At 33.0% G+C, this 230,686-nt stretch carries 200 protein-coding genes and 1 pseudogene (1 of these 201 cut by a window edge); 89 read left to right on the forward strand and 112 right to left on the reverse strand.

The window, feature by feature from the left end; translation table 11 throughout:
- Positions 1-66: the 3' end of an IMP dehydrogenase gene (guaB, locus tag JI750_RS08395; RefSeq protein WP_202000249.1), read on the forward strand. Its footprint begins 1,407 nt before the window's first position; 66 of the gene's 1,473 nt are visible here — the last part of the coding sequence; its start codon lies off the left edge, out of view; its stop codon occupies positions 64-66.
- A gap of 56 nt (positions 67-122) precedes the next feature.
- Here the strand turns inward: guaB and JI750_RS08400 are convergent, their stop codons facing one another.
- The 18 genes from JI750_RS08400 to JI750_RS08485 all read right to left on the reverse strand — a co-directional run bounded on the left by JI750_RS08400 (position 123) and on the right by JI750_RS08485 (position 19,548).
- Complete coding sequence (locus JI750_RS08400; RefSeq protein ID WP_202000251.1) at positions 123-959, reverse strand: hypothetical protein; 837 nt, start codon at positions 957-959, stop codon at positions 123-125.
- Between the two features lie 54 nt (positions 960-1,013).
- Complete coding sequence (locus tag JI750_RS08405) at positions 1,014-1,328, reverse strand: DNA-directed RNA polymerase subunit alpha C-terminal domain-containing protein (protein ID WP_202000253.1); 315 nt, start codon at positions 1,326-1,328, stop codon at positions 1,014-1,016.
- Positions 1,329-1,353: 25 nt separating this feature from the next.
- The gene (locus JI750_RS08410; protein ID WP_202000256.1) at positions 1,354-2,496 is read right to left on the reverse strand and encodes an FAD-dependent oxidoreductase; all 1,143 of its coding nucleotides are present in this window, start codon (positions 2,494-2,496) and stop codon (positions 1,354-1,356) included.
- Between the two features lie 55 nt (positions 2,497-2,551).
- The gene (locus JI750_RS08415) at positions 2,552-3,142 is read right to left on the reverse strand and encodes a TetR/AcrR family transcriptional regulator (protein WP_202000259.1); all 591 of its coding nucleotides are present in this window, start codon (positions 3,140-3,142) and stop codon (positions 2,552-2,554) included.
- A gap of 314 nt (positions 3,143-3,456) precedes the next feature.
- Positions 3,457-4,341 (reverse strand): L,D-transpeptidase, encoded by an 885-nt coding sequence (locus JI750_RS08420; protein ID WP_202000262.1) that lies wholly within the window; start codon positions 4,339-4,341, stop codon positions 3,457-3,459.
- A 152-nt stretch (positions 4,342-4,493) separates the two neighbouring features.
- Positions 4,494-5,318, reverse strand: a complete 825-nt coding sequence (locus JI750_RS08425) for a DUF4261 domain-containing protein (RefSeq protein WP_202000266.1) — start codon at positions 5,316-5,318, stop codon at positions 4,494-4,496.
- A gap of 20 nt (positions 5,319-5,338) precedes the next feature.
- Complete coding sequence (locus JI750_RS08430; RefSeq protein WP_202000269.1) at positions 5,339-6,832, reverse strand: S41 family peptidase; 1,494 nt, start codon at positions 6,830-6,832, stop codon at positions 5,339-5,341.
- A gap of 38 nt (positions 6,833-6,870) precedes the next feature.
- Positions 6,871-7,455: an NUDIX domain-containing protein gene (locus JI750_RS08435; RefSeq protein ID WP_202000272.1), complete on the reverse strand. Its 585-nt coding sequence runs from the start codon at positions 7,453-7,455 to the stop codon at positions 6,871-6,873.
- A gap of 55 nt (positions 7,456-7,510) precedes the next feature.
- Positions 7,511-8,782: an adenylosuccinate synthase gene (locus tag JI750_RS08440; RefSeq protein WP_202000275.1), complete on the reverse strand. Its 1,272-nt coding sequence runs from the start codon at positions 8,780-8,782 to the stop codon at positions 7,511-7,513.
- Between the two features lie 97 nt (positions 8,783-8,879).
- The gene (locus JI750_RS08445) at positions 8,880-9,344 is read right to left on the reverse strand and encodes a Fur family transcriptional regulator (RefSeq protein ID WP_008462215.1); all 465 of its coding nucleotides are present in this window, start codon (positions 9,342-9,344) and stop codon (positions 8,880-8,882) included.
- 88 nt (positions 9,345-9,432) lie between these two features.
- A complete protein-coding gene (locus JI750_RS08450) occupies positions 9,433-11,655 on the reverse strand; it encodes a RelA/SpoT family protein (protein WP_202000278.1) in 2,223 nt (740 codons plus the stop codon).
- A gap of 235 nt (positions 11,656-11,890) precedes the next feature.
- Entirely contained in the window at positions 11,891-12,679 is a 789-nt protein-coding gene (locus JI750_RS08455; protein WP_202000283.1) for a TrmH family RNA methyltransferase, read from the reverse strand.
- A gap of 142 nt (positions 12,680-12,821) precedes the next feature.
- Entirely contained in the window at positions 12,822-13,907 is a 1,086-nt protein-coding gene (locus JI750_RS08460; RefSeq protein WP_202000286.1) for an alkaline phosphatase family protein, read from the reverse strand.
- Between the two features lie 117 nt (positions 13,908-14,024).
- Positions 14,025-15,356 carry a DUF58 domain-containing protein gene (locus JI750_RS08465; protein WP_202000288.1) on the reverse strand — a complete coding sequence of 444 codons (1,332 nt, stop codon included), beginning with the start codon at positions 15,354-15,356 and terminating at the stop codon, positions 14,025-14,027.
- 177 nt (positions 15,357-15,533) lie between these two features.
- Complete coding sequence (locus JI750_RS08470) at positions 15,534-16,547, reverse strand: AAA family ATPase (RefSeq protein WP_202000291.1); 1,014 nt, start codon at positions 16,545-16,547, stop codon at positions 15,534-15,536.
- Between the two features lie 39 nt (positions 16,548-16,586).
- Positions 16,587-17,789 (reverse strand): DUF4350 family protein, encoded by a 1,203-nt coding sequence (locus tag JI750_RS08475; RefSeq protein WP_202000294.1) that lies wholly within the window; start codon positions 17,787-17,789, stop codon positions 16,587-16,589.
- Positions 17,782-18,558: a DUF4129 domain-containing protein gene (locus tag JI750_RS08480; protein WP_202000296.1), complete on the reverse strand. Its 777-nt coding sequence runs from the start codon at positions 18,556-18,558 to the stop codon at positions 17,782-17,784. The genes JI750_RS08475 and JI750_RS08480 overlap by 8 nt, the downstream gene beginning before the upstream one ends.
- Before the next feature lie 9 nt (positions 18,559-18,567).
- On the reverse strand, positions 18,568-19,548 hold the full coding sequence (locus JI750_RS08485; protein ID WP_202000298.1) for a stage II sporulation protein M: 981 nt from the start codon (positions 19,546-19,548) through the stop codon (positions 18,568-18,570).
- 20 nt (positions 19,549-19,568) lie between these two features.
- On the opposite strand from JI750_RS08485, the gene JI750_RS08490 reads away from it, so the two are divergent.
- The 7 genes from JI750_RS08490 (at position 19,569) to JI750_RS08520 (ending at position 26,231) form a co-directional block, all read left to right on the forward strand.
- Positions 19,569-20,312 carry an RDD family protein gene (locus tag JI750_RS08490; RefSeq protein ID WP_202000301.1) on the forward strand — a complete coding sequence of 248 codons (744 nt, stop codon included), beginning with the start codon at positions 19,569-19,571 and terminating at the stop codon, positions 20,310-20,312.
- Positions 20,313-20,420: 108 nt separating this feature from the next.
- Positions 20,421-21,275, forward strand: coding sequence for a hypothetical protein (locus tag JI750_RS08495; RefSeq protein ID WP_202000304.1), 855 nt, complete (start codon positions 20,421-20,423; stop codon positions 21,273-21,275).
- A gap of 85 nt (positions 21,276-21,360) precedes the next feature.
- Positions 21,361-21,963 (forward strand): trimeric intracellular cation channel family protein, encoded by a 603-nt coding sequence (locus tag JI750_RS08500; protein ID WP_202000307.1) that lies wholly within the window; start codon positions 21,361-21,363, stop codon positions 21,961-21,963.
- A gap of 2 nt (positions 21,964-21,965) precedes the next feature.
- The gene (locus JI750_RS08505) at positions 21,966-22,910 is read left to right on the forward strand and encodes a GNAT family N-acetyltransferase (protein WP_202000311.1); all 945 of its coding nucleotides are present in this window, start codon (positions 21,966-21,968) and stop codon (positions 22,908-22,910) included.
- Complete coding sequence (locus JI750_RS08510; RefSeq protein WP_202000313.1) at positions 22,907-24,007, forward strand: DegT/DnrJ/EryC1/StrS family aminotransferase; 1,101 nt, start codon at positions 22,907-22,909, stop codon at positions 24,005-24,007. Before JI750_RS08505 ends, JI750_RS08510 begins: the two co-directional genes overlap by 4 nt.
- Positions 24,007-25,500 (forward strand): oligosaccharide flippase family protein, encoded by a 1,494-nt coding sequence (locus JI750_RS08515; RefSeq protein WP_202000315.1) that lies wholly within the window; start codon positions 24,007-24,009, stop codon positions 25,498-25,500. The genes JI750_RS08510 and JI750_RS08515 overlap by 1 nt, the downstream gene beginning before the upstream one ends.
- Positions 25,497-26,231, forward strand: coding sequence for an acyltransferase (locus JI750_RS08520; protein ID WP_202000317.1), 735 nt, complete (start codon positions 25,497-25,499; stop codon positions 26,229-26,231). Before JI750_RS08515 ends, JI750_RS08520 begins: the two co-directional genes overlap by 4 nt.
- Before the next feature lie 4 nt (positions 26,232-26,235).
- Here the strand turns inward: JI750_RS08520 and JI750_RS22240 are convergent, their stop codons facing one another.
- Positions 26,236-27,372: a glycosyltransferase gene (locus JI750_RS22240; RefSeq protein WP_202000319.1), complete on the reverse strand. Its 1,137-nt coding sequence runs from the start codon at positions 27,370-27,372 to the stop codon at positions 26,236-26,238.
- Between the two features lie 44 nt (positions 27,373-27,416).
- On the opposite strand from JI750_RS22240, the gene JI750_RS08530 reads away from it, so the two are divergent.
- The gene (locus JI750_RS08530; protein WP_202000321.1) at positions 27,417-28,499 is read left to right on the forward strand and encodes a glycosyltransferase; all 1,083 of its coding nucleotides are present in this window, start codon (positions 27,417-27,419) and stop codon (positions 28,497-28,499) included.
- Positions 28,472-28,906: a sugar 3,4-ketoisomerase gene (locus JI750_RS08535; protein ID WP_202000323.1), complete on the forward strand. Its 435-nt coding sequence runs from the start codon at positions 28,472-28,474 to the stop codon at positions 28,904-28,906. Before JI750_RS08530 ends, JI750_RS08535 begins: the two co-directional genes overlap by 28 nt.
- Here JI750_RS08535 and JI750_RS08540 read toward each other — a convergent pair.
- Genes JI750_RS08540 through JI750_RS08550 form a run of 3 tightly spaced genes read right to left on the reverse strand, consistent with a single transcriptional unit; the run spans position 28,889 to position 31,380 of the window.
- Positions 28,889-29,815, reverse strand: coding sequence for a glycosyltransferase family 2 protein (locus JI750_RS08540; RefSeq protein ID WP_202000326.1), 927 nt, complete (start codon positions 29,813-29,815; stop codon positions 28,889-28,891). The two genes, JI750_RS08535 and JI750_RS08540, sit on opposite strands and share 18 nt — an antisense overlap.
- Positions 29,816-30,697 carry a glycosyltransferase family 2 protein gene (locus tag JI750_RS08545; protein ID WP_202000329.1) on the reverse strand — a complete coding sequence of 294 codons (882 nt, stop codon included), beginning with the start codon at positions 30,695-30,697 and terminating at the stop codon, positions 29,816-29,818.
- Positions 30,697-31,380, reverse strand: coding sequence for a cell division ATP-binding protein FtsE (locus tag JI750_RS08550; RefSeq protein WP_202000336.1), 684 nt, complete (start codon positions 31,378-31,380; stop codon positions 30,697-30,699). Before JI750_RS08550 ends, JI750_RS08545 begins: the two co-directional genes overlap by 1 nt.
- Positions 31,381-31,703: 323 nt before the next feature.
- Here JI750_RS08550 and JI750_RS08555 point away from each other — a divergent pair, with 323 nt between their 5' ends.
- The 12 genes from JI750_RS08555 to JI750_RS08610 all read left to right on the forward strand — a co-directional run bounded on the left by JI750_RS08555 (position 31,704) and on the right by JI750_RS08610 (position 51,561).
- Positions 31,704-34,718 (forward strand): tetratricopeptide repeat protein, encoded by a 3,015-nt coding sequence (locus JI750_RS08555; protein WP_202000339.1) that lies wholly within the window; start codon positions 31,704-31,706, stop codon positions 34,716-34,718.
- Positions 34,719-34,803: 85 nt separating this feature from the next.
- Positions 34,804-35,667 carry a PhzF family phenazine biosynthesis protein gene (locus JI750_RS08560; RefSeq protein ID WP_202000342.1) on the forward strand — a complete coding sequence of 288 codons (864 nt, stop codon included), beginning with the start codon at positions 34,804-34,806 and terminating at the stop codon, positions 35,665-35,667.
- Positions 35,668-35,807: 140 nt separating this feature from the next.
- Entirely contained in the window at positions 35,808-37,559 is a 1,752-nt protein-coding gene (locus JI750_RS08565; protein ID WP_202000344.1) for a TonB-dependent receptor, read from the forward strand.
- Between the two features lie 132 nt (positions 37,560-37,691).
- Positions 37,692-38,222 (forward strand): GNAT family N-acetyltransferase, encoded by a 531-nt coding sequence (locus JI750_RS08570; protein WP_202000347.1) that lies wholly within the window; start codon positions 37,692-37,694, stop codon positions 38,220-38,222.
- 61 nt (positions 38,223-38,283) lie between these two features.
- Positions 38,284-38,733: a hypothetical protein gene (locus JI750_RS08575; RefSeq protein WP_202000350.1), complete on the forward strand. Its 450-nt coding sequence runs from the start codon at positions 38,284-38,286 to the stop codon at positions 38,731-38,733.
- 20 nt (positions 38,734-38,753) lie between these two features.
- Positions 38,754-40,313 (forward strand): hypothetical protein, encoded by a 1,560-nt coding sequence (locus tag JI750_RS08580; RefSeq protein WP_202000352.1) that lies wholly within the window; start codon positions 38,754-38,756, stop codon positions 40,311-40,313.
- Positions 40,314-40,700: 387 nt separating this feature from the next.
- Positions 40,701-42,374 (forward strand): asparagine synthase B, encoded by a 1,674-nt coding sequence (gene asnB / locus JI750_RS08585; RefSeq protein WP_202000353.1) that lies wholly within the window; start codon positions 40,701-40,703, stop codon positions 42,372-42,374.
- 309 nt (positions 42,375-42,683) lie between these two features.
- Positions 42,684-44,300 (forward strand): asparagine synthase B, encoded by a 1,617-nt coding sequence (asnB, locus tag JI750_RS08590; RefSeq protein ID WP_202000354.1) that lies wholly within the window; start codon positions 42,684-42,686, stop codon positions 44,298-44,300.
- Positions 44,301-44,662: 362 nt separating this feature from the next.
- On the forward strand, positions 44,663-46,603 hold the full coding sequence (gene gyrB, locus JI750_RS08595) for a DNA topoisomerase (ATP-hydrolyzing) subunit B (RefSeq protein ID WP_202000355.1): 1,941 nt from the start codon (positions 44,663-44,665) through the stop codon (positions 46,601-46,603).
- A gap of 110 nt (positions 46,604-46,713) precedes the next feature.
- The gene (gene mdh, locus JI750_RS08600) at positions 46,714-47,649 is read left to right on the forward strand and encodes a malate dehydrogenase (protein WP_202000356.1); all 936 of its coding nucleotides are present in this window, start codon (positions 46,714-46,716) and stop codon (positions 47,647-47,649) included.
- A gap of 225 nt (positions 47,650-47,874) precedes the next feature.
- Positions 47,875-50,865, forward strand: a complete 2,991-nt coding sequence (secDF, locus tag JI750_RS08605; RefSeq protein WP_202000358.1) for a protein translocase subunit SecDF — start codon at positions 47,875-47,877, stop codon at positions 50,863-50,865.
- An 84-nt stretch (positions 50,866-50,949) separates the two neighbouring features.
- Positions 50,950-51,561, forward strand: coding sequence for an acyloxyacyl hydrolase (locus JI750_RS08610; RefSeq protein WP_202000359.1), 612 nt, complete (start codon positions 50,950-50,952; stop codon positions 51,559-51,561).
- 58 nt (positions 51,562-51,619) lie between these two features.
- On the opposite strand, the gene lgt is transcribed toward JI750_RS08610, so the two are convergent.
- The 6 genes from lgt to JI750_RS08640 all read right to left on the reverse strand — a co-directional run bounded on the left by lgt (position 51,620) and on the right by JI750_RS08640 (position 63,407).
- On the reverse strand, positions 51,620-52,552 hold the full coding sequence (gene lgt, locus JI750_RS08615) for a prolipoprotein diacylglyceryl transferase (protein ID WP_202000361.1): 933 nt from the start codon (positions 52,550-52,552) through the stop codon (positions 51,620-51,622).
- 63 nt (positions 52,553-52,615) lie between these two features.
- Entirely contained in the window at positions 52,616-52,864 is a 249-nt protein-coding gene (gene yidD, locus JI750_RS08620; protein ID WP_202000364.1) for a membrane protein insertion efficiency factor YidD, read from the reverse strand.
- A 102-nt stretch (positions 52,865-52,966) separates the two neighbouring features.
- Positions 52,967-54,448 carry a cysteine--tRNA ligase gene (gene cysS, locus JI750_RS08625; protein WP_202000367.1) on the reverse strand — a complete coding sequence of 494 codons (1,482 nt, stop codon included), beginning with the start codon at positions 54,446-54,448 and terminating at the stop codon, positions 52,967-52,969.
- Between the two features lie 71 nt (positions 54,449-54,519).
- Entirely contained in the window at positions 54,520-55,191 is a 672-nt protein-coding gene (gene folE / locus JI750_RS08630) for a GTP cyclohydrolase I FolE (RefSeq protein WP_111377955.1), read from the reverse strand.
- 221 nt (positions 55,192-55,412) lie between these two features.
- Positions 55,413-61,943 (reverse strand): T9SS type A sorting domain-containing protein, encoded by a 6,531-nt coding sequence (locus JI750_RS22185; protein ID WP_202000370.1) that lies wholly within the window; start codon positions 61,941-61,943, stop codon positions 55,413-55,415.
- A gap of 267 nt (positions 61,944-62,210) precedes the next feature.
- Entirely contained in the window at positions 62,211-63,407 is a 1,197-nt protein-coding gene (locus JI750_RS08640) for a pyridoxal phosphate-dependent aminotransferase (RefSeq protein WP_202000373.1), read from the reverse strand.
- Between the two features lie 123 nt (positions 63,408-63,530).
- Between JI750_RS08640 and JI750_RS08645 the strand changes: the two genes are divergently transcribed.
- From JI750_RS08645 to JI750_RS08665, 5 genes are all read left to right on the forward strand, one after another.
- Complete coding sequence (locus JI750_RS08645; protein WP_202000376.1) at positions 63,531-64,856, forward strand: PDZ domain-containing protein; 1,326 nt, start codon at positions 63,531-63,533, stop codon at positions 64,854-64,856.
- Between the two features lie 148 nt (positions 64,857-65,004).
- Positions 65,005-67,638 (forward strand): T9SS type B sorting domain-containing protein, encoded by a 2,634-nt coding sequence (locus tag JI750_RS08650; RefSeq protein WP_202000379.1) that lies wholly within the window; start codon positions 65,005-65,007, stop codon positions 67,636-67,638.
- Positions 67,639-67,668: 30 nt separating this feature from the next.
- Positions 67,669-68,595, forward strand: a complete 927-nt coding sequence (locus tag JI750_RS08655) for a PorP/SprF family type IX secretion system membrane protein (protein ID WP_202000382.1) — start codon at positions 67,669-67,671, stop codon at positions 68,593-68,595.
- A 10-nt stretch (positions 68,596-68,605) separates the two neighbouring features.
- Positions 68,606-70,735 carry an OmpA family protein gene (locus JI750_RS08660; RefSeq protein ID WP_202000385.1) on the forward strand — a complete coding sequence of 710 codons (2,130 nt, stop codon included), beginning with the start codon at positions 68,606-68,608 and terminating at the stop codon, positions 70,733-70,735.
- Between the two features lie 66 nt (positions 70,736-70,801).
- On the forward strand, positions 70,802-71,287 hold the full coding sequence (locus JI750_RS08665; protein ID WP_202000388.1) for a hypothetical protein: 486 nt from the start codon (positions 70,802-70,804) through the stop codon (positions 71,285-71,287).
- A gap of 97 nt (positions 71,288-71,384) precedes the next feature.
- Here JI750_RS08665 and JI750_RS08670 read toward each other — a convergent pair whose 3' ends face one another.
- Positions 71,385-71,765: a DUF1573 domain-containing protein gene (locus JI750_RS08670; RefSeq protein ID WP_202000391.1), complete on the reverse strand. Its 381-nt coding sequence runs from the start codon at positions 71,763-71,765 to the stop codon at positions 71,385-71,387.
- Between the two features lie 288 nt (positions 71,766-72,053).
- Between JI750_RS08670 and JI750_RS08675 the strand changes: the two genes are divergently transcribed.
- Positions 72,054-74,687 carry a valine--tRNA ligase gene (locus JI750_RS08675; protein ID WP_202000400.1) on the forward strand — a complete coding sequence of 878 codons (2,634 nt, stop codon included), beginning with the start codon at positions 72,054-72,056 and terminating at the stop codon, positions 74,685-74,687.
- A gap of 57 nt (positions 74,688-74,744) precedes the next feature.
- Here the strand turns inward: JI750_RS08675 and JI750_RS08680 are convergent, their stop codons facing one another.
- From JI750_RS08680 to JI750_RS08705, 6 genes are all read right to left on the reverse strand, one after another.
- Complete coding sequence (locus tag JI750_RS08680; protein ID WP_202000402.1) at positions 74,745-75,368, reverse strand: GyrI-like domain-containing protein; 624 nt, start codon at positions 75,366-75,368, stop codon at positions 74,745-74,747.
- A gap of 86 nt (positions 75,369-75,454) precedes the next feature.
- A complete protein-coding gene (locus JI750_RS08685) occupies positions 75,455-76,081 on the reverse strand; it encodes a putative polyvalent protein kinase domain-containing protein (RefSeq protein WP_202000403.1) in 627 nt (208 codons plus the stop codon).
- Between the two features lie 146 nt (positions 76,082-76,227).
- Entirely contained in the window at positions 76,228-78,528 is a 2,301-nt protein-coding gene (locus tag JI750_RS08690; protein ID WP_202000405.1) for a TonB-dependent siderophore receptor, read from the reverse strand.
- Positions 78,529-78,763: 235 nt separating this feature from the next.
- Positions 78,764-79,489: a DUF4198 domain-containing protein gene (locus JI750_RS08695; protein ID WP_202000407.1), complete on the reverse strand. Its 726-nt coding sequence runs from the start codon at positions 79,487-79,489 to the stop codon at positions 78,764-78,766.
- A 145-nt stretch (positions 79,490-79,634) separates the two neighbouring features.
- Positions 79,635-82,061 (reverse strand): TonB-dependent receptor, encoded by a 2,427-nt coding sequence (locus JI750_RS08700; RefSeq protein ID WP_202000409.1) that lies wholly within the window; start codon positions 82,059-82,061, stop codon positions 79,635-79,637.
- Between the two features lie 180 nt (positions 82,062-82,241).
- A complete protein-coding gene (locus tag JI750_RS08705; protein WP_202000411.1) occupies positions 82,242-84,560 on the reverse strand; it encodes a TonB-dependent receptor in 2,319 nt (772 codons plus the stop codon).
- A 216-nt stretch (positions 84,561-84,776) separates the two neighbouring features.
- On the opposite strand from JI750_RS08705, the gene JI750_RS08710 reads away from it, so the two are divergent.
- Positions 84,777-85,937, forward strand: coding sequence for an MFS transporter (locus tag JI750_RS08710; RefSeq protein ID WP_202000413.1), 1,161 nt, complete (start codon positions 84,777-84,779; stop codon positions 85,935-85,937).
- Positions 85,938-86,024: 87 nt separating this feature from the next.
- Here JI750_RS08710 and JI750_RS08715 read toward each other — a convergent pair whose 3' ends face one another.
- The 7 genes from JI750_RS08715 to JI750_RS08745 form a co-directional block, all read right to left on the reverse strand.
- On the reverse strand, positions 86,025-86,393 hold the full coding sequence (locus tag JI750_RS08715) for a hypothetical protein (RefSeq protein ID WP_202000416.1): 369 nt from the start codon (positions 86,391-86,393) through the stop codon (positions 86,025-86,027).
- Positions 86,359-86,715 carry a DUF3592 domain-containing protein gene (locus tag JI750_RS08720; RefSeq protein ID WP_202000418.1) on the reverse strand — a complete coding sequence of 119 codons (357 nt, stop codon included), beginning with the start codon at positions 86,713-86,715 and terminating at the stop codon, positions 86,359-86,361. The genes JI750_RS08715 and JI750_RS08720 overlap by 35 nt, the downstream gene beginning before the upstream one ends.
- A gap of 10 nt (positions 86,716-86,725) precedes the next feature.
- Positions 86,726-87,202 carry a DUF6265 family protein gene (locus JI750_RS08725; protein WP_202000421.1) on the reverse strand — a complete coding sequence of 159 codons (477 nt, stop codon included), beginning with the start codon at positions 87,200-87,202 and terminating at the stop codon, positions 86,726-86,728.
- A gap of 238 nt (positions 87,203-87,440) precedes the next feature.
- Positions 87,441-89,750 (reverse strand): type IA DNA topoisomerase, encoded by a 2,310-nt coding sequence (locus JI750_RS08730; protein ID WP_202000424.1) that lies wholly within the window; start codon positions 89,748-89,750, stop codon positions 87,441-87,443.
- Positions 89,751-89,858: 108 nt separating this feature from the next.
- Positions 89,859-90,353: a hypothetical protein gene (locus JI750_RS08735; protein ID WP_202000427.1), complete on the reverse strand. Its 495-nt coding sequence runs from the start codon at positions 90,351-90,353 to the stop codon at positions 89,859-89,861.
- Between the two features lie 10 nt (positions 90,354-90,363).
- Entirely contained in the window at positions 90,364-90,777 is a 414-nt protein-coding gene (locus JI750_RS08740; protein WP_202000430.1) for a lysozyme inhibitor LprI family protein, read from the reverse strand.
- A 5-nt stretch (positions 90,778-90,782) separates the two neighbouring features.
- Positions 90,783-91,208, reverse strand: coding sequence for a copper resistance protein NlpE N-terminal domain-containing protein (locus JI750_RS08745; protein WP_202000433.1), 426 nt, complete (start codon positions 91,206-91,208; stop codon positions 90,783-90,785).
- 417 nt (positions 91,209-91,625) lie between these two features.
- Here JI750_RS08745 and JI750_RS08750 point away from each other — a divergent pair, with 417 nt between their 5' ends.
- From JI750_RS08750 to JI750_RS08760, 3 genes are all read left to right on the forward strand, one after another.
- Positions 91,626-91,997 (forward strand): GreA/GreB family elongation factor, encoded by a 372-nt coding sequence (locus JI750_RS08750; RefSeq protein WP_111377976.1) that lies wholly within the window; start codon positions 91,626-91,628, stop codon positions 91,995-91,997.
- A 185-nt stretch (positions 91,998-92,182) separates the two neighbouring features.
- A complete protein-coding gene (locus tag JI750_RS08755) occupies positions 92,183-93,169 on the forward strand; it encodes a hypothetical protein (RefSeq protein WP_202000436.1) in 987 nt (328 codons plus the stop codon).
- Between the two features lie 107 nt (positions 93,170-93,276).
- Entirely contained in the window at positions 93,277-94,068 is a 792-nt protein-coding gene (locus JI750_RS08760) for a DUF5995 family protein (RefSeq protein ID WP_202000439.1), read from the forward strand.
- Positions 94,069-94,083: 15 nt separating this feature from the next.
- Here JI750_RS08760 and JI750_RS08765 read toward each other — a convergent pair whose 3' ends face one another.
- The 7 genes from JI750_RS08765 to JI750_RS08795 all read right to left on the reverse strand — a co-directional run bounded on the left by JI750_RS08765 (position 94,084) and on the right by JI750_RS08795 (position 97,889).
- Positions 94,084-94,356, reverse strand: coding sequence for a hypothetical protein (locus JI750_RS08765; protein ID WP_202000442.1), 273 nt, complete (start codon positions 94,354-94,356; stop codon positions 94,084-94,086).
- Between the two features lie 21 nt (positions 94,357-94,377).
- Positions 94,378-94,617: a hypothetical protein gene (locus tag JI750_RS08770; RefSeq protein ID WP_202000445.1), complete on the reverse strand. Its 240-nt coding sequence runs from the start codon at positions 94,615-94,617 to the stop codon at positions 94,378-94,380.
- A 14-nt stretch (positions 94,618-94,631) separates the two neighbouring features.
- A complete protein-coding gene (locus JI750_RS08775) occupies positions 94,632-95,126 on the reverse strand; it encodes an SRPBCC family protein (protein ID WP_202000447.1) in 495 nt (164 codons plus the stop codon).
- A 34-nt stretch (positions 95,127-95,160) separates the two neighbouring features.
- On the reverse strand, positions 95,161-95,976 hold the full coding sequence (locus tag JI750_RS08780; RefSeq protein WP_202000449.1) for a DoxX family membrane protein: 816 nt from the start codon (positions 95,974-95,976) through the stop codon (positions 95,161-95,163).
- 126 nt (positions 95,977-96,102) lie between these two features.
- Positions 96,103-96,693: a hypothetical protein gene (locus JI750_RS08785; protein WP_202000451.1), complete on the reverse strand. Its 591-nt coding sequence runs from the start codon at positions 96,691-96,693 to the stop codon at positions 96,103-96,105.
- Between the two features lie 82 nt (positions 96,694-96,775).
- A complete protein-coding gene (locus JI750_RS08790) occupies positions 96,776-97,642 on the reverse strand; it encodes a hypothetical protein (RefSeq protein ID WP_202000453.1) in 867 nt (288 codons plus the stop codon).
- Between the two features lie 10 nt (positions 97,643-97,652).
- Positions 97,653-97,889, reverse strand: coding sequence for a helix-turn-helix domain-containing protein (locus tag JI750_RS08795; RefSeq protein WP_202000456.1), 237 nt, complete (start codon positions 97,887-97,889; stop codon positions 97,653-97,655).
- Between the two features lie 106 nt (positions 97,890-97,995).
- Between JI750_RS08795 and JI750_RS08800 the strand changes: the two genes are divergently transcribed.
- Positions 97,996-98,331, forward strand: coding sequence for a hypothetical protein (locus JI750_RS08800; RefSeq protein ID WP_202000461.1), 336 nt, complete (start codon positions 97,996-97,998; stop codon positions 98,329-98,331).
- A gap of 315 nt (positions 98,332-98,646) precedes the next feature.
- Here the strand turns inward: JI750_RS08800 and JI750_RS08805 are convergent, their stop codons facing one another.
- The 6 genes from JI750_RS08805 to JI750_RS08830 form a co-directional block, all read right to left on the reverse strand.
- Entirely contained in the window at positions 98,647-99,045 is a 399-nt protein-coding gene (locus JI750_RS08805) for a hypothetical protein (protein ID WP_202000463.1), read from the reverse strand.
- A gap of 255 nt (positions 99,046-99,300) precedes the next feature.
- Complete coding sequence (locus JI750_RS08810) at positions 99,301-100,089, reverse strand: hypothetical protein (RefSeq protein WP_202000466.1); 789 nt, start codon at positions 100,087-100,089, stop codon at positions 99,301-99,303.
- A gap of 17 nt (positions 100,090-100,106) precedes the next feature.
- Positions 100,107-100,505 (reverse strand): hypothetical protein, encoded by a 399-nt coding sequence (locus JI750_RS08815; RefSeq protein WP_202000470.1) that lies wholly within the window; start codon positions 100,503-100,505, stop codon positions 100,107-100,109.
- Between the two features lie 480 nt (positions 100,506-100,985).
- Complete coding sequence (locus JI750_RS08820) at positions 100,986-101,342, reverse strand: hypothetical protein (protein ID WP_202000473.1); 357 nt, start codon at positions 101,340-101,342, stop codon at positions 100,986-100,988.
- Between the two features lie 7 nt (positions 101,343-101,349).
- A complete protein-coding gene (locus tag JI750_RS08825; RefSeq protein WP_202000475.1) occupies positions 101,350-102,648 on the reverse strand; it encodes a hypothetical protein in 1,299 nt (432 codons plus the stop codon).
- Between the two features lie 479 nt (positions 102,649-103,127).
- Entirely contained in the window at positions 103,128-104,195 is a 1,068-nt protein-coding gene (locus JI750_RS08830) for a hypothetical protein (protein WP_202000478.1), read from the reverse strand.
- An 865-nt stretch (positions 104,196-105,060) separates the two neighbouring features.
- Here JI750_RS08830 and prfA point away from each other — a divergent pair.
- Complete coding sequence (prfA, locus tag JI750_RS08835) at positions 105,061-106,137, forward strand: peptide chain release factor 1 (protein WP_111365195.1); 1,077 nt, start codon at positions 105,061-105,063, stop codon at positions 106,135-106,137.
- Positions 106,138-106,613: 476 nt separating this feature from the next.
- Here prfA and JI750_RS08840 read toward each other — a convergent pair whose 3' ends face one another.
- The 11 genes from JI750_RS08840 to JI750_RS08890 all read right to left on the reverse strand — a co-directional run bounded on the left by JI750_RS08840 (position 106,614) and on the right by JI750_RS08890 (position 113,138).
- Positions 106,614-106,991, reverse strand: coding sequence for a hypothetical protein (locus JI750_RS08840; protein ID WP_202000481.1), 378 nt, complete (start codon positions 106,989-106,991; stop codon positions 106,614-106,616).
- A 28-nt stretch (positions 106,992-107,019) separates the two neighbouring features.
- The gene (locus tag JI750_RS08845; protein ID WP_202000483.1) at positions 107,020-107,379 is read right to left on the reverse strand and encodes a hypothetical protein; all 360 of its coding nucleotides are present in this window, start codon (positions 107,377-107,379) and stop codon (positions 107,020-107,022) included.
- Between the two features lie 47 nt (positions 107,380-107,426).
- Positions 107,427-107,711 carry a YtxH domain-containing protein gene (locus JI750_RS08850; protein WP_198856936.1) on the reverse strand — a complete coding sequence of 95 codons (285 nt, stop codon included), beginning with the start codon at positions 107,709-107,711 and terminating at the stop codon, positions 107,427-107,429.
- 58 nt (positions 107,712-107,769) lie between these two features.
- Positions 107,770-107,922, reverse strand: a complete 153-nt coding sequence (locus tag JI750_RS08855; RefSeq protein ID WP_111365189.1) for a lmo0937 family membrane protein — start codon at positions 107,920-107,922, stop codon at positions 107,770-107,772.
- A 35-nt stretch (positions 107,923-107,957) separates the two neighbouring features.
- Positions 107,958-108,605 carry a porin family protein gene (locus JI750_RS08860; protein ID WP_202000487.1) on the reverse strand — a complete coding sequence of 216 codons (648 nt, stop codon included), beginning with the start codon at positions 108,603-108,605 and terminating at the stop codon, positions 107,958-107,960.
- Between the two features lie 36 nt (positions 108,606-108,641).
- Positions 108,642-109,211, reverse strand: coding sequence for a DUF4142 domain-containing protein (locus tag JI750_RS08865; protein ID WP_202000490.1), 570 nt, complete (start codon positions 109,209-109,211; stop codon positions 108,642-108,644).
- A 134-nt stretch (positions 109,212-109,345) separates the two neighbouring features.
- Positions 109,346-111,133: a CHASE3 domain-containing protein gene (locus tag JI750_RS08870; protein ID WP_202000492.1), complete on the reverse strand. Its 1,788-nt coding sequence runs from the start codon at positions 111,131-111,133 to the stop codon at positions 109,346-109,348.
- A gap of 13 nt (positions 111,134-111,146) precedes the next feature.
- Complete coding sequence (locus JI750_RS08875; RefSeq protein ID WP_111375939.1) at positions 111,147-111,596, reverse strand: response regulator; 450 nt, start codon at positions 111,594-111,596, stop codon at positions 111,147-111,149.
- Between the two features lie 21 nt (positions 111,597-111,617).
- Positions 111,618-112,169, reverse strand: coding sequence for a helix-turn-helix domain-containing protein (locus tag JI750_RS08880; RefSeq protein WP_177210350.1), 552 nt, complete (start codon positions 112,167-112,169; stop codon positions 111,618-111,620).
- 157 nt (positions 112,170-112,326) lie between these two features.
- On the reverse strand, positions 112,327-112,512 hold the full coding sequence (locus JI750_RS08885) for a CsbD family protein (protein ID WP_111365179.1): 186 nt from the start codon (positions 112,510-112,512) through the stop codon (positions 112,327-112,329).
- Between the two features lie 152 nt (positions 112,513-112,664).
- Positions 112,665-113,138: a Dps family protein gene (locus JI750_RS08890; RefSeq protein WP_202000494.1), complete on the reverse strand. Its 474-nt coding sequence runs from the start codon at positions 113,136-113,138 to the stop codon at positions 112,665-112,667.
- 285 nt (positions 113,139-113,423) lie between these two features.
- Here JI750_RS08890 and pyrF point away from each other — a divergent pair, with 285 nt between their 5' ends.
- The 3 genes from pyrF (at position 113,424) to JI750_RS08905 (ending at position 117,346) form a co-directional block, all read left to right on the forward strand.
- Positions 113,424-114,245, forward strand: a complete 822-nt coding sequence (gene pyrF, locus JI750_RS08895; protein ID WP_202000496.1) for an orotidine-5'-phosphate decarboxylase — start codon at positions 113,424-113,426, stop codon at positions 114,243-114,245.
- Between the two features lie 106 nt (positions 114,246-114,351).
- Positions 114,352-115,152 carry an ABC transporter substrate-binding protein gene (locus tag JI750_RS08900; protein ID WP_202000498.1) on the forward strand — a complete coding sequence of 267 codons (801 nt, stop codon included), beginning with the start codon at positions 114,352-114,354 and terminating at the stop codon, positions 115,150-115,152.
- Between the two features lie 700 nt (positions 115,153-115,852).
- On the forward strand, positions 115,853-117,346 hold the full coding sequence (locus JI750_RS08905; protein ID WP_202000500.1) for a catalase: 1,494 nt from the start codon (positions 115,853-115,855) through the stop codon (positions 117,344-117,346).
- 181 nt (positions 117,347-117,527) lie between these two features.
- On the opposite strand, the gene purU is transcribed toward JI750_RS08905, so the two are convergent.
- From purU to JI750_RS08940, 7 genes are all read right to left on the reverse strand, one after another.
- Complete coding sequence (purU, locus tag JI750_RS08910) at positions 117,528-118,382, reverse strand: formyltetrahydrofolate deformylase (RefSeq protein ID WP_202000502.1); 855 nt, start codon at positions 118,380-118,382, stop codon at positions 117,528-117,530.
- A gap of 105 nt (positions 118,383-118,487) precedes the next feature.
- On the reverse strand, positions 118,488-119,207 hold the full coding sequence (locus JI750_RS08915) for a DUF4197 domain-containing protein (protein WP_202000504.1): 720 nt from the start codon (positions 119,205-119,207) through the stop codon (positions 118,488-118,490).
- A 134-nt stretch (positions 119,208-119,341) separates the two neighbouring features.
- Complete coding sequence (locus JI750_RS08920; RefSeq protein ID WP_202000507.1) at positions 119,342-119,905, reverse strand: hypothetical protein; 564 nt, start codon at positions 119,903-119,905, stop codon at positions 119,342-119,344.
- 28 nt (positions 119,906-119,933) lie between these two features.
- Positions 119,934-120,356 (reverse strand): cytochrome c oxidase assembly factor Coa1 family protein, encoded by a 423-nt coding sequence (locus JI750_RS08925; protein WP_202000511.1) that lies wholly within the window; start codon positions 120,354-120,356, stop codon positions 119,934-119,936.
- A 136-nt stretch (positions 120,357-120,492) separates the two neighbouring features.
- The gene (locus JI750_RS08930) at positions 120,493-121,362 is read right to left on the reverse strand and encodes a hypothetical protein (protein WP_202000514.1); all 870 of its coding nucleotides are present in this window, start codon (positions 121,360-121,362) and stop codon (positions 120,493-120,495) included.
- A 146-nt stretch (positions 121,363-121,508) separates the two neighbouring features.
- On the reverse strand, positions 121,509-121,862 hold the full coding sequence (locus JI750_RS08935) for a hypothetical protein (protein ID WP_202000517.1): 354 nt from the start codon (positions 121,860-121,862) through the stop codon (positions 121,509-121,511).
- A 199-nt stretch (positions 121,863-122,061) separates the two neighbouring features.
- Positions 122,062-123,636, reverse strand: a complete 1,575-nt coding sequence (locus JI750_RS08940) for a L,D-transpeptidase family protein (protein WP_202000520.1) — start codon at positions 123,634-123,636, stop codon at positions 122,062-122,064.
- A 291-nt stretch (positions 123,637-123,927) separates the two neighbouring features.
- Here JI750_RS08940 and JI750_RS08945 point away from each other — a divergent pair, with 291 nt between their 5' ends.
- The 4 genes from JI750_RS08945 (at position 123,928) to JI750_RS08960 (ending at position 128,935) form a co-directional block, all read left to right on the forward strand.
- Positions 123,928-127,368 (forward strand): methylmalonyl-CoA mutase family protein, encoded by a 3,441-nt coding sequence (locus JI750_RS08945; protein ID WP_202000523.1) that lies wholly within the window; start codon positions 123,928-123,930, stop codon positions 127,366-127,368.
- A 166-nt stretch (positions 127,369-127,534) separates the two neighbouring features.
- A complete protein-coding gene (locus JI750_RS08950) occupies positions 127,535-128,215 on the forward strand; it encodes a hypothetical protein (RefSeq protein ID WP_202000526.1) in 681 nt (226 codons plus the stop codon).
- A 27-nt stretch (positions 128,216-128,242) separates the two neighbouring features.
- Complete coding sequence (locus JI750_RS08955; RefSeq protein ID WP_202000529.1) at positions 128,243-128,785, forward strand: hypothetical protein; 543 nt, start codon at positions 128,243-128,245, stop codon at positions 128,783-128,785.
- Between the two features lie 3 nt (positions 128,786-128,788).
- Positions 128,789-128,935, forward strand: a complete 147-nt coding sequence (locus tag JI750_RS08960) for a hypothetical protein (RefSeq protein ID WP_202000532.1) — start codon at positions 128,789-128,791, stop codon at positions 128,933-128,935.
- A gap of 247 nt (positions 128,936-129,182) precedes the next feature.
- On the opposite strand, the gene JI750_RS08965 is transcribed toward JI750_RS08960, so the two are convergent.
- The gene (locus JI750_RS08965) at positions 129,183-129,497 is read right to left on the reverse strand and encodes a hypothetical protein (protein ID WP_202000534.1); all 315 of its coding nucleotides are present in this window, start codon (positions 129,495-129,497) and stop codon (positions 129,183-129,185) included.
- Positions 129,498-129,688: 191 nt separating this feature from the next.
- Here JI750_RS08965 and JI750_RS08970 point away from each other — a divergent pair, with 191 nt between their 5' ends.
- From JI750_RS08970 to JI750_RS08980, 3 genes are all read left to right on the forward strand, one after another.
- Positions 129,689-130,111: a helix-turn-helix domain-containing protein gene (locus JI750_RS08970; protein WP_202000536.1), complete on the forward strand. Its 423-nt coding sequence runs from the start codon at positions 129,689-129,691 to the stop codon at positions 130,109-130,111.
- 152 nt (positions 130,112-130,263) lie between these two features.
- Positions 130,264-131,736 carry a DUF262 domain-containing protein gene (locus JI750_RS08975; protein WP_202000538.1) on the forward strand — a complete coding sequence of 491 codons (1,473 nt, stop codon included), beginning with the start codon at positions 130,264-130,266 and terminating at the stop codon, positions 131,734-131,736.
- Positions 131,723-133,654: a DUF262 domain-containing protein gene (locus tag JI750_RS08980; protein WP_202000540.1), complete on the forward strand. Its 1,932-nt coding sequence runs from the start codon at positions 131,723-131,725 to the stop codon at positions 133,652-133,654. Before JI750_RS08975 ends, JI750_RS08980 begins: the two co-directional genes overlap by 14 nt.
- Positions 133,655-133,710: 56 nt before the next feature.
- Here JI750_RS08980 and JI750_RS08985 read toward each other — a convergent pair whose 3' ends face one another.
- A complete protein-coding gene (locus JI750_RS08985) occupies positions 133,711-134,097 on the reverse strand; it encodes a flagellar motor protein MotB (protein ID WP_202000542.1) in 387 nt (128 codons plus the stop codon).
- A 314-nt stretch (positions 134,098-134,411) separates the two neighbouring features.
- Here JI750_RS08985 and JI750_RS08990 point away from each other — a divergent pair, with 314 nt between their 5' ends.
- Entirely contained in the window at positions 134,412-134,861 is a 450-nt protein-coding gene (locus tag JI750_RS08990) for a hypothetical protein (RefSeq protein WP_202000544.1), read from the forward strand.
- A gap of 58 nt (positions 134,862-134,919) precedes the next feature.
- On the opposite strand, the gene JI750_RS08995 is transcribed toward JI750_RS08990, so the two are convergent.
- From JI750_RS08995 to JI750_RS09010, 4 genes are all read right to left on the reverse strand, one after another.
- Positions 134,920-135,306 carry a T9SS type A sorting domain-containing protein gene (locus JI750_RS08995; protein ID WP_111375919.1) on the reverse strand — a complete coding sequence of 129 codons (387 nt, stop codon included), beginning with the start codon at positions 135,304-135,306 and terminating at the stop codon, positions 134,920-134,922.
- A gap of 365 nt (positions 135,307-135,671) precedes the next feature.
- The gene (locus JI750_RS09000; protein WP_111422214.1) at positions 135,672-136,073 is read right to left on the reverse strand and encodes a T9SS type A sorting domain-containing protein; all 402 of its coding nucleotides are present in this window, start codon (positions 136,071-136,073) and stop codon (positions 135,672-135,674) included.
- 482 nt (positions 136,074-136,555) lie between these two features.
- Positions 136,556-136,960: a T9SS type A sorting domain-containing protein gene (locus JI750_RS09005; protein ID WP_202000546.1), complete on the reverse strand. Its 405-nt coding sequence runs from the start codon at positions 136,958-136,960 to the stop codon at positions 136,556-136,558.
- A gap of 617 nt (positions 136,961-137,577) precedes the next feature.
- Positions 137,578-137,940: a T9SS type A sorting domain-containing protein gene (locus JI750_RS09010; protein ID WP_202000549.1), complete on the reverse strand. Its 363-nt coding sequence runs from the start codon at positions 137,938-137,940 to the stop codon at positions 137,578-137,580.
- Positions 137,941-138,390: 450 nt separating this feature from the next.
- Here JI750_RS09010 and JI750_RS09015 point away from each other — a divergent pair, with 450 nt between their 5' ends.
- From JI750_RS09015 to JI750_RS09025, 3 genes are all read left to right on the forward strand, one after another.
- On the forward strand, positions 138,391-139,263 hold the full coding sequence (locus tag JI750_RS09015; protein ID WP_202000552.1) for an AraC family transcriptional regulator: 873 nt from the start codon (positions 138,391-138,393) through the stop codon (positions 139,261-139,263).
- 162 nt (positions 139,264-139,425) lie between these two features.
- Positions 139,426-140,295 carry an alpha/beta hydrolase gene (locus JI750_RS09020; RefSeq protein WP_202000554.1) on the forward strand — a complete coding sequence of 290 codons (870 nt, stop codon included), beginning with the start codon at positions 139,426-139,428 and terminating at the stop codon, positions 140,293-140,295.
- A gap of 89 nt (positions 140,296-140,384) precedes the next feature.
- Positions 140,385-140,912: a hypothetical protein gene (locus JI750_RS09025; RefSeq protein WP_202000556.1), complete on the forward strand. Its 528-nt coding sequence runs from the start codon at positions 140,385-140,387 to the stop codon at positions 140,910-140,912.
- A 65-nt stretch (positions 140,913-140,977) separates the two neighbouring features.
- On the opposite strand, the gene JI750_RS09030 is transcribed toward JI750_RS09025, so the two are convergent.
- From JI750_RS09030 to JI750_RS09040, 3 genes are all read right to left on the reverse strand, one after another.
- Positions 140,978-142,789 carry a T9SS type A sorting domain-containing protein gene (locus tag JI750_RS09030; RefSeq protein WP_202000557.1) on the reverse strand — a complete coding sequence of 604 codons (1,812 nt, stop codon included), beginning with the start codon at positions 142,787-142,789 and terminating at the stop codon, positions 140,978-140,980.
- 162 nt (positions 142,790-142,951) lie between these two features.
- Entirely contained in the window at positions 142,952-143,923 is a 972-nt protein-coding gene (locus JI750_RS09035; RefSeq protein WP_202000559.1) for a TerC family protein, read from the reverse strand.
- Between the two features lie 233 nt (positions 143,924-144,156).
- Positions 144,157-145,173 carry a glutamine synthetase beta-grasp domain-containing protein gene (locus JI750_RS09040; protein WP_111424307.1) on the reverse strand — a complete coding sequence of 339 codons (1,017 nt, stop codon included), beginning with the start codon at positions 145,171-145,173 and terminating at the stop codon, positions 144,157-144,159.
- 429 nt (positions 145,174-145,602) lie between these two features.
- On the opposite strand from JI750_RS09040, the gene JI750_RS09045 reads away from it, so the two are divergent.
- The 9 genes from JI750_RS09045 (at position 145,603) to JI750_RS09085 (ending at position 155,456) form a co-directional block, all read left to right on the forward strand.
- Positions 145,603-147,792, forward strand: a complete 2,190-nt coding sequence (locus JI750_RS09045; protein ID WP_202000561.1) for a glutamine synthetase III family protein — start codon at positions 145,603-145,605, stop codon at positions 147,790-147,792.
- 405 nt (positions 147,793-148,197) lie between these two features.
- Positions 148,198-148,815: a hypothetical protein gene (locus JI750_RS09050; RefSeq protein WP_202000563.1), complete on the forward strand. Its 618-nt coding sequence runs from the start codon at positions 148,198-148,200 to the stop codon at positions 148,813-148,815.
- 62 nt (positions 148,816-148,877) lie between these two features.
- Positions 148,878-149,366 carry a hypothetical protein gene (locus JI750_RS09055; protein ID WP_202000565.1) on the forward strand — a complete coding sequence of 163 codons (489 nt, stop codon included), beginning with the start codon at positions 148,878-148,880 and terminating at the stop codon, positions 149,364-149,366.
- A gap of 4 nt (positions 149,367-149,370) precedes the next feature.
- The gene (locus tag JI750_RS22010; protein ID WP_236673003.1) at positions 149,371-150,108 is read left to right on the forward strand and encodes a CsgE family curli-type amyloid fiber assembly protein; all 738 of its coding nucleotides are present in this window, start codon (positions 149,371-149,373) and stop codon (positions 150,106-150,108) included.
- Between the two features lie 72 nt (positions 150,109-150,180).
- Positions 150,181-150,654, forward strand: coding sequence for a curli assembly protein CsgF (locus JI750_RS09065; protein WP_202000568.1), 474 nt, complete (start codon positions 150,181-150,183; stop codon positions 150,652-150,654).
- A gap of 54 nt (positions 150,655-150,708) precedes the next feature.
- Entirely contained in the window at positions 150,709-152,082 is a 1,374-nt protein-coding gene (locus JI750_RS09070) for a CsgG/HfaB family protein (protein ID WP_202000571.1), read from the forward strand.
- Between the two features lie 87 nt (positions 152,083-152,169).
- A complete protein-coding gene (locus JI750_RS09075; protein ID WP_236673005.1) occupies positions 152,170-153,648 on the forward strand; it encodes a carboxypeptidase regulatory-like domain-containing protein in 1,479 nt (492 codons plus the stop codon).
- A 154-nt stretch (positions 153,649-153,802) separates the two neighbouring features.
- The gene (locus JI750_RS09080) at positions 153,803-154,981 is read left to right on the forward strand and encodes an AIR synthase related protein (RefSeq protein WP_202000574.1); all 1,179 of its coding nucleotides are present in this window, start codon (positions 153,803-153,805) and stop codon (positions 154,979-154,981) included.
- Positions 154,982-155,099: 118 nt separating this feature from the next.
- Entirely contained in the window at positions 155,100-155,456 is a 357-nt protein-coding gene (locus JI750_RS09085) for a hypothetical protein (protein WP_202000576.1), read from the forward strand.
- Positions 155,457-155,537: 81 nt separating this feature from the next.
- Here the strand turns inward: JI750_RS09085 and JI750_RS09090 are convergent, their stop codons facing one another.
- Positions 155,538-156,161, reverse strand: coding sequence for a M949_RS01915 family surface polysaccharide biosynthesis protein (locus JI750_RS09090; protein WP_202000579.1), 624 nt, complete (start codon positions 156,159-156,161; stop codon positions 155,538-155,540).
- Between the two features lie 137 nt (positions 156,162-156,298).
- Here JI750_RS09090 and JI750_RS09095 point away from each other — a divergent pair, with 137 nt between their 5' ends.
- Together JI750_RS09095 and JI750_RS09100 are read left to right on the forward strand one after the other, a co-directional pair.
- Positions 156,299-158,623 carry a GH92 family glycosyl hydrolase gene (locus tag JI750_RS09095; protein WP_202000582.1) on the forward strand — a complete coding sequence of 775 codons (2,325 nt, stop codon included), beginning with the start codon at positions 156,299-156,301 and terminating at the stop codon, positions 158,621-158,623.
- Positions 158,624-158,800: 177 nt separating this feature from the next.
- Complete coding sequence (locus JI750_RS09100; protein ID WP_202000585.1) at positions 158,801-159,244, forward strand: hypothetical protein; 444 nt, start codon at positions 158,801-158,803, stop codon at positions 159,242-159,244.
- A gap of 155 nt (positions 159,245-159,399) precedes the next feature.
- Here the strand turns inward: JI750_RS09100 and JI750_RS09105 are convergent, their stop codons facing one another.
- The 15 genes from JI750_RS09105 to JI750_RS09175 form a co-directional block, all read right to left on the reverse strand.
- Positions 159,400-161,253 (reverse strand): M61 family metallopeptidase, encoded by a 1,854-nt coding sequence (locus JI750_RS09105; protein ID WP_202000588.1) that lies wholly within the window; start codon positions 161,251-161,253, stop codon positions 159,400-159,402.
- A gap of 111 nt (positions 161,254-161,364) precedes the next feature.
- Positions 161,365-161,643, reverse strand: a complete 279-nt coding sequence (locus JI750_RS09110; RefSeq protein ID WP_008462445.1) for a DUF2805 domain-containing protein — start codon at positions 161,641-161,643, stop codon at positions 161,365-161,367.
- 121 nt (positions 161,644-161,764) lie between these two features.
- On the reverse strand, positions 161,765-162,592 hold the full coding sequence (locus tag JI750_RS09115) for a sterol desaturase family protein (RefSeq protein ID WP_202000591.1): 828 nt from the start codon (positions 162,590-162,592) through the stop codon (positions 161,765-161,767).
- A 113-nt stretch (positions 162,593-162,705) separates the two neighbouring features.
- Complete coding sequence (locus tag JI750_RS09120; protein WP_111286841.1) at positions 162,706-162,945, reverse strand: GlsB/YeaQ/YmgE family stress response membrane protein; 240 nt, start codon at positions 162,943-162,945, stop codon at positions 162,706-162,708.
- Positions 162,946-162,987: 42 nt separating this feature from the next.
- Entirely contained in the window at positions 162,988-163,695 is a 708-nt protein-coding gene (gene aqpZ / locus JI750_RS09125) for an aquaporin Z (protein WP_202000594.1), read from the reverse strand.
- Between the two features lie 26 nt (positions 163,696-163,721).
- Positions 163,722-164,078 (reverse strand): DoxX family protein, encoded by a 357-nt coding sequence (locus JI750_RS09130; protein ID WP_202000596.1) that lies wholly within the window; start codon positions 164,076-164,078, stop codon positions 163,722-163,724.
- Between the two features lie 87 nt (positions 164,079-164,165).
- A complete protein-coding gene (locus tag JI750_RS09135; protein WP_202000598.1) occupies positions 164,166-165,068 on the reverse strand; it encodes an EamA family transporter in 903 nt (300 codons plus the stop codon).
- Positions 165,069-165,290: 222 nt separating this feature from the next.
- Complete coding sequence (locus JI750_RS09140) at positions 165,291-166,412, reverse strand: peptidylprolyl isomerase (protein WP_202000600.1); 1,122 nt, start codon at positions 166,410-166,412, stop codon at positions 165,291-165,293.
- A 29-nt stretch (positions 166,413-166,441) separates the two neighbouring features.
- Positions 166,442-167,518, reverse strand: coding sequence for a peptidylprolyl isomerase (locus JI750_RS09145; RefSeq protein ID WP_202000602.1), 1,077 nt, complete (start codon positions 167,516-167,518; stop codon positions 166,442-166,444).
- A gap of 15 nt (positions 167,519-167,533) precedes the next feature.
- Complete coding sequence (gene gldI / locus JI750_RS09150; RefSeq protein ID WP_202000604.1) at positions 167,534-168,187, reverse strand: gliding motility-associated peptidyl-prolyl isomerase GldI; 654 nt, start codon at positions 168,185-168,187, stop codon at positions 167,534-167,536.
- Positions 168,188-168,196: 9 nt separating this feature from the next.
- Positions 168,197-169,201, reverse strand: coding sequence for a DHH family phosphoesterase (locus tag JI750_RS09155; protein ID WP_202000606.1), 1,005 nt, complete (start codon positions 169,199-169,201; stop codon positions 168,197-168,199).
- 143 nt (positions 169,202-169,344) lie between these two features.
- Positions 169,345-170,601 carry a voltage-gated chloride channel family protein gene (locus JI750_RS09160; RefSeq protein ID WP_202000609.1) on the reverse strand — a complete coding sequence of 419 codons (1,257 nt, stop codon included), beginning with the start codon at positions 170,599-170,601 and terminating at the stop codon, positions 169,345-169,347.
- Between the two features lie 148 nt (positions 170,602-170,749).
- Positions 170,750-171,130 carry a RidA family protein gene (locus tag JI750_RS09165; RefSeq protein WP_202000611.1) on the reverse strand — a complete coding sequence of 127 codons (381 nt, stop codon included), beginning with the start codon at positions 171,128-171,130 and terminating at the stop codon, positions 170,750-170,752.
- Positions 171,131-171,274: 144 nt separating this feature from the next.
- On the reverse strand, positions 171,275-171,580 hold the full coding sequence (locus JI750_RS09170; RefSeq protein ID WP_202000613.1) for a chaperone modulator CbpM: 306 nt from the start codon (positions 171,578-171,580) through the stop codon (positions 171,275-171,277).
- On the reverse strand, positions 171,577-172,506 hold the full coding sequence (locus JI750_RS09175) for a DnaJ C-terminal domain-containing protein (RefSeq protein ID WP_202000616.1): 930 nt from the start codon (positions 172,504-172,506) through the stop codon (positions 171,577-171,579). The genes JI750_RS09170 and JI750_RS09175 overlap by 4 nt, the downstream gene beginning before the upstream one ends.
- Positions 172,507-172,800: 294 nt before the next feature.
- On the opposite strand from JI750_RS09175, the gene JI750_RS09180 reads away from it, so the two are divergent.
- Positions 172,801-173,514 (forward strand): hypothetical protein, encoded by a 714-nt coding sequence (locus tag JI750_RS09180; protein WP_202000618.1) that lies wholly within the window; start codon positions 172,801-172,803, stop codon positions 173,512-173,514.
- Positions 173,515-173,654: 140 nt separating this feature from the next.
- On the opposite strand, the gene JI750_RS09185 is transcribed toward JI750_RS09180, so the two are convergent.
- Positions 173,655-174,182 carry a hypothetical protein gene (locus JI750_RS09185; protein ID WP_202000620.1) on the reverse strand — a complete coding sequence of 176 codons (528 nt, stop codon included), beginning with the start codon at positions 174,180-174,182 and terminating at the stop codon, positions 173,655-173,657.
- Positions 174,183-174,401: 219 nt separating this feature from the next.
- Between JI750_RS09185 and guaA the strand changes: the two genes are divergently transcribed.
- The 4 genes from guaA to JI750_RS09205 all read left to right on the forward strand — a co-directional run bounded on the left by guaA (position 174,402) and on the right by JI750_RS09205 (position 180,479).
- Positions 174,402-175,931: a glutamine-hydrolyzing GMP synthase gene (guaA, locus tag JI750_RS09190; RefSeq protein WP_202000622.1), complete on the forward strand. Its 1,530-nt coding sequence runs from the start codon at positions 174,402-174,404 to the stop codon at positions 175,929-175,931.
- Between the two features lie 63 nt (positions 175,932-175,994).
- Positions 175,995-177,908 (forward strand): LysM peptidoglycan-binding domain-containing protein, encoded by a 1,914-nt coding sequence (locus JI750_RS09195; RefSeq protein WP_202000625.1) that lies wholly within the window; start codon positions 175,995-175,997, stop codon positions 177,906-177,908.
- Between the two features lie 94 nt (positions 177,909-178,002).
- Positions 178,003-180,078 (forward strand): LysM peptidoglycan-binding domain-containing protein, encoded by a 2,076-nt coding sequence (locus tag JI750_RS09200; protein ID WP_202000627.1) that lies wholly within the window; start codon positions 178,003-178,005, stop codon positions 180,076-180,078.
- The gene (locus tag JI750_RS09205; protein ID WP_111378679.1) at positions 180,078-180,479 is read left to right on the forward strand and encodes an OsmC family protein; all 402 of its coding nucleotides are present in this window, start codon (positions 180,078-180,080) and stop codon (positions 180,477-180,479) included. Before JI750_RS09200 ends, JI750_RS09205 begins: the two co-directional genes overlap by 1 nt.
- Positions 180,480-180,609: 130 nt before the next feature.
- On the opposite strand, the gene JI750_RS09210 is transcribed toward JI750_RS09205, so the two are convergent.
- The 8 genes from JI750_RS09210 to JI750_RS09245 all read right to left on the reverse strand — a co-directional run bounded on the left by JI750_RS09210 (position 180,610) and on the right by JI750_RS09245 (position 197,835).
- On the reverse strand, positions 180,610-181,989 hold the full coding sequence (locus JI750_RS09210; protein ID WP_202000629.1) for a Gfo/Idh/MocA family protein: 1,380 nt from the start codon (positions 181,987-181,989) through the stop codon (positions 180,610-180,612).
- Positions 181,990-182,088: 99 nt separating this feature from the next.
- Entirely contained in the window at positions 182,089-184,272 is a 2,184-nt protein-coding gene (locus JI750_RS09215; protein ID WP_202000631.1) for a M1 family metallopeptidase, read from the reverse strand.
- Positions 184,273-184,294: 22 nt separating this feature from the next.
- Entirely contained in the window at positions 184,295-187,390 is a 3,096-nt protein-coding gene (locus JI750_RS09220) for a DUF5107 domain-containing protein (protein WP_202000633.1), read from the reverse strand.
- 239 nt (positions 187,391-187,629) lie between these two features.
- Positions 187,630-190,632 (reverse strand): glycoside hydrolase domain-containing protein, encoded by a 3,003-nt coding sequence (locus tag JI750_RS09225; RefSeq protein ID WP_236673006.1) that lies wholly within the window; start codon positions 190,630-190,632, stop codon positions 187,630-187,632.
- A gap of 37 nt (positions 190,633-190,669) precedes the next feature.
- Positions 190,670-191,671 (reverse strand): c-type cytochrome, encoded by a 1,002-nt coding sequence (locus tag JI750_RS09230; protein WP_202000635.1) that lies wholly within the window; start codon positions 191,669-191,671, stop codon positions 190,670-190,672.
- 13 nt (positions 191,672-191,684) lie between these two features.
- Positions 191,685-193,091 (reverse strand): aryl-sulfate sulfotransferase, encoded by a 1,407-nt coding sequence (locus JI750_RS09235; protein WP_202000637.1) that lies wholly within the window; start codon positions 193,089-193,091, stop codon positions 191,685-191,687.
- 97 nt (positions 193,092-193,188) lie between these two features.
- Complete coding sequence (locus JI750_RS09240) at positions 193,189-194,700, reverse strand: RagB/SusD family nutrient uptake outer membrane protein (protein WP_202000640.1); 1,512 nt, start codon at positions 194,698-194,700, stop codon at positions 193,189-193,191.
- 36 nt (positions 194,701-194,736) lie between these two features.
- Positions 194,737-197,835 (reverse strand): SusC/RagA family TonB-linked outer membrane protein, encoded by a 3,099-nt coding sequence (locus tag JI750_RS09245; RefSeq protein ID WP_202000643.1) that lies wholly within the window; start codon positions 197,833-197,835, stop codon positions 194,737-194,739.
- 679 nt (positions 197,836-198,514) lie between these two features.
- Here JI750_RS09245 and JI750_RS09250 point away from each other — a divergent pair.
- Complete coding sequence (locus tag JI750_RS09250) at positions 198,515-199,153, forward strand: sugar-binding protein (RefSeq protein WP_202000645.1); 639 nt, start codon at positions 198,515-198,517, stop codon at positions 199,151-199,153.
- Positions 199,154-199,240: 87 nt separating this feature from the next.
- Here JI750_RS09250 and JI750_RS09255 read toward each other — a convergent pair whose 3' ends face one another.
- On the reverse strand, positions 199,241-200,281 hold the full coding sequence (locus JI750_RS09255) for a LacI family DNA-binding transcriptional regulator (RefSeq protein WP_202000646.1): 1,041 nt from the start codon (positions 200,279-200,281) through the stop codon (positions 199,241-199,243).
- Positions 200,282-200,513: 232 nt separating this feature from the next.
- Between JI750_RS09255 and JI750_RS22190 the strand changes: the two genes are divergently transcribed.
- The 17 genes and pseudogenes from JI750_RS22190 (at position 200,514) to JI750_RS09335 (ending at position 219,696) form a co-directional block, all read left to right on the forward strand.
- Positions 200,514-201,605 (forward strand): mevalonate kinase family protein, encoded by a 1,092-nt coding sequence (locus JI750_RS22190; RefSeq protein WP_202000648.1) that lies wholly within the window; start codon positions 200,514-200,516, stop codon positions 201,603-201,605.
- 5 nt (positions 201,606-201,610) lie between these two features.
- Positions 201,611-202,492: a sugar phosphate nucleotidyltransferase gene (locus JI750_RS09265; protein WP_202000650.1), complete on the forward strand. Its 882-nt coding sequence runs from the start codon at positions 201,611-201,613 to the stop codon at positions 202,490-202,492.
- Positions 202,493-202,657: 165 nt separating this feature from the next.
- Positions 202,658-204,037 (forward strand): sugar MFS transporter, encoded by a 1,380-nt coding sequence (locus tag JI750_RS09270; RefSeq protein ID WP_202000652.1) that lies wholly within the window; start codon positions 202,658-202,660, stop codon positions 204,035-204,037.
- Positions 204,038-204,061: 24 nt separating this feature from the next.
- Positions 204,062-205,990 carry a glucosamine-6-phosphate deaminase gene (gene nagB / locus JI750_RS09275; protein WP_202000653.1) on the forward strand — a complete coding sequence of 643 codons (1,929 nt, stop codon included), beginning with the start codon at positions 204,062-204,064 and terminating at the stop codon, positions 205,988-205,990.
- Positions 205,991-206,282: 292 nt separating this feature from the next.
- Entirely contained in the window at positions 206,283-206,516 is a 234-nt protein-coding gene (locus JI750_RS09280) for a DUF3820 family protein (protein ID WP_202000657.1), read from the forward strand.
- 156 nt (positions 206,517-206,672) lie between these two features.
- Positions 206,673-207,506: a DUF6625 family protein gene (locus JI750_RS09285; protein ID WP_202000659.1), complete on the forward strand. Its 834-nt coding sequence runs from the start codon at positions 206,673-206,675 to the stop codon at positions 207,504-207,506.
- A 51-nt stretch (positions 207,507-207,557) separates the two neighbouring features.
- Positions 207,558-208,955 carry a hypothetical protein gene (locus JI750_RS09290; protein WP_202000661.1) on the forward strand — a complete coding sequence of 466 codons (1,398 nt, stop codon included), beginning with the start codon at positions 207,558-207,560 and terminating at the stop codon, positions 208,953-208,955.
- 3 nt (positions 208,956-208,958) lie between these two features.
- Complete coding sequence (locus JI750_RS09295; protein WP_202000663.1) at positions 208,959-209,753, forward strand: hypothetical protein; 795 nt, start codon at positions 208,959-208,961, stop codon at positions 209,751-209,753.
- Positions 209,754-209,889: 136 nt separating this feature from the next.
- A complete protein-coding gene (locus JI750_RS09300) occupies positions 209,890-210,132 on the forward strand; it encodes a putative signal transducing protein (RefSeq protein WP_202000665.1) in 243 nt (80 codons plus the stop codon).
- Positions 210,133-210,239: 107 nt separating this feature from the next.
- Positions 210,240-210,824, forward strand: a complete 585-nt coding sequence (locus JI750_RS09305) for a hypothetical protein (protein ID WP_202000667.1) — start codon at positions 210,240-210,242, stop codon at positions 210,822-210,824.
- A gap of 33 nt (positions 210,825-210,857) precedes the next feature.
- Positions 210,858-210,917: pseudogene (locus JI750_RS22100) on the forward strand (hypothetical protein); the annotation flags it as partial.
- 19 nt (positions 210,918-210,936) lie between these two features.
- Positions 210,937-213,045 carry a peptidase domain-containing ABC transporter gene (locus JI750_RS22105; protein ID WP_202000669.1) on the forward strand — a complete coding sequence of 703 codons (2,109 nt, stop codon included), beginning with the start codon at positions 210,937-210,939 and terminating at the stop codon, positions 213,043-213,045.
- Complete coding sequence (locus tag JI750_RS09315) at positions 213,038-214,363, forward strand: beta-barrel domain-containing protein (protein WP_202000672.1); 1,326 nt, start codon at positions 213,038-213,040, stop codon at positions 214,361-214,363. The genes JI750_RS22105 and JI750_RS09315 overlap by 8 nt, the downstream gene beginning before the upstream one ends.
- Positions 214,364-214,621: 258 nt before the next feature.
- Complete coding sequence (gene pyrG, locus JI750_RS09320; RefSeq protein ID WP_202000674.1) at positions 214,622-216,235, forward strand: CTP synthase; 1,614 nt, start codon at positions 214,622-214,624, stop codon at positions 216,233-216,235.
- A gap of 80 nt (positions 216,236-216,315) precedes the next feature.
- Positions 216,316-218,232, forward strand: coding sequence for a membrane protein insertase YidC (gene yidC / locus JI750_RS09325; protein WP_202000675.1), 1,917 nt, complete (start codon positions 216,316-216,318; stop codon positions 218,230-218,232).
- Positions 218,233-218,325: 93 nt separating this feature from the next.
- Positions 218,326-219,051, forward strand: a complete 726-nt coding sequence (locus JI750_RS09330) for a toxin-antitoxin system YwqK family antitoxin (RefSeq protein ID WP_202000677.1) — start codon at positions 218,326-218,328, stop codon at positions 219,049-219,051.
- Between the two features lie 87 nt (positions 219,052-219,138).
- Positions 219,139-219,696 (forward strand): DUF4956 domain-containing protein, encoded by a 558-nt coding sequence (locus JI750_RS09335; RefSeq protein WP_202000679.1) that lies wholly within the window; start codon positions 219,139-219,141, stop codon positions 219,694-219,696.
- Here JI750_RS09335 and JI750_RS09340 read toward each other — a convergent pair.
- Positions 219,693-221,570, reverse strand: a complete 1,878-nt coding sequence (locus tag JI750_RS09340) for a PEP/pyruvate-binding domain-containing protein (RefSeq protein ID WP_202000681.1) — start codon at positions 221,568-221,570, stop codon at positions 219,693-219,695. The two genes, JI750_RS09335 and JI750_RS09340, sit on opposite strands and share 4 nt — an antisense overlap.
- A 345-nt stretch (positions 221,571-221,915) precedes the next feature.
- On the opposite strand from JI750_RS09340, the gene mnmA reads away from it, so the two are divergent.
- The 5 genes from mnmA to JI750_RS09365 are packed head-to-tail and all read left to right on the forward strand — an operon-like array spanning position 221,916 to position 227,297.
- Positions 221,916-223,103: a tRNA 2-thiouridine(34) synthase MnmA gene (gene mnmA / locus JI750_RS09345; protein ID WP_202000683.1), complete on the forward strand. Its 1,188-nt coding sequence runs from the start codon at positions 221,916-221,918 to the stop codon at positions 223,101-223,103.
- Positions 223,104-223,147: 44 nt separating this feature from the next.
- On the forward strand, positions 223,148-224,755 hold the full coding sequence (locus tag JI750_RS09350) for a S8 family serine peptidase (RefSeq protein ID WP_202000686.1): 1,608 nt from the start codon (positions 223,148-223,150) through the stop codon (positions 224,753-224,755).
- A 5-nt stretch (positions 224,756-224,760) separates the two neighbouring features.
- On the forward strand, positions 224,761-225,705 hold the full coding sequence (locus JI750_RS09355; RefSeq protein WP_202000699.1) for an NAD(P)H-dependent flavin oxidoreductase: 945 nt from the start codon (positions 224,761-224,763) through the stop codon (positions 225,703-225,705).
- Positions 225,706-225,725: 20 nt separating this feature from the next.
- Complete coding sequence (locus JI750_RS09360) at positions 225,726-226,136, forward strand: hypothetical protein (RefSeq protein WP_202000702.1); 411 nt, start codon at positions 225,726-225,728, stop codon at positions 226,134-226,136.
- Positions 226,137-226,187: 51 nt separating this feature from the next.
- Complete coding sequence (locus tag JI750_RS09365; RefSeq protein WP_202000705.1) at positions 226,188-227,297, forward strand: TlpA disulfide reductase family protein; 1,110 nt, start codon at positions 226,188-226,190, stop codon at positions 227,295-227,297.
- Positions 227,298-227,378: 81 nt separating this feature from the next.
- Here the strand turns inward: JI750_RS09365 and JI750_RS09370 are convergent, their stop codons facing one another.
- Positions 227,379-227,816, reverse strand: a complete 438-nt coding sequence (locus JI750_RS09370; protein ID WP_202000708.1) for a DUF4268 domain-containing protein — start codon at positions 227,814-227,816, stop codon at positions 227,379-227,381.
- A gap of 91 nt (positions 227,817-227,907) precedes the next feature.
- On the opposite strand from JI750_RS09370, the gene JI750_RS09375 reads away from it, so the two are divergent.
- Positions 227,908-228,552, forward strand: a complete 645-nt coding sequence (locus JI750_RS09375; protein ID WP_202000710.1) for an NUDIX hydrolase — start codon at positions 227,908-227,910, stop codon at positions 228,550-228,552.
- A gap of 132 nt (positions 228,553-228,684) precedes the next feature.
- Positions 228,685-229,515: a lysophospholipid acyltransferase family protein gene (locus tag JI750_RS09380; protein WP_202000712.1), complete on the forward strand. Its 831-nt coding sequence runs from the start codon at positions 228,685-228,687 to the stop codon at positions 229,513-229,515.
- A gap of 2 nt (positions 229,516-229,517) precedes the next feature.
- Here the strand turns inward: JI750_RS09380 and JI750_RS09385 are convergent, their stop codons facing one another.
- Together JI750_RS09385 and JI750_RS09390 are read right to left on the reverse strand one after the other, a co-directional pair.
- Positions 229,518-230,150, reverse strand: a complete 633-nt coding sequence (locus JI750_RS09385) for a DUF8845 family protein (protein ID WP_202000715.1) — start codon at positions 230,148-230,150, stop codon at positions 229,518-229,520.
- Between the two features lie 8 nt (positions 230,151-230,158).
- Positions 230,159-230,653: an RNA polymerase sigma factor gene (locus JI750_RS09390; RefSeq protein WP_202000717.1), complete on the reverse strand. Its 495-nt coding sequence runs from the start codon at positions 230,651-230,653 to the stop codon at positions 230,159-230,161.
- Between the last annotated feature and the right edge of the window lie 33 nt (positions 230,654-230,686).

Genomic DNA, 230,686 nt, shown 5'->3' on the forward strand with positions numbered 1-230,686 from the left:
GGAATTACTGAAAGCCACCCGCATAACGTAACAATTACAAAAGAAGCTCCGAATTATTCTAGATAATTTTTAGATTTCTAAATAAAAACAAAAGGCGTAAGAAATAATTCTTATGCCTTTTTTCATTTGATTTTGCTGATTCTAGCAGTTTGTTTAATGCTTGTTGCCGAGTTTAATTTGATATTAAATTCATCTTGTTTTAAGTCAAACATGAGTTTCATATCAACGACGTTTTCACTCGCAAAATAATTAGGAATGTCATAAGTCATTTTCCCTGTTCCAGTTCCCGATACAATGATATTGTTAAGGTTTTCAGATGAGATATTTGCGGTATAAACTTGGTTAATATCAAAATATGCATTTTTGTCAACAATGCTGATTAGTTTGTAGATCGTTGTGATCGACATATCAATATTTAGTGCTCCAATTGGAATGGTAAGTGGACTTTCTTGAGAAAATGCTTCGCCAATTTTTATTTTCTTTTCAGGCAATGCAAGTTGCGAAAAAGAGTTTTTAACGATTTCAAAAATCATGTTTTTAGATGCTTCATCAAGACCTTTTGCAACAATAGAGTCCATTTTTGGCAATGAAGATGTTGATCCTTTTCCGTAGATTAAGGTACCATTCGGAATAATTGTATTTCCTTTATTGTCTAGAGATTTTAGATACTCAATTATAACAGGGAAATTTCCTTCGGCATTGGTTTTTCCTGTTTTAAAAACGGATTCTATATCAACAGTCGAATTGGTTATCGTTGGATTTTTAACGCCAGAAGATTTTAGCGTATTCAGAAATTCTTCAGATCCTTCATAAGTAAGTTCGTATGAAGCCGAATTTGCCATTGTTTGATTGTAAATCGTTTGAGGGGAGAATCGTATTTTAAAATCTAAAGTTGGATTTGATTGACCGTAGTTTAAAAAGGTAACTAAAGCAAAGAGAAATAAAAATAGTTTTTTCATAAGTAGTTTAAAGAGCTTTTTTCTGCTCAAGAAAACGAAAGTAAGAAATAAAAACTACTTTATTCTGTTATAATTGTTTTCTTTAAAAGTAAGATTATTCTTTTTTAATTCTTCAAGAAGTTTGGGCAGACTGCTTGGACCAATTCCGTGCAACGATAAGATTTCTTCTTTTGTATATCGAGATAAATCTTCTGCAGTTTTTATGTTCTTGCTTTCTAAAGCTCTTCGTGCTGGAGCAGATAAAACAGCTAAAAGTCCAGAATCTGGTTTTCGTTCCGCTTCGCAAATGGGGCAAGTAGGGCAATCACTGGTTTTGAAATAGTGATGTCCTTTTTTGCAAGTTTTCTTATTTTTAGAAATATCGGTCATAACTATAAAGCTATGAAATTTATTCTTATTCGTAACGGCTGTTTAAAATGTCTTCCGCAACAATATCAGAATGCAGTAAATCTTCCATTTTTTTGGTCATACGCTGTGCTTCTAAAGCGTAACCAAACATTTTTTTCTCATAATCAGCGATTGCTTCATCAATGGTTTCGAATTTTCCGTTGGTTAAATTTTGGGTTAAATGAAAAGCATCAAACAATCCCATATTTACACCTTCGCCAGCAAATGGAGGCATTAAATGTGCTGCGTCGCCAACAAGCGTAATGTTTGAATGTTCTTTCCAAGACTCTTCTAATGAAAATAATCTTAAAGGTAAACCAGAAAATTCAGTCGAAGCAGCAAAGAACTTTTTGTAATCATCGCCCCAGTTTTTAAAAGTTTCATTTAAAAACGTAATCACAGCTTTATCGTCTTCAAAATTGATTCCATGGTTTGAAATCCAATCTTTATCAGCTTTAAAAGAAACGCCAAAATGTACTGAACCATCGCTCATGGTATGAGTATAAAACATTTTGTGTTCACCCATTGCCATTACATTTCCGTTTCCGAATTTTGGTTTAAATTCAGGATAATCTTGATCTGGGTTTACAATTTCGCCTTGAATAATATAAGTTCCCGAAAGTTGAGGTTCTTGATCACTTACAAATTTTCTAGCATTAGATCTTCCTCCATTTGCAACAATTACGAAATCGGCAGTTACGGTTGTTCCATTTTTAAATTCCAAAATATATTGGTTTTCATGTTTTTCGAGATTAATTAACTGACTATCCCAAACAACTGTATTCTCTTTAATATTATCCAGCATAATTTTTCTAAGATCATTTCTGTCAATTTCTGGACGCGAAAAAGCATTGGTTTGATCCGGCATTTCATCAGAAGTTATATTTCCATCCATGTCAGCCATTTTCTCGCCAGTTGGTCTCGCATATTTGTAGAATTCATCCATTAAGCCCGCTTTTTGAATTGCAAACTGACCAGAATCTGAATGAATATCAAGCGTTCCACCGGAAGTTCTAGCTTGTGAATTTATATCTCTTTCGTAAACTGTAACATTGGCACCGTTTATTTGTAAAATCCTAGCCGTAGTTAGCCCAACTGGACCGCCGCCAATAATGGCAATTTTTTTATTTTCTATAATTGAAGTTTTCATTGTGTTTTGATATTATCTAAAATTGATTTTTGCAATTGTTGTTGTAATTGAAAAATTATGGTGTTAGCGCTTTTAAAACCAGATTAAAAGCTTCATTTATAATCTCCTCATTAAGAACAAAAGATTTTCCAGACATTGATTTTCCGTCTCTATGAAATTCTAAAAGAGAGTAAAGGGAACCATAAGCAATGCTCCAAAAGACTTCATAAGGAACAGAAATAAGTTCTTTTCTTTCAATTGCCGAAAGCATAAATTCAGTCATCATTTGCTTATATTTCCCTGTGACTTCTTGTATGATTGCATCGCCATGAGTGGAATGTCTTAAAAGTTCAAAACAAGTAGTCTGTAATGCGAAATTTTGAGTGAAATAAATACGATTTTCCCATTGGTTTCTTAATCCGTCTCTGAAAGACATGTCTGTAGAGAAACCATCAAACATCTTTTCAAAGAAATTTTGGCCAATTTCGATTCCAATTTTACGAATCAAATCTTCCTTGTCCGAATAATAGATGTAGAGAGTTGCTACAGATATTCCACATTCCTTTGCCAAACGATTCATTCCGAAGCCTTCTACGCCTTGCGCAACAATCATTTCTATTGCTTTTTTCTTTACAATTTCTTCTTTATTAATATCTCTGGTTCTCATAATTCTAATTAATTACGGTACAAAGATATGAAAATAATAAATGAACGATCGCTTATTTATGTTTGTTTTTAGATTCTAAGATGCTAAGGTTCTGAGATTCTGAGTTTTTTAGGTTCAAAGAGGCAAAGGCTCAAAGGCTCAAAGGCTCAAAGGTTCAAAGATTTGAAAATGAATTGCCACCAGCTAAAGCTGGTGGTTTGTAAAAATTAAGGCTCAGGACTTTAGCAGAAAACTATGTTTCTATGTGTTTAAACCAAAAAAAGCTGAAACAATCGAAATCATTTCAGCTTTATATATATACTAAGAATATATTTTTATAAAGTGTTTTTTGGTTCAGCTTCTCTAAGGTTTTGGTTCTCTAAAATTTCTTTTAAGAACGGATTAACCTGCGTTTCAATTTCAGATTCTGAAATATTTAAAGCTTTTGGATCTGATGCGAGTTGCAACCACGGTTTTGTTCCGTCGAAATTATAACTTCCAAAAACAATTACTGGAGTTCCTTTTACTTTTACATTTTCTTTGTCTTTTAGAATCCATTCATCAGCAAATGTATAAAGGTATTTGGCATCTTTTTCTAATAAACGTAAGCAAGAATGAGAAGCTGGATAACCAGGCAATTCATATTGGTGAAAACCAACTCCTAATTTATTTTCAATATTAAAATTCCATTTCAATTCCCACTCATCATTAAAAGTGCTGGTTGTTTTTTCAGCTTTCCAATTCGTGAAAAATAATCCCGTTGGTGTAGGATCTTTTTTTCTTCCCATATTAGTTGGTCCTGTACGAACCAATTCACCATTTTCGTATGCTGCGAAAGTCTGTGTTGGATAAGAAAACAAGATAATTTTTGAAACTTCCTGTAAAGCTGCAACATGAATTGGAAACGGAAGATAATAAACCAGATCTCCACTAAAATCAGCAGGAATTACAACCGAATCCAGTTTTTTTAAATTGGCTTTATCGGTTCTGTTTATCGCATAAATAATATTCATTTTCGTGCTGTCAGATTCATTAGCTTTCAGCCATTCTTTTGTTTTTTGAAACTGATAAGAAACTTCCGATTCTGGTTCTTTGTATTCAACTACTTTTTTAGCGGTTTTATTTTCAGTTATTTCAATAGTATCTGTTTTTTTACAGGAAACCATTAAAATCAATATCAATATAAGTAGGGCGTTGGCGGTATAATATAACTTTTTCATAGGTTGTATTTTTATGAATATAAAGTTATGATTATGATAGCTGAAAAGGGTTACATAATTTTTGGAATTGGTTTCGGGATTTTCATTTTAAATTGATGAAAGAAAAGAACTCGTGTAAAATAAAATTGTCTATGATTATGGAATTGAAAAGACTATACTTCTAATCTTAAAGTTTGCCCTTCGACAAAAAATCCTTTCGAAGCTGTAATTTTTATTTTCTGGTCTTCCGTATATCCTAAAGTTTCTCCGTTTCGTAATGTAACATCGCTATTAATAACGTATGAAATAATGCTGGTAAAGAAATTAAAGAGTTCTGGCAGATCCAAAGGAGATTGTAAGATTTCCATTTCTTGTTTTCCAAATTCAGGTAATCCATAAGTATACATATAATTTCCTTGCTCAGACGTTTTGATGCCAATGTAAATCCACACTTGAACAGGAGATTTTCCTTGCTGTAAATCAGGAATGTTTTCTAAATATTGATCTCTAGGAATTAATAGGGTTTGTTTTGCTTGATGAACGCCTATTGAATTTGAAGTAGAAAGGACCGAACATAATAATTTGCTTAAAAGGGTATATCGTTCTACTTGGCTTCCCTGTGAGGACATGACAGAAACGATTGCATGCCCAGTGTAGTTTTTTAAATCTTCTCCTGCAGTATGCCAATTGTAGGCATATTGAATACTTGTTGAAAGCTCTTCGCCAGGAATTTGTGCGGGCACATAAGCTATAGCTACTAATTCATTCTCTAATTTAAAAATAGCCGAATTATCATTTCCTGAAAAATTGACAATAGATAATCCCCAGAAATTTTTCAGGTTTTCAATTACACGATCTATACTGTAACTTTCGTTGTTATTAAACAACGGCATCGCAAGTAATGCACCTTTTTCGTCTTTTTGAGGAGTTTCGTCTTTCTGAAGAGTTTCGTTTTTCTGTGTAGTTTCTTTTTTCTTGAATAGGTCAAATAATCCCATGATTTAGCTTTTAGGTTAAGTTATTTATGTTCGATTTGTTTCAAAGTATACTCCAATTGTGTATCTCTATTTTTCATGAAATCTTCAAAAGTCTGTAAAATTTCATGATCTGGAATTATTCCTCTTCCAAAAATTTGATTTGTTTTTTTAGGAACATCTTGTTCTAGATTTACAATAGAAAACTGTGTTTTGATTTTTGTATTTGGTAATTCATATTCAATAGGGGTATGGCCATTATGTTCGTAATAACCGCCCATGGTTTCTTCGCCAATTACAATTGCATTTGTATTTCCTGCAACAAGCGAAGCAAAAAGCGATCCAGCGGAAGCAATTCTCGGACTAATAAGCATATAGATTTGCCCTTTAAAACGGTTTTGATCAGGTTGTAGTAATGGATTGAATTTTTCGTCTTGAAAATATTTTCCGTTTTCGAATTTCGGAAATTCTTCTTTTAATTCATCTTCAAAATCCTTGCGTTCTTCTCGCTGTTTTTTGATGTTCGTTTCTTCGTAAACAAAATAATTTGGGAAAGGTATTTTTTGAAAATTTACATAAGCTGAAGCATTTTCGCGATAGGCCTTTTGTGTCAAATAAGAAAAAGTAACAATATCATTCGGATCGGTGCCACCGCCATTGTTTCTAACATCAACAATTAAGTTCTGAATTTCGGAATGTTTAGAAAGATATTGAAAACAGCTGTCTAAATATTTTTTATAGGCGATATGCTGTTTGTCTTTTGCATTTCGGCCAATTACAAAAGTATGAACAGAAAGAAGGACTGTATTTTTAGAAATTATTTTAAAAGAATATTTGTTTTTTGCACGATTGTATTGCAGACTGTCAATTGGCAAAGAAAATCGGTTTTTAAAGTTTTCTTTTCGAATTTCATTCGAAACAGGAGAAATAGTTTTCGTTAGTTTTTGCGTTTGATTTGGAAGTGAATATTCGACTAAAAAGCTTTTTTGAGAACCATATTCCATTTGGAAATATTTGGCGAAAGAGCTTCCAATTCCAATCGATTTTCCTGTAATGTTGTAACCGTCTGTTGTGTAATACTTAAAGAGAGATGAAAGAATTTTGCTGGTCTCAATGCCATTAATGCTATAAATTTGAGAACCCAGCGGAATTTCTGGATTTTCAAAATTAAGAAGTAACCGATTTTGGATTAGTTTTACGGGATACGGAAAGAAAACATTTCCTGATGAATATGTTTTTTCAAAATCATCAGGAAGTGTAGTGTCATTGTGAAGACTTCCTTCAAAATCGGTAATATGCAGTATTATTTTATAGAAATCGATAAGTTCTTTTGGCTCTTTGATTTGCGAAAAAGCCCAAGAATAAATACTGTCAATCTGCTGTTTTGTTCTGTATTTATAAAGTCCAGAATTCGTTTTTTCTCTTATTTCCTTAAACAAGGTTAAATCTTGTTTGAGTTTTTCAGCTGGCCATTTTTTGTTTTGTGAGATAACAAATAATGGCAAAAGGAAAATAAAGACTATTTTAAATTTGAGCATTTTGGACTGTTTGGTTAATCTAAAATACTCAAAAAAAATTAAATCAATCCTTTTATTTTAGCGTGTTGCAATAACATAATCGTTTTAGCATCTGAAATTTCTCCAGATTCGATCATAGCGTAAGCTTCATCAAAAGTAAATTCTAGAACCTCTATGTTTTCCTGTTCAGCATCCAGTCCGCCGCCTTCGCTTACTTTCATGTTTTCGTTGTATTCCCCCACAAAAAGGTATAGAATTTCGGTTACAGAACCTGGGGACATATACGTTTCGATAACTTTTTGAACTTTACTTAAACGATAGCCAGTTTCTTCTTCTGTTTCGCGAATAATAGCTTGTTCTGCATTGTCTTTATCCAAAAGTCCAGCGCAAACTTCAATCATCATTCCAGTTTTATTTCCGTTAAGATAAGTTGGCAGACGAAATTGTCTCGTTAGAATAACTGTTTTTTTAGCGGTATTGTATAGCAATATTCCTGCACCATTTCCGCGGTCGTAAACTTCGCGAATATGCGATTCTATTTTTTCGTTTTCTTTTGTATAGTTAAAAGTAACTTTGTTTAAGATATACCAATTGTCTGATAATAACTTGGTTTCTGTAATCTCAATTTCAGGATTTTTTCTCATGTCAGTAGTAAATAGTCAAAAAAAAACGCTCTGAAAATCAGAGCGTTTAAATGCATTATTTTGTTATTGTTTGTTTTCTATCTGGTCCAACCGATACAATTTTGATTGGTACTTCGATTTCTTTTTCAATAAACTCAATATATTCTTTTAGCTCAATTGGCAATTGATCGTAAGTTGTCAATCCAGTTAAATCTTGCTTCCATCCTTTGAACTCTTTGTAAACAGGGGTAACATTTTCTGGCTCAATGTTGTAAGGGAAGTGAGAAATGTTTTGTCCTTTGTAGTTGTACTCTGTACAAACTTTTAAAGTTTCAAAACCAGAAAGTACATCACCTTTCATCATCATTAACTGAGTAACTCCGTTAACTTGAACTGCATATTTTAAAGCAACAAGATCTAACCATCCGCAACGTCTTTGTCTTCCTGTTACAGAACCAAATTCGTTACCCACTTTTGCCATTGTAGCACCAACTTCGTCAAAAAGTTCAGTTGGGAAAGGTCCGCTACCTACACGTGTAACATAAGCTTTGAAAATTCCGTACACTTCTTTGATTTTGTTAGGAGCAATTCCTAAACCTGTACAAGCTCCAGCAGCAGTAGTGTTTGATGAAGTTACGAAAGGATAAGTTCCGAAATCAACATCTAATAAAGATCCTTGAGCACCTTCGCAAAGAATAGATTTGCCTGCTTTTTGAGCTTGGTGCATATATTCTTCACTGTCAATAAAATCTAATTTTTTCAAATCTTCGATAGCTTCGAAGAATTCTTTTTCAAGTTCAGCTAAGTTGTATTGGATATTAACATCGTAGAAAGCAATCATAGCTTCGTGTTTGTCTGCCAAAGCTCTGTAACGCTCTTTAAAATCTTCTAATTCGATGTCACCAACACGTAAACCATTTCTACCTGTTTTGTCCATATAAGTTGGTCCAATTCCTTTAAGAGTAGAACCAATTTTAGCTTTACCTTTAGAAGCTTCAGAAGCTGCGTCTAATAAACGGTGCGTTGGTAAAATTAAATGCGCTTTTCTAGAAATGATTAATTTGCTTTTGATATCAAGGTTGAATTTCTCCAAACCTTCAATTTCTTTTTGAAAAACTACAGGATCAATTACAACACCATTTCCGATAACATTTACTGAGTTTTTATGAAAAATTCCAGAAGGGATTGTTCTAAGTACGTGTTTAATTCCGTCAAATTCTAAAGTATGTCCTGCATTTGGTCCTCCTTGAAAACGTGCAATAATATCATAATTTGAGGTAAGTACGTCTACAATTTTTCCTTTACCTTCATCTCCCCATTGTAATCCTAGTAATAAATCTACGGTCATTCTGTTTTAATTTGCGTTGGGACAATCTAAGCTGTCCTACTGATTATGTAGTTAATTTTCTTTTTTTTTATTTTTTTGAAAAGTCTGATTTTACAGACTATGAATTTGAATTCTGCTTTTTGTTTCCGTAGAAATAAAGCGAATGATTTGTGATTTCAATATCAAAAATTTCTTCGATCGTTTTTTTGATGGTCTGAATTCTTGGATCACAAAATTCAATTACCTCACCCGAATCAGTCATAATGATGTGATCATGCTGTTTATCAAAATATGATTTTTCGTAGTAAGCCTGATTTTGTCCAAATTGATGTTTTCTAACCAAAGCGCAGTCTAACAATAACTCGATCGTGTTGTATAAAGTAGCTCTACTCACACGATAGTTCTTGTTTTTCATTTTGATGTATAGATTTTCTATATCAAAATGCTCCTCGCTATCGTAAATTTCCTGAAGTATAGCATAACGCTCAGGAGTTTTGCGATGCCCTTTTTGTTCAAGATATAGTGTAAAAACATTTTTTACAATTTCTTGATTCTTAGTGTTGTCAGTTGAAATAAGTGTCATATCCGGCAAAGATAATTTTTTATTTTTAATGAATAAAAGTTTCGGGTTTAAAGTTTCGTTACAAAATTCTTATAGTTTCCCTAAAAAGTTAGGTTCTGTACTCTCTCGTAACCTTATCGACCCCATCAATTTTCTTAATGGCGCTAATCATTTTTTTCAAAATCGTATTGTTTTTAACAATTACAGCAACTTGTCCGTGGAAAATTCCAGCATCGGTACTCAGCGAAATACTTTGAATATTTACGCTCATATTGTTTGAAATTACTTTTGTCAATTGGTTGGTAAGTCCTAAAACGTCCATTCCTGTAATATTGATAATGGCTTTAAATTCTTCTTGAGAAGAATCAATCCATTTGGCACTCATGATTCTGTAAGCATAATTAGACTGCATTCCGATTGCATTCGGACAATCTTTTTTATGTACTTTTATCCCTTCATTAATCGTAACGAAACCAAAAACATCGTCACCAGGAATTGGGTTGCAGCATTGTGAAAGTTTATAATCTAACTTGTCATGCTCGGTTCCAAAAACCAGCATGTCGTAATTACTGCTAATGACTGGTTTGTGAATGTCTTCATCTGCAGTGTCTTTTGTTCGCTTAATTTTATTTTTGAAGAAATTGATAAACGAATTGCTTTTCTGCGCAGCATAATCTTTTAACTGCTGATTCTCAATCGCGCCAATTCCAACTCTATAAAATAAATCTAAACTTGTTTTTAATTTGAAGAAATTAACTAACTCATTTGTTACTTGTTCGTTGAACGTAACTTTTAAATGTTTTAATTTTCTAACAAGTAATTCTTTTCCTTCTTCTGCAATTTTTTTGGTGTTCTCATTAAGAACGTTTTTAATTTTATTTTTTGCTCTCGAAGTCGTTACGTAGTCCAGCCAGTTTACCGTTGGTTTTTGGTTTGGAGAAGTTATAACTTCAACCTGATCACCACTTTTTAATTCATGATTTAAAGGGACTAATCTTCCATTTACACGAGTTCCGCGGGTTTTGATTCCGATTTCTGAGTGAATGCTAAAAGCAAAATCCAAAGAAGTGGCGCCTTTTGGCAACGATTTGATTTCTCCTTTTGGCGTAAAGACAAAGATTTCTTTAGAATATAAATTCATTTTAAAATCTTCAACAAAATCTACCGCGTTGGTTTCTGGATTTTCTAAGGCTTCGCGAAGAAGGTTTAGCCAAGTATCCAAGCCACTTTCTTCTGTAGCGCCGTTGTTTTTGTATTTATAATGTGCTGCGTAACCTTTTTCGGCGATTTCGTCCATACGTTCGCTTCGAACCTGTACTTCAACCCAGCGCCCTTTTGGTCCCATTACTGTAATGTGAAGCGCTTCGTAACCAGTTGATTTTGGTGATGAAATCCAATCACGAAGACGACTTGGGCTAGGTCTGTAATGATCTGTTACGATTGAATATATTTTCCAAGCAATAAATTTTTCTTCGTGCGGATCTGCTTTATAGACAATCCTAAGAGCGAACTTGTCATAAACTTCATCAAAAGTTACGTTTTGAGCACGCATTTTTCTACGAATAGAATAAATTGATTTTGGACGTCCTTTGATAATGTAATCTACACCTTCATTGTCTAAAGATTTTTTCAGAACGTCCGATATATCTTTGATGTATGCATCTTGCTCTTCTTTCGTTTCACGGATTTTACTTACAATGTCATCATAAACAGCAGGTTCAGTATATTTTAAACCTAAATCCTCAAGTTTAGTTTTGATATTGTAAAGTCCCAAACGGTGGGCAAGGGGAGCATAAATGTATAAAGTTTCAGATGCGATTTTGGTCTGTTTGTATTCCGCCATCGAGTCCATAGTTTGCATGTTGTGAAGGCGATCGGCTAATTTTATCAGAATTACACGAACATCATCATTCAATGTAAGAATCATTTTTCTGAAATTCTCAGCCTGCATTGAAGCATTCAAATCTTTTTGAACCAAAGATATTTTGGTAAGTCCTTCAACTAGCTGAGCCACTTTGGGGTTAAACAAACGCTCAATATCTTCAACCGTCATTGGAGTATCTTCGACAACATCGTGCATTAAAGCCGCAGCGATAGAAGTCGCGCCCAGACCAATTTCTGAGGCAACAATTTTTGCAACTGCAATAGGATGAAAGATATAAGCTTCGCCAGATTTACGTCTCTGATCTTTGTGAGCATCAACGGCAACATCAAAAGCTTTTCTAATTAATTTCTTGTCAGTAGGGCTTAAAGTTTGGTAACTTATTCGAAGTAATTCCTTGTATTCCTGCGCAATAGCTTTGTTTTCTTTTTCTATATCTATTTCTGTCATAACGGCATAGTTCAAGTACTAAAAATAAGAATTAGTTTGAACATACGCAAGGCTATATGATTGTAGATTTTAGATATTAGATTTTAGATTTTTGCACACTAGAAATAAGACTTCAACTTCGCTCAGCCTGACATTGAAGTAGTTGTTTTTTTAATTAAAAATTAAAGATTAAAAATTAAAAATTAAAACTTGAAGACTTTTAATTTAAACCTCAGAACCTCAGAACCTTTTTTAATCAGAACCCTCTTTGTCTTTTCGCTTCAAAAATTAAAATGGCAGCAGCAACAGAAACATTCATGCTGTCGATTTCTCCTTGCATTGGAATAATGATATTCTGCGTTGCTTCATCACGCCATTGCTGGGTTAAACCCGTTGCTTCTGTGCCTACAACCAAAGCGGTTGGAGTACTGAAATTTTGCGTATGATATGAAGTTGAATTTTGTAAAGTAGCACTGTAGAAATTGATCTTTTTTTCTTTCAAAAAAGCAATAATTTCTTCCGATTTTCCAGTTGCAATTTGGTTGGTAAAAAGGCATCCAACACTCGAACGCACAATATTCGGGTTGTACAAATCGCTTTTTGGATTGGCAATTAAAACAGCATCTAAATTGGCTGCATCGGCTGTACGTAAAACAGCACCGATATTACCTGGTTTTTCTAAAGATTCGACAACTAAAATTAATGGATTATCAGATAATTTTAAATCAGATAATTTTAAAGATTTCGTTTTAGCAACAGCTAGAATTCCTTCTGTAGTATCGCGATACGCTAGCTTTTGATAAACTTCTTTTTTGATTTCGATAATCTGAAACGGATTCTGAATCAGTTTATTGATTTCTGATTCTGAAACTAATTCTGGTAAAAATAAAACAGTTTCGATTTCGTAACCGCCTTTTATAGCCAATGAAATTTCTCTTTGTCCTTCAATCAAAAATGTTCCAGTTTGTTTTCTAGCTTTGGCTTTTTCTTGAAGTAAAACCAAAGATTTTATATACGGATTTTGAACTGAAGTAATTTGTTTCATTTTTTGATATGCTGAGTTTCTAAGGCGCTAAGGTACTGAGAATTTTTTTAAAGATGCAAAGTGACAGAGCGACAAAGGTTTTATAGCCACGAATTCACGAATTCTATTTTTTAATAATTCGTGAATTCGTGGCTATAAAAAACTATTTCTCGAAAACTTCTTTAATCTCTGTTTCAACAGGATGATCCGTTTTGAAATTATATCCCATAATTTTTGCTAAAGTTTGAGCAAACTGTTTTTGATATAATTGTGAGTTTGTTTTGATTTCGCCTTTTGGAGCAATTTCAGGTCCAATTGTGGCGAACCAAATTTCTGAAGCGCCTGGAACATCAGAACCGTGATCGGTCCATTGTGCTTTTACTTTGTCACCGCGTCCGTGATCGACTGTTATGAAAAGAGTTGTTTTGTTTTTGTATTGCGGATCATTTTGAACAAAATTCCAAATTTCCTGAATCCATTTATCGACTTGATTGGCTGCGTCCAAGTACGAACGATATTGTGCGTGATGTGCCCATTCATCGGTTTCACCGTATGCAATATAAAGTACTTTTGGTTTTTTAGTTTTCAATTCATCTAAAGCTTGATAATGCGTAAAGACATCTAGGCATTCATCCATGTGAAATGGTTTATATGAATTGTCACGCATTTCATTTAATAAATGCTGAGCTGCTGTGGGTTTGTTTCCGCCCACTTTATCAAATGCAGAAATTACAGGAAAACCGCTTCTTTCTTCATTTAAGATTCTGTCAAAAGCATCCCATGCACCAAATGCCGCAACTTTTCCTTTTAGTTTAGTCTGCTGATTAAAAAACTCCAGAACATTCACATTAGGATTGGCTTTATAGCTGTTTGAATTGACTTTTAAATCTACATTTCCAGTCATAATTTCGCTATAACCAGGATAACTAAACCAATACGGATTGGCAACATCGACATTGTTTCCTAAATCTCGATTTCCGTAAATTTGGCCTTTTGTAGCAATTTCCGACCAGAAAAAAGGCATGAGCTTTTTACGTGCTTCTTTGATATCAGAATCACTATATTTTTTATAAATATAAGCACTGTCTCCTTGATTGAATTTTTTATCATTGGCAATCGCAGGATCAATGCCTTTAAAAACTTCCTGCCACCTAAAACCATCTGTAGTAATGATAATGATATTTTCTGTTTTTTGGGCTCGAGATTGAATGCTTAGTAAAAGGAACAGAACTAGGATTGCTTTTTTCATTTTCTATCTGTTTTATGTTGTTATATTCAGATTATTTTCTTTCAAAACTAATTTAATAAAAGAGATAATAGTAAAGCCCATCTTTAAAATAACCATAAGTTAACAGATTAAAGACGTCTATAAAATCCCTCTAGACTTAATCTCCAAATATTTATTGATAGCATCTAAAGTCAGGTTTTCAGGCTGCGTGAGAACCGAATGGATTCCGTATTTCTTCAATTCGTTTACAATTAATCGTTTTTCGAACATGAATTTTTCGGCAATTACTTTGTCGTAAACTTCTTGAATTGTGGTTGTTTTTTTATTGATGATGGAATTCAATTCTGTGTTTTGAAAGAAAACCACAACCAATAAATGGCTTTTGGCAATTCCTTTTAAATATGGCAATTGACGATTTAAACCATCCATTGTTTCAAAATTGGTATATAGAATGATCAAACTTCTCTGATTGATATTTTTTTTAATGTCAACATACAATCGGCTGTAATCACTTTCGAAGAAATCTGTTTTTACGTTGTATAACGTTTCAAGGATTTTCTGCATCTGCGAACCTCTTCTTTCGGCAAAAACTCGATTTTCTACTTTTTTAGAAAAAGAAAAAAGACCTGCCTTGTCTTGTTTTTTCAAAATGACATTCGATAGAACCAAGGAAGAATTAATGGCGTAATCCAATAAACTTAATCCGTCAAAAGGCATTTGCATGACGCGACCTTTATCGATTGCCATATAAACCGATTGCGATTTTTCGTCCTGAAACTGATTCACCATCAACGAGTTTCTTTTTGCAGTTGCTTTCCAGTTTAGCGTTCTTAAATCGTCGCCTTGAACATATTCTTTAATCTGCTCAAACTCCATTGTGTGGCCAATTCGGCGTATTTTTTTGATTCCGTATTGAAATAAATTGTTTGAAAAAGCAATCAGATCGTATTTTCTTAATTGAATGTAAGAAGGATAGGTCGGAACCATTTGATTATTATCAAAAGAAAATCTTCTAGAAATAAGTCTTAAAGGCGAAGAAACGTAAATATTTAAAGAACCGAAATGGTATTCTCCACGTTCTGTTGGACGAAGATCGTAACCAATTTCTTTTTGCGTGGCCGCTTTTATTGTTTTTTTTATTTTGAAGTCGCGAATCTGAAATTGAAACGGAATTTCATCAATAATCTTAGCCGAAATAGGAAAAGTATAATGATTTTTAAGATTAATTTTAATTGGATTTAAATCTCCGTTTGATAATTTTTCAGGCGTAATTCTTTCTGCTTCAAGTCCTGTTCTGGATAGATATAAAAGTAAAATGTCAAGTCCTAAAAAAGTAACCAAACCTAAAACCAATAACCAAACCGCATTATACATATTCGGAAAAATAAAGGCACAGATAAACAATCCTATAATGCCTATTAGCACATAGAAAAAGAAATTGTTCAGATATAAACTTTTTATGAATTTCATTTTTTTGTTTCAAGTTTCAAGTTTCAGGTTTCAGGTTTCAAGTTTTGTCTCTGTTTGTCAGGCTGAGCGAAGTCGAAGCCCTTTATACGATTATATTTCGCTCGGGAAACAAGTGTTGTTTGCAAGTTTTTCAGTTTCAGAATAACTGTAAACTAAGACTGCGACTGAAAACTTAAATTATCTCGGAATTTCTACTGTTTCAATAATCTGTTTAATGATTTCAGAGCTTGTAATTCCTTCCATTTCACGTTCTGGCGCAACAATTACACGGTGCTGTAAAACTGGAATTGCCGCTTCTTTAATATCCTCAGGCGTAACGAAATCGCGTCCGCGTATTGCAGCAAAACCTTTTGAGGCGTTCAAAATAGCGATCGAAGCACGAGGCGATGCTCCTAAATATAAAAAGGCATTTTCGCGTGTATTTACTACAATTCGGGCAATGTATTCAAGTAAATTTTGTTCTACTCTAATTTGTTTTACCAAAGCTTGATATCCTTTGATTTCTTCAGCAGAAAGAATCGTTTTGATGGCATCTAGTTTTCCGTGATCTTGTAAAGAATGTTCCCTTTGTATAATTAAAATTTCCTCGTTCAGTTTTGGATAATCAATCGTAATTTTAAAAAGAAAACGGTCCAATTGCGCTTCAGGCAAACGATAAGTTCCTTCCTGCTCTATGGGGTTCTGAGTTGCAATAACCAAAAATGGAGCTTCTAATTGATAAGCAGAACCGTCAATAGTAATCTGGCGTTCTTCCATTACTTCAAAAAGAGCAGCTTGTGTTTTTGCTGGAGCACGGTTGATTTCATCAATTAAAATCAAATTAGAAAAAATTGGCCCTTTTTTAAACTCAAATTCTGAATTTTTCAGATTGAAAATAGAAGTTCCTAAAATATCAGAAGGCATTAAATCGGGAGTAAACTGAATTCTGCTGAAACCGATATTTAAAGTTTTAGCCAATAATTTAGCCGTGATTGTTTTGGCAACTCCGGGAACACCTTCTAAAAGTACGTGACCATTTGATAAAATAGCAACCAAAAGCTGATCTACCATTTTGTGCTGTCCCACAATTACGGTTTCAATCTCTTTTTTGATTGTGTTTACGTGATCTAAAAGTGGTCCTAAATTGATTCTCGTTTCAAAATTCACATTTTCATTTGTGATTTCGTTTGATGTTGTATTGATATCGTCCATAATTTGGTCTATTTTTCTTTTTAAATTTCGTTTAGAATTTTAATGTAAAATCTTTTCTATTGCTGTGTTTATTCTTAGAAGATCTTCTTCTAGACTTCCGTGATAACTATCTCGGTGCTCATTAATTAATTGAACCACATCGCGAATATCTTTTTCGTCTTTTCCTGTTTTATAATGCAATTTGGTTATAAAATCGTCATCGAGTTTCGTTGTATCAAGCAAATAATCGGTTCTTATTCTTTCTAAAAAGTAAATGATTTTTTTATCGATAATATTTGTATGATCCCCTTCCTGATAATATAAATTTCCGACAGTTTTGGTAAAATCAACCGTTAGATTCTGCAACGGTTTTATGATTGGTACAATACGTTGTTTTCGTTTTGCATTGAAAATCATAAAAATCAGAATTCCAAGTAAGCCTAAATACCAAGCCGATTTTAAAGCAGGCTGACTCCAGATATATCGCATTGGAGAGCTTGAAATTCGTTTATCGTTAAAAGTTTTATTATACCAAAAAACATTTCCTTTCGGGATATAAGAAAGTACATTTTCGGTATATTGATAATAATCTTTTTTCAGCAGATTGTAATTGGTAAAAGCAACTGGCTGCGTGTGCAAATAGAGATAGCCATTTTTATAAGGAACTTCGATAAAGTTTACTTGTCTTTTGTTTTTACTGCTAATTTGGTACCCTAAAACTTTTGTATTTAAAGTGTCTATTTTAGAAAAATAATCACTCAAACCAGTATTTAAAGTATATTTTTTTGTGCTTGCTTTTTTGTTTGCCATCCAAACCGAAATGCTGTCATTGGGCATAAAATCGGTTTTTAGCTCAATTTTTAAAGAATCTAATAGCACTTTGGGAAATACTTTCATACTTAGAAAAGCATTGTTTCCGTGAGAAACAAAATATAGAATTTCCTTCATAGATTGATCATCAATATTATCAACCTCAGAAATATTCATAAAAGTGCCTTTAATTTTATAAGTTTCTACATTTTCTCTAGCATCATATTGAGAATCTAAATATTCGTATGGAGTTTGTGTCGAAATTCTCTCTACTTTTTGTTTAAAAAGAACATCGGCTTCCTGATCAAAAACGTATAATCCGAATGGAATTTTATCTTCAACAGAATAGGTTGGAGTCCAATCAATAGGTTTTGGTTGCCCTTTGTCTACAAGTAATGTTATTCCGAAAATTAAAACCAGAATAGCAATGTATATTTTAATTTTATTATCCATTACCAAAGGTTTTTAATGCTTTCTTAAATCTATTTTCAGTCTTTCTAAAAGTTATATCGTCAATTTCAAATTCGCCGTACCAAATATAATTGTATAAATAAGAAAGATAGGTAAACTCTTCTTTATGAGCAGGATTATGCAGTTCGTATAAATAATCGGAATTGGTTTTTTCGATATCCCATTCAATATAGTGGTTCTGAGCCATTACTTTTAAAAGCCATAAATAATAATATCGTACTGCAATTCTTTTTTCGCCAGCTTCTACACTTTCCTTAATAAGTTTTTCAAAATCTAAAAGATGAATGTTTTTTTCGGCATCAGAATAAAACAAAGCTCTTTTGTCGGCATTCTTTCCAAAAATCCATCTTCCTTCTCGTTTGATTAATGTCTTTACGATAAAATAAATCAAGATAATAACTACTAGAATGGCAATTATTCTAAATAAAATTGCAACAAAATCCAGAGATGATTTTACACTGCTGAAATTAAATAAATTAAAAATTTGTCTAGCAAGCCAATGCTTAAAGTGGTCCCACCAGTTTTTTTCGGGAGTTTTGTATTCGTAAATAAATTCTTTATCGGTATATTTTTTCTTGAAATCTTTTTCAAAATGTCTGGTTTCTACAGTTCCAGAATCTACTTGAATGTCTTTTTCGGTATATTTAATTGCAGTAATTTTTGGAGGATCTTCAGTAATGGGAATAGAATCCTGAGCCTGAGAAATACCGCAGCACAAAAGAAAAGATAAAATAAAAAATAATCTTGTCATTACTTGGTCTTAAAGTTTTTCGACGGTTAAAGATTGAAATTTTTTCTGTACAATAAAAGGGTATATCAAGTAATAAAACGAAATTATTGCAAGCGTAAATAAGATAATAAAACTGCTTAGCCAATTGGGCATATCGATAGAATATCTGGTGATAAAACCTTCTAAAAACCCTGCGCTTATAGTGAAAGGAAAAGTACTTAAGAATATTTTGAAGCTGTTTTTAAAACCAATTTTAAAAGAATTTAATCTTGAGAAAGTTTTAGGAAATAGGATAGAAGCTCCTAAAATAAATCCTGCTGTAGTTTCGATTACAATGGCGAAAATCTCCATCGAGCCATGAATCCAAATTCCCCTCACACTTTTCCAGAAAACACCTTGTTCGTAGAAAAAATATTGAAAAGAACCCAGCATGATGCAGTTTTGAAGAAAAATATTAAAAGTTCCGATTCCAACAAAAAGGCCATAAAAATAGCATTTGGCACCTACAAACAGGTTGTTTACAGTAATGCCGATAAAACTTCCCCAATTACTGCCAGAATCATACACGGCCATCGGATTGCCTTTTTTGATGTTTTCTAAAGTCATATTGACATATTCGTCGCCTAAAATAAGACGCACGAAATCGCGATCATAACGAGCAGAAAGAACACCAATTGAAACGGTGACAAAAAACAAAGCAAAAGCATACACCAAATACCTTCTGTATTCGTAAACCAGTAATGGAACTTCAATTTTAAAGAAATCGACAACCCGATTTTGATCGGTTCGTTTGGTTTTGTAAATTTTTTGATAAATCTGAGAGGCGAGATGATTGAGATACACAACCGTTTTACTTTTAGGATAATACGTTTGAGCGTACGACAAATCATTCATCATTTGAATGTACAAATTAGCTAATTCATCAGGATTTTTTTTAGCTTTACCAAAAATTGCCAGCTCAAACTCGAGCCATTTTTCTCTGTTTTGTTTTATAAAGGCGATTTCTCTCATTGTAGGCTAAAATATGAAATATGTCAGAATTATCTATTAATACGACACAAAATGTCAAAATAAATTTTATTGCCGCTTCTGTTGGCGAAAGGCTAGGTGCTTTTTTTATTGATTTGTTTATCATAATCTGTTATATAACAGCGCTTTCTATAGTACTTTTTGACTGGTTGCAGCTTGATAGATTGATGGTTAATTTGGATGGCTGGTCGCGCGGTGCGATTTTCTTAATGCTTTATTCGCCTGTGATAGTTTATTCGCTGGTTTTAGAAAGTGTTTTTGAAGGTCAGTCGCTTGGCAAAAAATTATTGAAAATTAAAGTGGTGAAAATTGATGGCTATCAGGCAGGTTTTGGAGATTACTTAATCAGATGGTTTTTTAGGGTAATTGATTTTTTTACTTTTTTCGGACTTCCAGGACTTATTACTGTTATTACAAGTCAGAAATCACAACGATTAGGCGATATGGCGGCAGGAACAGCGGTTATTACGTTAAAGAATAAAATTAATATTAGCCACACCATTTTAGAAGAAATTGGGGAGGCTTATGTACCAACATATCCTTTGGTAATTAAGCTCTCAGATAATGATATGCGCATTATTAAAGAAACCTACCAAAAAGCGGTAGCCAAAAATGATCACGAGATTATTTACAAATTAGTGGCAAAAATTGAAAGCGTAACGGGTATTAAAAATCAATCTGGAAACAATATCGATTTTATTCGAGTAATTTTAAAAGATTATAATTTTTACACTCAAAACATGTGATTTTTTCTCTTTGAAGAATTATTGATTTTTTTGATTTTTGCTGATAATTTTTTAAGATTTATTCGTAAATTTATATGTACATAATTAATTCATAAAATTTCCAATCCAATGAAAATTACTAAGCCATTTTTATTCTTGTTAGTATTATTGTCTGCTTGTGTTAGTTTTGCCCAAAGCGGAAAAAAATTAGATAAAATTATAAAAAGAGATTATCAGATTATTGAATGTACGGTTTTAAAAATGTCTGATAAAACAGTAGAATATTCTCTTCCAGGAGAAACTGTTCAGATTTCGCTAGACGTTTCTCAGATTGCCAAGATTGATTTTGCAAGCGGAAGATCTCAAACTTTTGATGTTTCTTCAAATGCAAACAGCACTACTCAAAGTACACCATCCCAAAACATAGTAAGTGCAGATAAACAGCACAATACAATTGCGGTATTGCCAGTTCCGTATGTAAATGCAGATAATCAGGAAAGTTCTGAGGATATGGCAAAATTTGCTCAAAACGATTTATACAACAAATTATTAGATAAATCTTCGAATATTTTTCCATTGACAGTTCAAGATTTGAGAACAACAAACAGTTTATTGCATAAAGCAGGAATTGACCATAATAATATCGACGAAACTCCAATAGAAGATCTTGAAAAAATATTAGGAGTTGATAATATTGTTGCTGCAAAAGTTTCCTATACCATTGGAACAGGAACTACAGCTACCACTTATAACAGCGGAAATGCAAAAGTGAGCAACAATAACAAAAAAGTAACAACAAACGATATATCGACTACAACAGCAAACAACCAAACATATTACTACTATACGGTCTATTTTGATATGTATAGAAATACAGATAAAATTTACTCGCAAACCCGTAAACCCTTGCTAGCTGTAAAAGACGGATGGATGGATTCTGTTTCTTATTTGTTAAAGAGAAGTCCGATTTACGTGAAAAAATAAGGAATGCTTTATGAGTAAGAGTTGTTAAGATTATTCGTAACAAGTTTGTAACTTTGTCCCTTTGCATCTTTGTAACTCAAAAAAAATGTTTCACCTACTTGATATTATTGGGACAATGGCGTTTGCTATGTCTGGCGCCTTAACAGCAATGCACAAAAAACTAGATCCGTTTGGGGTTTTTATCATTGCATTTGTAACTGCGGTTGGAGGCGGAACGCTTCGTGATGTCCTAATCGGGAGAACTCCTGTTGGCTGGATGCGCGACATGCAATATGTATATGTAATTATTTTAGGATTTTTTCTAGCAATCCTTTTTAGAAAAAGCTTCGATAAACTTCGAACCTCATTGTTTCTTTTTGATACAATTGGGCTCGGAGTTTTTACTTTAATAGGGCTTGAAAGAGGTATTTTAACAGGGCTTCACCCAGCAATTTGCATTGCACTAGGAACAATGACCGCTTGCTTTGGAGGTGTAATTCGTGATATTTTGTGCAACGAAATTCCAAACGTTTTTAGAGAAGAAATTTATGCAACCATCTGTATTTTTGGCGGAATCGTTTTTTTTGGATTACGAAAACTCAATTTAAACGACGATATTTTATATTTAGTTACTTCTCTTGTTATTATTGTAATTCGATTAATGGCAGTTAAATATAAATGGCATTTAAAAGCGTTTGACCATAAGTAGATATGAAGTATATTGTTAGAAAATACACTCAAGAAGATTATTTACTCTGGAACGATTTTGTCGCTCAAGCCAAGAATGCTACTTTTTTGTTTCATCGCGATTTTATGGAATATCATAAAGATCGTTTTGAAGATTTTTCGCTTTTAGTTTTCGAAGATGAAAAACTGCGAGCTGTTCTTCCTGCCAATAAAAAAGGAAATTCGATCTATTCTCATCAAGGTTTAACTTATGGTGGATTAGTATTTTTGTCAAAATTGAAGGCAGAAAAAGCAGAATCAATTTTAGATCAAATTTTACTTTTTTTTAAAGAAAACAATTTTGAAGCTTTTTATTATAAGCCAATTCCAGATTTTTATTTTTCGGAAGGAAACGCAGCAATGGATTTTTTCTTAATGAAAAGAGGAGCAGTTTTAGAACGAAAAGAAATGAATCTGGCGGTTAATCTGATGGTCCCTTTGAAGATTTCTAAAAGTAAAATGAAACACTTCAGACGAATCGAAAATCTTGATTTGGATATTTTTGAAGAAGAAAATTTTGATCCTTTTTGGGAAAAAATTCTAGAACTAAGATTAGCAGAAAAATTTAGCACAAAGCCAGTGCATTCTAAAGAAGAAATGGCACTTTTGAAATCTAAATTTCCACAAAATATTAGACAATATTCTGCTTACCGAAATGATGAAATTATTGCAGGAATAACCATTTTTGAGACTAAAAACGTTATAAAATCGCAATATGGAGCAACTTCAAAAATAGGAGAGGAATATAGGGCACTAGATTTTTTATTCATTAATCTAATTCATAAATACAAAAGAAAAGGAAAGCATTTTTTCGACATGGGAATTGTGGATTCTGATTCAGAAGATTATAATTTAGGGCTTTTGAATCAAAAAGAAGAATTAGGCTGTACAGTTTACAATCAGGATTTTTATAAAATAGAAATAAAGTGATACCATTTTTAGACCTAAAAAAAATAAACGAACCGTATGAAGCCGCTCTTCAGGAAAAACTGAAAACTGTTTTAAATAATGGCTGGTATATTTTAGGAAAAGAAGTGGAAACATTCGAAAAGTCCTTTGCAGAATATTGCGATTTCAAATATTGTATCGGTGTAGGAAATGGATTTGACGCTTTGGTTCTTATTTTTAAAGGTTATATCGAACTCGGAAAACTCAAAAAAGGCGATGAGGTTATCGTTCCCGCTAATACTTATATTGCCAGTATTCTGGCTATATTGCAAGCCGATTTAGTTCCAGTTTTAATTGAACCGAAATTAGAAACCTACAATATAAATCCAGATTTAATTCAGGAGAAAATCACTTCAAAAACAAAAGCCATTTTAGCAGTTCACTTATACGGACAGTTAGCTGAAATGCAAAAAATAAATGAGATTGCAGAAAAACATGATTTGATTGTCGTAGAAGATGCAGCACAATCTCACGGCATAGAGAAAAATCTAAAATCTAAAATCTGTAATCTAAAATCTGCAATCGCTTACAGCTTCTACCCAGGAAAAAATCTAGGTTGCTTAGGAGACGGCGGAGCAATTACAACAAATGACGAAGCATTAGCAAAAGTTCTTTTTTCGCTTCGCAATTATGGTTCAGAGAAAAAATATCACAATGAATTTGTTGGGGTAAATTCAAGATTAGACGAACTTCAGGCGGGTTTTTTAAATTTAAAATTACCAAATTTAGATTCAGATAACGAGAAAAGACGAGCTATTGCAAAACGATATTTATCAGAAATTAAAAATGATAAAATAATACTTCCGTTTTGGGATTTTTCAAAGAATCATGTTTTTCATTTGTTTGTCATTCGAACAGAAAACAGAGCACATTTACAAGAATATTTAGCTCAAAAGAATATTCAAACCGTAATACATTATCCAATTCCGCCACATCAGCAAAAGGCTTTTTCACAATGGAATAATTTGTCGTTTCCGATAACTGAAAAGATTCATAAAGAAGTTTTAAGCTTGCCGATAAGTCCTGTTCTTACAGAATCTGAAGTGGATTATATTATTGAAATTATTAATAAATTTTAATGTCTGATAATAAAGCTTCATATCAGCAAATTTTGAAAGCGACTTCTATTTTTGGAAGTGTGCAGTTCCTGACCATTTTATTTTCAGTTATCAGAACTAAAATAATTGCAGTATTTATAGGGCCTGCAGGAATGGGAATTATAGCTTTATTAAATTCGACTTTAAATTTAATAGGCGGTGTGACTGGGCTAGGAATTGAAACGAGTGCCATAAAGAGCATTTCTGAAAATTATAAAGAAGATGATGGTAAATCGGTCTCTAAAATTGTAGAAATAGTAAAAAGGATAATGCTCTTTACCGGTATTTTAGGAGCTTTTTTGACTATTGTTTTTTCAAAATATATAAGCATTTTAAGTTTTGGAAATGATAGCCAAATGTATTCTCTTATTTTTTTGTCTGTAACCTTAATTTTTAAGCAATTGACATCTAGTCAGATGGTTGTTTTGCAGGGGTTAAGAAAACTAAAGTTACTGGCAAAAGCTAACTTGTACGGAAACCTTTTTGGATTGCTATTTTCTATTCCGATTTATTATTTTCTTGGAATTGACGCCATTGTACCTACCATTATTTTAAGTTCTTTCGCGGCGTTTGTTTTTGCTTTTTATTATGCATCAAAAGTTCAATTACAAAAAGAAAGTATTCATAAAAGTCAGCTTTTAAGTGAAGGAAAAAGCATTATTCAACTTGGAATAATGTTAACTATAAGTTCATTATTGACTTTGTTGTCTGCTTATCTTACACAGATTTATATAAGTAATGTAAGCAGTACAGAACAAGTAGGATTATATAGTGCAGGTTTTACTTTGCTAAATTCTTATGTAGGGACAATATTTACGGTTATGAGCACGGATTATTATCCTAGATTAGCAGCAATAAATAGCGATAATACTAAAGTTAGAACTGCTGTTTTACAGCAATCTTATATTTCAATATTAATAATTACACCAATTATCGTTTTATTCCTAACTTTCGTTCCTTTTATAGTAAAAGTGCTTTATAGTTCTAAATTTCTAGTAATAATTTCTATGGTTTGTTTTGGAATTATTGGAATGCTTTTTAGAGCAGTTTCATTCTCTATGGGGTATATTTTAATTGCTAAGGGAGATTCTGGACTGTTTACGAAAACAGCAATCGGATTTAATACTTTATCGCTTATGCTGAATGTAGCAGGATATTATTTTTATGGTTTAGAAGGACTAGGAATCAGTTTTTTAGTTTATTCTATATTCCATTTTTTTGCATTGAAAGTGATTACAAAAAAAAACTATAATTTTTATTTTGATAAAAAAATCAGCATGACTTTTTTTACCTGTTTTTTATTATGCATTACCAGCTTTTTTGTGAGATATATTGAATTGACAATCTTGAGATCTCTATTGATGGCAATACTTTGTATAATTACGATTGCTTATTTTTTATATGAAATCAACAGAGAAATCAATTTGAAGGAAACTCTAAATGCAGTTTTCAGAAATAATAAAAAGGAATTATGAGAGCAAGATTGAGACTTCTGTATATTCAATTAAAATTTTATTATTCAGTAAACTGGATCAAAACCTTATATTTTAATTTTAAAAAGTTTCCGTTTAATATAGCCAAAAAACTTCCAGTTTTCTTTTATGGAAGCGTTAAGTTTACTTCTTTATCTGGCGAAGTTTTAATTAATGGACCCGTTCGCAGGGCAATGATTGGTTTTGGACAGCCTTATGAAATGAATACAATTCATAAAGGAATTGCAGAAATTAATTTATCAGGTAAACTTACATTCAATGGGCACGTACAATTTGGAAAGGACTATTTTATCTATATAAAAGAAAGCGGATTTTGTGAATTTGGACACATGGCTTCAATTGCATCTAACGGAAAACTGATTTGTGCCGAAAAAATAAGTCTTGGAAATTATGCTAGATTAGGTTCTGAGTGCCAGTTGATAGATACAAATTTTCACAAGATGATCAATAGTGAAAATGGTGAAATCTACAAAATGACTGTACCTATACAAGTCGGAAATTACAACTTTATCAGTAATAGAGTTTCGATTATGAAAGGTACAATAACTCCAGATTATTGCACAATTGCTTCAAATAGTTTATGCACTAAAGATTATTCTTCTTTGGGAGAAAATATCCTAATTGGAGGGATTCCTGCAAAGTTGCTCAAAAATAATATTTCTAGAGATTGGAAAGGCGAATTAGACGATTTAGATAGATGGTTAATAGTTTAGAATATTAGTTGGCTGTCCACAATTCTTTATACTTTTCTGCTATTTTTACAAAGTGATGTTCTTTTTCAATAAAAGCCCTAGCTCTTTTTCCTATTGCAATAATTTCATCTGGATTTTCAATTAAAAAAGACAATTCATTTACCAAATAATCAACGTTTGGAATAGCGTTTATACAAACTTTTTCAGAAAGATTGTAATGCGAAATAAACTCGGTTTCTGCGCCTGTAAAAACAACTTTTCCTTTTGCCATAGCTTCCAATGCATTATAACCTTGATCGTAAGCATAAATTTGATCTAATAAAATATGAGAATGGTTATACAGATTTATGTATTCGGAATAAGGAACACTTCTAACAGTGACTATTTCTACTTCTTCAGCATATTTTTGTTGAATAATTTCTAAAGCTTTTTCAAAATAATCATTTCCTTTTTTTAGGTAATTATCATTATTAATTCCATGAAAAATAATGACTTTATCATTAATATTCAGCGATTCAAATTGTAATTTGTCAATATTTATTGGATTAGGAATTAATCCTAAATATTTGCTGTTTCCTTGTAATGGAAGATGATAATCAAAATCGGAAGCAATTATTCCGTGGCTGTTTTTATAAATAAACTGATGAAGTTTGAAAAACGCTTTTTTTCGAAATTTCAAAACATTTCCAAAAGACTTTTTATCGATTTTATGATTCAGATATAATGGGACTACAGATTTAAAATTGGGATTTTCGAAGCAATATTTCACATTCAAATAATCGTAGCCACAGCTCAATAGATAGAGCTTTTTATTGTTTTTTAAAAGATGTGAAATAATCTTTTTTTCAAAGTAAGGTTGGCATTCAAAACTGTTTTCGTTGATTAACTGTACAAAATCAAAACCAGAACATTCCTTTTTGAATTTTAAAAATTGGCAATAGGTTAAAAACGAACTTATATCAAAGCCAGATAGTTTATAAAGAGCAACTTTAGCTTTTTTCAACAATCCCGAGTCCCATTTTTTTTGGATGACAAAATCGACAGGAAAATTTTTAAAGCCGTCTTTTCGACCGACAATAAAAACTTCATGTCCTAGAGCCTGTAATCCATCTTTTAAAGAATTGTGCAAATGGCTGTATTCGCCTACCAATAATACTTTCATTAATGTGTATATTTGGCAAATATATTTACTTTTTTGGTTAAAACATGAGTAAAAAGAAAGTTGCTATTGTTTCGCATTCATTAGGAGAAGGAGGAGCAGAACGTTTTGCAGGTTTGCTGACTTTTATGTTAGAAGATTCTGGTTTTGAGGTTCACTCCATTATTGTCAATGATTGTGTAGATTATTCGTATACAGGAACTTTATTCAATTTAGAAAAAGAAAATTCGGGCTCGTTTTCTTTTTTTAAAAAACTAAAAAAAGGAAAATCATTACGAAATTATCTGATTCAGAATAATATTGAAATTGTTATAGACGGACGATCGCGAAACGTTTTGTTACGCGAGTTAATTACTAAATTTATTTATCGTGATTTTAGAATTTTCTACATCGTTCACAGCTATAATCTTCAGATTTATTTTCCATCTTCAAAGTTTTGGTCGAGAATACTTTATAAGAATGCAGAAGCCTTAATCTGCGTTTCAAAAGCGATTGAAGAAAAAGTCAAATCTTTATTTGAATTAAACAATACAACAACAATTTGCAATCCTTTTTTTATTGCGGAAGAAGAACTGAAAAAGGAAATTTTAGAGACCAAAAAAGTAATTTTGTTTTTTGGAAGATTTGAAGAAAAAGTGAAAAATTTTGCATTGATGCTAGAGGCTTTTTCGCAATCTAAAATATTTGAAAAAGGATATTATTTGCATTTAATGGGGGCAGGAAATGATTTGGATTTTATTCAGCAGAAAATTAAAGAGTTGAATTTGATTGATTTTGTTGAAATTTTTCCTTTCATGCAAAATCCTTTTGATAAGGTTCAAGAAGCAAAATTTACAGTTTTGACTAGTAATTTTGAAGGTTTTCCGTTGTCTGTTGTAGAATCTTTAGCTTTGGGAACACCTGTAATTGCTGTTGATTGCAATTCTGGACCGAGAGAAATTATTCAAAATGGATTTAATGGTTTATTAGTAGAAAATCATAATCCAAAAGCTTTTGCCGAAGCGATGAATAAATTTGCTGATGATAGCGAATTATATAATTTTTGTAAAAAGAATGCGGCTGAAAGTGTAAAACATTTGTCTTTAAAAAATATTGCAGAACAATGGAAGAATCTTCTAAATCATCAATAATGACGAATATTTCAGATATTCAACTCATTGAAATTCCTAAAATTCAGGATCGTAGAGGAAATCTTTCGGTTGTAGAAGGAGATACAATTCCGTTTGTTTCAAAAAGAGTGTATTATTTGTATGACGTGCCGAGCGGAAGCAAAAGGGGCGGGCATGCACATATCGAACAGCAAGAGTTTTTAATTGCTCTAAGTGGCAGTTTTGATGTGGTTTTGAAGGACGGAAAAGACATTAGAACAATTACACTAAATAAACCCAATGTAGGTTTGCTTATTGTTTCGGGAATTTGGCGTGAGCTTAAAAATTTTTCTTCAGGAAGCGTTTGTTTGGTTTTGTCTTCTGGCGAATTTAGTGAAGAAGACTATATTCGAGAATATAAAAAATTCCGATTATTTAAAGACAGATGAGCCTATTCCTAAATTTGCTAAAAAGGTTTTAAAAGAGATTAAAAAACGCAAAGCGAATGAAGGAAAAAGCAACAAAGTTTTTTTCTTCCAACCAATTTTATTTAAATCAATAGGAGAGTAATATTTATTAAAATGAGCTGTTTCTCCAGCTAATTTACTTTTAATGGCAAGCGAAAACCGATTTAAATCTAAAAAGTATTTTAAGTCTGAGTTTGTTTTTTCGGACTCTTCAAATTTCGAAAAATCCATTTTATTTCCCATTTCACTTTTTTTCGAAAGGCTTTTGGGATCGTAAACATAGCGGGCTAATATTTTCCAAGAAAAAACAACGGGATAAACAAGTCCGATTCGAATCCATAAATCAGTATCTTCTCCGCTTTTAATTTTGGTGTCGAAGTTTCCGATTTCTTCGAAAATAGATTTATGAAAAACAGCGCAAGAAGTGCACAAAACTGTTTCTTTTATGCTGGCTTTAAAGTAATTTACAATTTCAAATTCTTCATTTGTTTTAGATATTGAATACTGCGCTGGAATTGTTTTTTTAGAAGTATCAAATTCAACAGCAGCAGAAAATACTTTTTGATCTGGAAGTTTTGAAATATTGGCAAACATAGTTTCCAAAAATGTTGGATACCAATAATCATCTGCATCAAGAAAAGTAATGAAATCGGAATTTGCTTTTTCGATTCCGTAATTTCTAGTTGCGGAAACACCTTCATTTTTTTTACTAAAATAATAGATTCTAGAATCTTTAAATTGAAGTAATTTTTCTTCGCTTTTATCCGTTGATCCGTCATTTACAACAATAATTTCGAAGTTCTGAAAAGTTTGATTCAAAATACTTTGAATCGTATTTTCGATGAAGTTTTCTTTATTGTAAAGCGGAATTATGATTGAAAAAAAAGCCATTTATTTTGTTTTAAGAAAACAGTAATAACCTAATTTGTAAATGTCAAACAGAAAAAGTGAAGGTTTGTTTGAAAACAAATTTCGCTCAATTTTTTGTTCCGATTTTTTAAAAACAAAATTAAAAATAGAAATTAGTTTCATTTTTTTTAAGAAGTCAAAAGAACCAATGATTTTACTTTCGTTTTTCGATATTTTATTCAAATAATCTAAAAGAACTAGATTTTCTAATGCAGTTTTTGTTTTGTTTAGAAATAAAGAGGAAGATTCTAAATTTAAATGAAAAACAGAGTTTTCAATATGTTTAATCTCAATTTGATTGGATTTTAAAACGGCAAAAAAAAGGAGATCTTCATAACCATATTTTGTTAGATTTTCATCAAAAGGAAAACGGTAAAGAATTTCTTTCTTTATCAATAAATTAGAAACCAATGCGGTATTTGATGGATTTCTATTTCTTTCTGATAAACTTAAAGCTTCTCTTTTTTTTCCATAAGTCCAGCGCAAAACTTGTTCTTTTGGAGGCCTTTTATTTTCATACAAAAGTCCGCCAAAAACAACTTTTTTTTCTATTTCTGAAATATAATTTGAAATAAAATTATGGTGAACAGGAATAGTATCGGCATCCAAAAAAAGCAAATTTTCATAAACCGCTTTTTGAGCCAATAGATTTCGGATCGCACTTCGTCCGATGTTTTTTTCTAAAATAGAATAAGAGGTATTTTCGAACTGATTAATTCTTTCGTTTTCAATTGCAAACTCTTGTGAGGCATCGTCTAAAAAAAGGATTTCAAAAATAATTCCACAAGAATTGCATTGTTTTACGAGTTCGCTTGCAAGCGGTAAAACATTGTAATTATAAACCGGAATTAAAATGGAAAGCATTACACGCTTCTTTGCACTACTTCGAAGATTCTTTCATCTTCACATTTTAATGTTTTAGATGGGAATTTCATTAATAAAGCATAATCGTGAGTTGCCATGATAACGGTTTTACCAGCAGCGTTGATTGCTTTTAGCACTTCTAATACTTCAGAACTCGTTTGCGGATCAAGGTTTCCTGTTGGTTCGTCGGCTAAAATAAATTCTGGATCGTTAAGCAAAGCTCTTGCAATTGCAACACGTTGCTGTTCTCCTCCAGAAAGTTGATGAGGCATTTTGTTCATAAAATCTTTCATGCCTACTTTATCCAAAACTTCATCGATTTTGTGTTGCATGGCTTCTTTTTCAACCCATCCTGTAGCTCTTAAAACAAAAAGCATATTATCTTTAATAGAACGATCTGGAAGCAGTTTGAAATCTTGGAATACAATTCCGATTTTACGTCTCAAGTATGGAATATCTTTTTCTTTTAAAGTAGCCAAATCAAATTCAACAATATGTCCTTCACCTTCAATTAGCGGTAAATCAGCATATAAAGTTTTTAAAAAACTACTTTTTCCAGAACCAGTTTTCCCGATAATGTAGATAAACTCACCATGGTTAACATCCAAATTAATGTGAGATATAATTTTTCTTCCTTCTTGATATATAGTGACTTCTTTAAGAGATAGTACGGTTTGTGACATAATAAAATTGGTTTGAATGGTAAAAGTAATAAGATAACGCTTGTATTCAAAATAAATTTGACTGATTTCTGAATAAAATTGCTAAAAAAGGCAAGAAGTAAAATAACCATATAAGCAATGTAAGAGCGTTTTAGTGTCGCATATGTAAAGGTTCTTGCTAAATGGCTTAAATTTATTTGTTTTAGAAAGTTTGAGAACCAATAATTTGAACTTTCGGAAAGCGTAAAACAGCATCAGTTTGATAATTTGTTCATAATAAAACCTCAAAACGTTTCGTTATAACCCTTATAAAATGATACATTTGAATACTAAATATTATTAAAATGCGTAAACTTTCCAGGTTCTTTTTATTCCAGATTTTCCTTGCTTCGACTATAGCTTCGGCACAAAAATCGGCTATTTATACCTACGAATTAAAGGATTTTGACAAAGCACTGGCTTTATATAACGACAAACAATATGCGTCGGCCCAATTGATTTTCGAAAAAGTTAAATACAATGCAACAAACGAAGAAGTTCAATCAGATTGTGCTTTTTATATTGCTAATTGTGCGATAAGAACCAACAAAGCAAATGCTGATGCTTTGGTAGAAAATTTTGTTAACGACTATCCAACAAGTACTAAACAAAATCAGGCTTATATTGAAGCAGCACAGTTTTTTTTCGAACAAGGAAATTATCCAAAAGCTTTACAGTGGTTTGACAAGGTTGATGAAAGTTACATGAGCAAAGCTGAGTCCGATAAGTTTAACTTCATGAAAGGATATAGCTATTTTAATGCTAAAAAGAAAAAAGAAGCCACCAATTATTTTAATAAAGTTGTCAATTCTAAAGAGTATGGTTCTCAAGCCAAATATTACTTAGGTTTTATGGCTTATGAGGGCGACGATTACAAAGAAGCTACAAAATATTTTGATGAGGTTTCTGGCGAAGAAAAATACAAAGAAAAGCTATCGTATTATCAGGCCGATATGAATTTCAAATTAGGAAGTTTCCAAAAAGCGATTGATTTAGGATTGGTAGCCATGAATAAATCTAACGATATTGAAAAATCGGAACTGAATAAAATTATCGGAGAAAGTTATTTCAACTTAAAGCAATACGGAAAAGCAATTCCGTATTTGGAGCAATATGCTGGTAAAAAAGGGAAATGGAACAACACCGACTTTTATCAGTTAGGTTACGCATATTATGAGCAGAAAGAGTATGAAAAAGCGATTTCTCAATTCAATAAAATTATTGAAGGAAAGGATTTCGTTGCGCAGAATGCTTATTACCATTTAGGTTTAAGTTATTTAAATACAGGTAAAAAGCAAGAAGCTTTAAATGCTTTCAAGAATGCTTCTGAAATGGATTTCAACGCACAGATTCAGGAAGATGCTGCTTTAAATTACGCGAAACTAAGTTATGATATCGGAAATGCGTATCAGGCTGTTCCTGGCATTTTATTAGATTTTCTTAAAAAATATCCAAACAATTCAAGCCGTGCCGAAGTAGAAAAACTTTTAGTCGATTCTTATATTTCTTCTAAAAATTACAAAGAGGCTTTAGTTTTATTAGAAAAAAATAGATCTGCAGAAAACAAAGCAGCATACCAAAAAGTGCTTTTTTACCGCGGATTAGAATTGTACAACGAAAATAATTACCAAGAAGCGGGTAAAATGTTCAAAAATGCTATTAGCGAACAAAAAACGCCTGAGTTTACAGCGCGCGCCACTTTCTGGAAAGCAGAAACAGAATATCTAAACGATGATATGCAAAATGCTTTACTAACTTATAAGCAATTTGCTGGAATGGCAGCAGCTAAGTCTACAGACGAATATAAAAACATCAATTACAATATTGGTTACACGTATTTTAAATTGAAAGAATACGATCAGGCGGCAAACTCTTTTCAGGCTCAGATTGATAATTCACCTTCAGACAAAGTTCGTTTAAACGATTCTTATTTGCGTTTAGGAGACTGTCGTTTTGTGACTTCAAAATATAGTGCTGCTAACGAGGCATACGCAAAAGCAATTGCCGCAAAAGGCGTAGACGCAGATTATGCGCAATTTCAAAAAGCACTTTCTTACGGATTCATGTCAAATAATGCGAAGAAAGTTGATGAATTGAATAACTTCCTTCAGATGTACAAAAAATCGTCTTACAGAGATGATGCTTTGTTTGAATTAGGAAATACTTACGTTGCAGAAAAGAAAAATGATCAAGCCTTAAAAACGTATGATCAATTGATTTCAGAATTCCAGAACGGATCTTTTACTTCAAAAGCAATCTTAAAACAAGGTTTGATTTATTACAATTCAGATCGCGACCAACAAGCTTTAACGAAATTCAAGAAAGTTGCTGCAGAATTCCCGAAAACTCCAGAGGCTTTAGAAGCAGTTGCAACCGCAAGATTAATTTATGTAGATTCTGGAAAAGTTGATGAATATGCGACTTGGGTTCGTACTTTAGATTTTGTTGAAGTTTCAGATGCTGAATTAGACAATGATACTTACGATGCTGCCTTTAAACAATACAGCCAAAACAACAGCAAAGCTGCGATTACAGGTTTTGGTGGTTATGTGAGTAAATTCCCAGCTGGATTACACGCTTTAGAGGCTAATTTCTATCTGGCACAACTTTACTATGCTGAAGGTTCTGAAACAAAATCGACATCAAATTATCAATATGTGATTGATCAGCCTAGAAATGAATTTACAGAACAAGCTTTAAACAGATTAGCTCAAATATATCTGAAAGCAAAAGATTGTGATAAAGCAATTCCTGTTTTAAAACGTTTAGAAAACGAAGCAGATTATCCGCAGAACAAAACTTTCGCGCAAGCAAACCTAATGAAATGTTATTATGACAAAAAAGATTATGACAATTCGGTTACTGCTGCTGAAAAAGTTTTAGAAAATGCAAAATCTGATGCTGGAGTAAAAGCCGACGCTCAAATTATTGTAGCAAGAGCGGCAATTCAAACAGGAAATGAAGATAAAGCGAAAACAGCTTATGCTAAATTATTGACAAGCTCAAAAGGAGAATTGGCTGCAGAAGCTTTGTATTACGATGCGTACTTTAAAACAAAAGAAAGCAAATATGATGCTTCGAATACTGCGGTTCAGAAATTAGCAAAAAGCTATTCTGCTTATAAATATTATGGAGCAAAAGGTTTGGTGTTGATGGCGAAAAATTTCTACGGATTAAAAGACAGCTATCAGGCGACATATATTTTAGATAACGTAATTAACAATTTTACAGATTATCCAGATGTTGTTGAAGAAGCGAAAAAAGAATTAAGCGCTATTAAATCTGAAGAATCAAAAACAAATTCGTCGATTAATAGATAGAAAAATAGAAGAAAGAGCCAAGAAGCAAGATTGAAAAGTCTTTTATCTTTCATCTTGGTTCTTTTCTCTAAAAAAAAAGAAAGAAATGAGTTTACCTTTTTACATAGTTGATGTTTTTGCTGATAAGAAATATGCCGGAAATCAGCTGGCGGTTTTTATGGATGCAGAAAATCTAAGTACAGCACAAATGCAGCAAATTGCACGCGAAATTAATTTTGCGGAAAGCACATTTGTAACTAAACTGGATAAAGAAAATAATAAAGCAGAGATCAGAATTTTTACACCTGCTCACGAAATGCAGTTTGCAGGTCATCCGATTATTGGAACTTCTTGGGTTCTCATGAATAAAGTATTTGATAATTCGCCTGACGAAATAAAACTAGAAGTCCCAATTGGACCAATTGCAATCAATAAAACGGAAGAACTGATTTGGTTAAAAGCAGCACAGCCGAAGTTTTGGGATGTTTTTGCAAAAGAAGATTTTCCCTCTTTTAGTAACTTGACAATTGATGATTTTGATAATCAATATTTGATACAAGAAGTGACTACGGGAAGTGCATTTGTAATTGTTCCGCTAAACAGCAAAAGAGCTTTAGAGAATTTGGTTTTAGATAAAGATAAAACCGATAAATGGTTGAAACAGCATTGTAAAACAGATCATAGAGGACTGTATTTTTATAGTTTTGAAGATTCGAAGTTGGCAAGCAGAATGTTATGTGTAGAAAATAATCAATTGGTAGAAGACGCTGCAACGGGAAGCGCAAGTACTTGTCTACAGGCATATCTTTTAAAATACCATAAACCTGAACTAGAATTGACTAATTACCAAGGAGATTATATTGGACGACCTTCTGAAATCTACTTTAACGGAAAACTAAACGGAGATCTGTTTGATATTAGAATAGGTGGAAAAGCTCAGTTTGTGGCTAAAGGAGAGTGGGAAGCTTAAGCAAGAATTTTAGAAAAAAGAAAATAGAACAAAGATTTTAGAATATAGAAAGAGAACAAAGAGTTTTTAGCATAAGAATTAAGAAATAGTATAAGTCTATTTTCTATACTCTTATCTCTATACTCTTAAAATAAAGAAATATGAAATTAAACTGCCGACATAAAATCATCGTTTTGTTAGTGTTATTTGCTGCTCAGTTTTCGATTGCTCAGAAGAAAAATGAAAGTATTGGGACAGAAACAGTAAACGTAGTAAAACCGTATTCGCCGACTATTTCTGATGCTTTTAAAGTAAAAGAAACGCCTTCGCTTGACGATAGCGGTAATCAGCCGAAAGAAGTAATTAAATACAGTATTTTGTCTGTTCCTGTGGCTTCGACTTTTACTCCTTCTAAAGGAAAAGCCGAAGGTGTTGAGAAAGCCAAAAAAGAAAGATTGTTTAATAATTATGCTACAATAGGGCTTGGAAATTATAGCACTTTAAACGGTGAATTATTCGTAAACCAGGATTTAGGAAATAATGATTATGTAGCTGGAATGTTTCGCCATCACTCTTCTCAAGGGGGAATTAAAGATGTTGAATTGAATGATGAATTTTATGATACATCAATTAATGTGGGTTACGGTCAAAATAATAGAGATAATACTTGGGGAGTCGATTTAGGATATCAAAATCAGATTTACAATTGGTATGGACTTCCGTCAGATTTTGGTTCTACCATTCCAGATCAGCGTTATGATTTGGTAAACAGTATTAATCCGGATCACTCTTATAATACTATTTGGGTTGGCGGAAATGCAGAATTTAATGAAAGCATTTTCAGTAAACTTTCGGCAAAATTCACCCATTTTTCAGACAGTTATTCTTCATCAGAAAATAGATTTTTTGTAAAGCCGACTTTTACAGTTGATGTGATGGATCAGGCAATTAAAACCAATGTTATTGTAGATCATGTAAGCGGTTCTTTTAAAAACAATTATTTCCAAGATAATACAGAGGCATTGAAATACAGTTTTACAAATGTTGGAATCGAACCAAGTTTTGTAATCAATGAAAATGAATGGACATTAGAATTGGGAGCAGGAATTTATTATAGTGCAGATTCTAAAAACAGCGGCAATAAATTTTATTTCTACCCAAAAGTGAATGCTTCGTATAAATTGGTTGGCGATTTGATGATTTTTTATACTGGGGTAAATGGAGGTTTAAATCAGAATTCTTATGCTGATTTTGTGACCGAAAATCCGTTTTTGTCTCCAACTTTAAACATGCGTCCATCAAGTACACAATACAATGTTTTTGCAGGTTTGAAAGGAAAATTGGCTAATAATGTAAACTATAATTTAACGGCTTCTTATTTAAATGAAAAAGACAAAGCTTTGTTTAAAGCAAATGATTATACAGAAGTAATTACAAATGAAGATTATGCTTTCGGAAACTCATTTGGAGTAGTTTATGAAGACATTAGAACGTTCCGTTTTTACGGAGAATTAAAAGCAGATTTCTCTCAAAATGTATCTTTCGGAATCAACGGAACTTTTAATAGTTATAATACTGACAACGTAGTTGAAGCATGGAATTTGCCAACAATGAAATTAAGTTCGACTTTAGACGTTAATATTACTAAGCAGTGGTATGCAGGATTGAATGTGTTTTATGTTGGAGAAAGAAAAGATATGCAGACCAATACTTCTTTAGGAATTGATGCTACACCAATTACCTTAAAAAGTTATTTTGATGCCAATGCGCATGTTGGGTACAAATTCAACGAAAGATTAACGTTTTTCTTGAAATTGAATAATATCGGAAATCAAGCTTACGAAAAATGGTTGAATTATCCTGTACAAGGATTCCAAGTTTTGGGAGGCGCAAATTATAAGTTTGATTTTTAAGAGATCTTTGCCATAAAGATACTTAGGCACAAAAACATTTAAAATGAATGTGCCTTTTTTTTTCAGCCATGAGCTCATGAATTTTTTGGAGTAGATTCGTGAATTCGTGGCTGTTTTTTTTAATTTTATAAAATGGAAATTATATTACGTCAAGAAAATAAAAATGATTTTAAAAGTGTTTTTCATTTGATAGAAAAAGCTTTTGAAAAAGAAGAGCATTCCGATCACAAAGAACAATTTTTGGTAGAAAGACTGAGAAATTCTGTAGCCTTTATTCCAGAATTGTCTATTGTTGCAGAAATTGATAATGAAATTGTCGGGCATATTTTATTTACTAAACTGAAAATTAAAAATGATTTAAATTCTTTTGAATCTCTGGCACTTGCTCCAGTTTCGGTTTTGCCTGATTTTCAAGGAAAAGGAATTGGTTCTAAGCTTATTTTACATGGACATGAAATTGCTAAAGGTTTAGGATACAAATCGGTTATTTTATTAGGTCATCAAGATTATTACCCGAGGTTTGGATATGAACTTTGCGAAAAATACAATATCAAAATGCCTTTTGATGTTCCAGCTGAAAACTGTATGGTTATTGCATTAACAGAAGACTGTTTAAAAGATGTAAATGGAGAAGTAGTTTATCCAAAAGCTTTTTTCGAATAAAAATTTAGATAAAGAAAAAACCTTTGCATCTTTGTTCCTTAAAACCTCAGTACCTAAAAAAATGACTTTTAAAGAAAAAATATATTCCCACTACACTCAAATGGTTCAAGACAGAATAGATGTTTTTAAAGACATGATTTCAGGCTTGACCGAAGATTCTAAAAATGACGCTAAAGGTTCTGCAGGCGATAAACATGAAACGGCTTTGTCGATGATGCATATTGAGCAAGAAAAACTCACCAATAAATTAAAGGAAGCACTAGAGCAAAAAGCAATTTTAGATAAAATAGATCCGCTTAAAACAACAGAAAATATTGTTTTAGGAAGTTTAGTAAAAGCAAACGGAATCTATTTATATGTGAGCGTTGCACTTCCCAAAATAACAATTGACGGAATCAATGTCATTGCACTTTCTCCGCAATCTCCTTTAGGAAATCATTTAATGGGAAGTAAAGTTGGATTTCAATTTGAAATAAATAAGACGCATTATACTATTGAGAGCATTGAATAATTAATTTTAAAGATAAAGTTATGAGAAAGATTTTAGCTTTTATGATTTTGATTAGCATGAATTTGAATGCTCAAAGTACTGAATTTAAGATTTATGATAATGGGCTGATTTATTCTGAAAGCTCAGTCTCTAAACTAAAACACATTGTTGATTCGTTAAATTTAAAATTTAAAGTTTGCGAGTTTAATAAAACTTTCAGGTCTTACGGACAAGCGAAGGCAAACTTTGTCGAAGTTCAAAAAGCGGATGTTATAGAGGCTAAGAAAGATTTAGAAAAAGGTATTTCATATTCAGATTTTAAAGCCAAATATGATAAAGCTCTCTTCGACGAAAATCTTATCATTTTAAAATCCAATCAGACTAATTATAAAAATGAGGAGCAAGTTGAATTTTCAAGCTTGCCTTTGGGAGAAAAAGATGAACAGAATATCACCAGAAATAAAAAAGAGATAGATTCTTATAATAATAATTTCAGAGAAAAATGGGTTTTTGAGTATCAAGAAAAAAAATCTTATTCAAAAGAGTCATTAAAAGCCTTTTATTTTATTGATGAATTTAAAACAAAACCGCTTTCTGAAAAATATGCCCGATTAATTCAATATTCAGATTGTCTGGTAGATACTACAGCTCAAGTTTTTTATGATAATGCAAAAGACTCGGGGGTGAGATATGGAGATAGCACACCTAGTAAAGCAGTAAATTTTGAAAGCTATGTTGAGAAAGTCTTGAAAAGACCGAGTTTTAGCTATGAGAAATTATCTATTCTTTATAGCAATGGACTTGATGGGAAATCAAAAGAAAAGACTAAAGAACAGCTGGCTCAGAAAGAGATTGTTAAAAAAGAATACGACGAGTTTAATGCGAAAATGAAAAAATGGCAAGCTGAAAGACTTACTAGAATAGATTCTTTAAGAACTAAGGATAAAAATTTTGATGTAATGCTTCGCGAAGCATTGGTAGAAGCTAAAATGACAAAAGTATCTGATGATACGTTTGAAGAATATGTTGAGCGTTATATAGGTAAGGAAGATGTATTAGAACTAAAACGAAATAGACGTGTTATTGGCGGATGCAGTATGGATAATAGTCCAAGAGTTCATGCACAGAATATTGCTGTACTTTCTGCTGAAACTATAAAATGGGAAATTTTTCTGAGATCCCATCTTAACATTATGAATGATCGTTTTGATAGGGTAAGTGATGGAAGTTATGCTCAAGGAGAGAGGCAGACTTATATAAAAGAGATCGAAGTATTGGACATCAATGTTCTGGATTTAATTTTAGGAATATCACTTCGAGTAGATAATCCTTCTAAAAATCATTATTATTCAAGCATCAACAGGGTTGGGCGTGCGCTTTCTGAAAGCTCGAATCCAGAATTGATTGAAACAAGTCTTCTGAATATGATAAAAGATAGCGATCTAGATGATTACAATAGAGTTTTAATGTATTACCTATTTGATAATTATAATTATAACCTGAAAGATGACAATCTGAAAAAGAAGAATGAATCTAAGTTGCAGGTTGCGGTTGCGAGCATGCCGGATTATATTTCGTCACGAATTATTCTTAAGAATTAATTCCTATTTGAGTTATTATATTTTTAAACAAATTAAATCCTTATCAACTTTTCGAATTTGATAAGGATTTTTTTACAGTATTAATTTTAAGGTAATTGTAGGGCTACTTTTTATTTTCTCTTTATGAATTCTTTATTTGGACTGGAATAACTAAAAATTTAATTCGAAAAGTTGGTTTTAAGTTTAAAATTGAAAGCAGTTTTATGTTCGAAATTAAAAAATTAAAGTTTGAGCCTTTTTTTAATGCTGAAATTTTACATTTTATATGTAAAAAATAATTTATAGTTTTAAATTGTAATTAAAATAGGTAATTATGTTTTTCAATTGTAACTAATACTCCATCTTTGCCCTATCAAATTAAAATTTAAAAAATAAAAATATAAAATTATGTGTGGAATTGTATGTGCCTTTGATCTTAAACAAAAAGCCGAAGCGTTAAGACCTCAAGTATTAGAAATGTCTAAAATCATTCGTCACCGTGGACCAGACTGGAGCGGAATTTTTAGTAATGATAAAGCGATTCTTTCTCACGAGCGTTTGGCAATTGTAGATCCAGCGTCAGGAAAACAACCTTTATTTACTGAAGATAAAAAATTGGTTTTAGCTGCAAATGGTGAAATTTACAACCACAGAGATTTGCGTAAACAATTTGCTGGAAAATACAACTTTCAGACTGAAAGTGACTGTGAAGTTATTTTAGCGCTTTATAAAGAAAAAGGAGTAAACTTTGTTGATGAATTAAACGGAATCTTCGGTTTTGCAATCTACGATGTTGATAAAGATGAGTATTTTGTAGCTCGTGACCACATGGGAATTATTCCATTATATATTGGTTGGGATCAGCACGGAACTTTCTATGTAGCTTCTGAATTAAAAGCTTTGGAAGGTTACTGTACAAAAATCGAATTATTCCCTCCAGGACATTATTTATCAAGCAAAGACGGTGAATTTGTACAATGGTACAAAAGAGACTGGACAGAATATGATGCAGTAAAAGACAACGAAACTAGCATTCCAGAAATCAGAAAAGCATTGGAAGCAGCAGTTCACAGACAATTAATGAGTGACGTTCCTTACGGAGTTTTACTTTCTGGAGGTTTAGATTCTTCTATTACTTCAGCTGTGGCTAAAAAATTCGCTCAAAAAAGAATTGAGTCAGATGATACAACAGATGCTTGGTATCCGCAATTACACTCTTTCTCAGTTGGATTAGAAGGTTCACCAGATTTAGCAGCTGCAAGAAAAGTAGCAGATCATATTGGAACTATTCACCACGAAATCAAATTTACTATCCAAGAAGGATTAGATGCTGTTCGTGATGTAATTTACAACTTAGAAACGTATGATGTAACTACAGTTAGAGCTTCAACTCCAATGTGGTTGATGGCGAGAGTAATCAAATCTATGGGAATCAAAATGGTTCTTTCGGGAGAAGGAGCAGATGAGTTGTTTGGAGGATATTTATACTTCCACAAAGCGCCAAACGCTAAAGAATTCCACGAAGAAAACGTTCGTAAATTAGGAAAACTTCATATGTACGACTGTCTACGTGCAAACAAAAGTTTAGCGGCTTGGGGAATCGAAGGTCGTGTGCCATTCTTAGATAAAGAATTTATGGATGTTGCAATGCGTATCAACCCGCAAGATAAAATGATCAACAAAGAACACCCGATGGAAAAATGGGTAGTTCGTAAAGCTTTTGAAGATATGCTTCCAGAAAGTGTTGCTTGGAGACAAAAAGAGCAATTTTCTGATGGAGTGGGATACAGTTGGATTGACACTTTAAAAGAAGTGGTAGCTAGAGAAGTTTCAGATGAGCAATTGGCAAACGCTAGATTTAAATTTCCATTGCAAACGCCAACGTCAAAAGAAGAGTATTACTATCGTTCGATTTTTACAGAGCATTTCCCAAGTGATGCTGCAGCATTATGCGTTCCTCAGGAAGCAAGTGTGGCTTGTAGTACAAAAATTGCTTTGGAATGGGATGAAGCTTTCAAAAACTTAAACGATCCATCAGGAAGAGCGGTAGCAAATGTTCATGATGACGCTTATGTAAAATAATTAAGAGTTTAATTTTTAGAATTAGTATATATATTGCCGAAAGACGTTCTTTTATGAGAGCGTCTTTCTTGTCTAAAAAAGTTTCTGTATTTCAATATGTTAAAATAAAAAGTTTTGGTAATCGATTGAAATTTATTTTGTGTTTGACTTTCATTGAAATAAAAGTTAAACATGAAATTTTAAGATGCAAAATGTAGGAAAGCAGAAAATAATATTTAGTTTTGCTTTTAAGCGGAAATTTTAATGATTTTTTAATGTACAGCTTGCTTAGGCTTGGTACATCAGAATAAAAATAAAAAATAGAATAGTATGTCTGGATTGTTAGCCGTTATTGGTAAAGGAAAAGACCCCAAGCTTGTAAAAGAACTTTCTGAGAGAATGTTACATCGCGGACCTGATGAAAGCGATATTCATATTATGGAAAATGGCAGTATACTTTGTCATGAAAGCCTGTCGATTATTGATCTTAATTCGGGGAAACAGCCAATTCAAGGAACAGGTAAAGCTTGGATGGTGCATGATGGGGAAATTTATAATTATCAAGAACTTAAAGATACAGTTTTAAAGAATCATAATTTTAGAACCGAATCAGATTCAGAAGTAATTGTACATCTGTATGAAGAATTCGGATATGATTTTTGTAATAAATTGGATGGAGATTTTGCTTTTGTGGTTATTGATGGAGATAAATATATTGCAGGCCGTGATCCAATTGGAGTAAAACCTTTATATTATGGTTTAGATGAAAGAGGACGAATTTATTTTTCGTCAGAAATGAAATCTATTGCAGATCAGTGCAAGTCGTTTTCTACTTTTCCTCCAGGACATTATTATACCGCAAAAACAGGTTTTGTAAAATACTATCGTCCAGAATACGAAGACCATAAAAATGCAACTCAGCCATTAGATTTAGAATTAATTCGTGAGAGCTTAATTCAGGCAACACGCAAACGTTTATTGGCAGAAGTGCCTTTGGGGGTTGTGTTGTCAGGAGGTTTGGATACTTCATTGATTTCAGCTATCACTTCAAGATTGCTAAAAGAAAAAGGAGAGAAATTGCATTCGTTTTCTATTGGATTGGATGCTGATGCTCCAGATAATGTTGCGGCAAGAAAAGCAGCTGAATTTTTAGGAACAGAACATCACGAAATTCATTTTTCTGTAGAAGAAGGGGTGAAAGTTTTAGAAAAAGTAATTTATCATATCGAAACGTATGATATTATTTCGGTTAGATCTGGTGTTCCAATGTATTTACTTTCTAAATCTATCGCTGATGAAGGGATAAAAGTGATTTTGTCTGGCGAAGGAGCAGATGAGGTTTTTGGTGGACATTTGTATTTTAGAAATGCGCCTTCAGAAGAAGAATTCCAAGATGAAACTATAGAAAGAGTGCAAAAGCTGTTTACGGCCGATTTGCTTCGCGCAGATAAAACGACAATGGCCAATGGTTTAGAAGTACGAATTCCATTTTTGGATACAGAATTTTTGGATGTTGCGATTCGAATTAAAACAGAAGAAAAACAGCCCAAAACTTATGATGGCGTTGAAAAATATATTTTAAGAAAAGCTTTTGATACTCCAGAAGATCCATATTTGCCTTCGGAAGTTTTATGGCGTCAGAAAGAGCAATTTTCGGATGGAGTTGGGTATAATTGGGTTGATGAATTAATTGAATATTGTGCTTCGCAGGTTACAGATGAGCAATTGGCGGGAGCAAGTTCAGAATTTCCATACAACTCGCCAACGACTAAAGAAGCGTACTTGTATAGATCGATTTTCCATAAATTCTATCCACAGGTCAGCGCGGCACAAACTGTTCGTAAATGGATTCCAAAATGGCAAGAAAACCTCGATCCAAGCGGACGAGCAAATGCAGCGCATTTAAATGGTAATTTTGAAAATGTAAAAACGACTGTTATTGCTTAAGGGAGAAATTCCAAAATTTTTGAATTCCAAATTCCAAGTTGGATTCCGTTATAGAAAACCGAAATGCATTAAATGTATTTCGGTTTTTTAATTTTAATATGTTAGGCAAATTTTAAAATTTTGATTAGATATTTCAGATTTGGGATTTGGAGTTTGAGATTTTCAAAATTGGAATTTGGTATTTAAAATTTTGGAATTTTCAAAAAAATTGAATTTAAATTCATTTTTGGACTTATTTTTTGGTTTTTCAGACAATTGTGTTGATAACTTAAGTGCTTTAAGTCGTATTTTACTGGGTATATAGCTCGCGTTTTTATATATTTGCGTGTTAGACATTAATTACATTTTTTAGAATAAATTATATGAGCGAAGAAATCAAGAAGAACAATTATTCAGCAGATAGTATTCAGGCATTAGAAGGGATGGAGCACGTAAGAATGCGTCCGTCGATGTATATTGGTGATGTAGGGGTTCGAGGACTACACCATCTGGTTTACGAGGTTGTTGATAACTCTATTGATGAGGCGATGGGAGGACATTGTGATGCTATTAGTGTCTCAATAAACGAAGATGGTTCGGTTACAGTTGAAGATAACGGTCGTGGTATCCCTGTTGATTTACATAAAAAAGAAGGAGTTTCTGCACTTGAGGTTGTAATGACTAAAATTGGTGCTGGAGGTAAATTCGACAAAGATTCATATAAGGTTTCTGGAGGTTTGCACGGGGTTGGGGTTTCTGTAGTAAACGCCCTTTCTGTTCATATGAAATCTACTGTATTTAGAGAAGGTAAAATCTATGAGCAGGAATACGAAAGAGGTAAATCTTTGTATCCGGTAAAACAAATTGGAGAGACAGATAAAAGAGGAACTCGCCAAACTTTTTTCCCAGATGATACAATCTTTACTCAGACTACTGAGTTTTCATACGATACGCTTTCAGCACGTATGCGTGAGCTTTCTTTCTTAAATAAAGGAATCACAATTACTTTTACAGATAAGAGAGAAGTTGATGAAAAAGGCGAATTCAGAAGTGAAGTATTTCATTCAGATGAAGGTCTTAAAGAATATATTCGTTATTTAGATGGTAACCGTGAGCCAATTGTTTCTCATGTTATCAGTATGGATAATGATAAAGGCGAAATTCCAGTTGAGGTTGCCTTGATTTACAATACAAGTTATACAGAAAATATTTTTTCTTACGTAAATAATATCAATACTCACGAAGGGGGAACGCACTTACAAGGTTTTAGAAGTGGTTTGACAAGAACGCTTAAAAAATACGCGGATGCTTCTGGGTTGTTAGATAAATTAAAATTCGAAATCGCTGGAGATGACTTCCGTGAAGGATTAACAGCAATTATTTCGGTAAAAGTATCTGAGCCTCAATTCGAAGGTCAGACAAAAACTAAACTTGGAAATAGAGAGGTTGTTTCTCCGGTTTCTCAAGCGGTTGGAGAAATGTTGGAAAATTATTTGGAAGAAAATCCAAATGATGCGAAATTAATTATCCAAAAAGTAATCTTAGCAGCGCAAGCACGTCACGCAGCGAAAAAAGCGCGTGAAATGGTACAGCGTAAAACCGTTATGGGCGGTGGCGGATTGCCAGGAAAATTATCAGACTGTTCTGAGCAAGATCCAGCAAGATGTGAGGTTTACCTTGTCGAGGGAGATTCGGCTGGTGGAACAGCAAAACAAGGACGTGATCGTAACTTTCAAGCAATTCTGCCATTACGTGGTAAAATCTTGAACGTTGAAAAAGCGATGCATCATAAAGTATTCGAAAACGAAGAGATTAGAAATATCTTTACAGCTTTAGGAGTTACAGTAGGGACTGCAGAAGATAGTAAAGCATTAAATCTGGAAAAACTAAGATATCATAAGGTAATCATCATGTGTGATGCCGATGTCGACGGTAGCCACATTTCTACCTTAATATTAACGTTCTTCTTCCGTTTCATGAAAGAACTTATCGAAGAAGGCCACGTTTACATTGCAGCGCCACCTTTGTACTTGGTTAAGAAAGGAAACAAAAAAGAATATGCTTGGAATGATGTTCAGCGTGATCAGGCTAACGAAAGAATGGGTGGAAGTGCCAATATCCAACGTTATAAAGGTCTTGGAGAGATGAACGCGGAGCAATTATGGGAAACTACAATGGATCCAGCTTTCAGAACTTTACGTCAGGTAAATATTGATAGTCTTGCAGAAGCAGATCAAGTTTTCTCTATGTTAATGGGTGACGAAGTGCCTCCTCGTAGAGAGTTTATCGAGAAAAATGCAGTTTATGCAAATATTGATGCATAAAATGAAAAATTAATAATTTCAATTCGTTTAATTGTTTAAATTTACTAGACAATTAAACGAATTGTCTTTTTAAAGAATAGACAAAATTAATAACCGATAAAGTAAAAAATATGAAAGTTACCATTGTAGGAGCAGGAAATGTTGGAGCTACATGTGCAGATGTTATTTCTTATAGAGGAATTGCTAGCGAAGTAGTATTGTTGGATATTAAAGAAGGTTTTGCCGAAGGTAAAGCATTGGATATTACACAATGTGCGACAAATACTGGTTTTAATACTAAAGTATCTGGCGTTACCAACGATTATTCTAAAACTGTAGGAAGCGATGTAGTAGTAATTACATCAGGAATTCCGAGAAAACCGGGAATGACGAGAGAAGAATTAATTGGTATCAATGCAGGAATTGTAAAAACAGTTGCTGAGAATGTATTGAAATATTCTCCAAATACAATTATTGTTGTAGTTTCTAATCCGATGGATACTATGACGTATTTAGCTTTAAAGGCTACAGGTCTTCCAAAAAACAGAATTATAGGTATGGGTGGAGCTTTAGATAGTTCTCGTTTTAGAACGTATCTTTCATTGGCTCTGGATAAACCAGCAAATGATATTTCGGCAATGGTAATTGGAGGTCATGGTGACACGACTATGATTCCGTTAACACGTTTGGCATCTTATAACGGGATTCCGGTTTCGCAATTCCTTTCAGAAGAAGTATTGCAAAAAGTTGCGGCAGATACAATGGTAGGAGGAGCGACTCTTACAGGACTTCTAGGAACTTCGGCTTGGTATGCTCCAGGGGCTTCTGTGGCTTATTTGGTAGATAGTATTTTGAATGATCAAAAGAAAATGATTGCATGTTCTGTTTTTGTAGAAGGCGAATATGGACAAAATGATATCTGTATAGGTGTACCGTGTATAATTGGTAAAAACGGAGTAGAAGAAATAGTTGATATTAAGTTAAACGATCAGGAAAAAGCGTTATTTGCTAAAAGTGCAGATGCAGTTCGTAGTATGAATGACGCCCTAAAAGCTATTTTAGTATAATAAAAACCGCAAAAAATAAAAAAAGCTGCACTTTTGCAGCTTTTTTTTTGAGATTAATTAATAAATAAATTGGTTAATATTTTCGTTAATTATATATTTGCTCGGTTTAAAAAAAAATTGGTAATTCGTGATCTCGTTTTTTTGTTTTAAAAAATCATGTCAGGGCTTATTTTATGGGACTTTAAAACAAAATCAAAAATAAAACATAATTAATTTTTAGTAATAATGCAGAATAAAGGACTTATTAAATTTTTCGCAATTCTATTTGCATTGGTAAGTATTTACCAACTATCATTCACTTTTGTGGCAAATGGTGTCAAAAGTGAAGCTAAAGCTTTTGCAGGAGATAATCCTGATAAAGAGCTGAAATATTTAGATTCTATTGGTAAAGAAAAAGTATTAAATCTTGGTTTTACTGATTTCACTTACAACGAAGTGAAAAACAAACAGCTTAATAAAGGTCTTGACTTAGAAGGGGGAATTAACGTAATTCTTCAAATTTCTATTAAAGATGTATTAAAAGGTTTGGCTAATAATTCTAAAAATCCAGTTTTTAATAAATCATTAGCTGATGCATCTGCAAATTTAGAAGGAAACAAAACGTATTTAAATAAGTTTTTTGAAGCTTTTGAAGCAAATTCAAAAGGTTCTGTAAAATTAGCATCTCCAGATATTTTTGCTAACAGAAGCCTTCAAGGAGAAGGTGGAGTAGACTTTCAAATGTCTGACGCGCAAGTTCAAAAAGTTATCAAAAGAAAAGTTGATGAGTCTGTAGAAAGTGCTTTTAAAGTATTAAGAGAGCGTATCGACAAATTTGGTGTTACACAACCAAACATCCAAAAATTAGGAGAAACAGGAAGAATCTTAGTAGAGCTTCCAGGTGCTAAGGATGTTGATAGAATTAAAAAATTATTAGGAGGTAAAGCTCAATTAGAGTTTTGGGAAACTTTCAAAATTGAAGAAATTGGTAATTTCTTAGTATCTGCAAACGAAGCTTTAAAGAAAACAGAAGTTAAAAAGACAGAAACTAAAACTGTTGCTAAAGATTCATTAAATGCATTATTAACAGATGCTAAAGATTCTTCAGATGTTAAAAAAGGAAACAATCCTTTATTTGATAAAATGATCGTTCAGGGTGGTGGACCAGTTTTAGGATACTTTGCTCCTAAAGATACTGCTGCTATCAATGATTATTTCAAAAGACCAGAAATTAGAGTATTATTGGCAGCTGACCAACATTATGCAAAATTTGTATGGAGCAAGCCAACAACTATAAAAGATCCTAAAGCTAAAGACATCAAAAGCGCTGCTGATATTGAAGCTGTTGAATTATATGCTTTGAAAGGAAACAGAGACAATAACCCAGCTATGAGCGGTGGTGTTGTAACTGATGCAAAAGATACTTTTGACCAAATGGGTAAACCAGCTGTTTCTATGCAAATGAACAGCCAAGGTGCTAAAGTTTGGGAAGAATTGACAGGTAGAGCATTCGCTCAAAAAAGCTACATTGCTATTGTATTAGATGATATCGTATATTCTGCTCCAGGTGTAACAAGCGGTCCTATTGCTGGAGGAAGATCTGAGATTACAGGTTCATTTGATGTAGCTGAAACTAAAGATTTAGCTAACGTATTAAATGCAGGTAAATTACCAGCTTCTGCAGATATTATCCAATCAACTGTTGTTGGTCCATCTTTAGGACAAGCAGCTATTGATGCGGGTACAATTTCTTCTGTATTAGGTTTCTTGTTAGTTTGTGTTTGGATGGTATTCTATTACGGTAAAGCTGGTTGGTATGCAAACCTTGCTTTATTATTAAACTTACTATTCTTATTCGGAATTATGGCAAGTTTTGGTTTTGTACTTACATTACCAGGTATTGCAGGTATCGTATTAACATTAGGTACAGCGGTAGATGCGAACATTATTATCTACGAAAGAGCGAAAGAGGAATTGCGTGAAGGAAAATCTCTTTCTGAGGCAGTTCAAGCTTCTTACGGATGGCATGGTGCAATGCGTTCTATTATTGATGCTAACGTTACTCACGTTTTAACTGGAGCTATTTTATTTATTTTCGGAACAGGTCCTATTAAAGGTTTCGCATTAACATTATTAATTGGTATCGTAACTTCATTGTTTACTTCTATCTTTATTGCTAGAATTTTCATTGACAGAAATATTGCAGGAAAAGGAGATTTAACTTTCTCTACAAACATTACTAAAAACTGGTTTACAAACTTCCATTTTGACTTTATCAAGATTAAAAAATTCACTTACATCTTCTCTTCAATTGTAGTTGTAGTAAGCTTAGTTTCTATCTTCTTCGTTAACGGATTAGATGAAGGTGTTGATTTTGTTGGAGGAAGAACTTTCCAAGTTAAATTCGAAAAACCAGTTGATGCAACTGCAGTTTCAGATGAATTATCTGCTGCTTTCGGTACTCCAGTTGAGGCTAAAATTTTAGGTGATGATGATCAATTGAAAATCACAACTAAATATAAAATTAAAGAAGATGGTGTAGCAATTGATGAAGAAGTGAACCAAAAGTTATATGCTTCTTTACAGAAATATTTCCCAAATACAACTTACGATAAATTCATCAACTCATTTGATGGTAAAAAAGTAGGTGTATTACAAGCTTCTAAAGTAGGTGCTTCTATTTCTGAGGATATCAAAACTAACTCTTACTGGGCAGTTCTTGGAGCGATGGCAGTTATTTTCTTATACTTAATGGTATCTTTCCGTAAATGGCAATATTCATTAGGTGCGATTGCAGCTGTTGCTCACGACGTAATCTTCGTATTAGGAGTTTATTCATTATGCTACAAATTCATGCCATTCCACATGGAAATGGATCAGCACTTTATCGCTGCGATCTTAACTGTAATTGGTTACTCTATGAACGATACAGTAATTGTATTTGACAGGGTGAGAGAGTTTATCATCGGAAACCGTAAAGGTAGCTTCGAAGATATCGTAAACGCTTCTATTAATACTACATTATCTAGAACATTGAATACTTCATTAATGATGATCATCGTATTATTAACGATGTTTATCTTCGGTGGAGAATCTATCAGAGGATTTATCTTCGCGATGTTAATTGGTATTATTGTTGGTACTTACTCTTCGTTATTTATCGCTACGCCAGTATTGGTTGACACAATTTCAAGTGACGAGAAACACACAATTGAAGACAAACACAATAAAGCATAATTGTTGTTTTAATTATATAAAAAGATCCAGCGAAAGTTGGATCTTTTTTTTATGCTATATTTAAATGGAATTTTAATACGATTTATGAAAAGAAAATTACTTTTTGGTATACTGCTCCTTTTGGTTTTAAAAATAAGAGGACAGGAACATAATTCGCGTTTTTCTCTAGGTTTTAGTTATGGTTTTGGAAGTGAATTTAATAATAGAAACTATACGTTTACAAACCACTTTTATAAAGTTCAATTATATTATAAGGTAAAAGAAACAAAACGTTTTCAATATCAGATTTTAATTCAACCTGAGATTAATTTCGCTGAGCATCAATTGTTGAATTTCTATTTTGTTAAACCTGAAACACCAAACTATCAGCAAAAAAGAGATGAATATACACAGTTAAAAGATATTCGTGAGTATGTGCTTAATTGTGGATTTTTAGTTCGTAAGCCTGTTGGGAAAGTTTGTTCATTTTATGTTTTAGGAAGTATTGGGCCAATGATTACAGATACAGAAACGGAAAGAATGTCTAAAGGTTTTGCTTTTGCAGATGTTTTAGCACTTGGTTTTACTGCAGGCTATGATAATTTTCGTTTTGATATTCGTCCAAGTGTGCGGCATGTTTCTAATGCTGGCTTAGGAAGCAGTAATGCAGGTTATAATACAAAGAATATCGAATTTGGTATTTTGTATCAGTTGTAAAAAAGAAAATACCCAATACGTTAGATATTGGGCATTTTTTATTTTGATTGAAATAATTTTATGATTCTGCTAAAGGATTTCTTTGAGCTCTTATGATAAAGAAAAGTCCAATAATGATAAATGGTATACTTAACCATTGTCCTGTTGAAAACAAGCCTAATTCACTCTCAAAACCACCTTGACTTTCTTTTACAAATTCTACAACAAAACGAACAACAAATAAAAGCACTAAAAATAACCCGAATAATAGACCAGATTTAAGTCTTGCATTTGTTTTCCAGTATAAAAAGAACAAAATAGCGAATACAAATACATAGCAGAATGCTTCGTACAATTGCGTAGGATGTCTAGAAGGAACTTCTGCTAATAATGTTGCAAATTTTGGATCTGTTGCTATTGCATTATAAGCTTCTTTTGGATCTGCAATTCCTGTTTTTTGTACTGCGTCGGCTTTGCTGAATGTGTCATGAAGAAAACGAATTCCGAAAGCAGAAGAAGTTTCATGACCAATGATTTCAGAATTGAAGAAATTTCCAAGACGAACGAAAATTGCGCCACTTGCAACTGGAATTACAACACGGTCTAAAATCCATAGTAAAGAGCGTTTTAATATTTTTTTACTGTAGTAATACATTGCAACAATAATTGCGATAGCTGCTCCGTGACTTGCTAAACCTTGGAAACCTGTAAATTGAAATTCAGGTTCAAATTTAAATGGAAGGAAAATTTCAAGTAAATGATTTCTAAAATATTCCCAATCGTAAAAGAAGACATGACCTAATCGCGCGCCTATTAAAGTTGCAAGAACTGTCCAAACAAATAAAGAATCCAGTTTTTCAATTGACTCGTTTTCTCTTTCGAAAATCTTTTTCATTAAGAACCATCCTAAACCAAAAGCAATTACAAACATTAAGCTGTAATAGCGAATCATAAAAAATCCTAAGTTGATTCCTTCAGAAGGATTCCAAACTAAATTTAAGGCGTGTGTCATGTATAAATGTTTTTATATGCTGTAAAAATAAATATTTAATGTAAAGTGCCGCTTTCTAAAAGGTTAATGTTTGTGATTGCATTTCTTTTCGGGCACAGGATCGTAACCGCTTCTTCCCCAAGGATGACAACTTAAGATACGTTTAATTCCTAAAAATCCGCCATAAAACAATCCGTGAATTTGCAATGCCTGAATCATGTAAGTAGAACAAGTCGGCTCGAATCTGCAGGCTGCAGGAGTAAACGGAGAAATGGCAGCTTGATAAAAACGGACTAACAATACAAATGGATATATCAGAATTTTTGAAAACATATTTTTTGTATTGGTTAGTTTAGTGTTCAGTGATCAGTTTTTAGTGTTTGGTTAATTCAAAGTTTGAATCTGAACACTAAAAACTGAAAATTGATCACTTTTTTATTGAATGCTAAAAGTAGTTCCTTCTTTTCCGTCTTTAAGCTGAATTCCTAAAGCGATTAATTGATCACGAATTTGGTCAGAAAGTGCAAAGTTTTTATCTGCTCTGGCTTGATTTCTCATTCCGATAAGCATGTTTACTACGCCTTCTAATTTATCGCTATCGCCATCAGCAGCTTTATCGTCATTAAGTCCTAAAACGTCATATACGAAAGCATTTACAGCTGTTTTGAAATCGGCTAAGTCATCAGTAGAAATAGTTTCTTTACCATCTTTTAATAAGTTGATATAACGAACAGCTTCAAACAGTTGCGCAATTAAAATTGGTGTGTTGAAATCATCGTTCATTGCATCGTAGCAAAGCTGTTTCCATGCAGCGAAATCTATAGAGCTAGAATTTCTTGCTGTAATATTTGGCAAAGCATCAAGTGCTTCCATTAATCTTTTGTATCCTTTTTCCGCAGCAACAATAGCATCGTCAGAAAAATCTAAGATACTTCTGTAATGTGCCTGAAGCATGAAAAAACGAGTTACTGAAGCAGAAAATGGTTTGCTTAAAATGTTGTTGTCTCCGCTAAGAATTTCGCCTGGAAGAATATTATTTCCAGTCGATTTTGCCATTTTCTTTCCATTCAGAGTAAGCATGTTAGCATGCATCCAGTAATTTACCGGCGCCTGACCTGTGCAAGCTTCGTTTTGAGCAATTTCGCATTCGTGGTGAGGGAATTTTAAGTCCATTCCACCTCCGTGAATGTCAAAATGATTTCCAAGATATTTGGTACTCATTGCAGTACATTCAAGATGCCATCCAGGGAAACCATCGCTCCAAGGTGAAGGCCATCTCATGATATGTTCTGGCTCAGCTTTTTTCCAAAGCGCAAAATCTTGTGGATTTCTCTTGTCTGATTGCCCGTCAAGATCACGAGTGTTTGCAAGCATATCGTCGATATTTCTACCGCTTAAGATGCCATAATTATTGGTTTCGTTATATTTTACAACATCAAAATATACCGATCCGTTAGCAACATAAGCAATGCCTTTATCAATGATTTTTTTAATAATTTCGATTTGCTCAATAATATGTCCTGTTGCTGTAGGTTCGATGCTTGGAGGCAAAAAGTTGAAAGCTTTTAGAATATTGTGGAAATCTACAGTATAACGCTGTACTACTTCCATTGGTTCCAACTGCTCCAAACGTGCTTTTTTGGCAATTTTATCTTCACCTTCATCCACATCATCTACGATATGTCCAACATCGGTAATATTTCGAACATAACGAACTTTATAATCTAAATGCAGAAAATACCTGAAGATTACGTCAAAAGACATAAAAGTTCTCACGTTTCCTAAGTGAACATTACTATATACGGTAGGTCCACAAACATACATTCCAACGTTTCCTTCATGGATTGGTTTGAAATCTTCTTTTTCGCCCGAAAGCGAATTGTATATTTTTAAAGGCTGACTTGTATATAAAGGCATAGTTTACTTGTTGTAATTTGTTTAACTTTTGATTTAAAAAAACATTAATCTATTAATGATTAACCAAAATATTAAAATTGAGTATCTAATTTGATGTAGTCAAGGAATTCTCTCTTCGTTTGAGCGTCTTTAAATTTTCCTCCGAACTCAGAAGTTACTGTACTGCTTTCGATATCTTTAATTCCGCGTGAGTTTACGCAAAGGTGTTTTGCATCGATAACGCAGGCTACATCTTCTGTTCCTAAAGCTTTTTGAAGTTCTTGAACAATCTGCATAGTTAAACGCTCTTGAACTTGAGGTCTTTTTGCATAATATTCTACGATACGGTTCATTTTTGACAAACCGATAACGCGTCCGCTTGAGATATAAGCAACGTGAGCACGCCCGATAATTGGCAGTAAATGGTGTTCGCAAGTAGAATAAACTGTGATGTTTTTTTCTACAAGCATTTCTCCATATTTGTAATTATTGTCAAAAGTAGAAGCTTTTGGCTGTTTTGCTGGGTTAAGACCACCAAAAATTTCTTTTACAAACATTTTTGCAACTCGGTTTGGAGTTCCTTTAATGCTGTCATCTGTCAAATCCATTCCTAATGTTTGCAGGATGTTTTCAACATCTTTTTTAATTTTTTCTATTTTTTCTTCATCAGTGATGTCAAAAGCATCCGCTCTTAGAGGGTTTTTTGCATTACTGCTGAAATGATTATCTCCTATTTCGTCTAAAAATTCTTCGTTGTTTATCATTAAAAACTACTATTAGTATGTGTATTCCTCATTTAAGGCGGTAAAGATAATTAATAAATAGGAAACATTTTCTATGGTTTTTACTATTTAATTGCTTCTTTTTGGATATAATTAAATTATTTAGCTAAAGTAACTGTCCAAACGTATCTATAAAAAAAGCTCCCAGAATTTTATCTGGGAGCTTTTTTGTTTAAATATTTATCGTATAGTGGTATACTTTCTTATTTTTTAATTAATTTATGAGTACTTACTGTACCCTTGCTATTTAAAATTTTAATAATATAAAATCCAGGATTTAGATTTGAAATATTTACCGTATTAGATTGACTGGTTAATATATTGTTCTGAACTAGTTTACCATCAATTGAATAAATATTCATACTCGAATTTACAGAATCATTATTCTCTAAGCTGATATTGATTTCGCTATAAGCGGGGTTAGGATAAATGATCACATTTTTAGCTTCAGCATTCAATAATTCTTCTGAGATATTTGCTGCTGAACGTTTAGTCATTATGTTGCCTTTTATGTCTGCTTTAGACAAAGGTCCCCAATTGTTTGTTGTAAAAGCTCTTGAAACTAAAGAGTAAGTTCCTGATGAAAGTACGATACCTTCGCTTGCATTGTACTGACGTGCTGATGGTGATACAATACCGTCTTTACCCATAGGGTCTGAACCTTCGATCGTATAATAAACTTGTGTTCCTGCATTAGGATTGTTTATTGTAATATGACCCGCAACAGTTGTATCAAATGGTGCTGCCAATAAAGTATGAACCATATTATATTCTTGCCATTTTTGCAATGAATAAGAAACTCTTTCAGGTACTTGTGCTATTACTCTAGGTGCGTCTATATTTTTCCAGTAATTGTATACTTCTCTGTCAAAAGACATATAAGCAGCATCTAGTTTGTAGACATCGTTTAGTTCGGCCACTGTACTTTTAATCTTAGTCTGTACATTGCTTACAGAAAGCGGAGCTGCAACGGTGCTTTTTGGATCACCAAAAGCAGCCTGCACATAATCTTTTACAAGTGTTTTAAATTCCAGGTTTCCTGTAGTTTGATTTACATTTGACCCCATAAAATTACCGAATAAGCCTCCTGGTCCTAATCTTGAATCATTTAATAGCCATTTTTGTTTGTAATTACCTCCACCGCCGGCAAAACCTATGGCAGGCATTGTAATTGATGAAGTAGGGGCTGTGAATCCTCCAAAAAATGCACCGTCGGTATCGTTAATATTCATTTTTACCTTCATAAAAGTCGGTGCATAGTTGTGTACTATGGCAATTGCTTCGTTTTCGGTATCAGTAAACATAAACATAATCTGGAATTTGATTAAGTCCTCGATATCGACCCAATTTTTAAAACCTTGGAAATCTTTCGCAGCTGCAAGCTTTTTTATGTTTTGCCAAATTGCAGTACTACCATCTCCTTCTTCTATAACTCCTACAGGGAAATTACCATCTTGTAAGTTTATAGTGGTGTAATTATCGGCATCATCTCCAAATACTTCTTCTAAGTTATTAGAGCTAAAATCGTTTCTTACAGTTTTAACTCCTCTGTATTTTCCGTTTACAAAGAAATTGATATAACGGGTGTCCAGAGCATATTTGCCTATTTCTTTGCAAAGGTTCATTGTCATTTTCTCATCAAAACGCAAATAACCGGTATTGTAAACATTATTCTGAGGACCATCTTGGCCTTCTTTCAATGAGATAACTTGTATTTTATTTGTGGTAGGATAAACTTCACCCGGATATACATCAAAGAAAGGATAATTTGCCTTTTTTACCTGAGCATCTTTCCCGAATTTAAATTTAACTCCACCATTAAATTGCGTAAGACTTGCCTGTCCAAATTTCTTTGTAGTAGAATTCGAGAAGAAGTTGGTATGATCGCTATAAATATGTTTATCTAAATACTCAAACGAACCTTGTACCCAAAGAGGACTTAACTCCGCATCTGTCGATATAGAAATAATTGGCAGTTCGGCTATTGCTTTTGAATATTCGTCAGCTGTCAATATATAAGTCTTGTTGTACCATTGCCAATCGTTGCTCGGTAATTCATTCTTGTAATTGTCTTGTAATACATAAGTATGTGATATTGCACCAGAATTACCTGTTGCATCATAAGCATATACTTTAAGCACACATGATTGCTTTATAGCAATAGGAGCGGTGTATTTTGTTCCAACTGTTTTAGAAGGGAATTTTCCATCTAATGTATAATTAACAGTAGTTCCAGCCGGAGCTGTAATTGTTAAATCAAATCCTGTTGGGTAGATACCTCTTTCTTTACTGAATGCCAAAGCTACTTTTTGTTGTCCTGTATTATTAGGTAAATTATAAGTAGGATTGATAAAAGGTGCTAAAGTTGCTGCTGCATCATTGCTTCGTCCGTAACTTGTATTGTATGGCGTTTCGATGTATGTCATTTCATCTAAAGCAGCTGTTTTTTTGCCTGTTACAGTCGATAAATAAACGACACCTCCTGTGTTTTTCAAATCAAAATTAAGGTGGAAATTCCCTTTTTCAGGTTTTTTATCTGCTATTAATACAGCAAATCCTTTAGCGGGAATAAGGATGTTTTTTAATACATTAAGATCCTTTTTGGTGTCTTTATTTGATATAGAAGCATTGCTGTTAATAAAAACTGTTTTGTCGAGATTGTTGTATATTTCTATCCAGTCTTCTTTTTGAGCAACAGAACCTTGTGCAGATATTTCATTAATAACAAGTCCGTTCATTAAAGAAGCATCGGTTACTACATTGTTTAGCGTACTAATTACTGATGCTGCATTTGGTCCTTTTTGATTGTCTTTGTATTTAATTACTAAACGAGGTCTGTACAAATTGCTTGCTTCGTAAGAGCGTACACGTGCAAAGTTAGACGATACGCCTTTTCCTTCGAATAAGAAAGCTAAGCTTTGTCCCGGTTCCCAACCTCTTAGACGGTTTTCGTCTATTAGTTTTTTAATATCTACTGTACGGTTTTGCGCATAATCGTTACGCGTATCTGTATTCCATAATTCACTATTTTGGGAATAAGTACGGCTTGACATATTATTTTTTATTGGTGAATAAGTTTGTGCATCACCTATTTCTGATTTTATAGATACAGTGGTTGCATTACTTGAACCGTAAGCATAAAATTCGATATAAGCTTCTGTTATTTCAGCGTTAATCGGGAAATCTACGGTTTGGAAACGAATTCCGGTTTTATAAGAATCTGGTTGTCCTGCCAATGATAAATAAGCATCACCCAAATACATGTTACCATCCGTATTTTCGCGTCCGTCATCGTATCTGGTAGTTACAATGTTAGTGTAAGTTTGTGTTTCGTTGGAATCTGTTGTTATGCTTGGCCCGGCACCATTATTAGCATATTTTATAACCAGACGTGGTCTGTAAAGTGCAGATGCCTCATATGCATAAGCTCTTGCTCCATCGTTTAATCCTAACCCATTGAATTTGAATGCAATATTTTCACCTGATTTCCATCCGTTTAAACGAATTTCATCAATAATATTTTTCAAGTTAGGAGTTCGGTTTTTTGCAAGATCTTTAGTCCAGGCATCCGTTGCCCAATTTATTTTATTGTTAGTATATTGGCGTAATGTTATGCTTTTAGGGTCATATGTATAAAGTGATTTTTGGTTCACCTCGGCATAAATATCTGCAGTTGTTGCAGGACTTGTAGCGTAAGCATAAAACTCGATGTAAGCATCTTTGATTTCTGAAGTTGCCGGAATTTGAGTATTGCGGAAAATAAATCCGGTGTCACTTCCATCAGTACGTCCGCTCAAAAACATAGCGCCGTCACCCAAAGCCATATTGCCGTTTGTAAATTCTCTTCCATCATCATTTCCGGTAGATATAATAGAGGCTTCAGTTTGTATTTCGTTCGGGTCAACCACTATACTTGGTCCTGCACCGTTTACAATATATTTTACAACCAAACGTGGTCTGTAAAGGTTAGATCCTTCGTATGCATAAGCTCTTGCGCCATCGTTTAAACCTATTCCGTTAAATTTAAGCGCAATATTATCACCCGATTTCCATCCGTTTAAACGAATTTCATCGATAATATTTCTCAAATTCGGAGTTCGGTTTTTTTCAAGGTCTTTAGTCCAGTTTTCGGTTACCCAGTGAATTTTATTAGTAGAGTATTCACGAGCCGTAATACTTTTAGGATTATAAGTATAAGGTAATTTTTGATTTTTCTCAGCGTAAATATCTATAGTTGTAGCAGGACTTGTGGCATAAGCGCTAAATTCAACATAAGCATCTTGGATTTCTGCATTTGCCGGAATTTCGGTATTATGAAAAATAAATCCGGTGTCACTTCCATCAGTACGTCCGCTTAAAAACATAGCACCGTCTCCCGAAGCCATATTACCGTTTGTGTATTCTCTTCCGTCGTCATTTCCGGTATTTATGATAGAAACATTGGTTTGTACTTCGGTTGGATCAACCACTATACTTGGTCCTGCACCGTTAACAACATATTTTACAACCAAACGCGGTCTGTAAACATTAGATGCTTCGTATGCGTAAGCTCTTGCTCCGTCATTTAATCCCAGTCCATTAAATTTGAATGCGATATTGTCTCCCGATTTCCATCCGTTTAAACGAATTTCGTCAATAATATTTCTCAAATTTGGAGTTCGGTTTTTTTCAAGATCTTTAGCCCAGGTTTCTGTTGCCCAATGAACTTTGTTATTCGTGTATTCACGAGCTGTAATGCTTTTAGGATTATAAGTGTAAGGCAATTTTTGATTTTTTTCGGCATATATATTCATCGCTGTCGCAGGACTTGTGGCGTAAGCGAAAAATTCAATATAAGCGTCTTTAATTTCAGCATTTGCAGGAATTTGGGTATTATGAAAAATAAATCCTGTATAACTTCCGTCAGTACGTCCGCTCAAAAACATAGCACCATCACCCAAAGCCATATTACCGTTTGTATATTCTCTACCGTCATCATTTCCGGTGTTGATCAGTGATACAAAAGTTTGTACTTCGTTAGGGTCAACTACTATACTTGGTCCTTCATTATTGTTCACATATTCTATCACTAAACGAGGTCTGTAAAGTGCAGATCCTTCGTATGCGTAAGCTCTTGCTCCATCATTTAAGCCTAACCCATTAAATTTGAATGCGATATTTTCGCCCGATTTCCATCCGTTTAAACGAATTTCGTCGATAATATTTCTCAAATTAGGAGTTCGGTTTTTTTCAAGGTCTTTCGTCCAGGCTTCAGTTGCCCAGTGAATATTGTTATTGGTATATTGTCGGGACGTAATACTTTTAGAATCATTTGTATATGGTTTTTGATTCATCTCGGCATATATATTTACGGATGTAGCAGGGCTTGTGGCGTAAGCATAAAATTCGATATAAGCGTCTTTGATTTGTGCATTTGCCGGAACTTGAATATTACGAAAAATAAAACCGCTGTCGCTTCCATCAGTGCGTCCGCTCAAAAACATAGCACCGTCACCCAAAGCCATATTACCATTGGTATATTCTCTTGCGTCGTCGTTTCCGGTAGATATAACACTTGCCGAAATTCCATTTAATGGAACTTCTTCAATACTAGGTCCGTTTCCTTCGGTTTTATATTTGATAACAAGACGTGGTTTGTATTGATTGCCCATTTCGTTGGTACATGCAGTAGCTCCATTGTTAAGCAAAGTCCCAACAAATTTAAACGCGATTGCTTCACCTGATTTCCAACCCGAAAGACGGGTTGCGTCGATAATGTTTTTAAGATTAGGTGTTGCATATAATTTAGTATTAACCACCCAGGATTCGGTAGGCCAATTGACTCCGTTTGCCGAATAGTTTCTTTTGGTAATATTACTTGCAGTCGTTGTGTATGTAGCAGCATTAGCTAGCTCAGAGTAAATATTAATGCTGCTTGCAGGGCTGGTTCCGTAAGAATAGAATTCTATGTAAGCCTCTGATATTTCTGCTTTTTCCGGTATTTCTACAGCAGGAAATCTTACGGCACTATTGCCTGAATCAGATCTTCCGCCTAAATTAATATAACCATCTGTAAGGTACATTGCTCCGTTGGTATTTTCACGACCATCATCAGTATTAGCCAGAACGGTGGTTGTAAAAGTGCCATAAGCCGATGTAAAAGTTATTTGTAATTTAGGTGCCATAGCTGCGTTTCCGTCATATGACCACATAATAAAGGAACCTTTTTGGTTTCCGGTCAGTTTAAAAGATATACTGGCGTTTCCTACACCAACAGGAAACATAGTCTTTAACAAGTTTGTTACATCTGGAGTTGTGTATTCTTTACTGGCTACGCAAGCAGGAGTATCCCATGTTACAGAATCAGTTGTATATTGGCGTGCCCTTATTGAAGTTGCAGTAGTTATGGCGGTAGAGGCAGGATATGCATCTGAATTGCCTATTTCGCCAAATATCCTAACAGTTGTACCTAATGTACTGGCTGTTCTTCCGTAAAATAGGATATTGGCATTCTTTATGACAGCATCAGCAGGTAAGGAAATTTCCTGAAAACGGATGTATGATTCTGTAGGAGCGGCGGTGGTTCCGCCTTCTAAGTATAAGCCCGTACTGGTGTAGTTTACAGCATTTGATGTTGTAGTGATCGCAACATCATTATAAGTGCTTTTAATAGGAAGTTGTGTTTTTTGCTGCGCGCTTATATAGCTGCAAGTAAGACATATAAAAATAAGAAAAAAGGGTAGTTTTTTTTTCACAATTGTAAATGTATTTATTATAATTCAAGATTAAAAAATCGTGTAAATCTATAAATATGCTTACATGTTGTTCTCCCCAAAAGGGTTTTATTATATCATTTAAAGACTGAAAATGATATTGTTGTACATAGTTAAAATCTAAACCTGCACAAACTTGTATAACGATTGTGAATCAAAATTTGGATAAAAATATCAGCCGGGAAATTGCTTATTACCTTAAGGTAATAAGCAATTTCCCGGCTAAGGAATTGAAAATATATTTTTGGATTATTTCTTATTATATACTAAAAGTGCTTCCTTTAAAATGTTTACGGCTGTAATCAAATCTTTTTTGTTTAGAACATAAGCAATACGAACCTGATTTAATCCCATTCCAGGTGTTGAGTAGAAACCTTTGGCAGGAGCAATCATTACCGTTTCGCCATTTAAATCATAGCTTTCAAGAAGCCACTGTGCAAAATCGTCTGAATCTTCTATAGGAAGTTCGGCAATACAATAAAAAGCGCCTTTTGGTTTTGTTACCACAACGCCTTCAATTTTGTTTAATTCGGCAATTAAGGTATTACGGCGTTCTTTATACTCACCAATAACTTCGTCAAAATAACTTTGTGGAGTGTCTATTGCAGCTTCGCAAGCAATCTGCTCAATAGTTGGTGGACTTAAACGTGCTTGAGCAAACTTCATTACGGTTGCCAAAACATCTTTGTTTTTAGTCACTAAACATCCAATTCTTGCTCCACACATACTGTAACGTTTAGAAACAGAATCGACCATGATTACGTTTTGCTGTACATCTTCTAAATTCATTACAGAAAAATGGACATCATCACCATCATATAAAAACTCTCGATACACTTCATCAGCGATTAAGTATAAATCATGTTTTTTAATTAGGCTGGCAAGCTGTTTAATTTCAGCTTCAGAATATAAATATCCAGTCGGATTTCCAGGGTTGCAAATCAGAATGGCTTTTGTTCTTGGTGTTATTAGTTTTTCAACTTCGTCAATACTTGGCAAAGCAAACCCAGTTTCGATAGTAGAAACTAATGGAACTACAGTTGCACTTGTAGAAGAAGCAAACGCATGATAATTAGCATAAAAAGGTTCTGGGATAATAATTTCATCTCCAGGATCTGTAATTGTGGCCAGTGCAAAAAGTAAGGCTTCAGAACCACCAGTTGTAACAATGATGTCTTCTGTGTTAACGTTTACATTTTGGCGCTGGTAAAAATGAGCTAATTTTTTTCTATAGCTTTCATATCCGGCAGACGGACTGTATTCTATAATACTCAAATCAATATTTTTTACCGCCTCGATGGCCACTTCCGGTGTCTTGATATCCGGTTGACCAATGTTTAAGTGATACACCTTGTGTCCTTTTTTCTTTGCTAAATCAGCAAAAGGAGCCAGCTTGCGTATCGGAGATTCGGGCATGTTTTTTCCCTTGAGTGAAATTGTCGGCATGAGTATAAATTATTGAAGTGCAAATTTGCATATTTTTTTCGTATTTAACGTAAATAATAAGGGTACTTCTAAAAATGTAACAATAATAAATATATTTACTAATTTTATAATAAAATATTGTCAATGAAAAAATATATAGTATTGTTTTTTGGGTTATTCTTACCTTTTTTGCTTTTTGGACAAGGCGATTTTTTATTGGAAAACAATGCAACAAAGGCTACAATCCCTTTCAAACTGATTAATAACCTTATTTTTATTCCTATAAAAGTAAATGGAGTAGAATTAAATTTTCTGTTGGATTCTGGTGTCGAAGAAACGATTCTGTTTAGCATGGATGAAAAGCAGGAAGTTAGTTTTAACAATGTTGTAAAAATCAAACTTCGCGGTTTGGGCAGTGAGGAAGAAATAGAGGGATTGAAATCGACAAAAAATATTCTAGAAACTCATGGTCTGAAATCAAATGACCATATGGTTTTTATTATCCTTGATCAAAGCTTTAATTTGTCTTCTCATATCGGGATTCCAGTTAATGGAATTATCGGCCACAAATTCTTTCGAAATAATCTTGTTGAAGTTAATTATCAGAAAAAAAGATTAATAGTTCATTCTAAAAGTGCCAAGTATCAGGAAAAATTAGATAAGCAATTTAAGGTAGTCCCAATAACTATAGAAAGAGCAAAACCTTATATAATGGCAAAAGCGACAGTTAATGATGAAGAAATTCCGGCAAAGCTTTTAATTGACATTGGTAATAGTGATGCTTTCTGGGTTTTTGAAAATGATAAAATAAAACTCCCAAATAAAAATTTTCCAGATTTTTTAGGTAAAGGATTTAGTGGTGACATTGAAGGGCATCGCGCAAAAATAGATAAATTTTCTATTGATGAATTTGATTTTAGAAAACCAATAGTCTCTTTTCCAGATTCTATTTCGATTCGTAACGTTAAGATGGTTCCAGGACGTATTGGGTCTGTTGGAGGCGAAGTTTTGAAAAGATTTACCCTTGTTTTAGATTATGGAGAAAAAAAACTGTACTTAAAAAAGAACAGTAAATTTGGAGAGCCGTTTACTTATAATAAGAGCGGAATTACGGTTCAGCACAACGGACTTCAGTGGGTACAGGAAACGGTACATTTAGAAACGGTACGAGTTGCTTCTTCAATGGATGAGTTGCAGGAAAAGGATAAAAATGACAATAATTTTAGATATAAATTTGCTCTTAAGCCTGTTTACGAAATAGTGAATGTGCGTAAAAATTCTGCTGCCGAAAAAAGCGGATTGCGTAAAGGAGATATTATTGTTAGTATTAATAGGACCCAACCGTATAAATATAGTCTTCAGCAGATAAATAATCTTTTAAAATCAGAAGATGATGTATGGGTCGATTTAGAAGTCGAACGAAATAGCTTGGTGCTTAAATTTAGATTTAAGTTAGAAGATGAATTATAAAAAAATGAATTATAGCTTGTTTTAGTTTACTGTAAAACTGCATTCTATAATGTTGTATTGCAGGAATGTCTTCTTTTTGTGAAAATAAGTTTACTAAAAATTAGTTTTTTTGTTAAATATTTTCTTATGTTTAGCAAAAATTTAATCTATGGCAAAAAACTACATTAGCTACCACCATTTTGTATTGTTTTTTATTTTTTTTACTCTAATTTCTTCAAATCTTACTGCCCAATGTGCCGGTAATGATAATACAAATGAATTAATTTGTGACGTTTCTAATCCAATCTATCAATCTGTAAATTTATTTTCTTTATTGGGAGGTTCTCCAGTTCCTGGTGGAACATGGACAGGAAGTAATCAGGAAGGTTTAAATGCTTCGATGGGTATATTGAATGCCCAACTTATTCGCGGAGGAGGAACTTACCGTTATACTTACACAGCTCCAGCAATCTCAGGATGTACAGATAACAAGGCTGTAGTTACAATTACGATAGGTGCATATGTAGGAGTAGGATCGGAAGCAACAGTATGCAATAAAGATAGAACTTTTAATCTTTTTACGGCTTTTGATAGTAAAGTAATGGGACCACATGTAAACGGGAGATTTACCACCGATAAAGGAGCACCTGTAGACCCTGTAATAACGATAGATAAGTATGAAACCAAAACGACACTTCACTTTATCTACACTGTGCCTGCAGTGCTTGCATGCTCTCCTGACGAAAAGTCAACTAATGTACAAGTTACTATTTTAATAGCCCCAGAAGCAGGAGATCCAGAAAATTTAGAATTATGCGGTACAACTGATTTGGCAGGATATACCAATTTAGATTTAAATGATCAGCTTGATGATGAGGATCCCGATGGTATTTGGACAGGTATTGGGATAGCTTCTGCAACAGATCACCATATTAATCTCCAAGAATTATTCGATGCGAATGGACCTGGAGAATACACTTATACATATACCGTTTTAGCAGTACCTAATAGTTATATATGTGAGAATGACGAGGCTACGGTGAAAATAACTCTTGAAAAAAGACTTGATTTTACAGGGGCTAAAATAACAGTTAATAAAGATATCTGCGAATCGGAAATTGCGACAGCAACTTATTTAGCAAAAATTACACAAGGACCGGATAATATTCCGAATGGTGAATATGATGTTAATTTTAGTGTGGTTGGACCTGGAGTATCTGGCTCTGAAAATGTAAGAGCAAATTTTGTGAATGGAGTTTTTAATTTTCCAATACGATCTTCTTACTTTAAACAAGTCGGTCAATATACCATAACTATTACAAGGATAGTGTCGACATCGAGTAAAGGAAAATGTGTCAATATTTTTAGTCCTTTTTCAACTATTTTAACGATTTATCCGTTACCACGTTTGACTAATGCTACATTGACTTCTCTACCAATTTGTCAAAATGAGGTTGCGTTGATTCAGCTTACAACACCTCAATTACTTGATGGAACGTACCGCATTTCGTATAACATAAATGGAGAGAATCTTGCTTTGGGAGAAACGGCTGTAATGCAGGCTGTCGGTGGAAAAGCGTCTTTTACAATTCCAGGAAATCTAAATATAAGAAGCGGATTATCAGTAGTTACAATTTATAGCATAACGAATATTACAAATCCTTCGCCTCAATGTGCCAATTCAGCTAATGTGGCAGGGAATTTACATATAAATCCGTTGCCAAATGCTTTAACCTTAACTACAGCAGTTAGCGATTTTTGTTTAAATGCACCAGTTACTGTAGCCGTTTCGGGGTTAGGAAATTTAACCAATGCTAGTATTTCTTATGTGCTTTCCGAAAGTAATACTTCATCCGTGCAAACTATCACAAAAGCAGTTGCTAATGGTAAATTAGATTTTGTTATTCCTGCTGAACTGCTTTTAAATACTGGTTCAACAAAAATTACATTGCTAAATTTAACTAACACTGTTACAAACTGCAATGTAAATTTAATCAATGTAAAAGATGAGTTTGTAATAAATCCTATTCCCCCAGCACCAACTGTTGCAGATCAGCAGTTTTGTAAAGTTGATGAAGCGGTAATTGCTAATTTGGAACCAAAGGGAACTCAATATAAATGGTATAATTCTGCAACCGGAACAACACCACTTGCAGCCGATTATGTTTTAAAAACAGAAGATTATTTCGTTAGAGAAACTTCAGCAGCGGGCTGTAATTCAGAACCAGCTAAAATTTCGGTAATCATATACGATACGCCAGCTCCAGAAATGACAGAAACACCAGATTTTTGCGGATTGGCAAATCCGAAAATAAGTGACCTTTCTAATAAAACAAATGTTTCATCAACGGTTGCCTGGTATGATGCTATAGATGGAAATTTATTGCCTTCAACCACATTATTAGTTCATAATGCGACTTATTATGGATATGATTTAAATGAAGTAACAAGATGTTTGTCTGAAAGTTATAGAGAAGTAAAGGTTTCGCTTCAAGGCTGCGAGGTTGCTCAGTACGAGTTTTTTATTCCAGACGGATTTTCGCCAAACGGAGACGGTGTAAACGATTCGTTTGTGATAAAAGATATTGAATTTTTATATCCAAATTATACTCTTGAAATTTATAATAGGTATGGAAACGGAATGTATAAAGGAGATAATAGTAAACCAGCTTGGGATGGCAAAAATTACGAGAAGAGTGGTATTGCTGGAGGTATTGCGCCCAACGGAGTTTATTTTTATGTGCTGCATTTTAATAAAGACAACAAACCGCCAAAACAAGGCCGTCTTTATTTAAATCGATAAATCTCTTTTACATTTTAATATAATTTTCAAATGAAAAAAATAATACTCCTTATAAATTTCCTTTTCTATTTATCCATTTCTGCCCAGCAAGATCCTGAGTATACACATTATATGTATAATATGAGCGTTGTTAATCCTGCTTATGCGACGGGAGTTCCTGCTATGATGAATTTTGGTGGATTATACAGAACGCAATGGGTTGGAGCTTATGGTGCTCCAAAAACATTTACGTTTTTTGGACATACGGCGATCAATGACAAAATAGAAGCTGGAATCTCTTTTATTTCAGATGATATTGGAGATGGAGCCAAAAAAGAAAATAATGTTTACGCAGATTTTGCCTATGTTTTAAGACTTAAAGGAAAAAATAAATTATCATTGGGTTTAAAAGCAGGTTTTTCATCCATGCAGACCAATTTTAACGGTTTTCGTTTTACCGATCCTCAAACAGATTTGGCTTTTGCAGAAAACATAAATGCAACAAAACCCAATATTGGAGTAGGAGCTTACTATTTTAGGGATAATCTGTATGTTGGACTGTCTGTGCCAAATTTGCTAAAATCAAAATATATTGAAGAAAAATCTGGAATGAATGCCTTTGGTTCTGAAGAAATACATACTTTTTTAACTGCTGGTTATGTTTTTCAGGTTAGCGATAAGGTGAAGTTGAAACCAGCATTTATGTCAAAATTTGTAAAAGGCGCGCCCATAACTTTAGACGTTACCGCTAATGTTTTGTATAATGAAAAATTTGAATTTGGGGCCGCATACAGAATTGACGATTCAGTAAGTGCTTTATTCAATATCAATGTTACGCCGACACTAAGAGTCGGTTATGCTTACGATTATACGCTTACAAACTTCGGCCAGTTTAATTCTGGAACACACGAAATCATGCTCTTGTTTGATCTCGACTTGTTAGGAAAAGGATTCGATAAATCACCAAGATTCTTCTAAGATGAAAAATATGAAAAAATTACTCGTTATTATATTCGTATTTTCAATACAGTTTATAAATGCACAGGATCAGGAATTGATCAGAGCAAAACGTTTTTTTGATAAAACGTATTACAGCGAAGCTATCATTTTGTACCAAAAATTAGCTGACGAAAGACCTTCGCAAGAAGTGATAAAAAATCTAGCTGATTCTTATTTTTATACCAATGATTTAGTCAAAGCACAGCGTTATTATCGTCTGTTGGTTTCAAATTACAGCAATAATTTAGACCGGGAATATTATTTTAGATACGCGCAGACTTTAAAAGCGACAAACAGAGAAGAAGATGCAAATGCCAATTTAAAAGAGTATTATGCAAAATCATCTAATTCTGAAGATCCTGTCAATTTTGAAAAAGAACTTAAAACTTTAGAAAATGTCACTGCGATCGGCAAACGTTTTGAAATTAAAAACCTTCCTATAAATACACCAAATTCTGAATTTGGAGCGGTTAAATACAAAGAAAATCTAGTTTTTGCAGGAGTGAAACTAAAGCCAGGTTTGTTCGATAAAAAGTTTAAATGGGATAATGAAACCTATTTGAATTTGGTTTCAATTCCGTTAAAAAACATCAATTCGGCAGATTCTATTGTTCATTATTTTGCTAAAGAGTTAAAAACCGGAATGCACGAATCGAATGCGATTTTTACAAAAGATGGCAAAACGATGTATTTTACGAGAAACAATTCTAAAAACGGAAAGAAGAAAAAAGACGAGAAGAAAATCTCAAACCTTCAGATTTTTAAAGCAGAATGGGTAGAAGGAAAATGGACAAACGTTACATCGCTTCCATTCAACAGTCCAAATTATTCTGTAGAACATCCAGCTTTGAGTGCCGATGAAAAAATCTTGTATTTTGCTTCGGATATGCCAGGATCTTTAGGCTCGTTTGATATTTATTCTGTAAACATAAACAAAGGTGCATTTGATACGCCAAAGAATTTAGGTTCAGAAATCAATACTGACAAGAGAGAACAGTTTCCTTTTGCTTCTGCAGATAATAAACTTTATTTTTCATCAGACGGACATTTGGGCTATGGATCTTTAGACGTTTTTGTTTCTGAAATTAATGGAAATGACTATTCAAAACCTGTAAATGTCGGACTTCCGTTGAATTCTAATCTAGACGATTTTGCCTTTAATATTGATTCTAATACCAAAGAAGGTTTTTTTGCATCTAATAGAGAAGGAGGGAAGGGAAGCGACGATATTTATCAATTCAAAGAAATAAAAGATTTGATTGTTGAAGATTGCAAGCAATTTATTGCTGGAATCGTTACAGATATAGACACGCAATTGGCTTTAGAAAATGCAACAGTATTATTGCAGGACTCAGAAAATAAGACTTTAAATACCATTACAACTTCGGCTGATGGGAAATTCAGTTTTACGGTTGCGTGTGAGACTTCGTATAGAGTTTCTGCTTCTAAAGAAAATTATACCAATGCTTCTAAAACGCTTATTTTAGACAAAACTAGAGATAAAGTTAATGATGCTTCTTTAGCTTTAAAATCATTGGAAGTCATCAAACAAGAAGAAAAACAGATTGCAGAAAATAAGAGAAAGCAGGAAATTATTATCGAAGAAGAAAACAAGAAAAAAGAAGCTTTGGTTGCACTTGAGTTAAAAGAAAAAGAGAAAAAAGCCAAAGAAGCCGCAATTGTTGCAGCTGAAGTTAAAAAGCAGGAAAAAGTTAAAGAGATTTTAGCGAAAGAAAAAGATGTCGTAAAAGACAAAGACCGCTTGATCATTAAAACAGATCCGATTTACTTTGATTATAATATGTGGTACATTCGAAAAGAATCTAAAGTTGTTCTAGGAAGAGTTGTCGAACTGATGAAGAAATATCCAGATATGAAAATCGAAATAGGATCGCATACCGATTCTAGAGGTAACGATAAATTTAATGAAGATTTATCTCAAAAAAGAGCCAATTCAACGAGAGAATTCATTATTCAATCTGGTATTGGTGCTAATAGAGTTACGGCAAAAGGTTACGGAGAATATGTGCCAATTATAAAATGTAAAACTGATGAATCTTGTTCTGAAGAAGATCACGAATTGAACAGAAGATCTGAATTTGTAATTAAAAATTTATAAAATTATGGTAAGAAGAAAATCTTTTTTCTTTAATTTTATGGTGATATCAACAAAATGAAAAATATTATGAGAAATCTAACCTTATCTTGTTTGCTTTTATCCTTCGTCGGATTACAAAGCTGTAAAAATGAAGAAAAACAAAAAGCTGTTGAAGCTATAAAAGCTGAAGGTGAAACGGTAGTAAGTACTGCATGCTACAAAGCAATTTATGAAAAGGATACAATAGATTTAAAACTGAATACTTTAAAAAACGGAAAATTGTCTGGAGACATGATTATGAGAGTTGCACCTTCAACTGTTAGAACAGGAGAAGTTGCAGGTGAATTTCATGGTGATACGCTGTTTGTAGATTATACTTTTAAAGACAATGTAAACGGAGACAAAACATTCAAAAATCCGATGGCACTTTTAAAACGTAACAACCAGCTTATTTTAGGAAACGGAACTATGCAGACAACAATGGGAGTTACTTATCTAGTAAAAGACAAACCAATTGATTTTGAAAGCGTAAAGTATAAATTTGATAGTGCTGAATGTGCTGAGAAAAAATAAAAGAAGAAAGATTTGAGAAGCAAGATGTTTCTCTGTAAAAATAAAAAGCCGTTTCTAGATTTAGAAACGGCTTTTGTTATTTTGAGATTTTAAATTCTTATTGAACTTCACCCTTAATTTTAAGAGCTACTCTTCCGTCAGGGTAATTTACTGCGTTAGTTTCAACAGTAATTGTTTTACGAATAGGTCCTGCGACCATATTATATTTTACATCGATTTTTCCTTTTTTGCCCGGCAAAATTGCTGCCGCAGGTTTAGTTACAACGATAGAACTTACTGTAGATTCTGCACCAGTAATCAATAAAGGAGCATCTCCGGTGTTTGTAAATTCAAAGGAACGAAGTCCATTGTCACCTTTAGAAATCTTTCCATAATCAATTGTATTGTCTGGGGCTGCAAATTCAATTTTTGGGCCGTTTTGTGCATAACTTACTGCGCTAAACAATAAGACTGCAATAAAAGAGGCTGCATTTTTCATATGAAATCTTTTTTTAATTGTAAGTAAATATACATTCTTTTAATTAACACACAAATTATTATTTCTCTTTTTATAGTCTACTTAATTATTTACTTTTGCTGTCAGTTATAAATACAAAAACTGAACCATTTTTTTGTTTAACTGTTTAATCGTTTATTTGCTTAATCGCTGAGATTGATTTATAAATGATTTTTTTTAACAGAAAACAAGAAAGTGAATCAATTTGAAATTCGATGATCAAAACCGATTAAACGGTTAAACAAATTAACGATTAAACAACCCTAGTAAATGACAATTCCAGCACAATTTGACGCTAAGACGATTGAGAGTAAATGGTATGATTACTGGATGAAAAACAATTATTTTCATTCAGAACCAGATCATAGAACACCGTACACCATTGTAATCCCACCGCCAAACGTCACTGGAGTCCTTCATATGGGACATATGTTGAATAATACGATTCAGGATGTTTTAATTCGTAGAGCACGTCTTAAAGGTTTCAACGCTTGTTGGGTTCCAGGAACGGATCACGCATCGATTGCTACTGAAGCAAAAGTTGTGGCAAAATTAAAAGCAGAAGGAATCAACAAAAATGATTTAACTCGTGAAGAATTCCTAAAACACGCTTGGGAATGGACAGATAAATATGGCGGAACAATCTTGGAACAACTTAAGAAATTAGGTGCTTCTTGCGATTGGGAACGTACCAAATTTACTATGGATCCAGATATGTCTGCTTCTGTAATCAAATCGTTTGTTGATTTATACAACAAAGGATTAATTTACAGAGGATACCGAATGGTAAACTGGGATCCAGAAGCAAAAACTACTCTTTCTGATGAAGAGGTAATTTATGAAGAACAACAAGGGAAATTATTTTTCTTAAAGTATAAAATCGAAGGTTCAGAAGATTTCTTAACCATTGCTACGACACGTCCAGAAACTATTTTTGGAGATACTGCCATCTGTATCAATCCAAACGATGAGCGTTTTACACATTTAAAAGGTAAAAAAGCGATTGTTCCAATTTGCGGAAGAGTAATTCCAATTATCGAAGACGAATATGTTGATGTTGAATTCGGAACAGGATGTTTGAAAGTAACCCCTGCGCACGACATGAACGATAAAACGTTGGGTGAAAAACACAATCTTGAGATCGTTGATATTTTTAATGAAGATGCAACTTTAAACAGCTTCGGATTACACTATCAAGGAAAAGACCGTTTTGTGGTTCGTAAAGAAATTGAAAAAGAACTTCAAGAAATTGGTGCTTTAGCAAAAACAGAAACACACTTGAATAAAGTAGGAACTTCTGAAAGAACAAAAGCGGTAATCGAACCAAGATTATCTGACCAATGGTTCTTGAAAATGGAAGAATTAGTAAAACCTGCAATTAAGTCGGTTTTAGAAACAGGAGATATTAAATTACACCCGAAACGTTTCGAAAACACTTATGCGCATTGGTTAAATAATATTCGCGATTGGAATATTTCTCGTCAATTATGGTGGGGACAACAAATTCCGGCTTATTATTATGGAGACGGAAAAGAAGATTTCGTAGTTGCTGAAAACATTGGAGATGCAGTAAAATTAGCTCAAGAAAAAACTTCTAACAGTTCACTTACAGCATCTGATTTAAAACAAGATGTTGACGCGTTAGATACATGGTTCTCATCTTGGTTATGGCCAATGTCTGTTTTTGGAGGAATTATGGATCCAGAAAGTCCAGATTTTAAATACTACTATCCAACAAACGACTTGGTAACTGGTCCAGATATTTTATTTTTCTGGGTTGCGAGAATGATTATTGCAGGTTATGAATATGCGGGAGAAAAACCATTCACAAATGTATATTTAACAGGTCTAGTTCGTGATAAACAACGTCGTAAAATGTCTAAATCATTAGGGAATTCTCCTGATCCTTTAGACTTGATCGATAAATTTAGTGCAGACGGAGTTCGTGTAGGATTGCTTTTAAGTGCTTCTGCAGGAAACGATATTATGTTTGATGAGGAATTGTGCAGTCAAGGAAAAGCGTTTTCAAACAAAATCTGGAATGCTTTTAAATTGATTAAAGGATGGGAAGTTTCAGAAACTATCGTACAGCCAGAATCATCAAAAGTGGCTATTGAATGGTATGAAGCGAAATTACAGCAGACTTTAGTTGATATTGAAGATAATTTCGAGAAATACAGAATTTCAGATTCTCTTATGGCAATTTACAAATTGGTTTGGGATGATTTCTGCTCTTGGTTCTTAGAAATGATTAAACCTGCATACCAACAGCCAATTGACAGTGTAACTTTCGCGAAAGCGATCGAAATGTTAGAAAACAATTTGAAGTTATTGCATCCGTTTATGCCTTTCTTGACAGAGGAAATTTGGCAATTAATCGCTGAAAGAACTCCTGAAGAAGCTTTAATTGTTTCGACTTGGCCAGAAGTAAAACCGTTTGACGCAAAATTAATTGCTGATTTTGAAAACTCAATTGAAGTAATTTCTGGAATTAGAACCATCAGAAAAGATAAAAATATTCCGTTTAAAGATGCAATTGAATTAAAAGGAATCAACAGCGAAAATGTTTCAACTTACTTTGATTCAATCATCACTAAATTAGGAAATGTTTCGGCTTTTGAATATGTTTCTGAAAAAGTTGATGGCGCATTGTCTTTCCGTGTAAAATCAAATGAATATTTCATTCCGATTACTGGAAACATCGATGTTGAAGCTGAAATTGCAAAACTTACAGAAGAATTAAATTATACAAAAGGGTTCTTAAAATCTGTAGAAGCAAAACTTTCAAACGAGAAGTTCGTAAACGGAGCTCCAGAGAAAGTTCTTAATTTAGAAAAACAAAAACAAGCCGATGCTCTAGCAAAAATTGCTACAATCGAGCAGAGCTTAGCTGGTTTGAAATAAGAAATAAAATTAGTTTATAAAATTAAACCCGACAGATTTAGAAATCTGTCGGGTTTTTTATTTTACAGGCTCTCTAAGTATTGTTTTTAGTTTTTCAGGAGCTGTTTTGCGGAAATCTGAGAGATAAATTTCATGATGAAGTCCATTTTGATGCAGATTGTTTTCGGCACTAAAAGCTTGAATTTTTTTCAGAGTTTGAGGTTCAGTATCAAAAGGGCCAATATGAAGAATTTGAATGACTTTACCTTCTTCCATTTCAAAGAAATCGATTGTTTTGGCCAATGCATTTTGTTTTTTATTGATTGCAATAGCAATGGCCTCTTCGGTTTGTTCTTTCGATACAAAATCAGGCATTCTAATCATGATTTTATAATTCCATTCAGAACGAGGAATTTTCAGCGGAGCTTCATCCATTGAAACTGATGCATATTTTTCATTATCAAAACTCCACAAGGCTTCTAGTTTTGGAACAATAAAATCATTGTCCAATGCTTTATACATAAATTTAATGGCATAAGCAGTGGTGTATAATGCTTGAATTTTTTCTGAAAAATCTTTTCCCGAAGGATCTCCTTGACTTGTAATCGATATATAATTTGCTTTTTCTATATGAACAATTTCGGGAGTAGTTTTGGCATTATAATACGTTTTATCTGTTTTGGTTAAATCTAATTTGCTCATCTTTTTTAGGTTTTATAATGCAAATTAAATAACAGAAAGTGACAATGGTATGTCAGGAGAAATTATGTTTTTACGAAATTAGTTTGTTAATTTTCGTAAAAATTATCTTTAATATAGAAAACGGTGTCTATAAAATGAAGTATGCCATTTTCTGTTAATACATTTTCGTCATGAAGATCTTCAAGAATAATTCCTAATTCAGGATTATAATAATCGTTGTTTTTGGTATTTAGAAAACCGTTTGCAAGCATAAACTTCTTTACAACTTCTAAGTCAGTTGGTTCAGTTGCTTTCACAAAAGGCTGTTCAACAACTGCATATACAATATCTTCGTTTTTAAAGAAGCCTAATAAATTGTATGCTGTATCTGGAAAAAAGAAGTTGTTTAATAATAGATTATTGAAATAATCTATCCAAGAGTTATAATAAATAGAATCATTAAGTTTGATTACATGCTTTCCGTCTTTTAAATAGACTTTTTGTTCGGCTCCTTCAGAAACATAATTATCAAGATTGATATCTAAAATCCAAAGACTATTTAATTCTATAAACTTTTCTAAGGTCTCTTTTTCTTGTTTTTTGAAATGCTTGATTTCTTTAGCCATTGTACTTGAGCTTTGGCTTCTTCTAAGGTAACTGGCTGCTGCTTGGATAATTGTTCCATGCTTAACTTTGCTCTTTCCTGAAATGATAAGTTGTAATTCATGTTTCATATTGTTAAATGCAAAAATAGTGCATTTTATCAAAAAACAAAACAAAAGTAGGTTTTGTATTACTTTTTTTGTTTAAAACAAAAATCCCAAGATTTTCAAATTAAACTGAAAATCTTGGGATAAAATCAAAACTCTAATTCAATATTTTAGAACTTGTATCGCAAGCTTGTCATAACTTGACGAGGAGCGATTGGGTTCACACTGTAGTTCTCATGAACTGTATAATTTAATGTATTTGTAATGTTTGATAATTTGCAAAGAATCGAGAATTTTTTCCAAGTATATCCAACAGATGCATCAACTGTAACATAACCTTCTAACGGAATATCACGATCTCTAATTGTTACCGTGTATGTTTTCGGATTAGTTGAAGGTTTGTTTTCTGTCCAAACATAATCATCATTCCATCCACCTAAACGGTCTCCAACGTAATTTCCGATTGCTCCAAAAGAAACATTTTTAAAGAATCCAGACTGTAAAGTATAGAAGAAACTTAAGTTAGCTGTGTTTAATGGAGTTCTTGCGACACGGTCACCTTCAACAAAACTTCCGTTTAATCCTGAAGTTTTAGTATAACGCATATCATTGTAGCTGTATCCTGCAATAATATTTAAACCATCTACAGGTCTTGCTGTAACATCAACTTCAACACCTTTACTTTTCGTTTCCCCGCTTAACATTTTAATGTTTGCATCAAAATTGTCGCTTCCATCAGCTTTTGTTGGTGCCATCTGTGCCAAATTGCTATTTGTGATTTGGTAAACAGTAACATTTGTACTTAATAAACCTTTAAAGAAATCTGTTTTTGCACCAACTTCATATTGATCAATAATAGAAGCTTCAATAGGCTGTAAATCAACAGTTGTTCCTGTGTTTGGCGTAAAAGAAGTAGAGTAGCTTCCAAATATTGAAACATCTTTTGTTGGCTGATACACTAATCCAGCTTTAGGAGAAAATGCATTATCTAAACGTTTTGGAGTAATGGTTGGAACTGCATCTTGAGGATTTCCAGCGCCAGTTTTAGTTTCTTTGTATGTGCTAACTTCAGCCTCTTGCCAAGACCATCTTATACCTGCCAATACTTTAAATTTATCCGTAATCGAAATGAAATCTTGGAAGTATACACCAAAACGATTTGTGTCTGTTTTTGTGATTTGAGTTGCTCTATCAGTTGTCGGAATATCCATTCTCTGATCTGCAGGGTCAAATGTGAATAAGTTTATAGTATCATAAAGAGTTGGACCATATACCGGTTTGCCGTCTTTCATTCCTGTAATTACATATTTTTCATCAAATGTAAAAGTATAAGCTGTTGCAAATGAGTTTTCCCAATCAACACCAGTATAGATTTGATGTTTTACAGATCCTGTATTGAAAGTTCCTTGTAAACTTAATTGGTCACCAAAAATTTGCTCTAAGTTTTTATTCTTTGTTAAACCTCTATTCCAATCTCCAGGATTTGGGTAAGTGTCTAAGCCTGATAATTGAGCAGTAGAGTAGCTTCCTCTATTAAAATTTTGGAAAGAAGAATTGAAGTTTAATTTCCAGTTTTTGTTGAAATCATGATTTAGCAATACAGAAGCACTAGAAGATTTCGTTGTACCATTTGACCAAAGCGATCCGTAGAAAGCATTACGTGGCAAGTCTAGAATTTCTTTTCCAATAATCCCAGTTCCAAAATCTGGTGTCCAGTCTGCACTTAAATAATCTCCTTGTACTGTAATTTGAGTTTTTGGATTAACAATGAAAAGCAAAGACGGATTAATGTATAAGCGTTCGTTTTTTACAACATCTCTAAAGCTTTCAGAGTTCTCGTAAGAACCGTTAATTCTAAATGCGATTGATTTATTAAGACCTCCATAGAAATCAAATGCTGGTTTGTAATAAGCATAACTTCCAAACTGCATAGAGATTTCTCCTCCGCTTTTAAATTGAGGCGTTTTAGTTACTAAGTTTAGAATTCCACCTGGGGCTACATTTCCAAATAATAAAGCAGCACTACCTTTTAAAAACTCTACCTTATCTAGACCAGAAACATCTGGAATAGAACCTGAATTGTAACGGAATCCGTTTTTAAACATATTATTTGCAGACATGTCGTAACCTCTAGAAAAGAAAGATTCCTGAGCACCACCACGAGCAGAACCAACATAAACACCATTAGCATTTTTAAGAACCTCGCTTAATCTTATAGCTTGTTGTTGCTCTATAATTTCAGAACCAATAACTTGTATACTTTGAGGATTGTCCATTGATTTTAATCCAGAGCGAACTGCTGTTACTGGTTTTGGTTCTTTAGTTTTAGTAACAACTACTTCATTTAAAATTTCACCTTTTTTGTTCTTAACTGTATCGTTAACTGAAGAAGTAGATTCGGTGCTTGAATAGTCTTGCGCATAAGAGGCAAAACTCAATAATCCTAATGCAAATAGTAAATTATATTTCATGGTATTTATTTAGATTCAATAAAAATAGATCGCCGCAAATATACAATGCCAATAATGTGTTAATGAAATTTACAGAGCGTTTTCTTACTTAAACCTTGCTTATTGTTTTCTTAAGATTTGCTTAAGAATTTTCTAATATTATTTTAATTTAGTATAAATAGCAACAAAAAAAACCTTGCCGCTGAGCAAGGTTTTAAAATTGAAATTAAACTCCTAAGAATGAAACTTTCGGATATTATTTTACTGCAATTTGGTATGTAGCCATTTTCCAGATTTCGTCGTATTTTTTTCCGTTATGTTCACCAGATGATTTGTCTGTATGAGCATATTCTACCATATAGTTTCCAGACCAGATTGGTGTAAAAGAGAATTCTCCTTTATCGTTTGTCCATAATTCTTTTTCCCATCCGTTTGGAGCAATTACCTTAATTTTTGTTTCTTTTGCGATAGCACCATCATAAGAAGCTACTCCAGTGATTTTAGTATCTTTTTTTGCAACATCTGCATTTTCTGAGAAGACAGCAATTTTGTTGGTGTTAGATGTAATATTGTTTCCTGCAGTTTTATTTCCAACGACAACATTTGCACTAGAGTTGTAATCTAGTTTCATAGTCCCGTAAACATCTTTTACTGTGTGGTGCATTACGATGGTATAAACTCCCTCTTCATCTGGTGTAAAGAAAGCTTGGTATTTATTGTCTAAAGCTTTAGACGTTAATTTAATTTCTTTTTTTGAAGGAGAAATGACAACCAAAGAGAAATCTTTTAAGTCAGAAAACCATTTGTCAGCTTTTGTAATATCGTTATCAGAGAACTCTCCAAAATAAACAGAAATTTCCTGAGCTTTTCCTTTTGTGCCAGTTGCTTTAGTTTCGATCCAAAGGGCATGGGCAAAAAGCTGAGGTGCAGCAAAAAGCATTAGAAATAAAAAGCTTAGTGTTTTTAAAGTATTTGATTTCATAAGATCAAGTTTAAATTATTAGAATGATATTTTTTACAAATATAAGTCTTATTTAGAATAATTAAAAATAAAAGACATAAAAAAAAAACCTCGAAACCAATTATATTCTCTGGATTTCGAGGCTTTTTTGTGATTTAAATTTTATTTAGAATTTGTAAGCAAAACTTGCTACAACATTTCTAGGTTTTTGCGGATTTACCGTAGACCATCCTCCGTTGAAATAATCTTTATTTGTTATATTATTTACATTTAAGCTTACGCGGAATTTACTTGTATTATAAAAAACCGATCCATTGATTACGGTATATTCAGGAAGAATAAATTTTCCTGTTACCTCGCTGTCAAGAATAGCATTATCGCTAGCATAATTCCCTCCAAAACCAAGACCGAAATTTTCCAACGAGCCTTCATCAAATTTATAAGTTGCCCAAAGATTGATTAAGTTTTTAGGACCAGCCCAAAAAGGTCTTTTGCCTTGATCTAACCAAACATTGTTTTCATCTCCTTTGGTAATTTTGCTGTCATTATAGCTATATCCAGCAATAATGCTTAGACCTTTTAATGGAGATGCATTAAGGTCAAATTCGAAACCCTTGCTTCTTGATTCGCCGCCTTGCGCACTATACATTGGGTTGCTCGTTACTAAATTGGCTACATTTATGTCATAATAACTCATTGTAGCGGTTAATTTATTTGAGAATAAGTCGGCTTTAATTCCAGCTTCTAACTGATTAGCGTGTTCTGGTTCAAAAGTTTGAGATCGGATAAAATCTCCATTAGTATCATAAATAGCAGTTGGAGCAATATTTCTGAATCCGTTCATATAATTGGCAAACACAGATAATTGATCTTTAATAGGCTGATAAACCAATCCAAATTTTGGAGATAATGCGGTTTGATTATAATTATCGTCACTCGTTTTGATATTACCTTCTGTATCAAAATAATCTACTCTTAAACTTGCCATCGCTAAAAACGTTTCAGTAATATTCAATACATCTGAAGCATAAGCACTGTAAGTTGCATCTTTAGAATTATAATTTGGACCTGCTTCTCCGGCCAATAATTGATCGACAGAAGTTTGAGACAGATTGTAAGGATTCTGGTCGTCAAGCTGTCTTACTTCGCCTTGAGCGGTAATATTGTACAATTTTCCATAACCAGAGCCTCCAAAAATCTGATTTCTAGCATAGTAATCTAAACCAACTACTAGACGATTTCTCATGTTTCCGATCTTGAAATCTCCAATAAAATTTTGCTGAATATCTGTAGTTGCAGTTTGCGAATTTTCTTTTGTAATCCAAAAACCAAAATCGCGGTTTCCATCTTCATTATCATAAATATAAGAATAATACCCTTTTGATTTTGAAGAGGTTCTTGAAAGAACCGTTTGTGATGTCCACTGCTCAGAAATCTTATAAGTCATTTGTCCTTGTAAATTGAATCTCGGATTTTTCATCGCAAGATCGTTGCTGTAAAAAGACAAATCGGTATTATAATTTAAATCGGCTAAATCTTTAAATTGTAATGGTGCATCTCTTCCTAAAAACAGCATCGAAGGCGTTGTTTTTTCTTCTGCCATAAATTCGGTATTAATAAGGAAAGATAGTTTGTCGTTTACCTTGTAAGAAAGGGAAGGAGCGACAAAAATAGAAGTGCGGAATCCTGCATCCTGAAAACTGTTTTCAGTCTGATATGCCGCATTAATTCTAAAAAGAACATCATTGTTATCGTCTAACGGAGTATTGAAATCGGCTGTCACTCTGTTTAAACCAAAACTGCCGGCAAGATATGATATTTCGCCTCCAAAACCGTTGTATGGTTTTTTGGTTACGGTATTAATTAATCCGCCATAACTTACCAAACTGCTTCCAAACAAAGTTCCAGAAGGCCCTTTAATGACCTCAATTCTTTCGATATTTGCAGGATCCAATGTTCCGCTGGTTACGCCAGGTAAACCATTTACGATATTAGCCTGAACTTCAAATCCGCGAAGGGAGTAATAAGAACCTCCATCACCGCCGCGCCCTGTAGATTCCCATAATTTTTGAATTCCAGGAACATTTTTCAAAGCGTCTTCATAATTGGTTATGGCCTGTTCTTTCATCAATTCAGATGAAACGATATTGTAAACCTGAGGATTTTCGACATTTTTAAGAGGCATTTTCGAAACATAGGTACTTTGTTTCGGGAAAGCTTTTTTGTTATTGCTAATAATAACTTCTTTCAATTGTTTATTTGAAACAGTCAACTGTAAATTGAGATTTGTTGTTTCATTAGAAGTAACATTTACCTGCTGTTCTAGCGTTTCGTATCCTGTTAATGTAACTTGTAAAGTGTAAGTGCTTGGTTTAACACGATTAAATTCAAAAGTGCCATCTTCGTTGCTGACGGTGCCGTATTTTGAATTTTTTAGGATGATATTAACTCCAACGGCAAGTTCGCCATCTGAAGTTGTTATTAATCCTTTAATTTTCCCTGAGTTTTGCTGTGCAAAAATAGTACAGCTAAAAAATAGCAATAAACAGATTTTCATAAGAAGCTGTTTATTGCTGACATTTGAATAATTCATGGTATTTCTTTTTTTTGGTTTGTTTTTTATTTAGAATAAATTAAAACAGGGCAAAAATATAAATTATAATTTCTTGAACAACGAAAGAGCGAATGTTTTTGTAAACTATAAATGCTTGATTTTTTATTCTTTAAAAGATAAAGCCATTCGTTTTCGAATGGCTTTATCTGGCGTAGAAAATTAAATTCTTATTGTTAAGTTAACTAAGAAGTTTGCAGGAGTTTGAGCCATTCCATAAGAATCCCAATACTTTGTATTTGTCAGGTTGTTAAATTTAACACCAAGTCTCCATACTGGTCTGTCATAAAATACAGTTGCACTATAAATTGAATAAGAAGGAGCATAAAAACTTTCATCTTCAAATTTATACTGTTTGTCTACATAGTTTCCTCCAAAACCAAACCCTAAATTCTTTAGTGTGTTTTGAAATTTATACGAAACCCAAAAATTGACAACATTTTCTGGTGCACCGCTAGCCTTGTTGCCTTCAATGGAAGGATCGGACGATTTAACGATACGATTGTCATTATAAGCATAACCAGCCGTTAGGTTTAAGCCGTTTATTGGATTGGCAATAAATTCAAAATCAATTCCTTTACTTACTTGTTTTCCGTCCTGAATATTATATCCATCAGGATTTGTTCTTGTAGCATTATCAATTGTAATGTTGTAGTAGCTAATTGTTGTACTTAATTTTTTATTGAATGCTTCTACTTTTACACCGCCTTCATATTGATTAGCATAAATTGGCTTTAAAATTAATATTGATCCGTCTGGCTGATTTACAGGTCCAGCATTTTGGAAGCCATTCATGTAATTTCCAAATAAGGAAACTTGTTCTTTAACCAATTCATAAACCAAACCTAATTTTGGAGACAAAGCAGTTTGGTTGTAGCCCTCTGAATCTTCGATTTTTTTCTGAACAAAATTATCCAGACGAAGACTTATCATTGCAGACAAACGATCTGTAAAACTAACTACATCTGATGCATAAACACTGAAAGTCTGTTCATTTGGAACACCAAATTGCATTTCTTTCAATTTTGGATCTACATCGCTTTTTCGAATTGGTTGGAAATCTGTCGTTACATCAATTTCATCTAATACCAGTGTTGTAGCATATTTAAATGTTCCTTTTGTAAATCTGTAATTAATACCTGCTAAGAGTTTATGTTTAATGCTTCCTGTAGAAAATTCGCCATTAATATTTTCTTGAAAATTCGTGAAGTTATTATGAATTGGCCCAAAACGCGATACCATTCTTTGAACTTCTGTTGGCGATTTCCATGAAGTGTAGTATTGATAACTATGATCGACACGTTCGTCTACTAGTGAGAACAATGTTGTAGATTTCCAGTTATCAGAAATTTTATATTCTGCTTGAGCAAATATTTTAGGAGAAGTCGTTTTAGCATCAAGATCATCTGCAAATAAACTCGTTCTGTAATCTACTTTTAGATCTGTTGGGTTGGTAAGTCCTGCTGCATAAGAGCGCCCGTAAGTAGGACGGGTATTATTGGTATTAAAAATCTCTGTGTCTAGACTCAGTGTTAATCTGTCGGTTGCTTTATAAATAATGCTTGGCGCAAATAAGACTGTTTTATTAAAGCCATAATTTAAGAAGCTATTTTCTGTATTTGCCGAAGCGTTCATTCTAAACAAAACCTTTTTGTTCTGAGTCAAAGGCATATTAAAATCTACCGCAACGCGCTGTAGTCCAAAGCTTCCTCCTGTATAAGATATCTCTGTTTTGCTAGTTTCAAAAGGTTTTTTGGTAACCAAATTTACAACCCCTCCAAAAGAAGAAACAGAAGAGCCAAACAAAGTTCCAGAAGGGCCTTTTAGCACCTCGATTCGCTCGGCATTATCAATTGAGATTGAGCTTCGTCCTGAAAGAGTTTCCATACCGTTTCGTGCGTTGACACCGGTACTGAAACCTCTAAAACTAATCTCAAGTCCGCCCGAAGGATATATTTTTGAGATTGCGCCCGTAGCATTTTGAACCGCGCTTCTTATGTCTACCGCAATTTGCTCTTGTAATAGTTCTTTGTGAATAACATTGTAAACCTGAGGATTTTCAAGGTTCTTTAGTGGCATTCTGGCAACATAATCGGTCTTTTTTGATAAATTGCTTTTTTTGCCATTTACAACCACTTCATTCAATTCCTTATTAGAAACCTTTAATTGTAAATTAGTGGTAATAGTTTCATATTCAGTAACAATTATTTCTCTTTCAAGAGTTTCATAGCCCGATAGAGATACCTGTATAATATAGGTGCTGGGTTTTACTCTGTTAAAATCAAAACTGCCATCATCATTAGAAACGGTGCCGTATTTAGTATTTTTAAGAATAATATTTACACCGGCAGCAGCATCGCCGTCTGAGGTAGTAATAGTTCCTTTAATTTTTCCGTGGTTTTGTGCAAAGGCAGATAAAAACGAAAATAAAAAACTGATAGAAAATAGAAAACGCGTAGTTTTCAAACTGAGGTAATTCATTATTATTTTAAATTGGTTTATAATTAATTTTATTTAGAATAAATAAAAACAATGCAAATGTAGAAATTAAAATAACTTTAACAATTTTATTTTTTTATCATTTAGTATTGAAATTGTTAAATGTTGATTTTATAGCAATTAATCAGAATTCTTGTTTAAAGTTGTAGTGTGATAAACTTTAAAAAGGTTTAATTTTGCAGTCTGAAAAATGACTTCATGATTTTACCATTCTTTAAAAAGATTCAAAATACGCCTCGAGGATATCGTATTGCCAATACCGTTTTTTTCTTTCTTTCTGGTTTTGGCTATTCTTCTTGGGTTTCGAGAATCCCACATATACAAGCCCAACTGAAACTCTCTGAAGCCGAATTCGGAGCTGTTTTATTTGCTTTTCCAATCGGTTTAATGTTAACAATGCCTTTTACAGGAAAACTGTTAAATAAATACAGCAGCCGTTATATCATGCTGCTTGGAGCGGTAATGTTTAATGTTGCATTGTCTTTGCCAGGTTTAGCAGCATTTGTTTGGCAGTTGGTCATCATACTTTTATTCTTCGGAGCTTCCCGTAATATTTTCAATTTATCTATAAATGCACAATCTCTTGAAGTGCAGAAACTATATCCAAAATCTATTATTACGCGTTTTCATGCGGTTTGGAGTATTGCCGTTTTCTCGGGTGCGGGATTAGGTTATGTAATGGTGACACAGAAAATTGCACCATCACATCATTTATTGGGAGTGAGTATTTTTATGTTGGCACTGACGGCTTGTTTTTACCCAATGAGTATTCACAACGAACCTGTTCCAGTAAAGAAGAAGTTCTTCTCAATGCCAGAAAAAAATCTGATAAAATTTGCCATGATCTGTTTTGTGTCAATGGCTTGCGAAAATACGATGTATGATTGGAGCGGAATTTATTTCGAAAATATCCTAAAAGCTTCTCCAAAATTAACCAGTGCCGCGTTTGTGTTTTTTGCTTCGGCGGTAACTTTAGGACGCATTTTTGGCGATTATGGCGTAATGAAATTTGGAACTAAAAAAATCCTGCTTTATAGCGGAATCTTAATCACAGCTGGTTTCGGACTTTGCTTTATTTTGCCGTATGCTTATCCTACTATTTTTGGTTACGTTTTAATCGGATTTGGAGTTTCTTGCGTAGTTCCGTTAGTTTTTAGTATTGCCGGAAGATCTTCAAAATTAAGCAGCGGTTCTGCCTTAACTTCAATATCTACAATTGGTTATTTAGGATTTTTATTGGTTCCGCCAATGGTTGGTTTTATCTCTGAATATCTAAGCATGAAATGGGCGTTTCTTATTATGGCGCTTCTAGGTATTCTGATGATTTTTATGGTGAATAAAATCGGGGAGAATGAGTGATTTTTTTAAGTTGCTATCCCGATAGCTATCGGGACTAAGATGCTGAGGTTCTAAGGTTTTTACATTTAGATCTTTTTTCTTTGAAAATTATGGATAAATATATCGCACAATTTCTCGTTTCTCACTATCATAAAAATAACCGTCATTAGAGAATTCATTGACTAAATCAATTTTATAGTTTTCATTAATATGATTAAGGATTTGCAAGAAAGAAATTAAAGTCTTTCTAGTATATCTGCAATTAATGTAAAATAGCTCTTTTTCAACCTGATTTTCTATGCAATAAAACCTAAAATCGAAAGTGGTGTTCATTGATTGTTCTATTCGATTGTATTTAAAAATAAAAGAAGTAATTCCGCTTTGAATTAAATCGATTAAAAAAGCTCGGGTTTCATTGTATTTGCTAAAGCCATTCCATAGTTCACTCCCAATGGTATTTAATTTTATGTCTGACATCAGATGGTTTTTTAGGATTGATGTATAATACTATTTTGCGATTGAAATTATAAGTTGCAAACCTTATCGGAATCTGCCCTTGATAGGTATGTTTTTCATCATTAAAAGTATATTCTATAATTGGCGCATAATACGTTTTGGATACTTCTGGATTGCTTGAGCTTCCCGTAGCATCTCGCCACCTTATCCTTTCTTCAAAGCGAATTATTTTGCTTTCAAGAGGTATAAAGGATTTTGGAATAAACGAATACTTTAAATATAGGATACCATTAACTAAAATAATAAGCCCCAAAAAAGAAAAAACAAGTATAATAAACCACATTTAGAAATAATTATTTTTTAGTCATCACAAACTTCTCAGAACTCGGTTTTCCATTCAAATTCCCAGAAATCTCTGCAGTTAAAGTATTATTTGCCCCTTTTGTATAAGTGATTTTTTGTGGATAATCGTGTTTCGGATTTTCGAAAACCAATTTTTGTTCTGTTTCAGAAGTAGAAGGGAAGAAAACCGGTTTATCGTCGTTTTGCCCTTTTACAGTTGCTTTGTAAGTAAGTGTTTCGCCTAGCTGTGCTAAAACAATAGTTTCAAAATGCAAAGTGTCTTTTCCTTTAATGAAATAAGAAGAAGCGCTGAAAGTACTGTCGTTTAACTTTTGCCAGTTTTCAGATAAAACTCCTTCTGGAGACGTATTTTCCCAGTTTCCGATTAGCCAATCGGCTTTTTTGATTTTGTCTTTTTCTACTGTTTCTTTTTTCTGGCAGGAAACTGCGGCTAATACAAGTGCTAAAAGAGTAATTTTCTGAAGCATATTTTTTTGATATTTTGGTTTGGTAATATGTTACTAAAGTATGAAATTTTTTTTAGCCACGAATTCACGAATTTTTATTTAAATGCAGTAATGATGGTTTGCGATGAATTTTACATATTTAAAATCTGTAATAATCTGCTCAAATCTGAGTGAAATAAATTAAAGCTTTCGTGGAATTCGCGACAAATAAAACATCCAGTATATCAATAAAAATTCGTGAATTCGTGGCTAAAAAAAATCAAACGCTTTCACTCAAAATAGAATAAACCAGTTCCTTAGTTGGTTTTTGGTCTTTTAATTTTGCACGAACTTCTTCAAAAGTGACTTTAAAATCACAGCCCGATTTGTATTCGGCACAGCCATAAGCCGTTTTGCCTTTTAGGATAGTTCCTTTTTTGCATTTCGGACAAGTCAAAGCATCCGAACTTTCTTTTGTTTCGGCTTTTTTATCTGTTTTCTTAGGTTCTAATTTCAGTTTGTAATTTTCCTCAAAACGAATTAAACCCTCAACAGTTCCAGAATCGGTTTTAAAGCCTTTTATATTTACCGTAGAACCTTTTTGAACCAATCTTAAATACTGGCTTTCTGTAATTTTTTTATCATGAAAAACAAAAGGCAGTACAAAATCACAACCCGATTTGTATTCGCTGCATCCAAAAGCCGATTTCCCTTTTAGTATATTTCCTTTTTGACATTTCGGACATTTTTCTGCCGAAATTCCAGAAGCTTTCTTTTTCTCTTTTTCTGCTTTTACGGTTGGTTTCTGGATTGTTGCAGCATGCGAAATATTGGCATGTTTGGTTTCGCTTCGAACTTCATATACCAAAGCTTCCACCATGCGCTTCATGTTTCTGATAAACGCAGCAGCAGTAAAAGTTCCCTTTTCAATATCTTTTAATTGCTTTTCCCAAGTTCCCGTAAGCTCAGCCGATTTCACCAATTCATTCTGAATCGTATCAATCAATTGAATTCCTGTTAAAGTTGGTAGAACCTGTTTTTTATTTCGAACAATGTACTGGCGCTTAAAAAGCGTCTCAATAATATTTGCACGAGTTGATGGACGTCCGATTCCGTTTTCTTTCATTAATTCGCGTAAATCTTCATCGTCAACCTGTTTTCCTGCGGTTTCCATGGCACGCAATAAAGTCGCTTCTGTAAACTGATTGGGTGGTTTAGTTTCTTTTTGAAGAAAAGAAGGTTCATGCGGACCTTTTTCGCCAACAGTAAAACTCGGCAATAAATCGGGTTCTTTTTCTTTTGCATTTGGATCTTCAAAAACAACGCGGAAACCTTTTTTCAAGATTTCTTTTCCCGTCGCTTTAAAAGTCACATCCGCAGCTTTTCCGATTACGGTTGTGTTGGCAACCAAACAATCATCATAAAAAACGGCGATAAAACGTCTCGTAATAATATCGTAGACCTGTTGTTGATTGAACGGCAGATTGTTCTGAACTCCCGTTGGAATAATCGCGTGGTGATCGGTTACTTTTTTGTCGTTGAAAACCTTTGGCGATTTCTTGATTTTTTTCCCTAAAAGAGGCTGAGTTAATTCGACATAATTGGTTAATTTCTGCAGAATTCCAGGCACTTTCGGATAAATATCCCCAGGTAAAAAAGTCGTGTCTACTCTGGGATAGGTAATGACTTTCTGTTCGTATAAAGTCTGTGCAATTTTCAGCGTTTCTTCTGCCGAAAATCCGAATTTCTGATTGCAATATACCTGTAAACCTGTTAAGTCAAAAAGCTTTGGAGCGTATTCGTTTCCATTCTTTTTATCTACAGAAACAATTTCGAAATCACTTTCTTTAACTTTCGCGGCTATAATTTCTCCGTCTTCTTTCTTTAGAAAACGGCCTTCTTCATAACTAAAAAGCGTTTCTCTGTACAAAGTCTGCAATTCCCAATAGGGCTGAGGTTTAAAGTTTTCGATTTCTCTAAAACGATCTACAACCATTGCCAGTGTTGGCGTTTGCACACGGCCGATAGATAAAACCTGTTTGTAGCCCCCATGTTTTACGGTGTACAAACGCGTTGCATTCATTCCTAAAAGCCAATCTCCAATGGCTCTAGAAAATCCGGCGTAGAATAAATTATCATAATTAGAAGAGGGTTTTAGGTTTTCGAACCCTTCTTTAATAGCTTCTGTGGTAAGAGATGAAATCCACAAACGCTGAATTTCGCCTTTGTAATGCGCTTCGTTCATCACCCAGCGTTGAATGAGTTCTCCTTCTTGTCCAGCATCCCCGCAGTTAATGACAACATCTGCTTTTTCGAAAAGGCTTTTAATGATTTTAAACTGTTTCTGGATTCCCGAATTCTGAACGACTTTGGTTTCAAATTTTTCAGGAAGCATTGGCAGATTGTTCAAATCCCAGCTTTTCCAGTGCGGTTTATAATCGTTGGGTTCTTTTAAGGTGCATAAATGCCCAAAAGTGTAGGTGACAGCATAACCATTACCTTCGTAATAGCCATCGTGCTTGGTATTGGCACCTAAAACAGATGCAATTTCACGTGCTACACTTGGTTTCTCAGCAATACAGACCTTCATTTTTTCCTTTTCTTATTGAAAGAGCGAAAATAGGGATTTTATGGGAAAGGGACAAAAGCTCTAAGATTCTAAGTTGTTCTTGTAAAATCGAAAAATGATTTTAGAAGATTATAAATATCCTATAAGTTTTGCAATTGAACAAATTATAAGTGCCAGGCCGACAATAGCAACGAGGTTAAGAAAAAAGGTATAAGTTTTGCCTTTTATAATGAAATTTTCAGGACAATCTGCACTGTAAAGTATTTTTATTTTTTTATTTATATTTTCCTCATACGAACGAAATTTATCTACGTCTGATGAGGAATGAATAAGAGGAATTCCTTTAAAAAACTTTCCGTCAGAAGTTTGAAACTCAATTATGGGAGTTTTATGCCCCTCCTCATCGGAGTCGTAAGCAACGATTCTTCCAAAAATTTCGATTCCTGTTTTGTCAATGTCATTTAAAAAATTAAGAGCTAAGATTGATATTAATAAGAATAAAACACCTAATAGCAATAAAAAATAGAATATTTCATAAAACATCAAAAATGCACTCACGAAAAAGAAAACGGTAGAAAAGATTGGAGTATATTTTTTTAAAACAATTATAAGAGAATGATTCATTTCTATATTTTTAATATTCTAACATTTTGTAATATATCTCCAATTCGACTGCTCTTGCTTTTACAATTTCTTTCTTTTTGTTTTTTGCAACAGGATACCACATGGTTCCTTGCTTTACTTCGTAAAAGTATTTCGAAATAAAGCCATATTCTTTATCTCGATAAACAAGCCATTGCTTTTGAGATTCCTTCAAAGTTTCAAAAGCTTCTTTTGGGAGTTTCGTTTTTAGTAAATTGTAATATTTGTTCAATTCTTTGTCCCAAGATTCACGAGCTTGTATGGTGCAATTGCACATGTCGGCATTAGAAATATTGTCTTTATTAAGACATTTTGATTCTAAAACATCAATTGGATTCTCTTTTTTGGTTTGTGAAAATGTAGCAATTGATAGAAGAAGAAAAATCAAAACTAATATTTTTTTCATTTCATTTATACTTTAAAAATATCAATTCTTCTCATCCATAAGATTTCCGATTCTAAAAATTGAAGCTTGGTCTTCACTATTTTATCGCTTTTATCTCTCGGATTTTTAGTTATAAATCTCGCTGTAGAATGGCTAAAATCTAATGTATATTTTTGGTCTAAATCTGTTTTTTTATCAGAAGAAAAAGAAATCAGATTGTCTTTTTCGCTCCATTTTCCTTTTCCGTATTTATTGCTTTCTTGCGGAGTTCCTCCTTGTATGTTAGAATACGAATGAAACTCAAATGTTCCGTCTTGATTTAAAGTCAGTTTATATTCAATTTTATGATTTTCGGAAGAAAGCGAACGAGTGTAATCGCCAGCAAACTGATTAGACTGTGCAAACAAATTTAATTTTAAAATTAAAAGTAATGTGGTGATTATTAGTTTCATTTATTTTTCGGATAGTTTAAGAGTTTTTTCAAAAATAAATGGTTTAAAATCAAAATCCTTACGTAAAACCATATTGGTAAAGTTATAATTTTTTTATTGTCAGAAATAAGCTTATCTTGCTAAAAATATTACAATTAATACCATAATGGTCACTGCAAATTTTTATTTAGTAAATAGCTGTCTAATGTGCTTAATGTGCACATTGCTGTATTTGCATGACGATACTTTCTTGAAAAGCTCAAAAGAGTTTATTCCTTTTGCCCTGTCACAACTCTAGGCAGGGGATATTTTACCATTTAATTTTTATTATTTAATCTCATTTATTCAGGATATGATATCGTTGAATATGCCGCTTTGCGTGCTATTCACTGTAGAGTTGTGTCATATCTTAGAAAAAATGAAACACACAAGAAAGTCATGTCACAAAATATAATTTTAACCACAGGAACATACGATTTAATTAAAGATCACGTAAGAAGAAAAAAAGTAACTGTTCAGGAAGAAGAACTTTTATTAGGCCAGCTAAAACATGCCACGCAGGTATTGCGTAAAAATCTGCCTGAAGATGTAGTTTCTATAGATCGAAAAGTTACATATAAAGACCACAGTAATAACGAAGAAAAAACAATTCTTCTTGTTGGTCCAGAAAAAGCAAAAGTGAGTAAAAACAAAATTTCGGTTCTTTCAGATGAAGGAATTGCAATGGTAGGCTACAAAGAAGGCGATATTATTGAATGGCCTGCTAAAAAAGGAAATCTAAAATTAGAAATTTTAAAAGTAGAAGAATAGGTACAATCCCGTTTCGTTTTAAGTTTAGTAACAATCCCAAAAGAGTTTTCTTTTGGGATTTTTTTATAAAATTAGTTTTGCCAAAAACAGACTCAAATGTGTTAAATGTTAAATAAATTTTGTAATTATATTTTTATATTTTTGACGGCACAACCACCAATCCCAATTAACAAACTAACCCTTCTATGAACAACTTTATCTCAAAGGCAAATTTGCCTAAAATTTACAATACTACTGCCTTAATAGCATTTATATATGCTGGTTTAATGTTTATTTTTTCTGTTTACAAAGACTTCTTTTATGTCGACCAAACTTGGCTTCATGGTCTTACAGCCAACGGATTTTCTGTTTTCAGCAATTTAATCTGGATGGGTCTTCTTTTTATGCTTAAAGTTTTTTTGAATAAAACACTCCAATATAAAAAGGCAAATTCGTTGATAAATGGTTCTCTAATCTTTTTAGGAATAGGAGTTTATTCTGTAGGGGTAGTTTTCTTTAAGTTGCTAAAAATTTATTTTTCTTCGGACGATCTTAATGCAATGCTTTCTTTTGGAGCAAGTTCTATTTCGAGTGCCATACTGCTAATGTTATCGAGTGTAGTGCTAATCGTAATTGATATTATTTTAGGAAACCGTCTTAGAAAAATTGATATTGTTTTGAAAGATTATTTTAAAATATTAGGTTTTTCCTTTATCGTTTACGGTATAATTTCGGCGCTTATAATGGCAAAAGTCATTAACAGCGATATTGTTGCGTTTTTGCCAAAAATAGTTTTGGTTGCAGTTTTCGGATATATTTTAAAAGAAGTTTCTAAAATGAATCCTGCAGATTTACCTTCTGAGCCTGAACCTAAAATTGCGGTTAATTATTCTCCTGCTAAAACTTTCTCGGAAAATAAAGCTGAAAAAGTAGAGAAAATAAACGTTTCAGATAGAAAGAAAGAAATCGCTGTTCAGGAAACAATTCCAAGTTTTGATATCAACGAACTTGAAAATAAAGAGGAAATACTTTCTTATTTTGAAAATCTCTCAAACGATGAAAAAAATAGACTGGGAGTAGTAGTTGCAAAAAACTATAATCAGGATTTGACGGCCGATCAGACAAAGAATCTTATTTTGCATTATATCGTAGAGAAAAAACTATACGATCATAATCGATTTGCACCGAAATAAGCCGTTTTTCGTTTTGATTTTCAATATAGACAGTTGATAAAATCCGTTCAATGAACGGTTAAAATAACTAAATTCGTTCTTCTCAATTTAATCATAACCAATTATAAATGAGTATGAAACAAGCTGAAACTATAGACGAAGTAATTCTGTTATTGGATCAGATAATAGAAAAGTCAAAAATAGACCAGAGCAATTTAGGTTTGTTTGCTATTCTGTATCGCGAAGTTACGGTAAGAGTAAAAGAAGGCATTCTGTTCGGTTCTTTTCAGAATGGCGAACGAATGGAAAAACTCGATGTTATTTTTGCCAATCGATACTTGAAAGCGTATTATCAATATCAAGCCAAAGAAAAACCGTCTGAATGCTGGGCATTTGCTTTTGAACAAGCCGAAAATTTCTGGCCAATAGTTTTACAGCATTTGCTTCTTGGAATTAACGCACATATTAATCTCGATTTAGGAATTGCTTCGGCAGAAGTCTCTACAGTAGAAGATATCGAGGATTTAAAAGCCGATTTTGATAAGATAAACTTCATTTTGAGCAATCTCGTTGGCGGTGTCGAAAAATGCCTCATCAAAATTTGGCCAACGCTTACGTGGATATTAAAATTTACGGGCAAAGTAGACAACTTCTTTATAGATTTCAGTATGGAAACGGCAAGAAACGGCGCATGGAAATTTGCGAACGAATTTGTAGCTGTTCCAGAAAACGAAAGAGAAGTCTGCACGCAATTAAGAGACAAAAGAATAACCGAAATTGCCCGATTGGTTTCGAATCCGGGATATTTTGTGAGCGCCGTTTTCAAATTCATTCGTTTATTTGAGAGAGGAACTGTTGCTCAAAAAATAATCGATATGCAGATTATGGAAGAGAAAAATATGGAATGCGTTGTGGCGTGATTTTGGAAAAATACATTATTTCATTCCAGTTTCCAGATAATCTTCAAAACCTCCGTTGTATATTTTTTCTACCCATTTTTTAAAATCTGTAGTGTTTTCAATGATATATGTTTTAGCATATTCTTTGCCAAGATTTTCAATGATTTTGATTGTTTCTCCGTTTTTAATTCTTTCGTTTATTCTATGAAGATTATTTGCGCAGAATTTAAAAACCGACAAAGTATCGTATTCGCTAGAATTATTGAGATATAAAATCTCTTCTTCTGTATTGTAAAAATTATATCCCATTTTAAATGAATGGTTTTTGAATTAGGTATTAAAGATAATGAGCAACATTACAAAACCGCCTAAGAAAAGAACTCCAATCATATGATTTCGATTACTGTTATCATCTTTTTTCTGGTTACTTCCGCTTGGTGACCAGAAACTTGAAAATGTTCTGAAATCATTGTCATTGGAAAGAGTCCATAAATTGTAACCAAGAAATCTCGCTGAAGCTCCTAAAAACTCCAGAATAATACGACCCGCTATTATCTGTTCAAGATCCATTTTAAGCGATCTAGTTAATTATTAATCATAGGATTCAGATTCTCATCTTTATTTCTCAAATCCAATCCGCCTTCGTAAACCGATTTTAGATTGGTCAAATAAAAATGCCAACCGTTGGAACAGCCCAGTCTAATATATTGTTTCGAATTATCATCTGTTGGAATGTTATGATGACGAAGTTCTACAATCGTGTAACCATTTGTTTCGCTCAATTTTATATCTACCAGACACGCTCCTTCAAAGGTAAACTGCAATTGGTCTTTTCCGTTGGCAGAAATGATTTTTCCTTTCATAGCATCATCATACAAATACCAAAGCCATTCATAAGTATTTCCTTCCGAAACATTTTGGTCTTTGCCGATTGGTTCTAGATTTGCATCAAAAAAAGATACTTTTTCTAGAAACCATTTTTCCAATTCATTCGCAATTGTCCAAGCGTTGTAAATGTCGCTGAGTTGCGCTTTAACAGCTATTTTTTTGGTGAAAGAAGTCCAGTCGAAGTTTTCCATGGGTTAATTTTTAGTTTAGTTTTTCTAAATTATTTCAGCTTGCTAAAACCTGTTTTTTAGAATCATTTGTTAATGCAATTACCAATGCGATTCCGCAGAAAAGTAAAGCGATAATAGCGCGTACAATTTCATTTCCGCCACCTACAGTTGGGTTTGCAACAGCATCTTGAATATGGAAGAAAAGTACAAAAAGTAAAAGCATTAAAGCCAAAAGAAGCGAAATAGGTTTTATCCAAAGCTTAAAAATAATCGAAATGCCCGAACAAATAAGCGCCACGCCTACAAAATAAGTCCAAAACATAGTTCCTGGCAACCATTTCGGAACCATTGTAGACACAAACTCAGCAAAAAGAAAATGGCTTAAACCAAACAAAAGCATTAAAAACGAATAGAAAATTCGCCCAACAGGGATAAGTTTTTCTAGAAATTTGTCGAATTTACTTTCGCTTTTGTCCGCGCTATAGGAACCTGCCAATACAAACGCTCCGCCGCTATACGTGAGTTCCTCAATAGCATTGATCCAGATTTGTGTAGCGTTGGTTTTATCGGTATTAAAAACAAAAATAAACGGAAGATGAGAAACTATAAAAGCGGTAAGAAAAGCAAAACCCAAATAAAGACACACTTTTTTGGTATCGATAAATTTAATGGTAACGATTCCCGAAATAATAATTCCTGCCAATATTAAAACGATTCCGGTAAGGATAGAAAAAACAGAATATTGATGCGCCCAAGCGGGAAAAGGAGATAAAATTTCAGATCGAAAATCTTTGATAATAAGCTGATGTACTCCCAGAGCAATGATGCCAATACCGTAAAATAAACGGCCGATTTTGATAAGTCCTTTCATTAATAGTGGTTTTAGATAGTAAATTTATTTTTGGTGTTGATCAAATATATAAATTTATTACTAAAATACTGATTTAATGGATGGAAGGTTTGTTTCTGATGAGTTTATCTTTTTTGCTAGCGCGAGCTATTTTTCAGAATCCAATTGCACTTTTAGAAGTTTCAATAGCTTTTCGACTTTAGTTAAATATTTGGTTTCAGCCATCATTGGAATTTTTTTACCATTTACATCATGATAATGATTTAATTCATTAAGGTTTTTAAGTGTTTTAGGGAATGGTTGAATTTGAATTGTTCCAGCTCCAAATATTTCATTTATAGCTTGATCTATTTCAGAATCTATTATGTAGCAAGTTTGAATTAAACCAATAGTTTCAAATATTTCTTTTTGATAAATAGAAGTATCTCTCATCAAGTTGGCTGCTCTGTCAAATTCTTTATTAGATTGATCTAAATCTTTTTCGTCGGAAAGTAAATTAAATTTTGCATAGAAATACTCTGCTGAAAATCGTGTTCCTAAATGGAAAATTATTGATTGAGTCCAAATATATTTGTAAGCGAGCAAACGAGAGTACGCAATTCTTCTATTATCATATTTCTTTTGATTTTTAAAAAGTTTAAAGGAATTGTGATATGAAAGTATACTTCCAATAATGACTGCTAATAATGTAAACAATGAAGTAAATACGGCTTTCAGTATATCAGTGTTAAATTCCATGTTATTTTTTTATTTAGAAAACTATCTTTTTGTGTTGATGTTAACGTTTTGATGTTTTGAGACTTTCACGCTAGCAGGTGGTCTATTTTATTCTTTCAATTTGTTTTTTTGTTAAAAGTGTAGCTTTACTAATTACATTAATATCGACGCCCAGTTCTAAAAGATTATGTGCAATTTGTTTGATAGTTAGCTTATTTGCGGATTGATTATAATAACTTGAACCATATTGAACGAAAATTTGATCAACAGTTATTACCTTTAAATTTGCAATTTCTGCAATTTGTTCAACCGCTTTTATTGTATTTATATCTGATAAATTTTCTAATCCAAATTCATAATCTAAAACTTCTTTAACTCGTTGGTCAGGTTTTATTGTATCAATTCCAAATACCATTCGTAAATGTTGAAAAGTTGCAATTGCAATATTTGGCAGAGAGCCAATAGGATCAGTTTTATAATTAATTAAGTCGGTTTTTGTTCCCCATTCGTTTATTAAAACAAAGTCATCAGTAATTAAAGGATTTTCTTTTTTTAGTTGATCGATGCTTTTTAGAATATTTTTGAGAGTTTTATACTTCTTCTCATCCTTGTGTCCCCAAAAGTTGTAAAAGTCATTTTGAGTTAAATTAGCCATTAGCTCTTTGAGTTGTGTAAAATTCTTTAAATCGGGATAAGATTCTTCAATTCTTTTAATATTTGGTTCCACAACTTTATTATAGTTTCTATTTGCTGAAAGAACAATATCAATTAATCCAATAGCAGGCTTTTCTTTCGATTTAGCCGAAAAGCCAATTGTTGATTTTTGAGACGATTTTATAATTGGAATTGCGCCAAAAGACGAAAATCCATGCCCCGTTTTGGTTAGGTTTTTACTTCCTAATTCGTTTAGTTTTCTTAAAATTTCTTCTTTAGAAATGTAATGTAGAATATGAAAGTCTTTTTTACTCATTTATATTTATCTATAAATCCTTAATCAATTCACTTGGGTGAATTTTTAAAGCTTGTGCAATCTTAAACAAAGTGCTTACTTTCATTTCTTGCGAACCTTTAATATATTTTCTTAAATTTTCTACATCCATTTCAGCATCATGAGCAACTTCTCTTGGTTTCAAATCATTGCTGTTAATCACATCTTTTATCTTATTTCCAAGTTCTTTTACCACTTTTGGAATTTCGCTTTTTCTTTCTCTTTTCATAGAAATGAAATTACAAGTAATAGATTGTTTTGATATGATTGTTGAAAATCGATTGTTTTCAACCGAAATTTTATATATTTGTTTAAAATTGTAAAATAAATCTTATATGAAAATAAAAATGCAAAATGAAGAAAGAGCCGAAGAATTGTTAGAATTAATAAGTAAAGGAAGCTACTTCAGCAAACTAAAACCAGAGCCTAAAGAAATTAACTCGTACACAATACCGCTAAAAGTATCTTCTTATAACGAATTAAATCTAATGGTTTCAGATTTGCTAAAAGCAAGTATTATTTTGCTTAATCCAGATGCAAACGGTTTGTCGAGTTTTACAAAAGACAATAATGTCAATGTTATGACTCTGCTTGAAATTGCCTTGCAGTTATTGCCAGAAGATGAAATGGAGTTGTTGGATGATTTGTGTAGAGTTTCCCTAGAACGCTAGTTTGATTTGTTTTTTGTCATAGAATGCGTAGCGTTTCAGTTGAAGATTTCGTGGAGTGGGGGAATTATCAAAAAAAACCTCGAAAGTACATTCGAGGTTTTGGTTTATGAATAAATATATCCTAACTTTTTTTGATTCTTTTGTAAAAATAAATAACACTTCCAACTATCAAAAGAATAAGTATCGGGTAAAAATAGTTCACAACATAATATGTGTCACCAATATTTAAATTAAAATAGTAATCGGAGAAGTAAAAAAAAACAAAAAGTATTGTGCCAATTGTTAAGAACACTAAAAATTTATTTTTCATTTTTTTTATTCAATTTCAAAACTTGATTTTACTTGAATATAACTCTTCTTGCCATCGTTACTTTTAACTAAAACAATAGTGTAATCTTTGAGGTAATCCCAAAGCTCATAATCCCTTAATTTTATCTTTTTGTTTTCATTATAGAATTTAGACGACCTAATAAATTCTTTAAGATTAATTTCTTTTGATTTAGTATTACAAATATTTATCTTTTGAACTTCAGTAAAGTAAAAGCCACCAATACGGGTACCACTCCCATCTTTTATATGATAATAATTTGGATTCTCAGGATATATGGTAATATAATTACTATCATAAGCAAACAAAAGTGTATCTTTTACTTTTTCCTGAGCTCCTATAAAGCACGGGAATAAAGACAAAATAATAAGTATAGCACTTTTCATATTGTTTATTTTTTATTGCATGGGCTTGTTTTGGAGAATCTCAAGAGCCTTTATATATGCTTTTTTGCATATGGTAATTCATTCCAAGCTTTTACATCGCTATCTCTCTCTCGGTCTCAAGGCTCTCGCTCGTACACTCAATGTTGGAAATCAATAGACCATTGTCTAGAAGATAATTATCGTAAATGAGCTTCTGAATTCAAAATGTACGTTTACGAGCGAGGCATTCGTTGCAGTAAGCATATTGTTAAAATGTTAATCATAAACTGCCTCGCCAACATTTACTTTAATGAGCTCACGTTCATCTGTTTTAACAAAGTAGACAACATAATTGCCAAGGAAATTGACTAAACTGGTTTCATACAATTTTTGCTTTCTATCTTTATTATAAAATCTAGAGGACTCAACAAATTCTTTAAAATTAATTAACTTGTTTATTGCAGAACCTTTTTGTATGTCTTGTTTTTCAAAAAATAGATGTTGTTTGTCATTGCTATCTTTAATTAAATACCATTTGGGGTTAACTTTTGATTGATAGACATATTCATTATCGAGTTTAAAATAAAGCGTATCTTTTATTTTATTTTGAACGACATTCCAATCTTTATCACGTCTTGGATAATAAGAAGTATAGCTTAACTTTCGAGGTCTAATAAATTCATCTCCATTTACAAAAAAAATAGTATATTTATTAGTCAGAGAATCTTGAAGTTTGTTATCATCGACAATCTGGTTATACTTTCCATCAAAATAAAACTTTCTATTTTCAATATATTCTTTAATTGACAGGATTTTTTTAGGTTTTAAATTTTTTATTAAATAACCATCTCCAATAAAGAATATGTTGCCATTAGTTTTCGTGCGCTTCATATATTCATCCGTAGCTTTAATCCACTCAGAATAAGTTTCGTTACCCATATTTGCAGTAATTGTAGGCGAAATAGTGTAATATTTATCTACACTAAAATAAAGCGTATCTTTTTTTTGAGCAAATATTGTACTCACAAAAAAGAAATAGAATAGAGGTAGGGCATATATTTTCACATTAAATACTTTTTAAATTATTCAATTTCAAAACTTGCTTCTACTTGTAAGTAACTTTTTTTACCATCTTCAGTTTTGACTAAAAAAATAACATAATTTTTAAGGTAATCCCAAAGATCATAATCTCTTAATTTTAACCTTCTATTTTCATCATAGAATTTAGACGACCTAATAAATTCTTTAAGACTAATTTCTCTTTTTTTAGTCTCGTAATTCTGTATCTTTTGAACTCCTGTAAAGTAAAAGTCACCGATATTAGCACCACTCCCATCTTTTATGTAAAAATGATTTGGAATTTCTGTATGTGTAATAATATATTGGCTATCATAAGAAAAGAATAGTGTATCTTTTACTTTTTCCTGAGCTCCTACAAAGCACGGAAATAAAGACAAAATAATAAGTATAGCACTTTTCATATCGTTTATTTTTTATTATTAATTATTGCAAGGGCTTGTTTTGGAGAATTTCTCCACTCTACTAGCAAGAGCTTCTATAGATGCTTTTGTTGCATCTGGTAATTCATTCCAAGCTTTTACATCGCTATCCCTCAACCCTCCCCAAGCAAGAGCCTCGTAAAATTCATCATTTGGCGCTTCACCATAATACGCTGTATAAGCGCTAATGTCAGCAGGAAAAAGACCTTCTTTGCCATAATGCTTATAAAAGCTAACCCATTTTCTGAGATTACTCTCGGTAAAATTGTTCTCTTTTGAAACCGAACGAATTGAATAATTGTTTTTAGAACTTCCTGAACACAGCGAAGTTTAAACTCATAATTATACTTTACTTTTCTTTCCATAAAAATGCCCCCAAATAGTGTCTGACTTTTTTGGGGCAGTTCAGAGACATTTTGCGCAGTTTTTTAGTTGGACTCTTAGAAAGTATATTTAGATATTTTACTCGCAAGTAATTTTCCTTACAAGATGGTCAACGGCATAAGATTTTTTTTTGTCTTTTAAATAGACAACGAAGTAATAATTTTTATTTGCATTATCATTTTGTACAATACTATTTAGCTGTTCTCTACTAGTATTTATTGTTAATTTATTACTACTTGAAATAGGATTCGAACTAAAAAAGATTTTTTTATTATTTATCATAAATTTGAAACCTGATACTTCTTGATTGTTAGTGTTTTTTCTATAGACGATTTCATCAGCTTTATTGTCAAATTCAAAAATGATTTTTTTCTGATTTTGTGAGAAAACTTGAAAGCTCACAGTCATTAACATTGTTATCAATATCTTTTTCATATTCTATTTAATTACATTGTGTACTCCCCGTTGAAAGCCAAGAGTTATATGTGCTTGTAATACTTTGTTTTTTTGCTTCTGTTAATGCATTCCAAGATGCAGTGCCTTTTAGGCCTGCCCAAGCAATAGCTTCATACTGAGATTGAGTTAGTCCAGAATCATATCCTTTTAAAAAAGAAATAATCGTATCTATGTAATGAGCTGCCATTTGTTCATGCTGCATTCCATTTACACCATATCGTGTATAATAGTCATAAAGCCCTGGATAATTATGTTGTGTTAACATTTGATTTAATTTAGTAACATCAATTTCCCCATTCACAGAAGACAAACTTAATAGTTTTCTAAACATTTCAGCATGAATCATTTCGTGCATAAACGTTCTTGCTACATCAAGTCCTGGTCTATTCAAATTATTGAGATTAAAAGAAATATCAATAAGATAATTTGAAGGAGGACTTGTTTCTGCATTTACACCATTTGACATAGTACTACTTGCAGATAATTTTAAGTTTGCAACCGAAAAATTACCATCAAAATTACTTAGATATTTTTGAAAAGTTGCTGATCCTCCCAACTTAGCAAATACGGAAGCTAAACAAGGATTATTCGAAAATGATGGATCTGTGATTATTATTATAGTTGTTTCTGATGGATTTGTTGTCCCGGCGCCGCCGCCGCCGCCATATTGAGGATGGGGTTCTCCATCATCAAAACCTCCTCCATCGCAATATAGCAATTTTATAGGAGTAAAACTACCATCTCCATTCCACCATCCTAAAAATGTACAGTCTAAATTTTCTTCACGCCATTTTGCAGTTAATGAAGGCTGAACTTTCTGATCATTCTTAAATTTAAAAGCACTGCTTTTGTTCGTACTTAAATCTTGTATAAATATCTGACCGTTAAAATTATCTTTTACAGAGTAATAACTATAGTTTTTATCTGAGATATTGGCACTCTCACTTTCTGTGAATATTTGAACATAATACATTTTAAAGTTATTAGGCTCATTTTTTATAAACATCAAACGATGATGGTCATTGTATAATGTTCCATTTTCATCTGAAGTGCTTAAATTTTCTTTGAGTGTAAAAGGAACTTCAATTACCTCTCCATCCTTGCCGTTTGATACTATGGCATTTTCCCACTGCAATTTGCTAATATGTTGCAGAATGGAAGTATTATATTCTGATTTGTGATCATTGAACCAGTTTTTTGCTTCTCCAGTTGGTTGAATGTTAAGATTACTGCTGTTATCCTCAGAGGCGCAGTTTGTAATTAAAAGGACGCATACTAGAAGCATACTGCCCTTTATAAGGCTTGTAAATTTTTTCATAATAAATTGGTTAAATAGTTTAATTCTTATAAACATAAACTTTATTTTTAAATATTAAGAAAAAGATTACGATCTTTTTATAAAAATCAGTAAAACATAATCACTTTCTTCATTTTAGAAACAAAAAAAACGCAAAGTCAGAGACATTTGCGTAGCGTTTCAGTTGAAGACCTCGTGGAGCAGGGGTTTATAAGGTTGAGATTTAATTTCTGGGAATAAAAAAAACGCAAAGTCGTAGACATCTGCGTTTTTTTTTCGATTGTACACTTTGCGGAGCAAAGAGGTTATTTTATATTATTTTTGGTTTGTTTTGATTTGTTTTTTAAAAATTTAAATAACAAATATATCGTATACAAGATAAATAAAGTAAATATAATTACAATGACTTGCCAAATACCTACAGATAGGCTAAAATCGTTAAATGTCTTTTCCATAAATTTATAATTTTAATTTCTAATTCCTGATTCAATATGTCCATTCAGATTGTTAACAACAATTTCGTAAGTGACAGTTTGAGAATATACGTCACCTATTTCTCCTATACCAGTTCCATATGTAATTTTACCTATGAGCGTTATATTTGTTTTATTTCCAACAGTAGCTTGGTAGTACGTTGTTTGATGCCAATTGTAACCTAATGTGAGCCCCCAACTATCACTAGTTACCGAATCTATTGAAAAAGGTTTTCCAATATTTTTATTCTGAACTACATTGACCGTAATTCCTGCCCAGGGAAGAAGATAAAAACTCACCTTGGCCAAAACTTGATTTTTTTGCTCCTGTGTTAATTCAAAAAAAGTCATATTAAAAGCTGATGGGTCACTTTCATTAATGGTTTGTAATAATTGCCAATCTGATCCTACAGCGCCACTTCCATCAGCACCACCACCATATCCTCCGCCGCCACTACCATCGCCAGTGCCACCACCGCCACAAGAAATCAAGTACATAACATCGAAACTACCATCATCATATGTTTTAACTAAATAAAGACAAGTTTCATCTTCAAGTTTTATTTTACTATTTATTGAAGATGATATTGTTTTATTTCCGCGAATACTAAAGTAATAAATTTTATTTTGAGAATCTAAAACAGTAATAAATCCTTCAAAATTCGATCTTATTTTATAAAAATTGAAGTTTTTATCATTTGTGGCGAAATCACTTTCGTTAGTTGAAATTACGATATGAGATAATTTATACAGATTGCTTTTATCTGCAACAAAAATCAATCTATTATATGTTTTAAGTGATTTGTCATCATTCTTTACAGCAATTTTGTCATCCAAAATTAAAGGAACTTCAACTACTTTCCCTTTTTCTCCATCCGTAACTATCGCTTGATCCCAATCTATTTTTTTTGTGTATTTGAGAATCGATAGTTCAGGTTTGCTTCGTTCCAACCATTTTTTTGCATTAACAATTGAAGAGTCTTGATTGCTGACATCAGTACTTTCATTTTCACAATTCGTTAGCATCATCGCAATGGTAAAAATAAGAATTACTCTTATCACATTTTTGATTTTTTTTTCTCATCTTTTTGGTTTTTAAATTAATAATTAGCAAAACAGTACCTAGGTTTGTTAGATTTCTGTTAGTTTGTGTTTTTCTAAAGTTTGACGATTTTATATAACTTATTGCATAATTTAATATGCTTTGTTGTCTTTTCATTTTCTTTAGTTAGAAAATCAAAGCTAAAAGATTTGTAAGCTAAGTCTTAACCTATAATCGGTTATCTTTAGTCGAAAATCGAATAAGTAATCAATAAGTTGAATGGAATATTGACTTTCCTTGAAATTGCCTTGCAGTTATTGCCAGAAGATGAAATGGAGTTGTTGGATGATTTGTGTAAATTTCATCTAGAATATTGATCTAAAAAAAACGCAAAGTCAGAGACATTTGCCTAGCGTTTCAGTTGAAGACTTCATGGAGCGGGGAAACAAAAAAAAACGCAAAGTCGGAGACATTTGCGTAGCGTTTCAGTTGAAGACTTCTTGGAGCGATGTGCACTATTGGACGCTTGCGTCAGTGAGCGCACTATATTTCTTCATTAAATTATCAAAGTTTTTCCAAAATTTACGACTTTGCTTTTTAATTGAATCTGTTTGATTTATTTTACTCATTGCAATATTTGCCTTATCGACATAGCTCAAATAATTCCCCTAGCCCTGATAGAAGCGGCATCCTTTTTAGGCAAACGAAAAAGAGTTTATTAAACCGTAAAGTTCCTGCCTAAAAAGATATAGCGGATAGCAGGAAACAGCTCCTAAAAATCATTACAATTCCACTAAATATTCAACTTAAATTCCGTAAAAAATGAACACTAGAATTTTCGATAAAAATTTTGTAATTTTGCCGTCCAATAAAAGGAATTAGAAAATGTTAGATAGACTTCAATATGTAAAGCAGCGTTTCGATGAGATTTCGGATTTGATTATTCAGCCGGATGTTATTTCTGATCAAAAACGTTATAAGCAGCTTAACCAAGAATATAAAGGGATAAAAGCGCTTGTTGAAAAGAGAGAAGAGTACATCATAATTTTAGCAAACATCGACGAAGCAAACGAAATTATTGCTGACGGAAGTGATGCTGAAATGGTAGAAATGGCCAAAATGCAATTGGATGAAGCAAAAGAACGTCTGCCAGAATTGGAGGAGGAAATCAAATTTATGCTTATTCCTAAAGATCCTGAAGATGCGAAAAACGTAATGGTGGAGATCCGCGCCGGAACGGGTGGGGACGAAGCGAGTATTTTTGCTGGTGACTTGTTTAGAATGTACACCAAATATTGCGAATCTATGGGATGGAGATCATCTGTTGTAGATATGAACGAGGGTACTTCTGGAGGTTTCAAAGAGGTTATTTTTGAAGTTACTGGAGAAGATGTATACGGAACTTTGAAGTTTGAAGCGGGTGTTCACCGTGTACAGCGTGTTCCGCAGACAGAAACTCAAGGACGTGTGCATACATCGGCTGCAACGGTTATGGTTTTGCCAGAGGCTGAGGAATTTGATGTTCAGGTAGATATGAACGATGTTCGTGTAGATTTCTTCTGTTCGTCTGGACCTGGAGGACAGTCGGTAAATACTACGAAATCGGCTGTACGTTTAACGCACATTCCAACAGGTTTGGTGGCGCAATGTCAGGATGAGAAATCGCAACACAAGAATAAAGATAAGGCTTTAATGGTATTACGTTCTCGTTTGTACGAAATGGAATTGGCCAAAAAGCAAGAAGAAGATGCTAAAAAACGTAGTTCTCAGGTAAGTTCTGGAGACCGTTCGGCTAAAATCCGTACGTATAACTACGCGCAAGGCCGTGTAACCGATCACCGTATTGGTTTAACGCTTTACGATTTAGGAAACATCATGAACGGTGATATTCAGAAAATCGTTTCTGAGCTTCAGTTGGTTAACAACATGGAGAAATTGAAGGAAGCTTCTGAGGTGTACTAAAGTACACAGGTTCAAAGGGACATAGTTGCAAAGGTTCAGAGGTTTTTTCTCTTTGAACATATTTTTTTGAGTTGCTAAGATTCTAAGTCTTTTCTCTTTGAAGATAAATATATTTAAAGCCGAACTTGTTCGGCTTTTTTTGTGGAAGAAAACGAAGATTGGAAAAAGCTTAGAGCCTTAGAATTTCAGAAGCTTAGGAATTCAAGAAAAACATTGCCAGCGGTTTCAACCGTTGGAACGCAAAGTATATAGGGACAAAATGATAAAGGCTAAAAAAAAAGATTCAGAGACACAAAGCTTTTAAACTTTGCACCTCTGAACCTCTGTAACTTTGTACCTTTTAAAAAAAAAGGCTATACCCCTAAAAATACTCTAGTATATTCTAAACATTTATATAGATTCGAGTAAACGTATACACCATTTTTTATTACTATTTCGCTTAACTTTTCCATAATAATTAAATTAAGTTAGACAAATTACTCTCTAGACGGTTCGTATTGTGATGATTCTTCTTCATCTTGAGAAGATTCATGATGAGGTTTCGAAACCAGATTGGTTACAATAAGCTGAACGATAGAGCCAAGGACTCCTTTGAACATCGAATCGCCTTTTCCGACAATAAATCTTTTGGCCAAATAACCAATTCCGATACTGATTGCCGATTGAGCGATATGGCTTTTAAAACCAACTGTTTCGTTGATTTCTTCAACCGTGTTGCGGATCAGGTTTATCGGCTTTAAATTGTCCTTAATCTCATCGATATGGTCTTTTATTGCGCACCATTCTGCATCTTGGCGAACTTCTAATTCCTCAATTTTTTGATTTAACTGATCAATATTGTAAATGGCTTCCATAGTCTTTTATGTTTATCAATGAATTAAATCAGTTTTTTGTTTCTTTTAGAATACTGGAGATAATCGTATTTCCAATTGGAGTTTTTATCAATTTATGGTGTGATTTTACCACAACAATCACTACAATAAGATAAAATAGTGCCATGATAAAAAAGCCGTAGTAATACTCTCCAAGTTCTTTACCAATCCATAAACTGATCCCGATATTCAGGAACAAAGTAAAAAATGCAACAACAATACCAATCGCTATCTTTGAAGCTAATGATGAAGCACCATCGGCAACAGAACACACTGTTTTTAGTTTTAATAATTCTAAACTTGTTTTAGCATAGTTCTCTGCTTTTTCATAAAGATTTAAATTCTCGTTTGTTGTTGCATTTGGTTCCATGATATAGGGTTTTATGGTTTGAAAATTTCACTAATTAATGTGTGCTATTAATAGTTTGATTTTACTGTTTTCACATCGTCTTTTAGCGTGTTGTAATCTTCTTTAACTTGGTTAAGTTTAGATTTTCCTTCTTCGATAATTTCTTTACCGTTTGAAGTGATTGTGTTTACAATGCCATCAAATTTTGTTTTCAAGTTATCCCCGTAATCTTTCGATTTGTCTTTGATTTTTTTTCTTGTGTTTGACCCTTTGTCTGGTGCAAATAATACACCTATGAATGCTCCCGCCGCTGCGGCTCCTAAAATTCCTAAAATTGTGCTACTAGTTTTCATAATAAATAATTTAATGGATTAATATTTAATAATTTGTTGATTTAATAAATTGTGATTTTTAAACTTCTCGACCTTTAATTAGTCGAAGCAATACGGCAATAATGGCAATTACGAGCAGAATATGGATAATGCTTCCAAAACTGTAAACAAAGAACCCTAAAGCCCAAAGTATTACCAGAATCACTGCGATGGTATATAATAAATTTGACATGGTTTTTTATTTTAGCGGTTAATAATTGTTTTTTCTTAGTTCAACTTATACGACAGGTATAATGTCAAGTTGCTATTTTTAGCGTCTGGTACTGTGTAAGTTGTCCCAGCAATAGTTCTTTCTTTACCAACAGTTGTTAAACCGTAATTGTAACGTAATCCTACACTAATTGGGTTAAAATCTACTCCAATACCTGCAGCAATACCTGCATCAAATCTTGCTAAATCGTCTGCATCAATATCTTCATCAAAATCAAAAGTTCCGTCTCCAGTTACTTTAGAACTTACTAAGTATGATGCGTAACCACCAGCGTGTATATTAAAATTCTTTGTTACGTTTACTCTCACTAATAAAGGAACTTCGATATAGTTTAATTTGAATTTTGTGCTTCCGCTTGCAAAAGCATTGCTATATTCTAATTCTGAACCTTTTGTAGTAAACAAAATCTCTGGCTGGATGGCAACGAAATCTGAGATAGGAAGTGTGGCGTAAACCCCAGCATTAAATCCGTATAAAATATTGTTGTCATCTACATCATCTCCGCTGCCGTATAGGTTAGACATGTTGAATCCTCCTTTTACACCGAATTCGGTAGTTACATTAGTGTCCTGAGCGTGCAGCATTCCGAATGATGCTGTTAAAAAAAGTGTTAAGGCGCATAAAAATTTGGCTTGTAATTTCATAGTAAAAAATTTAGTTAATAGATAGATAATAGGCGTTTATTCATTTTGTTTTTTTATTCTTTCAGTCTCTCGTAAGAGTTTGTATTGTTCTGGCAAAAAGCGGAGAACCAATTCGAGAATTTGTTTGTCATTTGTTTCTCTAGAAATTGTTTCAAGCAACTCAATCTGGTCACAGATCGCTTCTGTCATCGTATCTAAATAGATAGTATTAAAATCGTTATTATTTGCATCAATGAGGTTGTACAGGTCTCTTTTGTGCGTGGCATTTATTTCGGTAATGACAATGAGCTTTGATGTGGCCATTTTGGTTATCGCTTCCAACAATTGACTTTCTTGAACTTCTATTCTTTTGCTTAATTCCTGAACGATTACATCTGAACTTTTTTGTTGTGCAATTTGACTTTTTGAAATAATAGATTTGCTGATATTCGCCGTTGAAATAAAAAAGAAGACTTCTGTTTCTTCTCTGTCATTTTTTGCAAAAGCCTGATTTTTTAAAGTGTTTTCAATCGGATTAATTTTTCGGCATGACGTGATGCATAGTACTAATACGATTAAGCAAAAGACTCTAAAATATGCAGCCTTTAATAGGGGAATTATTTTCATTATTACTTCCTAAAGTATTACATTACAAAGATGCTAACGAATGAAAGATTTTACTTTACAGCATAAAAAAGAAACGTTATATAATTCCCATAGTAGGCTTATATAACGCTTTTTATGTGTTTTTTGAATGAAGTTTAATCGGGTAGAAACACCGTAAATATGGAGCCTTTTCCTAAAGTGCTATCGGCTACAATGTGCCCTTTATGATTCTCTACAATCTTCTTGCAAATGGCTAATCCAATTCCGGTTCCAGGATAATCTGTTTTAGAATGAAGACGCTGAAAAAGTATAAAAATGGTTTCTTTAAATTGAGGGTCAAATCCCATTCCGTTATCTGTAAAAGTGATTTTATGAAATTTCTTTACAGACTGTTCTAAAATTTCTGGATAATCGGCAGAGTTTACTTTTTCGCTAGAAATGGAAATTTCAGGATTTACATCGGGCTGACTGTATTTTAATGAATTTCCAATTAAATTGATAAACAGCTGTTCGATCTGATACGGAATAACAGAAAGCTTCGGAAGTTTTCCAATGCGCTGAATAACGGCTTTCTTTTCTTCGATTACTTCGCCTAATTCAGATTCGGCATTATCCAAAAGCTCATTAAGATTCATTTTAATGAATTCCTTTTTGGTTGTATTGGTTCTTGAAAACAAAAGAAGGTCGTCTATTAAAACTCGCATTCTTTTTGCTGAACTTTCTATTTTAGTAATGTAATTTTTTCCGCTTTCAGACATAACTTCTTTATCTGCGCCAGAAACTCTAGAAATAAAAGTTTGTATTTTTCTAAGCGGTTCTTGCAAATCGTGACTGGCAACATGGTTGAAAGAAGCCAGTTCTTTGTTGCTTTTTTCCAGTTCTTTATTTCGTTCTTGAAGTTCGATATTTAGCAGATGTTCGTCTGTGATGTCAAAATTGATTCCCAACAAAATCTTACTGCCTTGCTGATCTGTTACCAATTTACCTGTTGTTTTAAAATAACGGACTTCAAAATCTGGACGTACAATTTTATAATATACAAACGGAAGATGTTTCTTTTCTAGAATTCCGTCTATAGCTTTGGCGACAGATTCTTTGTCGTCTGGGTGAACATATTTTATAAGTGTCGCTTTATTTGGCGCAAAAGATTTTGGCTCAAGACCTAATAATCGAAATTGGTTGTCTGAAAAATCAATTTTATCAGAATCCAAATCCCATTGCCAAGTGCTGAATTTACCAATATTTTCAGATTCAGAAATTAAACCGCTTGAAATAAGAAGCTTTTTATTGAATACTTTTAGACGTTCAAAATCACGGCTAATTTGACGATACGCCAATAAGATAAAACTCAAAGCTGCCAAGAATAATGAAATCGAAAACAGCGGACTCAAAGAGATCTCAGAATCGTAAATTTTAAGTCTTTTCTTTAAGAAATCCTTCTCGATGTCATTCATTTCGTCCACTTTAAAACGAATATTTTCCATTAAAATACGGCCGCCAAACATATGATTGTCCAGTTTTCTTTTATCGTAGGTTTTTGGATCACTGTATTTTAGGCAGTTTTCAAAAGAAACAAAACGCTGGGTAATGAGTTTGAAAAGTTTTTGGAGATTATCCTGCTGCCTCGGATTATCAGCAGTAAGTTTTTTTAAGGTGATAAATGAAGTATTTACCTTGTCTCGGGAATAAATATACGGAGTTAAAAAACGGGCGTTGCGAGTGATGATATATCCTCGCTGGCCCGTTTCTGCATCTTTAATAGCCGACATTAATCGTTCGAGCTGAATATTGATTTCGTATGTATGCATAACCAGCTTGCTTGATTCATTCAAGTCCTGATTATGTTTGTAAGCAATTGAAGAAAGAAATAACAGAATGAAAACTGCGATTACAAAAATAACTCTCAAAGAGTTTGAAGAATTAAAATTTGGTATCCACTTCATTATCGGTATGCTTTTATTTTAGTCGCAGCAAGAAATTATCACGGTTTAAACCTGAAGTATGATAATGCCAGTTTACAGTCACGACTTCATTAATTATTTTTTTGAGTGTATTGAAATCGCTTGGCTTTTTGATGTAAATATTAGCGCCTTGAATAAAGGTATCTTCGATATCTTCTTCTGATGAAGAAGTAGAATAAATGGCAATAATTATATCTTTTAAATGATCCGTTTTTTTGATTTCAATTAAACATTCTTTACCTGTTTTCTTAGGCATGTTTAAATCTAGAAACAAAATATCTGGAAGTTTATTGTCTGTGTTCATTAAATGATCCATAAGCTGCATACCGTCATGAACAAAACTTACATTAGTTTGTATTTTTATTTCTTCAAAAGCATCCTTAAAGAAAAGACGGTCATCTTCATCGTCATCGGCCAATAAAATGTGTAATGCGTTTTTTTGCATTGTAATGTGGTATTTGGGTTTTTATTTTAAATTTTCTCTTCGTTTCTTAATAATTCTCTGAAAAGCAGACGGAGTAATTCCGGTGGTGTTTTTAAACTGCGTACTCAAATGCGCCACACTCGAGTAGTTGAGTAAAAAAGCAATTTCGGTAAGACTCATTTCGTTGATAATAATCAGCTGTTTTGCTCTTTCAATTTTCTGTAAAATAATAAAGTTTTCTATAGAAGAATACGTTACTTCTGAGAAAACATTAGATAAATATCCGTAACTGTGATTTAGCTTTTCTGCCAAAAATACAGAACTTTTATAATTATTGCTATCATCCATAAATACAAGCTCGATAATCGCATCTTTTATTTTTTGGACTAATACGCTTTTTTGATTTTCAACTACTTCAAAACCGCATGGAGCCAATTTAGTTTTTAAATTGTCTAGCGCTTCGGCATCAAGATTGTCTTCAATCTCAATTTCGCCAAATCCCAGAGTTGTAAAATTTACATTGTTTTGTTCCAGATTTTGTTTTAAATAAAGAGAGCAAATAGTATTAATGTCGAACTTTATAAATAGTTTCATTTTATAGAATTTGGTTAAAGATACTTATTTTTTTTGGTGTTTTAGCTTTTAAATGGTTGAGAATTGCACGAAAATGCGATTTTAAAATAAAATTTTCAAAAAAATACCGTCTAATATTTTTTACTAGACGGTATTTCCCTGATTGAGTTGCAAGGTTTTACAATTCTGACAGGATTTGATGAAATTCCTCTTTTGTTTTTCCCAGTTTCTGCTGAAGTTTTCCGTACATTTCGTCTTCTTTTCCTTCAGCAAACATCAAATCGTCATCTGTTAACTCAGCATATTTTTGCTTTAGTTTTCCTTTCAACTCGTTCCAGTTTCCTTTTATTTCGGTAGTATTCATGATATCTCTTTTAAGTTTTTATTGTATTGTAAAATTGCAAATTTTATATCAGCGTTATGTTACATTTATTTTCTCGAGTGTTGCATAATTTTCATTTTAATAGAGAATGAAAATCAATTCATAACTCGCAATTCATAAGTCATAACACAAGATTATGCTTGATATCTCCTTAATATCCAAGCCATTTTTTCGTGTTCCTGCAACAATCCTGTTACAAAATCGGCAGAACCAGCATCGTTAGTTTCGTTTTCAAAAATCGGAATGTAACTTCTAAATTCTGTTACCAGCTGTTCGTGATTTTCTAAAAGTTCAGATAGCATGTTTTTTTGCGAAGCATATTCTTTTGGAGATTCTTTAAGAGTAGAATTATCTATAAACTCTTTCATTGTTCCAATTGTTTTTTCTCCCAACTGATTAATGCGTTCTGCAACTTCATCAATTTGGGCCTCAAGAATGCGATATTGTTCTTCAAACAATTTGTGCAGTTCCATAAAACTGTTTCCAGAAATGTTCCAATGAAATTTTCTTGTTTTTACATACAAAGTCATTTCGTTTGATAAAATCGTAGCTAGTATAGAAGCGCTCTTTTTTAAGTTTTTTGGTGTAATTCCGATATTTGGGCTCATAATTGTCTTTTTAATGGTTTATTTCAAAATTACTTTTGATTCTAATTTTTCTCTTACACAATTTTTGATAGATGTTATAGAATTCAATGTTAGTGAGATAATTTAGAATATAGTATGATTAATGTCACCTTGAGCGGAGTTGAAGGGCGCACAGAGACTTCGACTTCGCTCAGCCTGACAACACCAACTGACAACCATCAAGAGGCAACCATTAACAATTAACCATCAGCCGTTAACTCATTCACAATTATAATTTGTAATTTTGCCGCACAAGCAAAAAAGAATATGACAACACAACAACTACACGAACAAATTCTTCAAAAAAAATCATTTTTATGCGTTGGTTTAGATCCAGATCTAACTAAAATTCCGCAGCATTTATTAGAAACTGAAGATCCTATTTTTGAATTTAATAAAGCGATTATTGATGCCACTCATGATTTGACTGTTGGATACAAACCAAACACAGCTTTTTTTGAGGCGTACGGAATAAAAGGATGGATGTCTCTGCAAAAAACGATTAATTATATCAACGAAAATTATCCTGATATTTTTACAATTGCAGATGCAAAAAGAGGCGATATTGGAAATACTTCAAGTATGTATGCCAAAGCTTTTTTTGAAGACCTGAATTTTGATAGTGTAACGGTTGCTCCTTATATGGGAAAAGATTCTGTAGAGCCTTTCTTAGCTTTCGAAAACAAACATACAATTATGTTGGCTCTAACTTCAAATGAAGGAGCTTTTGATTTTCAGACTTTAAATACAAATGGAAAGGAATTGTACAAACAAGTTCTAGAAACTTCTAAAACTTGGAAAAACAGCGAAAACTTAATGTACGTTGTTGGTGCAACAAAAGCAGAATATTTTACTGAAATCAGAAAAATTGTTCCAGATAGTTTCTTATTAGTTCCAGGAATTGGCGCTCAAGGCGGAAGCTTATCTGAGGTTTGCAAATACGGAATGAATGATAAAGTGGGGCTTTTGGTAAATTCTGCTAGAGCGATTATTTATGCTTCAAAAGGAACCGATTTCGCTGAAAAGGCTAGAGAAGAGGCATTATCAGTTCAAAAAGAAATGGCAACTATTATTGACCGCAGATTTTAATTAAAAAGAAAAACAGATTTAACCGCAAAGTTCGCAAAGGAAATAATTTTGTGTTCTTAGCGTAAATCTTTGCGAACTTTGCGGTTAAAAAATACAATATAAGTAAATGAAACAATTAATCGACCAGCTTGGCAAAGTTCATACTTTCGAAACAGCTCCAAAACGAATTATTTCGCTTGTTCCTTCACAAACCGAATTGTTGTATGATTTAGGTTTAGAAGAAAAAATTATCGGAATAACGAAGTTTTGTGTTCATCCGTTTCATTTTAAATCCACTAAAAAGACTGTTGGCGGAACGAAGAAAATTCACTTCGAAAAAATAAAGCTTTTAGAACCGGATATTATAATCTGCAACAAAGAAGAAAATACGCTTGAGATTGTAGAACAGTTAAGTGCAATTTGTCCAGTTTGGGTTACCAATATTGTTTCTATCGAGGATAATTTCCAAATGATTTCAGATTTCGGACAATTATTCAATTGCAGAACCGAAGCACAGAAATGGAACGACAAATTGGCTTTCGCTTTAAGCGATTTTAAAAATTATATAAAAGATATAAAGGAAAAGAAAGCGGCTTATTTTATTTGGAAAAATCCATATATGGTGGCTGGAAAAGATACTTATATTAATGAGCTCTTAAAACTCAATCATTTTAAAAATATTTACGAAGATAAAGGACGTTATCCTGAAATCGAATTAAAAAAAATGCGTTTAGAAGGCGATCCTGATCTAGTTTTCCTTTCATCAGAACCGTATCCTTTCAAAGAAGAAGATGCTTTCGAAATCGGAAGGTTTACGCATCACGCCAAAACTATTTTTGTTGACGGCGAAATGTTCTCTTGGCACGGCAGCAGATTGCTAAAGGCATTTTCGTATTTTAAATTACTACACGAAAGACTTAAAAACTAAAATTCCAATAAAAAAATTCCAAATTCCAAATTTCCAGTTTCGTAAAATTGGAATTTGGAATTTTTTTATTGGAATTTAATGCAAAAAATAATGCCGACATCTCGAAGACGCCGGCATTATTTAACTAACCAAAACCAAAATAATAAATAACCAGTTTATTACAGTACAAATATCCGACATATATCAAACTTATGCTGTTAAGGTCTTGTTATTACTTTGTTGGATATAAGTTAATGTTGAAATATTTAAAAAAATCCAATTTTTTTTAATCCCAAATTCCAAATTTCCAGTTTCGTAAAATTGGAATTTGTTTTTTTAACTTGGGTTTTAATCTAAAAGTGAAGTTTTACGAGAATTGGAATTTGGAATTTTTTTATTGGAATTTAAAAAATCCTGTTGGGATTTAATACAAAAAAGAATGCCGGCATCTCGAAGAAGCCGGCATCATTTAACTAACCAAAACCAAAATAATAAATAACCAGTTTATTACATTACAAATGTCCGACATATATCAATTTTATGCTGTTAAGGTTTTGTTATTACTTTGTTGGTCATAAGTTAAGATTTGGAAAATGGCCGTTTTGAGCTTTCTGTAACGTAAAATAATTTTTGATTATTAAAATATAATAACAATCAATTTTAGTTATGAATATGCTAAAGATAAGTTTGTATATTTGATAAAATGTTAAAAATCAGCAAAATGGAATCAAACAAAAAATTAACAACTGCAACCGGAACTCCCGTTCCAGACAATCAAAACATTCAAACAGCTGGCCCTCGCGGACCTGTTTTATTACAAGATTTTTGGTTTTTAGAAAAGATGGCACATTTTGACCGAGAAGTGATTCCGGAAAGAAGAATGCACGCCAAAGGATCTGGAGCCTACGGAACTTTTACTGTTACACACGACATTACCAAATACACAAAAGCAGACATATTTTCTGAAATTGGTAAAAAAACAGAAATGTTTGTTCGTTTTTCGACTGTTGCAGGAGAAAGAGGTGCTGCTGACGCCGAAAGAGACATACGTGGTTTTGCCATGAAATTTTATACAAACGAAGGAAATTGGGACTTGGTAGGAAATAATACTCCAGTTTTCTTTTTCCGTGATCCAATGAAATTTCCTGACTTGAACCACGCTGTAAAACGCGATCCAAAAACCAATTTAAGAAGTGCTGATAATAATTGGGATTTTTGGACTTTATTGCCAGAAGCTCTTCATCAAGTTACAATTGTAATGAGTGATCGAGGAATTCCGAGATCGTATAGAGAAATGCATGGTTTTGGAAGCCACACTTTTAGTTTTATTAATGTTCAAAACGAAAGACATTGGGTAAAATTTCACTTAGTTTCTCAACAAGGAATTGAAAACCTTTCTGATGAAGAAGCGGCTAAATTGGTGGGCGGAGATAGAGAAAGCCATCAAAGAGATTTATTTAATGCAATTGAAGAAGGAAACTTCCCGAAATGGAAAATGTTCGTTCAGATTATGTCAGAAGAGCAGGCGAGAACCTATCGTTTTCATCCATTCGATTTAACGAAAGTTTGGTTAAAAGGAGATTTTCCGCTAATTCCAGTTGGAGAATTCGAATTAAACAAAAACCCAGAAAATTATTTTGCAGAAGTAGAGCAGGCGGCATTTAACCCAGCTCACGTAGTTCCGGGAATTGGTTTTTCTCCGGATAAAATGCTTCAGGGGCGTTTGTTTTCTTATGGAGATGCTCACCGTTACCGATTGGGAGTAAACAATTACCAGATTCCAGTAAATGCTTCTAGATGTCCGTATAATAGTTTCCACAGAGATGGAGCAATGCGTGTAGATGGAAATTATGGGGGAAGAAAGCACTATGAGCCAAACAGTTTTGGCGAATGGCAAGATCAGCCAGAAGTAAAAGAACCGCCATTGGCAATTTACGGCGATGCTTATGCACATAATTTTAGAGAAGACGATTCAGATTATTTCACTCAACCTGGACTTTTGTTCAATTTGCTGACAGAAGAGAAAAAGCAGCTTTTATTTAAAAATACTGCGGGACAAGTAGGAGGAGCGCAGAAATTTATTCAAGTTCGTCATATCAGAAACTGCTACCAAGCCGATCCAGCTTATGGCGCAGGTGTAGCAAACGCGCTAGGAATGACAATGGACGAAGTAAATGCTTTTGATGACCCAAGATTGGCAATTAAAGCGAGATAAGTTTTTTTTAGGTTCAGAGTGGCAAAGGTTCAAAGAGACAAAGGCTTTCTGAACTAGATTTATAAAATTAAACCCGACAGGTTTTTAAAACCTGTCGGGTTTATTATTTTGAGATAATTGCTGTCAAACTGAGCGAAGTCGAAGTTTTTTAGGTAAAGAAAAGCCTCTGTACCTTTGAACCTTAAGAAAAAACCACCGTCTTATTGCTATAAACCATTGTTTTTCTTTCAGCGTGCAGTTTAATTGCCCTTGCTAAAACGATGCGTTCCAAGTCACGGCCTTTCATGATAAAATCTTCTACAGAGTGAATATGAGAAACTCTTGCGATATCTTGCTCGATGATCGGACCTTCGTCTAATTCTTCTGTTACGTAATGGCTAGTAGCTCCGATAATTTTTACACCACGTTTAAAAGCCGAATGATAAGGTTTTGCTCCAGGGAAAGCAGGTAAAAACGAATGGTGAATATTGATGATTTTATTTTCGTATAACGAAATTAATTTTGGAGTGACAATCTGCATGTAGCGCGCCAAAACAATAAAATTGATCTGGTATCTTTTCAAAAGCTCAATTTGTCTTGCTTCGCCTTCTTCTTTGTTGTCTTTTGTAAAAGGAACATAGTGAAACGGAATATCAAAACGTTCCGCAATCGAGCGCAAATCATTATGATTGCTTATAATCATCGGGATTTCAACACCTAATTCATCTGCACTATAACGCCCTAAAATATCAAATAAACAGTGATCATATTTAGAAACAAACAAAGCCATTCTAGGTTTTTGCTCCTGATTGTACAAATCCCAAGACATATTGAAGTCGGCAGCAATTGTTTTGCTGAACTCTTCTTTTATGTTTTCAATATTACTGCCCTGATTGGTAAATTCACATTCTAAACGCATAAAAAATACATTCTGCTCCACATCAACATGCTGGTCGATGTACGTAATGTTTCCTTCTACCTTAGCAATAAAAGTAGTCACTGCAGCTATAATTCCCTTTTGATCTTTACAGTGAATGAGTATGGTAATTTTTTGCATTTCGGTCTTTTGGTTTTTGGTTAGTTGCAAAGTTACAAAGGTTCAAAGTTGCAAAGGCAGCTTTGTCCCTTTGTAACTCTGTCTCTTTGAACCTTACAAGAAAAACTATTTTCCATCCTGCATTGCAAACACCTTTTGCAATAAAGGCGTTGTTCTTGCAGAGATATTGTTTCTGATATCTTTTTCTTCAACAGCAATCATTTTAAAAACACCAGACAAAGCTTGATTTGTTGTATAATCAGTCAAATCTGGATTTACTTTTTTTACTAATGGAATAGTGTTGTATTTTGTTATAATCTTTGTCCAAACAGCATCTGCGCCCACTTTTTCGAAAGAACTTTTAATTACTGGGTTAAATTTGGCGTATAAAGAAGTTGTCGTGCTGCCTTGCAAATAATTTGTTGCAGCATTGTCACTTCCTAAAAGAATATTTTTTGCATCTGTAAAAGTCATGTTTTTTACTGCTGTAACAAAAATCGGAGTTGCTTCTTTTACGGCATCTTCTGCAGCGCGGTTCAGCATTTTGATTCCTTCATCTGCAAGAGAGCTTAAACCTACTTTACGAAGAGTTGCATCTACTTTTTGCAATTCTTCTGGCATTAAAATTTTTACAGCTTCATTTTTATAAAAACCATCTACAGCGGTTAATTTACTCACTTGTTGTGTAATTCCTTTATTTAAAGCTTCTTTTAATCCAGAAGCAATGTCAACAGTTCCTGTAGTTGGAATCTGAGATGCGATTTGAGGCAATTGATTTAAAGTCTGTTGTACCTGTGCGCAAGAAGTAAGCGAAAATGTAACGGCTAATAGTAAAATCTTTTTCATTATGGGGTTTTATTTAAGTTTCAAAAATACTACTTATTCAAAAACAACGCCACAATTTTATTTTAAGCAAACTAACATTTTGTTGTAAACTTAACATATAAGAACTTAGAGTCTCATTTTTTTAGCTCCTCAATTTATGGCCAAGCCATTCGAATATTATCCTGCCAATAGGTTTTACTCGAAATATAAACAGGTTTTAATAATATTATAGGTTTATTATGAGCATCAAAATATTGAACGCGAATGATTTTTTCTTTAGCATCATCTTTCATATCAATGTTACCTTCGGCATTATCAATCAATTTCTTTTTTTGGAGATATAAAGAAGGTTTTTCAATAATATATTCTGTAACAGCTTCTCCATTTAGTTTTAAGTTGCATCCAATTAAATTTCCGTTGCTGTCAAGTGATTCAATTCTTTTTAAATAATTTTTTTCGTAATAATATATTTCAAAAGCAATCCTACAAGATCCTAGTTGAAGTTTATTATTTTGCAATCTAAAACGCAGTATCTGGTTTTTAGCATTTGTAAATTCAATAGAGCCATTTCCCTGTGCATTAATATCATTTCGTAATATTTTTGCAGGTTTTGAGAACTGTTTAATTTGATTGGCGTAAACTTGATATTTTTCGGCAGATTGTGAAAAAGATGAGAGGCACAGGAAAAGCCCTGTGAATAGACTAAAAAAAGATTTCATTTTATGATTTTGGTTTGATTAATAGATTTTATTTCTGCAATAAATCTATTTTCTCATTTGTATTTTCAATATAAACAGACATTTCAGAGTATTTCCATGTTCCTCTTTTTTCGCCCACAACAAACAAAGTTCCTTTGCCTTTAGGACCTTTTAGCGGCACTTGTACATCGCAAGCTCGTACGTTATTGTGCGAAGTAACAACTCCAGAAACCATTCCGTCTGTTTCGACAGGAGAACCGAGTTTTTCCACTACGAGTTTATTATTCTCTACAGCTAACATAGATTCTTTATAGGCTTCAGAATCTTTAAGAACCGAAGTTACTTCATAGAAAATTCCGCCAATAAATAAAGCCGCTAATATGATAAGAGTTAGGCATCCGCTGGGAATAAGCCATTTCCAGTTTCGGTTAAGCCAGCTTTTTTGTTGTATTAACTCGTTTGAATCTTCCATAGATTGTTTTTTAGGTTAAAAAGATAAAGCTAAAATAAGAAATAAATTTTGTTGATTTTCAGTGTTTTATATTAAATAAAAAATCACCTTATAAAATTCAATAAGGTGATTTTTTAGTTTTGAAATTATTTGAGTTTTATCGATTACTAAAAGCAATTTCTTCTAGTGCTACGGGATCACTTATTGCTTTTGAAACCTCTTGTTTTCTCATATTGTCATTGTCACCAGTTCCTGTACTTAAAATTAACTTTTTAGGAATAATTGGTTTTTCTTCAAAGATTGTATTGTATAATAAAACAGCCTGAAGAAATCCGCCATCATTTAAAAAATGAGGCGTATTTTGACCATAGCAAAGGTGGTCTGTACTGTTTTTTAGATAGTTGTAGCCATTTTTACCTCTATAAGCATCTTTAACAGCATCACCAATTTTCAATATCCCTGCGTTTTTTATAAAAGCAGTTGCTAAAATTGTATTTTTACGTAATTCTTTATAATAATTAGTATAGTCTGAATCTGTATAAGGCAATGGAGTCATGTTTTGGTACACATAAATTGCAACATCAGGACTATTTTTATGTATTTTTTCTGCAATTAGTTTTAGGTTTGATCTATATTTTTCAAGATTGGTTAATGCAATTTGAGGAGATTCCTGAAGGATTACAAAATCATAATAATTTCCATCTTTGTCTATAGTAGAAAAATTCTGATTGGCCTCTGTTTTATTTGTATAATAAACTTTATCAAGTGGAACTCCCATTGTTATTAGCTGCTGTACATTTACATTCTTATTATTTGCATTGCACAATTCCTGAAATAATGTGGGAGCGCTAACAAAATATTCGGTTTGATTATTTCCTATAAATAGTACGCGTGGTGGCCCTATTGCATTTGGAGCTTGCGGTTTGCTAATACCGTCGGAAGTTATGGAGTTTTCTGATGTGAAATTTTTACATGAAATAATGAGACATGAAACAATAATACCAAGAACTAAAATGTATTTTTTCATTGTTGATTTTCTATTAAAAAAAAGATTTGCAAATCTCTCTTTAACGCATAATCACATCAGCCTTAATAAGACTTAAAAATGTCAATTTAGGACAAAAAAAATCACCTTATAAAGTATAAGATGATTTTTAGGAAAAGATTTTGAAACTATATCAAATATGATAGTTTTAATTGTGGCGTATAAACAGGCATATTGTTGTCTAAATCTTTTAATATAGTATCAGTGTAATCTTTTCCGCCTTTCATTAGATAAAATAACGATTTGGCAATATAAATTGGGGCAAAAGGGAAAATATGACAGCTTAGCGATAAATTTAGAAAAAAGTGTTTTAAGGCATATTTGAATGTGCCTTCATTTGGGCGTATAAAATAAATATTTGGTTCCTTAATCCTTTTTACCATTTCAGAAATAATGAAAGGAAACATTATAAATTTCCCTCCTTGTTGAATTAAAACGTTTATTTCAAACATTGTAAGACCTTCTATATTATTTGTTTTCATAATAGTTTAGTTTTAAACATTTATAAAAAAATGGGGCTTAATTCTACTGCAAAATAAAGGCGAATTTCAAATTGTAATTACCTTTAAAAGCTTAAAAAATAGCATTTTAAGGTATTTTTGTTATTGGTGATAAAAATAATAAAGAGAGGATTTATCAAACCAAATTTGATAAATCCTCTCTTAGAATTATTAGCGTAAATTATTGATTTACAATTACAGCGTCGGGAAGCGTTTCTCCATTTGGATTGGCGTCTTTTTCGTAAACATCTTGAAAGAATCCAATTTCGCCTTTGTCATTTACCAATGAAGTAAAATAAGTAATGAAAATTGGCACTTTTTTAGACAGCTTAAAACTATTTTCTACTTTACCCGCCATAGCTTTGTCGATTTTTGCCTGAGTCCATTCTGGATAATCTTTCAGCATGGCTACGGCTAGTTCTTTAGCCATTTTCACGTTAATGCATCCGTGGCTAAAAGTTCTTTTTTCAAAATCGAATAAAGTTTTAGATGGGGTATCGTGCATGTAAATATCATCAGAATTCGGAAACATGAATTTTACTAATCCTAAAGAATTATCTGGTCCTGGTTTTTGTCTTACTTGTCCGTTAACCATCTCCATATTTTTTTCTGCAAGATAATTTGGGTCTGCAGCAATTTTAGATCTTAATTCATTTTGTACAATACTTTGCGGTACTGTCCAATACGGACTAAAAACGATTCGGTCAATTTCGCCATTAAAAATGGTGGTTTTAGTTAAAGGCGCTCCAACGAATACAGGCGAAGTCAATTGAACTTTTCCGTTTTTTACATAAATCAATTCATAAGAAGGTACATTTACCAATACATACTCGTCGCTAGCAGCAATTAAAGCCGAAATTTCACGGCATCTTTCCATGTTAAGTTTTAAAGTAGCAACTTTATCTTCAAGCGGAATATTCATTTCGTTAATGTGTTCTTCAGCCAAAATATAATTAGGTTTAAATCCGTTGCGGACTTTATATTTCATTACAGCATCCATCAATTCACGATCATAAACATTGCTTTTAGAATCGCTTTTTAAATCTCCTAATAAATATAAACGAGTTCTAACTTGTGCAATAGTGCTTGAAACTGCATCTGGACGTAAATCTTTATATGGAAATTCTTCTGGAACAATAGGTTTGTATTTGCTTGACTTTTCTAATCTTTTGTATTTTTTCAGAACATCTTGCAATTTGTAATATTGATCGTATTCTACTTTTGCATTTGCATCAACTGTAGCGGTTTCTTCTATAGTACTATAGTTTAAGAAATCTTTCAGCATAGCATCATAAGCTAGTTTTTTCTTATCAGCATTACTTTTTTTAGTGTACAATACATACAATGAACTTAAAAGCATATCTGCATCAGTTTGAGAAAGAATACTTTTGTCTGATGAAGAACTAAATAATTGGTCAATTTCTTTTTGGTAAGGAATGACCAAATCATTTGTTTTTTTTGCTTTTTCATACAAAACAGATCCAAATTCGCTGATTTCGTCCTCGTCAAACCAAATAGTTCCAAGAGTTCTGTTTTTGTACAACGACATGACATCTGATTTGTATTTTTTCAAGTCTGAATATCTTTTAAAGAAGTCGTTCGAAATTTCGTTTACATCATTTTGATTGTTGTAAACGGTTAAATGATTTGAAGCTTTTGTATTCTTATATGTAAAATTACTTTTTTCAATTTTGTTAAAAGAAAATACAAAAAAACTCAAACCTAAAATTACGGTGAATGAATAAAATGTTCTCATTTTTTTAATTTTTACGTTATTACTTTTCTACGTAAGTTTTTAGTAAAAATTTGGGGCTTTTCTACAATGCTAAATTACTATTGGAGTAGTCAAAACATGTTTCCTGATTTTATTTAAATGTTGCGAAATTGCCATGTCTTTAAGTTTTCTTTAACTATATCAATTAGTTACGTAATTTGTTACCCTATAAGGTCACGAAATCGATTTATTTTTGTTAACATAAAGCTATTGTCTTAATCAAATATTAAAATATTTTGTACATTGGTCGCTTAAAATTATCATATTCATAAAATGGAACAACAAATACCATATATTCCTAAAAATAAAGTAAGAATTGTTACTGCAGCTTCGCTTTTTGACGGACATGATGCAGCCATAAATATTATGCGACGCATTATCCAGTCTACGGGTGTTGAGGTAATACATTTGGGTCACGACAGAAGTGTTGAAGAAGTGGTAAATACCGCGATTCAAGAAGATGCCAATGCAATTGCCATGACTTCTTATCAAGGTGGGCACAACGAATACTTTAAATATATGTATGATTTGCTTCGCGAAAAAGGAGCAGGTCACATTAAAATCTTCGGAGGTGGAGGTGGTGTAATTCTTCCAAGTGAAATTTCAGAATTGCATGAATATGGTATTACAAGAATTTATTCTCCAGATGATGGACGTTCTCTTGGTTTGCAAGGAATGATTAACGATTTGGTACAGCGTGCTGATTTTCCTATTGGAGATAAATTAAATGGAGAAATCGATCATATCGAAAATAAAGTGCCAACTGCAATTGCACGTTTAATTTCGGCTGCAGAAAACTTCCATGAAATTGCAAAACCAGTTTTTGATAAAATTCACGAAAGCAATGCCACTTCTAAAATTCCAGTTTTAGGAATTACAGGAACGGGTGGAGCAGGAAAATCTTCTTTAGTAGATGAATTAGTTCGTCGCTTTTTGATTGATTTCCCAGAAAAAACTATCGGATTAATTTCTGTCGATCCTTCAAAGAGAAAAACAGGAGGAGCACTTTTAGGAGACAGAATCCGTATGAATGCTATTAATAACCCTCGTGTATATATGCGTTCGCTGGCAACACGTCAGTCGAATTTGGCTTTATCTAAATATGTGGCCGAAGCTATTCAGGTTTTAAAAGCAGCAAAATACGATTTGATTATTTTAGAAACTTCAGGAATTGGTCAGTCTGATACCGAAATTATGGATCATTCTGATGTATCCTTATATGTAATGACACCTGAGTTTGGAGCGGCAACACAATTGGAAAAAATCGACATGCTTGATTTTGCCGATTTAGTAGCTTTAAATAAATTTGATAAACGTGGAGCATTGGATGCTTTACGCGATGTTAAAAAACAATATCAAAGAAACCATAATCTTTGGGAGAAAAGCCCAGACGAAATGCCCGTTTTCGGAACGATTGCTTCGCAGTTTAACGATCCTGGAATGAACACGCTTTACAAAGCGATTATGGATAAAGTGGTTGAAAAAACGGCTTCAGATTTGAAATCGACTTTTACAATTACTAAAGAAATGAGCGAGAAAATCTTCGTGATTCCGCCACACAGAACACGTTATTTATCTGAAATTGCAGAGAATAATAGAAGTTATGATGAAACTGCACTTTCACAGCAAAAAGTAGCGCAGAAATTATACGGAATTTTCAAAACCATTGAATCAGTTTCTGGGAAAGTGCCACAAATCAATAAAGCGGGAATTGATGATTCGACTGTTTTACCAAGCGGCATTCAAGAGCACGACGAAAACAGAATCTTTTTAAATCTTTTACTGAATCAATTCGATAAAGTAAAAATGGATTTAGATCCGTACAATTGGGAAATTATCTTGAATTGGGATGAAAAAGTAGCGAAATATAAAAATCCAGTTTACTCCTTTAAAGTTCGCGATAAAGAAATCAAGATTGCCACGCACTCTGAAAGTTTATCGCATTTGCAGATTCCGAAAATTGCTTTGCCTAAATATGAAGGTTGGGGTGATATTCTGCGTTGGAATTTACAAGAAAACGTTCCTGGAGAATTTCCTTTTGCTTCGGGATTATATCCGTTTAAACGTGAAGGCGAAGATCCGTCAAGAATGTTTGCCGGCGAGGGCGGACCAGAAAGAACCAACAAACGTTTTCATTATGTAAGTTCGGGAATGCCTGCAAAACGTCTTTCAACAGCTTTCGACAGCGTTACTTTATATGGAAATGATCCAGATTTGCGTCCAGATATTTATGGAAAAATTGGAAATGCGGGGGTTTCAATCTGCTGTTTAGATGACGCTAAAAAACTATATTCAGGTTTTGATTTAGTTCATGCTTTGACTTCGGTAAGTATGACGATTAATGGACCTGCGCCAATGTTGTTAGGTTTCTTTATGAATGCGGCAATTGATCAGCAATGTGAGATTTACATCAAAGCAAATGATTTAGAAAAAGAAGTTGAAGCAAAAATCAATAAATTATACAAAGAAAAAGGAATCGAAAGACCAAGATACCAAGGTGATTTGCCAGACGGAAACAACGGTTTAGGATTAATGCTTTTAGGCGTTACCGGAGATGAAGTTTTACCTTTAGAAGTGTATAATGAAATAAAAGTCAAAACATTATCACAAGTTCGTGGAACGGTTCAAGCCGATATTTTAAAAGAAGATCAGGCGCAAAATACTTGTATTTTCTCAACCGAATTTGCTTTGCGTTTAATGGGCGACGTTCAGGAATATTTTATTACTAAAAACGTTCGTAATTTCTATTCGGTTTCGATTTCAGGATATCATATTGCAGAGGCAGGAGCAAACCCAATTACGCAATTGGCATTTACGCTTTCAAATGGTTTTACTTACGTGGAGTATTATTTGAGCCGCGGAATGAACATCAACGATTTTGGTCCGAATTTATCATTCTTCTTCTCAAATGGAGTAGATCCAGAATATTCTGTAATTGGTCGTGTGGCACGTAAAATTTGGGCAAAAGCCATGAAAAACAAATACGGAGCCAACGAAAGAGCGCAAATGCTGAAATATCATATTCAGACTTCAGGACGTTCATTGCACGCACAGGAAATTGATTTTAATGATATTAGAACAACTTTACAGGCTTTATATGCCATTTATGATAACTGTAATTCATTGCATACCAACGCTTACGATGAAGCGATTACAACACCAACAGAAGAATCTGTACGTCGTGCAATGGCGATTCAGCTGATTATTAATAAAGAATTAGGTCTAGCGAAAAACGAAAACCCAATTCAAGGTTCGTTCATCATCGAAGAATTAACCGATTTAGTGGAAGCTGCGGTTCTTCAAGAATTCGACAGAATTACGGAAAGAGGAGGAGTTCTAGGCGCAATGGAAACGATGTACCAAAGATCTAAAATTCAGGAAGAAAGTTTGTATTACGAAACCTTAAAACACAACGGCGATTTCCCAATTGTAGGCGTAAATACTTTCCTGAGTTCAAAAGGTTCGCCAACGGTAATTCCGGCAGAAGTTATTCGTGCTACTGAAGAAGAAAAGCTATACCAGATTACGATGCTGGATAACCTGCACAATTTCCACAAAGCAAAAGTAAACGAACATTTAAATACGTTACAGCAAGCCGCTATTAAAAACGAAAATTTATTCGATCATTTAATGGAAGCTACAAAGGTTTGTTCTTTAGGGCAGATTACTTCGGCGTTGTTTGAAGTGGGTGGGCAGTATAGAAGGAATATGTAGAATTTAAAAAATTCTAGTGAACTGAAAAAGCATTTGATTATTAATCAAATGCTTTTTTTTTTTTGATAATTATTAGAACTTTATCGAGTATTTGAACCTTATATCGACTAATTTTTTTGATAATAAATATAAGTCTTAACTTGTTAATTATTAAAGTGTTTGTTATATGGAAAAGATTACAGTAAATAAATTAATTGACTTCAGAAGAAAATCTGATAAAACAAGATTAACTTTTATAAATAATATTAATAAAGCAGAAATTGCTACTCCTGAAGATGGCGGAGGAGGTGATTATTGGGTAAGTTGTGTTAGTGCAATAAATCGTATTTTTAAAACGGATGATACTGGATTTATTGAAGAAAAAATAAATTACTTATATAACAAAATCAATGAAACGGAAGATTTAAAAACTAAAAATAGGTTTCAAAAAAATATTGATATTTTGCATGTATTTGAAGATTTTGATTATAAACATTTAAAACCAACTGACGAATTGAATTTTCTCAAAAATTCTAATTCTAAATCCTTGATTACAATTAATGGGGTTTCGATTGAATTAAAACCAACTCATATATTTACATACAATAATTTGGATTTTAAGGAAATTGGGGCTGTATGGTTTATTGTAAAAAAAGATGGCTTTAAACATGGAGAATTAGGAATGTTCTGCGATATTATGTATAGATATTTAAGTGCAACATATTCTAACAAATTTAAGGTTAATCCTGAAAATTGTATTGCAGTGGATTTATTTAATGGATACGATGTTAACTACTCTCAAATTATTAAAAATGAGATTCCACATTTGCTTGATAATACAATTGATGATCTTAAAAAGTTACTTTAATATTGAAGCTTAATCTGATTTTAATTTATGGAAGAAAATATTGTTGAAGAAGTTGATCAAGGATGGATTGATTATAGAAATTCTGTCATTGATAATAAAAGCAAAAGCCAAGATGATTTTGAAAAATATATAAACTTAATAGCTTCAGGAGGAATTGTTCTTTCACTAACTTTCTTAGAAAAAATTGTTTCATTGGAAAAGGCAGTATGCAAGTCACTGATTGTAATAGGGATGTATTTGATGGTTTTTACTTTACTTTCTAATTTATATTCTCATTATAAATCAATATTAGATTCTGATGCAACAATAAGGGATATTGACAAAAAGAAGTTTAAGAAGATCTTTAAGAAAATTGAAAAAAGAAATAGAGTGATTAATGTTTTAAATAAAATTTCTATATGGGCATTAATACTTGGTATTTTTTCATTAGTGACATTTGTAACAATTAATATATATCATATGAGCGATAAGCAAAAAACAACTCCACCGCCAAAACCAGCTACAGAAGAAAAAGGAAGAACGATTACTCCACCAGCTTTTAAGCCTTCAAATACGCTACCTAAAAAATAAGTTATGAGTAAAAAAATAAACAAATCTCTAAATGATTCATTAAAATCTATTACAAAAATAAATATAGGTGATAAAATTACAGCTGGTAGAACCATTCAAACACCTTCAAGTACATTAAAACCTGTAATAAAGCCAAAAGAGAAAAAATAAGTTCAATTCGCTAGTGTGAGCACAATTATTTTGAACACAAAGTTTATCCTCTCCAGTTTGTCATTTCGACCGAAGGGAGAAATCTTCGCAAGAAACTCTACAAAGATTGGGAATAATCTGTGCGGAGCTACTTGCGAAGATTTCTCCCTTCGGTCGAAATGACAAGATTGGGTAAAACTTTGCGACTTAGCACCTTTGCGAGATTTTTTAGCATTAGAACTTTTGTCTTTGCATCTCAAAATAGAAATCATTCAACAGCCTCCCCAACAAACCCCAAAAACTCCATTTCATCCATAGGAAACAAATTCAGAATCGTTTCCAAAATCAATGAAACATTAATAGTTGCACTTTTATCTTTTTTAGAAAAGTTATGCATGTCATTATCAAGCGCCAGAATACATAATTTAAGCAAATCGGTGATGAGACAGCCAAGTTCTAAATAATTGACCACTTTAAATTGTGCGGTATACGAATTGGCTTCATTGGTTGGTTTTAGCGTTGTAAAATACTGAGCAGTTAATTTTTGAAGTTTTTGCAGTTTTTCTGTTTGGTTCGTTTCCATAAGGCGTATATTTTTAAATGATTTACAATTTGATTTTTATAAATTTTATATAAGAAAAATTGTACTTTTGTTTGATTTGGCGAAGGAAGAAATAGATTGTATTTTACCAAACCGATTTTGCGGGTATCGTACTGTACTAAATTAGTTTGTTACTCGTGGAAGTTTTCACACTTAATTATTATCTTTGAATTATGAGCACACTAACAAAACCAAATCATATAGGGCGAAAAATAAGCCGTATTCGTGAACTTCGTGATATGAAACAGGAAGCTTTGGCGCAGGCTTTGGGAATAAGTCAGCAAACAATTTCGGCTATTGAAAATAGTGAAACTATTGAAGAAGATAGACTTTCTGAAATAGCAAAAGCACTTGGTGTAACAGTTGATGCAATTAAAAGTTTTTCAGAAGAAGGTATGATTAATTATTTTAATACTTTTAATGAAACTGTTTCAAATAGTAGTTTTGGAAATGGAGCGTGTAATAATGAATGTACTTTCAATCCATTAGATAAATTAATGGAAACGGTAGAAGAAAATAAAAAGCTTTACGAGCGTTTGCTTCAGTCGGAAAAAGATAAAATTGAGTATTTAGAAAAATTGCTAAATCAGAAATAAGATCTCTTAGTTGTAGAAAACAGAAGCCTTTCAGAAATGAAAGGCTTCTTTATTAGTTTTTATTCTAGAAATAAGGAAAACCGTAAATGACTTGGTGAATTATTTTATTATTTTGACTTCGAAATCTTCCATAATAAAAATTTGATAAATTAATGGCTTTGTTAAAGTTAGAAAACGATAAAAAGAATGCAATTGTAGATAAAAATTCTTTAGAAGTAATTAGCTGTAGTCTAGAAGATTTATTTCTTAGCAACGAGAAAGCTATATTAGATTCGGGAATTTTTGGACAAATAACGATACCGGAATATCAGCGACCTTATGTTTGGCAAGAAAAACAAATTGATCGGTTATTGAATGATATTATTGAGCATCAGGAAATTGATATAGAAAAACCTATGTATTATCTCGGAAGCATGATTATTCATAAAGACGGAGATAAGTTAAATATTATAGATGGACAACAAAGGCTAACTACTATGTTACTTTTTAATTCTTTTTATGATAACCCAATCGATTCAAAAATTAGTTATGAATCACCGCTAAGCGTAGAAAATATTAAAAAAAATCATAGTTACTTAAAAAAACTACGTGATGAAGATTCGGATTTTTTTACTGCTTTCATAACAAACAAACCCGATTTCACTACTATAAATGTCACATTAGTTATAACAAATTCTGAAGATCTGGCTTACACTTTTTTTGAAACCCAAAATACGGGAGGTGTTCGTTTAAGTGGTGTAGATATTATTAAATCTCATCATTTACGAGCTATAAGACCTAAAAAAAAGATCGCTGAACAGGCAACGAAATGGGAATCTTTTTCGAGCTATAAAATTAAACGCACAATTGAGCTGCTAATTAAAATTAGATATTGGAACAATAATAATTGGAAAACATTTCCATTCTGGAGAGATGTAAAGGGATTAAAAGAGACTGTAATTGAGGAATTTTCTGAAAAAACAATTCATCAGGACATTGATATCTCTCATTATTTTTATGCCACTAAAACTGAAGAAGATAATATAGTTCCCTTTTTAGAAAGTGAATATAGGCATATACGGCAGCCTTTATATGATGGTAATAACTTTATGGATTATGTACATGAATATGCAGAATTGTATGGAATTCTTTTTGAGAAAAATAACCATCCCCACATTTCAGATTCTTTCTATGATTTTAGAAACAGTTTGCTTCATGGAGATGACGGTACAGTTTTTTTAAAAGAATTATTTGAAATTAGTTTAATAACATATGTTAGCAGATTTGGTTTTGTGATGCTCTTTGAAGCTTCGTTGTGGATTTACCGATATCTGTATTCTTTAAGAGTTTCGGTTAAGCGAAATATAACGGAAAAAGGTGTTGTTGATTTTGCTAAGAAAAGCAAACTAATTGATAAAATTTTACAGAGTTATACCATTAAAGAGCTGTTGGAATGGCTTATAAAATTTAAATATAGTTTTGATCCTAATTATACTGACGATTGGAATTCTAAAGGAAAACATGTAATATGCCTTAAGAAATATTTTGGATCTTTTACCAGTGCTCGAGATATGTCAGAAAAAAATAAGTTTGATAAGTTATTAGTTCATTTAATTAATTTGAAAATTGAAAATGATGGAAAGTAAAAATACTCTAATTTTTGAAACAGATGTCGTAAATATTGCATCGTTACAGAATTATAAATTTAGTGTTCCTACTTATCAAAGACCTTATGTTTGGGGCGAGGAAGAAATAAAAAAATTGCTATTAGATTTTTATAGGAGCTACCAAATTGAAATGACATCTTCCTATTATATCGGTACGATATTAATAAAGAAAAATGAAGGATATTCAGATTTGATTGATGGTCAGCAAAGATTTACAACTTTATGGCTAACTGCTTTTGTATTTAAGAAGTTAAAAATAGAAACCCAATTGATAGAATTTCTTGAAAAAGAATCGGGATTGAGAATCGGATTTGAAATTAGAAAAGAAATTGAAGCATATCTAAATCAGCTTTTAACAAAATCGGAAGAAATGGGTTCTACAGAGACTCTTAAAGCAAATATTGAAGAATTGCCTTATTTAGAAAATATCGCAAAAGGATTAACTATAATTGAAAATATAATTAAGACTCTCGATAAAGAAAAAATGACAACTTTCGGAGATTATATCTATACTAATATTCAGATGGTTATAAATAAGGCTCCTCAAAATATTGATTTGAATAAATTATTTTCAACAATAAATAGTTCTGGACTTCAGCTTGAGCAAACAGATATTGTCAAATCAAAATTGTTAAGGAATTTAGGCGATCACAAGGTTCTTTTTAGTAAAATATGGGAAGCCTGTGAAGATATGAATAGTTTTTTTGAGAAAAATGCCAGAGCGGTTTTTTCGGAATCTGATTGGAAAAACATTGATTTTGCTAATTTTTATTCTTTTGATCCTGATCTTTTTAAGTATAAATCTTTTAGCGAATCAGGAAATTTGAGCCCAAAACAGCAGCTTTCAATTGATTTGATATTAAGGGATAATGATGCGGTTTACGAAAAGAGCAACAGTAAAAATGATAGTAAGTCTCAAGAAATTTCTTGTCGATCTATAATAAATTTTGGTCAATTACTTCTTCATACCTACAGAATACATTTGAAAAGGGAAAGGCTACTAGATTTTAAAGGCACATTTCATGTTAACAGACTAATTGAGGTTTTTGACGAAATGGTAGTAAGAAATGACAATGAAGAGATTAAAAGATTTTTCTATCTCCTTTGGGATGTCCGTTATGTTTTCGATAAATTTATTGTTAAATGGATTCCTGATGCAAATGCCAAAACGGAGCATTTAGAATTAATTAATATTACTCTGTTGAGTGATGGATCGTATTCAAGGACTCCTTATAGTAAATCAAATATATTAATGCTTCAAAGTGTATTATATTTCACTAGCGATTATTTGAGACAATTTTGGTTAACTCCATTTTTAAATTTCATTTTGGATAAATTGCCTTCTTCTCCTCAAGACAAGAACCTTTTACCATTTTTAGAAATGATTGACAACAAAATGTCTACTTGTAATGATATGAATGATAAAGAAGTTTCATTCTTATTGTTGAGCGATGTTCCAGAATTTAAATTTGATATTAAAAGCTATTTGTATGGAAATAAGGGAACTTCATTTAAGCATTATTGGTTTCAGAAATTAGAATATATACTTTGGAAAAATTGGGAGGATAGAGATGATCCTAAATTTAAAATTTTTAGAATTACGTCTAAAAATTCAGTTGAACATATCCATCCACAATCAAAATCAGATACTACATCAATGAATGTAGATGATTTTGGTAACTTGGTACTTTTGAGTGTATCACAAAATTCAGAGTATAGCGATAAAGAAGTTAACGTAAAAAAAGAAGAATTTAGAAACAAAAAAACGTACGATAGTTTAAAATCTTATTTTATTTTTCAAAATAATAAAGATTGGACAGAAGTCGAAGTCGAAGCCCATAAAAACCTAATGGTTGAAAAAATATTAGAACATTATAATTATAAATGTACCGTTTAATGATGCAGAAAACCTCTCAGATAATGAGAGGTTTTTTTTATATATGTTTCAAGAAATTAAACTTTCTTTTTTATCGTTGTTTTAGGTTTACGCTTTAATTTTTCGATAAGGGCGTCAGCTTTTGCGTTTTCACAAATAAAACGCAACGATTCTGCATAGCGGTAATAATATACAGGTTCTAAATCTGTGGTAAGAGAAAAAAGTTTGGTATACCATTCGGCTGCTTTTTCAAGTTCGCAATTCGAGTAAGAAGAATTTCCTAGTTTCTGAAACAAGTCTACAGATTTGTATCCTTTTGCAGCAACCCTTTCGTAGGTTTTTATCACGTCGATATAAGCGTATTTTTCGCCGACTTTATCGGTTTTATAATAGGTTTCATTTTGCGCAGCTGCACGAAATGAAAATACGATTAACAATACTAAAATAGCTAGTTTTTTCTGCATAGGTTTTTAGTTTTGGTTGTGGTATTTAATCGTATTCATTAATTGTTTTTGAAAATCTTTTCACTGCAAGAAACAGCTATAAAACAATTATAAACTTCAGTTATTTATTTTTATTGTATGCTTAATGCAATTTTAGTGTACAAATATATGGAAATCAGCAATATGAACCGATTTTTGACGACGTTTTTTAAATAAACCCGTTATATTGCACTTTTCAAAATCAATTGATTTTTAACGCTTTGTAAATGTTTTCGCAGAAAATGATTTATGGGTTCATTTAATGTAATAACTTTATATGAGTAAAGAAAATCAAAATGACGATACAAGATTATTTGAATAGAATAGAGGCTTTACAGAATGAGAAAAGCGAAATTGAATATCCAAATGATGCAGATTTGGAATTTTGTATTTCACAAATAAAACAAATCAATACTGAGTCATCTTTTTCTTTTGATGCCTTATTTCAAAAACGAACTTCAGAAACAAAAATTGTAAATAATGATGTCGTTAAAACCTTTTCAGATTATCTAGGTTTACTTTTTTTAGAAGAAAAAGAATCTAGAAATGTATGTTTTGCTAACAGCGAAGAAGTGCGTCCAGAATATCGGCAGAGTTTCAAGCTGATAGATTTCTTAGATTATATTTATGCTTTTATGCATTCTTCTGTCTATAAAGAATCAGAGGAAATAATTTTTACATCGGAAGCGACACTTTTTTGGAATCTGGTAAAAATAGGCTCAGACTTTAGAAAAGAAAAAATCTGAAAACAAAAAAAGCAGCTCCTGGTACGAGCTACTTTTCTAATTCTTAGGGGGCAAAAAATTAACGACGGAAAGATGGACTCTGGTTAACAGATTGATCTAACTTTACAGTCTTTACTTTTTTAGCAGCAACTTTAATTTCGTGTTTCGCAACTTTGTCGTTTGCTTTCACTTCAAGAACATAAGTTCCAGCAGGAAAACTTTCTAAACTAATTGTTTTTGAAACTTCCAATTTGTCTGCTGCAGATTCTCCCGCATAAAGTAAGTTGTGATTCTCGTCGTAGATAGAGAAAGATGCATTTTCTACAGTGTCTAAAGTAAAGCTAACTACTTTTCCGTTTCCTGTTTTGATATTTAAAATGTAATCACCTTTTCCATCAATGGCGTAGGTAAACACAGTCGCTAAAAAAAAGGCAGCAACTAAACCAGCTTTGGTAAATTTTGTCATGTTTTTTTTAAATTGTTAATTACTAAATGTGGAACGCGTAAAACTACAAATACAAATTTAATTTTTAGCAATAAAATGGCATTTTTAAATGCTTAAGTTGTTGAATTGTAATTATTTCTGCATTTTGTTTGAACTATGTACGTAATTACTGGGCTTACGGATTTATTTTTAGAAAACATTTTTTAACACTTAAAATCAAAGAGTTGGAATTAATAAGAATAATTTTCAGAAAATTTATTGTTTGACGATTTTGCTTTTATACCTAAACAAAAAAAACAGCTCTATAACCACAAAGAGCTGTTTCTTAAAACGTCATTTTTAAATTTTCTAACCTCGATTTATACCTTTTTTGGGCGTAGAAATTCTTAGCGGGCAGCAACACTTGAATTTTTAGCAAAACCTGATTTGTACACTAATGAAACCGCATTTTTTGATAAAGATGCATTATCATTAATTGTAATTTCATATTTTGCTCTTTTTGTACTGTCTTCTACTTCTAAGAAATAAGTCCCTTCAGGAAATTCTTCTAGACTGAAAGTTCTTAAGATACCATCTTTTCCAGATGCGCTTTCAGAATAAATTAAAGTTCCATCATTGTCATAAATAGCTAAATTGGCTTTCTGTACTTTATTAAGTGCGAAAGTGATCAGTTTTCCATTAGCTTTTAATACATGAAGATTAAATTCTCCATTTCCATCAATTGCGTAAGTGCTTATTCCTGTGAAAAGCAACGCTGCTACTAAACTCAATTTTGCAATCTTTTTCATGGTACTTAAGTTTTAAATTATTAGTTCTAATTCTCTGATGCTAAATTACTTATGTATTGCTTAAAAAAGCGCAACTGTATTTTCTTATTTCTATGCTATATTCTCATTTACGAAACCGTTATAGGTTAAAATGTGAATTATTTTCAGTGTTTATGTTAATTCAGTTATTATTTTTTAATGTTTTTCTTGGTTTTGAATTTACTTTGGATTAAGAATTTATTTACATATCTTGAGTGGATTTAACCGCTAAGAGCGCGAAGAATTGTTATACAAGAGATTTATAAAAACGCAAAAGTTCGCAAAGCTTTGTAAAAAAAACTTTGTGAACTTTGCGTAAATCTTTGCGAGCTTTGCGGTAAAAACTTTGTGGTAAAAAAAAACAGCTCAGTAACCACAAAGAGCTGTTTTTAAAACTTTTGAAAGTTTTTAAACTTACTAACTATCTAACCTCACTTTTATACTTTATGAAAGCATAAACTTTTTTAGCGTGTTGCCACACTTGTATTTTTAGCAAAACCTGCTTTGTAAACTGAAGAAACAGCGTTTTTAGATAAAACAGAAGAGTCATCAGTTATTGTGATTTCGTATTTTGCTTTTTTTGTATCGTTTTCTACTTCTAAGAAATAAGTTCCTTCTGGAAATTCTTCTAGACTGAAAGTTCTTAAAATTCCATCTTTACCTGAAGCAGTTTCAGAATAAATTAGAGATCCATCTTTGTCGTAAATTGCTAAGTAAGCTTTTTGTGTTTGGTTAAGACCAAAAGTGATCATCTTACCATTAGCTTTAATTACATGCAGGTTAAAATCTGCTGTTCCATCAATTGCATATGTGCTGATTCCTGTGAAAAGCAACGCTGCTACTAAACTCAATCTAATAATCTTTTTCATGGTATTTAGTTTTTAAATTAATAGTTCTAATTCTCTGATGCTAAATTACTTCAGTTGTAAGTAAAAAATCAATACTATATTTGCTGATTTCGATGCTATATTCTCATTTACGAAACCGTTATAGGTTAAAATTTGAATTATATTTATCGTTTTTATTAAAACGCTTATTATTTTTTAATGTTTTTGATAATTTTTAATTTACATTGAGGTAAAGATTTCTTTAAAAAATGTAGGAATTGTAAAGATGCTAAGGTTCTGAGATACTAAGATCCTCAGTTTCTAAGATTCTAAGTTTTTATTTGGATTGTGTGTTGTAATGCAAAGGGCGCAGAGGTCACGCAAAGTTCACAAAGGTTTATTTGAGTAATTTATAGAATAAAAAAAGTTCACAAAGCTTTATAAAAAAACTTTGCGAACTTTGCGTAAATCATGGCGTTCTTTGCGGTTAAAATAAAAAAGTAAAGAGCAAAAAAAAACAGCTCAGTAACCACAAAGAGCTGTTTTTAAAACTTTTGAAAGTTTTTAACTTACTAACTATCTAACCTCACTTTTTATACTGTATTAGAGTATAAAGTTTTAAGTGCCGTGAAGAAATTGCACTTAACCTTAATATTTTCTTAGTAAACAGAAGTTCCTTTTGAAGACAAAACAGAACTGTTAGCGTTTACAGTGATATCGTATTGTACTTTTTTGAAGTTATCAGAAACTTCTAAAATGTATTTTCCTTGTGGAAATTCTTCTAAACTGAAAGTTCTTAAGATTCCAGTTTTACCAGAAGCGTTTTCAGTATAGATTAAATTACCATTTGTATCATATATACTAATAACTGCTTTTTGTAATTGATTAATTCCAAAAGCAATTACCTTGCCATTTCCTTTTAATACGTGAAGATTTAACGCTTCATTTCCATCAATTGCATAAGTACTCATTCCAGTTAGAAGTACTGCACATACTAAACTTAATTTCATTATCTTTTTCATATTCTATAGTATTAAATTTTTTTCCTTCATTTCTCTGATGCAAAGTTATAGCAGCATATGTGGTATTTTAACATCTATATTTTCCAATTTCTATGCTATATTCTCATTTACGAAACCGTTATATGTTAAAATTTGACTTTAATGTTGTGTTTTTGTTAATTTGATTGTTTTTATTCAAAGTTTTTTAAAAACCGAATACTTCTTAAATTTTCTATTTTTCTTACAATTTTTACTGAATCTGTATAAAATCAAGTTTTAAATAGGATAAATAGAAAAAAAGTGAGGAAAAAAAATAAGACCCTAAAAAAAAGCCAATTTTGATATGAATTTTTCAGTATTAAGAACGTTATTTTAATGTAAAATTCGCATTTACGAAACCGTTGTAGGTTAAAATTTAAATTATTTTAGGTGTTTTTGTTAAATTTGCTATTATTTTTTAAAGAAATTATCATGAAGACTATTGCCCCAGCTCTTGAAGTGATAACTAACTCATACGGAAGTTCTTTTACCTACACTAAACACGCCGAAAAGACCAATAGCAAAGCTCATTTATGGCACTATCATCCAGAAATTGAGTTGGTTTATATAAATGGTGGGGCTGGAAAAAGACAAATAGGAAGCCATGTTTCTTATTATACCAATGGTAGTTTACTTTTAATAGGAGCTAATTTACCGCATTGCGGTTTTACAAATGAGCAGACAGGAAATACGACTGAAACTGTAATTCATATAAAACCTGAATTTTTAGGAAGCGATTTTTTTGTTGCTCCCGAAATGAAAAAAGTTCAGAACATATTAAAACAAGCTAAAGGCGGAATTGCTTTTGGCGGCGAAACGAAAAAACGTATCGGAAAAAAAATTGAAATGATGGAAAATGAACCGCCATTTCAAAGATTGATAACGCTTTTAAGTGTTTTAGACGAATTAGAATCGGCTGAGGAATATACCATATTAAATGCAGACGGATTTTCTATGGAACTTCAAACGCAGGATAATGATCGTATGAATGTGGTTTTTAATTTTGTAAAAGATCATTTTCAGGAATCTATTTCTATAGATGAGGTTTCTAGTTTGGTCAGTATGACTACGCCATCTTTCTGTCGTTATTTCAAAAAGATTTCAAACAAAACATTTACTGAGTTTGTAAATGAATATCGTCTAGTGCATGCTTCTAAACTTTTGGCAGAACAGCCTATGAGTATTAATGAAGTTTGCTATGAGAGCGGTTTCAATAATTTTAGCCACTTTAGTAAATCGTTTAAACAATATACAGGTAAAAGCGCTTCGCAATACCGTCATGAACATAAGATTATAATCAGCTAGTTTTAGCTTGATTTTTTTAGCCACGAATTCACGAATTCTATTTAATATTAATTCGTGAATTCGTGGCTATCTTTTTTTACTCCAAAGCAAGTCGGATTTTTCATATATTTTATTCTGAAAAAAGTTATATTTACAAACCCTAATCAGAAAAAAAATATCAAAATGAAGAAAATTAAAATGCTCTTGTCTGCATTTTTGCTTTGTCTTACCACCATGACATACGCTGCAAAAGTAGACACACTTCAAGTTGCCAGTACCGCAATGGGAAAAACCTATAAAGCGGCGGTAGTTTTGCCAAATTCTTATGCAAAAAGTAAAACGGCTTTTCCGGTTATGTATCTGTTGCATGGTGCATATGGACATTTTAGCGATTGGTTAAAAAATACTCCAAATAAAAAGCTGGTTCATAATCTGGCAGATCAATACAATATGATTATTGTAATGCCAGAAGGAGAGACATTTAGTTTTTATATTGATAGTCCTGTAAATAAAGAAAGTCAGTTTGAAACTTTTATTACGCAGGAAGTTATTCAGAAGATAGATAAAACGTACCGAACTATTGCTAGTAAAAACGGAAGAGTAATAACAGGACTTTCTATGGGCGGACACGGTGCATTGTACTTGTCGGCCAGACATCCCGATTTGTTTTGTGCAGCGGGAAGTATGAGCGGAGCCGTAGATATGAGCACGATGTTGAATAGAGATTCTTCGGCTCAGATTGTAAAATTAATGCAACCTGTATTTGGAGACAAAAGCGGAAACACCGAATTGTACGAGCAAAATTCTGTTTTAAGAATGGCTGATAAAATTAAGTCGAACAAATTGCCACTAATAATAGATTGCGGAGTAGACGATTTTTTGATTGAACCAAACCGAGAATTACACAGAAGATTAGTTTACAATAAAGTTGACCACGATTATACAGAACGTCCAGGAGCACATACTTGGGATTATTGGGAAAATTCGCTTCCTTATCACGTCTTATTTTTTAATAAAATACTGGCTAAAAATCAAGGCACTACGAAAAAATAAGGTTCTTTTTGTGTCAAAATAAGGCAAATCGCTTTTTTTGGTTTAATTTTTGGAATACCTTTATAGTATAATCCTTTAAAAAAATAATTATGAAAAAGATACTTACCTTATTTGCAGTTATCGGTTTAATTGCATTTTCTAGCTGTGAAGGGCCAGAAGGCCCTCCAGGACCTCCAGGCAGCCCTGCTGCAGCTGAAGTTTTTGAAATTGAAAAAGTAAATTTTAGTGCGACTGCTAATTCCGAGATTTATTTTAATTTTAAATCGCAAACTTACTTAGGCGATGTTGTTTTGGTATATAGATATGATGGGCCTGATCCTAAAACTAATCGTGATATATGGGTTCCTCTTCCTGATTCGCATTATTACAATGATGGAGGTCTTTACTTTACTTACAAGTTTGATTTTACTCAGGATAATGTTAGAATATTTACTGAAGGTTATGGGTTGAGTGCTAATCCTATTCCGCCTGATTTCGTTGTCAATCAGATATTTCGCATTGTAGTTGTTCCTGGTTTTGATCCTATTGTTACTGGGAAATCTGTAAGTAAACTTGATTATTATGAAGTAATTAAGAAATATAACATTGATGATAGTAACGTTAAGAAGTTAAACTAGATTTAGTTCAATAATCAATAAAAAAAAGGAAATCGTAAGATTTCCTTTTTTTTATAAATATTTGATTAATTTTTTATGAAGTTTAATTGAATACTGTACGAACTGGTTTGTAAAGTAATAAAGTATATTCCTCCTAGTAAATTAGAAATATCTATTGTTGCTAAACTTGGAGATAATATTGAAAAACTATTTGGGTTAACGGTTTTTCCCATTGCATCAATTATTTTTATAGTTGAATTTGTCAAATTTAGGCTTGAGTGTTCAATGTTTAAAGTTGTTGATGCTGGATTAGGGTAAACCATTAGTTTACTATTGAATGTTGTTGATGATATGTATATTTCATTACTATAGCTTTTAACTGTTCCTGATACCCATTTATTGTTTTCATCATAACCACTGTAAATTACTTGGGCAATTCTTCTGTAATTATAACTTTCTTTTAGTTTTAAAGTATTTCTTCTAGGATCTGAAATAATTTCTAATGATTGTGTTGGCATATAATCTTTATTTGTTGCTCCTGTTATGTTTTGCCAAGCATCAGAGGTTCGATTCCCTTGTAATTGGAGCTGCCATTGATATGAAATGTAATATTGATGTGGCGTAACAATATTTGGGTCAAAAATTATAGATGAGCTGTTCAAGGATTCTGGAGATTCAATTTGAGTCGGAGATGATATTTTTAAAGTTTGATCGCAGCATATAGTATTATTGTATCTAATTGTTCTAACTAATATTTTTAATTCGTTGCTTCCTTTTTTTATGTTCTGATATACCGCAATTCGTCTTATTAAATAATAGTTGTCTTCATTAATTTCAAGATCATTCGGTATGAAATTATTTAATGTTGGAGAGTTTTCGTTTTCTAAAGTTTTCCAATCTATAAGATTAGTTTTTGTATATTCCCATTCGTATCTGTCAACATCAACAACGTTGTCTCCTCTTTGTTCAGTATGGTTGGGATTTTGCAAAAGCGCTAAGTTTATTTTCGGACTAGATCCGCTTACAATTTTTGGATTTGAAGTTATTATTTCTGCAAAACCATTTGAATCAAATGGCCCGTCAATTGAAATTGTGTTTTCTGACATTGGTGATTTGATTACAGTGATACTTATTGTATTACTTGTATTTGGGTATTGATTACCGTAAACATATCCTAAACTTCTTTTTACGGTAAAACTGCCAAGTGCAGTTGTATAATCTAAAGTTAAACTCTGATTGGTGTTATCTAAATTTGTAATGGCAGGTGGACGGGGAGTGCCATTTGTTTCCCATTTAGTGTTAATGCCGTAAGGTTCTCGTGCATACGGATTTAAAAATTGAGAACCAGTTATAGGTTGTGGTCTTTCACCTAATCGAACAGTTTGATTGCAGCATAATGTATTAACAATTTTTGTTGGATTTGGAGCATCGGCAGGAGGGTTTAGAGTGGTTCCTTCGCTCAATGTTGGGTTTTTAATTACGGCTAAATTCGAACTTCTGTAAGATGTGCCTGCAGATGTTTTATATTCAGCAAAAATAAATCCGCCGGAAGTTAGGAAATCACTCCAATATAAATTTATAATAATACTTGCGACTGCAGTTCTTCCACTGCCAAAATATAGATTACCGCCATTTCCACCAGCTGCAACATTCGCGTTTGTTGTGCTTAAATTTGAGTAATAAACTGTTATTGTTCCTTGATCATTAACGGCAACATTGCTCGGAATTTCGACTTTAATATTTAGTGAGACAGTCGAAGTTGGTACAGAAGCTAGATTGATTGGTCCAGAGTTTACATTGGTGTTGTTTACCGCTGTGGGTGTTAAGGTAACGGTTTGTGCAAACATTAATGCATTAAGCATTAATGTTGCAATGAGGAATAAGTAATTTTTTTTCATGACAAAAATTTAAATTAAAAGCCTAAATTGAATATTTATATGTAATTTCTGTAATTTTTAATGTTAAATTATAAGAAAAGTAATAAAATAAATAAAAGATTCATAATAAAAAAAGGAAATCTTACGATTTCCTTTTTTTATTAATATAAGTTTTGTAACTAATTATTCTTCGCTTGACGAATCATTTAAAACCTTTTCAGGCCCGAACTTTAGAGAAACCAAAATTCCCACTAGAAGAGATAAAGCAATAAATCCTAAAGAAGCCCATTCTGGGACGTGGAAGAAATCGTGTAAAAGCATTTTTAATCCAACGAAAGCTAAAATAGCAACTAAGCTGTATTCTAAATAACTGAATTTTGCCAGCATATTTGCTAAGAAGAAATACATAGAACGTAATCCTAGAATTGCGAAAATATTAGAACTGAATACTAAAAACGGATCTTTAGTAATAGCAAGAATTGCAGGAACACTATCTACAGCAAATAAAACGTCCATAACTTCAATAACGATTAAAGCTACAAATAATGGGGTAGCCGCTTTTTTTGCAGTTTTGGTTGTAATGAAAAATCTCTCTCCATCAGTTTCTGATGTAATCGGCATAATTTTACCTAAAGCTTTATAGATAAAAGAATCTTTTGGGTGAAAATCTTCTTCTTCTCCAGAAAAAAGCATTTTTATAGCAGTAAATATTAAGAAAACTCCAAATACATAAGTTGTCCAAGCAAATTTATTGATCAACATTACTCCGAAGAAAATCATCAATCCGCGGAAAACAATAGCGCCTAAGATTCCCCAGAATAAAACACGGTGCTGATACTTTTGCGGAATTTTAAACGAAGCAAAAATAATAGCAATAACAAAGATGTTATCTACGCTTAGCGAAAGTTCGATCAAATAACCAGTAATAAACTTCATTGAAGCAACAGCCGGTTTCAAATTGTCTGGATTGTCAATATAGTCTGTGGTGTACAGCCAATAAATTACTCCTGAAAAAAGGAATGATAAAGTAACCCAAACCAAAGTCCATTTGCTGGCTTCTTTAGTACTAATGATGTGGGGTGTTTTGTTGAAGACACCTAAGTCTAAAGCAAGAATAAAAACTACAGCAAGTAAAAAGAGTGACCAGACTATCATAATGAATTTTTTTAATGATTTACAAAGATAAGTTTTGAAGTTTAACTTAAAAATTAAATTTAATCCTAAAATTAAGTAATATTTGTTATTTGTAAAGTGTTAAGTATTATAAAGTTATAGGTTTTTTTTCTTGTGTAAATGCGATAAGTTTTTAAAACCTATCGGGCTTAATGCATAAAAAAAGTGCCAACAATGACGATGGCACTTTTTAAGAATATAACTTAAGCTTTGAATTATATTGCTGAGTTAACAGTTTTGATAATTCTAGCAGCAATTTTGTAAGGGTCTCCGTTTGAAGCTGGTCTTCTGTCTTCTAACCAACCTTTCCAACCTTTTTGAACAGTCATTAAAGGAATTCTGATAGAACATCCTCTGTCTGAAACTCCATAAGAGAAATCGTTGATAGAAGCAGTTTCGTGTTTACCAGTTAAACGCTGATCGTTGTAAGCTCCGTAAACCGCAATGTGCTCTTTTGTAACAGGACGGAAAGCCTCACAGATTTTCTCGTAAGTTTCTTGAGAACCACATGTTCTAAGAACTGTGTTAGAGAAGTTAGCGTGCATACCAGAACCGTTCCAGTCAGTATCTCCTAGAGGTTTTGGGTGGTATTCGATATAGTAACCATATTTCTCAGTTAAACGGTCTAATAGGTAACGAGCAACCCAAATTTCGTCTCCAGCTTTTTTAGCTCCTTTAGCAAATAATTGGAATTCCCATTGTCCGCAAGCAACCTCTTGGTTGATTCCTTCAAAGTTGATTCCAGCAGCGATACATAAGTCAGCATGCTCTTCAACTAATTTTCTACCGTGTGTGTTTTTTCCACCTACTGAACAGTAGTACATCCCTTGTGGAGCAGGGTATCCTCCAACTGGGAAACCAAGTGGAAGTTGTGTTTTAGTATCCATGATGAAATACTCTTGTTCGAATCCAAACCAAAAATCATCATTATCATCATCAATTGTAGCTCTACCGTTAGAAGGGTGTGGTGTTCCGTCAGCGTACATAACTTCGCACATTACTAACCATCCGTTGATACGAGTTGGATCTGGATAGATTGCAACTGGAACTAATAAACAGTCAGAAGATCCACCTTCAGCTTGTCTTGTTGATGAACCATCAAATGACCAATTTCCAAGTTCCTCTAATGTTCCTTTGAAGTTTTCGTGCTCTTCAACTTTAGTTTTACTTCTAAGATTTTGAGTTGGTTCATATCCATCTAACCAAATGTACTCTAACTTAATTTTAGCCATAATAATATAAATTAATTTTTTTGTTTTTTTTCGTTGGGTCAAATATAGATTTATTTTTTCAGTCCCAAAAATTAGGGGGCTATTTTGTTTTATGAACTATAATTTTTTGGATAAGCATAATTTTGATAGGGGTATATTTCAAAAAAAGCAATTTTGGTAACCTTAAAAAAACAAATTCGTAATAATTACGGCACATTTTTGAATTTCTGAGTTAAGGAATTATGAAAAAATGTTTATTTAATCAATATTACCGCACAGTTTTGTTATATTTCTGTGATTTGAATTCATTATTCTTCGAAAAAAGCATTTTATGTTGAGAAATTCTATTTCAAAAATCTAAAATTTATATTCCAAATAGGTTTTTTAATTGTTTATATTTGCTGATCATTTTTTAATGAAAATTATTACGAATTTAAAATATATATAACCATGTCAACATTACGTTTCCAAGCTTTACAAGAAGCTTCTAACAGAAAGCCGGTGCACTTTGAAGAAATTGGCCGAAAATCAAATCTTTTTGGTTCAAATGTGTTTAATGAAAAAGCAATGAAGCAATATTTAACTTCGGATGCTTTTAGAGGAGTAAGAGATGCTATTCAGCACGGTACTAAAATAGACAGAAAGTTAGCCGATTATATTGCGATGGGAATGAAAGAATGGGCTTTGGCAAAAGGTGTGACACATTATACGCATTGGTTTCAGCCTCTTACAGGAACAACGGCAGAGAAACATGATGCTTTTTTTGAAACTTCTTATGACGGAAGCGACCCAGTTGAAAAATTTGGCGGGGCACAATTAGTTCAGCAAGAGCCAGATGCATCTAGTTTCCCAAACGGCGGAATCAGAAATACTTTTGAGGCAAGAGGTTATACAGCTTGGGATCCGACTTCTCCAGCTTTTATATATGGTACAACTTTATGTATCCCGACAGTATTTATTGCTTATACTGGTGAAGCTTTAGATAACAAGATTCCGTTATTAAGAGCATTATCTGCAATTGACGAAGCGGCTACAGAAGTTTGTAAATATTTTGACAAAAACGTAAAAAAAGTAACAGCAACTTTAGGATGGGAGCAAGAATATTTCTTGATTGATAAAGCTTTGGCAAATTCTCGTCCAGACTTAATGATGACAGGAAGAACATTATTAGGGCATACTTCTGCAAAAGGACAGCAGTTAGACGATCACTATTTCGGATCTATCCCAACTCGCGCTCTTACTTATATGAGAGATTTGGAGCAGGAATGTATGTTATTAGGGATTCCGGTAAAAACGCGTCACAACGAGGTAGCGCCAAATCAGTTTGAGTTAGCTCCGATTTTTGAGGAAACGAATCTTGCTGTAGATCATAATTCTTTATTGATGGACGTTATGCAGAGAGTGGCAGAGCGTCATGACTTTAAAGTATTATTTCATGAAAAACCATTTAAAGGAGTAAACGGTTCGGGAAAACACAATAACTGGTCATTGGCAACAGATACAGGAGTTAACTTATTGAGTCCGAGTAAAACGCCAATGAGCAATTTACAGTTTTTGACTTTCTTTATTAATACAATAAAAGCAGTAAACGATAACGAAACTTTGTTAAGAGCTTCTATCGCAACTGCAAGTAACGATCATAGGTTAGGAGCAAACGAAGCGCCACCAGCAATTATGTCTGTATTTATTGGAGCGCAATTAAGTAAAGTTTTATCTGAATTAGAAAGCGTAACAACAGGAAAACTTTCACCAGAAGAAAAAACAGACTTGAAATTAAATGTTGTTGGTAAAATTCCAGATGTATTATTAGATAATACAGATCGTAACAGAACTTCGCCTTTTGCTTTTACAGGAAATAAATTTGAGTTTAGAGCAGTTGGTTCAAATTCAAACTGTTCAAACGCAATGACGACTTTAAATGCGATTGTGGCAAAACAGTTAATTGACTTTAAAAATGAAGTAGAGAACTTGATTGAAAATAAAGACATGAAAAAAGACGATGCGATCTTTAATGTCTTAAGAGAATACATCAAACAATCTAAAAAAATCCTTTTTGAAGGAGACGGTTATAGCGAAGCTTGGGAAAAAGAAGCAGCAAAAAGAGGTTTAAGTAATTTTAAAACAACTCCAGAAGCTATTAAGGCTAAGGTTTCTAAGCAAGCGTTAGATTTATTTGAGCAATTAGGAATCTTTAATCATGTTGAAGCTGAGGCGCGTTATGAAATCGAGTTGGAAGAATACACTAAAAAAATCCAAATCGAAGGACGAGTTTTAGGTGATATTGCGAGAAACCATGTAATTCCTACGGCAATTCGTTACCAAAATACCTTAATTGATAATGTAAAAGGATTAAAAGAAATCTTTGCAAAAGAGTTTGAAGCTTTAGCTAAAGAACAAATTGTTTTAATTAAAGAGATTTCAGGTCATATTGAAGGAATCAATTCTAAAGTGTTGGCCATGACAAACGAAAGAAAGAAAGCTAATCAATTGACAGATGCTCAAAAAATGGCAGAAGCATATTGCAATAATGTAAAACCCTATTTTGATGAAATTCGTAATCACTGCGATAAATTAGAATTACTAGTCGATGACGAAAGCTGGACATTGACCAAATACAGAGAATTATTGTTTACCAAGTAATACTAATATAACAATTTGTTAAAGCCTGTCTCAAAAAGACAGGCTTTTTTTTGAGATTATATTAAAAAATTGGATTAGGTAGAGGTTTTTTGCTGCTGATATAGGCTTAAATGTAAATAAATTGTAATTAGTCTCTTTTTTCTTATGAAAATTTTTGAAGATTTTGGCAGTTCATCGAGATAGTTTTACAGTTTATCGAAAAGAGGTTAATATCTTGTAAAATAGGTATTTGTACTTGAATTTGTTTTCAATAAAGTTTTCTAATTTTGATCTCGAAGTTGAGAAAATAAATTTAGATTTTGTTTTTAGCAACTTGTTTTAAAGCCCACCTTTTTCCCAATTCTGAAACCTGCATATTGTACCTACATAATAATTTGTATTAATAACCAATTAAATATATTTATTATGAAAAAAGTAATTTTAAGCATCTCCGCGATGCTGTTTGTAGGTGTTGCCGTGGCACAAAACACTAGTAATGTTGACCAAACTGGTTTATTAAATGGAGCATTAGTTGTTCAAGTTGGATCAAATGATTCAGATGTTCACCAAGATGGTATTTTAAATTCTGCATCTGTTCTTCAAATAGGTGTTGATAACTCATCAACTATTGATCAATTAGGCGTTGCAAACTCTGCTTCAGTTACACAAATTGGATGGGGAAATACTTCTGATATTGACCAAGGACCACTTTTAGGAAATAGTGCTACAGTTTTTCAATTTGGAATTGACAATAATGCTGATCTAACACAAATCGGATTCTTTAATAGTTCTACTGCAACTCAAGTTGGTTGGGGTAACGATGCTTCTGCTTATCAATTTGGCCTTGGCAACGAATCTGAAACTTATCAAGAAGGATTCTTCAATTCAGCTTCAACAATTCAAATTGGAATTGGAAACTATTCAAGTATCGATCAATATGGAGTTGCTAACTATGCTTTGACAGCACAATTAGGATGGGGAAATGTTAGTACTGTTACTCAAGCTGGTTTCTTAAATGGCAGCGTAGTGCTACAGGCAAACTAAAAAAACAAGAAAAGGAAGAACTAGATTTATCAGTTCTTCCTTTTTTTATTATTTAAAAAATTATGAAAAGTATTGTAATAATCATTTTATTTCTACTAAGTATAGAAAGTATGTTCTCGCAATCTATTGATGGGAATATGAATGATTATGCAATAGCTTTAAATGAATCCAACAATCGCAATCAAAACAAAAGCACAAATCAATATATTATTAGTCATAATATAGTCAAAATCACCCAAATTGGCAACTTCAATCAGGCCAATTTCAATATTATCAGTAATTATGCCTATGTAACTGCACAGCAAACTGGTAACAACAACTACATGAATGTCTACAAAAAATCAGACGAAATAAATCAATCCTATATACAGTCAGGTAATAACAATTATATAAGTGATGTTTCATCATACTCTCGCGGAGCCGAAGCAATGAAAGTCAATCAGGAAGGCAATAATTTAACGATTTTCAGTACGGGATCAAATTCAATATCAAAAGATATGATCATTAATCAGTCTGGAAATTCTGGTACAATTTACGTATTCAATCGCTAAGACCATGAAAAAGTATTTAAACATAATTGTTGCATCTTTTTTTATCTTTTTTTCGGAAAACGGATTTTGCCAAGCGGAGTACAACAAAGAGGTAAAAGCGAAAATTGAGATCAAAGAAATAGAAAATTTATTGTTTATAACCGGAACTGCAGAAAATTTAAAATCAGAGTTTAAGAATATTTCATATAAACTAAGTGTATTCAAAAAAAACAAATCAAGTTCAAATAAATCAACCAATGCACAAAACGGTAGAGCAACATTAGAACCCATTCAAAAAATTGAATTGTCAAAAACGCAAGTCAATTATACCAAAGAAGATGAAGTGATCGTAATGTTATTGATTTATGATGAAAAAGATGCCATAATTGGCAAAGACCGAGTTGTTTTTGGAGAAGAAACAGAATCTGACGCAGGAAAATCTCTTCCTGTTGACGGCATAGAAATGGTTGGAATTGTAACCAATGATACCAAAACGAAGCTTGGAAATGATTTTTATGACATGTTTTATGCCCAATATTCTAAACTGAAGATTCACACTACTAAAATTGTAACAGTTCAAGAAGAATTGTCTTTTGCACGAACAACAAAAATTTCAATATTGGTAGATAGTGATGTTATAGAGGAGTTTTATTCGCGTCCTGAAGAAGATTTTTTAAAATACATGGCCGATTCTGCGGCTTCAAAATTGTTTAAGTATTTTAAAGATCAAGAAAAACAAAGCAAAATGATTACTCAATATTAAAATTGAGTATTGAGTATATTTTTTCGATACAGAGTTTACTATTATTTGATGTTTAAACTAAAAAGTGTCTATATGAAAACTATAGCTTTATTACTATGCTTATTAGGTTTTAGTACAATTTCTATTGCTCAAAACCTTGCTTATAAGCCCGCAAACCCCAATTTTGGAGGAGATACATTTAATTATCCGTGGTTACTCAGTTCGGCTCAAGCTCAAAATGATTATAAGGATAATACAAATACAGGCTATAAGCAGCAGACAGATTTGGAGCGTTTCAAAAGTAATTTGAATAATCAGTTGCTAAACAGACTTTCTAATTCATTGTTTGATAATCAATTTGGAAACGGTACAGGAACAGGAAATGGCACTGGTACCGGCACGGGAACTGGTACCGGTACAGGAACAGGCAATGGTTCACTCTCGCCAGGGACGTATGTTTTTGGAACTCTGTCTATTGATATTTACCATTCTAATTTAGGACTTGTTGTCGATGTTTTAGATACAGATACGGGTGAGCAGACACAAGTAATTCTTCCAGGACAATAAGTTTCGGTTTGTCTACGAAAAAAGGTTCAAGTATTATTTTAAATAAGTGAGATTATGAATAAAAGTCCCCTTTTTCTATTTTTATTAATTTGTCTACTTTCAGGTTGTGGAGCATATTTTAATCAGCCTGTGGGAGTGCAGAAAGCTGTATATGGAGAAAATACTCCAGCTACAGCCAAATTGGTCGAAATGCCAAAACCCAAAGAGCAGATAGTTGTAGGTGTATATAAATTTAAAGATCAGACAGGGCAATACAAACCTACTGAACTTGGAAGCACCTTTAGTACGGCCGTTACACAAGGAGCCACTTCTATTTTAATAAAAGCCTTGCAAGATTCAAAATGGTTTGTGCCCATAGAGCGCGAAAATTTGGGGAATCTTTTAAACGAAAGAAATATTATTCGTTCTACACGTCAGGAATACGCTTCTAAAACAGAACCAAATGAAGCTGTCTTAACACCGCTTTTGTTTGCAGGAGTTTTGCTTGAAGGAGGTATTATTTCTTATGATACCAATATTATTACAGGCGGTTTTGGTGCCCGATATTTTGGTGCAGGCGGTTCAACGCAATACAGACAAGATAGAGTTACGGTGTATTTAAGGTTGGTTTCGACTTCAAACGGGAAAATATTAAATACAGTGTATGTTTCTAAAACGATTCTATCCCAAAGTATTGATGCTAGTTTATTTAGATATGTAAATCTAAACAGACTTTTGGAGGTTGAAACAGGTTTTACTCGAAATGAACCTATTCAAATGGCAGTGACAGAAGCTATTGAAAAAGCGGTTGAAGGACTTATTGTTGATGGAATAAAAGACAAACTTTGGGAAGTAAATGCGCCTCAAAAACAAGTTGATGATTTTGTGGCTGAATATGACAGAGAAAGAAGCGAAGCCGATTTAGCACAATTATATGATAGAAAGCTGACAGAAAGAAGAGCACGTTTTGGAATTGAAGCTTCAGGAGGAGTTGCATTAATACAAGGAGATTATCCGAATCCAGTTCCGAGGCCACTAATTAGAGGTGCTGCAAAATTTTTCTTTACACCAACACTTGCTTTAAGTGCTTCATCAAATGCATTTTGGCTGGAAAATAAAAATAAGCTTGACGTAGGATATCTTTCTTTAGATATCAATTTAGAATGTTTGGTTTTGCCTCGTGATGTATTTACTCCATATGTTTTTGCAGGAACCGGAATTGAGTTCAATAAAAAATACGAAAATATAGCCAGTAAAGTTCAGTGCGGCGCTGGAGTAGAATATCTAGCAACCAATTATTTAGGCATAAAAGCCTTTGGTGAGTTTAATGTTCCTTTTAGTGATAATGTAGATTACCTAGTTAGCGGTATTCGAGACGATTATTACTGGCGGTTTGGTTTAGGATTGACCTATTATTTTCCCAAAAGCAACAATTACAAGAAAAAATAGTAGACTCTCATAATATTTTAAGGCTTTTATGGAATAATTAATTATAGGAGTAAATACAAAATAAGGTTTAATAAAAATATGTCTCAAATGAAAATAGGTTTAAAAATTTTGGCGTGCTTTATTCTTCTGATGTCTTGTAGTGAAGAACAGCTTGAAGAAACAGGAACAGGAAAAATAAAAGGGAGAGTTGTTGATGTGCGAGCATATACGGGAATCGAAAATGCGCGTGTTTCTTCGAATCCCACTACGAGTACAGTTTATACCGATAAAGATGGCTACTTTACAATTGAAAATGTGCCCGCCGGGAAATATGCTTTTCAGGCTCAAAAAGATGGTTTCATTGCTAGATTTGTACCTGCGACAATAGAAAAAGATATTGAAATCGAAGTCATTTTTGAGTTAGAAGTATCAACTGCCACTAATAAACCGCCAGAAATTCCTGTACTTACAGCACCTGCAGACAATGTTACTGGCCAGGCTTTAAGCCTTGATCTGACTTGGACAGCCAAAGATCCTGAAGGTGACCCGCTTACTTATACAGTTACAGTAAAAAATGGAACAACTGATGAGGTCAAAACATATTCTGATCTTAAAACAACAACTTTAAATATTAAGGATTTAAGTTTTAGTACCAAATATTACTGGCAGGTAACAGTTAGTGACGGAATAAATAAACCTATAAATAGTGTAACGAACTCATTTAGAACATTGGCCTTTCCAAATCCAAGATTTATGTATGTCAAAAAAATAAAAAACAACAATGTTATTTTTACGGCAGATGAAGATGGAAATGAGCTTCAATTATCTTCGGCTGAGGTAAATAGCTTTAGACCAAGAAAAAATTTAAGTATTAACAGAATTGCTTATATAAGTTCTGACGGATCTTTATACCAGATTTTCAGTATGAATCCTGATGGTACAGATGTTAAAAAAATCACCAATTTTATACCAGTTGCGGGCTTTAATATGGATAATGTGAGCTATTCTTGGAGTACAAACGGAAGTCAGCTAATTTATCCGAATTTTGATAAACTTTACCGTATAAATTCAGACGGATCAGGTTTGATTCAGTTGTTTAAAACACCAAACGGTAAATTTATTTCTGAATGTGAATGGAGTCGCGATGGAAGCCAGATTGTTTTGAAAGTAAATGATGTTTCTGGCTATAGTGTAGAAATCTACGCAATTGATATGAGTGGAAATGTTTTGTACCAAGTGCTTTCTGGAGTAACTGGAGGTGCTAGCGGAATTGACATTTCTATTGATAATTCAAAAGTTATATACACTAGAGATGTTTCTGGGTTTGAAAATTCAGATTATAGAAGATTAGATTCCAGAATATTTATTTACACTGTGGCTACAAATGCTTCGGCAGAATTAGATTCACAAAAAGAAAACGGTTTTAATGATTTGGATGTTAAATTCTCGCCAAACGAGGCAGAGGTAATATTTGTGAATACATCAAATGATGGTTTATCTGCCAAAAATATTCAAAAAACAAGTGTGTCTAATAGCTCAACAAGGACAACTTTGTTCCAAAATGCTTCAATGCCAGATTGGAAATAATTTATAAAAATAGAAGTTTCATGATTAATTTTTATTTTGGATGATCGGCAGAATATAAACTTCTGCCGATTTTTTTATCAATCAAATAATCGAATAAGTCAAAGAATTAAAAAAAGGGATTATCTTTGCACCACATCAACACAAACTAATTTTCATGAGTTCAGATTCTAGCAAAAGATATGCACAAAGAGGTGTTTCGGCATCAAAAGAAGACGTACATAACGCTATAAAAAATATTGACAAAGGTTTATTTCCACAAGCATTCTGTAAAATTGTTCCTGATTATCTAACACAGGATGATGAACACTGTCTTATAATGCATGCAGATGGAGCAGGTACAAAGTCGTCTTTGGCGTATATGTATTGGAAAGAAACTGGAGATCTTTCAGTTTGGAAAGGAATCGCTCAGGACGCTTTAATCATGAATATTGACGATTTATTATGTGTTGGAGCAACAGATAATATTCTGCTTTCTTCAACTATTGGAAGAAATAAAAATTTAATTCCGGCTGAAGTTATTTCTGCAATTATTAACGGAACAGAAGAATTAATTAACGAATTAAAATCATTCGGAGTTACCATTCATTCAACAGGAGGAGAAACTGCGGATGTTGGAGATGTTGTTAGAACTATTATTGTAGATTCTACTGTAACAGCTAGAATGAAACGCTCTGATGTTGTAGATAATGCAAATATTCAAGCAGGAGACGTAATTGTTGGTTTGGCTTCTTTTGGTCAAGCAACTTACGAAAAAAGCTATAACGGCGGAATGGGAAGCAACGGATTAACTTCTGCACGTCACGACGTTTTCGGAAAATATTTAGCTAAAAAATATCCAGAAAGTTACGATGCAGCGGTTCCAGAAGATTTAATTTATTCAGGACAAGTAAATTTAACTGACGAAGTAGAAAATAGCCCAATAAATGCGGGTCAGTTAGTGCTTTCGCCAACTAGAACTTACGCTCCAATTATCAAAAAGATTTTAGATAAGTACACACCAGAAGATATTCATGGAATGGTGCATTGCAGCGGTGGTGCACAGACTAAAATTTTGCATTTTGTAAAAGATTTGCATGTTATAAAAGACAATTTATTTCCAGTTCCGCCATTGTTCAAGTTAATTCAAGAACAATCAAAAACAGATTGGAAAGAAATGTATCAGGTTTTCAACTGTGGTCATAGAATGGAGCTTTACGTTCCAGAAAATATTGCACAAGATATTATTGAAATTTCTAAATCATTCAATGTAGATGCACAAATTGTTGGTAGAGTAGAGGCATCAGATTCTAAAAAACTGACTATTATTAGTGAATACGGAACATTCAATTATTAATAATATAGTTGCAAAGATTCAAAGGTTCAGAGTTGCAAAGGTTTTGTAGCTTTTAAAATAATTATTATATTTAGAGATGCGCAATTGTGCATCTCTATGTTTTTAAATACTTTACATTATGTACGAATTACTTTTTTGGAGATATCTAGACGAAATTTACCTGAACAATCAAGAAGTTTATGAAGCGCTACTTGAAAAAGAAGAAGTAGAAGGTTTAGCTATTCTTCAAGTTGAAGTAATCGTAAATAGAATTAATTCTGTTTTTTCAGATTGGGAGCGTGTTGACGAAAACAGTTGGAAAAATCCAAAAGGAAAAGGTGCATTTCAAGTTATTACTACACCACAAAGTATAAAAATTGACTGCTACGGAACAGAAGGAAAAACCATGAATAAACTAGTAGATATCATGGAAGAATTCAAATGTCCGCTTTACGATCCGCAAGTTCCAGAACGTTATGATGAAATGAACGAGTAGATAATTGTTAATGGTGAATTATTAATTAAGAATCACCATCAATACAATTAACAATTTACCATTCACAATTCACAATTAAAATTATCCATTTTTCAAAAGCAAATTCTGTTCTTTTCTTAGTTTAACAACCAATTGATCAACATACGTTTTTATTTTCTGCGGAAGCGTATTCCAATTTTGATCCTTTTTAAAACTTCTGCAATAGTCTAAATCGCATTCAACAGCACGAATTGCATACTTTTTGTTTTTGTAAACTGTAATAATCTTTACGCGTCTTATATCATTATATTCAGTTCTTGTTCCGTAAACAATTACAGGATCAATGTAACCGTCTCCGTCAATATCTTTTGTGCTGCAATATTTTGTCCAGAACCAAATGTCAGTTTCTTTTGGTTCATAATCTTCAAGCAAATCATTAATTCTCCATTTTTCTAAAAATCCGCCGTGATCATTAATTACACAAATAGCTTGAATTTTGGTATTTAAAGTATCTTTTTTAGAAATTGTTTTCTGATTTTCGCCTAAAACCAATTCATAAACACCATCTTTATCGCTAAATTCAAATGCTTTATAAATAGGAAAATCTGTTACACCTTCAAGTTCACGTTGCGAAATTTCTTGTTTGGTTAATCTATGGCTTTCAATTTTTTGAGAAAAAATAAATGAAGTAGAAAATAAAAGTAAAATTAAAAGATATTTTTTCATGTTTAGATTCGGCGTTTAATATATCAAAGATATTTAAACCTTTTGAAATCTTGCTAAATTTATGTTTTTTAAAAATAGATTTTATTGTACTTTTCTACATTCAAATGACAAAAAAGATTTCAAAGAAAAACTATATTATGATCAGAATAAAGCACAGTAATTTTCTTCTTGTATTGATATTACTTTCGGTTGCTAATGTAATGGCGCAAAAAAAGACAATTCAAAGCAAAAACCTTATCCAGTACGTAGATCCAATGATTGGAACGGCAAAAATGGGACATACTTATCCAGGAGCAACAGTTCCTTTTGGAAGCGTACAATTGAGCCCAGAAACCGATACAATTGCTTATAGTTTAAACGGAAAATATAACGGAGAAGTTTATAAATACTGCGCTGGCTATCAGTACGAAGACAAAACGATTGTTGGCTTTAGCCATACCCATTTCAGCGGGACAGGACATTCAGATTTGGGCGATTTCTTAATTATGCCAACAACGGGTAAACTGCAATTAAATCCAGGAGTGGCATCAAAACCATTATCAGGTTATAGATCGGCATTTTCGCATTCGACAGAAAAGGCTGAGCCAGCATATTATAGCGTTTTTTTGGAAGATCATAAAATAAAAGCAGAGTTGACGGCAACTACTCGTGTTGGAATGCATCAATACACTTTTCCAAAATCTGATGAGGCGCATATCATTTTAGATTTGACTTCAGGAATTTACAATTATGATAAAAAGAATGTCTGGACTTTTGTTCGTATAGAAAATGATACGTTAATAACAGGATACCGCCAAACAAATGGCTGGGCAAGAACTCGAACAGTTTATTTTGCAATGTCATTCAATAAACCAATTAAAAGCTACGGACAAGCTGCTCAGGAAAAAAGCGTTTACAGAGGTTTCTGGGGAAGATTTGATCAAACGAAAAACTTTCCAGAAATGGCGGGACAAAACCTAAAATTGTTTTTTGATTTTGATACAAATGAAGGAGAAAAAATCAAAATCAAAATGGCATTGTCGCCTGTGAGTTCTGCTGGAGCATTGGAAAATATGAAAAAAGAAACTCCTGATTGGGATTTTGAAAAAGTAAAAAAGCAAAGTCAGGAAGTTTGGAATAAAGAACTGAATAAAGTTCAGGTTGAAACCATTCAAAAAGAAGATTTGGTTAATTTTTATACCGCAATGTATCATGCATTTTTGGGACCAACCGAATACATGGATTTAGACGGAAATTATAAAGGTTTGGATATGAATGTTCATAAAGCCGAAAACTTTACCAATTATACCAGTTACTCGCTTTGGGATACGTATCGTGCTTTGCATCCATTATTTAATATTGTACAACCAAAAAGAAACGCAGATATGGTGAGTTCGATGTTGGCACATTCGGATCAGAGTGTTCATAAAATGCTTCCAATTTGGTCACATTACGCAAATGAAAATTGGTGTATGATTGGATATCATTCTGTTTCAGTTGTGGCAGATGCAATTGTAAAAGGCAATATTAGTTTCGATGTCGAAAAAGCACTTCAAGCTTGTGTAAATACTGCAAAAGTACCGTATTATGATGGTTTGGAATTTTACATGAATAAAGGATATGTTCCGGAAGACAAAAGCGGTGCTTCAGTTTCTAAAACCTTAGAATATGCTTATGATGACTGGGCAATTGCTCAGGCAGCGAAGAAATTAGGAAAGACAGATATTTATAATGAATTCATCGATAGATCGAAAAATTATAAAAATGTCTATGATGAAAAAATAGGTTTTATGCGTCCAAAATTGAATGACGGAACTTTCAAAAAAGAATTTGATCCATTAGATACGCACGGACAAGGTTTTATTGAAGGAAATTCTTGGAATTACAGTTTATACGTTCCGCAAGATCCTGCTGATATGATTCAATTGATGGGAGGAAATGAGAAATTTAAAGTTCGTTTAGATTCACTTTTCAATATGCATCTTCCAGACAAATATTTTGAAAATACAGAAGACATAACAAGAGACGGAATCATTGGAAATTATGTTCACGGAAATGAGCCTTCGCATCACGTTGTATATTTGTATAACTGGACAGATTCTCCTTGGAAATCTCAAGATAAAATTAGAATGATCTTGAAAAAAATGTACCGAAATGGCGCTGACGGTTTAGGCGGAAATGATGATTTCGGGCAAATGAGTGCTTGGTATATTTTTAGCAGTTTAGGATTTTATCCAGTTGCTCCAGGTTCTGATGAATATGCATTAGGAAGTCCGTTGCTAAAAAATGCCATTTTAAATTTAGAAAACGGAAAAACTTTTGAGGTGGAAACTGTAAACCAATCGGATAAAAATGTTTTTGTGAGCAAAGTTCTACTCAACGGAAAACAATTGGAAAAACCGTTTTTGAAACATGCTGATGTTATAAATGGCGGGAAGATTACATTTTATATGAGTAACAAGCCAAATAAAAATAGCTATTAAGTGTCACCCTGAGCGGAGTCGAAGGGCTTTTATGATGAAAAGTGGTTTCGACTTCGCTCAGCCTGACAAAAAAAGCCAATCAGCAAGAATAATAATAGATTCGAGAAAATTTGTGCAATTCGTGGCAAAACAACAAAAAACTTCACGAAATTTGCACTTCAAATAAAGACAATCAATATGAAGATCAATTTAAAATCAGGAATAGATAAACTGCTTTTCGGAATGAAGCAGAATGATGTAACAGCTGCTTTAGGAAAACCTGATAAAAACTATAAAGACGAAGATGAAAATGTGATTTTTGTTTACAACTCTCATAAAATGAGGTTAACTTTCTATGAAGAAGAAGATCTTAAATTGGGATATATTGTAGCTTCAAGTAATGATCTAGAAGTTTTCGGATTCAAATTAATTGGAAGAAAAATCGCTGATGTAAAGAAAGATTTTGCGGCAAAAGGAATCAATAAGTACAATCAAGAAACTTTTGACACTTTCGAAAATTACTTCAACGAAGACAATTGGTTTATTCTTCAAACAGAATTTGATGAGGTAGTGAAATTCGAAATTGGAGCAATCATCAATAGTAAAGATGAGTTTGACTGGAAATTTCCTGTAAAAAAGTAAACCCTTTTTTGTCTGGCTGAGCGGAGTCGAAGCCCAACTCAGTGCGGATTTAACTTGCGACAGCTTTGATTTCGCTCAGTCTGATAAATCTAGCAAATTATAATATAAAAAAACCGACAATCTCTTGTCGGTTTTTTTTATATTGTAAAAGGAAATTAACCTTTTAACCATGCATTTTTAAGTTTCTCTTTTGAAGCATCAGTAGCTTTAAAAGTTTCAGCTTCTTCAAATGGTAGTTTTACAGTTCCTTTAATGGTTTCTTCTTTTCCGCCACGTTTTACTTTCAAAATAATTGGGTCATTATCTTTCCAGTTTTCACTTTCAGTAACCAAATCATAAATGTTATCCAAATTGTATGATTTATTGTTTACAGCTAAGATTTTATCGCCACCTTTTAAATTCAAGTTTTTATAGAAATCAACTGATTCTGAATCTGGGCGAACAGCGATTTCTTTTGTCGCTTTATCAACCGTAATGTATGGAGTTTGTCCTTTGATAAATGGATTTCCAGTTTTTTTCTCCATTGCTTTTGTAACACCAACTTTAGCTAAGTAGAAGTCGTAAGGAATTGGAGTAGTTCCCGCAACATATTTATTTAAAAAGTCTCCAACTTCAGGATATGTTAAAGAAGTGATTTTAGCGAATAATTCATTGTCATTGAAAGGTTTTTCAACTCCATATTCATCAGATAATTTATGCATTAAATCAAGAATTCCTCTTTCTCCATTATTTTTTTCTCTAATGATAATATCGATGCACATACCAATTAAAGCTCCTTTTTGGTATACATTTAAGTATTGGTCTTTGTAAGGCTGTTCTAATACATTTTTACTCATTACTGTAAACGACATTGTATCGTCTAACTGCTTAGATTGTGCAATCTTGTCAGCAATACGAGTGTAGAATTCAGCTTCGTCAATCAAACCTTGGTTGATTTGGAAAAGATTCGCAAAATATTCTGTTACACCTTCATACATCCATAAATGCTCAGACATTTGCGGTGTATTGTAATCAAAATATTGAATTTCTTTTGAGTGAATAGTTAATGGAGTCACAATATGAAAGAACTCGTGAGAAACCACATCTTTCATAGATTCTACCAATTTTTCTTTTGGCATTGATTCTGGCAAAACTACTGTTGTAGCAGTTGGGTGCTCTAAAGCTCCAAAACCGTGAGCATCGTCTTTTGCCATGCTTGATAAGTACAATAACACAGTATATTTTTTAGTAGAATTTACTTTCCCTAAAAAGTTTTTCTGCGCTGTCATCATCGTTTTCATTTCTGGAGTAATACTTTCAGCAGTATATTTTCCAGTAGGAGAGTACACAGCAATTAAGATGTCCATCCCGTTTACATTAAAAGTAGTGTAATCAGGTTTAGAATACATAATTGGATTTTCTACCAAAATAGCATAACGAGAAGTAGTAAACACATCAGAAGTATTGCTTGCATCTTGATCTGTCATAGAAGTTGCTCCCCAAAGTGTTTCAGGATGTGTGATAGTAACTTTGTACGGAACATCTAATTTATCTTTAAAATACCCTACAAATCCATGAGTATTGACCATGAAGTTTTTTCCTGCGTCGATGTTTGTTCCTGCTGGAGAAAATACGTCATCATTTCCAAATCCAGTTCCTTTTTCAGTATCGAAACTATCGTTTACCAAATAAGTGATTTTTTTCAACGTTTTTGCGTTTGAAATAGACCAAGAATTATCATCTAATCTTTTTACCGTAAGTGGATTTCCTTTAGAATCAAATGCTTTAAAATCTTCCGAAAATTTTCCGTAATTATCTGTTGAATAAGTACCTGGAACAGTTTTCGGAATACTATAGACAACTTCATCTGTTTTAAAGACTGGCGGTGTAACTGTAACCAAAACTTTATCATCTTTAACATCAGTTAAATTGATATTAACTTCAACAATGTTGCTTTTTGCGGCTCCGGTACCTGTTTTACAGCTCCAAAAAGTGACCGCTAGAGCTAAGGTGTAAAGTATTTTTTTCATTTCTATATGTTTAGTTAATTGTATTTGACACAAAAATTAGCAAAAAGTTACTAAAAAATCACATTAAATTTAAAGATAAAAAAAAACTCCTGTAAAACAGGAGCTTTTATTTTAGTCTAATTTATTCTTGATATAATATTTTCCGTCCAAATCTTCGTCAAAATCATCTATTTTTACTGGTTTTGGTTTTGGTTTGTTTGCAATTGCCTTCTTTTTCCACATCTCAAATTTTTCAAGAGGCATTTTCTTTTTCATGATGTCCAGGACTTCTTTTTCTGCCAATCCAAATTCTTTCTTTATAATTTCAAATGGATTTCTTTCTTCTAAAGCTAACGAAACAAGTCTTTCGGTTTGTTCCGGAGTTAATTCTTTGCGGCTACTCTTTTTCATCTCGTGAAAATTAATTCAAAATAGGGTGTTAATTATTAATAGATTGATTTTCAATTCTTGTATCAATATTAAAAAAAAAAATAATAAGTTGTTTCAGTAAAGTGCACTTTTTTTAGAGAATTTAGCTGTTTTTAAAGGATCTTGATTTTTGAAATGGAATTTTTAGCAGATTCTTCAATTCATTGTTTTCTTCGGGAAGCATATGAGTATCTACACCGTATACAAGCTGATCTTTGGGTAAATAAGTGAATGTTCCAAAAAGTCTGTCCCATACAGAAAAAATATTTCCATAATTGCTATCTGTATAGGGTAGTACATAATGATGATGCACTTTATGCATATTCGGAGAAACAATAAAATAACTTAAGCAAGCATCGAGTTTTTCTGGTAGCGAAATATTGGCGTGATTAAATTGTGAAGCCACAACTGATAATGACTGGTAAAGAAAAACCATCCACATTGGAGCTCCAACAATTAAAACGCCTAAAGTGGTAAAAACAAAACGTACTACACTTTCTCCAGGATGATGCCTGTTGGCAGTTGTAGTATCAATCCAAGTATCGGTATGATGCACCAAATGAAACTGCCACAGGAATTTTATTTTGTGTTCTACCAAATGGGCCAAATATGCTCCAATTAAATCCAAAAGCAATAATCCAATTATAGTATAAAGCCAAATAGGCATTTGCGGAAGCCATTGCAGAATTCCAAAATTATTTTCGATTGTCCAAGCGGCGGTTTTTATTAAAATAAAGGCAAGAATAAAATTGACTACAATTGTAGTAAATGTAAAAAAGAAATTTATTCCTGCATGAGGCCATTTTTTGTATTGCATTTTGAATAATGGAAAACTATTTTCAATGAGCCAGAAAATGGTAATGCCACCAACCAAAATCAAACTTCTATGTGAAGAGGGAATCGTAGAAAAATAATTAATAATGTCATTCATAGTGCATAAATATTTGAATTAATTAGAGATTTCTTTCGGTTTTGTGCAAAGAAAAAGAGAAAACCAAATATAAATATATCTGATTTTCTCTTTAGAAATTATTATTTATGGTATTATTTTTTGATGAGGCTGATTATAAATAATAAAACCCATGCACCACCTACGGCAATCAGAATTTGCCACAGAAGACCACCTCCTCCAATGCCAAGTTTGCCTGCAATCCATCCTCCGATAAATCCGCCTATAATTCCAACAATGATATTACCAATTAAACCAAAGCCAGCACCTTTCCAAATTTGACCAGCCAGCCATCCAGAAATGGCTCCAATAAGTAAAAAATATAAAAATTCCATATTCTATTTTTTTGATGATATATTAATTTTTTTTTTCTCTAATTATGCTTCTGCATGATTTTGAAGTAGTGTTTTATAAAGAAAACCTGCAGCTAATGCGCCAAGAATAGGAGCGACCCAAAACAACCAAACCTGAGACAATGGTTCTCCGCCAACAAAAATAGCTTGAGATAATGATCTCGCTGGGTTTACAGAAGTATTCGTAATTGGAATACTGATTAAGTGTATTAAAGTAAGAGCCAAACCAATTGCAATTCCTGCAAATCTGCCATTTGCAAACTTATCTGTTGCTCCTAAAATTACTAGTAAGAAGAATAAAGTAAGTACAAATTCAGCGATGAAACAAGCTTGTAATGAATAACCATCAGGAGAAAAAGCCCCAAAACCATTAGATGCAAAGGCTCCCGCTTTTGTGCTGTCAATTGCAAATCCAGCTTTTCCAGAAGCTATTGTGTACAAAGTTCCTGCCGCAGCGGCTGCACCTACACATTGCGCAATGATGTACGGAATAAGATCTTTGGCAGAAAATCTTCCGCCAGCCCATAAACCAAAAGAAACAGCTGGGTTGAAATGACCGCCAGAAATATGGCCAACAGCATATGCCATTGTAAGTACCGTTAACCCAAAAGCCAGCGCAACACCTGCAAATCCAATTCCTAAATTTGGAATTCCTGCCGCAAATAGTGCACTTCCGCATCCGCCAAAAACAAGCCAATAAGTCCCGAAAAACTCTGCAAATAATTTTTTCATAATAAAATAATTTAAATGGTTAATGTTTAGAATGTATATTGGTAAGCCCAATAAATTAAAACAATTTGTAAGGGCAAACGTACAAATAAAATCCATAATGGTAAACCAAAACCTGCTTTTTTATTTTGAAACATGTACAAATTGGCAGGAAATACAGCAATCAATAGCATTATAATTCCCCAGGCGGCAATATGTGTTGTAAAAGGCAAGATTAGAAAGATGCCCAGAATAATCTCAGAGGCACCACTTAAAATATTTATTAATTTGGGGTTTTTAAATGCGGGCGGAATAATCTTTAGATACATTCCAGGTTTTCTAAAATGATTTATCCCTGCAACAATATATAAGCAAGCCATTAAATATAAATGCCAAGGTAAAATCATGATATTTAGTTGTATATCACGAAATTATAAAAAAATTAACAATTATTGCATTACAGATCTAATTTTTTTGATAATGCATATTTAGCGTTATTTTTTGGGTTTGAAATTTACATTCATAATAATTATAGCAAGGATAATCAATACAATGCCAACCCATTGAGAAAATATTACTTTTTCATTTAATAAAACAAATGCCATCATTACAGAAACTGGCAGTTCAAGCGCAGAAACAATACTTCCCAAACCGATTCCCGTTAAAGGAAAACCAGCAGTCATTAAAAGAGGCGGAATTATAGTGCCAAATAATGATAAGACAATTCCCCATTTTAAGAAGATTTCTAAATTAAAAGCAGTTACTTGTGTTGCAAAAGCAAACGAAAATACAATAACAGCACCGCCTAGAAGCATATAAAGGCTTCTTTGTGCAGATGAAATTTCAGTTGCAACACTATTTGCAGTAAACATGGTAGTAGTAAAAGAAGCGGCAGCTAGCATTCCCCAAACTAAACCTCTCCAATCTAACTCGATATCATTATTGATGATATTGGTTGCTAAAACAGTTCCGAAAAGCACTATTAATACAGCAATGACTTTTTGCTTTGAAGGCAGTTTTTTTTCTAAAATCATTTCAAGTAAAACGCCCATCCAAACAGTTTGCATCAACAAAACGATTCCGATAGAAACGGGAATATATTTTACCGCCAAATAGTAAAATAAACTTGTCATTCCTAATGAAGTTCCTGCAAGCATTAAACTGAAAATATTTTTACGAGATGCTTGTACGGCAGGTTTGTTTTTATTTTTAATACGCTGAAAAAGATTGATTAGAAGAATTCCTAGAATTCCGTATATAAACTGTGAGGTGGTGACTTCTGCAGTTGTGTATCCTTCAGAATAGGCCATTTTTACAAAAGTAGCCAACATTCCGTAAGTGGTTGCTCCCAAAGCAACAAGAAAAACACCTTTTAATACATTATTTTGCGACGTCATAAATTATCTGTTTTAAAAAAATTAAGCCGGCAAAGGTAAGTTATTTTATTTAGGATTCTATCGTACTATGTTGAAAATAGTGATTTAATGGTAATGAAATTGAATTTTAAAGCCTTGAATTAAGAATTCTTTAAAAAATGAAAATGAAGAAAAAAGAAAAGCCATCAAGAATAATTCTGATGGCTTTTTATATTTGTAAAGAATAAATCTTCTCTTTTCTAATTATTTAGGCTGATTTTGATATGTTTCAATTTCAAAAATAAGAGTTGCATTTGGTGGAATTACACCTCCAGCACCTTTTTCTCCATAAGCTAAATTTGAAGGCAGGAAGAAAGTTGCTTTTTCCCCGTCTGTCATCATATCAAGAGCTTCAAGAAAGCCAGGAATCATACCTTCTTTTTTACCAACTGTAAAAGGAAAAGCTTTGTAACCACCTTGAGCGTCTCTGTTTGCATCATATTTTCCGTAGGTTCTTGCTACTGGTGCCATGCTACTGTCAAATAAGCTTCCATCTTCAAAATATCCAGCATAATGAAAATAAATTGTAGAACCTTCAGCACCTTTAACGCCAGTACCTTTTTGAGTAATTACATATTTTAAACCTGTAGAAGTTGCTGTTGCTTTTGCTTTTAAGTCTTTAAAATATGCGGCTTTAGCAGTTACTATTTTTTTTGCCTCTTCTTTTTTAGCGGCTTCTTTTTTTACATCATCGCTAAGAACTTTTAAAGCATCAAATTTCTTAGCAGTTGCACCTTTACGGGTAATAACAATTTTTGTTATTACATCGTCTTGAACAATTTTATTTACATTATCCATTCCAGAAACTACATGTCCAAAAATGGTGTGTTTTCCGTTTAACCAAGGAGTGTCTTTATGTGTAATGAAAAATTGGCTTCCATTCGTTGCCGGGCCAGAATTTGCCATTGCTAGAACGCCTCCTTTTTCGAATTTTAAATCGTCTACAAATTCATCTTTAAAAGAATATCCTGGACCTCCAGTGCCATTTCCGTCAGGATCACCACCCTGAATCATGAAATCATTAATAACTCTGTGAAATTTTAATCCGTTATAAAATGGTTTTCCTTTAAGAGCACCTTTAACGTTAGGATTTGTACCTTCTGCAAGAGTAATAAAGTTTGCTACCGTAACAGGAGTTTTTACATATTCTAGAGAAAGAATAATATCTCCTTTTGTAGTAGAGATTGTTGCAAAAATTCCATCACTCGGATTAGCAGCAGTTGCTGCCGTTGCAGGTTTTGCCGCTGGCTTTGCAACAGGTTTTTTAGTCTGAGCTTGAATATTTACTATTGCTAAGCAAAATAAAAACAGAAATTTAAATTTCATTGCTTTTTAATTTTAAGTCTATAATTTGATTACTGTTTATCTGAAATCTGGATTTCGAAAATGATATTAGCGTTTGGCGGAATTACTCCTCCAGCACCAGTTGCTCCATAAGCTAAGTGAGATGGTATAAAAAGAACCGCTTTATCTCCATAAGACAATTGCTCAACCCCTTCAATAAAACCAGGAATTAAACCATCTTTTTTACCTGCTTGAAATTGAATTGGTTGGTAGCCGTTTTGTGCTGCTCTTGCAGGATCAAATTTTCCGAATTGTTTTGCAACTTCTTCAATGCTAGCGTCAAATAAAGTTCCGTTTTCAAGGAAACCAGCGTAGTGAATGTAGATTGGATTTCCCGCAACTGGTTTTTTACCGCTTCCTTTTTCTGTAATTACATATTCTAAACCGCTAGTAGTTTTTGTTGCTTTTGCTTTTAAAGCGGCATAATAATCCACTTTTTCTTTTTGAACGCCAGCATATTTGCTTTGTTCTTTTGCGATATCAGCAAAATAATCATGAAATACTTTTACAGCATCAAATTTCTTAGCTGCTTCACCATTTCTGATAATCGTTACAGAAACGATGTTATCGCCTTGAACTACTTTGTTTACTACTTCCTGATCTTTTGCACTTACAACATGACCAAAAATAGTATGTAGGTTGTCTAACCAAGGAGTTTCTACATGAGTGATGAAAAATTGGCTGCTGTTTGTTCCTGGGCCATTGTTTGCCATTGCTAAAACTCCGGCTTTATCAAATTTTAAATCTGAGAATTCGTCTTTAAATTTATATCCAGTATCTCCAGAACCAGTTCCTAATGGATCACCACTTTGAATCATAAAATTTTCGATTACTCTGTGGAATTTTAAGCCATCAAAAAAAGGTTTATTTTTTAATTGTTCGTGTGCTACAAACTCATTTTTACCTTCAGCTAAAGTCACAAAATTTGCAACTGTTATAGGAGCTTTTTTGTAATCTAGCTCTACAATGATGTGGCCTTTGTTTGTCTCGATATCGGCGTATAAACCATCAGGCAGATTGCTATGGTCGTCTTTACAAGAATAAAATGAGCTAACTGCTAATAGTAATAATAAAATACTCTTTTTCATTTTAAGAATTGTTTTTTATTGAGTTAATGTGTCTTTTTTAGCTTGCGCTGCAGGTTTTGCAACTGCAGGTTTTGGGGTTACACCTGATGGTTGAGCAGCAGGTTTTGCTGTTTGTGCAGCTGGATCTGGAACAAAATTTCTAAGTGTTATCGTAACAATCAACGGTTCGTTTGGACCAATTTTTTTGTTGTCTCCGTGATATCCATATGCCATATGTGATGGAAATAAAAATGTAACCGTTTCATTTTTGCGCATTCTTTTAATTCCATCGCGAAGCCCCATCATAATATCTTGTTTGTCTACATAATAGGTCTGTGGACCAAGATCAGAATCAGAATAAATGATGTTGTTCTTTATGTCTTTTACTTCCATATTAAAGTAAGCAATATCGCCTTTTCTTGGAGCTGCAGTTTCATTTACGTTTTTTTCGTCGTAAGAAAACCAATAGCCTTTTGGAGTGGCATAATATTTTACTTTCGGATTGCTTTTTATTATTTTTTTAATGATGTCTTCTTCATTTGCCACTAACTTTTTATTTCGGTCAGCCGATTTCTTCATGAACGATCCTGAAGCTCTAGAAATAGGTCTTCTCGCTTCTTCATGATGTTTGCAACTGCTTAACAAAACAGTAAAAAGCAAAGTATAAATGCTAAGTTTTAGGTAATTCATGATTTGGATTTATAATTTTAGTTTTTTGACTAAATCTTCAAATTTGTTTACTGTTTCTTCCATAGAAGCTTCAGATCTTCCTCCAGCAGCATTTACATGTCCACCACCGTTAAAATGATCTCTTGCAAACTGGTTAACATCAAATCCTCCTTGAGAACGGAAAGAAATTTTAATGATTTTTTCTTCCTTGTTTTCAATGAATATGGCTGTAAAAACAATTCCGCGAATGCTTAATCCGTAGTTTACAATTCCTTCAGTATCACCTTTTACATAGTTAAACGAATCAAGTTCTTCTTGTGTAAGAGTCATGTAAGAAGTTTTGTGTTCTTCAAAAATTTTCATGTTTTGAAGTGCACGGCCTAATAACTGCAAACGGCTAAAAGAGCTGTTATCGTATAGTAAAACTGGGATTTGAGTGTTTTCAACTCCTAAATCGATCAATTCGGCAATAATTCTATGAGTATTCCCAGTTGTTCCTGGAAAGCGGAAAGAACCAGAATCGGTCAAAATTCCAGTATAGATGCAAGTTGCAATGGTTTTATCAATATCTTCTTTTTTGTTTAAAAAGGCAATGAAATTATAAACCATCTCACACGTTGATCCGTACGAAGTGTCTGAGTATGTATAAGTTGCATAATCATGAGGTTTTTCATGATGATCAATCATGATAAATGGAGCCGTAAGTTTTGCGAGAGTATGCTCCATTTCGCCAGTACGATGAAAAGCATTAAAATCTAGCGTAAAAATAAGTTCGGCTTCTTCTAATATTTTAATGCAGTTTTGAGTATCTCTTTCGTAGATTTTTACTGTTTCTGAACCTGGAAGCCAAGCTAAAAAATCAGGAAAATCATTAGGAGAAATAACAGTTGGCTGATGATTATTTTTGAGTAAAAAATGGTACAAAGCTAGAGTAGAACCCATGGCGTCACCATCTGGTCCTCTGTGCGGAATTATTGCAATTTTCTTAGGTGTAGCAAGCAATAATTGAATCGCTTGAATATCTTGTATTTTCATAGTGTGCGAATTTACATTTTTTTAATGTAATGCTGAAAATAATTTTAGTTTTCAGTCGCAGTCTCAGTTCTCAATTCCGTTTGGAATTTGGACTCGAGCGTTAGCGAATAGGCGTAGCAATTTAAAAATATTGGAACTTTACTTTATAAATTCTGTAGTTCTTTCTTTTGAAATTTTTGATACAGTTTGTATTTCGCACCTTTTACAATCTGAGATTTGTAAATTCCAACAGAACCAGAAGAAAAATAAGCAATTGTGCAGGCGATTGCAATGAAGATTCCAGGAGCAATCCCAAATAATTCCATTCCCATTACTGTGCAGGCAATAGGAGTGTGGGTTGCACCAGAGAAAACAGCAACAAATCCGATTCCTGCTAAAAGAGCAATTGGCATTGGAATTACGGTTGATAAAGCGCTTCCTAAAGTAGCTCCAACAAAGAATAAAGGTGTTACTTCTCCGCCTTTAAAACCAGCTCCTAGTGTAAATCCTGTAAATAAGATTTTAAGCAGAAAATCATACCACTGGTTTGGATTTGAAAAGGAATCAACAATAACAGGAACGCCTAATCCTGAGAATTTCGTAAATCCTAAACCCGCAATCGCAATGGCTAATACAATACCTCCAATTACAGGGCGAAGCGGTGGATATTTAATATTTTTTGAAAAAAGAGAACCCCAAAAATGTGTGCTTCTAGAGAATAATAAAGCTGCAAATCCAGATAAAACCCCAACAATTAGAGTGAAAATAATATTGTTTAAGCTAAGTTCTGGAATTGTTGGAATGCTGTAATGTGTATGTTTTATTTCCCAGAATTCTACAGTGAAATATGCGGCGTAAGCCACTAGAAAAGAAAGCAGAATACTTTTAAAATTAATTTTACTGAAATACAAAACTTCCAAAGCGAAAATTGCGCCGGCTAAAGGAGTTCCAAAAACAGAAGCAAAACCCGCACTGATTCCGAGAATGATTAAAATTCTGCGTTCTGAATTATCAAGATTGAAAAACTTGGTAAACTGATCGGCAATTGCGCCTCCCATTTGTACCGCAGTTCCTTCTCGCCCTGCAGATCCTCCAAACAAATGGGTGAGTAGTGTTCCTAAAAGAACTAAAGGAGCCATTTTAAAAGGAATGACTTTCTTAGGATTTTCGTATTCTTCGAGCAAAAGATTATTTCCTTTTGTAACTGATTCTCCCCAATAATAATAACTCAATCCAACCAGAAATCCGCCGAAAGGCAAAAGCCAGATAATCCAATCGTGCTGAATTCTAAATTGTGTAACCCATTCTAGAGAAACTAAAAAGAAAGCAGATGTAGAACCTGAAAATATACCAACTAAAGCACAGATAAGAATCCATTTAGGAAGTGAAAGCAGGAATTGTCTTGGATTTAAGGAAGTCATTAATGAATTCTAAAAGTTTGCCACGAATTTCGCCAATTTTCACGAATTTAAAGAAAAAAAAATTTAAATCCATTATCCCGATAGCTATCGGGAGTGGCATAAGAAAAATAATTAGTGGAATTAGTGAAATTCGTGGCAAAAAAAAATATTATACTACAGCAGTAAATTCTATTTCAACCAAATATTCAGGAGCAACCAATTTACTGATTCCGTAAAATCCTGTAGTTGGTTTTACATCTTTAAAGAAAGCAGAGTGTGCTCTAGCCACTTCTTCGAAAGTAGAAACGTCTGTTGTAAAAATTCTTGTTCTAATAACATCTTTCATACCTACATTTAAATCTTCTAAAACTTTTTCAACTCGCTCCAAAATATTATAGGTTTGAGCATAAGCGTCATCAGCTTTTACTTTATCGCCGTCAACAAGGGCTACAGTGCCAGAAACTTCAACAATATTGCCAATTCTTACGGCACGGCAATATCCCATTTTGTCTTCCCACGGAGATCCAGTTAAGATGTTTTCTCTTTTCATTTTTTATAATTTTTGCGAATTTGTCTGTATGGTTTAAAAGCAAATTCAGGTTAATTAAAGTTGACGCAATTTAAGAATTATGCTTCTGTCAGCGATTAAAAAAAGCTTGAAATCAATTCAGAAATCAAGCTTTTTTGTGATATTTTATTCGGTTTCTTTTTCTTCGTACAGTCGAAGCTTGTTTTGTACCGTATTTAAATTTTGCTGCAAGGTTTCAATCTTATTCAAAAGGTTTGCAATAGCATCAATTCCTTCCAGATTTATTTTGAGATCATAATGCATGCGAATCATTTTTTCAACAGTTGGAAGCTGTTCTGGTTCTAAAAATTCATCATTTTCTTCCGTAATAATATGTATGAGTCCATAATTATTAAGTTCGGTAATGAAAGTGTTTTCAATTTCGTGGTAAATACAAAACTGTTTTATCTGGATCAAATTTTTATTTTTCATGACTTTCTTAGTTTTGCTAATTCTTCAAATAATTCTTTTTCTTTATCCGACAGTTTTGTTGGAAGTTTTATGGTGTACGTAATGTATAAATCACCAAACTGATTCTCTTTTTTGTAAACAGGAAAGCCCTTTCCTTTCAGCTTCACTTTGGTTCCAGGCTGAGTTTCTGCTGGAACTTTGATTTTTACTTTTCCGTCGAAAGTATTGATATAAGTTTCTCCACCTAAAATTGCAGTGTACAAATCAATAGGAGCGTCGGCATACAAATTATTGCCTTCTCTTTTAAAATCTGAATTATTAGAAATTATAAAAGTGATGTATAAATCTCCGTTTGGTCCGCCATTTACACCAGGTCCGCCATGATTTGGAATTTTAATAATCTGTCCGTTTTCTACACCAGCAGGAATCGTAATTCGGATATTTTTTCCGTTTACGGTTAAGTTTTGTTTGTGTGTTGTATAAGCGGCTTTTAAGTCTAATTCCAGTTCGGCATTAAAATCCTGTCCTCTATATTTAGCCTGCGTTCTGCTTCTGCCTGCACCTCCTCCATACATCGAATTGAAGAATTCCGAAAAATCACTGCCCGAAAAATCTCCACCTCCAAAACCAGAGAAATCGCCTTCAGAATATTGATAACCGCCTTGCTGTCTGCTTTGCTGTTGTTGATTCGGATCGTAGCCTGCTTTTTCAAATTCATCGGCGTGTTTCCAATCTTTTCCGTATTTATCGTATTTTTTTCGATTTTCAGGATTGCTTAAAACTTCGTTAGCTTCATTGATTTCCTTGAATTTTTTTTCGGCTTCTTTATCATTTGGATTCAAATCGGGATGATATTTTCTTGCCAGTTTTCGATATGCTTTTTTGATATCTGCTTCAGTGGCCGATTTTGTAACATCCAATACTTTGTAATAATCTATATAATCCATTTTCTTGAGATTTTAAATGGTAAAATAAATCTTTGAAGTTAAGAATAAGTTGTTAATAATCAAAATGCTGAGTGTTTTTATAAAGTGATTTTTTGGAATTTGGAATTTTCAGATTTGAAATTTATTTTTTTAAAAGTAAAAAATCTTGGCAGGTTTTTTGATTCCAAAAATTAGCTTAATTTAATGTTATAAAACTCCTAAAGTTGTAGCAAGTAAGTAAATTATACTATTTTTGTGAAGCTGGACTTTTGATTTATATTAATTATAAAAGGCGATTCGATAATATTTTTTTCAATGAAGCACATTTTATTTTTCATATTATTTTTTACTGCAATATCAGTATCAGCCCAAATTGAGTCTAGTACTAAATTTAAAACTATTCCTGGGGGGAAATTTACTGCCAAGCCTAAAAAGACTCCGATCCCTGAAGTCAAAGATCCGCAGGCAGAGTTTAATGATATGCCAGCGATTAAAACTCCAAATGTTTTTGAAAATACGACTATAACTCCAAAATCAAAGTTTCAAATTGGAGAAGAAAAAAGCAAATTTACGATGTCTACAGAAACCGATTTTGCTAATCCAGGCGATCGATATGTAGCAAAAATGGAGAAAGATTTAGATAAATCTTTAAAAGATGCTGGTTTAAGAGAAGGACGCGGAGTATTGGTGAAGAAAAATATTTCGTTGGGAGATTTTAAAACGAAATCGGAATATTTTATAGTGAAATTCCGTGATTTTGGAGCAATTGACGGTGATTTGGTGAAAGTTTCTTCAAATGATCACGTAATTCGCGATAGAATTTTATTGGATTCTAATTTCCAGCAAGTAAAAATTAATCTTACGCAAGGCTTTAATAAATTAGATTTCGAAGCTTTAAATATAGGTTCACTAGGAGGAAACACTGCAGAAATACAAGTTTATGACGATAAAGGCAATCTGGTAACAAATGATTATTGGGATAATCTAGCTGCCGGATTTAAAGCTTCTATTGTTGTGACGAAAGAATAGAGCACTTTTAGTGCTAGGTTCAAAGTAACAAAGGTTCAAAGGGACAAAGTTTTATACTTCGTTTACCTTTGAACCTTTTTTATTGAGTTGGAGCAGAAACCTCTGAACCTTTGCCGCTTTGAACCTTTGAACCTCAAAATTTAAAACGGATCCGCAGTCACTTTAAATTCCATTTCTGCTTTTACCGTTACATCTTGCGTTAAGGTTTCTTTTAAAGTTACTTTAGTTCTAATTTTGTAATTATCTGCTTTAATATATTCATCTAATCTTTTATCTGTACAAATTAAATCGACTGAATTGCTTGATACATTAATGTTATCTGCATACGCCAATTCTATTTCTTCTGAATTCGCCGTTGAGATATACAAATGAACAGATTTTAAAAATGTAAAAGTTTTATCGGACGGATCTGTAATGGATAATTTCAGTGATCTGATTTTTACATCTTTTACCAAACTTGCTTTTGTTTTATTATTTTCAAACTCAGCCGAAGAATTGGTTGTAACTTCTGGAGTAATTATTTCCGAAGGTAGGTTGATTGGCGAAGTACTTTGAATTTTAATCGAAGCATTGTTCGAAATAGTAAATGTCAATAAATCATCGACAGTATTACAAGAAGAAAAAAAGATTGACAGAAAAGCCGTCAATGCGATAAGTTTTGATTTCATAGTTAAATTTAATTGGGTTTTCGTTAGATACGAATTTTTGGATTGTTTGGATTTTTTTTTGAGGTCCAAAGTTACAAAGGTTCAAAGGGACAAAGAAAAAAAACTTTGAACCTTTGTAACTCAGAACCTTTGAACCTAAAAATCGGAACGTAGAAAAAAAATATTTATTTTTTCAACGTTCCGATTTTTGAATTTCGAATATAAAAAGTACTTTTGCGCATGCAACACAACGTACTTATTTTAGATTTCGGATCGCAATATACTCAGCTTATTGCGCGTAGAGTTCGCGAATTAAATATATTCTGCGAAATTTTTCCTTACAATCACATTCCAAGTGATTTATCAAGTTATAAAGCCGTAATTTTAGGAGGAAGTCCTTTCTCTGTTAGAGGAGAAGATGCACCGCATCCTGATTTATCGCAAATTAGAGGTAAAATGCCTTTACTTGCTGTTTGTTACGGAGCACAATATTTAGCACACTTTAGTGGTGGAGAAGTTGCTGCTTCAAACACAAGAGAATACGGAAGAGCTAACTTGTCTTATATTAAAGAAGGCGAAACTTTCTTTGATGGAGTTTCAGAAAATAGCCAAGTTTGGATGAGCCATAGCGATAGTATCAAAGCGCTTCCAACAAATGCTGTAAAGCTTGCAAGCACACATGATGTAGAATTTGCAGCTTATAAAATTGAAGGCGAAACTACTTATGCAATTCAGTACCATCCAGAGGTTTACCATTCAACAGATGGGAAAAAAATGCTGGAAAACTTCTTGGTTAAAATTGCTGAAGTTCCTCAAAACTTTACTCCAAATGCTTTCGTGGACGAAATGGTAGCAGAACTAAAAGAGAAATTAGGAAACGATAAAGTGGTTCTTGGTTTATCTGGAGGAGTAGATTCTACTGTGGCAGCAGTTTTATTAAACAAAGCAATCGGACAAAATTTATACTGTATCTTCGTTAACAACGGGCTTTTACGTAAAAACGAATTCCAAAATGTATTAGATCAATACAAAGGAATGGGATTAAACGTAAAAGGTGTAGATGCTGGAGATCGTTTCCTTGGCGAATTAGCAGGAATTAGTGACCCAGAAACAAAACGTAAAACAATTGGTCGTGTATTTATCGAAGTTTTTGATGATGAATCACACTTATTAGAAGACGTAAAATGGTTAGCACAAGGAACAATTTACCCAGACGTTATTGAATCTGTTTCGGTAAAAGGACCATCTGCAACTATTAAATCACATCACAACGTGGGTGGATTGCCAGATTATATGAAATTAAAAATTGTAGAACCACTTAGAATGTTGTTTAAAGACGAAGTTCGTAGAGTAGGAGCTACATTAGGAATAGATCCTGAATTGCTAGGAAGACACCCTTTCCCAGGACCAGGATTATCAATCAGAATTTTAGGAGATATTACTCCAGAAAAAGTACAGATTTTACAAGATGTAGATTCTGTATTTATCGAAGGATTAAAATCTTGGGGATTATACGATAAAGTTTGGCAGGCTGGAGCAATCTTGCTTCCTGTAAACAGTGTTGGAGTTATGGGCGATGAGCGTACTTACGAAAAAGTAGTAGCGCTTAGAGCTGTAGAATCAACAGATGGTATGACTGCTGACTGGGTTCATTTACCTTACGATTTCTTGATGAAAGTGTCTAATGACATCATCAATAAAGTAAAAGGCGTGAATCGTGTAGTTTACGATATTAGTTCAAAACCACCTGCAACAATTGAGTGGGAATAGTAGCATAATTTAAAATTAAGGTCTTACATTTGTAAGGCCTTAATTTTTTATAACCTACTATTTATGAGAGAACTTTTAACAATTTCTCTTGTGTTTATTTTGTCTTTTAACAAAATAACTGCGCAAGATTCAATTATCGAGCATAAGATTCAAAAAGGTGAAACTGCTTATTTTATTGCCCAAAAGTATAAGGTTTCTATCGATGAGATTTACAAATTCAACCCCGAATCGCAAAACGGAATCAAAGACAATCAGGTTTTAAAGATTCCAGTTCACAACTCAGAAAATGCAACTTCAAAGCAGCAAACCCATATTGTTGCGCCAAAAGAAACATTGTTTGGTTTATCAAAACAATATCATGTTTCGGTTGAAGCTATTCAGAATGCTAATCAGGAAATTTTGGCCAGCGGACTTCAAATTGGTCAGGAACTCATTATTCCTCAAAATTCGGATCATTCTTCAAAACAAGAAAATGTAGTTTCTTCCAAAACTACACATCAAGTCATGGCTAAAGAATCTTTGTTTAGCATTGCCAGACAATACAATGTTTCGGTTCAGGACTTAGAAAACCTCAATAAAGACATTTTAATTAACGGATTGCAGATTGGCCAGACCATTTCAATTCCGAACAAGAGAAAAACTTTAGACGGAAGAGTTCGCGTTATCAATCAGGAAACTGTTTTTCATGTGGTTGAACCAAAAGAGACCAAGTTTTCGATTGCAAAGAAATATGGCATTTCAATCGACCAATTAGAATCTCAAAATCCTGAAATTGTAAGCGGATTAATTGTTGGGAACAAATTAGCGATCAATACTTCTGCAATAAAACCTGCAAATGAGAGTGAAGAATTAATGCTGGCGTTGGCTGAAAAACAAGTTGTTGTTGAAAAAACAAAAGCCAAAACAGTCGAAATTGAAGATTTGAAAGATCGTTTGGTTGTTCAGAAAGAAATGAATCAGAAAATTATAAAAATTAATGATTTGAAAGTGAATCTGAATGATATGAATGGTTCTAAAGAAAACTCGGTTGAAAAACTGCGTCTGGTTTTAGAAGCCAATAAAAATGTACAGGATGTTTTAATGGCAAAATTAGATTCACTTGTCAATTCAATGAATGATGATTTGAAAGAATTGAAGCGAATGGATATTTTGAATGTTGAAGAATCGAAAAGATTAGAAAAACAATCATCGGAAGGAATCAGTAAGACGAATGAATTATCATCTCAGTTAAAGAAAGAATTAGCAGAAAACAGAAAAGTGTATGCTGGATTGATGAATAAAGTGGAGAAAATTGCGGTTGAGGAAAATCAGGAGTATAAGAAGAAAATCCGCGAAAGCGAGAAAAAAGCCAATACAGAACCTTTGCAGCAGCGTTTGTCTTTAGAAGAAATTAAACGATATAAAGAAGAGCAAGAAAAAGGAGATGAAAAAAATCAGCTTTTGATTGCTAAAATTGATTCGCTTGACAATCAGAAAAAAATCGAAGTAAAAAGACATATCAGCAAAGCTTCATATTACAGTATGGAAGCTCGAAAGTTTGATGATAAACTAGCTTTAGTAAAATTGAAAAAATATCAGGACGAAGCAGTCAAAAAACAGAAAAAGAATAATACTGTTGAAAATTCGAAAACTATTTCGCTAGAAGAAATGAAACAGGAATTGAAAGACAATCCGTTACGACCTGATAAAACAGTAAAAGTAGAAGTTTATGATAATCTTAGAGAAGTTTCGAACGGGTATTACTTAGTTTTGGGTATATTTACAGACGCAGTTGACCGAGACAAGCTTATTATGAAACTCATTGATTCTGGCGATTTTAATGCTAGTTTCTTTTTCAATATTAACAGCCTTTCGTACTATGTTTACAGCGATAAATTCGAAAACATGGAGGAAGTGCTGTACAAATGCAAGAAAAAAGAAGAAGATGAGTTATATAAAGAAATCATAATTGCCAAAGTAGAAATCGATTTGAGATGATTTTTGAATGAAATAACAAACGGCTCGAATTTTGCTTTTGGATAAATCTGTGAGATATTTTTAAATTAAAAATTAAATTGTTTTAAGCCATATTATGAAATACTATTTAACATTATTATCTCTTGTATTCTTTATCAGTTCAAGTGCTTTTTCGCAAGAAAAAGTGGTGAAGTATAAAGTGTCAAGTGGTGAAACTATTAATCAGATTGCTCAAAAATTTAAGGTTACTCCTTATGATATTTATAAGCTAAATCCAGATGCTAGAGCAGGTTTAAGTCCAAATACAGTATTGCTGATTCCGACTGCAACAGGAGAAGCGAAAAAAGAAGTTTCTGAGACTAAAACTGCTGTTGCTTCAGGAAAAGAAATTATTCATGAAGTGCAACCAAAAGAAACGTTTTACAGCATCGAGAAAAAATACGGAATCTCTGATGAAGCTTTAAAAGCGGCAAATCCGTTTTTAGAAAAAACTGGTGTTCAAATTGGACAGAAATTGGTTATTCCTGCAAAAGGATCGGCTCCAAAAGCAGCAGCAAAACCTGCTAAAGAAAAAGGTGCTGAAAAATATGTGTATCATGATGTACAGCCAAAAGAAACAAAATTTGGTATCGCAAAACAGTATAATATGACTGTTGACGAATTGGAAAAACGAAATCCAGATATTGTTTCTAGTTTGCCAGTTGGTTACAGATTGACAATTAAAGGGACTGCTCCAAAAACGGATAGTGCTCCAGCAGAAACAATAAAACCTGCTGAAAGTAAAAAACCTGCTGAAGCTTCTAAAAAAGCAGTAACTTATATGGATTATCAAGTAAAATCAAAAGAAACTTTTTATAGCTTAGGAAGAGTTTTTCATTTAACGCAAGATGAATTAGTGGCATTAAATCCGTCACTGTCTGAAGGTGTAAAAGAAGGAATGGTTTTGAAAGTTCCAGCTGGATATATAGCTCCTGCACCAATTATTGCAGCGCAAGTTCCTACTGAAAAACCGGCAGATTCTTCAGTAAACAAACCGGTAGAAAGCACTGGCGGGGGAATTAAGATTGTCGATAAAGTAAAATCTACTGAAAACGAAAATGCAGAAATTGTAGAACTAACTAAAAAGAGAGGTATTAATGAGCGTAAAAAAGTAGTTTTACTGCTTCCTTTTAATATGGCAAAAGTGCAAAGTGATACGTCTGGAACAGCTAATAGAATTAAAAACGATAAGTTCTTAAATATGACTTTAGATTTTTATGCTGGAGCTATGATGGCTATTGATTCTGCAAAAACATTGAAATTGCCAATTGATGTTGCTATTTATGATTCTCAAGAAACCAAAACAACTTCTAATGTTGTAGGTTTAACTCCAAAACTTCAAGATGCAGATGCTGTAATTGGGCCATTTTACCAAACTAATGCAGAAACAACAGCAAACATGTTACGTTCTTATAATGTTCCTGTAATTTCGCCTTTATCAAAAGATAGTGCCAATCCGATTGACAATTTATACCAAACTATACCTTCAAATGACGTGATTAAAAATTCGGTTTTTGATTATATGCGTTCTAAAAATGGAAACATTGTAGCGGTAGTAGATAAGAAAAAAGAATCGGTTATTAATTATATCAAACAAAATCAAAAAGGAGTTGCATTTGCTTCTTTAACAGAAACAGGAGGTTTGGATGTGGCTAATTTAAAAAGCTTATTAATACCAAACCGTATGAATTATGTTGTGATGGAGACAGGTAATACTGCTATGGTTAAAGCTACAATTAAAGCTTTGCTTGATTCTCAGAAAACTTGTCAAGTTCAACTGGTAATTTTGGAACCAAACAGCACATTAGATACAGATGAAATTAGTTTTGATAATTTAGTGAAATTGAAATTAATGTATCCTTCTGTAACACGCGAAAGTGACGAACAACCAGTTTTAATTTATGAAAAACAATACCGTTTGAAAAACAAAGCAAATCCGACGACTTATGCAACAAGAGGATTTGACGTAACGTTTGACACAATGATGCGTTTAGTGCAAGGAAAAACATTTCAGGAAACAGCTGATTTGATGACGACTCAGCAAGTAGATAATAAATTTCAATATTATAGAAAAGAAGATGGCGGACACGCTAATAAAGGTGTTTACATCTTATATTATGATAGTGACTTAACTTTAAAAGTAGCAAATTAATGACATCAAAAGTAACCTATTTAGGAGATTTAAGAACAAGTTCAATTCACGTGCAATCAGGAAGCGAAATCATTTCTGACGCACCAGTAGATAATAACGGAAAAGGCGAGGCATTTTCTCCAACAGATACAGTTGCAAATGCTTTAGCAAGTTGCATGATGACAATTATGGGAATCAAAGCTCGTGATTTAGAAGTTGATTTTGTTGGATCTACAGCAGAAGTAACTAAGATTATGAATGCAGAACCTAGAAGAATTGGAGCCATCGAAATTGTATTTCAAATGAAAAGCAACGCTGACGAAAAAAGCAAAACTATTTTAGAACGTGCTGCAATGACTTGCCCAGTATTTTTAAGTTTAAGCAGTGAAATCGAAAAGAAAATTACGTTCAACTGGAATTAATTTTTCATCAAAAATAAAAGAAGCCATCTGAGAAAATCAGGTGGCTTTTTTGTTTTACGAGTTGTCTAAAACAGACAAGAGAGCAACATCTACTTTGCTCTCTTGCCCCTTACTAACTAACCAATATTATTTATTCTGAAAACTCTAATTTTTTAAGTTTGTTCCATCCTCCACGTGTAAAATCTGGAATTTCTACAGGAGCAGAATTATGGTCTAATGAAATTTCGGTTAACGGACCAAGACAAGACCATTCGGCCAAATCGTAAACATCCATATCAAGCGGAAGACCTTTTTGAAGGCAGTGAATTAAACGATAATCCATTATAAAATCCATTCCGCCATGACCGCCTACTTTTTTGGCTTGTTCTTCGATTCCTTTTGCAATAGGATGTTTGTATTTTTCCATTAAAGCTTTTTTCACTTCTTCAGGAACAAAAGAGTGCGCGCTCAATTTTTCGTGATTTGGTTTTACATCATCACTTAATTCTTTTCCGTCCAAAGCATAACCTTCTAACGGATATTTATTAGCAAAACCCTTTGTACCGCTCAATTGATACATTCTGCTATATGGGCGAGGAGAAGTAACATCATGCTGAATATGGATTGTTTTTCCGTTCTCTGTACGAATCATCGTCATCGTGTGATCTCCATTTCTAAAATCTTTAATTTCCTGTCCAGATTTTTCTTTGATATAAGCTGGATTTCCAACCGCTTTTGTGTCCATAGAAACTAAGAAATTCATTTTGTCACCACGGTGGATGTTTAGTGCCTGACACGCAGGCCCCATACCGTGTGTCGCATAAACATCACCGCGATGTTTGATGTTATAGTCCATTCTCCAGTTGTTCCAGTATTCTCCCCAGAAAGGCTGTAAACCATGAATGTAAGAACCTTCGGCATGAAGAATTTCTCCAAAAACGCCTTGCTGTGCCATGTTTAAAGTGGTCAATTCGAAGAAATCATAGACGCAATTTTCCAATTGCATACAATGTTTTCTCGTTTTTTCAGAAGTGTCTATAAGTTCCCAGATTTCTTTCATGGTTAAAGCTCCTGGAACTTCAATAGCAACGTGTTTTCCATCTTTCATAGCTTGAACTCCGATAGAAGCATGATGAAGCCAGTCTGTAGCCACATAAACTAAATCTACATTTGGCAAAGCCGTGACTTTTCTCCAAGCATTTTCGTCTCCGTAGAATTCCTGTGCTTTTGGAAAACCAGCTTTCGTTAAAATTTCATTTGATTTTGCAGTATTTTCCTGAGTCATGTCACATAGCGCGACAATCTCTACACCTGGAATATGTGTCATACGTTCGACTGCACCCGGGCCACGCATTCCAAGTCCGATGAAGGCAACGCGAACGGTTGGTATTGGATCTGCAGCCATTCTCAATACGTCTTGCTGTCCTTTGGCACGTGCAGGAGTTTTAGTCTTAATCATTTGTGCAGATGCAATTGTCCATCCGAACAAAAGAAAAAGGATTATAAAAGGTTTAAAAAAGGTAATTTTCATGAGTGATTGTATTAGATAATTTTTTAAAAACAACCTCTCTAATGAACCAAATTAGAGAGGTTTTCAAAAACAAAAACAGACCTAAAGGACTCTTAATAATTATTTTTGACTACTAAATCTTTTCATTAACGACGTTACATGTTTTTGGGTATCGTCATCTAATGAAGCCAATGCTTTATCTGCTTCGGCTGGCGCATATTTTGTTAATCCTGTTAATCCCGCAGCAATTACGTTGTACGATTGCTCTTTAATGCTTTCTTCCATCAAATTTTTATAAGAAGTATCGCCTGTAGAAGCTAATTTTACAATAGCATTTGCTCTAGCGATTGTCTTTTTATCATTTTTAGCAATATCAAGAAGCGTTTTTAAAACCTGATCTTTTGTTTGCTTTTCATTTAAATCAATTGCTTTGATGCTTAGTACTCTTAAATCTTCCTGTTGATCTTTTAAACCTTCCAGTAAAATAAGTTGTGATTCTTGGCTTCTGTCTTTTGAAGCAAATTTTATGGCTTCAATTCGGTTGTAATAGGATGGCGCATTTTTATATTGAAAAAGATAATCAGCAGCCGTTTTTTTATCTACATTAACTTCGCCAACTAAGATTTTATCTGGATCTAAATCTATAAATTCAGGTTTTGAAGGAAGGTCAAAACTGAAACTTTGTTGTCTTTTATCAATTAAAATTTCCTTTCTGATTTTAGTTCCGTTTACGTAAAAATCAACTTTTAAAGGCAATGTAAAGGTTTGCACTGAACTATCTTGAGATTGATTTATTGTAATGGTAACTTTCCCATTACCGTATTTATATGTCACATCCAGAATCGGACTTCCAGCATTATAATACCACTGATCAAAATAAGGCAGCCAGTCTTTTCCAGTTACTTCTTCCATCGATAAACGCAACTGATGCGGCTCGCCAGATTTATAAGCATTTGTGGTCAAATAATGATTTAGTCCTTTAAAAAAGGCTTCGTCGCCCATTTGGTTTTTCATGGCATACAAAATAATCGAACCTTTAGAATAGCTGATATTATCAAACATATCGTCTGCATTTTTATAATGAAAACGTGCTAAAATTGGACTGTCACCATTTTTTTGAGAGCGCAAATAATTCTGCAATTTTTCATAACGCGACCTGTCTTCCGCATCCTGTCCGGCATCGTGACCATGCCATAAAACTTCTCCAAAAGTGGCAAACGATTCGTTCATGGTTAAGTTTGACCAAGACTCAGCCGTTACGTAATCTCCAAACCATTGATGAAAAAGTTCATGAGCAATGGTACTTTCTTGATTATCATCTAATAATTCGCGTTCTGTTTTCTGAACATATTCTCCGTGAACTGTTGCCGAAGTATTTTCCATCGCACCTCCAAAATAATCTTTCACCACAATTTGCGCATATTTTGCCCAAGGATATTCTACGCCAAGCATTTTGCCGTAAAAATTCATCATATCTGGCGTTTTGTAAAAAATCTGTTTGGCATATGGCGCATATTTTGGCTCTAAATAATAGCTAACTTCTTTACCGTTATATGAATCTTTATAGATTTTAAAATCACCAACGGCCATCATAAATAAATAAGGCGCATTTGGCTGTTCCATTTTCCAGATATCCGTTCTTGTTCCGTCTTTGTTTACTTTTTGCGAAACTAATTTACCGTTTGAAAGAGTCGTATATTTTGCCTCAACAGTCATCGCAATTTCAGAAGTTGTTTTCTGATTTGGTTTATCAATTGTTGGGAACCAGCAAGAAGAAGCTTCCGTTTCGCCTTGTGTCCATATTTGTGTTGGTTTGTCACCTTTTCCGTCAGGATTAATAAAATACAATCCGTTTGAGTTGGTAATCGATTCGCCAGCTTTGCTTTTCAGTTCTGCTGGTTTTGCGGTGTAGTTAATGAAAATCGTGTACTTTTCAGTTCGTTTGTATTTTCTGTTTAAAGCAATAGAAAGTTCTTCGTTATCGTATTTGTATTGCAGCGGAATACTTTTTTTGCCATCAATAATAGCGATTTCTTTAAAATCCATTCCTTTTGCATCCAGCTTAAGCGAATCGGTTTCATAAAAATGAGGTTTTAAAGTAATCCATTCTTTTCCGTACAAATAACGTTTTCCATAATCGAAAGAAACTTCGAGTTTGGTATGAATTAAATCGTGTGTTTTTAAAGGAGTCGTGCGGTAAATAGATAATTCATCTGCTTTTTCAGCCTTGTTTTGTGCTTCTATTTTTGGTGCCAGAACAAGGACAAGACCCAAAAAAGTATATTTTAAAAAATGGTTTTTCATTTTTATTGTTTTTGAAAGTTCTTTACAATTTTTCGATAATTCTAACTTCACCGTCTTTTTCATCTTCACTCAAAATATTCGAAGGTTTTTTGGTGTAAGACAATAAAGTCCACTGCACTATTTTATTTGTCGGATATAAATCTGCCTGAGTTTTAATCCATTTTTCAGCCTCTTGTGAAGAAGACGTTTTTTCTATCACCCAAGCCGAAACAAGATTGTTTGCCGGAAGGAAGTTCATAACCGTATTATCCACTACAGGACGGAAAGCGACAATTTTATCTAAAGATTTAGAAGCTATTTCTTTGTTTCCTAAATTGGTATAACATTGATAATCCAGCCAATTTTCTAGTCTTTCATCGATATTTTCGTCATACGGTTTTCCTACGCCTAAATTCTCTGGAAATAGTTTGGCATCGGCAATAAATTGTAATGCTTTTTTGTACTGCTTGTTTTTGATTTCTGCTAAAGCCTGCATCAATTTAGCTTCGTGATACAATTGTCTTCCTGCTGTTGCGCCTTCAAACGGAAGGATTTGCAATTTGGTTAAGAACGAATCAGCTTCACGGTATTTTTTGTTTAGCAATAAAGTTTTAGCGTAAAGCATTCCAATTAAATAATTGTCTTGATGTTTTTTATAGAAAGACTCTGCCGTTGTAAGCGCTTTATCAAATTGTTTTTGAGCGATATAATGTTCTGCTAGCATTTTATGGTATCTCCAACCTTGCGGATCCAATTTTATAGCTTGCTGAAGACTTGCGAATACTATTGAAGCATCATCTTTGAATAAAGAAGCTTTTGCTCCATAAAATGCAGGATCATTTGGTTTTGAACCGCATTCTGAAAACAATCTTTTAGCTTCTGAAATACTGTTGCGATTCCATTCAATTAAACCTAAATGATATTTTAGCTGATATTGATCGTTTGTTTTAATTAATGATTTTAGGATTTCAGCTGTTTCATTTCTAAAAGGGAAACTTGTTCCTGGTTTGATTTTGCTTAGGTCAACCGTTTTATTTTCTAAAAAGGCTTTCCAATAAATAATTTCTGCGCTTGGTTCTGCAGTAGAAAATACTTTTAGAGCATCTTCTTTGCGGCTTATGTTATTGTACCAAATTCCTAATTCAAGAAAAGTTTGTTCTGGCATTTCATTTTGAATCGCAGAAACAAAAGCATTTTTTGAATCGTTTGAATTGTTCCAAAGGTATTTTTCAAAATCAGCAAAATGATTCAGCGGATCTAATTTTGTGATGCTTTTTAAAACCGAATTCGCTTTATCTGAATTATTTTGAAGACGATATAAGACCGCTAGAACTTGTAAACTTTCAACATTGTATTGATTATAGATTAAGCTTTTCTCAGCATATTCTACAGCTTTTGGCAGATCTTTTTCGGCCAAATAAATTTTGCTTAAAGCAGTATAAGCAGGACTACGGAATTCAACACTTGCAGCAGCAATATCAAAACCATCTTTTGCATCGGTATTATTTCCTAAATGAAAGTTTGCCAAAGCATAAAAATAATTTCCAGCAGGATCGTAAGTATCTATTGATAAAGCTTTGCTTGCCGAATTTACAGCAGCTTTGTAATCTAATTTTCTGATTTGTAAAGAAGCCAATGCAGAAAGGGCAGGAGCGTAGTTCGGATCTAGTTTTAAACAAGCATTCAATTTATCTTCAGCCAGAACATAATCTTTAAAACTGATGTAATTTTTTCCTTGCTGATATAATCCGTAGACCGAATTATGATCAAAATCTTTTGGAATTTCTACAGGACGATTAATATTTCCATCTTCTGGCGCAGAATTCCAAACGAGTTTATTTCCGCCTAAAGCAAATTTCAATTTATTAGAATCGACTTTTACCTGAATTGAATCTTTGAAAGTTTGCATGGTATTCAAAGCAATATCTTTAGAATATACTTTTTTGTCATTTTCAAAAACTTCAATTTTTTCATTTAATTTTTGAAGCGGAGAAAAATAGATTTTTAGCCAGCCATTTTCGTTTTTAATATTGACTGAACCATAATTATTGGCTTTTACGAATCCTTTTGTGTGTTTTACAGGAAACCAATATTCTGTCCAAGTATCGGTTTGATAAGGTGCAAATGAGCGCTGTTTAAATGGGGTAAGATTACTGCCTTCGCTCGCCTGATTAAATAATCTTCCGCTTTGCACTTCTACATATTGTCCGTCAGTATCGGTTAATAATTTTTCCCAAATCATTCCTTGTTGAGACAATCCCCAAATCCAGATTTTTTTGCCCGGTTTATCGTCGTGATTGCCGTATCTTCCCATTCCGAAATCTTCGTCATGATAATATCCTCCAAAGAAATCATCATATTTTCCGAATACGTGATACGATTTGTAACCGCCAAAATTGTTGTTTTTGTAAAATGACAAATCTTTGCCGTTTTCTTTGTCAATTGGCCAAGAATTGTATTCTCCATTATGGCCAATGTAAGTTTGTCCCGGATAAATAAACTGCAGATTTTCGGCTGCTTTTATTCCAGTATTCATCCAAGTATAATAAGGTTGCTCGAATTCGGTTGTGTTAGACCAAAACGAATTTGTGGTAAAATAGGCTTTGTCTTTTGGCAGATTGATGTCTAATTTCCAAGAAGTTCTTGTCAATAAATCTAAAACCCCGATTACGCAGCTAATACTTCCGTCTTCTCGGTTTATGATTTTATAATCGACAGGAGTTGCACAGTTTGGCGTGTGGCCGATAATTCCGTAATTGCCTTCAACACCACCGCTTGTCCACGGTCCGCGCATGGCAATGTCTCTAAATTTTACAACATGATTATTGTAAACTATGTCTTTTCCTGTAGATTTTTCTATAGCCGACCAGACTTTTCCGCCAATTTCTGGCAAAATCATCAGTTTGATATAATCGTTTTCAATTTCGATTACTTTCCATTCTTTCTGAACGGGTTTATCGGTAAAACCATCAAAACGGAAATACGGATAAAACTTGGTATCCGGTTTCGGAATCGGATCAGGATCTGAGAATGGATATGTCGTAAATACTTTTTTGTATTCTTTTATAGTGGGTTTGTTTTGTGCTGTGACAAAAAGGCTTCCAAGGAGTAAAAAGGATAATAATGGTCTAAATTTCATGATGGATAGCTTGGTTATTTGTGGTTATTTGGTTTTGCCACAGATTGCACAGATTAAAAGGATTTTTTTTAATCTGTGCAATCTGTGGCTTATTTTTTTGAGCTTTTTTGTCATTTCGACGAAGGAGAAATCACACTCGTAAATCGATAAAGATTGACGATTTTCTGTGTGGAATTTCTTGTGTGATTTCTCCTTCGTCGAAATGACAAGCAAGACGAGGTAATTGATGTTGCGTTTAATTACTTAACAATCAATAACCATCCTTTTCCTTTAGGAACAGTTATTTCGTCTTTTGCTGTGAACGTTTTTGCTGGCTGGAAATTGGTAACTTCTGGAGCAGTAATCGTTGCTTTTGCAGGATTGATTCCTAGTTTTTTCCAATCAATATTTAGTTTCACATTTACATCAGCATCTGCCCAACTTGCGATTGAAATTAAAGCTGTTCCATTCTTTTTATAAACCGTTGCTAGAACTTTGTCGCTGTTTGTTTTTACAGGACAGTTTTCGCTCCAATATCCGATCATTTCAGAACCTTTAATTCCGAAAGAATCCCAAACTTTCCAGATGTTTCTTGGGTCTGCACCGTCGCTCCAAGGCAATCTGTTTGTCATTCCGTAAACCATTCCTCTCCATGGATTTCCACCATCTTGAAGCATTTCTCCCATTAATCCAAACGGAATTCCGCTTACCTCAGTCAAGAAAAAGTCAGGCTGATTTTTTTCGTAATCGAAATATTCTCCAAACCATAATTTATTGATGTACGGAAAGTGCTCCATATATAAATTGGCACTGTTATTAAATCCGTCGCTTTTGTTGTATTGATTCGCGCTATGCAAATCGATAATTCCCGGATGTCCGTCTTTCGTCAAAACTCTTTTAATACGTTTCATTGTGATTCTGTCAAAAGCAACGTCGTCTAGATAAATTCCGTCAATACCAACATTTTGAGTTAGCCAATTCATTCCTTCTACATAGTAATTATGCCAACGGTTCATACCGCTATTTACAATCGCAGCATCTTTAATTTCAGGAACAAACCAAGCTGCGATATAATCGTCTCCAACATGTTCTTGCAACCAAGAGAATCCGCCACCTTTTCCTGGAGAATAGATTTCGTGACCTAAACTTCTAAGAGCGAAAGTCTCATAAGCTTTATTAGAAACCTCTCTAACCGTGTTGTAGATTTTTACTTTTAATCCTTTTTCGTGTGCTTCATCGATATACGTTTTCATCTTTTTGAATTCGATAAAAGGATAATTGATATAAGGATTGATTGCATTTGCGTGGTGAATATTAATTACCGTTGCGCCAGTTTTAGCAATAGAATCGATCGGGCTGTATTTGTGGTAAAACTTTGTATCCCATTGAAAATCTGTATTTATGGTATGGAAAGGTGTAATCAATAAGTTGAAGTTGTAATACAAAACATCACCTTTTTTCATTGTTCTAGCACCGCTGTACGCATTTACTAGAACCGATTTTTGGTTTGGCGTAATGGTAATACCGCCCTTATTTTCGTTACCCCATGAAGTAGGAAGCAATAAAGGTTTTTGTAAATAGAAATTAGTATTTAAAGGGCGGCTATATTTTTCGTCTCTCAAAGAAAACTGCAATCCAGAATTTACAGCACCAATCCAAGCGCCGTCTTGATTTTTATGCGCAACATCCCATTTCCAGTCAAAAGTTGCAGGGCGATCTCCACCTTTTTGACCTAATCCCATCATGTATTTTGCAGATGTTGGCTGCATTGGCATTTGGAAATTAATGTCATTAAAAACAACATCTTCAAGAGCTGTAACTTTCACGATATAATGTACGAAACCGTCAAATTCAACAGAAGCGTTAACATCCATTTGAACCGATTTTGAAGTAGAAGTGCTTTGCCAAGAAACCGTTCCAGCTTCTTTTTTAGTGAATTTTACACCATTGTTTTTCCATTGCACTTCTTTTCCTGATGCATCAACAAAATGAAAATCAATTGGTGAGCTTAAAACATCATTTGCTTTTGCTGTTACAGAAGTCATTTCTGGAGTAAAGAAAGTCTGAATTTGCGCAGGGAATCCGTTTGGCGCTACAATCAGTTTTCTTCCTAATAAAGCAATTTCAGAATTGTTTACAGTTAATGGAGTATAAGGAGCAATAACTGTATTTTCTTGAGCTAAAGTTGAGTTTAACCATTTTAGGCGAGTCATTTTTTCTGGACTATCGATGCCTCCGTTTTTCGTTACTTGGTTAGAAACCGTAATTTGAAGATTGATTTCTTTTGATTTTCCGTCAGCAGTTACAGTTGCTTTTCCGTTATAAGTTCCAGCAGCAGCTGTTTGCGGAACATCGATACCGCACCACATTGCCTGAATTTTTCCTTTTGAAACAGAAACAGTATTGGTGAAAGGATTACCGTCATATTTCGTTCCGTCAGTGTTGATACAGCTGATATCTTTCGCTTCGATTGTTGCACCAGTTGTACTTACTAAATTGGTAAAAGTAACTTTTATGTTTTTTAAATCTTCAAGAGCATAAACTCCCAATTGAAAAGCTAAATATTCGCCTTTCATTGCCGTATCAGAAAAACTGTTTTGAACGCCTTTCTGAATCCATCTTTGTGGCAAATCTGATTTTAATTTGATCGAATGTTCTCTGTCTTCCGGAAAAACTAAGAAAGAATTTCCGCTGTTTTTTGCCACAAGAGCCGAAGTTTCAGCAGCTGTTGCAATTACTTCCATTGGGTAAAAACTATTGAAAGCATTCACGCTCTGAATTTCTGTTACAGCAGCATTGTCTTTTAAGTTTGCTTTTACATTAGAAAGCCATTTTGCATCGGCCTTGTCTTCAGGTTTCTGATAAATTCCTTTTGGGTAATTTGCAGTTCCTTCGTCTACATAAGGCATATAATAAACGTAGTATGTTCCTTTTCCAGAAATAGGTTCAAAGAAAATAGTTCCGTTTTCTCTATTGATGTTTTCGGTTTTTATATTCTGAATATCTTTTCCAGACGCATCCTGAACAATAATTTTTTTAAGTTCTGGATTTGTGTCTCTTCTTCGCCATTGGATCGTTGTTTTAGCAACATTTCCCGAGCCAGAAAAAGCAACTACAGCACGGTGATTCCCAAGTTTGTTTGGATTCCAGCTGTCATTTCCGTCTGAATATTTGATTTGTGCACTTAGAGGAATACTGATCGTGATAAAACACATTATCAATATTCTGCTTAAAAGCGTTGTGTTGTTTAGGTTTAGTTTCATTGTATTGTATAATCAGGTTAAATAGTATATTTTGAGTTTAGTAAACGGCTTTCCATCCTTGTTTTTTCCAGTAAGCAATAATAGGTTTATAAGGGCCATATTTATGCTGTTCTTCAGTAAAATTATCATTAAATGGACTGTGTGCATAATCAATCGGTTTGCCCATTTTGTCTGGATAATCCAATGTTTTTGGGTTTGGTCTTGAATGTTGGGAATCGTCATTTACATAAGCTGCAATATCAAGTGCTTGTTTGTCTGTAAGATACGGTTTTCCAAGCAGTACTTTATCATAAGGCATGTTGCTTTTTAACCATTGTGCCTGTTTGATTACGCGGTGCATGCTTGAGCCAGGCTGATAACCGTATTGTCCCCAAAGTGGAGGATAAGTATAACCCGATTTGTCGGCATTGTAAACTCCCTCGCCATTGTTTCCGTGGCATCTTGCGCAGTTTTCAGCAAATAAAACTTTTCCTCTTTCTGGGCTTGCGGCAACATCTGGAAATTCGATTTCTAAATTTTTAGCTCCTTTAAAATTACCATCTTTTGGAACAAATTTGCTAATCCATTTAAAGTAAGATAAAAATGCTACCATCTCTTTACTATCCAACGGAAGCGGTTTTCCAGAATGCGGACGCATAATGCAGTTATTAACTCTTTCTGCTAAAGTAAGCACTTTGTTTTCGCGTCCGCGATATTGTGGATAATTATCGTGTGAAGACATTAAATTGAATGCATGAGGTTTTGTACCAGCATCTTGATGACAGTTGGTGCAGTTCATTTTGTTGCCTAAATATTGCCCGTTTTTTCCGTTTGGACCAATATAATAAGCCGTTTTCATCATTAATTCTCTTCCATAACGAACCGATTTTCCAAATTGATCATCAGGAATCTGAGAAGTATCAATTGTGATGTAGCCTTCATCTTCTTCTCCTTGTTCGATTGTTTTTGAAGCCAAAGTTTGAGAATTTGATTTAGTGCAGGAATTGAAAACAGCGATTGACAATGCTGAAAAAAGTCCGATAAGAATTGTTTTTTTCATGGGTACTATTTTTTTAATTTAGAAGAAAAGGTTTTAGTTTTTCTTCAGGAATAAAGATGGTTCTGTATGGCGGAATTTCAGATTCTAAAGCCCATAACAAAACACCTTTTTTATTGGTTAAAACGGTAATATGTCTTTTTGAACAACAAACTAAAAAGAGGTCTTTATTAATCATGTAAGCGCTTCCCATTCTGTCGTTGTATATATCTTTCGGTAATTTTATATGGAAATCCAGTCTTACTGAATTGCTTTTTTCATCTACTTTTAAGGCAAAAACAGAAGATTGTTTGATGTCGACTCCATTATCAAAAAACAATAAACTGCCTTCTTGATCGATATGTGCGGCATGCGCTTGAGAGAAATTTGCATCTGGAGCCATTTTCATTGTTCCGTTTTTTCCTAATTTCCAGATTACTTTTCCTGTTTTAGAATTGATTTTCCAAATTTGGCCGTTATTATAGAAAGAAATTAAAAAATTTCCATCTGTATCATAACTCAAACTGTTGGCATGTGTCCAGTCTTTTTTGTTTTTTAGTAAATCCTTATCTTTAAACGGATCTAAATCATCAAAAACGCTCCATTTCCAGAGTTGTTTTCCTTTTTTATTTAAGATTATAATTCCGTCACCGTTGATTGTATCTTGTTTTTTTCCTCCAATAGAAGTTAAATCGATTATTTTTTGTTCAACCGTTAAAGCGATAATTTCGTTAGCTGATTTTTTTATGATTTCGTGGTGAAGAACCTGTTTCAAATTGCCTTGTCCTTTTTTGATGTGCGTTAAAGTATCGCCTTGAAGGTTAATTTCTAAAATCTCACTTCCATAACTTGTTGGCTCATCATTTGTTCCTAAAATTGAAAGAATCGTTTGATCTTTTGTAAAATGAGTAACTTTAAATCCAGTTCCTTCAAGCGTATGATACCATCTTAGATTTCCTTTGTAATCTACAATGTAAGCAGTTCCTGGAGTTTCTCTTTTCGCTAAAAGCATAAAGCCTTTTTTGAAATTCTCTGGCAATAATTCTGGTTTAGGGCAATTGGCTTTGAATTGCTTTTGGAGCCATTCTGGAAGCTTTCTAGATTTGAAAGTATAAATTTTACTGGTCTGCTTATTGCCGTTTTGAACCGTAATTAATTGAAAGCTATAATTGGTTTCTGGAATTATGTTACAAAGTACTAATGAATGTTTTAGACCAGAATTTGAAATAGGAGAGGTTATTTTACTTTGATTTCCTTTTTTGTCTGACCAATATTCTGCATATACCTGAGCTTGATCATTCGTAGTAACATCGATCTGAATTTTCAATTCGTTGTTGCCATGAGTGCCAATATTGATATTGGAGATAATTTGGTTTTTAGAACAACTTGCTAAAGTAAGCAGTGCTAAAATAAAACTTCCTTTTAGTATTAATTTTTTGATCATCTGAAAAGCTTCTTTTGTGAAACAGAAAAGTACTTTTATTGCTATAAAAAATCAAGAATAGACAGACATTTAACTGTCTATTCTTGATTGGGTATTCTTATTGTCTATCGGCGTTGCTTAGTTTTGGATTAAGGTCAACCTGACTTTGTGGGTATGTATAATATTTGTTTTGTGGCATTTTGATTAAAGCTGCCTCGCCAACTCTAAGGTGGTATGCATTTACTAAAACATCATATTTATTCATTCTGATTAAATCTGCACGACGTTTTCCTTCATAGAAAAGTTCCCAACCTCTTTCTTGTAAAATAGCATCTCTTAAACTTGTTTGTGTATGATCTGATAAAACTAGAAGTTTTGCATGTGATCTTCCTTTTACTTGGTTGATAAGATCGATAGCTTCTTGAGTTGGTCCACTAATTTCGTTTAAGGCTTCAGCTCTACTTAACAAAACATCAGCATAGCGAAGGATATTCACACTATGTCCGTCATAATAAGTGGTCGTTTCATCATCAGCATATTTTTTTGTAGAAACGTCTTGCATATAAAGCTCTCCTTCTGGTGGTTCAGCACCTAAATATGGAGCTTGTTTGTGCAATAATCCATCTGTTCCCATAAATTCTGGGAAAAAGCATTGTTTTCTCTCATCTTCATCACCAAAAGTGTTGTAGAAATCCCAGTTTACAGTATAATACTGCCATCTGTTTTGAACAACAGGGTGATCAACAGGTCCGAAGTGGTTTAATAATTCGGTTCCGTTTGTGTTGGCGTCACTCAAAGAAGAGAAGATGTTTTCACTGCACCATTTGTTACTTTCTTTAAACAAACCTAAGTAAGAAGGATAAAGATGATATTCGTTTAAATCCATTACTTTTTGTGTATAGGTAACTACTTTTTGCCAATCATGGCTTCTCAAATATAGTTTTGCCAATAGTGTAAGCGCAGCTCCTTTTGTAGCGCGTCCTACATCATTTGTGCCATAAATTTCATTGTTTTGATAATTTACAGGAAGAACATCAGCAGCTTCAGTTAATTCTTTAATCATGAAAGCATCGATTTCTTCAACAGATGAAGGGGGAGTCTGATCTAAATACCCAGGGTTTCCTAGGTTTGCTTCTGTAATTAGAATTACTGGTCCCCAAGAATCTGTCAAATCCATGTAAGCAGAACATCTTAAGAATTTAGCTTCTGCAATAAATTGTGCTTTTTCAGCAGCTGTAATGCCGCTCATTGGCGTAATGTTGAAAATCGCATTATTAGCATTAGCAATCAATTTATACATCGCGTTCCAATCTTCTCTTAGAAGACCGTTTGCTGAGTTCCAAGTTCCTAATGATAATTGCCCTGGATCTCCTCCAAATTGGCAGTGTCCTAAATCTGTAGCAATATCAGTGAGAGCAAAGTGTCTTGTAGCCCAGTATGAGAAGTTATCGCCTACAGAAGGCCCTTTTAGTCTTCCGTAAATGGAATTGATAGCAGCAATCGCATCCGATTTTGTCTGATACCCATTGGTATTAGTCAAACTGCTATATACCGTAGGATCCAAGTCTTGGTTACACGAAAATTGTGTCCCTGCGGCAAGTAAAAGTAATAAGATTGTATATTTTTTCATTTTAATCAATTTAATGTTACTATAAAGCATTTTAGACTAGTGAATTGCTACTTTAATTCCAAGTATAAAAGTTCTAGAAGCTGGGAAAGAGTTGAAGTCGATTCCGCCACCAATATTTTGTGCAGTAGCACTAGTTGTATGGCCATTTACCTCTGGGTCATTTCCAGAATAGTTTGTAATTGTCAATAAATTTTGCCCGATAGCATATAATCTGATGCTGTCAATAAATTTTACTGTTTTTAATGCACTTTCAGGAATAGTATATCCAATCGAAACATTTTTTAAACGTAAATAAGAAGCTTCTTCAACGAATTTAGAGTTCACATAACTTCCGTAAGTGCTTTTGTAATAACCATCTCTAGGAATATCTGTGTTTTCGTTTTTTCCAGCAACCCAACGGTTTAGTGCATCTGTACTTGTAGAAGATTCACCAACCATTTTAGTCATATTGTAAACTGAATAATCAAAAGCTCCTTGGAAAAAGATATTCATGTCAAAGTTTCTATATCTAAAATCATTATTAAAACCTGCAACATAATGTGGAATAGAATTTCCTAAGTACGTTCTATCTTTTGCTGTAATTTTACCATCACCATCAACGTCTACATATTTTGGATCTCCGGCAACAGATAATGGCTGAGGAGCATAAGTTTCTCCCGTTTTGATAACTCCTGCATATTTATAACCGTACAAAACTCCCATTTCTTTACCTGGCTCCAATCTTGTAAATTCTTGGCCAGAAACTGTTCCGCTTGGATTGGAAGTGTTTGCACTGATGATTTTTACATTATCTGCTAGAGCCACTACTTCTTGTTTGTTATAAGCCAAATTTAATGAAGTGGTCCAAGTAAATTTATCACTTCTAAAGTTTGTAGTGCTTATTCCAAGTTCAACACCTTGGTTATCAATAACTCCTGCATTAACTCTTTGAGTACCAAATCCCCACCACCCTCCAACAGGGACATTTAAAAGAGCATCTGTAGTTCTTTTTTTGTAATAGTCGAATGTAATTGAAAGTTTATCATTAAATAATCCTAAATCTAAACCAATATCAGTTTGAGCAGTTTGTTCCCATTTTAGATTTGGGTTAGCTAAGTTGGCTGGTTCCGTTCCTGCAACAAATTCATCTGGAGCAATAGTAACCCCCCAAGAAGATAAACGGCTCATGTAAGAATAGTCTCCAATACCGTCACTACCTGTAATACCATAACTCGCTCTCAATTTAAGTTCCGAAATTGCTTTTGCGTTTTGCATAAAAGATTCGTTAGATATTTTCCAAGCTACTGCTCCGGAAGGGAAAATACCAAATCTGTTATTTGGCCCAAAACGAGAAGAACCGTCTTTTCTAATCGTAAAAGTTGCTAAGTATTTATCGTTGAATGCATAGTTTAACCTTCCAAAATAAGAAGTTAATTTTGTTTCTGTTTTTTCTGTTTCAGGTTTTAAATAAACTGAAGCTCCTTGCAGATTGTAATAAGTCAATAAGTCGCTAGAAAACCCTGTACCAGCTGCTTTTACTCTTTCAAATGTGTCTTTCTGATTAGAAGTACCAATCATTGCTGTTATGGCATGTACTTCTTTGATGTCAAATTTATAAGTCAAATATTGCTCTGTACTCCATCTAAAGTAAGTTATGTTTTCCTCAGAACCAGAACCTTTTAACGCTGCTCCAGCAACTAAAGTACTTGGAGTATATTTTCCTTGAATGTTTTCCTGCCATTCTGCACCAGCACCAAAATGATACGTTAAGCCTTTAATGATCTGATAATCCAAAAACATGTTTCCGTTTACCAATCTATTGATCGTGTGATCGGTAGGCTCAAGTAAAAGTGCTAAGGCATTATCTTTTCCTTGAAATTTATAATAAGAGCCGTCAGCATTGTAAATAGGAATAGTCGGAGGAGCAGTCTGAATAGAGAACATTGGAGATAAAATATTATCGCCAAAATCACTATTATTTCCTTCAGCAACAGCACCATAAGCATTCATCCCCATGTTTAACTTATCGTTGAATTTCTTTTCTGCACCCATTCTCACAGTATATCTTTCAAAATCAGTATTTACGATAGCTCCAGTTTGTTTTAAATAGTTTCCAGAAAGAAAGAATTTTGAAGTTTGGTCGCTTCCGCTAAAAGTAAGCGTTCTGTTAAGTACTTCACCAGGGCGAGTTGCAGCATCAAACCAGTTAGTATTAGCAACAGGAAAGCTTGAAGGGAAAAGTGGAGGTCGTCCGTTTTCAGCATTAAGAGCATTTTGATAATCTGCATATTGCTGTCCAGTCATTAAAGAAGGCTCTTTTATGATATTTTGAAAACCATCAGAAATCTCAGCTTCCACATTCATTTTTCCAGCCTTTCCTTTTTTAGTAGTAATCAAAATTACCCCATTTCCTCCACGAGCACCATAAATTGCTGTAGAAGCAGCATCTTTAAGAATTTGAATGTTTTCAATGTCGTTTGGACTAATAGAAGCTCCAGTACTAGTAATGAATCCGTCAACAACATATAACGGAGCATTAGAAGTATTGATTGAGTTTCCTCCTCTAATTACAACCTGAGGATTTGTTCCTGGCGCGTAACTGTTTTGTTGCACTTGTACTCCAGAAGCACGTCCTTGAAGTGCCTGTCCTACATTTGTTACGGTTCCGCCTAAGTTTAAATTGTCTTTGCTAAGAGAACTCACAGAACCTGTAAGGTCTTTTTTCTTAGATTTTCCGTATCCAATAACAACCTCTTCTAGTTTTTGTCCTGCTTCTTTCATGACAATTTTTAGAGGAGCACTTCCAATACTTACTTCTTGATCTTCCATACCAATGTAAGTGATCACAAGTTTTGTAGCGTTATCCGGAACAGTAATAACAAAAGTTCCGTCAACATCAGTCTGCACACCTTTGGTAGAGCCTTTTAACACAACATTCGCTCCTGGAAGAGGCAAACCGTTTTGATCTGTTACTTTACCTTTTACTGTTTTTTCAAAATACAACGCTGTTTTGTTTTTGTCTGAAGTATTTATAGAAGAAGCTGCAGAAGCTTGAAATGTAAAAACTAATAACGAGAGAACCGTTATTCCGATTTCTTTGCGGGATAAATTGTTAATCCGAAAATCTCTTGGCTTTTTTTGGGTTAATAATTTCATACTGTTAAATTGGTTTTGGTTAATGTTTAATTGTTTTTTTTCTTGTTTGTAGGTTTTAGACTTCTTTTTAGATCGTGGAATTCATTTTGATTTTTAATTGTGTGTTGGTCAAGTTATTTTCTATACAATTTAGAAGCTTCTTTTTTGTCCTTAACACTGCTTGTTTAGCTCAGTTTTCTGCTTTTTTTAAGCTTAAAAAGCGCCTTATATTTTGCATAATTAACTTAGTTTTAAGATTAATCTCTGACGAAACTAGAGATTATATTTTTATAAAACAAGAAAAAACACAAAAAATGTGCTCGAACACACAAAATTTATGTTCTCGAGCACATAAAATTGTATGAAACGTTTTTTTAGACTTAAAAAGATGTGATATTTTTAAAATATTTTAGAAATAGTGAAGTTCTTGAAACGGCCTATTTTTTGAATAATAAAGGTAGATTTTGTAAAAACTTGTGAATTTCGCAATCACTATAAGAAAAACGTAAAAATTAAACAGTCTTTTCTTATGCTATAAAGCACGAAGTTTTAGATTTTAATTATGAATTTGATTTGTTTTTCAATCCAATTTTTGAGCTATATTGGTCGTGGGGAAAAAAGTCAAAATCAGGAAATGGATTAATGGTCATTTTGACCTTTTTTATAAATGAAAAATTAACAAATTTTAAGAAGAAGAATTTTGAAAGAATATCGCGTACAAATAATAGATAAAAACCAAAAGAACACAATTGAGATTTTGGATCCTCTTTTTTGGAAAAAAGCAGATTGTTTAACCGATTTTTCATCTCCGTGGAATAACGATCCGATTTTAAGAATTGAATTTCGTGCACTATGGGATCAAGAAAATTTCTATTTCAATTTTAGGGTTTTTGATATAGACGTTTATATTGATCAAAAAGATAATAGTGTAGATAGTATTTGTAATTCAGATAGAGTGGAACTGTTTTTTAGGAGTAATGATCAGCTTAATCCGTATTACTGTCTTGAAATTGATCCTTCAACTAGATTGTTGGATTTTGAAGCTCGCCCTAACAAAATTTTTGATTACGATTGGAAATGGCCTGAAAACCACATACAGTTAAAGTCTTCAACAGATGAGAGTTCTTTTATAGTTGCGGGATCAATTAGTATTGCATCTTTAAAGAAATTGGACTTGATTCATGGCAATATAATCGAAGCAGGTGTTTATAGAGCTAAATTTTCTCAACAAGAAAATGGAAACTATGAGCCAACTTGGATTACGTGGATAGATCCGAATACTGCAGAGCCGAATTTTCATATAGCCTCTTCTTTTGGGAAGTTTGTTTTGGTGGAATAGTTTGCTGTGAAGGCGTTAAAATTCAAAGTTTTTTTCACTTCTAAATTATAACTTTAAAAAACTTAGCGTCTTGGTGGCAAAAAAAAGCTAGCTGATATAAAAAGAAGCGTTTTCTACATTGATAATATCAATAGGAAGCAAAATAGTTTCGGGAATATCTTTTCTAAATATAAAATGATCAGCCAAAGTGCTTACGCCTAAATAAGCCTGCCTTTTTTGATTTTGATGAATTAAAAAGTGAACCAGTCCTTGGTTTAAAAAACTAACGTTTTTGTCAATTAAATCATAGCCGATCAAAGCAATCTTTTTCTCTGTTACATTTGAAAGTGTAGAGGCAATTTGGTAAGCTTTCGAAGTGGTGATGAAAATACCGCTTAAATCTGGATTTTCGTTTATGAAAGCTGGCAATTTAGTTTCAATGTTGGAATATTTCAGTTTTAAAGTGGTTAAAGAGAAATTAGAAAGATTTTTTTCTTCAAAATAACTTCTAAAGCCGCGCTCTTTTTCCTGCATGTGGACAGCGTTTTTCAGGCTTTCATCAATATGGATAATGGCGATCTGGCCTTTCGGCAGAATCAAATTCATTAAACTGGCGGCAACACGACCACTTTTGTATAAATCTTGGCCTACAAAACTTTTAATAGAAGACGATTCGACCTGGTTGTTAAAAGTATTAACCATAATTCCCAAATCGTCATATTGTTTTATAATTTCGATGGTTTCTTTATGGAAAAGCGGAGTCAGCAAAACAGCATCTGGAGATTGTGTAATGATAGTTTCGTTTGTTTTTAAAAAAGATTTAGTGCTTTCTGGATTAAAATAATGTATTTCTATAACGACATTATAAGCTTTAAATTCTGTAATCGCGTCCTGAATTCCGCTAACGCAAGGAAGCCAGTACGGGTCAAAAACAGGATCAGGAAGTAAAACACAAATACGGTATATTTTTGTGCTTTTTAAATTTCGAGCAATTAAGTTGGGTTCGTAGTCAATAACGTTTAATACTTCATTGATTTTTTCGAGTGCAGCAGGAGATACTTTTCCTCTATTATGCAGAACGCGGTCTACAGTTCCTTTAGAAACTCCAGCCATTTGTGCTATATCCTTAATTGTGTACTTTTTGTCCATATAGACAAATATAAAAACTTTGATCAAATAAATGTATTTTTTCTGTAAGAATTAAATAAATGTGCTCGAGAACATAAAAAAGGTGTGTTCGAGCACATTTTTTTATTTTTTCTTGTTTTATAAAAATATAATCTCTAGTTTCGTGAAATCAAAACCAAAAAACTAAAATAAATTTATAACTAATTTACGCTGTAATTTGTTGAAATTAAGCGTTTTAATTCAATGTTTTTAAGTGAAAAAAATTACGTCATTAGCTCCCGGCCGAACCTGTCTTTTTGGAGACCATCAAGATTATTTAGGGTTGCCTGTTATAGCCTGTGCGATAGATCGAAATGTTAAATTAATTGCAAAAGAAAATCAGACTGATACATTTGTTCTGAATATGATTGATATTAATGCAATTCGGATTATCGATATACACGAGGCTTTCGAAAAATTAGAACCTAGAGATTATTTTGCATCCTCGTTGCGTGTCTTGCGCAGATATGGCTGTAAACCAACATCTGGTTATACCATTACAATTACTGGAGATATTCCGATTAATTCTGGGACATCGAGTTCGTCAGCTTTATTAATGGCTTGGATTCGTTTCCTGATAGAAGCTTTTGGAATAGATCATGAAGTTACGCCTGAATTTCTTTCTAAATTAGGTTATGAATCTGAAGTTTTAGAGCACGGAGAACCTGGTGGAATGATGGATCATTTTAGTATTGGCGTTGGAAATATTGTTTACATTAATACAAGAAAACCGTTTTCTTTTGATGTAATAGGTACGGAACTGAAAGGTTTAATTACAGGAGTTTCAGGTGTTCCAAAGGAAACTATTGGTCTTCTTGGTGAATTAAAAGGAAATGCATTAATGGCGATCGATCTTGTGAAGCAGAATTATCCTGAGTTTGATTTAAATGCTTCGGAAATTGAGGATGTGGATAAATACAGAAATTGCCTTCCTGATCGTCTAATCCCGTTTTTTGAAGCTGCAGTTAAGAATTATTACTATACCAAAGAAGCTTTAAAAGAATTTGAAAAACCAGTTTTAGATCTTAAAAAAATAGGAGCTTTAATGAATGGTCATCATGAAGTTTTACGCGATTTGTTGAAAATTACTGTTCCGCGAATTGATGCAATGGTTAACGCCGCATTGAAAGCAGGAGCATACGGAGCGAAAATTGTGGGTTCTGGCGGTGGTGGAAGTATTGTTGTAATTGCTGATCCTAAGTATGAAGATGTGGTTATAAAAGCGATTTTACATGCTGGAGCTCAAGAAGCTTATGCGGTAAATGTTGATCCCGGAGTACGAATTATTGATAATATTGAAAATTAAAATAAATGCACGACAATTTAGTGATTTTAGCCGGTGGAGCTTCTTCTCGTATGAAAAAAGAAGCGGTTACGAATAATCTATCTCCAGAAGAAATTGCTCAGGCTAATGAAAGGAGTAAAGGCTTAATAGGTGTTGGCGCAAGTGGAAGACCTCTTTTAGATTATCTTTTATGGAATGCTAAAAAGGCTGGCTATAAAAACATCTATATAATAATAGGAGAGCAAGGAGAATTGTTTAAAGAATTTTACGGAAGTAAAATGAAGGATAACGATTTTCACGGTCTCAATATTTCATTTGCTGTTCAATATATTCCTGAAGGAAGAGTGAAGCCTTTTGGCACTGCAGATGCTCTGTTTCAGGCTGTAGAGCAATATCCTGAATTAAATTCGCAATTTTATTCGGTTTGCAATAGTGATAATTTGTATTCGGCAGAAGCTTTACTTGCTTTAAGAGAAACCGAAAGCCCGAATGCTTTTATTAGTTATGATCGCGATGCAATGGATTTTCCGTTAGAGCGTATTTCGCGTTTTGCCATTGCAAAATTAGATCAAAACAATCAGCTGTTGGATATTTTAGAAAAACCTACAGAAGAAGATTTGGAACAATATAAGGATGCTGAAGGTAAAATTCGTGTCAGTATGAATGCTTTTAAGTTTAATGGCAAGACTTTATATATACATCTTAAAAATTGCCCTGTTCATCCAGAGCGTGATGAAAAGGAGCTTCCAACGGTTCTTTTAAACTCTGTTAAGGAAAATCCGAATACAACGATCGGAATTCCGTTTTCTGAGCACGTTCCAGACTTAACTGCGAAAGAAGATATTGCCGAAGTAAAAACATATTTGGCAAAATATTATCCTGATTTAAATTGGAATAATAAAAATTAACAAAACTTTCATATCTAAATTAGAGAATAAGGAAATTTAATGTAGTACTTTTGTTTTGCAAAAAAAATGCAGATATTTGCATAAATTACGCAATCAATAATGTGAGAGTTGATTCTAATTTAGATTTTGAATTAAATAAATCTATAACTAAATCAACCAAAAATTATGACAAACATTCAAAGTACATTACAAGTAGAGAAAAAGAGTACCATTGTTCCGATGGTAATTTTAACCTTATTGTTTTTTATTCTAGGATTCGTAACCTGGCTTAATGGACCATTAATTCCGTTTTTTGAATTAGCTTGCGAATTAACTTCTTCGCAAGCCTATTTTGTGACTTTCGCATTTTATATTGCCTATTTTGTTATGGCAGTTCCTTCTTCATATATCATTGAAAAAGTGGGGTATAAAAACGGAATTTCATTAGGATTATTGATTATCGCCGCGGGAGCTTTTATGTTTTATCCAGCGGCTTCTAGTCGTACTTTTCTTTTATTTTTATTTGCCTTATTTGTAATGGGGACTGGTTTAGCAGTTTTGCAGACAGCTTCAAATCCGTATGTTGTTGTAATTGGTCCGAGAGAAAGTGCAGCTGCAAGAATCAGTGTTTTAGGAATTGCAAATAAACTGGCTGGATTTGTTGCGCCAATTGTACTTACAGTTTTGGTTTTGTCTAATATGCAAGACTTTACCGCTGCCAAAATTGCCTTGATGAATGAGACTGCAAAAACGACTGCATTAAATTCTCTTGCATTGCAATTACAAACTCCGTATCTTTATATGGGGTTGATTATTACTGTTTTAGCTCTTATGGTAAAATTTTCTCCTCTTCCAGAAATTGATTTGGACGAAGAAGGAAATGTGTCGAATTTAAGTGTCTTCAAACAGATTAAAAATGCTTTTCAGCACCCACAGCTAGTTTTAGGGGTAATTACTTTAATGTTGTATTTATCCGCCGAAGTTTTAGCAGGAGACTCTATTGGAGCTTTCGGAAAACAATTGGGAGTTTACGGTGAAGAAGGGAATTTCTATTTAAAATTAACATCATTTACCATGTCGGCAATGGTTATCGGATACGTTCTTGGAATAGTATTAATTCCTAAATATGTTTCTCAAGTAGCTGCTTTAAAAGTGTCTGGAATACTTGGTTTAGTACTGGTTTTGGCAATTGTCTTAATTTCTCCAAAAATAATGATTGCATTGCCTGGGACTCCAAATATACCGTTAGTGATACTTTTAGTAGCGCTTTTAGGATTAGCAAATGCACTATGCTGGCCGGCAATCTGGCCAATGGCTCTAGAGGATTTAGGAGGATATACAAAAATTGGAAGTGCTATTTTGATTATGGGAATTATCGGTGGAGCAGTTTTTCCACTTTTCTATGGGATGATCACTGAGAGCATCAATTCTGCAAATCTTGCAAAAAATATGCAAGACGTTTCAAAAAGCGGTAATCAATTGGCGTATTTAATGTTGTTGCCTTCTTATGCAATGATTTTGTTTTATGCTGTTAAAGGGCATAAATACAGGAAATGGAATAGTTGAACAAAAAATAAAAATTAATATATCATGTTAAAAAGTAAAATCGACAAAGCAACAGGTTTCGAAAAACGATTCGAAAACATCAACACAGTTGTTTTTGAAAACTCAACAGATGCTTCAAAAGAAGTAGCGCAGGAAATTGCGGCTTTAATCAAAGAAAAACAAAAAGAAGGAAAGCCATGTATTTTAGGATTGGCAACTGGTTCTTCTCCAAAAGGTTTATATGCTGAATTAGTGCGTCTGCATAAAGAAGAAGGTTTGAGTTTCAAAAATGTAATCAGTTTTAACTTGGATGAATATTATCCAATGGAACCAAATTCAATCAACAGTTATGTTCGTTTTATGAAAGAGCTTTTGTTTGATCATGTCGATATTTTACCTGAAAACGCTCATGTTCCAGACGGACTTTTAACAAAAGAACAAATTGCAGACTACTGCCACGAATATGAAGCTAAAATTGAAGCTTTAGGCGGAATTGATCTTCAGATTCTTGGAATTGGAGGAAACGGACATATCGGATTTAATGAGTCTGGTTCGCTTCAAAACTCTAAAACTCGTTTAGTGGCTTTGGATCACATTACAAGAGTTGCAGCAAGCAAAGATTTCTTTGGTTTAAATAATACGCCAAGAACTGCGATTACGCTTGGAGTTAAAAAAATCATGGAAGCTAAAAGAGTGATTTTGTTAGCTTGGGGTGAAGGAAAAGCAAACATTGTGAAAAAATCTGTTGAAGATGAAGTTACAAACCGAGTTCCTGCTTCATTTTTGCAAGAGCACAACAATGCGATTTTCATTTTAGATAAAGAAGCTTCTTCAAAACTAACTAGAATCAATAAACCTTGGTTGGTTGAGAAAATCGTTTGGACGGATAAATTAACTCGTAAAGCAGTTTTAGGATTGGCATTAGATCTTAAAAAACCAATTTTAATGCTTACAGATGCTGATTATATCGAAAACGGTATGAGTGATTTGTTGGCAGATTCAGGTCCAGCTTACGATACTAATATTAAGATATTTAATAAATTACAAAATACAATTACAGGTTGGCCAGGTGGAAAACCAAATGCAGACGACTCAAATCGTCCTGAAAGAGCGGAGCCAGCTAAAAAGCGTGTATTGATTTTCAGTCCGCACCCTGATGACGATATTATCAGTATGGGAGGAACTTTTATGCGTTTGCAAGAGCAAGGACATGAAGTGCACGTAGCGTACCAAACGTCTGGAAACATTGCGGTGGCAGATGATGAAGCTTTACGTTTTGCAAGATTCGTAATTGATTACAATGAAAAATTCGGAATCAAAAGCGAAGAAGCAGATAATATCTATAAAAAAGCTGAAGCATTTTTACAGAACAAAAAGAACAGCGAAATTGATATTCCAGAAGTGCGTTACATTAAAGGTTTAATCCGAAAAGGAGAGGCGAGAGCTACAAGTTATTTTGTTGGTCTTCCAGATTCTCAAATTCACTTTATGGAATTGCCTTTTTATGAAACGGGAACAATCGAGAAAAAACCAATCGGACCAGAAGATATTCAGCTGACAGTTGATTTAATCGAGAAAATTAAACCGCACCAAATTTATGCAGCTGGAGATTTAGCAGATCCGCACGGAACACACAAAGTTTGTTTGGATGCTATTTTTGAAGCAGTAAAAGTTTTAAAACCAAAAGAATTCATGAACGACTGCTGGTTATGGTTATACCGTGGAGCTTGGCAAGAGTGGGGAATTGACGAAGTTGAAATGGCAGTTCCAATGAGTCCAGATCAGGTTTTAGCAAAACGTCACGGAATCTTCAAACACCAGTCTCAAAAAGATGGAGTTGTTTTCCAAGGAACAGACGCAAGAGAGTTCTGGCAGAGAGCAGAAGACAGAAACCGTGAAACGGCTGAGTTGTACCACCAGTTAGGTTTGGCAACGTATGCTGCGATGGAGGCTTTCGTGAGATGGCACTATTAAAAAGTGACAAAGGTTCAGAGTGACAAAGGGACAGAGGTTTCTAATCTGTGCTGAACTTTTTTCAAATAATATTTTTGAAGCAGGAAGAGGGAACGAAAAATAGTTCTTTTTTCTTGCTTCTTTTTTTAAAGTTGCTAAGGTTCTAAGATTCTGAGATTCTAAGTTTTTAATCTTTGATTTAATAATCTGTGAGAATCCTTTTAATCTGTGGCAAATAAATAATAGCTTTGCATATAATTGAAGCAAGAAGAAAGTATAAGTCTTTCCTCTTGCTTCTTTCTTCTTAAAAACTATGGATCAAGACAAAAAACAGCTCATAAAATTAGCACACGCCAAAATGCCATTCGGGAAATATGAAGGAAAATATTTAATTGATTTGCCTGAGTATTATGTGGTTTGGTATCACAATAAAGGATTTCCTAAAGGAGAGTTAGGTCAGCAGTTACAATTGATTTATGAATTGAAATTAAACGGTTTAGAAGAATTGATTCGAAATATTAAGAAGCAATATCTAAAGCCTATATAAATAAAAGTAGGAAAAATCTTTGGCGGTTTGATTTTTTTTATATAAGTTTGAAATACAAAATATTATAATTTCCAAAAACAAAGTGATACCACAGAGTTCAAGACTGAATTCATAAATGTGTACAAGTCAGTGTTTTTTAAATTATAATATTTTTTTATGCCTAAACTTTCCTCTATAGCAAGCATTACTTGCTGGTACGGAAAATTTCCGTGGTATCTTCCTTATTTTTTGCATTCCTGCGCCTTTAATCCAACAGTTGATTTTTTTATTATAACAGATAATTACGAAAGAATTGACAATAAGCCAGACAATGTAAAGATCATTTACAAAACACTTGATGAAATCAAAGCTATTGCTTCTAGAAAATTGGGTTTTAAAGTAAATATTGATTATCCATATAAACTTTGCGATTTTAAGCCTGCTTATGGGTTTTTATTTCCTGAAATTATTCAAGATTATGATTTTTGGGCACAAAGTGATCTTGATATCATATTTGGAGATATAAGATTATTTCTTACGGAAGAATTTCTGAATTCGTATGATTTTATCAGTATGAGGCATGACTATACTACAGGTTGCTTTGCATTGTACCGTAACAACGAAAAAATGAATACATTTTTCATGAAGAGTAAAGATTATAAACTTGTTTTTTCAAACTCTAAACATTATTGTTTTGATGAATGCAATTTCGCTTGGGATCCTCTTACTTATGGGCAATCAATCTTCGAAATACATACTGAAATAGTGAGTTTTACTCATCTTGTAAAGGCGGCACAGATAACCAAAGAAATTAGAGCGCATTTTGATTTCATTATCATTGAAGGCTACACTGGCGATGTCATTTTTGAAAACGGAAAAGTTATTTATAAAAATGAATATGAAGGGTTGTTGTTTCATCTCTTCTGGATTAAGAAAACGTACTCTCCCAAAACACCACCAAAAAAAATACCAAATACCTATAAAATAGGACCCGTAAAGATTACACATTAAAAAAATGGGGTTGATTAAATATACTTTTGTTTAATTTTTAAAAATTTTATTATGAGAGTTTTAAAGAAAATGAGTTTTGATGCTTTAATAGAGAATATTTCTATCGAAGATATGAAGTTTATTATGGCAGGAAGTGGATCTGTCGTAAATGGTAGTTCTTATACTCAGCAGATGGGTGGTGGCGGTTCAGGAAATATGTGGTTTTATGCAACAGATAGAGGTTTGTCATCTCAATTTAGTCCAGCTGGAACTTTATTATTTGCTTCTAACGGAAATTATAATGATCCTTCAATTTCTTCAAATCAAAATACTTATGGTTATGGTTCAGCAAATTATGGAAGTAATTATAATAGTGGTTATGGAAGTGGGAGTGTTAATAGTAATGCTCAAGGTTGGACTAGTACAGGAAATGGAATAGTGACAACTAATCCAAATGATATTAATCGCTTTATCAACTTTGTAGGGCATAATAGCGCTACGAATCCTCAATTTTCTTGGAATAATATTGCTGATTTTTTAAATAAAGAGCAAACAGTTGAGGGAAGAGCTTATAATAACGCTGTCTATGGAGCAATTTTACTCAATGAGGTAATAGTGTACAATACTTATAAAGGTCCAAGTTCCATACCGCAAGGAATTGATTACTCTAATGGTGTTCTCAGAGTGGGAGTTATGATGGGCAGCGGAGGAGTTATGATGGGAAGTAATGTTTACATGGGAAATGATACAAATACAAGTTATAATCCTTTTGTTGACGATTACGTTTTTAACGATAATGGAAGCTTTATAGGCGTGCAAGATATAACAAGTGGTCATAATATCAAAATATCGATAGGAGGAAAATTATGTAATTTATCTGATTTAGATACAAGTACTTTAGCAAATAATAGTGGCCTTATAACAAAAATTGCCACTTTTTTTGCAACAAAAGCAGGATTGTCTACTGGTTTTGTTGGAGTTGATTATAGTACTGAACAATCTTCATCGGTACTAGCTTTTACTAAGTCAGACGGAACGGTTTATTTAAATGCAAATGGAGGAATAAGTAAATTGTTAGACAATTATGATAATTTGACAAATGTTTTGAAACACGAACAATTTCATCAAATTGAATTTGCAAATAATAAAAAAACAGATTTTGAAACTCATGTAAAAGTTTATTTACAACAATTTAATGATGCTTCTTTTGCTAATACGACATCGGAATTTAAGTTAGGACAAATTGCATCAGTCACTAATTATTTAATGAACATGGATAGAAATGATCCTGATAATCTGTATAATCGTAATACAATTATTTCTCAAATAAATACATTTAATGAAATGAAAACTGGTTATCAAATTATGAATGATGTTTCTTTCGGTCTTAATCCTAGTCAATTAAGGTTGTCAATTAGGGATAGTAATGGAAAAATGTATGAAATTAATTATAGTCAGCTTAAAAACTAACCAATGAAAGAAATCATAACTAATATTTTATTTTTTCTCCTTTTTAAGAATAAAAATAAATACAAAATAATATTGTTTTGTTTTGTTCTGTCTTTTTTCGGTTGCAATAATGCAACTGAAAAAGATAGGACGGATGAAGTAATTGAAAAACTTACAGAAAGATATCCTCAATTAAACAAAGGGGATTCGGATTATTATAGATTGATTAGAAGTGTTTCTTATGATAATAATAGTTTTGAAATTCAATTGCGTACGGAGCCTGATTCTATAAGTGACAGGCAGAGTATTTTAGTTTTTATAAATTCTAAAAAGGAACAATATGCAATCCCTTTCTTTTCTAATTCATATGTTGATTATTGGCAGTTTCCAAATGATCAATCATCAAAAAGCAAGAAAAAATCAAACGCCACATTTAACAATGAATTACGCGGAGCATTGTTGTTTTTAAAACGTGATAATAAAATTGATTTGTTTGATGTTGCTGAGGAAATGAGGCATTCTTTACTTCTTTGCACTGATTTAACTTTAAAAGATAGTTTATTAATCAAAACAAATATGATTAATCTAGGCAAACATACCGTTGATGATACAGAAAGCGAAGCTCAAGAAAGAGTGAAAACAAATTATAAAAGCATTATGAAAAATAATTACTCATATGCTCTTTATCATAAAACTGGTATTTTGGCATACTTAGATCAAAATAGATTCAGAATTTATCAATTTATTTATCATCACGATGGTACTTTTTCAGTAAAATGCTATAGGCAGGATAGGAGAATTAATATTACAAATATTTGATGATAAAAATTAGGATAAGTGAAACAATGTTTGAGTTAAGAATATAAAATAATTTCAGTGATGACTTTTTTCGTTTGAGAGATATTAGTTATTAAAGAATCTGTAGAGGTATTGGAGAAATTAGAATTTTAAATGTATGAGAAGCTTATTGATAATATTTAATGGTAATTATCTTGAAACGATGAATTTGAAAAATCTTTTAGGAAGCTTTAATGTTGAAAGCTATATTGTAAATGAATGTATGTCTACTATAAAATCTTCGCTAGTAAGCGCTGGTGGTTTTAATTCAGTTTCTCTGCAAGTAAATGGCAAGGATTTCGAAAGTGCAAAAAAAATACTTGAAGATTATAAAAATGGAAAGTTTAGTTTAGAGGAGTAATATTCATTTTTTTTGTAAAAAAAAATAAATATTGATTTATTTCAACAGGTGTCTTATGTGAAAGCCAATTCAGAACTAATTGCGCTAGGCTATAAAAAATAAGGATTATGAAAAGAGGATTTTATTTTTCAATTGTACTTAATTTAATTTTAATTGTTTCATGTTTTTTTCTGTATGAGAAAAGCACTGGACTAGAGAAGGAATTATTTTCTTCACAAAAAGAAAAGAAAGTTCAGGAGGAAAAAAGAGAGAAGAATCACATTACGATAGATAAAAATGACCCAATTTTCATTTTTAAATCTAAAAAATTTCCATGTGATTCAGGAGGCAGTTCAAGTTATGAAACTAATTTATGTTTTGGTGAAAAATTAGAATTTGCAGACAGTCTGTTAAGAGAAGTTTTTAAGAGTAAAATCTTATTACTAGATAAGTATATCAAGATGGATAAAGAAGCTGTGTCCAAAGTCAAGGATAATACCTTTTTTGTAAATGCTTTAAGAATTAATATTGCGCAAAAAGAAAATCTTTTAAAATCTCAAAAATTATGGGATCAGATGAGGGTATTAAATTCTAAAGATGTTGAATTGGGATGTCAGGGGGGAACTGGGTGCTCTGGCTTTGTAAGCCAAGCGGAAACCAATTATGTTTTAAAAAGAATAGAAGAAATCAAAAATATCGATGGGTATAATTAGTCTTTTAAACCTCTTAGATTAAAATTTAAATCAATGTTCAATTTTCCTCATGAATACCAGCTCGATTCCAAAGACTGCGGTCCAGCTTGTATTAAAATAATTGCTAAATATTATGGCAGGTTTTACAGCCTGCCTTTTTTTACGCGATTTATGCGGTATTACAAGAGAGGGAGTCAGTTTTTTAGACATTAGCGATGCCTGCGAAAAAATAAGTTTGCGTACTAAAAGTATTAAAATAGATTTTGAGACTTTTAGGGCTATTCCATTGCCGTGTATTGTGCATTGGCAGGATAATCATTTTATAGTAGTTTATAAAATAAATCATAAACAAGTATTTGTTTCAGATCCTGCAAAAGGATTATTAAAATACGGTCATGAAAATTTTAAAAATAGCTGGCTGAAAGAATCTAAAACAGGAGCTGTTTTAGCTATCGAACCGATGGCAGATTTTAAACAGCGCTCTATAAATGATAAAATAGAAAGACGCAAAACGTTTGAAAATTTCTTAGGTTATTTTACACCCTATAAAAAGAGTTTTATAAACTTATTTGTCGTGATGCTAATAGTAACAGTTTTACAGGCATTTTTGCCTTTTATCTCCAAAGCTGTTATTGATGTTGGAATCCAAACAAACGATTTAGATTTTATTGATCTTGTTTTAATTGCTAATATAACCATTATAGTCAGCATTTTATTGAGTAATATGGTTCGGGATTGGATTCTACTTCATCTAACATCTAGAATTAATATCTCATTAATTTCAGATTATCTGATCAAATTAATGAAACTGCCCATTACTTTTTTCGAAAATAAATTAATTGGAGACATTTTACAGCGAGCACAGGATCATGAACGTATTCGGGATTTTGTAATGAATAATTCTCTGAATTTTATTTTTTCGATTTTAACATTTTTCATTTTTGGAATAATTTTGATGATATACAGCCCCGTTTTATGTTTGATTTATGTTATAGGGAGCATATTATTCATTGGCTGGGTTTTATTTTTTCTTCAGTTTCGAAAGAAACTAGATTGGGAGTATTTTGACTTACATACTAAAAACCAAAGTTATTGGGTAGAAACCATTGGAAGTATTCAAGATATCAAAATCAATAATTATGAGAAGCACAAAAGATGGAAATGGGAAGCTTTGCAGGTTCAATTATTCAAGATTGATCAAAAAATACTAAGAATTAATAATGCTTTAAATCTAGGAGCACAGTTTATTAATCAGTTAACTAATTTGATTATTACTTTTTATTGTGCGAAGTCAGTAATAAAAGGAGATATTACATTTGGTGTAATGATTTCTACTCAATTTATAATAGGAATGTTAAATGGTCCTATTATGCAGTTTATATCTTTTATTCAATCAGGGCAATATGCTAAAATTAGTTTTTTAAGATTGAATGAAATACATGAGTTGGAAAATGAGGAAGAAAATGATATTACCAATAATATAAAGCTTCCAGAAGACAAAAGTTTATTGTTGCGAAATGTGAGTTTTCAATATAGTAGAAACAGTGATTATATTTTGAAAAATATCTCACTAACGATTCCTGAGGGAAAGGTCACCGCAATTGTTGGTGATAGCGGAAGCGGAAAAACTACTTTGCTGAAATTAATATTGAGATTGTATAAGCCTACTCATGGCGAATTGTCAATGGGAAATTTAAATATTCAGAATATTAATTTAAAACAATGGCGAGAAAGCTGTGGGGCTGTAATGCAAGACGGCAAAATATTTAGTGATACCATACAGAATAATATAGTTTTAGACGATGAAAATATAGATTATGAAAGGTTGAAAAAAGCAGTGACAGCTGCAAACATAGCATCTGAAATTGAATCAATGCCAAAAGGGTATCAAACGATGATGGGAGAAAACGGAAGAGGTTTAAGTGGAGGCCAAAAACAGCGTGTTCTTATTGCAAGAGCCTTATATAAAGATCCTGATTATCTGTTCTTTGATGAAGCGACAAATTCATTAGATGTAATAAATGAACAGAAAATTGTAGTGGCATTAGAAGAAATATTTAAGAATAAGACTGTAATTGTTGTAGCGCATAGATTAAGTACAATTCGTAAAGCAGATCAGATTATAGTGTTAAAAAACGGTTACATTACCGAAATTGGAAATCATGATATGCTGATGACCCGCGAAAATGGGCATTATTATCAATTAGTTAAAACTCAAATAGGAGATACGGTAAATGGCTAGCAAAGGATTTCATAAAACGCTTAATGAAAACAGAACAGAAGAAGTTGCATCAATAATTGAAAGAATGCCAACTAAATTCGGGGCAACAATAAGCGGAATTGTCGTTGGTTTGGTTTTACTTTTGCTGTTATTTGGCTGGCTAATAAAATATCCATCCATATTATCAGGTCAAATTGTGGTAAATACCCAGCAAGCTCCTGTTAAGCTAATCGCTTCAAATTCAGGTAATATTATATTATTAAAGAATAAATCGGGCATAAAAGTAAATAGAGGAGCATATCTGGCTTATATAAAGAATGAAGCAAGTTTAAAGGATGTGCAATTGTTGGATGATTTGCTTTATAAAACTAATATTCATGAGGTTGTTTATAATAAACACCGTCATTTGTTTCCTGAGAATTTATCTTTGGGTGAAATAAATAATAAGTATTTTAATTTTTTAAATTCATTATATCAATATTTAGATTACTCTGTCCAACAGCCATATGAATTTCAAAAACAGATAAACCAAAAATTATTAGAACTACAGCAAAGCAAATTTTCGCAATTAAAAAATGATTTTAAAAATCAAGAAATTAAGTATAAAATATCACAAAGTCTTTTTAAAAAAGATTCAATTTTATTTGAAAAAGAAGTGACTTCTAAAGCAGATATTGAGCGATCTATTATAGCAAAAGCTAATAGTATTTTAGATTATAATGCTATTGATAAAGAAATCAATAATACAAATTATCAAATAAAGGAAACTCAAAACAAAACTCAAGTTATAGCGATTGAAAAAGCAGTAAAAGAAAGAGAACTTGTTGTTAATCTGTTTAACAGCTACTATGATTTGATAGATGCAGTAAAAAAATGGGAACGTACCTATGTTTTTGTTTCACCAATTAATGGGAAAGTTGATTTTTTAAATTTTATTAAAAGCAATGACTATATTCAATCGGGGCAGGAATTGTTTAAAATAGTGCCAGACAATGCTCAATTGATTGGTCAAGTTAATTTACCTGAAAATGGTGCAGGAAAGGTAAAGGTGGGACAAGGCGTTATTATTAAACTTAACAATTATCCTTATAATGAATACGGTTCTATAAAAGGAAAGGTTAAAAGAATATCGCTTGTAACAAATCAGCAGACATTGTCCGACACTCAAAATAAAATTAATTCCTATTTGGTAGAGGTCAGTTTGCCATTCGGATTAAAAACCAATTATGGTGTAGAATTAAACTTTCATGCTGAGGCAAAAGGAACCGCTGAAGTTATTACCGAAGATCGAAGATTGATTGAGCGTTTCTTTGATAATTTAAGATATAAGTTAAAATAATATTATAGTATTTCAAACAATATTTAAAACCATAAAAATCGGATTTTTAAATTGATAAGGTTATTGTTTATTAGTTGCGAATTTGCAGCTAAAAACAGAAAAACCTTTCGTTTTCTTATGGTGGAACTTTAAACCTTTATTTAATTCGAAAGAACTCTAAAATTTTAAAAATTATCTCATTCTGGAATTGATAAATTGTCTAATTAAATTTGTACTTTTGCCAAGTTTTTTACACAACTACTTACAAACAACAACAGAATGAATCAAACAAAATATATTTTTGTTACAGGAGGTGTGACCTCTTCATTAGGAAAAGGGATTATCGCGGCATCTTTGGCAAAATTGTTACAAGGAAGAGGATACCGTACAACTATTCAGAAATTTGATCCATACATTAACGTAGATCCGGGGACACTAAACCCGTATGAGCACGGAGAATGTTATGTGACAGATGATGGAGCTGAAACTGACTTAGACTTAGGGCACTACGAGCGTTTCTTGAACGTTCCTACTTCTCAGGCTAATAATGTTACTACAGGAAGAGTTTATCTTTCGGTTATTGAAAAAGAAAGAAGAGGAGAATTTTTAGGAAAAACAGTTCAAGTTGTTCCTCATATCACAAACGAAATCAAAGACAGAATGCAATTGCTAGGTAAATCTGGCGATTATGATATTGTTATTACTGAAATTGGTGGTACAGTTGGTGATATCGAATCTCTTCCTTATATAGAGTCTGTTCGTCAATTAGTTTGGGAGTTAGGTGAAAATAACGGAATTGTTATTCACTTGACATTAGTTCCTTATTTGGCTGCTGCAGGTGAATTAAAAACAAAACCAACACAGCACTCTGTTAAAACATTAATGGAGAGCGGTATTAAAGCAGATATTTTGGTTTGTAGAACCGAGCACGAATTGTCTCAGGAATTACGCCAGAAATTAGCTTTATTCTGTAATGTGAAAAAAGAAGCGGTTATTCAGTCAATTGATGCTTCTACTATATATGAAGTTCCAAATTTAATGCTTGAAGAAGGATTAGACGTTGTAGCTTTAAAGAAATTGGATTTACCTAAAAAAGCATCTCCAGATCTTAAAAACTGGAATACTTTCTTAAAAAGATTAAAAAACCCAAAACAAACGGTAAACATTGGTTTGGTTGGGAAATATGTAGAAATGCAAGATTGTTACAAATCTATTTTGGAGGCGTTCATTCATGCAGGAGCTGCAAACGAAACAAAAGTAAACGTAATTTCTATTCACTCAGAACATATTAATGCTGATAATGTAGAAGAGAAATTAGGTTCTCTTGACGGAGTTTTAGTTGCTCCAGGTTTTGGTGAAAGAGGTATTGAAGGAAAAATCGAAGCAGTTCGTTTTGTACGTGAAAACAACATTCCTTTCTTCGGAATCTGTTTAGGAATGCAGATGTCTGTTATCGAATATTCTAGAAATATTTTAGGTTACGCAGAAGCGAATTCAACAGAGATGAACGATAAAACGCCTCATCCGGTTGTGAGTTTAATGGAAGAGCAGAAAAATGTAACCGATAAAGGAGGAACAATGCGTTTAGGTGCTTGGAAATGCGATATTAAACCAGACACTTTAGCATACAAAATTTACGGACAAAAAACTATTTCGGAGCGTCACCGCCACCGTTACGAGTATAACAATAAATATGCTGATGAATTGCAAAAAGCTGGTTTAAAAGCTTCTGGAGTTAATCCTGATACAGGGTTAGTTGAAATCGTAGAGCTTGAAAACCACCCGTTCTTCATTGGTGTACAATACCACCCAGAATACAAAAGTACAGTTGCAAATCCGCACCCGATCTTTGTAAACTTTGTGGCTGCTGCGGTAAATGCGCATAAAAAATAATAATTATATTCTGAGAAGATGTAACAATTGAGTAAAACTCATTACTAATAACCTTCAACGAATAACTTTTTAAATTAATAATGGAAGAAAAAAAATTAGACTTTAATTCGATCATTGGTTTTGTATTGATCTTCGGAATTTTGATTTGGATTATGTATCAAAATCAGCCTTCTGAAAAAGAAATTGCTGCTGAAAAAGCCAAGAAAGAATTAGTTGCTAAACAAGAAGCACAAGCAAAAGCAGATAAAGCTAAAACTGCGTCATTACCAGCTGCAGCTGTAACTCCTGGAGATACGGTTCAATTGGCGCAATTGCAAAAAACTTTAGGAGGATTTGCTTATTCTGCAACACTTCCTTCTGCAAAAGAAGCTTTTACTACAATCGAAAATGAAAAATTAAGATTAAAGATTGCTAATAAAGGTGGTTATATTGTTGAAGCTACTTTAAAAGAATTCGAAAGATTAAAAAAAGGTTCTGGACAATTAGTTGAGTTAATCAAAAACAACAACTCTAACTTAAATTTACAACTTCTTACTACAGATAATAGAACATTAAACTCTAAAGATTTGTACTTTGAACCAACATTAGAAAAAATTGGTGCAGACCTGGTTTTGTCTATGCGTTTGAAAGCTGGAGCTAATGAATTTTTAGAATATAAATACATTCTTAAACCAAACGATTACTTAGTTGGTTTTGATATTCGTTCTCAAGGATTAAATAGAGTTTTAAATTCTGCAAAACCAATTGATTTGCAATGGGATTTAAAAACATACAGAAATGAGAAAAGTATTGCGTATGAAAATCGTTATGCACAAATTGATTTCAAATACGAAGAATCAAAATACAACAACGTAAGTTCGAACGGACAAGGGAAAGAAGAGACGCCTACAAAAGTTAGTTATGTTGCGTTTAAACAGCATTTCTTTACTACGATTTTATCTACAGACAAACCTTTTGAAACTTCAAAATTACAATCTGACGATTTAGTTAAAGACGAAAAAATCGATACTGTTTTCACTAAGCAGTTTAGAGCTAATTTGCCTTTAGCGTTTTCAAATGGAGAGATCGATTACAAAATGAATTTGTACATGGGTCCTGCAGATTACAAAACGTTAAAAGCTTACGATAAAAACTTCGAAAAGATTATTCCATTAGGATGGGGAATCTTCGGATGGATTAATAAATGGATCTTTATTCCTTTGTTTGGATTCTTAAGCTCAACAATTGGATTGTCATTAGGTATTGCGATTATTATTTTTACAATTATCATCAAATTGGCAATGTCGCCAATTACCTATAAGTCATTCTTGTCTCAGGCTAAAATGAAAGTTTTAAGACCTGATATTGCTGAGTTGGGAGAAAAATTCAAAAAAGACCCAATGAAGAAACAGCAGGAAACAATGAAGTTGTACAACAAAGCAGGTGTAAACCCAATGGCAGGATGTATTCCGGCATTGATTCAGTTGCCATTTATGTATGCATCGTTCCAGTTTTTCCCTGCGGCGTTTGAATTAAGACAAAAAAGTTTCCTTTGGGCAGACGATTTATCTTCTTTTGACTCGGTTGTAAAATTACCATTCACTATTCCGATGTATGGAGATCATATCAGTTTGTTCCCAATCTTGGCGGCAATTGCAATTTTCTTCTACATGAAAATGACTTCAGGAGACCAACAAATGGCTGCTCCTCAGCAAGAAGGTATGCCAGATATGGCAAAAATGATGAAAATCATGATTTATGTTTCGCCATTAATGATGTTAATTTTCTTCAACAACTACGGTTCAGGATTATCTTTATACAACTTCATTTCGAACTTGATTACAATCGGAATTATGTTTGTAATCAAGAATTATATTGTAGACAGTGATAAAATTCACGCTCAGATTCAAGAGAACAAACAAAGAGAGCCTAAGAAACCAAGTAAGTTCCAACAGCGTCTTCAAGAAGTAATGGAACAGCAGGAAGCAGCAAAAGCTCAGAATAAGAAAAAGAAATAATTCTAAATAAAAAAATCTCGATTTATCGGGATTTTTTTATACCATTATACTTTATAATTAAGATTTTCGTTAAGCTTAAAAATAGAATTTACCATGATCTCAAAAAAAATCATATTTGGATTATTATTCCTAACAGCATTAGTTTCGAATGCGCAAACCGATATTAATAAAGTTGATGCAGCCGGAAAAAAAGATGGACTTTGGAAAGGCACTTATGCAGAATCTAAGCGTCCTCGTTATGAAGGAACTTTTGATCACGGAAAAGAAACTGGTGTTTTTAAATTTTTTGATGATACCAAAAAAGGTGATATTTTGGCTACGAGAGATTTTAGTGCCAATGATGGCAGTTCTTACACTATTTTTTATGATCAGAACAAAAACAAAGTAAGTGAAGGAAAAGAGATAGGAAAAGCTCGTGAAGGAGAGTGGAAATATTACCATAAAGCTTCTAAAGTTTTGATGACAGTAGAGAATTACAAAAAAGGAAAATTAGAAGGTTTAAGAACTATTTATTATCCAAATGCACAAGTTGCAGAAGAGATGATGTATAAAAATGGTTTAAAAGAGGGAGCTTATAAAAAAATAGGGCAGGACGGAACACTTCTGGAAGAATCCAATTTTAAAAACAACGAATACAACGGAGATGCAGTTTTTTATGACTCAGACAAATCGGTTGCTTCTAAAGGTAAATTTGTAAATGGTAAAAAAGCGGGAATCTGGCAGTTTTATCAAAAAGGAAAATTGGTGAAAGAAGTGAATATGAGTGATCCTAAAAACACTAATAAAGCTTCTGAAAAAGGTCCAGCACCAAAGAAATAAGAGTTTAAAAGCTCAGAATTCATTTATTAAGATTATAAAAGATTAATTGTAAAATGTTTACATTTGATTAATCAATTATGCTAACCGATGGATTTAAAAGAGCTTTTAGGACGATTTTTATTATTGTTTTTCTCGATTTTGGTTTTGTATTTTTTCTCCAACAGAAAAGATAATGCAACCATAAATCCGTTGATGGTCATTGTCGGGCTTTGCACTTTTTCGCTTTGTTATCTCTTTACAAAAATCGAAATTGGAGTCGGAATTGGTTTTGGTCTCTTTGCGATTTTTTCGATACTTCGTTTTAGAACACAATCCTTTACCGTAAACGCTATAATCTTTCTTTTTGCAACGATTACATTGTCTATTCTAGATATTATGTATCCGTTTGAAAAGATCGAATTATTGCTGTTTTTTCAAATCATAATCATCGGGTTTTATATAGCGGCTTCAATTATCGTTAATAAAAAAGCTTCCAAGTTTTTAAATTCAGTTGATGTGAAAATTCCGCTTGACGAAAACTTTTCTTTAAACTCAGAAGTAATTAGAAAATCAATTCAAGAGAAAATTAAGATTGAAAATTTCGATTTTAGAATCGTCTTAATCAATACGGCTGCCAACGAAATAGATTTATTAGTTTTCTATTAATCGTTGTATGGACGAACTTGTTTGATGTACAGATCTCTTTTTTCGCCTACAATTTTAAACTCGATATCTACGGGATGAAATTGGTTTTTACGCCAATATCGATACATTTTGGCTTCAATTTTTTTACTGACATCATACAGATTACTCATTTCTTTTCGGGTCAATAAAGGCTCATTATTGTTTAAATTTGAATTGGAAGTATAGTCGATATCAAAATCGGTTTCGTCTTTTCCGTCATTAAAATGATAGGCAACAAATTGCTCGCAGATTTCTCCTTTTTCGGGTTTTACAACCGAGTTTTCTCCCTTTTGAATATTAACCGTAATTCCTGGAAAGTTTTCTCTAAATATATTTTTAGTGATAATAACACCATTTGCCAATTCGTCAGGAAAAGAACGATGCACTAAAACACCCATTGCGATATTCTGTTGGTCAATTCCAAAAAGTTCTCTTTCGTTATACGAAGCTTCATTCCAAACACTTGCCCAAACTTGTTTTATGGCTTTTTCGAAAGTTTTTACTGAATCGCCTAAAATGCCTGTTTTAGAATCGTATAATCCAGCGCCATTAAAATCATCCAAATCTTCTGCGTTCGTTGATGAACGAAATCTGAAATTTTTGAATTTAGCATCTTTAAAGGCAATATTTAATTTCGAAATTAATTCCGGATCAATAGGTTCTTTCTTAATAGCATCTCTAATCTTCTTAAGCTGTATATTGATCCAAATTGTAGAATCTTTTTGAGGAAAAGCTAAAAGTTCTGCAATTAATGGAGAAATAGCAGGATTCTGAATATGCTTTGTGTAATAGTAAAATGGAATAGCATGAGCATTTTCGGGTACTTTAAATGGGACGTCTTTTGAAATAGCAATTAAATACGCCATGTTTTGTGCTTTTGAACCAATATAATTAACTCCCTTTTTAGGAATTTCAGCCAAGTTTATTAATTCGGTAATGCTATTATCAATAATCAGTTTTTTCTTTTTGCCAGTAGATTTTACTGGAATTTTTTTAGTGGTTTCTTTGATGAAAAAAGTATCTACTTCAATTTTTAATTCAACTTTTTTAGAAAGCAGTTTTTTAATATTGTTGTCTTTTTCAATATCAGTATAAGCCATAATCGGAATCTTTCTATTTTTTCCTAAAAGAACCAAATGGCTTAAAGGCGTTTGGAGTTCATTCACAATAATGCCTCGGACGTTTGGGAGAATTTCTGGCGTTCCGTCCAGAATAACGATTTCATCAGAATTAGGTTTTATGGTTTCTAGCTCTTTGGTTTTGTATTTCTTCAGAATTCCGATATTACTGCCGCGAACCACTTCTTGATATTTGATTTCTCCAAAAATATAATCTGATTTTACACAAGGAATCTTGAATTTCTGTTGTTGAAACCATTCCATCATTTCTGGATTATCCAGATAAAACTTTAGTTTTTCACCAATAAAAGTGGAGCTTTTAACCATATTAAAAAAACGCTCAATCAATGGTAAAGGCATATGATCGGAAGCAGCGAGTTCAAAAATCCATTTATCGGTTCCTTTAATGTGATTTAAATTTCCCAGAAGAAAATCTCTGTTTTTTTCTGTATCGCTATAATTTTCATTGTTGAATATCTCAAGATCTTGGCTGTAACCCAAATAATTGACAACGAAATCATAGTGAAGCAAAATAACGCTGCTGTTGAAATAATACATTTTCTGTTTTCGAAGATCATAAATCACTTTTACAGACTCAATATTCGAAAATTTATCAGACAAAGGTTTTCCTCTAAACGCCTTATACGCCTCATAATTTGACAAAGAAGCGCTAAATCGCTGTGCGCTTAATGAAGTTAAAACGAAAAGGAAAAATAAGCTGTAAATGAATTTTTTCATACAATACAAATAGATGATTAAATGTAATTAAAAAAAGAACTCATTGGGTGAAATTGTTTTTGTGAATTTTACCTCGTCCAATTAAATTTAAATCTTTACAAATCTGCTTTGATCTGTATAAATCTGCGTGAAAATATCGATCGGAAAAAAGTATTTCACGCAGATTTTAAAAGATTTTAGCAGATCAAATTTGATTTTTATTCTATTAATTATTCTATTACGTCCAACGGGTAAAAACAGAATAAGTTTTATCTACCGCAGGATTGCTTAAAGTAATGAAAACCATGCTGAAATTTTCTATTATTTGACGTATCTTTGCAACCTTAAAAAAATAAACATTTCAAAATGAAACGAGTAGTTGTTGGACTTTCAGGTGGAGTAGATTCTAGTGTTGCAGCATATTTATTGCAACAGCAGGGATACGAAGTTATTGGCCTTTTTATGAAAAACTGGCACGATGATTCGGTTACTATTTCGAACGAATGCCCTTGGCTAGAAGATAGTAATGATGCTTTGCTTGTTGCTGAAAAGCTTGGCATACCGTTTCAGACTGTTGATTTGAGCGAAGAATACAAAGAAAAAATCGTTGATTACATGTTCAACGAATACGAAAAAGGGAGAACTCCAAATCCTGATGTGCTTTGTAACCGCGAAATCAAATTTGATGTGTTTATGAAAATCGCTTTAAGTCTTGGTGCAGATTACGTAGCAACAGGGCATTACTGCCAAAAAAGCGAAATCGAAGTGGATGGAAAAACGGTTTATCAGTTGATTGCCGGAAATGATGTAAACAAAGATCAATCTTACTTTCTTTGCCAATTGTCTCAAGAACAATTGTCTAAAGCTTTGTTTCCTATTGGAGCTTTAACCAAACCAGAAGTGCGCGAGATCGCTGCTGAAATGGAATTGGTTACAGCAGAAAAGAAAGACTCTCAAGGTTTATGCTTTATTGGAAAAGTTCGTCTTCCAGAGTTTTTACAGCAGAAATTGCAACCTAAAGAAGGTAAAATTGTTCAGGTTGATAAAAATGATCCTATCTATAATATTGAGAAGTCAGCTGATGTTTCTTTAGAAGAAAGATTAAAGTTAGAGTCTCAAAAGCTAAACTATATTCCAACAATGGGAAAAGTGGTTGGAAAACACCAAGGTGCTCATTATTTTACAGTTGGACAAAGAAAAGGTTTGAATGTAGGAGGTACAATAGATCCTTTGTTTGTAATTGCTACTGATGTAGAAACCAATACGATTTATACAGGTATGTCTAGCGAGCATCCAGGTTTGTTTAAAAAAGCACTTTTTGTTGGACAATCTGAAGTACATTGGGTTAGAGAAGATATGACGCTAAAAGCAGGAGAAAAGATGGAAGTGATGGCAAGGATCCGTTATCGTCAGCCATTGCAAAAAGCGGTTTTGTATCAATTTGAAGATGGAATGTATGTGGAATTTGAACAGCCACAGTCTGCTATTACAGAAGGACAATTTGTTGCTTGGTATTTAGAAAATGAATTAGTTGGTTCGGGAGTAATTTCTTAGCTTTATACTTTATTTGGGAGTAAATCCCTTAAAGGTATAAAACGATGAGATATAACTTTACTTTTCTTTTATTACTTCTTTCGTTTACCGTATTTTCACAAGAAGATGCGTGGGTTTATTTTAATGGTAAGCCTAGCGCACAAGCCTTTTATGACAATCCGCTAACCGAACTTTCACAAAGAGCTTTGGATCGAAGAGCGAACCAGAATATCGCTTTGGCTATTACTGATGCTCCTCTGGAAACTTCTTATATAAATCAAATTACATCAAGCGCAGGAATTACGGTAAAAGCGCAGTCAAAATGGCTGAATGCACTTCATATTCAAGGAACTCAGGCTAATATTAGAGCTTTAAAATCGTTAGCTTTTGTTTCTGGAATTGAGTTTGCAGATAGAACTTTAAATACTACAGGGAAAAGAGTCTTTGAAGCTTCAGTAAATCAAGTTCACGAACAGTTAAAAACTACAATTGACTATTCTTACGGAAATTCTGCGAATCAAATTCAGATGCTAAACGGACAAGTTCTCCATCAGCAGAATTTTACTGGAGATGGAAAAATTATAGCCGTTATGGACGGCGGTTTTCCTGGCGTTAATACTGCGCAACCATTTGAAAATCTTAGAAATAATAATAAAATTTTAGGTGGTTATGATTATACTACCAGAAATAGCAATTTCTATACGGGCGATTCTCATGGAACTTCTGTGCTTTCAACAATGGGCGGTTTTAAAACAAATTCTTTAGTAGGAACTGCTCCAAATGCATCCTATTATCTTTTTATTACAGAAATTCAAGCTCAAGAAATTCCGTTAGAAGAGTCACTGTGGGTAGAAGCTGCGGAAAAGGCTGATGCTTTAGGAGTCGATATAATTACTACTTCATTAGGCTATTTTTTGGATAGAGACGAAATCAGATACAATCATACGTATAGCGAGATGAACGGAATTACGACTTTTATTTCGCGTGGAGCAGAGATTGCTTTTAGCAAAGGAATTTTGGTTTTGGCATCTGCTGGAAATGAAGGAACTCAACCAGAAAAGCACATTGGTTCGCCTGCAGATGCGGTTTCAGTATTGACAGTTGGTTCTGTTAATGCTTCTAAAGTAAGAGCTAGTTCCAGTTCTATCGGACCAAGTTATGATGGAAGAATAAAACCAGATGTTATGGCGCAAGGAGTATCAGCTACGGTTTCTGATGCAAATGGAAATATTGTTACAGCAAGTGGAACTTCATTTTCATGTCCGATAATGGCAGGAATGGCGGCTTCTTTGTGGCAAGCATTTCCATCAAAAACAAACAAAGAAATAAGGCAGATGATTGTACAATCTGCTGATCGATATGCTAATCCAGATAATAATTACGGATACGGAATTCCAAATTTTGGTGCAGCATTAAGTGTTGATGATTTTGTAGCGGAAGCTTCGTTTGCGGTATATCCAAATCCGGCTAAAAATGAAGTTTCGTTTTCTTTTTTTAATGAAAATAATACAGCATCGGTAACTATTTATTCTATCTTAGGACAAAAATTAATAGAAGAAAAAATTACTAATTCAAACCCAGTTCTTTCCTTGCAATCACTTCAAAGCGGATTGTATCTTTATAGTTTTGATGCCGATAAGCTGCATAAAACAGGAAAAATAATCAAGCAATAATTTTAATGAATAAAATCACTCAGCTTTTCAATATAAAATACCCAATCATTCAAGGCGGAATGATCTGGAACAGCGGTTACAAATTGGCTTCAGCAGTAAGTAATGCTGGAGGTTTAGGACTTATTGGTGCGGGTTCGATGTATCCAGAAGTTTTAAGAGAACACATTCAAAAATGTAAAAAAGCAACAGATAAGCCTTTTGGTGTCAATATTCCGATGTTATATCCTAACATTGAGGAAATTATGAATATTGTAGTTGAAGAAGGCGTAAAAATTGTCTTTACTTCTGCAGGAAATCCTAAAACTTGGACTTCTTTTTTGAAAGAAAGAGGTATTACAGTGGTTCATGTGGTTAGCAGTAGTGCTTTTGCTTTGAAAGCACAAGATGCAGGCGTAGATGCAGTTGTGGCTGAAGGATTTGAAGCAGGCGGACATAATGGACGCGAAGAAACTACAACCCTGACCTTAATTCCTATGGTTAAAGAAAAAATAAAAATTCCTTTAATCGCTGCTGGCGGAATTGCTACAGGAAGAGGAATGCTTGCTGCGATGGTTTTAGGTGCAGATGGTGTTCAAGTTGGAAGCCGTTTTGCAGCTTCTGTAGAATCTTCTTCACACAATAATTTTAAAGAAACAATAGTTAGTACTATAGAAGGAGGTACGCAGTTGACTTTGAAAGAATTAGCACCTGTTCGATTAATAAAAAATAAATTCTATCAGGATGTTCAGGATTTGTATCAAAAATGCCCATCAAAAGAAGAATTAGTTCAGCTTTTAGGAAGAGCAAGAGCAAAAAGAGGAATGTTTGAAGGAGATTTGGAAGAGGGAGAATTAGAAATTGGACAAGTTGCAGGTTTGATTCATGAGATTTTACCAGTTGAACAAATTGTTCAACAAATGATAGCCGAATTTGAAACCGCATCCAAAGAAAAGATTACATTTGAGTTTTAATTGTCTACAAGAAAAATTTTATGAATTCCCTACGCCCCTATATATTGTTATTGTTTTTAATTTTTGGATTGCAACAGATTCAGAGTCAGTCGTATCATTTTAAAACGTCAGGATTTAGCGTTCTGGAAAAAAATGAACGAGGAAAGTGGGGCGAATGGTCTAATCTAGATTTGGTAAATCTTTCGGTTGTTTTAGATACCAATAAACATAGAATTGTAGTGTATTCTCAAGAAATACAGCTTTATAGTATTTTAGATTACATCGAAAGAGAAGAAAACGATACTGATATTGTATATTCTTTTATGTGTAAAGATAATGACGGAAAAGAATGCAAATTGTCAATTATTACCCGAAAAAAGCAAGACTACAGAAAACAGCTTTATATCAATTATGACGATCATATAATTGTGTATAATATTATTACGGTTTAGTAATCACAAATTCATTGCCTGAAATTTTTTAAAGAAGAAAAATAATTAATTATGAAAAGAATACTTTCATTGCTACTAGTATTTTTTGTTACGATAACAATTTCTTCGCAAAGCAAAACAATATCGGGTACAATTTCCGGCTTTAAGGATGGCGATAAAGTGCTGTTAGATGATGTAGAAATAATGAAGTTTATTGATAGTACTTATGTTAAAAACGGAAAATTTGTTTTAAAAAATAAACAAACAGATGTGCCAAAAACTATTTACCTAACTATTAAATCAGAAAATGAATTTTATAGTGTTCCTTTGTTTATTGCAAATGAAAATGTAGTTATAAATGCTGATAAAAAAGATTTTCCTTATAATGTAAAAGTCTCCGGTTCTGTTCATCATGATAAAATGTCAATTTTAGATAATAAGACAAAATCGTATAACATAGAAAGGAATGAAATTGTTAATTTTTTAAGAAAACCTACAGTAGATTCTAGTGCGGCATATAAAACTTTAAGAAAGGAAAAGATCAATCAATTAAATGCTATCAACAAAGCTGTAGATAGTATTAAAATGGATTTTATTAAATCTAATTTGAATACATATGCAGCAATATATGGTTTGTTTGATTTAAGAGCTGATTTTGATAAAATTGAATTGCAAAAACTTTATGAAAATCTAGATGCTAAATATAAAAATAGTGTGTATGGCAATAGAATTGCCAGTTATCTAAAAGTTGGTGATCAAATAAAAAATGGAGATTTATTTTTTGATTTTCAAGCGAAAGACCAATTTGGTAAAACAAGAAAGTTTTCAGAGTTTGCTGGAAAATATATTTTATTAGATTTTACAGAGACATATTGTGCTCCTTGTGTTCAATCGGTAAAGGAGCTAAAGGAAGTTTTTGAAACTAAAGCTGAAAAATTGAGCATAATAAGTTTTTACGCTGACAAATCTGAACTAATTTGGAAAAAAGGCTTGCAAAGAGATCAGCCAGGTTGGATTACATTAAATGATGGAAAAGGTCCAAATGGAGAAACACTTCTAAAATATGGAGTTTCGGGTTATCCTACATTTTTCTTAATTGATCCACAAGGGAAAATAGTAGAAAACTTTTTTGGTTACGAGAATCAAAAAATTAAACAGATGATTCAAAATCATATTAAATAACGCATTTCTAATCTGGAATAATCAGAATAGAATTGAAATATAAAAAATCTTAGAATCTTAGTTTCTTAGTTTCTTAGCACCTTAAGATTCAATATCCTTAATAAACTCATCATATTCTAAATAGAACATTTCTAGAGCGTGCATATTTTCGTTGAAGAAATCAAAAATAGTATCCCAAGTATTTTTATTGCTGAAACCAACACCAAGTTTTTCAACCCAGATTCTACTGATGGTTTTACCGCTTTCTAGAGTATAATTTTTCTCAAAAACTAGATCTTTAATAAATTCTTCTTCTAGAATATTTTTTAAAGCCTCCAGTTTTTCGAAATAAGCTATACGTTTTTCATCGCTTCTTTGTTCAATATCAATTAAAACCTGAGCCTTTTTATTGTCAACATAAAATTTAAAAGAGAAGTCTTTAATTTTTGTATCATAAAGCACCCATTTGCGAGGATATTTCTCTGCAAATGCTACCCAAAATTCTCTTTTTATTCTTTGTGATTCTTCTTTACTGTACATTTTTTAGGCTTTAATAGCAGAAAACTTGTGGTACTGCGTTTTCTGGAGTATATTTATGTTTTATTTGAAAGTACAAAAATAAGCTTTGATTATGAATTTTCAAGACTTTTTGAAATATGTTCCCAATATAATTCCAGTAGAGCTGCCAGCAGTAACTTCACATTTAAAAATGGCTCCCAAAGAACGTATAGAAGGATTGAAAAATCTTGATATTGATGCACTAAACGCTAGAATGGCGGGGGTAATGATGCTGTTTTATCCCAAACAGGAAAAAACACATCTGGTTTTGATTGTTAGAAATGCTTATGATGGGGTTCACTCAGCTCAGATTGCATTTCCAGGCGGGAAGTATGAAAAGGAAGATTTAAATTTTGAAACCACAGCTCTTAGAGAAACACATGAAGAAGTTGGAATTACAAGTGATAAAATAAATATCATTAAACATTTTTCGCCAATGTATATTCCGCCAAGTAATTTTTTGGTGCATCCGTTTTTAGGAATTGCCAAAGAAGAACTTTCCTTTTATCCCGATATAAGAGAAGTTGCCGGAATTATTGAATTGCCTTTGTCTGTTTTTTTAAATGATGATATTATTATCGAAGCCAGATTATCAACTTCTTATGGAGCAAATATTTTAGTTCCTGCCTTTAATATTCAGAATCATGTTGTTTGGGGAGCCACGGCGATGATTTTGAGCGAATTGCGAGATGTCTTAAAAGAAGCGATGGTAAAATAAATTTGATAAGGTTTATTTAATGATTTGATATTCATTTGGATATCTCTTATTTCTAGAAAATGTTTTATAGTGTTGCTAAAAGAATAATTTTTGTATGTTTGCGACCTAACAAAAAAATAAGATAAATTAGTTATGGGATTGTTTAAACGAAATCCTTTTGGGCATATATTATTCATCAAGAAATGGTTGATCCGAGTTCTAGGTGCCATGACTCATAAGAGATATAGAGGTTTTAATGAATTGCAGATTGAAGGATCTGAGATTATTAAGACACTTCCAGATACTAATGTTTTATTTATTTCCAATCATCAGACTTATTTTGCAGACGTTGTAGCGATGTTTCATGTCTTTAACGCCAGTTTATCTGGGCGTCAAGACACGATTAAGAATATTGGTTATTTGTGGCAGCCAAAAATGAATATTTATTATGTGGCAGCCAAAGAAACCATGCAAGCGGGATTATTGCCAAGAATTTTAGCTTATGTTGGTGCAATTACGGTTGAAAGAACTTGGAGAGCAAAAGGAGTCGATGTGACGGAAAAACGTGACGTTAATCCAAATGATACCGAAAATATTAGAATAGCACTTGAAGACGGTTGGGTTATTACTTTCCCACAAGGAACTACAAAATCATTTAAGCCAGTTCGTAAAGGAACCGCTCATATAATTAAACAGCACAAACCAATCGTTATTCCTATTGTAATTGATGGTTTCCGCAGATCATTCGATAAGAAAGGACTTCGAATGAAGAAAAAAGGAATTCTACAATCTTTCATCATCAAAGAACCTCTTGATATTGATTATGAAAATGATACTATCGAACAAATCGTAGAAAAAGTAGAATACGCAATAGAACAGCATCCATCATTTTTAAAAGTTATTCCTGCTGAAGAAATCAAAGCGCAAGAAGAACTTAATGAAATGAGAAGATGGAGTTACAAGGATTCTGAAAATGAATATTAGATTTAAAAATCAATTTTTTTCAATTCTTTATAATTAGCATATAATCTACGTAAAAGTGTTCCGTAAATCACTCTGTAGAAACACCAGAATAGTCCAAAGAAACCTAAAATTACTAAGATCAGAATACCTATTGTTACAAACATGGCTTTTCCGTTCATGGCTAATTTTTCTCTAAGAAACTCCATATCTGGATTGTACACAAAAGCAATAAAAAAGCTCAGAATTGCTGTGATTACAATCATTCCCAAGTTGTACCAAACATAATATTGCACCGTTTTACGGGTTTTTAGGATAGCGCTCATCAAAGATTTTGTGGCTATTGTAGTCGAAATTGTTTTGTAATTTTTATAGAAGATGTAAACAAAAATTAAAACAACCACATAATTGAAATAGGTTATAAACTCTAAGGCTGTTACAATTTCAGGATGATTCATTTTGTGCAATACATCGTCTGTGTTGATAAAAATGTTTGAAAATGTCCAAAACGAAATTTCTAAAATACTGATAATCAAAATCCACTTTACAATGGAAGATGACTTTCTGTGAATCATCTTGTAGATCTCGTTTTCAGAAATTTGTTGAAAAGAATCAGAGTTCTTTTGCCAGTCCTTTTTTAATAAATCCAGTTCTTTCATAATAATTTTTAAGGATTTAGTATTTTTTTAAGTTTCCCCTTAATTCTGTTCATTTTCACGCGCGCATTCACTTCGCTGATCCCTAAGGTTTCAGCTATTTCTTGATAATCTTTGTCTTCTAAATACATAAAAACTAACGCCTTTTCGATGTCATTTAATTGATAAACTGCTTTGTACATCAGTCTAATCTGTTCTTCTTCTTCATAATTGTAGTCAACATCTTTTACAAAATGCTGATGATTTTCATAATCTACGGTCGATATAGTTCTTTTGGTTTTGCGATATAAGGTAATCGCTGTGTTTAAGGCAACACGATACGTCCAAGTTGAAAATTTACTGTCGCCTCTAAATTTTGGATAAGCTTTCCAAAGCTGAATAGTAATCTCTTGAAACAAGTCTTTATGAGCGTCTTCGCCAGCAGTATATAATCTACAAATCTTGTGGATTATATTCTGATTTGCCTGCAGCTGCGCAACAAATGACTGTTCTAGATTTTCGCTCATAATGTATTAGTAGTTATGAAATCATTTTTGTTA

Source organism: Flavobacterium tagetis, assembly GCF_016735615.1.
Lineage (GTDB): Bacteria > Bacteroidota > Bacteroidia > Flavobacteriales > Flavobacteriaceae > Flavobacterium > Flavobacterium tagetis.

Excerpts from the sequence above, each read along its gene's own strand:
- JI750_RS08400 (WP_202000251.1), bottom strand. The coding sequence starts at position 959 with ATGAAAAAACTATTTTTATTTCTCTTTGCTTTAGTTACCTTTTTAAAC.
- JI750_RS08405 (WP_202000253.1), bottom strand. The coding sequence starts at position 1,328 with ATGACCGATATTTCTAAAAATAAGAAAACTTGCAAAAAAGGACATCAC.
- JI750_RS08410 (WP_202000256.1), bottom strand. The coding sequence starts at position 2,496 with ATGAAAACTTCAATTATAGAAAATAAAAAAATTGCCATTATTGGCGGC.
- JI750_RS08415 (WP_202000259.1), bottom strand. The coding sequence starts at position 3,142 with ATGAGAACCAGAGATATTAATAAAGAAGAAATTGTAAAGAAAAAAGCA.
- JI750_RS08420 (WP_202000262.1), bottom strand. The coding sequence starts at position 4,341 with ATGAAAAAGTTATATTATACCGCCAACGCCCTACTTATATTGATATTG.
- JI750_RS08425 (WP_202000266.1), bottom strand. The coding sequence starts at position 5,318 with ATGGGATTATTTGACCTATTCAAGAAAAAAGAAACTACACAGAAAAAC.
- JI750_RS08430 (WP_202000269.1), bottom strand. The coding sequence starts at position 6,832 with ATGCTCAAATTTAAAATAGTCTTTATTTTCCTTTTGCCATTATTTGTT.
- JI750_RS08435 (WP_202000272.1), bottom strand. The coding sequence starts at position 7,455 with ATGAGAAAAAATCCTGAAATTGAGATTACAGAAACCAAGTTATTATCA.
- JI750_RS08440 (WP_202000275.1), bottom strand. The coding sequence starts at position 8,782 with ATGACCGTAGATTTATTACTAGGATTACAATGGGGAGATGAAGGTAAA.
- JI750_RS08445 (WP_008462215.1), bottom strand. The coding sequence starts at position 9,344 with ATGACACTTATTTCAACTGACAACACTAAGAATCAAGAAATTGTAAAA.
- JI750_RS08450 (WP_202000278.1), bottom strand. The coding sequence starts at position 11,655 with ATGACAGAAATAGATATAGAAAAAGAAAACAAAGCTATTGCGCAGGAA.
- JI750_RS08455 (WP_202000283.1), bottom strand. The coding sequence starts at position 12,679 with ATGAAACAAATTACTTCAGTTCAAAATCCGTATATAAAATCTTTGGTT.
- JI750_RS08460 (WP_202000286.1), bottom strand. The coding sequence starts at position 13,907 with ATGAAAAAAGCAATCCTAGTTCTGTTCCTTTTACTAAGCATTCAATCT.
- JI750_RS08465 (WP_202000288.1), bottom strand. The coding sequence starts at position 15,356 with ATGAAATTCATAAAAAGTTTATATCTGAACAATTTCTTTTTCTATGTG.
- JI750_RS08470 (WP_202000291.1), bottom strand. The coding sequence starts at position 16,547 with ATGGACGATATCAATACAACATCAAACGAAATCACAAATGAAAATGTG.
- JI750_RS08475 (WP_202000294.1), bottom strand. The coding sequence starts at position 17,789 with ATGGATAATAAAATTAAAATATACATTGCTATTCTGGTTTTAATTTTC.
- JI750_RS08480 (WP_202000296.1), bottom strand. The coding sequence starts at position 18,558 with ATGACAAGATTATTTTTTATTTTATCTTTTCTTTTGTGCTGCGGTATT.
- JI750_RS08485 (WP_202000298.1), bottom strand. The coding sequence starts at position 19,548 with ATGAGAGAAATCGCCTTTATAAAACAAAACAGAGAAAAATGGCTCGAG.
- JI750_RS08490 (WP_202000301.1), top strand. The coding sequence starts at position 19,569 with ATGTCAGAATTATCTATTAATACGACACAAAATGTCAAAATAAATTTT.
- JI750_RS08495 (WP_202000304.1), top strand. The coding sequence starts at position 20,421 with ATGAAAATTACTAAGCCATTTTTATTCTTGTTAGTATTATTGTCTGCT.
- JI750_RS08500 (WP_202000307.1), top strand. The coding sequence starts at position 21,361 with ATGTTTCACCTACTTGATATTATTGGGACAATGGCGTTTGCTATGTCT.
- JI750_RS08505 (WP_202000311.1), top strand. The coding sequence starts at position 21,966 with ATGAAGTATATTGTTAGAAAATACACTCAAGAAGATTATTTACTCTGG.
- JI750_RS08515 (WP_202000315.1), top strand. The coding sequence starts at position 24,007 with ATGTCTGATAATAAAGCTTCATATCAGCAAATTTTGAAAGCGACTTCT.
- JI750_RS08520 (WP_202000317.1), top strand. The coding sequence starts at position 25,497 with ATGAGAGCAAGATTGAGACTTCTGTATATTCAATTAAAATTTTATTAT.
- JI750_RS22240 (WP_202000319.1), bottom strand. The coding sequence starts at position 27,372 with ATGAAAGTATTATTGGTAGGCGAATACAGCCATTTGCACAATTCTTTA.
- JI750_RS08530 (WP_202000321.1), top strand. The coding sequence starts at position 27,417 with ATGAGTAAAAAGAAAGTTGCTATTGTTTCGCATTCATTAGGAGAAGGA.
- JI750_RS08535 (WP_202000323.1), top strand. The coding sequence starts at position 28,472 with ATGGAAGAATCTTCTAAATCATCAATAATGACGAATATTTCAGATATT.
- JI750_RS08540 (WP_202000326.1), bottom strand. The coding sequence starts at position 29,815 with ATGGCTTTTTTTTCAATCATAATTCCGCTTTACAATAAAGAAAACTTC.
- JI750_RS08545 (WP_202000329.1), bottom strand. The coding sequence starts at position 30,697 with ATGCTTTCCATTTTAATTCCGGTTTATAATTACAATGTTTTACCGCTT.
- JI750_RS08550 (WP_202000336.1), bottom strand. The coding sequence starts at position 31,380 with ATGTCACAAACCGTACTATCTCTTAAAGAAGTCACTATATATCAAGAA.
- JI750_RS08555 (WP_202000339.1), top strand. The coding sequence starts at position 31,704 with ATGCGTAAACTTTCCAGGTTCTTTTTATTCCAGATTTTCCTTGCTTCG.
- JI750_RS08560 (WP_202000342.1), top strand. The coding sequence starts at position 34,804 with ATGAGTTTACCTTTTTACATAGTTGATGTTTTTGCTGATAAGAAATAT.
- JI750_RS08565 (WP_202000344.1), top strand. The coding sequence starts at position 35,808 with ATGAAATTAAACTGCCGACATAAAATCATCGTTTTGTTAGTGTTATTT.
- JI750_RS08570 (WP_202000347.1), top strand. The coding sequence starts at position 37,692 with ATGGAAATTATATTACGTCAAGAAAATAAAAATGATTTTAAAAGTGTT.
- JI750_RS08575 (WP_202000350.1), top strand. The coding sequence starts at position 38,284 with ATGACTTTTAAAGAAAAAATATATTCCCACTACACTCAAATGGTTCAA.
- JI750_RS08580 (WP_202000352.1), top strand. The coding sequence starts at position 38,754 with ATGAGAAAGATTTTAGCTTTTATGATTTTGATTAGCATGAATTTGAAT.
- asnB (WP_202000353.1), top strand. The coding sequence starts at position 40,701 with ATGTGTGGAATTGTATGTGCCTTTGATCTTAAACAAAAAGCCGAAGCG.
- asnB (WP_202000354.1), top strand. The coding sequence starts at position 42,684 with ATGTCTGGATTGTTAGCCGTTATTGGTAAAGGAAAAGACCCCAAGCTT.
- gyrB (WP_202000355.1), top strand. The coding sequence starts at position 44,663 with ATGAGCGAAGAAATCAAGAAGAACAATTATTCAGCAGATAGTATTCAG.
- mdh (WP_202000356.1), top strand. The coding sequence starts at position 46,714 with ATGAAAGTTACCATTGTAGGAGCAGGAAATGTTGGAGCTACATGTGCA.
- secDF (WP_202000358.1), top strand. The coding sequence starts at position 47,875 with ATGCAGAATAAAGGACTTATTAAATTTTTCGCAATTCTATTTGCATTG.
- JI750_RS08610 (WP_202000359.1), top strand. The coding sequence starts at position 50,950 with ATGAAAAGAAAATTACTTTTTGGTATACTGCTCCTTTTGGTTTTAAAA.
- lgt (WP_202000361.1), bottom strand. The coding sequence starts at position 52,552 with ATGACACACGCCTTAAATTTAGTTTGGAATCCTTCTGAAGGAATCAAC.
- yidD (WP_202000364.1), bottom strand. The coding sequence starts at position 52,864 with ATGTTTTCAAAAATTCTGATATATCCATTTGTATTGTTAGTCCGTTTT.
- cysS (WP_202000367.1), bottom strand. The coding sequence starts at position 54,448 with ATGCCTTTATATACAAGTCAGCCTTTAAAAATATACAATTCGCTTTCG.
- folE (WP_111377955.1), bottom strand. The coding sequence starts at position 55,191 with ATGATAAACAACGAAGAATTTTTAGACGAAATAGGAGATAATCATTTC.
- JI750_RS08640 (WP_202000373.1), bottom strand. The coding sequence starts at position 63,407 with ATGCCGACAATTTCACTCAAGGGAAAAAACATGCCCGAATCTCCGATA.
- JI750_RS08645 (WP_202000376.1), top strand. The coding sequence starts at position 63,531 with ATGAAAAAATATATAGTATTGTTTTTTGGGTTATTCTTACCTTTTTTG.
- JI750_RS08650 (WP_202000379.1), top strand. The coding sequence starts at position 65,005 with ATGGCAAAAAACTACATTAGCTACCACCATTTTGTATTGTTTTTTATT.
- JI750_RS08655 (WP_202000382.1), top strand. The coding sequence starts at position 67,669 with ATGAAAAAAATAATACTCCTTATAAATTTCCTTTTCTATTTATCCATT.
- JI750_RS08660 (WP_202000385.1), top strand. The coding sequence starts at position 68,606 with ATGAAAAAATTACTCGTTATTATATTCGTATTTTCAATACAGTTTATA.
- JI750_RS08665 (WP_202000388.1), top strand. The coding sequence starts at position 70,802 with ATGAGAAATCTAACCTTATCTTGTTTGCTTTTATCCTTCGTCGGATTA.
- JI750_RS08670 (WP_202000391.1), bottom strand. The coding sequence starts at position 71,765 with ATGAAAAATGCAGCCTCTTTTATTGCAGTCTTATTGTTTAGCGCAGTA.
- JI750_RS08675 (WP_202000400.1), top strand. The coding sequence starts at position 72,054 with ATGACAATTCCAGCACAATTTGACGCTAAGACGATTGAGAGTAAATGG.
- JI750_RS08680 (WP_202000402.1), bottom strand. The coding sequence starts at position 75,368 with ATGAGCAAATTAGATTTAACCAAAACAGATAAAACGTATTATAATGCC.
- JI750_RS08685 (WP_202000403.1), bottom strand. The coding sequence starts at position 76,081 with ATGAAACATGAATTACAACTTATCATTTCAGGAAAGAGCAAAGTTAAG.
- JI750_RS08690 (WP_202000405.1), bottom strand. The coding sequence starts at position 78,528 with ATGAAATATAATTTACTATTTGCATTAGGATTATTGAGTTTTGCCTCT.
- JI750_RS08695 (WP_202000407.1), bottom strand. The coding sequence starts at position 79,489 with ATGAAATCAAATACTTTAAAAACACTAAGCTTTTTATTTCTAATGCTT.
- JI750_RS08700 (WP_202000409.1), bottom strand. The coding sequence starts at position 82,061 with ATGAATTATTCAAATGTCAGCAATAAACAGCTTCTTATGAAAATCTGT.
- JI750_RS08705 (WP_202000411.1), bottom strand. The coding sequence starts at position 84,560 with ATGAATTACCTCAGTTTGAAAACTACGCGTTTTCTATTTTCTATCAGT.
- JI750_RS08710 (WP_202000413.1), top strand. The coding sequence starts at position 84,777 with ATGATTTTACCATTCTTTAAAAAGATTCAAAATACGCCTCGAGGATAT.
- JI750_RS08715 (WP_202000416.1), bottom strand. The coding sequence starts at position 86,393 with ATGTCAGACATAAAATTAAATACCATTGGGAGTGAACTATGGAATGGC.
- JI750_RS08720 (WP_202000418.1), bottom strand. The coding sequence starts at position 86,715 with ATGTGGTTTATTATACTTGTTTTTTCTTTTTTGGGGCTTATTATTTTA.
- JI750_RS08725 (WP_202000421.1), bottom strand. The coding sequence starts at position 87,202 with ATGCTTCAGAAAATTACTCTTTTAGCACTTGTATTAGCCGCAGTTTCC.
- JI750_RS08730 (WP_202000424.1), bottom strand. The coding sequence starts at position 89,750 with ATGAAGGTCTGTATTGCTGAGAAACCAAGTGTAGCACGTGAAATTGCA.
- JI750_RS08735 (WP_202000427.1), bottom strand. The coding sequence starts at position 90,353 with ATGAATCATTCTCTTATAATTGTTTTAAAAAAATATACTCCAATCTTT.
- JI750_RS08740 (WP_202000430.1), bottom strand. The coding sequence starts at position 90,777 with ATGAAAAAAATATTAGTTTTGATTTTTCTTCTTCTATCAATTGCTACA.
- JI750_RS08745 (WP_202000433.1), bottom strand. The coding sequence starts at position 91,208 with ATGAAACTAATAATCACCACATTACTTTTAATTTTAAAATTAAATTTG.
- JI750_RS08750 (WP_111377976.1), top strand. The coding sequence starts at position 91,626 with ATGTCACAAAATATAATTTTAACCACAGGAACATACGATTTAATTAAA.
- JI750_RS08755 (WP_202000436.1), top strand. The coding sequence starts at position 92,183 with ATGAACAACTTTATCTCAAAGGCAAATTTGCCTAAAATTTACAATACT.
- JI750_RS08760 (WP_202000439.1), top strand. The coding sequence starts at position 93,277 with ATGAGTATGAAACAAGCTGAAACTATAGACGAAGTAATTCTGTTATTG.
- JI750_RS08765 (WP_202000442.1), bottom strand. The coding sequence starts at position 94,356 with ATGGGATATAATTTTTACAATACAGAAGAAGAGATTTTATATCTCAAT.
- JI750_RS08770 (WP_202000445.1), bottom strand. The coding sequence starts at position 94,617 with ATGGATCTTGAACAGATAATAGCGGGTCGTATTATTCTGGAGTTTTTA.
- JI750_RS08775 (WP_202000447.1), bottom strand. The coding sequence starts at position 95,126 with ATGGAAAACTTCGACTGGACTTCTTTCACCAAAAAAATAGCTGTTAAA.
- JI750_RS08780 (WP_202000449.1), bottom strand. The coding sequence starts at position 95,976 with ATGAAAGGACTTATCAAAATCGGCCGTTTATTTTACGGTATTGGCATC.
- JI750_RS08785 (WP_202000451.1), bottom strand. The coding sequence starts at position 96,693 with ATGGAATTTAACACTGATATACTGAAAGCCGTATTTACTTCATTGTTT.
- JI750_RS08790 (WP_202000453.1), bottom strand. The coding sequence starts at position 97,642 with ATGAGTAAAAAAGACTTTCATATTCTACATTACATTTCTAAAGAAGAA.
- JI750_RS08795 (WP_202000456.1), bottom strand. The coding sequence starts at position 97,889 with ATGAAAAGAGAAAGAAAAAGCGAAATTCCAAAAGTGGTAAAAGAACTT.
- JI750_RS08800 (WP_202000461.1), top strand. The coding sequence starts at position 97,996 with ATGAAAATAAAAATGCAAAATGAAGAAAGAGCCGAAGAATTGTTAGAA.
- JI750_RS08805 (WP_202000463.1), bottom strand. The coding sequence starts at position 99,045 with ATGAAAAGTGCTATACTTATTATTTTGTCTTTATTCCCGTGCTTTATA.
- JI750_RS08815 (WP_202000470.1), bottom strand. The coding sequence starts at position 100,505 with ATGAAAAGTGCTATACTTATTATTTTGTCTTTATTTCCGTGCTTTGTA.
- JI750_RS08820 (WP_202000473.1), bottom strand. The coding sequence starts at position 101,342 with ATGAAAAAGATATTGATAACAATGTTAATGACTGTGAGCTTTCAAGTT.
- JI750_RS08825 (WP_202000475.1), bottom strand. The coding sequence starts at position 102,648 with ATGCTTCTAGTATGCGTCCTTTTAATTACAAACTGCGCCTCTGAGGAT.
- prfA (WP_111365195.1), top strand. The coding sequence starts at position 105,061 with ATGTTAGATAGACTTCAATATGTAAAGCAGCGTTTCGATGAGATTTCG.
- JI750_RS08840 (WP_202000481.1), bottom strand. The coding sequence starts at position 106,991 with ATGGAAGCCATTTACAATATTGATCAGTTAAATCAAAAAATTGAGGAA.
- JI750_RS08845 (WP_202000483.1), bottom strand. The coding sequence starts at position 107,379 with ATGGAACCAAATGCAACAACAAACGAGAATTTAAATCTTTATGAAAAA.
- JI750_RS08850 (WP_198856936.1), bottom strand. The coding sequence starts at position 107,711 with ATGAAAACTAGTAGCACAATTTTAGGAATTTTAGGAGCCGCAGCGGCG.
- JI750_RS08855 (WP_111365189.1), bottom strand. The coding sequence starts at position 107,922 with ATGTCAAATTTATTATATACCATCGCAGTGATTCTGGTAATACTTTGG.
- JI750_RS08860 (WP_202000487.1), bottom strand. The coding sequence starts at position 108,605 with ATGAAATTACAAGCCAAATTTTTATGCGCCTTAACACTTTTTTTAACA.
- JI750_RS08865 (WP_202000490.1), bottom strand. The coding sequence starts at position 109,211 with ATGAAAATAATTCCCCTATTAAAGGCTGCATATTTTAGAGTCTTTTGC.
- JI750_RS08870 (WP_202000492.1), bottom strand. The coding sequence starts at position 111,133 with ATGAAGTGGATACCAAATTTTAATTCTTCAAACTCTTTGAGAGTTATT.
- JI750_RS08875 (WP_111375939.1), bottom strand. The coding sequence starts at position 111,596 with ATGCAAAAAAACGCATTACACATTTTATTGGCCGATGACGATGAAGAT.
- JI750_RS08880 (WP_177210350.1), bottom strand. The coding sequence starts at position 112,169 with ATGAAACTATTTATAAAGTTCGACATTAATACTATTTGCTCTCTTTAT.
- JI750_RS08885 (WP_111365179.1), bottom strand. The coding sequence starts at position 112,512 with ATGAATACTACCGAAATAAAAGGAAACTGGAACGAGTTGAAAGGAAAA.
- JI750_RS08890 (WP_202000494.1), bottom strand. The coding sequence starts at position 113,138 with ATGAGCCCAAATATCGGAATTACACCAAAAAACTTAAAAAAGAGCGCT.
- pyrF (WP_202000496.1), top strand. The coding sequence starts at position 113,424 with ATGACAACACAACAACTACACGAACAAATTCTTCAAAAAAAATCATTT.
- JI750_RS08900 (WP_202000498.1), top strand. The coding sequence starts at position 114,352 with ATGAAACAATTAATCGACCAGCTTGGCAAAGTTCATACTTTCGAAACA.
- JI750_RS08905 (WP_202000500.1), top strand. The coding sequence starts at position 115,853 with ATGGAATCAAACAAAAAATTAACAACTGCAACCGGAACTCCCGTTCCA.
- purU (WP_202000502.1), bottom strand. The coding sequence starts at position 118,382 with ATGCAAAAAATTACCATACTCATTCACTGTAAAGATCAAAAGGGAATT.
- JI750_RS08915 (WP_202000504.1), bottom strand. The coding sequence starts at position 119,207 with ATGAAAAAGATTTTACTATTAGCCGTTACATTTTCGCTTACTTCTTGC.
- JI750_RS08920 (WP_202000507.1), bottom strand. The coding sequence starts at position 119,905 with ATGAAATCTTTTTTTAGTCTATTCACAGGGCTTTTCCTGTGCCTCTCA.
- JI750_RS08925 (WP_202000511.1), bottom strand. The coding sequence starts at position 120,356 with ATGGAAGATTCAAACGAGTTAATACAACAAAAAAGCTGGCTTAACCGA.
- JI750_RS08930 (WP_202000514.1), bottom strand. The coding sequence starts at position 121,362 with ATGAAAAAATACATTTTAGTTCTTGGTATTATTGTTTCATGTCTCATT.
- JI750_RS08935 (WP_202000517.1), bottom strand. The coding sequence starts at position 121,862 with ATGAAAACAAATAATATAGAAGGTCTTACAATGTTTGAAATAAACGTT.
- JI750_RS08940 (WP_202000520.1), bottom strand. The coding sequence starts at position 123,636 with ATGAGAACATTTTATTCATTCACCGTAATTTTAGGTTTGAGTTTTTTT.
- JI750_RS08945 (WP_202000523.1), top strand. The coding sequence starts at position 123,928 with ATGGAACAACAAATACCATATATTCCTAAAAATAAAGTAAGAATTGTT.
- JI750_RS08950 (WP_202000526.1), top strand. The coding sequence starts at position 127,535 with ATGGAAAAGATTACAGTAAATAAATTAATTGACTTCAGAAGAAAATCT.
- JI750_RS08955 (WP_202000529.1), top strand. The coding sequence starts at position 128,243 with ATGGAAGAAAATATTGTTGAAGAAGTTGATCAAGGATGGATTGATTAT.
- JI750_RS08960 (WP_202000532.1), top strand. The coding sequence starts at position 128,789 with ATGAGTAAAAAAATAAACAAATCTCTAAATGATTCATTAAAATCTATT.
- JI750_RS08965 (WP_202000534.1), bottom strand. The coding sequence starts at position 129,497 with ATGGAAACGAACCAAACAGAAAAACTGCAAAAACTTCAAAAATTAACT.
- JI750_RS08970 (WP_202000536.1), top strand. The coding sequence starts at position 129,689 with ATGAGCACACTAACAAAACCAAATCATATAGGGCGAAAAATAAGCCGT.
- JI750_RS08975 (WP_202000538.1), top strand. The coding sequence starts at position 130,264 with ATGGCTTTGTTAAAGTTAGAAAACGATAAAAAGAATGCAATTGTAGAT.
- JI750_RS08980 (WP_202000540.1), top strand. The coding sequence starts at position 131,723 with ATGATGGAAAGTAAAAATACTCTAATTTTTGAAACAGATGTCGTAAAT.
- JI750_RS08985 (WP_202000542.1), bottom strand. The coding sequence starts at position 134,097 with ATGCAGAAAAAACTAGCTATTTTAGTATTGTTAATCGTATTTTCATTT.
- JI750_RS08990 (WP_202000544.1), top strand. The coding sequence starts at position 134,412 with ATGACGATACAAGATTATTTGAATAGAATAGAGGCTTTACAGAATGAG.
- JI750_RS08995 (WP_111375919.1), bottom strand. The coding sequence starts at position 135,306 with ATGACAAAATTTACCAAAGCTGGTTTAGTTGCTGCCTTTTTTTTAGCG.
- JI750_RS09000 (WP_111422214.1), bottom strand. The coding sequence starts at position 136,073 with ATGAAAAAGATTGCAAAATTGAGTTTAGTAGCAGCGTTGCTTTTCACA.
- JI750_RS09005 (WP_202000546.1), bottom strand. The coding sequence starts at position 136,960 with ATGAAAAAGATTATTAGATTGAGTTTAGTAGCAGCGTTGCTTTTCACA.
- JI750_RS09010 (WP_202000549.1), bottom strand. The coding sequence starts at position 137,940 with ATGAAAAAGATAATGAAATTAAGTTTAGTATGTGCAGTACTTCTAACT.
- JI750_RS09015 (WP_202000552.1), top strand. The coding sequence starts at position 138,391 with ATGAAGACTATTGCCCCAGCTCTTGAAGTGATAACTAACTCATACGGA.
- JI750_RS09020 (WP_202000554.1), top strand. The coding sequence starts at position 139,426 with ATGAAGAAAATTAAAATGCTCTTGTCTGCATTTTTGCTTTGTCTTACC.
- JI750_RS09025 (WP_202000556.1), top strand. The coding sequence starts at position 140,385 with ATGAAAAAGATACTTACCTTATTTGCAGTTATCGGTTTAATTGCATTT.
- JI750_RS09030 (WP_202000557.1), bottom strand. The coding sequence starts at position 142,789 with ATGAAAAAAAATTACTTATTCCTCATTGCAACATTAATGCTTAATGCA.
- JI750_RS09035 (WP_202000559.1), bottom strand. The coding sequence starts at position 143,923 with ATGATAGTCTGGTCACTCTTTTTACTTGCTGTAGTTTTTATTCTTGCT.
- JI750_RS09040 (WP_111424307.1), bottom strand. The coding sequence starts at position 145,173 with ATGGCTAAAATTAAGTTAGAGTACATTTGGTTAGATGGATATGAACCA.
- JI750_RS09045 (WP_202000561.1), top strand. The coding sequence starts at position 145,603 with ATGTCAACATTACGTTTCCAAGCTTTACAAGAAGCTTCTAACAGAAAG.
- JI750_RS09050 (WP_202000563.1), top strand. The coding sequence starts at position 148,198 with ATGAAAAAAGTAATTTTAAGCATCTCCGCGATGCTGTTTGTAGGTGTT.
- JI750_RS09055 (WP_202000565.1), top strand. The coding sequence starts at position 148,878 with ATGAAAAGTATTGTAATAATCATTTTATTTCTACTAAGTATAGAAAGT.
- JI750_RS22010 (WP_236673003.1), top strand. The coding sequence starts at position 149,371 with ATGAAAAAGTATTTAAACATAATTGTTGCATCTTTTTTTATCTTTTTT.
- JI750_RS09065 (WP_202000568.1), top strand. The coding sequence starts at position 150,181 with ATGAAAACTATAGCTTTATTACTATGCTTATTAGGTTTTAGTACAATT.
- JI750_RS09070 (WP_202000571.1), top strand. The coding sequence starts at position 150,709 with ATGAATAAAAGTCCCCTTTTTCTATTTTTATTAATTTGTCTACTTTCA.
- JI750_RS09075 (WP_236673005.1), top strand. The coding sequence starts at position 152,170 with ATGAAAATAGGTTTAAAAATTTTGGCGTGCTTTATTCTTCTGATGTCT.
- JI750_RS09080 (WP_202000574.1), top strand. The coding sequence starts at position 153,803 with ATGAGTTCAGATTCTAGCAAAAGATATGCACAAAGAGGTGTTTCGGCA.
- JI750_RS09085 (WP_202000576.1), top strand. The coding sequence starts at position 155,100 with ATGTACGAATTACTTTTTTGGAGATATCTAGACGAAATTTACCTGAAC.
- JI750_RS09090 (WP_202000579.1), bottom strand. The coding sequence starts at position 156,161 with ATGAAAAAATATCTTTTAATTTTACTTTTATTTTCTACTTCATTTATT.
- JI750_RS09095 (WP_202000582.1), top strand. The coding sequence starts at position 156,299 with ATGATCAGAATAAAGCACAGTAATTTTCTTCTTGTATTGATATTACTT.
- JI750_RS09100 (WP_202000585.1), top strand. The coding sequence starts at position 158,801 with ATGAAGATCAATTTAAAATCAGGAATAGATAAACTGCTTTTCGGAATG.
- JI750_RS09105 (WP_202000588.1), bottom strand. The coding sequence starts at position 161,253 with ATGAAAAAAATACTTTACACCTTAGCTCTAGCGGTCACTTTTTGGAGC.
- JI750_RS09110 (WP_008462445.1), bottom strand. The coding sequence starts at position 161,643 with ATGAAAAAGAGTAGCCGCAAAGAATTAACTCCGGAACAAACCGAAAGA.
- JI750_RS09115 (WP_202000591.1), bottom strand. The coding sequence starts at position 162,592 with ATGAATGACATTATTAATTATTTTTCTACGATTCCCTCTTCACATAGA.
- JI750_RS09120 (WP_111286841.1), bottom strand. The coding sequence starts at position 162,945 with ATGGAATTTTTATATTTTTTACTTATTGGAGCCATTTCTGGATGGCTG.
- aqpZ (WP_202000594.1), bottom strand. The coding sequence starts at position 163,695 with ATGAAAAAATTATTTGCAGAGTTTTTCGGGACTTATTGGCTTGTTTTT.
- JI750_RS09130 (WP_202000596.1), bottom strand. The coding sequence starts at position 164,078 with ATGATTTTACCTTGGCATTTATATTTAATGGCTTGCTTATATATTGTT.
- JI750_RS09135 (WP_202000598.1), bottom strand. The coding sequence starts at position 165,068 with ATGACGTCGCAAAATAATGTATTAAAAGGTGTTTTTCTTGTTGCTTTG.
- JI750_RS09140 (WP_202000600.1), bottom strand. The coding sequence starts at position 166,412 with ATGAAATTTAAATTTCTGTTTTTATTTTGCTTAGCAATAGTAAATATT.
- JI750_RS09145 (WP_202000602.1), bottom strand. The coding sequence starts at position 167,518 with ATGAAAAAGAGTATTTTATTATTACTATTAGCAGTTAGCTCATTTTAT.
- gldI (WP_202000604.1), bottom strand. The coding sequence starts at position 168,187 with ATGAATTACCTAAAACTTAGCATTTATACTTTGCTTTTTACTGTTTTG.
- JI750_RS09155 (WP_202000606.1), bottom strand. The coding sequence starts at position 169,201 with ATGAAAATACAAGATATTCAAGCGATTCAATTATTGCTTGCTACACCT.
- JI750_RS09160 (WP_202000609.1), bottom strand. The coding sequence starts at position 170,601 with ATGACTTCCTTAAATCCAAGACAATTCCTGCTTTCACTTCCTAAATGG.
- JI750_RS09165 (WP_202000611.1), bottom strand. The coding sequence starts at position 171,130 with ATGAAAAGAGAAAACATCTTAACTGGATCTCCGTGGGAAGACAAAATG.
- JI750_RS09170 (WP_202000613.1), bottom strand. The coding sequence starts at position 171,580 with ATGAAAAATAAAAATTTGATCCAGATAAAACAGTTTTGTATTTACCAC.
- JI750_RS09175 (WP_202000616.1), bottom strand. The coding sequence starts at position 172,506 with ATGGATTATATAGATTATTACAAAGTATTGGATGTTACAAAATCGGCC.
- JI750_RS09180 (WP_202000618.1), top strand. The coding sequence starts at position 172,801 with ATGAAGCACATTTTATTTTTCATATTATTTTTTACTGCAATATCAGTA.
- JI750_RS09185 (WP_202000620.1), bottom strand. The coding sequence starts at position 174,182 with ATGAAATCAAAACTTATCGCATTGACGGCTTTTCTGTCAATCTTTTTT.
- guaA (WP_202000622.1), top strand. The coding sequence starts at position 174,402 with ATGCAACACAACGTACTTATTTTAGATTTCGGATCGCAATATACTCAG.
- JI750_RS09195 (WP_202000625.1), top strand. The coding sequence starts at position 175,995 with ATGAGAGAACTTTTAACAATTTCTCTTGTGTTTATTTTGTCTTTTAAC.
- JI750_RS09200 (WP_202000627.1), top strand. The coding sequence starts at position 178,003 with ATGAAATACTATTTAACATTATTATCTCTTGTATTCTTTATCAGTTCA.
- JI750_RS09205 (WP_111378679.1), top strand. The coding sequence starts at position 180,078 with ATGACATCAAAAGTAACCTATTTAGGAGATTTAAGAACAAGTTCAATT.
- JI750_RS09210 (WP_202000629.1), bottom strand. The coding sequence starts at position 181,989 with ATGAAAATTACCTTTTTTAAACCTTTTATAATCCTTTTTCTTTTGTTC.
- JI750_RS09215 (WP_202000631.1), bottom strand. The coding sequence starts at position 184,272 with ATGAAAAACCATTTTTTAAAATATACTTTTTTGGGTCTTGTCCTTGTT.
- JI750_RS09220 (WP_202000633.1), bottom strand. The coding sequence starts at position 187,390 with ATGAAATTTAGACCATTATTATCCTTTTTACTCCTTGGAAGCCTTTTT.
- JI750_RS09225 (WP_236673006.1), bottom strand. The coding sequence starts at position 190,632 with ATGAAACTAAACCTAAACAACACAACGCTTTTAAGCAGAATATTGATA.
- JI750_RS09230 (WP_202000635.1), bottom strand. The coding sequence starts at position 191,671 with ATGAAAAAAACAATTCTTATCGGACTTTTTTCAGCATTGTCAATCGCT.
- JI750_RS09235 (WP_202000637.1), bottom strand. The coding sequence starts at position 193,091 with ATGATCAAAAAATTAATACTAAAAGGAAGTTTTATTTTAGCACTGCTT.
- JI750_RS09240 (WP_202000640.1), bottom strand. The coding sequence starts at position 194,700 with ATGAAAAAATATACAATCTTATTACTTTTACTTGCCGCAGGGACACAA.
- JI750_RS09245 (WP_202000643.1), bottom strand. The coding sequence starts at position 197,835 with ATGAAATTATTAACCCAAAAAAAGCCAAGAGATTTTCGGATTAACAAT.
- JI750_RS09255 (WP_202000646.1), bottom strand. The coding sequence starts at position 200,281 with ATGGACAAAAAGTACACAATTAAGGATATAGCACAAATGGCTGGAGTT.
- JI750_RS09265 (WP_202000650.1), top strand. The coding sequence starts at position 201,611 with ATGCACGACAATTTAGTGATTTTAGCCGGTGGAGCTTCTTCTCGTATG.
- JI750_RS09270 (WP_202000652.1), top strand. The coding sequence starts at position 202,658 with ATGACAAACATTCAAAGTACATTACAAGTAGAGAAAAAGAGTACCATT.
- nagB (WP_202000653.1), top strand. The coding sequence starts at position 204,062 with ATGTTAAAAAGTAAAATCGACAAAGCAACAGGTTTCGAAAAACGATTC.
- JI750_RS09280 (WP_202000657.1), top strand. The coding sequence starts at position 206,283 with ATGGATCAAGACAAAAAACAGCTCATAAAATTAGCACACGCCAAAATG.
- JI750_RS09285 (WP_202000659.1), top strand. The coding sequence starts at position 206,673 with ATGCCTAAACTTTCCTCTATAGCAAGCATTACTTGCTGGTACGGAAAA.
- JI750_RS09290 (WP_202000661.1), top strand. The coding sequence starts at position 207,558 with ATGAGAGTTTTAAAGAAAATGAGTTTTGATGCTTTAATAGAGAATATT.
- JI750_RS09295 (WP_202000663.1), top strand. The coding sequence starts at position 208,959 with ATGAAAGAAATCATAACTAATATTTTATTTTTTCTCCTTTTTAAGAAT.
- JI750_RS09300 (WP_202000665.1), top strand. The coding sequence starts at position 209,890 with ATGAGAAGCTTATTGATAATATTTAATGGTAATTATCTTGAAACGATG.
- JI750_RS09305 (WP_202000667.1), top strand. The coding sequence starts at position 210,240 with ATGAAAAGAGGATTTTATTTTTCAATTGTACTTAATTTAATTTTAATT.
- JI750_RS22105 (WP_202000669.1), top strand. The coding sequence starts at position 210,937 with ATGGCAGGTTTTACAGCCTGCCTTTTTTTACGCGATTTATGCGGTATT.
- JI750_RS09315 (WP_202000672.1), top strand. The coding sequence starts at position 213,038 with ATGGCTAGCAAAGGATTTCATAAAACGCTTAATGAAAACAGAACAGAA.
- pyrG (WP_202000674.1), top strand. The coding sequence starts at position 214,622 with ATGAATCAAACAAAATATATTTTTGTTACAGGAGGTGTGACCTCTTCA.
- yidC (WP_202000675.1), top strand. The coding sequence starts at position 216,316 with ATGGAAGAAAAAAAATTAGACTTTAATTCGATCATTGGTTTTGTATTG.
- JI750_RS09330 (WP_202000677.1), top strand. The coding sequence starts at position 218,326 with ATGATCTCAAAAAAAATCATATTTGGATTATTATTCCTAACAGCATTA.
- JI750_RS09335 (WP_202000679.1), top strand. The coding sequence starts at position 219,139 with ATGGATTTAAAAGAGCTTTTAGGACGATTTTTATTATTGTTTTTCTCG.
- JI750_RS09340 (WP_202000681.1), bottom strand. The coding sequence starts at position 221,570 with ATGAAAAAATTCATTTACAGCTTATTTTTCCTTTTCGTTTTAACTTCA.
- mnmA (WP_202000683.1), top strand. The coding sequence starts at position 221,916 with ATGAAACGAGTAGTTGTTGGACTTTCAGGTGGAGTAGATTCTAGTGTT.
- JI750_RS09350 (WP_202000686.1), top strand. The coding sequence starts at position 223,148 with ATGAGATATAACTTTACTTTTCTTTTATTACTTCTTTCGTTTACCGTA.
- JI750_RS09355 (WP_202000699.1), top strand. The coding sequence starts at position 224,761 with ATGAATAAAATCACTCAGCTTTTCAATATAAAATACCCAATCATTCAA.
- JI750_RS09360 (WP_202000702.1), top strand. The coding sequence starts at position 225,726 with ATGAATTCCCTACGCCCCTATATATTGTTATTGTTTTTAATTTTTGGA.
- JI750_RS09365 (WP_202000705.1), top strand. The coding sequence starts at position 226,188 with ATGAAAAGAATACTTTCATTGCTACTAGTATTTTTTGTTACGATAACA.
- JI750_RS09370 (WP_202000708.1), bottom strand. The coding sequence starts at position 227,816 with ATGTACAGTAAAGAAGAATCACAAAGAATAAAAAGAGAATTTTGGGTA.
- JI750_RS09375 (WP_202000710.1), top strand. The coding sequence starts at position 227,908 with ATGAATTTTCAAGACTTTTTGAAATATGTTCCCAATATAATTCCAGTA.
- JI750_RS09380 (WP_202000712.1), top strand. The coding sequence starts at position 228,685 with ATGGGATTGTTTAAACGAAATCCTTTTGGGCATATATTATTCATCAAG.
- JI750_RS09385 (WP_202000715.1), bottom strand. The coding sequence starts at position 230,150 with ATGAAAGAACTGGATTTATTAAAAAAGGACTGGCAAAAGAACTCTGAT.
- JI750_RS09390 (WP_202000717.1), bottom strand. The coding sequence starts at position 230,653 with ATGAGCGAAAATCTAGAACAGTCATTTGTTGCGCAGCTGCAGGCAAAT.